The 230,686-nt window shown below is 55.5% G+C and carries 204 protein-coding genes, 6 tRNA genes, 2 pseudogenes and 1 other annotated feature (2 of these 213 cut by a window edge); of the genes and pseudogenes, 98 read left to right on the top strand and 114 right to left on the bottom strand.

From position 1 onward, the window contains the following. Positions 1-393 carry the 3' portion of a thiamine ABC transporter ATP-binding protein ThiQ gene (gene thiQ / locus PAT9B_RS03295; RefSeq protein WP_013507835.1) on the top strand. 309 nt of this gene lie to the left of the window's left edge, so the window shows 393 of its 702 coding nt (coding positions 310-702); the start codon falls outside the window, past its left edge; the stop codon is at positions 391-393. Here thiQ and PAT9B_RS03290 read toward each other — a convergent pair. Then, entirely contained in the window at positions 390-1,154 is a 765-nt protein-coding gene (locus PAT9B_RS03290) for a DedA family protein (protein ID WP_013507834.1), read from the bottom strand. The two genes, thiQ and PAT9B_RS03290, sit on opposite strands and share 4 nt — an antisense overlap. 167 nt (positions 1,155-1,321) lie before the next feature. On the opposite strand from PAT9B_RS03290, the gene polB reads away from it, so the two are divergent. The 3 genes from polB (at position 1,322) to rluA (ending at position 7,434) form a co-directional block, all read left to right on the top strand. Then, positions 1,322-3,682 carry a DNA polymerase II gene (polB, locus tag PAT9B_RS03285; RefSeq protein ID WP_013507833.1) on the top strand — a complete coding sequence of 787 codons (2,361 nt, stop codon included), beginning with the start codon at positions 1,322-1,324 and terminating at the stop codon, positions 3,680-3,682. Positions 3,683-3,836: 154 nt separating this feature from the next. Continuing rightward, entirely contained in the window at positions 3,837-6,743 is a 2,907-nt protein-coding gene (gene rapA, locus PAT9B_RS03280) for an RNA polymerase-associated protein RapA (protein ID WP_013507832.1), read from the top strand. A 37-nt stretch (positions 6,744-6,780) separates the two neighbouring features. Continuing rightward, the gene (gene rluA, locus PAT9B_RS03275) at positions 6,781-7,434 is read left to right on the top strand and encodes a bifunctional tRNA pseudouridine(32) synthase/23S rRNA pseudouridine(746) synthase RluA (protein WP_013507831.1); all 654 of its coding nucleotides are present in this window, start codon (positions 6,781-6,783) and stop codon (positions 7,432-7,434) included. Positions 7,435-7,522: 88 nt separating this feature from the next. Here the strand turns inward: rluA and djlA are convergent, their stop codons facing one another. Next, positions 7,523-8,338: a co-chaperone DjlA gene (djlA, locus tag PAT9B_RS03270; RefSeq protein ID WP_013507830.1), complete on the bottom strand. Its 816-nt coding sequence runs from the start codon at positions 8,336-8,338 to the stop codon at positions 7,523-7,525. Positions 8,339-8,520: 182 nt separating this feature from the next. Here djlA and lptD point away from each other — a divergent pair, with 182 nt between their 5' ends. From lptD to apaH, 6 genes are read left to right on the top strand one after another with little or no spacing between them, the layout of a single operon-like run. Then, on the top strand, positions 8,521-10,896 hold the full coding sequence (lptD, locus tag PAT9B_RS03265; RefSeq protein ID WP_049792198.1) for an LPS assembly protein LptD: 2,376 nt from the start codon (positions 8,521-8,523) through the stop codon (positions 10,894-10,896). Between the two features lie 54 nt (positions 10,897-10,950). Next, positions 10,951-12,246 (top strand): peptidylprolyl isomerase SurA, encoded by a 1,296-nt coding sequence (surA, locus tag PAT9B_RS03260; protein ID WP_013507828.1) that lies wholly within the window; start codon positions 10,951-10,953, stop codon positions 12,244-12,246. Then, a complete protein-coding gene (gene pdxA / locus PAT9B_RS03255) occupies positions 12,236-13,228 on the top strand; it encodes a 4-hydroxythreonine-4-phosphate dehydrogenase PdxA (protein WP_013507827.1) in 993 nt (330 codons plus the stop codon). Before surA ends, pdxA begins: the two co-directional genes overlap by 11 nt. Then, positions 13,221-14,045 carry a 16S rRNA (adenine(1518)-N(6)/adenine(1519)-N(6))-dimethyltransferase RsmA gene (gene rsmA / locus PAT9B_RS03250; protein WP_013507826.1) on the top strand — a complete coding sequence of 275 codons (825 nt, stop codon included), beginning with the start codon at positions 13,221-13,223 and terminating at the stop codon, positions 14,043-14,045. The genes pdxA and rsmA overlap by 8 nt, the downstream gene beginning before the upstream one ends. 4 nt (positions 14,046-14,049) lie before the next feature. Further along, on the top strand, positions 14,050-14,427 hold the full coding sequence (apaG, locus tag PAT9B_RS03245) for a Co2+/Mg2+ efflux protein ApaG (RefSeq protein WP_013507825.1): 378 nt from the start codon (positions 14,050-14,052) through the stop codon (positions 14,425-14,427). A gap of 51 nt (positions 14,428-14,478) precedes the next feature. Next, positions 14,479-15,348, top strand: a complete 870-nt coding sequence (apaH, locus tag PAT9B_RS03240; RefSeq protein WP_013507824.1) for a bis(5'-nucleosyl)-tetraphosphatase (symmetrical) ApaH — start codon at positions 14,479-14,481, stop codon at positions 15,346-15,348. A 93-nt stretch (positions 15,349-15,441) separates the two neighbouring features. Here the strand turns inward: apaH and folA are convergent, their stop codons facing one another. The 10 genes from folA to ribF all read right to left on the bottom strand — a co-directional run bounded on the left by folA (position 15,442) and on the right by ribF (position 29,210). Beyond that, complete coding sequence (folA, locus tag PAT9B_RS03235; RefSeq protein ID WP_013507823.1) at positions 15,442-15,924, bottom strand: type 3 dihydrofolate reductase; 483 nt, start codon at positions 15,922-15,924, stop codon at positions 15,442-15,444. Between the two features lie 287 nt (positions 15,925-16,211). Next, complete coding sequence (locus tag PAT9B_RS03230) at positions 16,212-17,354, bottom strand: porin (RefSeq protein ID WP_013507822.1); 1,143 nt, start codon at positions 17,352-17,354, stop codon at positions 16,212-16,214. Positions 17,355-17,592: 238 nt separating this feature from the next. Continuing rightward, positions 17,593-20,817, bottom strand: coding sequence for a carbamoyl-phosphate synthase large subunit (carB, locus tag PAT9B_RS03225; protein WP_013507821.1), 3,225 nt, complete (start codon positions 20,815-20,817; stop codon positions 17,593-17,595). A 13-nt stretch (positions 20,818-20,830) separates the two neighbouring features. Then, a complete protein-coding gene (gene carA / locus PAT9B_RS03220; RefSeq protein ID WP_013507820.1) occupies positions 20,831-21,979 on the bottom strand; it encodes a glutamine-hydrolyzing carbamoyl-phosphate synthase small subunit in 1,149 nt (382 codons plus the stop codon). A 470-nt stretch (positions 21,980-22,449) separates the two neighbouring features. Continuing rightward, positions 22,450-23,265, bottom strand: coding sequence for a 4-hydroxy-tetrahydrodipicolinate reductase (gene dapB / locus PAT9B_RS03215; protein WP_013507819.1), 816 nt, complete (start codon positions 23,263-23,265; stop codon positions 22,450-22,452). Positions 23,266-23,510: 245 nt separating this feature from the next. Continuing rightward, positions 23,511-24,464, bottom strand: coding sequence for a 4-hydroxy-3-methylbut-2-enyl diphosphate reductase (gene ispH / locus PAT9B_RS03210; RefSeq protein WP_013507818.1), 954 nt, complete (start codon positions 24,462-24,464; stop codon positions 23,511-23,513). Beyond that, on the bottom strand, positions 24,445-24,915 hold the full coding sequence (gene fkpB / locus PAT9B_RS03205; RefSeq protein ID WP_013507817.1) for an FKBP-type peptidyl-prolyl cis-trans isomerase: 471 nt from the start codon (positions 24,913-24,915) through the stop codon (positions 24,445-24,447). Before fkpB ends, ispH begins: the two co-directional genes overlap by 20 nt. A 9-nt stretch (positions 24,916-24,924) precedes the next feature. Further along, entirely contained in the window at positions 24,925-25,425 is a 501-nt protein-coding gene (gene lspA, locus PAT9B_RS03200; protein WP_013507816.1) for a signal peptidase II, read from the bottom strand. Then, the gene (gene ileS / locus PAT9B_RS03195; protein WP_013507815.1) at positions 25,425-28,244 is read right to left on the bottom strand and encodes an isoleucine--tRNA ligase; all 2,820 of its coding nucleotides are present in this window, start codon (positions 28,242-28,244) and stop codon (positions 25,425-25,427) included. The genes lspA and ileS overlap by 1 nt, the downstream gene beginning before the upstream one ends. A gap of 27 nt (positions 28,245-28,271) precedes the next feature. After that, a complete protein-coding gene (gene ribF / locus PAT9B_RS03190) occupies positions 28,272-29,210 on the bottom strand; it encodes a bifunctional riboflavin kinase/FAD synthetase (protein WP_013507814.1) in 939 nt (312 codons plus the stop codon). A gap of 318 nt (positions 29,211-29,528) precedes the next feature. On the opposite strand from ribF, the gene rpsT reads away from it, so the two are divergent. Then, complete coding sequence (rpsT, locus tag PAT9B_RS03185; protein WP_013507813.1) at positions 29,529-29,792, top strand: 30S ribosomal protein S20; 264 nt, start codon at positions 29,529-29,531, stop codon at positions 29,790-29,792. A 51-nt stretch (positions 29,793-29,843) separates the two neighbouring features. Here rpsT and nhaR read toward each other — a convergent pair whose 3' ends face one another. The 4 genes from nhaR to dnaK form a co-directional block, all read right to left on the bottom strand. Further along, positions 29,844-30,746 (bottom strand): transcriptional activator NhaR, encoded by a 903-nt coding sequence (gene nhaR, locus PAT9B_RS03180; RefSeq protein WP_013507812.1) that lies wholly within the window; start codon positions 30,744-30,746, stop codon positions 29,844-29,846. A 23-nt stretch (positions 30,747-30,769) separates the two neighbouring features. Further along, complete coding sequence (gene nhaA / locus PAT9B_RS03175; protein WP_013507811.1) at positions 30,770-31,942, bottom strand: Na+/H+ antiporter NhaA; 1,173 nt, start codon at positions 31,940-31,942, stop codon at positions 30,770-30,772. Positions 31,943-32,119: 177 nt separating this feature from the next. Beyond that, on the bottom strand, positions 32,120-33,262 hold the full coding sequence (gene dnaJ / locus PAT9B_RS03170) for a molecular chaperone DnaJ (protein WP_013507810.1): 1,143 nt from the start codon (positions 33,260-33,262) through the stop codon (positions 32,120-32,122). 100 nt (positions 33,263-33,362) lie between these two features. Then, positions 33,363-35,273 carry a molecular chaperone DnaK gene (dnaK, locus tag PAT9B_RS03165; protein WP_013507809.1) on the bottom strand — a complete coding sequence of 637 codons (1,911 nt, stop codon included), beginning with the start codon at positions 35,271-35,273 and terminating at the stop codon, positions 33,363-33,365. Between the two features lie 302 nt (positions 35,274-35,575). On the opposite strand from dnaK, the gene satP reads away from it, so the two are divergent. Then, positions 35,576-36,142 (top strand): acetate uptake transporter, encoded by a 567-nt coding sequence (gene satP, locus PAT9B_RS03160; RefSeq protein WP_013507808.1) that lies wholly within the window; start codon positions 35,576-35,578, stop codon positions 36,140-36,142. Between the two features lie 36 nt (positions 36,143-36,178). Here satP and PAT9B_RS03155 read toward each other — a convergent pair whose 3' ends face one another. From PAT9B_RS03155 to tal, 3 genes are all read right to left on the bottom strand, one after another. Next, a complete protein-coding gene (locus tag PAT9B_RS03155) occupies positions 36,179-37,489 on the bottom strand; it encodes an MFS transporter (RefSeq protein ID WP_013507807.1) in 1,311 nt (436 codons plus the stop codon). A gap of 113 nt (positions 37,490-37,602) precedes the next feature. Next, positions 37,603-38,190 (bottom strand): molybdopterin adenylyltransferase, encoded by a 588-nt coding sequence (mog, locus tag PAT9B_RS03150; protein WP_041525729.1) that lies wholly within the window; start codon positions 38,188-38,190, stop codon positions 37,603-37,605. A gap of 112 nt (positions 38,191-38,302) precedes the next feature. After that, on the bottom strand, positions 38,303-39,256 hold the full coding sequence (tal, locus tag PAT9B_RS03145; RefSeq protein ID WP_013507805.1) for a transaldolase: 954 nt from the start codon (positions 39,254-39,256) through the stop codon (positions 38,303-38,305). Positions 39,257-39,469: 213 nt separating this feature from the next. Here tal and yaaA point away from each other — a divergent pair, with 213 nt between their 5' ends. Beyond that, positions 39,470-40,246: a peroxide stress protein YaaA gene (gene yaaA / locus PAT9B_RS03140; RefSeq protein ID WP_013507804.1), complete on the top strand. Its 777-nt coding sequence runs from the start codon at positions 39,470-39,472 to the stop codon at positions 40,244-40,246. A gap of 73 nt (positions 40,247-40,319) precedes the next feature. Here the strand turns inward: yaaA and thrC are convergent, their stop codons facing one another. The 5 genes from thrC to PAT9B_RS03120 all read right to left on the bottom strand — a co-directional run bounded on the left by thrC (position 40,320) and on the right by PAT9B_RS03120 (position 46,049). Then, positions 40,320-41,606, bottom strand: coding sequence for a threonine synthase (thrC, locus tag PAT9B_RS03135; RefSeq protein WP_013507803.1), 1,287 nt, complete (start codon positions 41,604-41,606; stop codon positions 40,320-40,322). Positions 41,607-41,609: 3 nt separating this feature from the next. Continuing rightward, the gene (gene thrB / locus PAT9B_RS03130; protein WP_013507802.1) at positions 41,610-42,539 is read right to left on the bottom strand and encodes a homoserine kinase; all 930 of its coding nucleotides are present in this window, start codon (positions 42,537-42,539) and stop codon (positions 41,610-41,612) included. Between the two features lie 2 nt (positions 42,540-42,541). Next, positions 42,542-45,004, bottom strand: a complete 2,463-nt coding sequence (gene thrA, locus PAT9B_RS03125; protein ID WP_013507801.1) for a bifunctional aspartate kinase/homoserine dehydrogenase I — start codon at positions 45,002-45,004, stop codon at positions 42,542-42,544. A 26-nt stretch (positions 45,005-45,030) separates the two neighbouring features. After that, positions 45,031-45,152 (bottom strand) — a sequence feature (Thr leader region). Then, positions 45,088-45,159 (bottom strand): thr operon leader peptide, encoded by a 72-nt coding sequence (gene thrL / locus PAT9B_RS29575; RefSeq protein ID WP_071783593.1) that lies wholly within the window; start codon positions 45,157-45,159, stop codon positions 45,088-45,090. (Overlaps the previous feature by 65 nt.) A gap of 185 nt (positions 45,160-45,344) precedes the next feature. Further along, positions 45,345-46,049 (bottom strand): tRNA/rRNA methyltransferase, encoded by a 705-nt coding sequence (locus PAT9B_RS03120; RefSeq protein WP_013507800.1) that lies wholly within the window; start codon positions 46,047-46,049, stop codon positions 45,345-45,347. 609 nt (positions 46,050-46,658) lie between these two features. On the opposite strand from PAT9B_RS03120, the gene arcA reads away from it, so the two are divergent. Further along, positions 46,659-47,375, top strand: coding sequence for a two-component system response regulator ArcA (gene arcA, locus PAT9B_RS03115; RefSeq protein WP_013507799.1), 717 nt, complete (start codon positions 46,659-46,661; stop codon positions 47,373-47,375). A 47-nt stretch (positions 47,376-47,422) separates the two neighbouring features. Here arcA and creA read toward each other — a convergent pair whose 3' ends face one another. Continuing rightward, positions 47,423-47,896, bottom strand: a complete 474-nt coding sequence (creA, locus tag PAT9B_RS03110) for a protein CreA (protein WP_013507798.1) — start codon at positions 47,894-47,896, stop codon at positions 47,423-47,425. 195 nt (positions 47,897-48,091) lie between these two features. Here creA and robA point away from each other — a divergent pair, with 195 nt between their 5' ends. After that, positions 48,092-48,973 carry an MDR efflux pump AcrAB transcriptional activator RobA gene (gene robA / locus PAT9B_RS03105; RefSeq protein WP_013507797.1) on the top strand — a complete coding sequence of 294 codons (882 nt, stop codon included), beginning with the start codon at positions 48,092-48,094 and terminating at the stop codon, positions 48,971-48,973. 66 nt (positions 48,974-49,039) lie between these two features. Here the strand turns inward: robA and gpmB are convergent, their stop codons facing one another. Beyond that, positions 49,040-49,687 carry a 2,3-diphosphoglycerate-dependent phosphoglycerate mutase GpmB gene (gene gpmB / locus PAT9B_RS03100; RefSeq protein ID WP_013507796.1) on the bottom strand — a complete coding sequence of 216 codons (648 nt, stop codon included), beginning with the start codon at positions 49,685-49,687 and terminating at the stop codon, positions 49,040-49,042. Positions 49,688-49,738: 51 nt separating this feature from the next. On the opposite strand from gpmB, the gene yjjX reads away from it, so the two are divergent. Then, a complete protein-coding gene (gene yjjX / locus PAT9B_RS03095; RefSeq protein ID WP_013507795.1) occupies positions 49,739-50,257 on the top strand; it encodes an inosine/xanthosine triphosphatase in 519 nt (172 codons plus the stop codon). Here the strand turns inward: yjjX and trpR are convergent, their stop codons facing one another. Continuing rightward, on the bottom strand, positions 50,258-50,566 hold the full coding sequence (gene trpR, locus PAT9B_RS03090) for a trp operon repressor (RefSeq protein ID WP_013507794.1): 309 nt from the start codon (positions 50,564-50,566) through the stop codon (positions 50,258-50,260). A 44-nt stretch (positions 50,567-50,610) separates the two neighbouring features. Beyond that, positions 50,611-52,530 carry a murein transglycosylase gene (gene sltY / locus PAT9B_RS03085; protein WP_013507793.1) on the bottom strand — a complete coding sequence of 640 codons (1,920 nt, stop codon included), beginning with the start codon at positions 52,528-52,530 and terminating at the stop codon, positions 50,611-50,613. A 252-nt stretch (positions 52,531-52,782) separates the two neighbouring features. Between sltY and atzF the strand changes: the two genes are divergently transcribed. The 8 genes from atzF (at position 52,783) to urtE (ending at position 64,548) form a co-directional block, all read left to right on the top strand. Further along, positions 52,783-54,579 (top strand): allophanate hydrolase, encoded by a 1,797-nt coding sequence (atzF, locus tag PAT9B_RS03080; protein ID WP_013507792.1) that lies wholly within the window; start codon positions 52,783-52,785, stop codon positions 54,577-54,579. A gap of 2 nt (positions 54,580-54,581) precedes the next feature. Further along, positions 54,582-58,199 (top strand): urea carboxylase, encoded by a 3,618-nt coding sequence (gene uca / locus PAT9B_RS03075; protein WP_013507791.1) that lies wholly within the window; start codon positions 54,582-54,584, stop codon positions 58,197-58,199. A 9-nt stretch (positions 58,200-58,208) separates the two neighbouring features. Continuing rightward, entirely contained in the window at positions 58,209-58,910 is a 702-nt protein-coding gene (locus PAT9B_RS03070) for a GntR family transcriptional regulator (RefSeq protein ID WP_013507790.1), read from the top strand. Positions 58,911-58,940: 30 nt separating this feature from the next. After that, entirely contained in the window at positions 58,941-60,209 is a 1,269-nt protein-coding gene (urtA, locus tag PAT9B_RS03065; RefSeq protein ID WP_013507789.1) for an urea ABC transporter substrate-binding protein, read from the top strand. A gap of 213 nt (positions 60,210-60,422) precedes the next feature. Further along, on the top strand, positions 60,423-61,988 hold the full coding sequence (urtB, locus tag PAT9B_RS03060) for an urea ABC transporter permease subunit UrtB (RefSeq protein WP_013507788.1): 1,566 nt from the start codon (positions 60,423-60,425) through the stop codon (positions 61,986-61,988). After that, entirely contained in the window at positions 61,988-63,064 is a 1,077-nt protein-coding gene (gene urtC, locus PAT9B_RS03055; RefSeq protein WP_013507787.1) for an urea ABC transporter permease subunit UrtC, read from the top strand. Before urtB ends, urtC begins: the two co-directional genes overlap by 1 nt. Then, positions 63,057-63,848 (top strand): urea ABC transporter ATP-binding protein UrtD, encoded by a 792-nt coding sequence (urtD, locus tag PAT9B_RS03050; protein WP_013507786.1) that lies wholly within the window; start codon positions 63,057-63,059, stop codon positions 63,846-63,848. The genes urtC and urtD overlap by 8 nt, the downstream gene beginning before the upstream one ends. 1 nt (position 63,849) lies before the next feature. After that, positions 63,850-64,548 carry an urea ABC transporter ATP-binding subunit UrtE gene (urtE, locus tag PAT9B_RS03045; protein ID WP_013507785.1) on the top strand — a complete coding sequence of 233 codons (699 nt, stop codon included), beginning with the start codon at positions 63,850-63,852 and terminating at the stop codon, positions 64,546-64,548. A 36-nt stretch (positions 64,549-64,584) separates the two neighbouring features. Here urtE and PAT9B_RS03040 read toward each other — a convergent pair whose 3' ends face one another. Next, positions 64,585-66,165 carry a methyl-accepting chemotaxis protein gene (locus PAT9B_RS03040; protein WP_013507784.1) on the bottom strand — a complete coding sequence of 527 codons (1,581 nt, stop codon included), beginning with the start codon at positions 66,163-66,165 and terminating at the stop codon, positions 64,585-64,587. A gap of 191 nt (positions 66,166-66,356) precedes the next feature. Between PAT9B_RS03040 and deoR the strand changes: the two genes are divergently transcribed. Further along, positions 66,357-67,121, top strand: coding sequence for a DNA-binding transcriptional repressor DeoR (deoR, locus tag PAT9B_RS03035; RefSeq protein ID WP_013507783.1), 765 nt, complete (start codon positions 66,357-66,359; stop codon positions 67,119-67,121). Here deoR and PAT9B_RS03030 read toward each other — a convergent pair. After that, entirely contained in the window at positions 67,118-68,065 is a 948-nt protein-coding gene (locus PAT9B_RS03030; protein WP_013507782.1) for a 2-hydroxyacid dehydrogenase, read from the bottom strand. The two genes, deoR and PAT9B_RS03030, sit on opposite strands and share 4 nt — an antisense overlap. Positions 68,066-68,251: 186 nt before the next feature. Between PAT9B_RS03030 and ettA the strand changes: the two genes are divergently transcribed. From ettA to PAT9B_RS03015, 3 genes are all read left to right on the top strand, one after another. After that, positions 68,252-69,919, top strand: a complete 1,668-nt coding sequence (gene ettA / locus PAT9B_RS03025) for an energy-dependent translational throttle protein EttA (protein ID WP_013507781.1) — start codon at positions 68,252-68,254, stop codon at positions 69,917-69,919. Between the two features lie 277 nt (positions 69,920-70,196). Further along, positions 70,197-71,351, top strand: a complete 1,155-nt coding sequence (locus PAT9B_RS03020) for a mandelate racemase/muconate lactonizing enzyme family protein (RefSeq protein WP_013507780.1) — start codon at positions 70,197-70,199, stop codon at positions 71,349-71,351. Further along, positions 71,344-72,630 (top strand): MFS transporter, encoded by a 1,287-nt coding sequence (locus PAT9B_RS03015; RefSeq protein ID WP_013507779.1) that lies wholly within the window; start codon positions 71,344-71,346, stop codon positions 72,628-72,630. Before PAT9B_RS03020 ends, PAT9B_RS03015 begins: the two co-directional genes overlap by 8 nt. Positions 72,631-72,661: 31 nt before the next feature. On the opposite strand, the gene nadR is transcribed toward PAT9B_RS03015, so the two are convergent. From nadR to serB, 3 genes are all read right to left on the bottom strand, one after another. After that, entirely contained in the window at positions 72,662-73,900 is a 1,239-nt protein-coding gene (nadR, locus tag PAT9B_RS03010) for a multifunctional transcriptional regulator/nicotinamide-nucleotide adenylyltransferase/ribosylnicotinamide kinase NadR (RefSeq protein ID WP_013507778.1), read from the bottom strand. Positions 73,901-74,002: 102 nt separating this feature from the next. Further along, positions 74,003-75,385 (bottom strand): DNA repair protein RadA, encoded by a 1,383-nt coding sequence (radA, locus tag PAT9B_RS03005; protein ID WP_013507777.1) that lies wholly within the window; start codon positions 75,383-75,385, stop codon positions 74,003-74,005. A 13-nt stretch (positions 75,386-75,398) separates the two neighbouring features. Beyond that, on the bottom strand, positions 75,399-76,376 hold the full coding sequence (serB, locus tag PAT9B_RS03000) for a phosphoserine phosphatase (RefSeq protein ID WP_013507776.1): 978 nt from the start codon (positions 76,374-76,376) through the stop codon (positions 75,399-75,401). Between the two features lie 107 nt (positions 76,377-76,483). Between serB and PAT9B_RS02995 the strand changes: the two genes are divergently transcribed. Continuing rightward, complete coding sequence (locus PAT9B_RS02995; protein WP_041525892.1) at positions 76,484-77,143, top strand: YtjB family periplasmic protein; 660 nt, start codon at positions 76,484-76,486, stop codon at positions 77,141-77,143. Here PAT9B_RS02995 and yjjJ read toward each other — a convergent pair. From yjjJ to PAT9B_RS02975, 4 genes are all read right to left on the bottom strand, one after another. Further along, positions 77,140-78,462: a type II toxin-antitoxin system HipA family toxin YjjJ gene (gene yjjJ / locus PAT9B_RS02990; protein WP_013507774.1), complete on the bottom strand. Its 1,323-nt coding sequence runs from the start codon at positions 78,460-78,462 to the stop codon at positions 77,140-77,142. The genes PAT9B_RS02995 and yjjJ overlap by 4 nt on opposite strands. Positions 78,463-78,577: 115 nt before the next feature. Further along, positions 78,578-79,261 carry a pyrimidine 5'-nucleotidase gene (gene yjjG, locus PAT9B_RS02985; RefSeq protein WP_013507773.1) on the bottom strand — a complete coding sequence of 228 codons (684 nt, stop codon included), beginning with the start codon at positions 79,259-79,261 and terminating at the stop codon, positions 78,578-78,580. A gap of 20 nt (positions 79,262-79,281) precedes the next feature. Continuing rightward, the gene (gene rimI / locus PAT9B_RS02980) at positions 79,282-79,722 is read right to left on the bottom strand and encodes a ribosomal protein S18-alanine N-acetyltransferase (protein WP_013507772.1); all 441 of its coding nucleotides are present in this window, start codon (positions 79,720-79,722) and stop codon (positions 79,282-79,284) included. Further along, positions 79,694-80,104 carry a DNA polymerase III subunit psi gene (locus PAT9B_RS02975; protein ID WP_013507771.1) on the bottom strand — a complete coding sequence of 137 codons (411 nt, stop codon included), beginning with the start codon at positions 80,102-80,104 and terminating at the stop codon, positions 79,694-79,696. Before PAT9B_RS02975 ends, rimI begins: the two co-directional genes overlap by 29 nt. 106 nt (positions 80,105-80,210) lie before the next feature. On the opposite strand from PAT9B_RS02975, the gene rsmC reads away from it, so the two are divergent. From rsmC to PAT9B_RS02955, 4 genes are all read left to right on the top strand, one after another. Further along, positions 80,211-81,242 carry a 16S rRNA (guanine(1207)-N(2))-methyltransferase RsmC gene (gene rsmC / locus PAT9B_RS02970; RefSeq protein WP_013507770.1) on the top strand — a complete coding sequence of 344 codons (1,032 nt, stop codon included), beginning with the start codon at positions 80,211-80,213 and terminating at the stop codon, positions 81,240-81,242. 142 nt (positions 81,243-81,384) lie between these two features. Then, positions 81,385-81,471, top strand: a tRNA-Leu gene (locus PAT9B_RS02965). 32 nt (positions 81,472-81,503) lie between these two features. Then, positions 81,504-81,590: transfer RNA gene (locus PAT9B_RS02960), tRNA-Leu, on the top strand. 28 nt (positions 81,591-81,618) lie between these two features. Beyond that, positions 81,619-81,705: transfer RNA gene (locus PAT9B_RS02955), tRNA-Leu, on the top strand. Between the two features lie 84 nt (positions 81,706-81,789). Here the strand turns inward: PAT9B_RS02955 and PAT9B_RS02950 are convergent. Beyond that, a complete protein-coding gene (locus PAT9B_RS02950; protein ID WP_013507769.1) occupies positions 81,790-82,074 on the bottom strand; it encodes a DUF1435 domain-containing protein in 285 nt (94 codons plus the stop codon). Positions 82,075-82,305: 231 nt separating this feature from the next. Here PAT9B_RS02950 and PAT9B_RS02945 point away from each other — a divergent pair, with 231 nt between their 5' ends. The 3 genes from PAT9B_RS02945 (at position 82,306) to PAT9B_RS02935 (ending at position 84,844) form a co-directional block, all read left to right on the top strand. Beyond that, positions 82,306-83,400 carry a diguanylate cyclase gene (locus PAT9B_RS02945; protein WP_013507768.1) on the top strand — a complete coding sequence of 365 codons (1,095 nt, stop codon included), beginning with the start codon at positions 82,306-82,308 and terminating at the stop codon, positions 83,398-83,400. A gap of 102 nt (positions 83,401-83,502) precedes the next feature. Beyond that, entirely contained in the window at positions 83,503-84,297 is a 795-nt protein-coding gene (gene fhuF / locus PAT9B_RS02940) for a siderophore-iron reductase FhuF (protein ID WP_013507767.1), read from the top strand. A 94-nt stretch (positions 84,298-84,391) separates the two neighbouring features. After that, on the top strand, positions 84,392-84,844 hold the full coding sequence (locus tag PAT9B_RS02935) for a YbaK/EbsC family protein (protein WP_013507766.1): 453 nt from the start codon (positions 84,392-84,394) through the stop codon (positions 84,842-84,844). On the opposite strand, the gene PAT9B_RS02930 is transcribed toward PAT9B_RS02935, so the two are convergent. From PAT9B_RS02930 to PAT9B_RS02915, 4 genes are all read right to left on the bottom strand, one after another. Next, on the bottom strand, positions 84,841-86,061 hold the full coding sequence (locus tag PAT9B_RS02930) for an MFS transporter (protein ID WP_013507765.1): 1,221 nt from the start codon (positions 86,059-86,061) through the stop codon (positions 84,841-84,843). The genes PAT9B_RS02935 and PAT9B_RS02930 overlap by 4 nt on opposite strands. Positions 86,062-86,277: 216 nt before the next feature. Then, positions 86,278-87,261 (bottom strand): nucleoside hydrolase, encoded by a 984-nt coding sequence (locus PAT9B_RS02925; RefSeq protein ID WP_013507764.1) that lies wholly within the window; start codon positions 87,259-87,261, stop codon positions 86,278-86,280. 8 nt (positions 87,262-87,269) lie between these two features. Then, complete coding sequence (locus PAT9B_RS02920) at positions 87,270-88,292, bottom strand: LacI family DNA-binding transcriptional regulator (RefSeq protein ID WP_013507763.1); 1,023 nt, start codon at positions 88,290-88,292, stop codon at positions 87,270-87,272. A 46-nt stretch (positions 88,293-88,338) separates the two neighbouring features. Then, positions 88,339-89,733, bottom strand: coding sequence for an MFS transporter (locus PAT9B_RS02915; protein WP_013507762.1), 1,395 nt, complete (start codon positions 89,731-89,733; stop codon positions 88,339-88,341). A gap of 584 nt (positions 89,734-90,317) precedes the next feature. Here PAT9B_RS02915 and PAT9B_RS02910 point away from each other — a divergent pair. After that, positions 90,318-90,872: a histidine phosphatase family protein gene (locus PAT9B_RS02910; protein WP_013507761.1), complete on the top strand. Its 555-nt coding sequence runs from the start codon at positions 90,318-90,320 to the stop codon at positions 90,870-90,872. Here PAT9B_RS02910 and PAT9B_RS02905 read toward each other — a convergent pair. Beyond that, a complete protein-coding gene (locus tag PAT9B_RS02905; protein WP_013507760.1) occupies positions 90,865-91,815 on the bottom strand; it encodes a hypothetical protein in 951 nt (316 codons plus the stop codon). The genes PAT9B_RS02910 and PAT9B_RS02905 overlap by 8 nt on opposite strands. Before the next feature lie 402 nt (positions 91,816-92,217). On the opposite strand from PAT9B_RS02905, the gene PAT9B_RS02900 reads away from it, so the two are divergent. Beyond that, positions 92,218-93,237 (top strand): glycosyltransferase family 32 protein, encoded by a 1,020-nt coding sequence (locus tag PAT9B_RS02900; protein ID WP_013507759.1) that lies wholly within the window; start codon positions 92,218-92,220, stop codon positions 93,235-93,237. Here the strand turns inward: PAT9B_RS02900 and PAT9B_RS02895 are convergent. Next, on the bottom strand, positions 93,211-94,134 hold the full coding sequence (locus PAT9B_RS02895) for a LysR family transcriptional regulator (protein WP_013507758.1): 924 nt from the start codon (positions 94,132-94,134) through the stop codon (positions 93,211-93,213). The genes PAT9B_RS02900 and PAT9B_RS02895 overlap by 27 nt on opposite strands. 120 nt (positions 94,135-94,254) lie before the next feature. Here PAT9B_RS02895 and PAT9B_RS02890 point away from each other — a divergent pair, with 120 nt between their 5' ends. From PAT9B_RS02890 to PAT9B_RS02875, 4 genes are all read left to right on the top strand, one after another. Continuing rightward, entirely contained in the window at positions 94,255-94,644 is a 390-nt protein-coding gene (locus PAT9B_RS02890) for a tautomerase family protein (RefSeq protein ID WP_013507757.1), read from the top strand. 214 nt (positions 94,645-94,858) lie between these two features. Continuing rightward, on the top strand, positions 94,859-97,156 hold the full coding sequence (opgB, locus tag PAT9B_RS02885) for a phosphatidylglycerol--membrane-oligosaccharide glycerophosphotransferase (RefSeq protein WP_013507756.1): 2,298 nt from the start codon (positions 94,859-94,861) through the stop codon (positions 97,154-97,156). Positions 97,157-97,448: 292 nt separating this feature from the next. After that, positions 97,449-99,050 carry an APC family permease gene (locus PAT9B_RS02880; RefSeq protein ID WP_013507755.1) on the top strand — a complete coding sequence of 534 codons (1,602 nt, stop codon included), beginning with the start codon at positions 97,449-97,451 and terminating at the stop codon, positions 99,048-99,050. 173 nt (positions 99,051-99,223) lie between these two features. Beyond that, entirely contained in the window at positions 99,224-99,673 is a 450-nt protein-coding gene (locus PAT9B_RS02875) for a hypothetical protein (protein ID WP_013507754.1), read from the top strand. On the opposite strand, the gene PAT9B_RS02870 is transcribed toward PAT9B_RS02875, so the two are convergent. Further along, complete coding sequence (locus tag PAT9B_RS02870) at positions 99,670-100,380, bottom strand: GNAT family N-acetyltransferase (protein WP_013507753.1); 711 nt, start codon at positions 100,378-100,380, stop codon at positions 99,670-99,672. The two genes, PAT9B_RS02875 and PAT9B_RS02870, sit on opposite strands and share 4 nt — an antisense overlap. 107 nt (positions 100,381-100,487) lie before the next feature. Between PAT9B_RS02870 and PAT9B_RS02865 the strand changes: the two genes are divergently transcribed. Continuing rightward, positions 100,488-101,936: a PLP-dependent aminotransferase family protein gene (locus tag PAT9B_RS02865; protein ID WP_013507752.1), complete on the top strand. Its 1,449-nt coding sequence runs from the start codon at positions 100,488-100,490 to the stop codon at positions 101,934-101,936. Here PAT9B_RS02865 and PAT9B_RS02860 read toward each other — a convergent pair. The 3 genes from PAT9B_RS02860 to PAT9B_RS02850 form a co-directional block, all read right to left on the bottom strand. Further along, positions 101,926-102,372, bottom strand: coding sequence for an RcnB family protein (locus PAT9B_RS02860; RefSeq protein ID WP_013507751.1), 447 nt, complete (start codon positions 102,370-102,372; stop codon positions 101,926-101,928). The two genes, PAT9B_RS02865 and PAT9B_RS02860, sit on opposite strands and share 11 nt — an antisense overlap. Before the next feature lie 224 nt (positions 102,373-102,596). After that, the gene (locus PAT9B_RS02855; protein ID WP_013507750.1) at positions 102,597-103,379 is read right to left on the bottom strand and encodes a MetQ/NlpA family ABC transporter substrate-binding protein; all 783 of its coding nucleotides are present in this window, start codon (positions 103,377-103,379) and stop codon (positions 102,597-102,599) included. 17 nt (positions 103,380-103,396) lie between these two features. Continuing rightward, entirely contained in the window at positions 103,397-104,416 is a 1,020-nt protein-coding gene (locus PAT9B_RS02850; RefSeq protein WP_013507749.1) for an isopenicillin N synthase family oxygenase, read from the bottom strand. A gap of 233 nt (positions 104,417-104,649) precedes the next feature. Between PAT9B_RS02850 and PAT9B_RS02845 the strand changes: the two genes are divergently transcribed. After that, a complete protein-coding gene (locus tag PAT9B_RS02845) occupies positions 104,650-105,324 on the top strand; it encodes a YecA family protein (RefSeq protein ID WP_013507748.1) in 675 nt (224 codons plus the stop codon). Between the two features lie 47 nt (positions 105,325-105,371). Here PAT9B_RS02845 and PAT9B_RS02840 read toward each other — a convergent pair whose 3' ends face one another. Together PAT9B_RS02840 and PAT9B_RS02835 are read right to left on the bottom strand one after the other, a co-directional pair. Continuing rightward, a complete protein-coding gene (locus PAT9B_RS02840) occupies positions 105,372-106,421 on the bottom strand; it encodes a DUF1176 domain-containing protein (RefSeq protein ID WP_013507747.1) in 1,050 nt (349 codons plus the stop codon). Positions 106,422-106,502: 81 nt separating this feature from the next. Then, on the bottom strand, positions 106,503-107,393 hold the full coding sequence (locus PAT9B_RS02835; RefSeq protein ID WP_013507746.1) for a LysR family transcriptional regulator: 891 nt from the start codon (positions 107,391-107,393) through the stop codon (positions 106,503-106,505). Between the two features lie 90 nt (positions 107,394-107,483). On the opposite strand from PAT9B_RS02835, the gene PAT9B_RS02830 reads away from it, so the two are divergent. After that, complete coding sequence (locus PAT9B_RS02830; protein ID WP_013507745.1) at positions 107,484-108,263, top strand: NAD(P)H-dependent oxidoreductase; 780 nt, start codon at positions 107,484-107,486, stop codon at positions 108,261-108,263. A 9-nt stretch (positions 108,264-108,272) separates the two neighbouring features. Here the strand turns inward: PAT9B_RS02830 and PAT9B_RS02825 are convergent, their stop codons facing one another. The 4 genes from PAT9B_RS02825 to PAT9B_RS02810 form a co-directional block, all read right to left on the bottom strand. Then, positions 108,273-108,602 carry a DUF1493 family protein gene (locus PAT9B_RS02825; RefSeq protein WP_013507744.1) on the bottom strand — a complete coding sequence of 110 codons (330 nt, stop codon included), beginning with the start codon at positions 108,600-108,602 and terminating at the stop codon, positions 108,273-108,275. Positions 108,603-108,709: 107 nt separating this feature from the next. Beyond that, entirely contained in the window at positions 108,710-109,579 is an 870-nt protein-coding gene (locus PAT9B_RS02820) for a GyrI-like domain-containing protein (RefSeq protein ID WP_013507743.1), read from the bottom strand. Between the two features lie 70 nt (positions 109,580-109,649). Beyond that, positions 109,650-110,606 (bottom strand): nickel/cobalt transporter, encoded by a 957-nt coding sequence (locus tag PAT9B_RS02815; protein ID WP_013507742.1) that lies wholly within the window; start codon positions 110,604-110,606, stop codon positions 109,650-109,652. Between the two features lie 139 nt (positions 110,607-110,745). Beyond that, positions 110,746-110,830 (bottom strand) — tRNA-Leu (locus PAT9B_RS02810). Between the two features lie 246 nt (positions 110,831-111,076). Between PAT9B_RS02810 and PAT9B_RS02805 the strand changes: the two genes are divergently transcribed. The 3 genes from PAT9B_RS02805 (at position 111,077) to PAT9B_RS02795 (ending at position 113,168) form a co-directional block, all read left to right on the top strand. Then, on the top strand, positions 111,077-111,583 hold the full coding sequence (locus tag PAT9B_RS02805) for a DUF2501 domain-containing protein (RefSeq protein WP_013507741.1): 507 nt from the start codon (positions 111,077-111,079) through the stop codon (positions 111,581-111,583). 176 nt (positions 111,584-111,759) lie between these two features. Then, a complete protein-coding gene (locus PAT9B_RS02800) occupies positions 111,760-112,395 on the top strand; it encodes a hypothetical protein (RefSeq protein WP_013507740.1) in 636 nt (211 codons plus the stop codon). 95 nt (positions 112,396-112,490) lie between these two features. Further along, a complete protein-coding gene (locus PAT9B_RS02795) occupies positions 112,491-113,168 on the top strand; it encodes a MarC family NAAT transporter (RefSeq protein ID WP_013507739.1) in 678 nt (225 codons plus the stop codon). 38 nt (positions 113,169-113,206) lie between these two features. Here PAT9B_RS02795 and PAT9B_RS02790 read toward each other — a convergent pair whose 3' ends face one another. The 3 genes from PAT9B_RS02790 to PAT9B_RS02780 are packed head-to-tail and all read right to left on the bottom strand — an operon-like array spanning position 113,207 to position 116,999. After that, entirely contained in the window at positions 113,207-114,457 is a 1,251-nt protein-coding gene (locus PAT9B_RS02790; RefSeq protein ID WP_013507738.1) for a cytochrome c, read from the bottom strand. Between the two features lie 4 nt (positions 114,458-114,461). Beyond that, positions 114,462-116,231: a GMC family oxidoreductase gene (locus PAT9B_RS02785; RefSeq protein ID WP_013507737.1), complete on the bottom strand. Its 1,770-nt coding sequence runs from the start codon at positions 116,229-116,231 to the stop codon at positions 114,462-114,464. 36 nt (positions 116,232-116,267) lie between these two features. Further along, a complete protein-coding gene (locus PAT9B_RS02780; RefSeq protein WP_013507736.1) occupies positions 116,268-116,999 on the bottom strand; it encodes a gluconate 2-dehydrogenase subunit 3 family protein in 732 nt (243 codons plus the stop codon). Positions 117,000-117,531: 532 nt separating this feature from the next. Here PAT9B_RS02780 and PAT9B_RS02775 point away from each other — a divergent pair. From PAT9B_RS02775 to PAT9B_RS02765, 3 genes are all read left to right on the top strand, one after another. After that, positions 117,532-119,103, top strand: a complete 1,572-nt coding sequence (locus tag PAT9B_RS02775; RefSeq protein WP_013507735.1) for an ABC transporter substrate-binding protein — start codon at positions 117,532-117,534, stop codon at positions 119,101-119,103. A gap of 134 nt (positions 119,104-119,237) precedes the next feature. After that, entirely contained in the window at positions 119,238-120,740 is a 1,503-nt protein-coding gene (locus tag PAT9B_RS02770) for a helicase HerA-like C-terminal domain-containing protein (RefSeq protein WP_013507734.1), read from the top strand. 10 nt (positions 120,741-120,750) lie between these two features. Continuing rightward, positions 120,751-122,037: a DUF445 domain-containing protein gene (locus PAT9B_RS02765; protein ID WP_013507733.1), complete on the top strand. Its 1,287-nt coding sequence runs from the start codon at positions 120,751-120,753 to the stop codon at positions 122,035-122,037. 34 nt (positions 122,038-122,071) lie between these two features. On the opposite strand, the gene lptG is transcribed toward PAT9B_RS02765, so the two are convergent. Both lptG and lptF read right to left on the bottom strand, forming a co-directional pair. Continuing rightward, on the bottom strand, positions 122,072-123,148 hold the full coding sequence (lptG, locus tag PAT9B_RS02760) for an LPS export ABC transporter permease LptG (protein ID WP_013507732.1): 1,077 nt from the start codon (positions 123,146-123,148) through the stop codon (positions 122,072-122,074). Then, complete coding sequence (gene lptF / locus PAT9B_RS02755) at positions 123,148-124,248, bottom strand: LPS export ABC transporter permease LptF (protein ID WP_041525891.1); 1,101 nt, start codon at positions 124,246-124,248, stop codon at positions 123,148-123,150. Before lptF ends, lptG begins: the two co-directional genes overlap by 1 nt. A gap of 269 nt (positions 124,249-124,517) precedes the next feature. Here lptF and pepA point away from each other — a divergent pair, with 269 nt between their 5' ends. The 4 genes from pepA (at position 124,518) to PAT9B_RS02735 (ending at position 129,989) form a co-directional block, all read left to right on the top strand. Then, positions 124,518-126,029, top strand: coding sequence for a leucyl aminopeptidase (gene pepA / locus PAT9B_RS02750; RefSeq protein ID WP_013507730.1), 1,512 nt, complete (start codon positions 124,518-124,520; stop codon positions 126,027-126,029). A gap of 68 nt (positions 126,030-126,097) precedes the next feature. Next, positions 126,098-126,556, top strand: a complete 459-nt coding sequence (locus PAT9B_RS02745) for a DNA polymerase III subunit chi (RefSeq protein ID WP_013507729.1) — start codon at positions 126,098-126,100, stop codon at positions 126,554-126,556. A gap of 5 nt (positions 126,557-126,561) precedes the next feature. Further along, positions 126,562-129,417 (top strand): valine--tRNA ligase, encoded by a 2,856-nt coding sequence (locus PAT9B_RS02740; protein ID WP_013507728.1) that lies wholly within the window; start codon positions 126,562-126,564, stop codon positions 129,415-129,417. Between the two features lie 68 nt (positions 129,418-129,485). Continuing rightward, positions 129,486-129,989 (top strand): GNAT family N-acetyltransferase, encoded by a 504-nt coding sequence (locus tag PAT9B_RS02735; RefSeq protein ID WP_013507727.1) that lies wholly within the window; start codon positions 129,486-129,488, stop codon positions 129,987-129,989. A gap of 115 nt (positions 129,990-130,104) precedes the next feature. Here PAT9B_RS02735 and PAT9B_RS02730 read toward each other — a convergent pair whose 3' ends face one another. Next, entirely contained in the window at positions 130,105-130,866 is a 762-nt protein-coding gene (locus PAT9B_RS02730) for a tRNA-(ms[2]io[6]A)-hydroxylase (protein WP_013507726.1), read from the bottom strand. A 57-nt stretch (positions 130,867-130,923) separates the two neighbouring features. Beyond that, positions 130,924-131,343: a ribonuclease E inhibitor RraB gene (gene rraB, locus PAT9B_RS02725; protein ID WP_013507725.1), complete on the bottom strand. Its 420-nt coding sequence runs from the start codon at positions 131,341-131,343 to the stop codon at positions 130,924-130,926. Positions 131,344-131,507: 164 nt separating this feature from the next. On the opposite strand from rraB, the gene argF reads away from it, so the two are divergent. The 4 genes from argF to ridA all read left to right on the top strand — a co-directional run bounded on the left by argF (position 131,508) and on the right by ridA (position 134,640). Next, entirely contained in the window at positions 131,508-132,515 is a 1,008-nt protein-coding gene (argF, locus tag PAT9B_RS02720) for an ornithine carbamoyltransferase (RefSeq protein WP_013507724.1), read from the top strand. Positions 132,516-132,759: 244 nt separating this feature from the next. Next, on the top strand, positions 132,760-133,695 hold the full coding sequence (gene pyrB, locus PAT9B_RS02715) for an aspartate carbamoyltransferase (RefSeq protein WP_013507723.1): 936 nt from the start codon (positions 132,760-132,762) through the stop codon (positions 133,693-133,695). 13 nt (positions 133,696-133,708) lie between these two features. Further along, positions 133,709-134,173 (top strand): aspartate carbamoyltransferase regulatory subunit, encoded by a 465-nt coding sequence (gene pyrI / locus PAT9B_RS02710; RefSeq protein ID WP_013507722.1) that lies wholly within the window; start codon positions 133,709-133,711, stop codon positions 134,171-134,173. Between the two features lie 80 nt (positions 134,174-134,253). Further along, entirely contained in the window at positions 134,254-134,640 is a 387-nt protein-coding gene (gene ridA, locus PAT9B_RS02705) for a 2-iminobutanoate/2-iminopropanoate deaminase (RefSeq protein ID WP_013507721.1), read from the top strand. Between the two features lie 213 nt (positions 134,641-134,853). On the opposite strand, the gene PAT9B_RS02700 is transcribed toward ridA, so the two are convergent. Then, a complete protein-coding gene (locus PAT9B_RS02700) occupies positions 134,854-137,238 on the bottom strand; it encodes a beta-N-acetylhexosaminidase (RefSeq protein ID WP_013507720.1) in 2,385 nt (794 codons plus the stop codon). 269 nt (positions 137,239-137,507) lie between these two features. Here PAT9B_RS02700 and nrdD point away from each other — a divergent pair, with 269 nt between their 5' ends. Both nrdD and nrdG read left to right on the top strand, forming a co-directional pair. Further along, positions 137,508-139,646, top strand: a complete 2,139-nt coding sequence (gene nrdD, locus PAT9B_RS02695; protein WP_013507719.1) for an anaerobic ribonucleoside-triphosphate reductase — start codon at positions 137,508-137,510, stop codon at positions 139,644-139,646. Next, a pseudogene (gene nrdG / locus PAT9B_RS02690) lies at positions 139,643-140,107 on the top strand (anaerobic ribonucleoside-triphosphate reductase-activating protein); the annotation flags it as partial. The gene nrdD and the pseudogene nrdG, both read left to right, overlap by 4 nt. Here nrdG and PAT9B_RS02685 read toward each other — a convergent pair. Then, positions 140,102-141,139, bottom strand: a complete 1,038-nt coding sequence (locus tag PAT9B_RS02685) for a permease (protein WP_013507717.1) — start codon at positions 141,137-141,139, stop codon at positions 140,102-140,104. The pseudogene nrdG and the gene PAT9B_RS02685 overlap by 6 nt on opposite strands. 156 nt (positions 141,140-141,295) lie before the next feature. Then, complete coding sequence (locus PAT9B_RS02680) at positions 141,296-141,724, bottom strand: YhbP family protein (RefSeq protein ID WP_013507716.1); 429 nt, start codon at positions 141,722-141,724, stop codon at positions 141,296-141,298. 100 nt (positions 141,725-141,824) lie between these two features. Here PAT9B_RS02680 and PAT9B_RS02675 point away from each other — a divergent pair, with 100 nt between their 5' ends. Continuing rightward, positions 141,825-142,112: a GIY-YIG nuclease family protein gene (locus tag PAT9B_RS02675; RefSeq protein ID WP_013507715.1), complete on the top strand. Its 288-nt coding sequence runs from the start codon at positions 141,825-141,827 to the stop codon at positions 142,110-142,112. Here the strand turns inward: PAT9B_RS02675 and PAT9B_RS02670 are convergent. Next, positions 142,096-142,602: a GNAT family N-acetyltransferase gene (locus PAT9B_RS02670; RefSeq protein WP_013507714.1), complete on the bottom strand. Its 507-nt coding sequence runs from the start codon at positions 142,600-142,602 to the stop codon at positions 142,096-142,098. The genes PAT9B_RS02675 and PAT9B_RS02670 overlap by 17 nt on opposite strands. Then, positions 142,596-143,123: an SCP2 domain-containing protein gene (locus PAT9B_RS02665; protein ID WP_013507713.1), complete on the bottom strand. Its 528-nt coding sequence runs from the start codon at positions 143,121-143,123 to the stop codon at positions 142,596-142,598. The genes PAT9B_RS02670 and PAT9B_RS02665 overlap by 7 nt, the downstream gene beginning before the upstream one ends. A 202-nt stretch (positions 143,124-143,325) precedes the next feature. On the opposite strand from PAT9B_RS02665, the gene PAT9B_RS02660 reads away from it, so the two are divergent. The 3 genes from PAT9B_RS02660 (at position 143,326) to PAT9B_RS02650 (ending at position 146,346) form a co-directional block, all read left to right on the top strand. Then, positions 143,326-144,321, top strand: a complete 996-nt coding sequence (locus PAT9B_RS02660; protein WP_013507712.1) for a peptidase U32 family protein — start codon at positions 143,326-143,328, stop codon at positions 144,319-144,321. A 9-nt stretch (positions 144,322-144,330) separates the two neighbouring features. Then, positions 144,331-145,218, top strand: a complete 888-nt coding sequence (locus PAT9B_RS02655) for a U32 family peptidase (protein ID WP_013507711.1) — start codon at positions 144,331-144,333, stop codon at positions 145,216-145,218. Positions 145,219-145,335: 117 nt separating this feature from the next. Beyond that, on the top strand, positions 145,336-146,346 hold the full coding sequence (locus tag PAT9B_RS02650) for a luciferase-like monooxygenase (RefSeq protein ID WP_013507710.1): 1,011 nt from the start codon (positions 145,336-145,338) through the stop codon (positions 146,344-146,346). Positions 146,347-146,349: 3 nt separating this feature from the next. Here the strand turns inward: PAT9B_RS02650 and PAT9B_RS02645 are convergent, their stop codons facing one another. After that, positions 146,350-147,264: an AraC family transcriptional regulator gene (locus tag PAT9B_RS02645; RefSeq protein WP_013507709.1), complete on the bottom strand. Its 915-nt coding sequence runs from the start codon at positions 147,262-147,264 to the stop codon at positions 146,350-146,352. A gap of 183 nt (positions 147,265-147,447) precedes the next feature. Between PAT9B_RS02645 and PAT9B_RS02640 the strand changes: the two genes are divergently transcribed. After that, a complete protein-coding gene (locus PAT9B_RS02640; protein ID WP_013507708.1) occupies positions 147,448-148,194 on the top strand; it encodes an SDR family NAD(P)-dependent oxidoreductase in 747 nt (248 codons plus the stop codon). Positions 148,195-148,253: 59 nt separating this feature from the next. Here PAT9B_RS02640 and PAT9B_RS02635 read toward each other — a convergent pair whose 3' ends face one another. The 17 genes from PAT9B_RS02635 to rlmE form a co-directional block, all read right to left on the bottom strand. Next, the gene (locus PAT9B_RS02635) at positions 148,254-150,176 is read right to left on the bottom strand and encodes a DEAD/DEAH family ATP-dependent RNA helicase (RefSeq protein WP_013507707.1); all 1,923 of its coding nucleotides are present in this window, start codon (positions 150,174-150,176) and stop codon (positions 148,254-148,256) included. Positions 150,177-150,192: 16 nt separating this feature from the next. Then, a complete protein-coding gene (gene yrbN / locus PAT9B_RS31445) occupies positions 150,193-150,249 on the bottom strand; it encodes a protein YrbN (RefSeq protein WP_100229640.1) in 57 nt (18 codons plus the stop codon). A gap of 105 nt (positions 150,250-150,354) precedes the next feature. Continuing rightward, positions 150,355-151,239 (bottom strand): lipoprotein NlpI, encoded by an 885-nt coding sequence (gene nlpI / locus PAT9B_RS02630; RefSeq protein WP_013507706.1) that lies wholly within the window; start codon positions 151,237-151,239, stop codon positions 150,355-150,357. 132 nt (positions 151,240-151,371) lie between these two features. After that, positions 151,372-153,510 (bottom strand): polyribonucleotide nucleotidyltransferase, encoded by a 2,139-nt coding sequence (gene pnp, locus PAT9B_RS02625; RefSeq protein WP_013507705.1) that lies wholly within the window; start codon positions 153,508-153,510, stop codon positions 151,372-151,374. A gap of 309 nt (positions 153,511-153,819) precedes the next feature. Next, on the bottom strand, positions 153,820-154,089 hold the full coding sequence (rpsO, locus tag PAT9B_RS02620; protein ID WP_013507704.1) for a 30S ribosomal protein S15: 270 nt from the start codon (positions 154,087-154,089) through the stop codon (positions 153,820-153,822). A gap of 123 nt (positions 154,090-154,212) precedes the next feature. Beyond that, positions 154,213-155,157: a tRNA pseudouridine(55) synthase TruB gene (gene truB, locus PAT9B_RS02615; protein WP_013507703.1), complete on the bottom strand. Its 945-nt coding sequence runs from the start codon at positions 155,155-155,157 to the stop codon at positions 154,213-154,215. Continuing rightward, positions 155,157-155,564: a 30S ribosome-binding factor RbfA gene (gene rbfA, locus PAT9B_RS02610; RefSeq protein WP_013507702.1), complete on the bottom strand. Its 408-nt coding sequence runs from the start codon at positions 155,562-155,564 to the stop codon at positions 155,157-155,159. The genes truB and rbfA overlap by 1 nt, the downstream gene beginning before the upstream one ends. A gap of 65 nt (positions 155,565-155,629) precedes the next feature. After that, positions 155,630-158,323, bottom strand: a complete 2,694-nt coding sequence (gene infB, locus PAT9B_RS02605) for a translation initiation factor IF-2 (RefSeq protein ID WP_013507701.1) — start codon at positions 158,321-158,323, stop codon at positions 155,630-155,632. Between the two features lie 17 nt (positions 158,324-158,340). Continuing rightward, positions 158,341-159,828, bottom strand: a complete 1,488-nt coding sequence (gene nusA / locus PAT9B_RS02600) for a transcription termination factor NusA (RefSeq protein WP_013507700.1) — start codon at positions 159,826-159,828, stop codon at positions 158,341-158,343. A 24-nt stretch (positions 159,829-159,852) separates the two neighbouring features. Beyond that, positions 159,853-160,305, bottom strand: coding sequence for a ribosome maturation factor RimP (rimP, locus tag PAT9B_RS02595; RefSeq protein ID WP_041525727.1), 453 nt, complete (start codon positions 160,303-160,305; stop codon positions 159,853-159,855). Between the two features lie 212 nt (positions 160,306-160,517). Next, positions 160,518-160,594 (bottom strand) — tRNA-Met (locus PAT9B_RS02590). 59 nt (positions 160,595-160,653) lie between these two features. Further along, positions 160,654-160,740: transfer RNA gene (locus PAT9B_RS02585), tRNA-Leu, on the bottom strand. 47 nt (positions 160,741-160,787) lie between these two features. Beyond that, entirely contained in the window at positions 160,788-161,120 is a 333-nt protein-coding gene (gene secG / locus PAT9B_RS02580; protein ID WP_013507698.1) for a preprotein translocase subunit SecG, read from the bottom strand. Positions 161,121-161,338: 218 nt separating this feature from the next. Further along, positions 161,339-162,673 (bottom strand): phosphoglucosamine mutase, encoded by a 1,335-nt coding sequence (gene glmM, locus PAT9B_RS02575; protein ID WP_013507697.1) that lies wholly within the window; start codon positions 162,671-162,673, stop codon positions 161,339-161,341. Between the two features lie 7 nt (positions 162,674-162,680). Beyond that, on the bottom strand, positions 162,681-163,514 hold the full coding sequence (gene folP, locus PAT9B_RS02570; protein WP_013507696.1) for a dihydropteroate synthase: 834 nt from the start codon (positions 163,512-163,514) through the stop codon (positions 162,681-162,683). Between the two features lie 85 nt (positions 163,515-163,599). Next, positions 163,600-165,528 (bottom strand): ATP-dependent zinc metalloprotease FtsH, encoded by a 1,929-nt coding sequence (gene ftsH, locus PAT9B_RS02565; protein WP_041525726.1) that lies wholly within the window; start codon positions 165,526-165,528, stop codon positions 163,600-163,602. Between the two features lie 174 nt (positions 165,529-165,702). Next, positions 165,703-166,332: a 23S rRNA (uridine(2552)-2'-O)-methyltransferase RlmE gene (gene rlmE / locus PAT9B_RS02560; RefSeq protein WP_013507694.1), complete on the bottom strand. Its 630-nt coding sequence runs from the start codon at positions 166,330-166,332 to the stop codon at positions 165,703-165,705. A 126-nt stretch (positions 166,333-166,458) separates the two neighbouring features. Here rlmE and yhbY point away from each other — a divergent pair, with 126 nt between their 5' ends. Next, positions 166,459-166,755 carry a ribosome assembly RNA-binding protein YhbY gene (gene yhbY, locus PAT9B_RS02555; RefSeq protein ID WP_021185735.1) on the top strand — a complete coding sequence of 99 codons (297 nt, stop codon included), beginning with the start codon at positions 166,459-166,461 and terminating at the stop codon, positions 166,753-166,755. A gap of 107 nt (positions 166,756-166,862) precedes the next feature. Here yhbY and greA read toward each other — a convergent pair whose 3' ends face one another. Beyond that, positions 166,863-167,339, bottom strand: coding sequence for a transcription elongation factor GreA (gene greA / locus PAT9B_RS02550; RefSeq protein WP_013507692.1), 477 nt, complete (start codon positions 167,337-167,339; stop codon positions 166,863-166,865). 246 nt (positions 167,340-167,585) lie between these two features. Here greA and dacB point away from each other — a divergent pair, with 246 nt between their 5' ends. From dacB to pmrB, 3 genes are read left to right on the top strand one after another with little or no spacing between them, the layout of a single operon-like run. Continuing rightward, positions 167,586-169,019: a serine-type D-Ala-D-Ala carboxypeptidase gene (dacB, locus tag PAT9B_RS02545; RefSeq protein ID WP_041525890.1), complete on the top strand. Its 1,434-nt coding sequence runs from the start codon at positions 167,586-167,588 to the stop codon at positions 169,017-169,019. Continuing rightward, the gene (pmrA, locus tag PAT9B_RS02540; protein WP_013507690.1) at positions 169,019-169,681 is read left to right on the top strand and encodes a two-component system response regulator PmrA; all 663 of its coding nucleotides are present in this window, start codon (positions 169,019-169,021) and stop codon (positions 169,679-169,681) included. The genes dacB and pmrA overlap by 1 nt, the downstream gene beginning before the upstream one ends. Then, positions 169,678-170,736 (top strand): two-component system sensor histidine kinase PmrB, encoded by a 1,059-nt coding sequence (pmrB, locus tag PAT9B_RS02535; RefSeq protein ID WP_013507689.1) that lies wholly within the window; start codon positions 169,678-169,680, stop codon positions 170,734-170,736. The genes pmrA and pmrB overlap by 4 nt, the downstream gene beginning before the upstream one ends. Here pmrB and PAT9B_RS02530 read toward each other — a convergent pair. Beyond that, entirely contained in the window at positions 170,733-172,985 is a 2,253-nt protein-coding gene (locus PAT9B_RS02530) for a TonB-dependent siderophore receptor (protein WP_013507688.1), read from the bottom strand. The genes pmrB and PAT9B_RS02530 overlap by 4 nt on opposite strands. Positions 172,986-173,238: 253 nt before the next feature. On the opposite strand from PAT9B_RS02530, the gene fes reads away from it, so the two are divergent. Genes fes through PAT9B_RS02515 form a run of 3 tightly spaced genes read left to right on the top strand, consistent with a single transcriptional unit; the run spans position 173,239 to position 178,611 of the window. Continuing rightward, positions 173,239-174,450: an enterochelin esterase gene (gene fes, locus PAT9B_RS02525; RefSeq protein ID WP_013507687.1), complete on the top strand. Its 1,212-nt coding sequence runs from the start codon at positions 173,239-173,241 to the stop codon at positions 174,448-174,450. Between the two features lie 29 nt (positions 174,451-174,479). Further along, a complete protein-coding gene (locus tag PAT9B_RS02520) occupies positions 174,480-174,701 on the top strand; it encodes an MbtH family protein (RefSeq protein ID WP_013507686.1) in 222 nt (73 codons plus the stop codon). Next, positions 174,694-178,611 (top strand): enterobactin synthase subunit F, encoded by a 3,918-nt coding sequence (locus tag PAT9B_RS02515; protein ID WP_013507685.1) that lies wholly within the window; start codon positions 174,694-174,696, stop codon positions 178,609-178,611. Before PAT9B_RS02520 ends, PAT9B_RS02515 begins: the two co-directional genes overlap by 8 nt. Positions 178,612-178,652: 41 nt before the next feature. Here the strand turns inward: PAT9B_RS02515 and PAT9B_RS02510 are convergent, their stop codons facing one another. From PAT9B_RS02510 to fepD, 3 genes are read right to left on the bottom strand one after another with little or no spacing between them, the layout of a single operon-like run. Next, positions 178,653-179,453, bottom strand: a complete 801-nt coding sequence (locus PAT9B_RS02510; RefSeq protein WP_013507684.1) for an ATP-binding cassette domain-containing protein — start codon at positions 179,451-179,453, stop codon at positions 178,653-178,655. Further along, positions 179,450-180,421 (bottom strand): iron-enterobactin ABC transporter permease, encoded by a 972-nt coding sequence (gene fepG / locus PAT9B_RS02505; RefSeq protein WP_013507683.1) that lies wholly within the window; start codon positions 180,419-180,421, stop codon positions 179,450-179,452. The genes PAT9B_RS02510 and fepG overlap by 4 nt, the downstream gene beginning before the upstream one ends. Continuing rightward, positions 180,418-181,407, bottom strand: coding sequence for a Fe(3+)-siderophore ABC transporter permease (fepD, locus tag PAT9B_RS02500; RefSeq protein ID WP_041525725.1), 990 nt, complete (start codon positions 181,405-181,407; stop codon positions 180,418-180,420). The genes fepG and fepD overlap by 4 nt, the downstream gene beginning before the upstream one ends. Positions 181,408-181,680: 273 nt before the next feature. On the opposite strand from fepD, the gene entS reads away from it, so the two are divergent. Then, complete coding sequence (gene entS / locus PAT9B_RS02495; RefSeq protein ID WP_041525889.1) at positions 181,681-182,931, top strand: enterobactin transporter EntS; 1,251 nt, start codon at positions 181,681-181,683, stop codon at positions 182,929-182,931. Here entS and fepB read toward each other — a convergent pair. Further along, positions 182,926-183,891 carry a Fe2+-enterobactin ABC transporter substrate-binding protein gene (fepB, locus tag PAT9B_RS02490; RefSeq protein ID WP_013507680.1) on the bottom strand — a complete coding sequence of 322 codons (966 nt, stop codon included), beginning with the start codon at positions 183,889-183,891 and terminating at the stop codon, positions 182,926-182,928. The two genes, entS and fepB, sit on opposite strands and share 6 nt — an antisense overlap. Before the next feature lie 176 nt (positions 183,892-184,067). Here fepB and PAT9B_RS02485 point away from each other — a divergent pair, with 176 nt between their 5' ends. From PAT9B_RS02485 to PAT9B_RS02465, 5 genes are read left to right on the top strand one after another with little or no spacing between them, the layout of a single operon-like run. Continuing rightward, on the top strand, positions 184,068-185,246 hold the full coding sequence (locus PAT9B_RS02485; RefSeq protein ID WP_013507679.1) for an isochorismate synthase: 1,179 nt from the start codon (positions 184,068-184,070) through the stop codon (positions 185,244-185,246). Positions 185,247-185,256: 10 nt separating this feature from the next. After that, entirely contained in the window at positions 185,257-186,873 is a 1,617-nt protein-coding gene (locus PAT9B_RS02480) for a (2,3-dihydroxybenzoyl)adenylate synthase (RefSeq protein WP_013507678.1), read from the top strand. Between the two features lie 17 nt (positions 186,874-186,890). Continuing rightward, on the top strand, positions 186,891-187,745 hold the full coding sequence (locus PAT9B_RS02475; protein WP_013507677.1) for an isochorismatase family protein: 855 nt from the start codon (positions 186,891-186,893) through the stop codon (positions 187,743-187,745). Beyond that, entirely contained in the window at positions 187,742-188,500 is a 759-nt protein-coding gene (dhbA, locus tag PAT9B_RS02470; RefSeq protein ID WP_013507676.1) for a 2,3-dihydro-2,3-dihydroxybenzoate dehydrogenase, read from the top strand. Before PAT9B_RS02475 ends, dhbA begins: the two co-directional genes overlap by 4 nt. A gap of 3 nt (positions 188,501-188,503) precedes the next feature. Further along, positions 188,504-188,920 carry a hotdog fold thioesterase gene (locus PAT9B_RS02465; RefSeq protein ID WP_013507675.1) on the top strand — a complete coding sequence of 139 codons (417 nt, stop codon included), beginning with the start codon at positions 188,504-188,506 and terminating at the stop codon, positions 188,918-188,920. Positions 188,921-189,093: 173 nt separating this feature from the next. On the opposite strand, the gene cgtA is transcribed toward PAT9B_RS02465, so the two are convergent. The 3 genes from cgtA to rplU form a co-directional block, all read right to left on the bottom strand. Beyond that, positions 189,094-190,269 carry an Obg family GTPase CgtA gene (cgtA, locus tag PAT9B_RS02460; RefSeq protein WP_013507674.1) on the bottom strand — a complete coding sequence of 392 codons (1,176 nt, stop codon included), beginning with the start codon at positions 190,267-190,269 and terminating at the stop codon, positions 189,094-189,096. A 247-nt stretch (positions 190,270-190,516) separates the two neighbouring features. Beyond that, positions 190,517-190,774, bottom strand: a complete 258-nt coding sequence (gene rpmA / locus PAT9B_RS02455; protein ID WP_006121751.1) for a 50S ribosomal protein L27 — start codon at positions 190,772-190,774, stop codon at positions 190,517-190,519. 15 nt (positions 190,775-190,789) lie between these two features. After that, positions 190,790-191,101 carry a 50S ribosomal protein L21 gene (gene rplU, locus PAT9B_RS02450; RefSeq protein ID WP_013507673.1) on the bottom strand — a complete coding sequence of 104 codons (312 nt, stop codon included), beginning with the start codon at positions 191,099-191,101 and terminating at the stop codon, positions 190,790-190,792. A 255-nt stretch (positions 191,102-191,356) separates the two neighbouring features. On the opposite strand from rplU, the gene ispB reads away from it, so the two are divergent. Both ispB and PAT9B_RS02440 read left to right on the top strand, forming a co-directional pair. Beyond that, the gene (gene ispB, locus PAT9B_RS02445) at positions 191,357-192,328 is read left to right on the top strand and encodes an octaprenyl diphosphate synthase (protein WP_013507672.1); all 972 of its coding nucleotides are present in this window, start codon (positions 191,357-191,359) and stop codon (positions 192,326-192,328) included. Positions 192,329-192,562: 234 nt separating this feature from the next. Further along, positions 192,563-192,873 (top strand): annotated as a pseudogene (locus tag PAT9B_RS02440) (helix-turn-helix domain-containing protein). Positions 192,874-192,931: 58 nt separating this feature from the next. Here PAT9B_RS02440 and murA read toward each other — a convergent pair. The 7 genes from murA to mlaF form a co-directional block, all read right to left on the bottom strand. After that, entirely contained in the window at positions 192,932-194,191 is a 1,260-nt protein-coding gene (gene murA / locus PAT9B_RS02435; RefSeq protein WP_013507670.1) for a UDP-N-acetylglucosamine 1-carboxyvinyltransferase, read from the bottom strand. A gap of 54 nt (positions 194,192-194,245) precedes the next feature. Continuing rightward, positions 194,246-194,503, bottom strand: a complete 258-nt coding sequence (gene ibaG / locus PAT9B_RS02430) for a BolA family iron metabolism protein IbaG (RefSeq protein ID WP_013507669.1) — start codon at positions 194,501-194,503, stop codon at positions 194,246-194,248. A gap of 115 nt (positions 194,504-194,618) precedes the next feature. After that, positions 194,619-194,924: a lipid asymmetry maintenance protein MlaB gene (mlaB, locus tag PAT9B_RS02425; RefSeq protein WP_013507668.1), complete on the bottom strand. Its 306-nt coding sequence runs from the start codon at positions 194,922-194,924 to the stop codon at positions 194,619-194,621. Continuing rightward, on the bottom strand, positions 194,924-195,556 hold the full coding sequence (mlaC, locus tag PAT9B_RS02420) for a phospholipid-binding protein MlaC (protein ID WP_013507667.1): 633 nt from the start codon (positions 195,554-195,556) through the stop codon (positions 194,924-194,926). Before mlaC ends, mlaB begins: the two co-directional genes overlap by 1 nt. 19 nt (positions 195,557-195,575) lie before the next feature. Then, the gene (gene mlaD, locus PAT9B_RS02415) at positions 195,576-196,103 is read right to left on the bottom strand and encodes an outer membrane lipid asymmetry maintenance protein MlaD (RefSeq protein WP_013507666.1); all 528 of its coding nucleotides are present in this window, start codon (positions 196,101-196,103) and stop codon (positions 195,576-195,578) included. Between the two features lie 2 nt (positions 196,104-196,105). Beyond that, positions 196,106-196,888, bottom strand: a complete 783-nt coding sequence (gene mlaE / locus PAT9B_RS02410; protein WP_013507665.1) for a lipid asymmetry maintenance ABC transporter permease subunit MlaE — start codon at positions 196,886-196,888, stop codon at positions 196,106-196,108. 4 nt (positions 196,889-196,892) lie between these two features. Continuing rightward, positions 196,893-197,708, bottom strand: a complete 816-nt coding sequence (mlaF, locus tag PAT9B_RS02405) for a phospholipid ABC transporter ATP-binding protein MlaF (RefSeq protein WP_013507664.1) — start codon at positions 197,706-197,708, stop codon at positions 196,893-196,895. A gap of 226 nt (positions 197,709-197,934) precedes the next feature. Here mlaF and PAT9B_RS02400 point away from each other — a divergent pair, with 226 nt between their 5' ends. The 11 genes from PAT9B_RS02400 (at position 197,935) to npr (ending at position 205,943) form a co-directional block, all read left to right on the top strand. Then, on the top strand, positions 197,935-198,915 hold the full coding sequence (locus PAT9B_RS02400; protein ID WP_013507663.1) for a calcium/sodium antiporter: 981 nt from the start codon (positions 197,935-197,937) through the stop codon (positions 198,913-198,915). A gap of 16 nt (positions 198,916-198,931) precedes the next feature. Beyond that, positions 198,932-199,912 carry an arabinose-5-phosphate isomerase KdsD gene (gene kdsD, locus PAT9B_RS02395; protein WP_013507662.1) on the top strand — a complete coding sequence of 327 codons (981 nt, stop codon included), beginning with the start codon at positions 198,932-198,934 and terminating at the stop codon, positions 199,910-199,912. Positions 199,913-199,925: 13 nt separating this feature from the next. Further along, complete coding sequence (kdsC, locus tag PAT9B_RS02390) at positions 199,926-200,492, top strand: 3-deoxy-manno-octulosonate-8-phosphatase KdsC (protein ID WP_013507661.1); 567 nt, start codon at positions 199,926-199,928, stop codon at positions 200,490-200,492. After that, positions 200,489-201,067 carry an LPS export ABC transporter periplasmic protein LptC gene (lptC, locus tag PAT9B_RS02385; RefSeq protein ID WP_013507660.1) on the top strand — a complete coding sequence of 193 codons (579 nt, stop codon included), beginning with the start codon at positions 200,489-200,491 and terminating at the stop codon, positions 201,065-201,067. Before kdsC ends, lptC begins: the two co-directional genes overlap by 4 nt. Then, positions 201,036-201,590, top strand: coding sequence for a lipopolysaccharide ABC transporter substrate-binding protein LptA (gene lptA, locus PAT9B_RS02380; RefSeq protein WP_013507659.1), 555 nt, complete (start codon positions 201,036-201,038; stop codon positions 201,588-201,590). Before lptC ends, lptA begins: the two co-directional genes overlap by 32 nt. Before the next feature lie 5 nt (positions 201,591-201,595). Beyond that, positions 201,596-202,321, top strand: coding sequence for an LPS export ABC transporter ATP-binding protein (lptB, locus tag PAT9B_RS02375; RefSeq protein WP_013507658.1), 726 nt, complete (start codon positions 201,596-201,598; stop codon positions 202,319-202,321). Positions 202,322-202,369: 48 nt separating this feature from the next. Then, positions 202,370-203,803 carry an RNA polymerase factor sigma-54 gene (rpoN, locus tag PAT9B_RS02370; RefSeq protein WP_013507657.1) on the top strand — a complete coding sequence of 478 codons (1,434 nt, stop codon included), beginning with the start codon at positions 202,370-202,372 and terminating at the stop codon, positions 203,801-203,803. 21 nt (positions 203,804-203,824) lie between these two features. After that, the gene (gene hpf / locus PAT9B_RS02365; protein WP_013507656.1) at positions 203,825-204,112 is read left to right on the top strand and encodes a ribosome hibernation promoting factor; all 288 of its coding nucleotides are present in this window, start codon (positions 203,825-203,827) and stop codon (positions 204,110-204,112) included. A 172-nt stretch (positions 204,113-204,284) separates the two neighbouring features. Further along, a complete protein-coding gene (gene ptsN, locus PAT9B_RS02360) occupies positions 204,285-204,767 on the top strand; it encodes a PTS IIA-like nitrogen regulatory protein PtsN (protein ID WP_190274652.1) in 483 nt (160 codons plus the stop codon). A gap of 52 nt (positions 204,768-204,819) precedes the next feature. Next, on the top strand, positions 204,820-205,674 hold the full coding sequence (gene rapZ, locus PAT9B_RS02355) for an RNase adapter RapZ (RefSeq protein ID WP_013507654.1): 855 nt from the start codon (positions 204,820-204,822) through the stop codon (positions 205,672-205,674). Next, positions 205,671-205,943, top strand: coding sequence for a PTS phosphocarrier protein NPr (gene npr / locus PAT9B_RS02350; RefSeq protein ID WP_013507653.1), 273 nt, complete (start codon positions 205,671-205,673; stop codon positions 205,941-205,943). Before rapZ ends, npr begins: the two co-directional genes overlap by 4 nt. Positions 205,944-205,948: 5 nt before the next feature. Here npr and mtgA read toward each other — a convergent pair whose 3' ends face one another. Beyond that, positions 205,949-206,671: a monofunctional biosynthetic peptidoglycan transglycosylase gene (gene mtgA / locus PAT9B_RS02345; protein WP_013507652.1), complete on the bottom strand. Its 723-nt coding sequence runs from the start codon at positions 206,669-206,671 to the stop codon at positions 205,949-205,951. 896 nt (positions 206,672-207,567) lie between these two features. Next, a complete protein-coding gene (arcB, locus tag PAT9B_RS02340) occupies positions 207,568-209,901 on the bottom strand; it encodes an aerobic respiration two-component sensor histidine kinase ArcB (RefSeq protein WP_013507651.1) in 2,334 nt (777 codons plus the stop codon). 902 nt (positions 209,902-210,803) lie between these two features. Here arcB and PAT9B_RS02330 point away from each other — a divergent pair. Together PAT9B_RS02330 and PAT9B_RS02325 are read left to right on the top strand one after the other, a co-directional pair. After that, positions 210,804-216,335 (top strand): glutamate synthase-related protein, encoded by a 5,532-nt coding sequence (locus tag PAT9B_RS02330; RefSeq protein ID WP_013507649.1) that lies wholly within the window; start codon positions 210,804-210,806, stop codon positions 216,333-216,335. A 63-nt stretch (positions 216,336-216,398) separates the two neighbouring features. Further along, positions 216,399-218,156, top strand: a complete 1,758-nt coding sequence (locus tag PAT9B_RS02325) for a sulfite reductase subunit alpha (RefSeq protein WP_013507648.1) — start codon at positions 216,399-216,401, stop codon at positions 218,154-218,156. Positions 218,157-218,194: 38 nt separating this feature from the next. On the opposite strand, the gene sspB is transcribed toward PAT9B_RS02325, so the two are convergent. The 5 genes from sspB to zapE form a co-directional block, all read right to left on the bottom strand. Then, positions 218,195-218,680, bottom strand: a complete 486-nt coding sequence (sspB, locus tag PAT9B_RS02320) for a ClpXP protease specificity-enhancing factor (RefSeq protein WP_013507647.1) — start codon at positions 218,678-218,680, stop codon at positions 218,195-218,197. A gap of 3 nt (positions 218,681-218,683) precedes the next feature. Then, a complete protein-coding gene (gene sspA / locus PAT9B_RS02315) occupies positions 218,684-219,325 on the bottom strand; it encodes a stringent starvation protein SspA (protein WP_013507646.1) in 642 nt (213 codons plus the stop codon). A gap of 327 nt (positions 219,326-219,652) precedes the next feature. After that, positions 219,653-220,045 carry a 30S ribosomal protein S9 gene (gene rpsI / locus PAT9B_RS02310; protein ID WP_013507645.1) on the bottom strand — a complete coding sequence of 131 codons (393 nt, stop codon included), beginning with the start codon at positions 220,043-220,045 and terminating at the stop codon, positions 219,653-219,655. Positions 220,046-220,060: 15 nt separating this feature from the next. Further along, a complete protein-coding gene (gene rplM / locus PAT9B_RS02305; RefSeq protein ID WP_013507644.1) occupies positions 220,061-220,489 on the bottom strand; it encodes a 50S ribosomal protein L13 in 429 nt (142 codons plus the stop codon). A 235-nt stretch (positions 220,490-220,724) separates the two neighbouring features. Next, a complete protein-coding gene (zapE, locus tag PAT9B_RS02300) occupies positions 220,725-221,852 on the bottom strand; it encodes a cell division protein ZapE (protein WP_013507643.1) in 1,128 nt (375 codons plus the stop codon). A 184-nt stretch (positions 221,853-222,036) separates the two neighbouring features. Here zapE and zapG point away from each other — a divergent pair, with 184 nt between their 5' ends. From zapG to degS, 3 genes are all read left to right on the top strand, one after another. Further along, a complete protein-coding gene (gene zapG / locus PAT9B_RS02295; protein ID WP_013507642.1) occupies positions 222,037-222,441 on the top strand; it encodes a Z-ring associated protein ZapG in 405 nt (134 codons plus the stop codon). Between the two features lie 106 nt (positions 222,442-222,547). Continuing rightward, the gene (degQ, locus tag PAT9B_RS02290; RefSeq protein ID WP_013507641.1) at positions 222,548-223,918 is read left to right on the top strand and encodes a serine endoprotease DegQ; all 1,371 of its coding nucleotides are present in this window, start codon (positions 222,548-222,550) and stop codon (positions 223,916-223,918) included. An 86-nt stretch (positions 223,919-224,004) separates the two neighbouring features. Beyond that, the gene (gene degS, locus PAT9B_RS02285; RefSeq protein ID WP_013507640.1) at positions 224,005-225,066 is read left to right on the top strand and encodes an outer membrane-stress sensor serine endopeptidase DegS; all 1,062 of its coding nucleotides are present in this window, start codon (positions 224,005-224,007) and stop codon (positions 225,064-225,066) included. Between the two features lie 30 nt (positions 225,067-225,096). On the opposite strand, the gene epmA is transcribed toward degS, so the two are convergent. The 4 genes from epmA to efp all read right to left on the bottom strand — a co-directional run bounded on the left by epmA (position 225,097) and on the right by efp (position 227,263). Next, positions 225,097-226,074, bottom strand: coding sequence for an elongation factor P--(R)-beta-lysine ligase (gene epmA / locus PAT9B_RS02280; protein WP_013507639.1), 978 nt, complete (start codon positions 226,072-226,074; stop codon positions 225,097-225,099). Positions 226,075-226,272: 198 nt separating this feature from the next. Further along, positions 226,273-226,407: an entericidin A/B family lipoprotein gene (locus PAT9B_RS02275; RefSeq protein WP_013507638.1), complete on the bottom strand. Its 135-nt coding sequence runs from the start codon at positions 226,405-226,407 to the stop codon at positions 226,273-226,275. 102 nt (positions 226,408-226,509) lie between these two features. Continuing rightward, positions 226,510-226,641: an entericidin A/B family lipoprotein gene (locus PAT9B_RS29570; protein ID WP_013507637.1), complete on the bottom strand. Its 132-nt coding sequence runs from the start codon at positions 226,639-226,641 to the stop codon at positions 226,510-226,512. Positions 226,642-226,696: 55 nt separating this feature from the next. Continuing rightward, positions 226,697-227,263 carry an elongation factor P gene (gene efp, locus PAT9B_RS02270; RefSeq protein ID WP_013507636.1) on the bottom strand — a complete coding sequence of 189 codons (567 nt, stop codon included), beginning with the start codon at positions 227,261-227,263 and terminating at the stop codon, positions 226,697-226,699. 41 nt (positions 227,264-227,304) lie between these two features. On the opposite strand from efp, the gene epmB reads away from it, so the two are divergent. Further along, positions 227,305-228,333, top strand: coding sequence for an EF-P beta-lysylation protein EpmB (gene epmB / locus PAT9B_RS02265; protein WP_013507635.1), 1,029 nt, complete (start codon positions 227,305-227,307; stop codon positions 228,331-228,333). Between the two features lie 71 nt (positions 228,334-228,404). On the opposite strand, the gene PAT9B_RS02260 is transcribed toward epmB, so the two are convergent. The 3 genes from PAT9B_RS02260 to PAT9B_RS02250 all read right to left on the bottom strand — a co-directional run. Further along, positions 228,405-228,752 (bottom strand): DUF4156 domain-containing protein, encoded by a 348-nt coding sequence (locus PAT9B_RS02260; RefSeq protein WP_013507634.1) that lies wholly within the window; start codon positions 228,750-228,752, stop codon positions 228,405-228,407. 194 nt (positions 228,753-228,946) lie between these two features. Then, positions 228,947-230,596: a chaperonin GroEL gene (groL, locus tag PAT9B_RS02255; protein ID WP_013507633.1), complete on the bottom strand. Its 1,650-nt coding sequence runs from the start codon at positions 230,594-230,596 to the stop codon at positions 228,947-228,949. A 48-nt stretch (positions 230,597-230,644) separates the two neighbouring features. Further along, positions 230,645-230,686 carry the end of a co-chaperone GroES gene (locus PAT9B_RS02250; protein WP_013507632.1) on the bottom strand. It continues 252 nt past the right edge of the window, so the window shows 42 of its 294 coding nt (coding positions 253-294); its start codon lies off the right edge, out of view — the gene reads right to left on this strand; the stop codon is at positions 230,645-230,647.

The raw sequence follows: 230,686 nt of genomic DNA, 5'->3' as shown, positions 1-230,686 counted from the left end.
AGTGAACAGAAACAGCAAGTGATTGAGATCGCCGGGCAAACCGGGCTTCAGGAGATGCTGCAACGCCTGCCGGGTCAGCTCTCCGGTGGACAGCGCCAACGTGTCGCGCTGGCGCGCTGCCTGCTGCGTAATCAGCCGATCTTATTGCTGGATGAACCGTTTTCCGCGCTCGATCCGGCGCTGCGTCAGGAGATGCTGCAACTGGTGCACAACGTCTGCGCTGCGCGCAATATCACGCTGTTGATGGTGTCGCACAGCCTGGAAGATGCGCGGCAAATCGCGGCGCGCAGTCTGGTGGTGGTTGATGGGCGGGTTTACTGGGATGGCAGCACGGAAGAGCTGCTCACTGGCAGAACCCCCGCTGCCGCCATCCTCGGCGTGGCGCAGCGTTAAGCGAAGAACACCTTCCACAGCAGATGGCGGAACAACGGCATCATCGGATGGAACTGGATAGCAATAAACGCCGCCACACCCAGCGCGGCAGCCAGCGGTGCCAGCCAGCGTAAACGCGCTGTCGGCAGATACGCCGTTGCCCAGTCGACGTTTTTGCCGCTGCGCCACCAGCGCCAGCACAGCCAGAACCCCAGCCACACCAGCAATGCCACCAGCGCCAGCAACCAGGTAAAGTGGCCGCCTTGTGCGGCCTTCGGGACATCGATCGCCACACCAGCGAGGATACCGGGCATCAGATACAGCGGTGGCCACAGGATGCAGCCGATAATGTTCGGCGGCAGGAATTTACGCACCGGCAGTTCCAGCATCCCGGCAGCCAGCGGAATCAGTGGCCGTGTCGGGCCGACAAAGCGCCCCACCAAAATGGTGAACATGCTGTGCTGATGCAACGCATGCTCCGTTTTATCCAGCAGCCCGCGATATTTTTGCAGATATTTCCAGCGATGCAGCGGCCCCTGAAATTTCCAGCCAATGCCATAGGAAACCCAGTCGCCAATCAGACAGCCCGCCAGCCCCGCAGCCCAGGCGGGATACAGGCTAATCTGGCCGCTGCCGACCAGCGCCCCGAGGCTTGCCATCAACACCGTGCCCGGCAGCAGCAATCCCACGAAGGCCAGCGACTCCAGAAACGTCACCAGCGCGACAGCAAACAGCGCCCATTCCAGAGATTGCGTAAAAAGATGTTGTACCCAGGCTTCCATAAATATCCTCTGCGGAATATGAAGGCTGGATTGTCCAGAGCCAGCGCCGCAGCGTCAAGGCAAGATTTGTACGCCAATGTTGACAAAGCGCTTACAATTTAAGCAAACAAAAGACACTGTATAAACATCCATGATATACTTAGCGGGTTTTCACACCCGGAGTTCCCGTGACCGATCCACGCGCAGGTTTTCTGCTTACCCGACACTGGCGAGACACCCCCACTGGCAGCGAAGTGGTGCTGTGGCTGGCTACCGACCAGGGTGCCCAACGTGTCGTTTTGCCCACGCAAGAGTCGGTGGCGTTTATCCCGAGCGAGTTCCAGGCGCAGGTTGCGACGCTGATCCACGACGAACGCCACACGCGCCTGCAATCCCTGAAGTTAACCGATTTCCGCCGCCGTCCGGTGTTTGGTCTCTATTGCCGCAGCTACCGCCAGCTACAGAATCTGGAAAAACGCCTGCGGGAAAACGGCATCCCGGTCTACGAAGCGGATATCCGCCCGCCAGAACGCTATCTGATGGAGCGCTTTATCACCGCACCGGTGTGGTTCAGTGGCGATACACGCGGCGACAGCGTGGTGAATACGCGCCTTAAGCCTCATCCCGACTACCGTCCACAACTCAGTTGGGTCTCGCTGGACATCGAAACCACCGAACATGGCGAGTTGTATTGCATCGGGCTGGAAGGTTGCGGTCAACGTCAGGTGTTTATGCTCGGCCCGCCCAACGGCGATGCCAGTCAGCTTGATTTCGAGCTGATTTATGTCGATAGCCGCCCGCAACTGCTGGAGCGGCTTAATGCCTGGTTTGCCCACCATGAACCCGATGTGATTATCGGCTGGAACCTGGTGCAGTTCGACCTGCGCGTGTTGCAAAAACATGCCGATCGTTACGGCATGCCTCTGCGTCTGGGTCGCCAGCAACAACCGCTGGAGTGGCGCGAGCACGGTTTTAAACCTGGCGTTTTCTTTGCGCAGGCCACCGGTCGCCTGATTATTGACGGCATCGAAGCGTTAAAATCCGCCTTCTGGGATTTTCCCTCCTTCAGTCTGGAGGCGGTCTCGCAGACGTTGCTGGGCGAAGGCAAAGCCATCGACAATCCGTGGCAACGCATGGAGGAGATCAACTGGCGTTTTGCCAACGATAAACCGGCGCTGGCGCGTTATAACCTGAAAGATTGTGAGCTGGTGACACGCATCTTCCACCATACCGCCATCATGCCGTTTCTGCTGGAACGCGCCACGGTGAACGGGCTGGCGGTCGATCGCCACGGCGGTTCGGTGGCGGCATTTGGCCATCTCTACATCCCGCGTATGCATCGCGCCGGGTTTGTTGCCCCCAATCTCGGCGAAGTGACGCCAGAAGCCAGCCCCGGCGGTTACGTGATGGATTCCCGCCCCGGCCTGTACGATTCGGTGCTGGTGCTGGATTACAAAAGCCTCTATCCCTCGATTATCCGCACCTTCCTGATCGATCCGGTCGGGCTGGTGGAGGGGCTGGCGCACCCTGATGATGCCGATTCGGTGCCCGGTTTTCGCGGCGCACGTTTTTCCCGTACCACCCACTGCCTGCCGGCGATTGTCGAGCAGATCTGGCAGGGACGTGAGCGGGCAAAGCTCGACCATAATCAGCCGTTGTCGCAGGCGCTGAAAATCATCATGAACGCCTTTTACGGCGTGCTGGGCACCAGCGCCTGTCGCTTTTTCGATCCTCGCCTCGCCTCCTCCATCACCCTGCGCGGTCACGCGATCATGCAGCAAACGCGTGAACTGATTGAAGCCAAAGGCTATGACGTCATTTACGGCGACACCGATTCAACATTTGTCTGGTTGAAGGGGGCACACAGCGAAGCGCAAGCGGCGCTGATAGGTCGTCAGTTGGCCGAACACGTCAACGGCTGGTGGCAGGAGCATTTGCAGCACACCTATGGCCTGAGCAGTGCGCTGGAGCTGGAGTACGAAAACCATTTCAGCCGTTTCTTAATGCCCACCATTCGCGGTGCGGAACAAGGCAGCAAAAAGCGCTATGCCGGTCTGATTCGCACCGATGGCAGCGAACGGCTGGTGTTTAAGGGGCTGGAGTCGGTGCGTACCGACTGGACGCCACTGGCACAGCAGTTCCAGCAAACCTTGTATGGCCGCATCTTCCGTGGCGAACCCTGGCAGGATTATATCCGCGACACCGTGGCACAATTGCTGGCTGGCGAACTTGATGATCTGCTGGTCTATAAAAAGCGCCTGCGCCGTCCGCTAAAAGATTATGAACGCAACGTGCCACCACACGTGCGCGCCGCACGCCTGGCAGATGAGGCGAATCGTAAATTGGGACGTCCGTTGCAGTACCAGAACGGCGGCGCGATTCGCTATGTCATCGCCACCGCAGGCCCGGAGCCACTGGAGGCGCGCCATACGCCGCTCGACTATGATCACTATGTGACGAAGCAGTTGCAGCCGGTGGCTGAAGGCATTTTACCTTTCGTCGGCGATGATTTTGCTACACTGATTACCGGGCAGTTGGGGCTTTTTTGACAGGTGACGAATGCCCTGCCATCCAGTACCATAGCGCCCTTCCTGAATCTCACCGCATGCACACGCTGCCCAAACCCTTTCGTTTGGCGGTCTGGTATTGCCTGAGAGCAGGTGCACATCTTCATGACATGACAGAGAATCGAGCAGGAAATATATGGTTTTTACACTGGGTCAACGCTGGATTAGTGATACGGAAAGTGAACTGGGACTGGGCACGGTAGTTGCGCTGGATACGCGCATGGTCACACTGATGTTCCCGGCAACCGGCGAAAACCGCCTCTATGCCCGTAATGATTCTCCTGTTACCCGCGTGATCTTCAACCCGGGTGATACCGTCACCAGCCATGAAGGCTGGCAGATGCGCGTCGACGACGTCCGCAACGAAAACGATTTAATTACCTACATCGGTACGCGTCTCGACACCGAAGAATCCAATGTGCTGATGCGCGAAGTGATGCTCGACAGCAAGCTGGTATTCAGCAAACCGCAGGATCGCCTGTTCGCCGGACAGTTGGATCGTATGGACCGCTTTGCGTTGCGTTTCCGCGCCCGCAAGTATCAGAGCGAGCAGTACAACCTGCCAACCAGCGGTTTACGCGGCATGCGCACCAACCTGATTCCGCATCAGCTCCACATTGCGCACGATGTTGGCCGTCGCCATGCCCCGCGCGTGCTGCTGGCCGACGAAGTCGGCTTGGGTAAAACCATCGAAGCCGGGATGATCATCCAGCAACAGTTACTGGCCGGCCGTGCCGAGCGCGTGTTGATTGTGGTGCCGGAAACCCTGCAACATCAGTGGCTGGTGGAGATGCTGCGTCGCTTCAATCTGCGCTTTGCGTTGTTTGACGATGACCGCTACACCGAAGCGCAGCACGACAGCGATAATCCGTTCGATACCGAACAGCTGATTATCTGCTCGCTGGATTTTGTCCGTCGTAACAAGCAGCGTCTGGAACTGCTGGCCGATGCCGCATGGGACTTGCTGGTGGTCGACGAAGCGCATCACCTGGCGTGGAGTGAAGACGCACCAAGCCGTGAATATCAGGTAATTGAGCAACTGGCGGAACAGACGCCTGGCGTGCTGCTGTTGACCGCCACGCCGGAACAGCTCGGCATGGAGAGCCATTTCGCCCGTCTGCGCCTGCTCGATCCAAACCGCTTCCACGATTTCAGCCAGTTCGTTGCCGAGCAGCAGCACTATCGCCCGGTGGCCGATGCGGTCAGCACGCTGCTGGCCGACAAAGCGATCTCCACAGATGAAATGAACCTGATCAACGACCTGGTCGGTGAGCAGGACATCGAGCCGCTGTTGCAGGTGGCAAACAGCGATCGCGACGGCAAAGAAGATGCACGTAAAGAACTGATTTCTATGTTGATGGATCGCCACGGCACCAGCCGCGTGCTGTTCCGCAACACCCGTAACGGCGTGAAAGGTTTCCCGAAACGCGAACTGCATCAGATCCGCCTGCCGTTGCCCGCACAGTACCAGACGGCGATTAAGGTATCCGGCATTATGGGTGCGCGTAAAAGTGCAGAAGAACGCGCCCGTGACATGCTGTACCCGGAACAAATTTATCAGGAATTTGAAGGCGATAGCGGCACCTGGTGGAACTTCGATCCGCGCGTTGAATGGCTGATGGGCTACCTTACCAGCAACCGCAAAGAGAAAGTGCTGGTGATTTGCGCCAAAGCCGCCACCGCGCTGCAACTGGAGCAGGTACTGCGCGAACGTGAAGGCATCCGCGCGGCGGTGTTCCATGAAGGTCTGTCGATCATCGAACGTGACCGTGCTGCCGCCTGGTTCGCCTCAGAAGAAGATGGCGCGCAGGTGCTGCTGTGCTCAGAAATCGGTTCTGAAGGCCGCAACTTCCAGTTCGCCAGCCGCCTGGTGATGTTTGATCTGCCGTTCAACCCGGACCTGCTGGAGCAGCGTATTGGCCGTCTCGATCGTATCGGTCAAATGCACGACATCCAGATTCTGGTGCCGTGGCTGGAAAAAACCGCTCAGGCGGTGCTGTTGCGCTGGTACCACGAGGGTCTGGACGCGTTTGAACACACCTGCCCCACCGGCCGTACCATTTACGACAGCGTCTATAGCCAGCTGATTGAGTACCTGGCCGCACCGGAAAACCCGCAGGGACTGGACGAGTTTATTGCGGAGTGCCGCAAACAGCATGACCAGTTGAAAGCCCAACTGGAACAGGGACGCGACCGTCTGCTGGAGCAGAATTCTAACGGCGGTGAAGCCGCCCAAGCGCTGGCCGAAGCCATTGCCGAGCAGGATAACGATACCGGTCTGGTGAATTTTGCTCTCAACCTGTTTGATATCGTCGGTATCAACCAGGAAGACCGCAGCGATAACCTGATCGTGCTGACACCGTCCGATCATATGCTGGTGCCGGATTTCCCTGGCCTGCCGGAAGATGGCTGTACCGTGACCTTCAACCGTAACCAGGCGCTGTCTCGTGAAGATACCCAGTTCATTACCTGGGAGCACCCGCTGATCCGCAACGGTCTGGATCTGATCCTCTCCGGCGATACCGGTAGCTGTGCCCTGTCGTTGTTGAAAAACAAAGCGTTACCGGTTGGCACGCTGCTGGTCGAGATGATCTACGTGGTGGAAGCACAGGCACCGAAGCACCTGCAACTGACCCGTTTCCTGCCGCCGACGCCGGTGCGTTTGCTGATGGATCGTAGCGGCAACAATCTGGCCGGAAAAGTGGAGTTTGAGAGCTTCAACCGTCAGCTGAACGCGGTGAATCGTCACACCGGTAGCAAGCTGGTGAACGCCGTCCAGCAGGATGTGCATCAGATTCTGACCCTGGCCGAAAGCGCCGTGGTGCCGGAAGCGCAGGCGATTATCGCGGCAGCAAAATCCGAAGCGGATGAAAAGCTGAGTGCGGAATTATCACGTCTTGAAGCACTGCGTGCCGTCAACCCCAACATCCGTGATGACGAGGTTGACGCGCTGGAGAGCAACCGTAGCCAGGTGCTGGCAAGCCTCGGTGACGCTGGCTGGCGTCTTGATGCGCTGCGCCTGATCGTGGTGACGCACCAATAATTGACCGGGGCCGCAAGGCCCCCTTACGGAATGGCTGATGGAACCTTATAACCCGCCGCTCGAACCCTGGCTGCATATTCTGTATCAGGATGACCACATTATGGTGGTCAATAAGCCGAGCGGTTTGCTGTCGGTGCCGGGTCGCCTCGACGAACACAAAGACAGCGTGATGACGCGAATCCAGCGTGATTACCCCCAGGCTGAATCGGTGCATCGTCTGGATATGGCCACCAGCGGCGTTATCGTGGTGGCGCTGACTAAAGCGGCAGAGCGTGAGCTGAAGCGGCAGTTTCGCGAACGCGAGCCCGCCAAGCAATACGTGGCGCGTGTCTGGGGACATCCGGCTGAGGAGCAGGGGTTAATCGATCTGCCGCTGATTTGCGACTGGCCGAACCGACCCAAGCAGAAGGTGTGTTTTGACAGCGGCAAACCCGCGCAGACCGAATATCAGGTGCTGGCGTATGATGCTGATAACAGCGCCAGAGTGCTGCTGAAGCCGATTACCGGACGCTCACACCAGTTGCGTGTGCATCTGCTGGCGCTGGGGCATCCGATTCTCGGTGACCGCTTTTACGCTTCGCCAGAAGCACTGGCGATGGCTCCACGGCTGTTGTTGCATGCGGAGTCGCTGACGATTACCCATCCGGCGTTTGGTAACCGCATGACGTTTCGCCAGCCCGCAGATTTCTGACAGCCGCAGCGGTACGATTTATCGCGTGGCCGTTTCCCAAAGGCGGCACAAACCCGCGCGATAAATCGCGCCGCTACGGAGCAAGGATTTATTTAAATCCTTTCTCCTTACGAATCAGATCGTAAGCCGCCTGAATCTCCTGCGCTTTCTGCTTCGCCATCTCCATCATCTCCGGCGGTAATCCCTTCGCCACCAGTTTGTCGGGATGATGCTCCGCCATCAACTTGCGGTAAGCGCGTTTGATCGTGGTGCTATCATCGCTACTTTTCACCCCCAGCACGCTACAGGCATCTTCCAGCGTCGGGCCACGTTTGGCTTGCTGGTAGGCACCACCGCCATACGATGAACCGCCACCACCAAACTGTTGGCCGCCCTCCATCATGCGCAGGAACTGGTCAAACTGCATCCTGGAGATACCCAGTTCCTCGGCGATCACATACAGCACCTGGCGTTCGTTGGGATGCAGCGAACCATCAGCAAAGGCCGCCTGGATCTGAATTTCCAGAAACATCCGAATCAGATCAAAACGGCCAAAGCAGGCGCTGCGCAGTTCACGCAGTTTATTGCGTAGTGGATAGTCGCCCTGTTTGCCTTCACGGAAGGCACGCTGCGCCGCAGTACGTGCATCGCCATGCAGTTGCATGCGATCCATCAGCAAAGACGCAATCTGGATATCCGCTTCGGTGACGCGCCCTTTTGACTTGGTCAAATGGCCCATGACCTGAAAAGTGGTACTAAAAAACAGTGTCTGGCGGGTTTGGTTGTTAGCGAAGTAGCCTTGTCCCTGAACGCTGCGCACCTTATCAAACATGTGGCCAATGATCAGACCCAGTACAATGCCCCAAAAGCCTAGCCCGGAAAGCAAGCCCAGAGCCAGACCAATTACTTTTCCCCAGTAGCGCATAAACTCCTCAATTCGCCATGCTTGCGGCTGAAAATTGCATTATCATACCTGTCATTTATCTCAGCGCCTAACGGCAACGCGGACAGAAAAGGATTAACACTGGCGCATCGCCGGGCAGTAAGTTAGTCTCTGACCGGATTGTCGGCATGATGCCAGTTTTCATGGAATTATCGAAACCGCGTATGAAAAAACGTATACCTACCCTGCTGGCTACCATGATTGGTGCAGCGATATACAGTCAGCATTCCCTCGCCGACGACTTAATGTCGCAGTGTATGCTGGGCGTGCCGAGCTTTAACCGCCCGCTGGTTAATGGCGACACGAATTCGCTGCCCGTGACGATTCATTCTGACTCGTTAAAAGGCACCTATCCTAGCGACGCAGTTTACACCGGCAATGTCGACGTGCAGCAGGGTAACAGCCGCATGACTGCCGACGAAGTGCAGTTGCATCAGCGTCAGCAGGAGGGGCAGACCACGCCGGTACGCACCGTCGATGCGCTGGGTAATGTGCACTATGACGACAATCAGGTCATCCTGAAAGGTCCGAAAGCCTGGTCGAATCTGAACACCAAAGACACCAACGTCTGGAACGGTAACTATCTGATGGTAGGCCGCCAGGGACGAGGTGATGCCGACCAGATGAAACTGCGCGGTAACAATCGTTATACCATCCTCGAAAACGGCAGCTTTACCTCCTGTTTGCCAGGCAGCAACAGTTGGAGCGTGGTCGGTTCCGAGGTGATTCAGGACCGTCAGGAAGAAGTGGCAGAGATCTGGAATGCGCGCTTTAAACTCGGCAATGTGCCGGTTTTTTATAGCCCATACCTGCAACTGCCGATTGGCGATCGTCGTCGCTCAGGTTTCCTGATCCCGAATGCAAAATACAGCAGCACGAACGGTTTCGAGTTCATGCTGCCGTACTACTGGAACATTGCGCCGCAGGCCGATGCCACCATCACGCCGCATTATATGAGTAACCGCGGCCTGCAATTGCAGAATGAATTCCGTTATCTGACCCAGTTTGGTTCGGGTTTGATGGAACTGGATTTCCTGCCGTCCGATAACCAATACGACAAAGACAAAGCGGTGCGTAGCATTTCGCAGGACGCCAGCTCCGATCGCTGGTTGTTCTACTGGCGTCACGCTGGGGTGTACGATCAGCACTGGCGTTTCAATGCGGACTACACCAAAGTCAGCGATCCTTATTACTTCAACGATTTGACGTCGAAGTACTACAGCTCGACCGATGGGTACGCCACGCAGAAATTCAGCGTTGGCTATTCTGATACCAACTGGGACGCCACGCTCTCCACCAAAGATTTCCAGGTGTTTGGCACCACCAGCAGCAGCAACGTCTATCGTGCGATGCCACAGCTCGATCTGAACTTCTATCAGAACGACATTGGCCCATTCGATGGTCGGATTTACGCCCAGGCAGTGAAGTTCACTAACGTTAACAGTGAGATGCCTGAAGCAACTCGTCTGCACTTCGAGCCAACGCTGGATCTGCCGCTGTCTAATGGCTGGGCAAGCCTGGACACGGAAGCTAAACTCCTTGCCACCCATTATCAGCAGGATGGCCTCGATTATTACAACGGCCTTTCCGAGAGCCAGCGCACCTCCAGTGGCGTGTTGAAAGGCTCGGTTAACCGCACGCTGCCACAGTTCAAAATGGATGGTCGCCTGGTGTTTGACCGCGATATGGACTGGGCAGAAGGCTACACCCAAACGCTGGAGCCGCGCGTACAGTACCTCTACATTCCGTACCGCGACCAGAGCGCTATCTATCCATACGATTCAACGTTACTGCAAACGGACTATACCGGTCTGTTCCGTGACCGCACCTATAGCGGCCTCGATCGCATCGCCTCAGCCAACCAGGTCGCTACCGGCGTCACCACGCGAATTTATGATAACGATCTGGTTGAACGTTTTAACGTTTCTGTTGGTCAAATCTACTCGTTTACCCCGTCTCGAACTGGCGTTCAGCAGATCGACGATGAAGATGACACCGGCAGCCTGATCTGGGCCGGTGACACTTACTGGAAAGTGAGCGATCGCTGGGGCGTCCGTGGCGGGCTGCAATATGATACCCGTCTCGATAACGTGGCCCAGGGTAACGCGGTGCTGGAATATCGTCAGGATGCCGACCGTATGGTGCAGCTGAGCTACCGCTACAGCAGCCCGGAATACGTCGCGCAGGCCCTGAATAACTCCAGCCTGGTGACTAACCCGATCTACAAAAACGGGATCTCCCAGGTTGGCGCGACCGCCAGTTGGCCGATTGCCGATGCCTGGTCGCTGGTGGGTGCGTATTACTACGACACCCGTAACAGCAAACCGGCTGATCAGGTGCTGGGGCTGCAATACAGCTCCTGCTGCTACGCGATCCGCGTCGGTTATGAACGCAAAATCAACGGTTGGGAAAACAACAACAGTAAGTATGACAACCAAATCTCATTCAACATTGAGCTGCGTGGCCTTAGCTCCAACTATGGCTTAGGCACCCATGACATGCTGCGTCAGGGCATCATCCCTTACCAGCAGGCTTTCTGATGTTGTGATGTTTGACAGGCTATCCCGCAGTGCGGAAACAACAATGGATAAAGTATGAAGAACTGGAGAATGCTGATTCTTGGTGTGGCGATTGCCGCTAACACTGCGTTCGCAGCCCCGCAAATGGTAGATAAAGTTGCCGCCGTCGTGAATAACGGCGTGGTGCTGGAGAGTGACGTTGATAGCATGCTGCGCACGGTGAAAGCACAGGCACAGCAGGCCCATCAGCAACTGCCTGATGACAATACCCTGCGTCATCAGATCCTTGAGCGCCAGATCATGGATAGCATTGTTTTACAGATGGGTGAAAAAGCGGGTTTGCAGATCAGCGATCAGCAACTGGATGAAGCCATCCAGAACATCGCTGGTCAAAACCATATGACCCTCGACCAACTGCGTAGTCGCATTGCCTACGACGGTATTAACTACAACGAATACCGTGCGCAGATCCGTAAAGAGATGATGATCTCTGAAGTACGTAACAATGAAGTACGCCGTCGCGTGACCATTCTGCCGCAGGAAGTCGATACCCTGGCGAAACAGATTGGTTCACAGAACACTCAGGGTACCGAGCTGAATGTCAGCCAGATCCTGCTGCCGCTGCCGGAAAACCCGACGCAGCAGCAAGTTGACGACCAGGAAGCGCTGGCCCGTCAATTAGTCGGCGAACTGAAAAAAGGTGCTGACTTTGGCAAGCTGGCCGTCACCTATTCTGCTGACCCACAGGCGCTGAAAGGCGGCAACATGGGTTGGAGCAAAATTGAAGAACTGCCCAGCCTGTTCTCTCAGGCGCTGGCAACGGCACAGAAAGGTGATGTCGTCGGTCCGATCCGTTCAGGCGTTGGCTTCCATATCCTGAAAGTGAACGATCTGCGTGGCGAGAGCAAAAACATCTCCGTGACCGAAGTGCACGCGCGCCATATCCTGCTGAAGCCGTCGCCGATCCTCACTGACGATCAGGCACGCGCTAAGCTGGAAGAGATTGCTGCGGATATTCGCAGCGGTAAGATCACCTTTGCCGCCGCTGCCAAACAGTATTCAGACGATCCGGGTTCTGCGAACCAGGGTGGCGATCTGGGCTGGACCTCACCGGAAGTGTTCGATCCGGCATTCCGTGATGCGCTGATGCGTTTGCAGAAAGGCCAGACCAGCCAGCCGGTGCACTCCTCTTTTGGCTGGCATCTGATTCAGTTGCTGGATACCCGTCAGGTTGATAAGACCGATGCGGCACAGAAAGAACGCGCCTATCGCCTGCTGTTTAACCGTAAATTCGCGGAAGAAGCGCAAACCTGGATGCAGGAACAGCGCGCCAGTGCCTACGTGAAGATTCTGGACAACAATGGTCAGTAATTATCGTGTGGTTATCACTCCCGGCGAACCCGCCGGGATTGGTCCTGATTTAACCGTTCAACTGGCCCAGCGTGACTGGCCGGTTGAGCTGGTGGTGTGCGCTGATGGCGAGCTGTTGCGTCATCGCGCAGCGCAGCTTGGCTTACCGCTGACACTACGTGATTACCAGCCCGGAGTTGCGGCACAGCCGCAACAGGCTGGCTCACTGACGCTGCTCCAGGTCGATACCGCGCAAGCGGTCACGCCCGGTGAATTGGCGGTGGCTAACAGCCATTACGTGCTGGCAACGCTGGCGCGTGCCTGTGACGGCTGCCTTAATGGTGAATTTGCCGCATTGATTACCGGCCCGGTTCACAAAGGCGTGATCAACGATGCGGGTATCCCCTTTACCGGGCATACCGAGTTTTTTGCCGATCGCGCTGGCGGTGACCGTGTGGTGATGATGCTCGCCACCGAGGAGCTGCGAGTGGCACTGGCGACAACCCATCTGCCGTTGAAAGATGTGTCAGCTGCCATCACGCGTGACAGCCTGCATGAAGTGATCACCATTCTGCACCGCGATATGCAGCAAAAGTTCGGCCTGCCGAACCCCCATATTTTCGTCTGCGGCCTGAATCCACACGCGGGCGAAAGCGGCCATATGGGCCGTGAAGAAATTGATACCATCATCCCGGCACTGGACGAATTACGGCAGCAGGGCATCCAGCTGACCGGTCCGCTGCCCGCCGATACCCTGTTCCAGCCGAAATATCTGCAACATGCTGACGCCGTGCTGGCGATGTATCACGATCAGGGCTTACCTGTACTAAAATTTCAGGGGTTTGGCCGGGCGGTGAATATCACGCTGGGCTTACCCTTTATCCGTACTTCGGTTGACCACGGCACCGCGCTGGAACTGGCCGGTCTGGGTCAGGCGGAGCCGGGCAGCTTTATTACGGCGCTTAACCTCGCCATCACTATGATCAAGAGCAGTAATGAATAATCGCGTCCATCAGGGGCATTACGCCCGTAAACGTTTCGGGCAAAACTTCCTGAACGATCAGTATATTATCGACAGCATCGTCTCCGCTATTCACCCGCAAAAAGGTGAAGCGGTGGTGGAGATTGGTCCCGGCCTCGGCGCATTGACAGAGCCGGTGGGCGAGCGTCTGGATGAGCTGACCGTGGTGGAACTGGACCGCGACCTTGCCGCGCGTTTACAAACCCATCCGTTTCTTGGCCCCAAACTGACCATCTTCCAACAGGATGCGATGACCTTTGATTTCTCCGCACTGGCGCGTGAGAAAGGCCAGCCACTGCGTGTGTTTGGCAACCTGCCGTACAATATCTCCACCCCGCTGATGTTCCACCTTTTCAGCTATACTGGTTCGATTAAAGACATGCACTTCATGCTGCAAAAAGAAGTGGTCAACCGTCTGGTGGCCGGACCGGGCAGCAAAGCCTATGGTCGACTCAGCGTGATGGCGCAGTATTATTGTCAGGTAATTCCGGTGCTGGAAGTACCGCCACAATCATTCACACCACCGCCTAAAGTGGACTCCGCGGTGGTACGCCTGGTGCCATATGCTCAGCCGCAACATCCGGTCAGCGATGTGCGTCTGTTGAGCCGCATCACTACCGAGGCTTTCGGCCAGCGTCGTAAAACGCTGCGCAACAGCCTGGGTCATTTGTTTGCTGCGGGTGCGCTGGATGCACTGAATATTGATGCTTCCCTGCGTGCAGAAAACGTCTCGGTTGCTCAGTATTGTCAACTGGCCAACTGGCTCGGCAATCATCAGGCAGAAAATCCGGAGAACTGAGTGCATGAGTGAACTGGCCCGCGTCTGTATCCAGGTACAAAGCCTGTATGTGGAGTCGCAATCGTCACCTGACGAGGAGCGCTACGTGTTTGCCTACACCATCACCATCCGCAATCTGGGGCGCAGCAGCGTCCAACTGCGCGGCCGCTACTGGCTGATCACCAACGGCAACGGTCGTGAAACAGAAGTTCAGGGCGAAGGTGTGGTGGGTGAACAGCCCCATATCGCGCCCGGCAGCGAATTTCAATACACCAGCGGCGCGATCCTCGAAACGCCGATGGGCACCATGCAAGGCCACTACGTGATGATCGACGAAGACGGTGAAGAGTTTTTTGTCGACATTCCGGTGTTCCGACTCGCGGTGCAAACCCACATCCACTAATCCTTCCTCGCCCGGCCTGTCCGGGCGATGCGTTTTAACCGGACTGATGTAATGAGTACATATCTGATTGGCGATGTTCACGGCTGTTATGATGAGCTGCGTGCCCTGTTAGCACAGGTAAACTTCGATCCGCAGCAGGATGTTCTGTGGCTGACTGGCGACCTGGTAGCACGTGGCCCCGGTTCACTCGACGTGCTGCGCTACGTGAAGTCGCTGGGAGAGTGCGTTCGCCTGGTGTTGGGCAATCACGATCTCCATTTACTGGCGGTGTTTGCCGGTATCAGCCGTAACAAACCCAAAGATCGCCTGACGCCATTACTGGAAGCCCCCGACGCGGATGAGCTGATTAACTGGCTGCGTCGCCAGCCGTTATTGCAGGTGGATGAGGAGAAAAAGCTGGTCATGGCCCATGCGGGCATCACGCCACAGTGGGATCTCGATACCGCCAAAATCTGTGCACGAGAAGTCGAAGCCGTGCTCTCCAGTGACAGCTACCCGCTATTCCTCGATGCGATGTATGGCGATATGCCCAATAACTGGACGCCAGAACTCAGCGGTCTGGCACGTTTGCGCTTCAGTACTAACGCGCTGACCCGGATGCGCTTCTGCTTCCCGAATGGTCAGTTAGATATGATCTGCAAAGATGCGCCAGAATCTGCCCCACCACCGCTTAAACCTTGGTTTACGATCCCGAATCCGGTAGCACGTGATTACACGGTGATTTTCGGACACTGGGCCTCGCTGGAAGGCAAAGGCACGCCGGAGGGCATCATCGGGTTGGATACGGGGTGCTGCTGGGGAGGAACGCTCACGATGCTGCACTGGGAAACGCAGCAGTACTATATCCAGCACTCCAACCGCGAGCAGGCGATGGCGCAAAGCGCAACTCATCCGCATCCACCACTCAGCCATCAGGAATGATAGGGCGCGTAGCGACGGAAAGTTCCGTGCGACCCGCCCCTCATCCCGACCTTCTCCCACAAGCGGGAGAAGGTGGTGTGCCATAGAGGTTAATTAACGGCGGCGATCGAGGATTTCGAAGCAGTAGCTGTGTGAATTCTGTGCATCAGCATCGTGGAATTCACTGAAGGTTGACTGCCACTCATCCGGCTCGTAGTCCGGGAATTGGGTGTCACCCTCAACTTCCGCATCAATATGGGTCAGATAGAGACGATCGGCACGCGGCAGCATTTGTTCGTAAATACGCCCACCGCCAATCACCATCACTTCTTCCGCATCACCCGCAGCATTCACCGCATCTTCCAGCGATGTCACCCAGGTCACACCGTCATGGTTGCCCGGCTTACTGCTAACCACAATATTCAGACGGCCCGGTAACGGACGGCCAATGGATTCAAAGGTCAGACGCCCCATAATCACGGGCTTGTTCAGGGTGTTACGTTTGAACCACGCCAGGTCGGCAGGCAGGTTCCACGGCATGGCGTTTTCCATACCGATGATGCGATCCGCTGCCAGAGCTGCGATCAGACTAATCATGTTTAATGACCTACAGGAAAAAAATTGGCGCCATCATACGTAAAGGCGAAACTTTCGTCGATAGGAGGGACTCGCTATTTACGTAAAGCTCCTTTGCCACCGCATTTTTGTTATTGGACAGAGTTTTACACCGCGTTTCTCAGCAATATCCGAGAGAGGCGCCATATTTTAGCGTGGAAATGGCACAAGGCAGCGTGAAAAGGGGATGTGACCTGTACGCTCGTGTAAAGAAAAGCGCACTTATGACAACAAAAGAAAACGGCTCCCGCAGGAGCCGTGGAGCACGATTAGAAATCGTAGCGCAGACGCACCAGGTTAACGTTACCCAGTGATTTGTCGGTGCTGGAGGTAATCACGTATTCGTAGTCAACACGGAAACCGTAGTCGAGCTGGAAGCTCACACCCAGACCGTTATCGATACGTTTGTAGTTACGACCATTCAGGTATTCCAGGCGGTCACCCATAAAGTACGGCTGGATGGATTTAACTGCATACTGACCAATCGGGAATTTGTAGCCCGCAAAGTATTCCAGACCCCAGGCATCATCGGCGAAGTAGTTGTGTACCTGCGATGTCTTGGTAGACAGGAAGTTCTGGTAGTAACCACCACCGGCAGACAGTGTCCAGTTACCCGGCGTCCAGCTCAGCGCAGTACCGTAGATGTTCTGGTCATAGGTTTTGCTGTCGCCCGTTGACGGCTGATGGATGTCGGCACGAGTGTAGTTCCACGCCGTACCCCAGGCCAGATCTTTGGTGATGTGATAGTTCACGCCCAGCGAGCCGCCGCCTTTACGTTTGTAACGCATCCCTTTGCCTGGCAGATAGTCGTTATCTTCAAACAGGTAAGACGCATAAACGTCAACATCGCCGAAAGTGTTTTTGTATTTCAGCTGTTTACGTGAACGGTAGGAACCGTCGTAGTCACCGTTGATACCGTTACCCGGTGCCTGGGCCAGCATGTCGTAGTCCCAGATATCGGTTTTCGCCCCGACCACATCATAGTAAACGCTGTTCTGCTGGCCGAAGTAGAGTTCGCCGAGGGTGGCGCTCTTGAAGCCGGTATACAGCTGACGACGCGTGGTGTTGTTGGCACCGTCGGCATAGTGGTTATCCCAACCCCACCATGCCGGGAAGTTGACGCCCAGCTCGTAGTAACCGACCCAGCTGACATCATCAAACAGATAATAATTGGCGGTGAAGCGGAAACGTGAACCGCCGTCATAACCGTTACGCTTGTAGGATTTGTCGTTCACGCCGTTCTGATGCATGAACTGCGGACGAATACTACCGCCAACTTTAAAGTCAAGGCGGCTCAGTGGATCGTTAGCCTGTGGGTCGGCTTTGAGAAGAGTGACTTCAGCCTGGCTGGCAAGGGGTGCCGCTGCGACCAACGCAGCAATGGCGGTGAGTGTGAAAGCACGCATTTTCATTTGTTATAAATATCCCAGTTACGCTCGAAAAGATGAGCGAACGAAATACTAAAGCGAGCGGCCTCGCTTTCTATTTATAAATTTGTGCTAATAATTGTGTGGACATTCAATACCGCATCAAGCGCTAAAAATTAATGAAATCATAATATTGTCATAAACTAATGTTATGCGCAGATTAACAATCGTGCAAAAAAAACGGCTCCCTGAGGAGCCGTTGTTGATGATCTGAGCAGACCGATTAACCGGTGATTTGCTGATGCATTTCCTGCACAGAAATCACTTTTTCGGTTGGATCCGCATTCAACGCCATCGCCGTGGCAAAACCACCGTTCAACGTGGTGTCGTAATGCACTTTGTATTGCAGCGCACTGCGGCGAATCAGCTTGGAATCCTCAATCGCCTGACGCCCTGCGGTAGTGTTGACGATGTAGGTGTATTCACCGTTCTTCAGGCGGTCCTGAATGTGCGGGCGACCTTCATGAACCTTATTCACCAGACGCGGGTTGATACCGGCTTCACCCAGCACCACGGCGGTGCCATGGGTAGCATCCAGCTCAAAGCCAAACTTCTGCAATTTCGCCGCCAGATCAACGATACGTTTCTTATCGCCTTCACGCACCGACAGCAGCGCACGACCGGATTTCTTCATGTTGCTCTGCGCACCCAGCATCGCTTTGGCGAAGGCTTCCGCGAAGGTACGACCTACGCCCATCACTTCACCGGTTGAACGCATTTCCGGGCCGAGGATCGGGTCAACACCCTGGAACTTGTTGAACGGCAGCACCACTTCTTTCACAGAGTAGTACGGCGGAATCACCTCTTTGGTGACGCCCTGCTCAGCCAGCGTTTTACCTGCCATCACGCGCGCCGCCACTTTCGCCAGCGGTACACCGGTCGCTTTGGAGACGAACGGTACGGTACGCGCCGCACGCGGGTTAACTTCAATCAGGTAGACTTCATTGTCTTTCACCGCAAACTGCACGTTCATCAGACCACGGACATTCAGTTCGAACGCCAGTTTTTCCACCTGCTGACGCATCACGTCCTGAATCTCAGCATTCAGGGTGTAGGCTGGCAGAGAACACGCGGAGTCACCAGAGTGCACACCCGCCTGCTCGATATGTTCCATGATGCCGCCAATCAGCACGCGCTCGCCGTCGCAAATCGCATCCACGTCCACTTCAACCGCGTCATCGAGGAAACGGTCCAGCAGAACGGGCGCATCGTTAGAAACGGATACCGCCGTCTGGAAGTAACGCTTCAGGTCGATTTCGTCGTAAACGATTTCCATCGCACGGCCACCCAGGACGTAAGACGGACGCACCACCAGCGGATAACCGATACCGACCGCTTTTTCCACCGCCTGCTCCAGGGTAGACACCGTGGCATTAGCCGGTTGTTTCAGGTTCAGACGCTCAACCGCCTGCTGGAAACGTTCACGGTCTTCAGCGCGGTCAATCGCGTCCGGGCTGGTACCGATAACCGGCACACCGGCCGCTTCCAACGCACGCGCCAGTTTCAGCGGCGTCTGACCGCCGTACTGGACGATGACGCCTTTCGGCTGCTCGATGCGCACGATTTCCAGCACATCTTCCAGCGTAACCGGCTCGAAGTAGAGACGGTCAGAAGTGTCGTAGTCGGTAGAGACGGTTTCCGGGTTGCAGTTAACCATGATGGTCTCGAAACCATCTTCACGCAGCGCCAGCGCGGCGTGGACGCAGCAGTAGTCAAACTCGATGCCCTGGCCGATACGGTTCGGACCACCGCCCAGTACCATGATCTTGTCGCGATCCTGGTTAGGATTGGCTTCACACTCTTCCTCATAGGTCGAGTACATATAGGCCGTGTCGGTCGCGAACTCTGCCGCACAGGTATCAACACGTTTGTACACCGGGTGCAGGTTGAACTGCTGACGCAGTTTACGGATTTCACTTTCCGCCACGCCAGCCAGCGTTGCCAGACGCGCATCGGCAAAGCCTTTACGCTTCAGCGCACGCAGGAAGGCAAAGTCCAACACCTTCACGCCTTCGCGCGCCACCTGCTCTTCCAGACGCACCAGCTCCTCAATCTGCACCAGGAACCAGCGGTCAATGTTGGTCAGGTTGAACACGCCATCAACCGACATGCCTGCACGGAACGCATCGGCGATGTACCAGATACGGTCAGAACCGGCATCTTTCAGCTCGCGGCGAATGCGGGTCAGCGCTTCGGCATCATCAAGGTTCACTTTCGGGTCAAAACCGTTGGCACCCACTTCCAGACCGCGCAGCGCTTTCTGCATCGATTCCTGGAAAGTACGGCCAATCGCCATCACTTCACCGACAGATTTCATCTGGGTGGTCAGACGGTCGTTAGCACCGGCAAACTTCTCGAAGTTAAAGCGCGGAATCTTGGTCACAACGTAGTCGATGGACGGCTCAAAGGATGCCGGAGTACGACCACCGGTGATGTCGTTCATCAGTTCGTCGAGGGTAAAGCCCACCGCCAGTTTCGCTGCCACCTTCGCAATCGGGAAGCCGGTCGCTTTAGAAGCCAGCGCCGAAGAACGGGATACGCGCGGGTTCATCTCGATGACGATCAGGCGACCGTCTTTCGGGTTAACGGAGAACTGGACGTTGGAACCGCCGGTCTCAACCCCGATTTCACGCAGTACCGCCAGCGAGGCGTTACGCATGATTTGATACTCTTTGTCGGTCAGGGTCTGCGCTGGCGCTACGGTGATGGAGTCACCGGTATGGATACCCATCGCATCGAAGTTTTCGATCGAGCAGACGATGATGCAGTTGTCGTTTTTATCACGCACCACTTCCATCTCGTACTCTTTCCAGCCAATCAGCGACTCGTCAATCAGCAGCTCATTGGTCGGCGACAGGTCCAGACCGCGTTCGCAAATCTCTTCAAACTCTTCGCGGTTATACGCGATACCGCCACCGGTGCCGCCCATGGTAAAGGAAGGACGGATAATGCACGGGAAGCCAACATCTTCAGCCACTGCCAGCGCTTCTTCCATGGTGTGCGCGATACCGGAACGTGCGGTATCCAGACCGATGCTTTTCATCGCCACGTCGAAACGGCGGCGGTCTTCGGCTTTATCAATCGCATCAGCCGTCGCACCGATCATGGTCACGCCGAACTCTTCCAGCACACCCTGACGCTCCAGCTCCAGCGCACAGTTCAGCGCCGTCTGGCCGCCCATGGTTGGCAGCACCGCATCCGGGCGCTCTTTTTCGATGATTTTGCGCACCACTTCCCAGTGGATCGGCTCGATATAGGTCGCATCGGCCATTTCCGGGTCGGTCATAATGGTAGCCGGGTTGGAGTTCACCAGAATGACGCGGTAACCCTCTTCACGCAGCGCTTTACACGCCTGTGCACCGGAGTAGTCAAATTCACATGCCTGGCCGATAACGATCGGACCTGCGCCAAGGATCAGGATGGATTTTATGTCTGTACGTTTTGGCATCGTTAGCTCCTGATTACTTCGCGTTAGAACGGTGGGCTTCAATCAGTTCGATAAAGTGATCGAACAGCGGCGCCGCATCGTGCGGGCCTGGGCTGGCTTCCGGGTGTCCCTGGAAGCTGAAAGCCGGTTTGTCGGTACGGTGAATGCCCTGCACGGTCTGGTCGAACAGCGACACATGGGTCACACGCAAATTAGCCGGTAAGTTGCTGTCATCAACGGCGAAACCGTGGTTCTGTGCAGTGATCATCACGGTGTTGTTGTCGAGATCTTTCACCGGATGGTTGCCGCCATGATGGCCCAGCTTCATTTTGATGGTCTTCGCACCGCTTGCCAGCGCCAGCAACTGATGGCCGAGGCAGATACCGAATACCGGGATGTCGGTATTAAGGAAAGACTGAATCGCGCTGATGGCGTAATCGCACGGCTCCGGGTCGCCAGGACCGTTGGAGAGGAAGATACCGTCCGGGTTCAGCTTCAGCACGTCTTCCGCTGAGGTCTGCGCCGGTACGACCGTCAGGCGGCAGCCGCGATCCACCAGCATACGCAGGATATTGCGCTTGGCACCAAAATCGTAAGCCACCACGTGGAAGGGTAATTCTTCTGCTGATTTCTGCTCTGGCAGGTCACCTGCCAGTGTCCAGCTCCCCTGCTGCCACGGATAGGTTTCTGCGGTCGTCACTTCTTTTGCCAGGTCCATACCTTTCAGGCCCGGGAAGGCTTGGGCCTTCTGCAACGCCAGCGCGGCATCCGGGTTATCACCGGCGATGATGCAGCCGTTCTGTGCCCCTTTCTCACGCAGCAGACGCGTCAGCTTGCGAGTATCTATATCGGCAATGGCGACGATGTTGTTGCGCTGCAAGTAAGCTGACAAGCTCTCTTCGCTACGGAAGTTGCTGGTAATCAGCGGCAGGTCGCGAATAACAAGGCCTTGGGCATGAATTTGACTGGACTCTGCGTCGGCGGCATTAACGCCAACATTGCCGATATGGGGATAAGTGAGGGTGACGATCTGGCGGGAATAGGAGGGATCAGTGAGGATTTCTTGATAACCGGTCATTGACGTATTGAAAACGACCTCCCCCACTGCCGATCCCGTTGCCCCGATGGCCCGACCGTGGAATTGGGTTCCGTCTTCCAGAACCAAGAGCGCTGACTTAATCAAAACATCCTCCAGGGAATAAACAGTCACAATATTTGCATATTAATTCAAAATACGGTCCTGAATCAATGCAAAAACCGCCTGACTGGTCGATTTTTGGCAAATTGCGCGCATTCTAATGATCGACCTGCACCTTGTCTACCCTGAGACGTTATTTTTTTGTTTTTTTCGGGCAACTGAATGTTAAAAGCCACAGAAAGGGACAAAAGAGCGAGACAACTCGGAAAAATAAACGGTTGCGAGGCGGAAATAATCTAAAAAGCGTGCTAGCTGGAGGATATTTTTGACCAAATGGTAAAAAATGATGTTTTAGCGGATAAATAATGATCACAAACATAGATAAACAGGCATCTTAGTAATCAATTTTAACCAAACCGACTTTTTATAGGTAAAATAAAGGGCAATAATAATATTGCCCTATTCAATCAATGTCTTACCGATTGAAATAACCACATCACGATGGTTCACAACACTCACAACATCGATAAATCCAGCACATCACGCATATCATAAAGGCCAGATTTCTTGTCTTTAAGCCAGCTTGCAGCTTTCACAGCACCATTTGCAAAGGTCATGCGGCTGGAAGCCTTGTGGGTAATCTCTACACGTTCACCAATATCAGCAAACATCGCGGTATGCTCGCCGACGATATCGCCAGCACGCACGGTGGCAAAACCGATGGTTTGCGCTTTGCGCTCACCGGTATGGCCTTCACGCGCGTAGACCGCGTGCTCGTCCAGTTTCCAGTCCATCGCCTCAGCAATGGCTTCACCCATCGCCAGTGCCGTCCCTGATGGTGCATCAACTTTGTGACGGTGATGCGCTTCCACGATCTCAATATCGGCATAATCGCCCATGACTTTCGCCGCCTGTTTCAGCAGCTCCAGTACCAGGTTCACGCCAACGCTGAAGTTAGCGGCGAATACGATGCCAATCTCTTCTGCCGCAGCGCGAATCGCCGCTTTGCCCGCTTCATCAAAACCGGTGGTGCCAATCACCATCGCCTTGTGGTGCTGGCGGCAAAAAGCCAGATATTCCAGCGTACCTTCCGGGCGGGTGAAGTCGATCAGCACGTCGAAGTCGTTCACCACCTGCTGCAAATCCGCGGTGATGATCACCCCGGTCTTGCCGATACCTGCCAGCTCACCGGCATCGCTGCCGATCAGTGACGAACCGGCACGCGCCAGCGCAGCGCCTAATACTACGCCTTCCGCCTGCTGCGCAGCCTGAATCAAATTGCGTCCCATGCGACCCGGCGCACCAACAATAGCAATGCGGATTTCACTCATATTTATTCATTCCTGATACAAATCTATGCATGCAAAGCGCAAACAGGTTAACGGTCAGATAACAGTCACGCCACAATAAAAAAGGGATAATAAGAATTTTATGCCAGCCGCGTCAGATTATCAGTAAAAGCAATCTCACCAGGTGGAAATAGGCTTGCGCGGATTGGTGTAGCGGCGCGATTTATCGCGCGTCTTTTTGCCGGTCGAAAAAAAGCGCGATAAATCGCGCCGCTACGGGGAAGGGATTACTGCACGTTGCGTACTTCTACACGCAGTTCTTTCGGTACTTCAAATACGATGTTTTCTTCACGGCCAATCAGTTCAATCGCCGCTTCGCCGCCCAGATCGCGCAGACGCTGAATCACTTGCTGCACCAGAACATCCGGCGCTGAAGCCCCGGCAGTGACACCAATGGTGGTCACGCCTTTTACCCACTCTTCCTGAATATCATCGGCAGAGTCGATCAGCTTCGCCAGTTTGCCAGCTCGCTGGGCCAGTTCCGCCAGGCGATTGGAGTTGGACGAGTTTTTCGACCCGACCACCAGCACCACCTCAGCATCACGCGCCAGCACACGCACCGCTTCCTGACGGTTGGTGGTGGCGTAGCAGATATCATCTTTACGCGGTCCGATGATTGCCGGGAAACGCTGACGCAGCGCGTCAATCACGTCTGACGTATCATCGACCGACAACGTCGTCTGGGTCATAAAGCACAGGTTGCTTTCATCTTTGACCTGCAGTTTGAACACATCTTCCGGCGATTCCACCAGATACATGCCGCCGTTGGGGTTGCTGTACTGCCCCATCGTCCCTTCCACTTCCGGGTGACCCGCATGCCCAATCAGAATGGCCTCGACACCTTTACGGCTGGCGCGTGCCACTTCCATATGCACTTTGGTCACCAACGGACAGGTGGCATCAAACAGCATGGTCAGATTCCGCGCCTTCGCTTCAGCACGTACTGCCTGAGATACCCCGTGCGCCGAGAAGATCAGGATAGCGTCATCCGGCACTTCGCTGATCTCTTCGATAAAGATGGCCCCGCGCTCGCGCAGGCTGCTGACCACGTAGCGGTTATGCACCACTTCATGGCGCACATAGATTGGCGCGCCGTACATCTCCAGCGCGCGCTCAACGATGCTGATGGCGCGATCCACGCCTGCACAGAAACCACGCGGGTTAGCTAACAGGATTTGCATCGCTTGCCTCCAGGACCGGATCAATCTCCAGCACTTCAATCTCAAACTGAATGCGCTGACCCGCCAGCGGGTGGTTAAAGTCTACGGTGATCGAATCACCGGAGACTTCACGGATCACCCCCGGCATTTCGCTGCCACCCATGCCGCTGAACAGCATGATGGCACCGACTTCCGGCTCGCCCGCGTCGATAAAATCACGACGTGAAAAGTATTGGATCAGGTCCGGACTGATGCCACCAAAGGCATCTTCCGGTGCGAGGGTAAAGCCGTGCTTATCGCCGACTTTACGTCCCAGCAGTTCCTGCTCCAGCGCCGCCGACAGGCTGCCATCACCGAGACGAAACAGCGCGGGTTTGCCGTTGGCACGCGTCGATTCTGCTGTCGAACCATCTTCCAGCTTCAGCGTAAAATGCACCAGCAACGCGCTGTCGCGCTGTACAGAGTCTGTCATCTTTTACCCTTAATCTTTCACCTGTTTGCCTTTCGGGCTTAAGAAGCCCTCCAGCACCACCAACGCAGCACCGATACAGATGCCACAGTCAGCGATATTAAAGGTCGCGAAGTGCCAGTCACCGATGTAGAAGTCGATAAAATCGACCACAAACCCGTGATACGCGCGATCAAACAGGTTACCTAATGCCCCGCCGATAATCAGCGCATAGGCAATGTTGGTTAATTTGTTGCGGGCCGGATTGCGGTACATCATCACCAGCAACGCCACCACAATCGCGATGGCGATACCGGCAAAGAACCAGCGCTGCCAGCCGCCTTTATCCGCCAGGAAACTGAACGCCGCGCCATAGTTGTGCGCGTAGAACAGATTCAGGAACGGTATCAGCGGCCGCGTTTCGTGCAGCATCATGTTATTCATGATCCACTGCTTACTGGCGAAATCGACCACAATCACTACCAGCACCAGCCACAGCCAGCGCAATCCGGTTGAGAAAATCGCTTTACTCATCAGGCAAACTTACGCTCTTCGCCGTTACCGGCTACGTTGGTATAACAACGTCCGCAGACCGCCGCATGCTCCGGGTTCTGACCGACGTCGGTAGTGTAATGCCAGCAACGCGGACATTTCTCGCCTTCTGCTTTATGCAGCGCGATTTTCAGACCTTTCAGCAATTCACTCTGCTGTGCTTCATCGCTCGCTGTGGCGTAATCCGCCACGGTCGCGCCAGAAGTCAGCAGCACAAAGCGCAGTTCGTTGCCCAGCGCCTGCAATTTCGCCGCCAGCTCTGCATCCGCATACAGGGTCACCGTTGCTTCCAGCGCGCCGCCGATACGTTTATCGGTACGGGCCTGCTCAATCACCTTGTTGACTTCGCCGCGCACTTTCAGCAGCTCAGCCCAGTACGCATCGTTCAGCGTTTCGTCGGCAGCCAGACCAAACAGGCCGTCGTACCACTCTTCGGTGAACACGTATTGCGCACGGTCGCCCGGCAGGTAGCCCCAGATTTCGTCAGCGGTGAAGGACATGATCGGTGCCATCCAGCGCACCAGCGCTTCAACGATATGCCACAGTGCCGTCTGGCAGCTGCGACGCGCCAGGCTGTCGCCTTTGGCGGTATACTGACGGTCTTTGATGATGTCGAGATAGAACGACCCCATCTCTACCGAACAGAACTGCATCAGACGCTGAATCACTTCATGGAAATCGTAATTGGCGTATGACGCAACGATATCGTTCTGCGCATCCAGCGCACGGCCAACGGCCCAACGATCCAACACCACCATCTCTTCCGGGCTGACTTTATCGGTCGCCGGATTAAAGCCGTTCAGGTTCGCCAGCAGGAAGCGCGCGGTGTTACGAATACGACGATAGGCATCAGCGGAACGCTTCAGGATCTCATCGGAGACCGCCATTTCGCCGGAGTAGTCGGTTGACGCCACCCACAGACGCAGAATATCAGCACCCAGTTTGTCCATCACATCCTGAGGTGCCACGGTGTTGCCGATGGATTTTGACATCTTGCGGCCCTGACCATCCACGGTGAAGCCATGGGTCAGTACCTGGCGATACGGTGCTTTACCTTTCATCGCGGTGGAGATCATCAGCGAAGACATAAACCAGCCACGATGCTGATCCGAGCCTTCCAGATACATATCCGGGCTATGGCCGTCGAATTCCGGGCGCGCATCTACCACGGCATAGCTGGTTGATCCGGAATCGAACCATACATCCAGCGTATCCGGCACTTTGCTGTAGTTGTCAGCATCGTCGCCCATCAGGTCGCGCGGATCGAGATCCCACCACGCCTGAATACCGTCCTGCTCCACACGCTGCGCCACTTTTTCCATCAGCGCCAGCGTATCCGGGTGCAGCTGCTCAGTTTCATTGTGGACGAACAGCGCCATCGGCACACCCCAAGTGCGCTGACGGGAGATACACCAGTCCGGACGGTTGGCGACCATCGCTTCGATACGCGCCTGACCCCAGTCCGGGATCCACTGCACGCCTTTGATCTCTTTCAGCGACTGCGCACGCAGACCTTTCTGATCCATGCTGATAAACCACTGTGGGGTCGCACGGAAGATGATCGGCGTTTTATGACGCCAGCAGTGCGGGTAGCTGTGCAGCAGTTTTTCTACATGCAGCAGCGCGCCTTTCTCTTTCAGCAGCTCAACGATCATATCGTTGGCTTTAAACACGTTGACGCCATCCAGCGTCGGATAGGTGCCTGGCAGGTAGGTGCCATCCGGGCCAACCGGGTTAGCGGTTTCGAGACCGTATTTCTGGCCGATCACGTAGTCGTCCGGGCCGTGGCCAGGCGCGGTATGTACTGCACCGGTACCGGCTTCGAGGGTGACGTGTTCGCCCAGCACCACTTTCGACTGGATTTGCTCAAGGAACGGATGCTGAAACAGTTGCAGTTCAAGCGCTGCGCCTTTGCATTCGCCCAGCACACGCCACGCGCTGATGCCCGCGCGTTTCATCACGCTTTCCACCAGATCTTTAGCAAGGATCAGGCTGCGGCCTTCGATCTGCACCAACTGGTAATCAAATTCCGGGTGCAGAGAGATGGCACGGTTGGCAGGCATGGTCCACGGGGTGGTGGTCCAGATCACCAGAGAAACCGGGCCTTCAGAAGCAGAGACGCCAAATTTGGCGCGCACGGCATCGGCATCCAGCGCGTTAAACATCACGTCAATGGATGGCGAGGTTTTGTCATAATATTCGACTTCGGCTTCCGCCAGCGCCGAGCGGCAGTCCAGGCACCAGTGCACCGGCTTCGCGCCTTTGTGCAGGTGGCCGTTGCCGATGATTTTACCCAGCGCACGGATGATGTTGGCTTCGGTCTGGAAGTTCATGGTCAGATACGGACGATCCCAGTCGCCCAGCACGCCAAGACGGATAAAGTCTTTTTTCTGCCCTTCCACCTGCTCTGCCGCATATTGACGGCAAGCTGCACGGAATTCCGCCGCGCTAACTTTCTCGCCCGGCTTACCAATCATCTGCTCAACTTTGTGTTCGATCGGCAGACCGTGGCAGTCCCAGCCCGGTACGTAAGGCGAATCAAAGCCCGCCATGCCTTTCGACTTAACGATAATGTCTTTCAGAATCTTGTTAACGGAGTGACCAATATGAATGCTGCCGTTCGCGTAGGGAGGGCCATCATGCAGAATAAAGGTTTTTTTCCCTTTTTTGGCTTCGCGGATGATGCCGTACAGGTTGTCATCATACCAACGTTGCAGCATTCCCGGTTCGCGTTTGGCCAGATCGCCACGCATCGGGAACCCCGTTTCCGGCAAATTCAGGGTAGATTTATAGTCACTCATCAGATTCTCGGTTCCGTATTTCGCTCATTAAACCGGTGTTTTTAGCCCAAAAAATTGTCGGGCCGTCACCACATCTTTCGCTATTTGTTCTTTCAGCGCGTCCAGCGAGGCGAAACGCTGTTCGTCGCGAATCTTCTGTTTCAGTACCACATCAATGTGGCGTCCATAAAGATTCATATGTGTGTCAAGCAGGTGAACTTCAAGCTGCTGACGCAGACCTTTTACCGTCGGGCGCGTACCAATGTTGGCCACGCCAGGGATGGGTTGTTCACCCAGCCCCAATACTTCAACCGCAAACACGCCCTTCACCGGCGTTACTGTGCGGCGTAAAGGGAGATTGGCGGTGGGAAAACCAATGGTACGGCCCAGGGCATCACCGTGCACCACGCGGCCTGAAATGCTGAAGGGATGGCCCAACAACGTCTGCGCCTGGACGAAATCATCCTGCGCCAGCGCCTGCCGCACCGCAGTACTGCTGATGCGTTTGCCACCATCACAAAATGTCTGGGTGCTAATGACATCAAAGCCATATTCCACACCGGCTTTCTGTAATAACAGGAAATCCCCCTGGCGACCAGCACCAAAGCGGAAATCATCGCCGACGGCGAGGAATTTAACGTTCAGCTTCTCCACCAGCAGTTCAGAGATGAAGCTCTGTGCCGAATGGGCGGCAAAACGGCGATCAAAGCGGACACACAGCACCGCATCAACGCCTGCCTGCTTCAGGTACTTCAGTTTTTCACGCAGACGCATCAGGCGAGCTGGCGCTTTATCGCCCGCAAACAGCTCAAGCGGCTGCGGTTCGAACAGCATCACGATCACCGGAAGCTGGCGCTTTCGTCCCTCTTCGACCAGTTCAGCCATCAATGCCTGATGGCCGCGATGAAACCCGTCAAAATTACCAATGGTCAGGACGCAGCCGCGATGCTGCTGAGTGAGATTGTAAATACCGCGGATAAACTTCATGGCTGACTCAAACCGGTGGAAATCGGCGGATTATACCCTTGAATAGCGTTCAGGTTAACCCGTCTGCGTGCCTTTCCTGCTTCTGTTGCTGCTTAATCCGCGTGCAGGCAGGGGCTTAGCGGAGATCTGAAGAATTTTGTTGCGAAATACTGTATTCAGCGCGGTGTTGCTGGTAGAATCTTGCGCCATCAATTACGTAACCGGGTGTCGTTTGTAAAACGGCGCTTATTTGCACAAATCCATTGACAAAAGAAGGCGCAAAAGGCATAGTCCTCGGCCTTTGATTTGTCCATATAGAACACATTTGGGAGTTGGACCTTGGCTAATATCAAATCAGCTAAGAAACGCGCCGTAACATCTGAGAAACGTCGCAAGCATAACGCGAGCAACCGTTCTATGATGCGTACTTTCATCAAGAAAGTATACGCGGCTATCGCAACAGGCGACAAAGCTGCTGCGCAGAACGCATTCAACGAAATGCAACCGATCGTGGACCGTCAGGCTGCTAAAGGTCTGATCCACAAAAACAAAGCTGCACGTCATAAAGCAAACCTGACTGCACAGATCAACAAACTGGCTTAATCGCCGGTCTGTTAATCGCTTTGTGAAAGAACCGGCGCTAAGCCGGTTTTTTTATGCCTGTCGTTCACCGCTGAACAAGGCGCTGAAGTCGCGATGGCAGATGCGTTGTACCGCCGGATGCTGGATCATGCGCTCGGCAAAAATCACGTGATACTCCTCCATCACCGTATCCAATCGACCGATTTCACGAATGGCGTCGTCACGATAGATCGCTTCACCATACAAAGTGGGTGCCACGAAAATGGCGTTGTGCTGCGCGCCAAACGCTTTCATCAGCGCGGCATCGTCAAACTCGCCAAGAATCTCGACCTGCAATCCCTGGCTGTGGATCCAGTTCAATAACTGACGCCCCAGCATCGAGCGGCGGCCAGGAATGAGTAAACGCCGCTGCTCCAGGCAGGCAGGAAAAGCCTGTTCCGGCCAGGGTGCATAGCACCAGAAACTCACCGGACACTCGCCCAACTTCACCGAAAACAGCCCCTCCTGCTGCGTGGAATCAATCGGGCAGTCAGAAACAATCATATCCAGCTTATGCTGGCTCAATTGCTCCAGCAGCATCTCATGCGTCGACTCAAAGCAGCGCAGATGAATTTTTTCATCCGCCACCACCGCCGCCTCGAGCACCTGACTCACCAACTGTTTGGAAAGCGCGTCGGCGATGCCAACATCAAACAGCAGGTTCGACTCTTTGCGATAGTTAACGATATCGAGCATCTCCTGGCTGAGCATAAACATGCGGTCGGCATAGCGGAACACCAGTTGCCCCAGCTCAGTCGGCACCAGGCCGCGTCCCTGCCGCCGGAACAACTTGCCTTGCAGACGTTCTTCCAGCGCCTTGATCTGCCCGGTGATGGTTTGCGGCGTCAGGAATAACGCCTCTGCCGCACCGACAATCGAACCTTCCCGGCATACGTGCCAGAAGTAATACAGATGGTTGTAGTTGATATGTGACATCTGCGCCCTCCCCCGTTGCCGGATTACACCGTCTTACGCGGCAGACGCTGCCACAGCAGGACATACCCCACCACCGCCGAAATAATCGACCCCAGCAAAATGCCCAATTTCGCCAACGTGATCAGCTCTGGCGCAGCTTCGCCATAGGCCAGCGAGGCGATAAAGATCGACATGGTGAAGCCAATGCCACACAGCACGCCGACGGCAGCGATATCCCGCAACGAGGTATTGTCCGGTAATTTCGCCAGCCCGGTTTTAACGCTGAGCCAGCAGAACAGGGTGATGCCCAGCGGTTTGCCGACAAACAACCCCAGCATGATGCCAAGCGGCAACAGCGAAAACAGGCTGCCTGGCGTCACTCCGGCCAGCGATACACCGGCGTTAGCAAAGGCAAACAACGGCAGAATCAGCCAGCGCACCCACGGATGCAGCGCATGTTCGAGGTGGATAGCCGGAGAGTGTCCATTCTTCTTCTCCAGCGGGATCAGGAAGCCCACCACCACTCCGGCCAGCGTGGCGTGCACGCCTGATTTCAATACCGCCGTCCACAGCACCAGCCCGACCAACAGATAGAGGCCGGTGTTGCGCACATTCAGCAGATTCATAATGCCGAGTACCACAATCGCACCAGCCGCGACCCCCAGCGATACCAGCGACAGATCGCTGGTGTAGAACAGCGCGATAATCACGATAGCGCCCAGATCGTCGATGATCGCCAGCGCCATCAGGAAGATCTTCAACGCTGGCGGCACACGGCTGCCCAGCAGCGCCAGAATACCCAGCGCAAAGGCGATGTCCGTCGCGGTGGGGATCGCCCAGCCGCTACGTGTGGCGGCATCACCGGCGTTAAACAGCAGAAACAACAATCCCGGCACCACCATGCCACCCACCGCAGCAATGAGCGGGAAAATCGCCTGATCGCGGCGTGCCAGCGCCCCCATCACCATTTCGCGTTTCACTTCCAGACCGACCATCAGGAAGAACACCGCCATTAGCGCATCGTTGATCCACAGCAGCAGGTTTTTGCTGATATCCAGCGATCCAAAACGGAACTCGACCGGGATGTTGAGCAGGTCAAGATAGCCTTGCTGCGTGCTGGCGCTGTTGGCGAGCAGCATGGCAATTGCCGCCGCAATGATCAGCACCACGCCGCTGGTAGCGTCACTGTTGAGGAGTTTTTTCAATCTGATATTCACGTCCAGGTTCCTTGTCGCAGAGCGAATAATGAAAAGGCGATTAGCTTAGCGACAATATTAGATCGAAAAAAACAGATTATTTATTAGGTCGGGTTCGAAAAAACCGAATGATTAGCCCGAATCGGGCAATAAAAAAGCCAGCGGCATCGCGCTGGCTTTCAGGTAAGTCGCGAAGACTTAGCGGGTTAAATCATCGAAAAACTTCTTCACGCCGTCGAAGAAACTCTTCGAACGCGGGCTGTTTTTCTCACCGGTCGGGCCGCCAAAACTCTCTTCCAGTTCACGCAGCAGCGCTTTCTGTTTGTCATTCAGGCTAACCGGCGTTTCAACCACCACGCGGCACAGCAAGTCACCGACTGCACCACCGCGTACCGATTTCACACCTTTACCACGCATACGGAACAACTTACCGGTTTGCGTTTCTGACGGCACTTTCAACTTCACGCGGCCATCAAGGGTCGGCACTTCAATCTCACCGCCCAATGCGGCCATGGCAAAGTTGATCGGCACTTCGCAGTACAGGTTGTTATCTTCACGCTCGAAGATCGGGTGTTTTTTCACCGACACCTGAACATACAGATCACCAGCCGGTGCGCCATGCTCACCCGCTTCCCCTTCGCCGCTCAGACGGATACGGTCACCGGTATCAACACCCGCCGGGATCTTCACTGACAGGGTTTTTGAGCGTTCAACACGGCCATGTCCATGACAGGCGTTGCACGGATCTTTGATGACCGAACCACGTCCGTGACAAGTCGGACACGCCTGCTGCACGGTGAAGAAGCCCTGGCGCATCTGCACCTGGCCTGCACCATGACAGGTTGGACAGGTTTGCGGCTGGGTACCCGCTTTGGCACCGCTGCCGTGGCAGACATCACACTCTTCCAGGGTTGGAATGCGGATCTCTTTGGTCACGCCGCGTACCGCTTCTTCCAGCGTCAGGTCCATGTTGTAGCGTAAATCGGCGCCACGGGCAGCGCGCTGACGGCGGCCACCACCAAAGATATCGCCAAATACGTCGCCAAAGATATCGCTGAAGTCAGCACCGCCACCGAAGCCGCCGCCGCCAAATCCACCGCCGCCCATGCCGCCCTGTTCAAACGCAGCATGACCGTACTGATCGTAGGCCGCACGCTTTTGCGCGTCGGTCAGAATTTCGTAGGCTTCCTTAACCTCTTTGAATTTCGCTTCGGCTTCTTTATCGCCCGGGTTACGGTCCGGGTGATATTTCATCGCCAGGCGCTTATACGCCTTTTTGATTTCGCGCTCATCTGCCGATTTAGAGACGCCTAAGATCTCGTAAAAATCACTCTTCGCCATCTTCTGCCCTTAACATGATCGCACGGGCGTGGAGAGATCTCCTACGCCCGTGCTGGTTTCAACGGCTGTCAGGCCAGCCGTCGCGCCCGGTCAGGGGCAATTATTTTTTATCTTTAACTTCTTCGAATTCAGCGTCGACAACGTCGTCATCTTTCTTCGCGGAAGCGTCGCCAGCATCTGCTGCGCCCGCCTGAGCCTGCTGCTGTGCCATTTCCATCAGTTTGCTGGAAACCTGCATCAGTGCCTGCATCTTCGCTTCGATGTCGGCTTTGTCTTCGCCTTTCAGCGCGGTGTTCAGATCGTTCAGCGCAGATTCGATCGGTGCTTTGTCATCGGCAGACAGTTTGTCACCGGCTTCATCCAGCTGCTTACGGGTGCTGTGCGCAATCTGGTCGCCCTGGTTACGCGTCTGCACCAGCTCTTCAAATTTACGGTCAGCTTCGGCGTTAGCTTCAGCGTCACGTACCATTTTCGCGATCTCTTCTTCATTCAGACCAGAAGAGGCTTTGATGGTGATCTTCTGCTCTTTACCGCTGTTTTTGTCTTTCGCTGATACGTGCAGGATACCGTCCGCATCGATGTCGAAAGTCACTTCAATCTGCGGCATGCCGCGCGGTGCAGGCTGGATACCGTCGAGGTTAAACTGGCCCAGTGATTTGTTATCGCTGGCACGTTTACGCTCACCCTGCAGCACGTGAATGGTCACGGCAGACTGGTTATCTTCAGCCGTTGAGAACACCTGGCTGTGCTTGGTCGGGATGGTGGTGTTCTTGCTGATCAGCGAAGTCATCACGCTACCCATGGTTTCGATACCCAGAGACAGCGGAGTTACGTCCAGCAGCAGAACGTCTTTCACGTCACCGCCCAGCACGCCGCCCTGAACCGCTGCACCCACGGCAACCGCTTCGTCCGGGTTAACGTCTTTACGCGGCTCTTTGCCAAAGAATTCAGTCACTTTAGCCTGAACCAGCGGCATACGGGTCTGACCACCGACGAGGATCACGTCGTTGATGTCAGACACTGACAGGCCAGCGTCTTGCAGCGCCACTTTCAGCGGCTCGATAGAACGCGCCACCAGGTCTTCGACCAGTGATTCCAGTTTCGCACGGGTCACTTTGATGTTCAGGTGCTTAGGACCGGTCGCATCCGCAGTGATGTACGGCAGGTTAACGTCGGTCTGCTGTGCAGAAGACAGCTCAATTTTCGCTTTCTCTGCCGCTTCTTTCAGACGCTGCATCGCCAGCGGATCGTTGTGCAGATCGATGCCCTGATCTTTCTTGAACTCCGCAACGAGGTAGTTAATCAGACGGCTGTCGAAGTCTTCACCACCCAGGTGGGTATCACCGTTGGTTGCCAGTACTTCAAAGGTTTTCTCGCCATCAACTTCATCGATTTCGATGATAGAGATATCGAACGTACCGCCGCCCAGGTCATAGACCGCGATGGTGCGGTTGCCCTGACCTTTGTCGAGGCCGTAAGCCAGCGCCGCAGCAGTCGGTTCGTTAATGATACGTTTGACTTCCAGGCCCGCGATACGGCCGGCATCTTTGGTTGCCTGACGCTGTGCATCGTTGAAGTAAGCCGGAACGGTAATTACCGCTTCAGTCACTGGCTCACCGAGGAAATCTTCCGCGGTTTTCTTCATTTTTTTCAGCACTTCAGCAGAGATCTGCGGCGGAGCCATTTTCTGGCCTTTCACTTCCAGCCAGGCATCACCGTTGTCAGCTGCGGCAATTTTGTACGGCATGATTTTAATATCACGCTGCACTTCTTCGTCCTGGAAACGACGGCCGATCAGGCGCTTAATCGCGAACAGGGTGTTCTGCGGGTTAGTCACCGCCTGACGTTTAGCCGGTTGACCGACCAGAGTTTCGCCATCTTGTGTATAAGCAATAATTGAAGGCGTGGTACGATCACCTTCGGCATTTTCCAGCACGCGTGCTTTGGTGCCGTCCATAATCGCAACACAAGAGTTGGTTGTACCCAGGTCAATACCAATAATCTTACCCATCTAAACGTCTCCCACTTAAATTCTTTGTCAAATTGGGTTGTGAAGCAGAGATGCGGTCAAATCTTGCCGCTTTCAACTGCCTGAGCAGGCTTTTTTTCCTGCACCACAACTCTCGATGAGAACTAAATGGGGCCGCTTCGAAGCGCATCAAGGGTTAAAACTAAAAAAATTTTAATTATCTCTCCCCACTCAGATCAAAGATGCCCAGGGACTGGCTGATTATTATGCTGCGCCCCCTTCGCCCATTGCAGGCTGGCGGGCCAACACAACATTCAGATATTGAGACTGACCTTTGAGGAACTATGCGTACTAACATTCTGGCGAACCCTGCGCCACTGGGCTTAATGGGCTTTGGTATGACCACCATTCTGCTCAATTTACACAACACCGGACTCTTCGCGATGGATACCATCATCCTGGCGATGGGGATCTTTTATGGCGGTCTGGCACAGATTTTTGCCGGTCTGCTGGAATTCAAGAAAGGCAACACCTTCGGCCTGACGGCGTTTGCCTCTTACGGTAGCTTCTGGCTGACCCTGGTGGCGATTTTGCTGCTGCCCAAAATGGGGCTGTCGGAAGCGGCGGACAGTCACTTCCTCGGCGCTTACCTCGGGTTATGGGGCGTGTTTACCCTGTTTTTATTCTTTGGCACCCTGACCGGCCCCACCATGCTGCAATTTGTCTTTGCCAGCCTGACAGTGTTGTTTGGCTTGCTGGCGATTGGGCATCTGCTGGATAACACGATGCTGGTGCATATTGCCGGTTGGGTCGGCCTGATCTGCGGCGGGAGTGCCATCTATCTGGCGATGGGCGAAGTGCTGAATGAACAATGGGGCCGCACTGTGCTGCCGATTGGTCAGCCGCGCTGAAGCGCAACGCGGAGCCGGTTGGCTCCGCGTCTGGTGTTATGACGAGTGAATTGAGGCCTCAAACTGTACGCTTTCCTGTCGGTTATCTCGCAACAACCAGATCCCCACGCTAAAGCCAATCACTGCCAGCGCCAGCACATACCAGGCCGGCGCCATCGGCGTCAGACGCATAATTAAGGTCACGCTGATCGGCGTCAGGCCACCAAAAATCGCGTAGGCAACGTTATAGGAGAAGGAGATACCGGTGAAGCGGACTGCTGCCGGGAAGGCGCGTACCATCACAAACGGCACCACCCCCACCACGCCAACACTCAACCCAGCCAGCCCATACCAGGCAAACAACATCTCCGGCGTACTGCCGAGTTGATGGAAGAAGTTCCAGCTACCGATAGCCAACAGCAACGAACCGACCAGCAGCGTGCGCGCCGCACCGAAGCGGTCTACCAGCCAGCCCGCGATCACGCAGCCAAACAGCAACATCACAGTGGCAAAGCTGTTGGCCTGCAAGCTGAGCGCCGCCGGAATGGCGTGCTGTTTTTGCATCAGCGTGGGTGCCATCAGAATCACCACCACAATACAGGCAGAGAGCAGCCAGGTGAGCAGCATGGAAATCACAATGCCGCGTTTGTGCTGCGTCAGAATGGTTTGCAGCGGCAATTTATCGGCCAGCGCTTTACGCTGCTGCATCTGCTGAAACACCGGCGTTTCATGCAGCCAGCGTCGCAGATACATCGCCAGCAGGCCAAACACGCCACCGAGAAAGAATGGGATGCGCCAGCCATGCGCGGCAATCGACGCCGGGGTCATCGTGGTATTGATAATGGTCGCCACCAGCGAACCCAGCAAAATTCCGGCGGTTAACCCTGCGGTTAAGGTGCCGCAGGCAAAACCCACGCGTTTTTCTGGCACGTGTTCCGCCACAAACACCCATGCGCCAGGGACTTCGCCACCAATCGCCGCGCCCTGCAACACGCGTAGCAACAACATCAACAGCGGCGCGGCGATGCCAATGCTGGCGTAAGTCGGCAACGCGCCCATCGCCAGCGTTGGCAGTGCCATCAGCAGGATGCTCAGGCTGAACATCTTCTTCCGGCCAACTTTGTCGCCAAAGTGCGCCATGATAATGCCCCCGAGCGGGCGTGCCAGATAACCCGCAGCAAAGATCGCGAAGGTCTGCACCTGACGCAGCCATTCTGGCATATCCGCCGGGAAGAAGAGTTCGCCGATCACCGCAGCGAAGAACACAAAGATGATGAAGTCGTAAAATTCCAGCGCCCCGCCAAGGGCAGCCAGCGACAGCGTTTTATAATCCTGTCGGTTGAGGCGACGAGTTGCGAGCGAATCCATAACGTAGCGGCATCCAGAGGCAAAAAAAATCTAGTTGTAAAGTTAGGATTACTATACCGTCAATTTTTTGCCACACCAGTACGTCTGAATTTTATGCCTGAAAACGGCGATATTCAGACGTTTGTCTCACGCCTCGCGCTTTTTGGCCGAAATGCTGCTACCACTAGCGGGTCGGTCTCGACATAAGGCCCGTCCAGCAGCTGTAAACAATACGGTACAGCAGCAAAGATACCCGGCACCTTAACGGCCCCGCCCTCCCCTTTCAGTCCTTCAAGCGTTTCTTTGATCGATTTCGGCTGGCCGGGCAGATTGAGGATCAGCGACTGTTTGCGGATCACCCCTACCTGACGCGACAGGATGGCTGTCGGCACAAATTGCAGGCTGATCTGGCGCATCTGTTCGCCAAAGCCTGGCATCTCACGGTCGGCGACGGCGAGGGTGGCATCGGGTGTCACATCACGCCGCGCCGGCCCCGTGCCACCGGTGGTCAGCACCAGATGGCAGAATAGCTCATCCACCAGTTCGCAAATCGCCTGCTCAATCATCGGCTGCTCATCCGGCACCAGCCGGGTTTCGATGGTGAACGGTGTGGTCAATGCGCTGCCAAGCCAGCTTTCCAGCGCCGGAATGCCCTGATCCTGATAAATGCCGTTCGCCGCGCGATCGGAAACGGAAATCAATCCAATACGTAATGTATCCATAGAGTTATCGCTGTGGTGCATGAGGGGGATAAAAAGAAGAATAATACAAAGCGAAAGGGAGAGAAAACCTTAAAGCCGTGGCGGACAACCTGTGCCGCCACGGTACGATCACTTACAGCAGTTCAGCAATCATCTTCTCAAGTTTGCCCTGGTCGATGGCAAAGTTGCGGATGCCTTCCGCCAGTTTGGTGACGGCCATCGGGTCCTGGTTGTGCTGCCACAGGAACTCGGCTTCGGTCATTTTCGCCGGACGCGCCTTCACTTCGCCGCTGTAGCTCAGTTTACGCTCAACAGCGCCTTCGCTCTCAGCCAGCTCTTTCAGCAGGTTCGGGGAGATAGTCAGACGGTCGCAACCGGCCAGCTCAATGATTTCGCCGACGTTACGGAAGCTGGCACCCATCACCACGGTTTCGTAACCGTGTTGTTTGTAGTAGTTGTAGATCTCAGAAACAGAAACCACGCCCGGATCTTCGTGCGCAGCGTACTCTTTCTTGTCGGTGTTGGCTTTATACCAGTCGAGGATACGGCCTACGAACGGAGAGATCAGGAACACGCCAGCTTCAGCACAAGCACGCGCCTGGGCGAAGGAGAACAGCAGCGTCAGGTTACAGTTGATGCCTTCTTTTTCCAGCTGCTCAGCAGCACGGATACCCTGCCAGGTAGAAGCCAGTTTGATCAGGATACGATCGTTGCTGATGCCAGCATCGTTATACAGTTTGATCAGGCTACGCGCTTTCGCGATGCTTGCTTCAGTGTCGTAAGACAGACGCGCATCGACTTCAGTCGAGATGCGACCCGGAATCAGTTTGAGAATTTCCAGACCAATGTTGACGGCCAGCTTGTCAGAAACCAGCTGTAACTGCTCTTCTTTGTTGCTGCTCTGCTGACGCGCCCAGCTAATGGCTTCGTCAATCAGTTTGCGGTATTCAGGAATTTGAGCGGCATTGAGGATCAAAGAAGGGTTGGTGGTGGCATCTTGCGGTTGATACAGCTTCATTGCCGCGATATCACCGGTGTCGGCGACCACAGTAGTCAGCTGACGCAAGGAAGTAAGTTTGTCCGTCATGGTTCTCTTTTCTCTTAGGTTGACTGTCAGGGTGAAAAAGGCTGTTGCGATAATATCACGCGGTAACCATGGTGCAAGGTCGCGACGTGCCCTTTCCGATAGCACGGACAAATGGGAACGATTTGCCGATCCGTCACGCTTTTTTGCTACACTCGCCGAACAAATTTTCCGTTAATACCCTGAAAAACTTGGGGGTAAACCGAGGACAAAACCATGCTGATGGTCATCTCGCCAGCCAAGACTCTGGATTTTGAAAGCCCGCTGGCGACACAAACCTTTACCCAACCGGCGCTGTTAGAAAAGTCACAACAGCTGATTGATGTCGCCCGCGATCTGTCACCGGCACAAATCGCTTCGCTGATGGGCATCAGCGATAAACTGGCCCATCTGAATGCTGACCGCTTCAACGACTGGCAGCCGCCTTTCACGCTGGAGAATGCGCGCCAGGCGATTCTGGCATTCAAAGGGGATGTCTACACCGGTTTGCAGGCGGAAACCTTTAGTGAGAAAGATTTTGCCTTTGCCCAGCAGCATCTGCGCATGCTGTCGGGTTTGTATGGCTTGCTGCGTCCGCTGGATTTGATGCAGCCCTACCGGCTGGAGATGGGGATCAAACTGGCGAACGCGGCGGCGAAAGATCTCTACGGCTTCTGGGGCGATCTGTTGACGGAGAAGCTGAACGCGGCGCTGGCGGAACAAGGCGATGAGGTGCTGATTAACCTGGCTTCAGATGAATATTTCAAAGCCATCAAGCCGAAAAAACTGGCCGGTCGATTAATTAAGCCGGTGTTCCTTGATGAGAAAAATGGCAAGTTTAAAGTGATCAGTTTCTACGCCAAAAAAGCGCGTGGCCTGATGAGCCGTTATGTGATTCAACACCGCCTGACCAAACCGGAGCAGTTGAAGAAATTCGATGTGGACGGTTATTTCTTTGCGGCGGCAGAGAGCAGCGATAACGAGTTAGTGTTTAAGCGTCACGAGCAGAAATAGCCCGTAACCGCGCGATAAATCGCGCCGCTACACCGGATGAAAAAAATGGCTGGCGAATGCCAGCCATTTTTTATTATTTCTTCAGCAAAAACGCACGCAGCGCAGCAAAATCCGCTTTCAGACTATGCGACAGCAGCGGCAGGTCGGCACGCTCTGCCAGCGCTTCCGGCAGCGGCAGCGTCTGCTCCAGAATCGCTTCCACGCTCTCTTTAAACTTCGCCGGATGTGCGGTGCCGAGGAACAGGCCGTACTCACCTTCCTGTAACTGATCGCGCAGCAGACGATAAGCAATCGCCGCGTGCGGTTCAGACAGATAACCGATTTCTGCCAGCTCACGCATAGTGGCTTTGGTGGTTTCGTCGCTCACCGCCCCATAGGCGAGGTCACCCAGACGCCAGGTTTTACGGCGGAACAACTCTTCCACGCGCGGCCAGTTGTTCGGCTGGCTCACATCCATGGCGTTAGACAGCGTAGCGACGGTAGCATGCGGAGTCCATTCGCCATTGGCGAGGAAACGCGGCACGGTATCGTTGGCATTGGTCGCCGCGATGAAGCGTTTGATCGGCAGGCCGAGTGATTTTGCCAGCAGGCCAGCGGTTAGGTCACCGAAGTTACCACTTGGCACCGACACCACCAGCTGATTGCGTTTTTCCTGCGGTAGCTGCGCGACAGCTTCAAAGTAGTAGCAAATCTGTGCCAGCAAGCGACTGATGTTGATGGAGTTCGCTGAGTTCAGGCCGATGGCTTTTTTCAGTTCTTCATCATCAAAGGCTTGCTTCACCAGCGCCTGACAGGCATCGAAATCACCGTCGATGGCGATGGTTTCGATGTTACCGCCGAGGGTACAGAACAGTTTTTCCTGCAACGGGCTGATTTTGCCTTGCGGATAGAGGATCACCACGCGCACGTTTTCCATGCCGTAAAACGCATGGGCCACTGCCGCGCCGGTGTCGCCTGAGGTCGCGGTCAGAATGGTGATTTTCTCGTCTGCGCCGCTGACGTAAGAAAGCATCTGCGCCATAAAACGGCCGCCGAAATCTTTAAACGCCAGCGTTGGGCCATGGAACAGTTCCAGACAGGCGACATCGTCGCTGACTTTTGCCACCGGAGCCGGAAAAGCAAACGCGGCTTTAACACGCTCAGCCAGCTGATGTGCGGCGATTTCGTCACCGATATAGGCCGAGAGGATTTTGCTGCTACGGCTGACAAAATCCATCTCCAGCATCGCGTCGATGTCGGTCAGTTCAAATTCCGGCAGTTCGAGCGGGAAAAACAGCCCCTGCTGCGAGCCGAGGCCCTGCTTCACGGCCTGAGCGAAGCTCACCTGCTCGTTATGATCCTTAAGGTTGTAGAGTTTCATGCGTTATCCCAATTTACGTGCGCCAGCCGTATCAAGACGGCAGATATGGACGAAACCTTCTTCATTTTGCAGATAGTGTTGGCTCAGCCAGTCAGCCATCCGCTGTGCCGTTGCCATCTCGTTGCAAACGGCGAAAAGTGTTGGGCCTGAACCCGAAATACCACAGGCCAGGGCACCAATATCGGCTGCGGCCTGACGCGCGTCGGCAAAGCCCGGCAGCAGTTTGGTGCGATACGGCTCGGCCACTACATCCTGCATCAGCTTCGCGGCTAACTCTGGCTGCTGAGTATGACAGGCATGGATAAAACCGCCCAGCAAACGACCGTGTTTGATGATGTCCTGTTTACGATATTGCGCAGGCAGAATCGCGCGCGCTTCCGCCGTAGAGACTTTGATGCCCGGATAAGCCATCACCCACAGCCACTCGTCAAACGACGGCACCGACTGGCTGATAATACCGTTCTCTTCAATCATCAGCTGCACGCCGCCGAGGAAGCACGGCGCAACGTTGTCGTAATGCACGCTACCGGAGATGCGCCCTTCCAGCTCGCCCATCAGCGCCAGCAGTTCGGTGTCATTCAGCGGCTTGCCACAAAATTCGTTCATCGCCATCAGGCCAGCGACCACCGAACAGGCACTGGAGCCAAGCCCCGAGCCAATCGGCATGTTTTTTTCCAGTGTCATCGCTACCGGCACTTGTTTGCCAATCGCTTCACAAAAACGCTGCCAGCACTGATAAACAATGTTTTCCTGCGGGTTGTCCGGCAGTTTGCTGACGAAGCGCCCTTTGTTCACCAGGCTAAAGCTGTCGGCTGCTTCAACCGACACACAATCACCCAGCAGGGTGCCATCCACCGGCGAGACCGCCGCGCCGAGCACATCAAAGCCGACGCTGACGTTACCTATCGAGGCCGGTGCATAAATTTTTACCATCATCAAACTCCCAACTTCCACGACAGTGTGCGCAGCAGATCGGCAAACACACCGGCTGCGGTCACATCATTCCCGGCACCGTATCCACGCAGAACCAGCGGGATCGGCTGATAATAACGGCTATAGAACGCCAGGGCGTTTTCGCCATTTTTGACTTTAAACAGTGGATCGTTACTGTCCACCGCATCAATTTTCACCTTGCAGGCACCACCCTCTTCGATGGCACCGACGAAGCGTAACACTTTACCTTCATCGCGCGCTTTGGCAACGCGCGCCGCAAAGGCGTTGTCCAGTTCCGGCAGGCGCGCCATAAATTGCTCAACATCGGCAATCTCTGTCAGGCTGGCGGGCAGCAACGGTTCGATTTCGATATCGCTCAGCTCCAGCTGATGTCCCGCTTCACGCGCCAGAATCAGCAGCTTACGTGCCACATCGGTGCCCGACAGGTCATCACGCGGGTCCGGCTCGGTAAAGCCCAGATCACGTGCCATGTTGGTGGCTGCCGACAGGGAGACGCCCTCGTCCAGCTTGCCGAAAATAAACGACAACGAGCCAGAGAGAATACCGGAGAACTTGATCAGCTCATCCCCGGCATTCAGCAGATTTTGCAGGTTCTCAATCACCGGCAGACCGGCACCCACGTTGGTGTCATACAGAAACTTACGGCGCGACTTCTCTGCGGCTGCACGCATCTGCTGGTAGTAATTCCACGATGAGGTGTTGGCCTTTTTGTTCGGCGTGACCACATGGAAACCGTCGGCGAGGAAATCCGCGTATTGATCGGCGACCGCCTGGCTGGAGGTACAATCAACAATCACCGGGTTCAGCAGATGGTACTCTTTCACCAGACGAATCAGGCGACCAAGATTGAACGATTCTTTCGCTTCCGCCAGCGCCGCTTTCCAGTTGCTGAGATCGATACCATGCACATTGGTCAGCAACGCCCGTGAGTTGGCAATCCCGCACACGCGCAGATCAATATGTTTCTGCTTCAGCCATGCCTGCTGACGATGCAGCTGCTCCAGCAATGCCGCGCCGACACCGCCCACACCCACCACGAACACCTCAATCACCTGATCGGTGGCAAACAACATCTGATGCACCACACGCACGCCGGTGGTGACTTCATCGTTGCTGACTACCGCGGAGATGGAGCGCTCAGAAGAACCCTGGGCAATCGCCACGATATTGATATTGGCACGCGCCAGCGCGGAGAAGAATTTGGCAGAGATGCCGCGCAGGGTGCGCATGCCGTCACCGACCACCGAGATGATCGCCAGCTGTTCCACCACTTCCAGCGGGTCCAGCAGGCCATCTTTCAGTTCGAGATAGAATTCGTCTTCCAGCACGCGGCGCGCGCGGGCCAGCTCGTTCTGCGGTACGCAGAAGCTGATGCTGTATTCGGAAGAGGATTGGGTGATCAACACCACCGAGATACCGGTGCGGGACATCGCGGCAAACACGCGAGCCGCCATCCCCACCATGCCTTTCATTCCCGGGCCGGAGACGTTAAACATCGCCATGTTGTTCAGGTTGGTGATGCCTTTCACCGGGTTTTCATCGTGCTCACCTTCGCCACCAATTAAGGTGCCCGGCGCTTGCGGGTTGGCGGTGTTTTTGATCAGGCAGGGAATCTGGAACTGGGCAATCGGGGCGATGGTGCGGGGGTGAAGCACTTTGGCACCGAAGTACGACAGCTCCATCGCCTCCTGATAGGACATCGACTTCAACAGGCGCGCATCCGGCACCTGACGCGGGTCACAGGTATAGACACCGTCGACGTCAGTCCAGATTTCACAACAATCGGCACGCAGACAGGCCGCCAGTACCGCCGCAGAGTAGTCAGAACCGTTACGGCCCAGCACCACCAGCTCACCACGTTCGTTACCGGCCGTGAAACCAGCCATCAGGATCATATGTTCAGCGGGGATCTGGCTGGCGGCGATACGACGGGTTGATTCCGCGATATCAACGGTTGATTCCAGGTAGTGGCCCACGGCCAGCAGTTTTTCTACCGGGTCGATGACCGTCACTTTATGACCACGCGCCTGGAGCAACGCTTCCATGATGGCGATGGACAGCTTCTCACCACGGCAGATGATGGCGGCATTGACCGCATCCGGGCACTGGCCCAGCAGGCTGATGCCATGCAGCACTTGCTTCAATTGGGCAAATTCGAGATCAACACGCGTTTTCAGCCCGTCATAATCGAAGCCCGGCTGCGCCTCGGCCAGCCCCTGCAATAGCTCAGCAAAAATACGTTCGGCATCGCTGATATTCGGCAGCGCATCCTGCCCGCTAATGGTTTTCTCAATCATCGCCACCAGATGATTGGTAATTTTCGCTGGCGCAGAGAGTACGGTTGCAACCTGTCCCTGTTGCGCATTGCTTTCCAGAATGTCTGCCACGCGGAGAAAACGTTCCGCATTGGCTACCGAGGTCCCGCCGAATTTCAGCACTCGCATGGTTAAAGCTCTCCTGAATTTATGCCGAAAAAAAAGCCCGCACTGGTTAGGTGCGGGCTTCTTTTTTGTTTTTCCTGTATGCGTCAGCCCGCACCGTTACCTGTGGTAATGGTGGTGGTAATAATAATGGTGGTGTTCAGGCTGTTTGTACGCATTGAGATTTTTATCTGTCTGTCTTGATTGTCCGTCTGCCTTCCAGAATTAAAGCAAAGCGCACGTTAAGTCAACGAATTTGTCCTAAGGCGGATTTTTCGCCACTACGCAGTGCTGCGCTTTGCCCGGAAAATGCCATCGGGATCGTTCAACGAATAGCCACAACACCCGATCAGTCACTGCAAAGTCAGGATTTACCCGAGTTATTATCTATAAGTTTTTTTTCTACGTCATGCAGCAGCCGATGCAGCATCGCGCTGTCGCGCTGCTCCAGCAGACCGATACGTTGATCGATCCAGTCCGCCATCTTGGCATCATCATCGACCTCCAGCCGGACCAGCAATTGCTGGAAACGCGCCCGCAACGCCTGCAACTGCTGACCATCCGCCACCGCTGCGGGCTGGGCCACCACCTGATTGAGCGCAGAGAGCTGGTAGCAATAGACCATCACCGCCTGGCCGAGGTTAAGCGAGGGATAGTCGTTCGCCATCGGAATGCCGGTGAGCAAGTCCACCTGCTCCAGCTCCTCATTGGTCAATCCGCTGTCCTCACGACCAAACACCAGCGCAATTCGGTTCAGCCACTGACGCTTCTCCTGCAAAATGCTTTCCACCTGAACCGGTGTGGCGTAGTAGCGGAACTTCGCCCGGCTGCGTGCGGTGGTTGCGACCGAGAAGTCCACATCCTGCAACGCCTCACTCAGCGTGTCATAAGTTTTTACGCTATCAAGAATTTCGCCTGCGCCATGTGCCACCCGGCGCGCTGCCGGATCTTGCCAGGCATCGCTAGCGACAATGCGCAACTCGCTAAAACCCATGGTTTTCATGGCACGCGCGGCTGCACCGATATTTTCTGGTCGGGCGGGAGAGACAAGAATGAGGGGGAAATGCATGATTTTTCCATCGAACTGTTAACAACTCGGCGTATGTTGGCATGCAGAGCGAAAAATACCAACCATACGGATATAAGAAAATAAGATGTTAAGGATGTTAAAACGGAATAAAATCGGTGAGTAGCATAAATTAACGTATTAAAGCTAAATTTCCGGGCCATTTTAATATAAAAGCATTAGATATCATCTTATTGAAATATAATTTCCGGCAAGTTTTTGTTTTGCTATTATGCAGCCGGAATGTAGCAAAAATGCTGCTTTTTGTGAGCTAAGCTGGCATTCCTGGAGAAGTTTTTCATAAAAGTGTTAACGTGCTACACTTGCATTTGATATAAGTCAACGAAGCGTTGTTTTTATGCTTATCGGTTGTTGTTGGTGCTGTTAGGTTGCTGTTAATACGGTTAGGATAAGCGCCAGTCCGATACCCACGGGGCACGCAAATATTCATCCTGACTGGCTGAGCTAACACTGAAGTTGACGTAGATGGATGGTGTATTCCGAAGATTATTTCGTACACCGGTTGCGAACGGCATGCTGTTACGATGAACAGTAAGTGCAACCGCCGTACGCCCTGTTTTCGATTTGTTGGCAAATTTTAGGTAGCGAAACATGCAGACCCCGCACATTCTTATCGTTGAAGACGAACTGGTCACGCGTAACACCCTCAAAAGCATCTTTGAGGCGGAAGGTTACATGGTCTATGAAGCCACCGACGGCGCCGAAATGCATCAGGTACTGACGGAAAACGACGTCAATCTGGTGATTATGGACATCAACCTGCCGGGCAAAAACGGCTTGTTGCTGGCGCGTGAACTGCGTGAGCAGGCGAACGTCGCACTGATGTTCCTCACCGGCCGTGATAATGAAGTGGACAAAATTCTTGGCCTGGAAATTGGCGCGGATGATTACATCACCAAGCCATTCAATCCGCGTGAGTTGACTATCCGTGCGCGTAACCTGTTGTCGCGTACCATGAATCTGGCGATGCCGAACGAAGAACGTCGTCAGGTGGAAAGTTATCGTTTCAACGGCTGGGAGCTGGATATCAATAGCCGCTCGCTGATCAGCCCGAACGGTGAGCAGTACAAACTGCCGCGCAGTGAATTCCGCGCCATGCTGCACTTCTGCGAAAACCCAGGCAAAATTCAGACCCGTGCTGATCTGCTGAAAAAGATGACCGGTCGCGAGCTGAAGCCGCATGACCGCACCGTGGATGTCACCATCCGCCGCATCCGTAAGCATTTCGAATCTACGCCGGACACGCCAGAAATCATCGCCACCATTCACGGCGAAGGTTATCGCTTCTGCGGTGAATTGCAGGACTAAGGCACAATAAAAAAACGCCCGTCAGGGCGTTTTTTTATGCGCGAAGGTCAGTGCCACGGCATAATCGGCACCGCGCTCAGCGCGTTTTTCGGCGAGCCTTCCACGACTTTATCCGAGTAGGCCAGATAGACCAGCGCGTTGCGCTTTTGATCATAAAAGCGTACAACCTGCAGCTTCTTAAATACCAGCGATGTGCGCTTCTGGAATACCACATCCCCCTGCGCTTTACCTTGCGCAATTTTATCGCTCAGCGTTACCGGCCCGACCTGTTGGCAGGAGATCGCCGCATCGGAGGTATCCTCCGCCAGGCCTAATCCGCCCTTGATACCCCCGGTTTTTGCCCGGCTGATATAACAGGTTACATTTTTTACATCGGGGTCATCGAAGGCTTCCACCACGATCTTATGATCGGGGCCAAACATCTTGAAAACCGTGTCAACTGAGCCGATCTCCTCTGCCTGGAGGGATCCCGCGAAGGCATATGTTGCCAAGGTGACTATAAGAAGGCGAGCTATTGTCATGGAGTTACCATTGCAAACGGAATAGATGAGAATGTAATGTACTGGCAATCGATAACAGAACCAAACCAAATGGGTAACAACCCGCATTGATGTAGCACAGTCGACTTACAAAACCGCCCTCTCGCCTTTTTGCATTTCGTGCTATTATTCGACGACTTCATAAGTTGCGCCACCAGAGAGTTATGAGGATGTTTTATGGACCAAGCCGGTATCATTCGCGATTTGCTTGTCTGGCTGGAGAGCCATCTGGATCAACCCCTTTCACTGGATAATGTCGCCCTGAAAGCGGGTTATTCCAAATGGCATCTGCAGCGCATGTTTAAGGACGTGACAGGCCACGCGATCGGCGCTTATATTCGCGCTCGCCGGCTGTCGAAGGCTGCGGTGGCGTTACGCCTCACCAGCCGCCCGATTCTCGACATCGCTCTGCAATACCGTTTCGATTCCCAGCAGACCTTTACCCGTGCGTTTAAAAAGCAGTTTAATCAGACGCCCGCCTGGTATCGTCGTTCGTCAGACTGGAACTCCTTCGGTGTCCGCCCCCCGATCCGTCTGGAAGATAACCACATGCCCGAGCCGCAGTTTGTCACGCTGCCGGAAACGGTGTTGGTGGGACAGACACAGAGCTACAGCTGCACGCTGGAGCAGATTTCCAGCTATCGCGATGAAATGCGTGTGCATTTCTGGAAGCAGTTCCTGCTGGAAACTGACACCGTGCCGCCGGTGTTATATGGCCTGCATCAGGTACGCGCCAGTCATGAAAAAGATGATGAGCAGGAGATTCTCTACACCACGGCGGTGCCTGCCGACCAGCTGGCAAAAAGCATGCAGTCCAACCAGAGTGTGATTCTGGAAGCGGGTGATTATGTGCAATTCACCTATAACGGACCGCGCACCGCATTGCAGGAATTTATTCTGCTGCTGTACGGCACTTGCATGCCCACGCTGGGCCTGGTGCGACGTCAGGGACAGGATATCGAACGCTTCTTCACCCACGGCGGTAAGAAACGTAGCGAGCCGCCAACTGAGATTCGCTGTGAGTATCTGATTCCGATCCGTCCGGTGCAGGAACGCTAACAGCAAAATGCCGTCATCACGACGGCATTTTCATATTGCGCGATAAATCGCGCCGCTACAGGTCTGTCAGCGCTGTAATTCATCCAGCGCCGGTGCATCCAGATGCGACACATCCCCGGCGGTCTCCACCACCCAACCCGCTGCCAGCCAGGCGCTTTGCTGATGGTCGACGCGTGAGATCGAGCAGTTACGCAGACGCAGACGACGCTCCGCATGTGCCGGTAAGCCAAGAATCGTACTCACCAGCACCCCAAGCGCCATACCGTGGCTGACAATCAGCGGACGGCTCCCCTCCGGCAATCCGAGACAGTCATTCAACGCCGCGTGCATCCGCGCCGCCATCTCTGCCATCGATTCACCGCCCGGGATGCGGCCATTCTCAGTGCCATCCACAAGCGTCTTACGCCAACTCTCTTCTTCCGGCGTCAGCCCTTCGATCGGGCGCTGTTCCAGCACCCCCATATTCAGCTCGCGCAGACGCGCATCGAGGGTTACCGCGCAACCACACGCATCGGCGATGATCTCTGCGGTACGACGAGTACGTCCTAAATCGCTGGCAATCACGTGGGTAATGCCCAGCGATTTAACGCGCTCGCCCACTTGATGGGCCTGTTGCTCACCTTTTTCCGTCAGCGGACTGTCGGACTGCCCCTGAATGCGTCGGGCCGCATTCCAAACCGTTTCACCGTGACGAACAAGATAGACCTGTAGCATGCTTAATTTCCGTTATACTGCGACAAATTTGCCTTGAGGGTTCAAACAATTATGTACCATGTTGTCGCAGCCACCATCAATCCGGCAAAAATCCGCGCGATTGCACAAGCGTTCAACGACGTTTTCGGCGAAGGATCCTGCCATATTGAAGGGGTCGAGGTCGAGAGCGGCGTTGCAGCTCAACCGCTGACGGATGTCGAAACGCGAACTGGCGCACGTCAGCGCGTTGCCAATGCACGGGCCAAAAGGGCCGATGCCGACTTTTGGGTGGCGATTGAAGCCGGTATTGAAGGCGATAGTGCCTTCGCGTGGATGGTGGTGGAAAACGCGCAACAGCGCGGCGAATCGCGTTCTGCCAGCTTTACACTGCCAGCGGTGGTGATGGCGGGGTTAGCCGCCGGTCACGAACTGGGTGATGAGATGGCGCGTTTAACCGGCGTGGAGAATATCAAACACAAAGGCGGCGCAATTGGCGCGTTCACCCACGGGCTACTGACGCGTTCCAGCGTCTACCATCAGGCGCTGATTCTGGCGCTGTGTCCGTTCACCCATCCGTTGTACCAGCAGTAATCAGGCGCGTCCCAAACGCGCTTCCAGCCAGCGTTTCAGCTCCGGCGGTGCTTCTTTCAGGCTGTTGGAGCCACGGGTAATGGTGGCAATGCCAACACCCAACTCATTCTTCAGCTCACGCTGGCTCATCTCTCCGTTCATCAACTCTTCAATGATGCGCAGACGGGTACCAAAAGATTCCCGCTCATCCGGGGTCATCATCAATTGCAGCAACGGCAAGGCAACGCCATCGGCGAAGGCATTTTGCATCAGGTCAACAAAACGCAGCCAGTTATCTTCAACAGGCTGGGAAGAAAGGGGTTGGCTCATGAAGGGCTTCCGTACTCATTAACGAGTACGGAAGCATAGCACAGTCAGTAGCGGCGATTCCACTCGCTATCTGCCAGAATCTTATCGGGTTGTCCCATGAAGTAGCGATAGTAGGCATCATACGCCAGCACGTTCTTCACGTAGCCACGGGTTTCCGAGAACGGGATGGTCTCGATAAAGGCCACCGCATCCAGACGTCCCCCACTGTTGTTCAACCAGCTCTTCACCCGCGACGGCCCGGCGTTGTATGCCGCCGAGGAGAAGATACGGTTTTGCTCAAACTGCTGATACACATATTCCAGATACTGCGTGCCAATCTGGATATTGGTTTGCGGATCAAGCAGCTGGCTGCTGTTCACATAGCCGGGAAGATTATACATCTTCACGGTATGCGCGGCAGTGGCAGGCATCACCTGCATCAACCCACTGGCTCCTACCGGCGAACGCGCTTTCGGATTCCACGCGCTCTCCTGACGCGAGATCGCCATCGCATAACTTTGCGGAATCGCTTTGCCCTCGGTGTACTGCTGATACAGGTTGCGCCATGCCAGCGGGAAACGCTCTTTCAGGCTGTCCCACATTTTGGCGGTAATGGTGGCCTGTACGCTCAGATCCCACCAGTCCTGCTCATTGGCGTAGCGCGCCAGCATCTGCTGTTGTTCCCGGGTTTTGCTGGAAATCAGGTTAGCCCATTCACTGCGTGCCAGGTTATCCAGCCCCCAGTACATCAACTCGCGCACCCGAGCCAGTTCAGCGCCCTGCACCAGATTGTTATCCGGTGCCGGTGCCTTATTGACCTGCAACGGATATTCGACACCCAACCGCTGCGCCGCCACCATCGGATAGAAACCTCGACCCTGCATCAGCTTACGCAGCATCTCGTCGGCTTCCTCTTTACGTCCCTGCGATATCAGCAGATCGGCCTGCCAGTATTGCCACTCATCTTTCTCTTTGGCCTCCACTGGCAGACGGGCAATCCAGGTATTCAATCCACGACGATCATTATTGCCCAATGCCAGCCGCACCCGCCGCTCAATCAACGTGGTGGATTCGCTGTTCATCACCACGTTATCGCGCCAGCGCGCCTGATCAGTGGTGACGTCATTTCCCATCAACCGCCAGGCCACAATCTCTTTCAGCGCCTGCTCATCTTCCGGCCCCATTTTCTGCGACTGCACCAGCCCCGGGATCATCAGGCGGGCATTTTCAGCGTCCTGGCGCGCCACGCGGGCAAAGGCAAAATTGGTTGCCTGGCGGGTAAAATCGGTTGGCCCGACGCTGCTGGCAAAAGTGGTGACGGTCTGCGGATTTTGCTGCAACGCCATCACTGCCGTGGCGATGGTTTGATAATCCGCCGGCAACATCTTCGCCAGATAACTGACCAGGCTGTCATTGCCCTCTTTCATTGCCAGGCGAATACGTTCAAGGATAGTGATCGGCGAGAGCTGCCCGGCGGATTGCCACACGGAGAACAGCTGGTCGCAATCATTGGGCAACGAGGTACCACGCAGCCAGATGGCTTTCGCGCCATCAAACGCCACCTGCTGCTGGCCGGTGGCCCATTTGGCGTAGTACCAGTTACAACGCGCCTGCACCGGTTGCGGTGCTTCCGGGCTGAAACTCAACAACTCCTGCCAGTCCTGGCGGTGTGCCAGCACATTAACAAAACGGGTGGCGAGCGAGCGCGCAGGCGGTAACGTTGGGTATTGTTGAATGAAATTCTTCACCGCCAGCGGTGTTTCCTGATCGAGATCCTGCGCCAGCATACGGTATTGCAGATACGGATAGAGCGGGTAATCCTGAAGCGTAGGCATCAGCTGTGCCACGGTGTCCATCTGCTTGTTATCCCAGGCTTGCTTTATCTGGGCATAACGCTGTCGTTGCTGGTCAAGCGAATCGGCCCATACGCTACTGGCCGTGCTGACCAGGCAGATCCCTATTATCCAGTTACGCCATTTATCCACTTCGCTCTCCTCTTGGTGCTGCGATCCAGCTGCATGTCATTCATGCTAACCAGGCCAACCCACTCTTACCATGTTCTTCATAAAATTTACGATCACGCACCGCTATCGACCAGATGCTGCGCCGCCATTGTGCACTTATTCATCACAAAAACTTATCGTACAAAGACGAATTCCACATAATCATTCTGTTACAAACATGGCACGGCCTTTGCTCTGTTGAATTCCATCTTGTATACCAGTTGGAATTCACTCATGGCATCGACTTTTGGCTTCACGCTTCAGGATTGGCAACAGCGTTACCAACAGGAACCGCAACAAATTACGGCCCTGCTGGAGGCACACCTCGCCGCTATCGATAACCAGGACAACGCGTGGTTGTATCTCGCCACACCGGCACAGTTGCAGGCGCAAATTGAACCCCTGTTAGCCAGTTATCTGCGTAACCCGGCTGCGCTGCCGCTGTTTGGTGTCCCTTTTGCGGTTAAAGACAATATCGATGTCGCGGGCTGGCCCACCACCGCCGCTTGCCCGGCCCTGACCTATACCGCCCACGCCGATGCCTTTGTCGTTGCCCAATTGAAAGCCGCCGGTGCGGTGGTGATCGGCAAAACCAACCTCGACCAGTATGCCACCGGGCTGGTGGGTACGCGTTCCCCCTATGGAGCCGTGCGTAACACCTTCAATCCCGACTATGTCAGCGGTGGTTCCAGCTCCGGCTCGGCGTCGGTACTGGCACGGGGTCTGGTGGGTTTCTCGCTCGGCACCGATACCGCAGGTTCCGGTCGCGTCCCGGCAGGCTTCAATAATGTGGTGGGCCTGAAACCAACCAAAGGCTGGTTCTCGGCCAGCGGTTTGCTGCCGGCCTGCCGCCTGAACGACACCATCTCGGTGTTTGCCCTGACGGTGGAAGACGCCTTTGCCGTCGCCAGTGCCGCTGGCGGTTATGACGCTGGCGACGCCTATTCACGCAGCAATCCGCATACTGCCCCCGCCAGCATCAAGGCGCACCCCGACTTTGCCATTCCGGCCAACCCGGAATTCTTTGATGACAAACAGGCCGAAGCCGCCTGGGACAGCGCACTGGAGCGCCTGCTCGCCAGCGGTGCCACGCTGCACCCCATCGATTTCACCCCATTCCAGCAACTGGCCGAACAGCTCTACTACGGCCCGTGGGTGACGGAGCGCACCGTGGCGGTGGGTGAGATGCTTAACCACCCGGATGAGATGGACCCGGTGGTCTATGGCATCGTGAAAAGCGGCCTGGATTACAGCGCAGTCGATGCCTTCAAAGCTGAATATCTGCGCGCTGAGCTGACACGCCAAATCCAGCACACGCTGGCGCAGTTTGATGCATTGGTGGTGCCAACCTCCCCGACCATCCACACCATTGAAGAGATGCAGCAGGAGCCGGTGCGCTACAACTCGCAGTTCGGTACCTACACCAACTTCACCAATCTGGCCGATCTCAGCGCGCTGGCGCTGCCGGGACCATTCCGAGCCGATGGACTGCCTGCGGGCATCACCCTGGTTGCGCCCGCCTGGCATGACCGGGCGCTGGTGGAGTTCGGCCTGCGCTGGCAGCAGCAGCTGGCTTTGCCGCTGGGTGCCACCGGCAAAGCACAACCGGCGCAGCATCGCGCGCTGCCGCCTTCCGCCGATCATGTGCGCGTGGCGGTAGTGGGTGCGCACCTCACCGGTATGCCACTCAACTTCCAGCTCACTACCCGCCAGGCGGTACTGGTGGAGGAGACCACCACCGCCAGCAACTACCGGCTGTTTGCGCTGCTGGATGGCCCAATCAAAAAGCCGGGCCTGTTGCGCGATGAACAAGGGGCAGCGATTACCGTCGAGTTGTGGGATATCCCGCTGGCGCGCTTTGGCGAGTTCGTGGCAGAAATCCCGCCACCGCTGGGTATTGGCTCGCTGACGTTGGCCGATGGCCGCAACGTAAAAGGTTTTATCTGTGAACCCATGGTGCTGAAACAGGCACTGGAGATCACCGAATTTGGCGGCTGGCGCAACTGGCTGGCAACTCAGGGGAGTAAATAATCATGTTCAGTACCGTTCTGATTGCCAACCGTGGCGAAATCGCCTGCCGTGCCATCCGTACCCTGAAACGTCTGGGCGTGAAAAGTGTGGCGGTGTACTCCGACGCTGACCGCAACGCGCGCCATGTGAAGGAAGCCGATGTGGCGATTGCCCTTGGCGGCGACAAAGCCAGCGACAGCTACCTGAAAATCGACAAAATCCTCGCGGCCGCCAAAGAGACGGGCGCGGAAGCCATCTGGCCCGGCTACGGTTTCCTCTCCGAAAGCCTGCCGTTTGCTGCCGCCTGTGAAGAGGCGGGCATCGCTTTTGTTGGCCCAACCGCACAGCAGATTGGCGAGTTTGGTCTCAAGCACCGCGCCCGTGAGCTGGCCGCCAGCGCGGGCGTGCCAATGACGCCGGGCACTCCGTTGCTCTCCTCGCTGGAAGAGGCGTTAGACGCCGCTGAACGTATCGGCTATCCGGTGATGCTGAAAAGCACCGCCGGAGGCGGTGGGATCGGCCTGACCCGATGCGCCGATGCGGAGGCGCTGCGCAATGCCTGGGAGAGCGTGCGCCGTCTCGGCGAGCAATTTTTCAGTGACGCAGGCGTGTTTCTCGAACGCTGCATCGATCGCGCCCGTCACGTCGAAGTGCAGATTTTTGGCGATGGCAGCGGCAAAGTGATTGCCCTTGGCGAGCGTGACTGTTCGCTGCAACGCCGCAACCAAAAAGTGGTGGAAGAGACGCCAGCACCGAACCTGCCACAAGCGACACGTGACGCTTTACTGGCTTCCGCCGTGCGCCTTGGCGAGCTGGTCAGTTACCGCAGCGCAGGCACCGTGGAATATATCTACGACGCCGAACAGGACGCGTTCTATTTCCTCGAAGTGAATACCCGCCTCCAGGTCGAACACCCAGTGACCGAGTGTGTCACCGGCCTCGATCTGGTCGAGTGCATGTTGCAGGTGGCCGCGGGCGATAGCCTCGACTGGGCGCGGATGCAGCAGGCACCGCAAGGCGCATCCATTGAAGTCCGCCTGTACGCGGAAGATCCGCTGAAAAACTTCCAACCCAGCCCTGGCGTGTTGACCGGTGTCAGCTTCCCGGATGATGTACGCGTTGATGGCTGGATCGCTACCGGCACCGAAGTGTCCGCGTATTACGATCCGATGGTCGCCAAGCTGATCGTCCATGCCGATACCCGTGACGCCGCATTGGCGAAAATGCAGCAGGCGCTGGGCGCGACTCAACTGCACGGTATCGCCAGCAACCTGGATTATCTGCGCCAGATCGTTGCCACCGAAGCGTTCCGCAGCGGCAACGTCTGGACGCGTTACCTCGACAGCTTCACCCCGGCCGCCAGCGTGGTTGAAGTGCTGCAACCCGGCACCTTCAGCAGCATTCAGGATTTTCCGGGGCGTCTCGGCTACTGGGATATCGGCGTGCCGCCCTCCGGCCCGATGGATGATTTCGCCTTCCGCCTCGCTAACCGCATTGTGGGTAACCATGCCGCCGCAGCCGGGCTGGAATTTACCCTGCAAGGCCCGACGCTGCGTTTTCACAGCGACGCGTTGATTGCCCTGACCGGTGCCGATTGCCCGGCCGATCTCGACGGCGAGCCGGTCAGCTACTGGCAACCGGTCAAGGTCACGGCGGGACAGACGCTGACGTTGGGCCGCGCCCACAGCGGTTGTCGCACCTATCTGGCGGTACGCAACGGTTTTGATGTGCCGGAATATCTCGGCAGCCGCTCCACCTTCTCACTGGGTCAGTTCGGCGGCCATGCCGGGCGCACCTTGCGCGTTGCCGATATGCTGCCCATCTCCCAGCCTCAGCTTCCGGCCTGCACCACACCGGCCCCGGTCAGCGAGCCACAGGCGCTCGAACACGCGCTGGTGCCGCACTACGGCAGCGAATGGCGTATTGGCGTGCTTTACGGGCCGCACGGCGCACCGGATTTCTTCACTCAGGCCGCTATCGATGAATTCTTCGCCAGCGACTGGCAGGTACACTACAACTCCAACCGTCTCGGTGTACGTCTGGTCGGTCCGAAACCGAGCTGGACGCGTGCTAACGGCGGTGAAGCCGGGTTGCATCCTTCCAACGTCCACGATTGTGAATACGCCATCGGGGCGGTGAACTTCACCGGTGACTTCCCGGTGATCCTCACCCATGACGGCCCAAGCCTGGGGGGGTTCGTCTGCCCGGTAACCATCGCCAAAGCCGAGTTGTGGAAGGTCGGTCAGGTGAAACCGGGCGATCGTATCCGTTTCCATCCGATCAGCGCTGACGAAGCCGTCGCGCTGGAGAAAGCCCAGGCGCACAGTGTTGCAACCCTGCGTTCTGCCCATGCGCCAGCCTTCGCCGTGCCGTCCCTGGCGGCCAGCGACATCGGTTCAGCAACGTTACTGGCAGCGTTACCCGCCACCGCCAGCACCCCGGCAGTGGCCTATCGCCAGGCCGGTGATAAATACGTGCTGATTGAGTACGGCGACAACGTGCTGGATCTGGCATTGCGCCTGCGTGTCCATCTGCTGATGCAGGCGCTGCGTGCACGTGCGGTGCCCGGCGTGGAAGAGTTGTCGCCCGGCGTGCGTTCATTGCAGATACGCTACGACAGCCTGATCCTCAGCCAGCCGCAACTGATGACGTTGCTGCTGGAGCTGGAAGCCAGCCTCGGCGATGTCAGCCAGCTGAAAGTGCCGTCGCGCATTGTCTGGATGCCGATGGCGTTTGAGGACAGCGCCACCCTCGGCGCGGTGGAGCGTTACAAAGAAACCGTGCGCGCCACCGCCCCGTGGCTGCCAAATAACGTCGACTTTATCCAGCGTATTAATGGTCTGGAGAGCCGCGACGCGGTGCGCGACACCCTTTTCGCGGCCAGCTACCTGATCCTTGGCCTCGGTGACGTCTATCTCGGCGCGCCCTGCGCGGTGCCGATCGATCCCCGCCATCGCCTGTTGAGCTCCAAATACAGCCCGGCGCGTACCTTTACCGCCGAAGGCACGGTCGGCATTGGCGGCATGTACATGTGTATCTACGGCATGGACTCCCCCGGTGGCTACCAGCTCGTCGGCCGCACGCTGCCCATCTGGAATAAATTCCTGAAAAACGATCAGTTCGCGGCTGACGAACCCTGGCTGCTGCACTTCTTCGATCAGGTGCGCTTCTATCCGGTCAGCGAAGCCGAGCTGACACAGCTACGCGACGATTTCCGCGAAGGACGCGCCCATATCCGCATCGAGGAAACGCTGTTCGATTTCGCCGCCCACCAGCAATTCCTCGACGACAACGCCAGCGCCATCGCCGAGTTCCGCGCCCGTCAGGCGGCGGCCTTTGAACAGGAAGTGACGCTGTGGGCACAGGAAGAACAGAACGCCCCGCTCACCAGTGAAGAAACGCTGGTGGTCGCGGAAGAGGACGACAGCGCCCTGGCCGTGAGCGCCGATATGAACGGCAACATCTGGAAAGTGCTGGTGCAGCCGGGTGACGAGGTAGAAGCCGGTCAGACACTGATCATCGTCGAAGCGATGAAGATGGAGCTGGCCATTGTCGCGCCCGAGGCCGGTCGCGTGAAACGTATCGCCTGCCAGGCGGGGCGTCCGGTGAGTCCGGGCGACACCCTGCTGTGGCTGGAATAAGGATTGCCCATGAGTACCAGCCCGCAACGCAGCAAAGGCCGTCCGGAAGCGCTGGCAGAGAAGGTCTACCAGGCGCTGAAGAACGATATTTTTGAGTTTCGCCTGATGCCCGGCGACCGCTTTAGCGAAAGCGAAATCGCCGAACGGATGGAGGTCAGCCGCACGCCGGTGCGTCAGGCGCTTTTCTGGCTGGAGCGGGAAGGTTATGTCGAAGTGTGGTTTCGCAGCGGCTGGCAGGTCAAGCCGTTCAACTTCGAATACTTCGAGGAGTTATACGACTTCCGCACCGTGCTGGAACGCGAGGCGGTACGCCGTCTCTGCGCGCTGCCGCCGTTGCAGTGCGCGGAAACGCTGACCGAACTGAAAATTTTCTGGATCGATAACCCGCGTCTGGAAGAGGGCAAAGCCGTGTCGTTGCACGACGAAGCCTTTCATATGGCGCTGGTCAGCGCCACCGGCAATCGGGAAATGGCCAGGGTGCACGCCGAACTGACCGAAAAAATTCGCATCATCCGCCGTCTCGACTTCACGCGTGATGACCGGGTCGATGCCACGTATCGCGAGCACGCTCAGATTTTACGGGCGATATTTCAGCAACATACCGAGGAGGCACAGCGCATTCTGACCGACCATATCGCCGTCAGCAAAGCAGAGGTCAGAAAAATCACTTTACACATGTTACAGCAGGCCCGGCTTCAACCCATTGAATAACAACACATTACACATTTAGGGGTTTAAACGATGAAAAGACGTTCGTTGCTTAAGGCTTTCGCTCTCTCCGCTACCGTCATCAGCATGGGCTTGACCTTTGGTGCCCAGGCTGCCGATACCATCAAAGTGGGGATCATGCATTCGCTCTCCGGCACTATGGCCATTTCGGAGACGCCGTTAAAAGATGTTGCGCTGATGACCATTGATGAAATTAACGCCAAAGGCGGCGTGCTGGGCAAAAAGCTGGAACCGGTGGTGGTCGACCCGGCCTCCAACTGGCCGCTGTTTGCCGAGAAAGCCCGTCAGTTGCTGACGCAGGACAAAGTCGCAGTGGTGTTTGGCTGCTGGACCTCGGTATCGCGTAAATCGGTGCTGCCGGTGTTCGAAGAGTTGAACGGCCTGCTGTTCTATCCGGTGCAGTACGAAGGGGAAGAGATGTCGCCGAACGTGTTCTACACCGGCGCGGCACCTAACCAACAGGCGATTCCGGCGGTGGAATATCTGATGAGCGAAGATGGCGGTAGCGCCAAACGCTTCTTCCTGCTGGGCACCGACTACGTCTACCCACGCACCACCAACAAGATTCTGCGCGCCTTCCTGCATTCGAAAGGGGTACAGGACAAAGATATCCAGGAAGTGTATACGCCGTTTGGTTACAGCGATTATCAGACCATCGTCTCCAACATTAAGAAATTCTCGGCCGGTGGCAAAACAGCGGTGATCTCCACCATCAACGGCGACTCCAACGTGCCGTTCTACAAAGAGTTAGCTAATCAGGGCATTAAAGCCACCGATATTCCGGTGATCGCCTTCTCGGTCGGCGAGGAAGAACTGCGCGGTATCGATACCAAACCGCTGGTCGGTCAGTTAGCGGCGTGGAACTACTTTGAGTCCGTCGATAACCCGACTAACGCCAAGTTCGTTGCCGATTACAAAGCCTATGCCAAAGCGCATAACCTGCCGAACGCCAACACCGTGGTGACCAACGACCCGATGGAAGCGACTTACGTCGGCATCCATATGTGGGCACAGGCGGTAGAGAAAGCAGGCACGACCGATGTGGATAAAGTGCGTGCGGCCATGGCCGGACAGACCTTTAAAGCGCCGGATGGTTTCACCCTGACCATGGACAAAACTAACCACCATCTGCATAAGCCGGTGATGATCGGTGAAGTGGAAGAGAACGGTCAGTTCAACGTGGTGTGGCAGACCGACAAACCGGTCCGCGCCCAGCCGTGGAGCCCGTATATCGCCGGTAACGATAAGAAGCCTGATTATCCGGTGAAATCAACGCAGTAAGGTGCGGCCTTGGCCCTCACCCTAACCCTCACCCTAACCCTCACCCTAACCCTCTCCCGCAAGCGGGAGAGGGAACAGATCGAGACCCTTACGGGAGAGGGAACAGATCGAGCAAGTGTTTACATGTAGCACACCTCCCTCTCCCTTATGGGAGAGGGCCGGGGTGAGGGTAACAACACGCACCTCACCCACCCCAACCACAGGGCCAGAACCATGACAATTCGCCGCTATCTCTGCTGTCTGCTGTTGCTCCTGCCCTGGCTGGCCCAGGCGGGCGATGGCGCAGATTTCGCTGCTGCCAGTCGTACCCAGCAGGCCACGCTACTCCAGCAATGGGCCGCCGCACCGCAGGCCAGCCGCCTGCCACTGCTGGAAGCACTGCGCAATGAAACCGTGGTCATTGATGCAAACAAACAACCGTTCAGCAAACAGGACGACAAATTTCAGCCGCTCGACAGCGCGCAGCAACCGAGTGGCGAAACCAAAAAACTCTTTATGAACAACCGGCTGCGCGTGTTGATCGCCAGTGCCCTCGCCGCACACCAGTTGGTCAGTGACGATCCGGCCATTCGCCTGCGCGCCGCACAGCAGTTGCAAAACGACGGGGCCGCCGACCAGTTGCCGCTGATTGAGCAACGTCTCACCAGCGAAAAAGACAGCAAGGTCCACGCCACCCTCGCCATGGCCGCCGCCAACCTGCAACTTGCCAGCCCGGATGCGCAAGTGCGCCTGAAAGCCGTCAAACTGCTGGGTGAGTCCAGCGATCCCAATATGCAGGCCAGCCTGCAACATCTGACGCAAGCGGCGAACGAACCCGATGCCCAGGTACGCGCCGCCGCCACTGACAGCCTGCAAAACATCAAACATCGCCTGATGTGGGGCGACCTGCTCGGTCAGGCGTTTACCGGTCTGTCGCTCGGTTCGATCCTGCTGCTGGCGGCGCTCGGCCTGGCGATCACCTATGGCCTGCTCGGCGTGATCAATATGGCGCACGGCGAAATGCTGATGCTGGGCGCTTACGCCACCTGGCTGGTGCAAAGCCTGTTTCAACAGTTCGCGCCGCAATGGCTGGCGTGGTATCCGCTGCTGGCGTTGCCGGTGGCCTTCCTGGTCACTGCCGTGATGGGGATGGTGCTGGAGCGGACCATTATTCGCCATCTGTATGGTCGCCCGCTGGAAACCCTGCTCGCCACCTGGGGCATCAGCCTGATGCTGATTCAACTGGTGCGGATGTTGTTCGGCGCACAGAACCTTGAAGTCGCCAACCCGAACTGGCTCTCCGGCGGTATGCAGGTGCTGCCAAATCTGGTGCTGCCGTATAACCGAATCGCGGTCATTGTGTTTGTGTTCGCCGTGCTGGGTCTGACCTGGCTGCTGTTGAACAAAACCCGCCTCGGCCTCAGTGTGCGCGCCGTGACGCAGAACCGCGCGATGGCAGATTGCTGCGGTGTGCCTACCGGGCGCATCGATATGCTGGCGTTTGGCCTCGGTTCCGGCATCGCCGGGCTGGGTGGCGTGGCGTTGTCGCAGTTGGGCAACGTCGGCCCGGAACTCGGTCAGGGTTACATTATCGACTCCTTCCTGGTGGTGGTGCTGGGTGGCGTCGGCCAGTTGGCTGGCACCGTGGTGGCCGCTTTCGGGCTTGGCATCCTCAACAAAGTGCTGGAGCCGCAGATTGGTGCGGTGCTCGGCAAGATCCTGATTCTGGTGTTGATCGTGTTGTTTATTCAGAAACGTCCCCAGGGCCTGTTTGCCTTCAAAGGGAGGGTGATTGACTGATGAGCCAGCCACTAACCTTAACCGCAGCGCGTAAAGCACCGCGTCTCACTCTCAGCCTTGGCGTGATCATCGCGCTGCTGCTGTTGATCATGCCGTTCTTTGCGCTGCTGCCTGCCAGTCATCCTCTGGCGCTCTCGACCTATACCCTGACGCTGGTCGGCAAGATCCTTTGCTATGCGATCGTCGCGGTAGCGCTCGATCTGGTGTGGGGATATGCCGGGCTGCTGTCGCTCGGTCATGGCCTGTTTTTCGCCCTCGGCGGCTACGGCATGGGCATGTACCTGATGCGCCAGGCTTCTGGCGACGGTCTGCCAGCGTTTATGTCGTTCCTGTCGTGGAATGAATTGCCGTGGTTCTGGGCCGGGACACAACACTTCGCCTGGGCGTTGTGCCTGATCGTGTTAGTGCCAGGCCTGTTGGCGCTGGTGTTCGGTTTCTTTGCCTTCCGCTCGAAGATCAAAGGCGTCTATTTCTCGATCATGACCCAGGCGCTGACCTACGCTGGCATGCTGCTGTTTTTCCGCAACGAAACCGGCTTTGGCGGCAACAATGGCTTTACCGGCTTCACCACCCTGCTCGGCTTTAACGTCACCGCCACCAGCACGCGCATCGGGTTGTTTGTTGCCACGGTGCTGTTGTTGCTGGTCAGCATCGGCGTCGGCTTTGCCCTGGCGCGTAGCAAGTTTGGTCGGGTGCTAACTGCGGTGCGTGATGCAGAAAACCGTCTGATGTTTATCGGCTACGATCCGCGCGGTTTTAAGTTGTTTGTCTGGACGCTCTCCGCCGTGCTGTGCGGGCTGGCGGGCGCGCTCTACGTGCCGCAGGTCGGCATTATCAACCCAAGCGAAATGTCCCCCACCAACTCCATCGAAGCCGCAATCTGGGTCGCGTTGGGCGGGCGTGGCACCCTGATTGGCCCGCTGCTCGGCGCAGCCATTGTTAACGGTGCGAAAAGCTGGTTCACCGTCGCTTTCCCGGAGTACTGGCTGTTCTTCCTGGGACTGATGTTTATCCTCGTTACGCTGTTCCTGCCACGTGGCGTGATTGGCCTGTGGCGTCGGAGGAAAGATGACTGAACAACTGTTTACCCAACCCCATCCGGCGGATCGCCATCGCGATCAACGCGATCCGGTGCTGTTGCTGGAAAACATTAACGTCTCGTTTGATGGTTTTCGCGCGCTGACCGATCTGTCGTTGCAGATCGGCGTTGGCGAATTGCGTTGCGTCATCGGCCCCAATGGCGCAGGTAAAACCACGCTGATGGACGTGATCACCGGCAAAACCCGGCCCGATAATGGTCGGGTGCTGTACGATCAGAACACCGATCTGACCGCACTGTCTCCGGTGGAGATTGCCCGCGCCGGGATTGGTCGCAAATTCCAGAAACCGACGGTGTTTGAAGCACTGACGGTGTTCGAAAATCTCGAAATTGCGCTAAAAAATGACAAATCAGTGTGGGCCAGCCTGCGCGCCCGGCTCAGCGGTGAGCAGCAGGATCGCATCGACGAGGTGCTGAAGCTGCTGCGGCTCGGCGGCGAACGCCAGCGTAAAGCGGGCCTGCTGTCGCACGGGCAAAAACAGTTTCTGGAGATCGGCATGTTACTGGTGCAGGACCCGCACCTGTTGTTGCTGGATGAACCCGCAGCGGGCATGACCGATGCCGAAACCGAGTACACCGCAGAATTGTTCCGCAGTCTCGCCGGTAAGCATTCGTTGATGGTGGTGGAACACGATATGGGCTTCGTTGAAACCATTGCCGACCATGTGACGGTGTTACATCAGGGCCAGGTGCTGGCCGAGGGATCGTTGCGCGACGTACAGGCCGACGATCGGGTTATCGACGTTTATCTGGGGCGCTGAGATGTTACAGGTATCGGATCTGAATCAATATTATGGCGGCAGCCACATCCTGCGCGGCTTGTCCTTTGAAACCAAACCCGGCGAAATCACCTGCCTGCTGGGGCGAAACGGTGTGGGCAAAACCACGCTGCTCAAGTGCCTGATGGGGTTGATACCGGCCAAATCCGGCGAGATCCGCTGGCAGGATAAGGTGATCAACCCGCGCAAACCGCATCAGCGGGTGCAGTCCGGCATCGCTTATGTGCCCCAGGGCCGCGAAATTTTCCCACGTCTGACGGTGGAGGAGAATCTGTTAATGGGACTGGCGCGCTTCTCAGGCGCACAGGCCAAAACGGTGCCCGAGGAAATTTACCAGCTGTTCCCGGTGCTAAAGGAGATGAAAACCCGGCGTGGCGGCGATCTTTCCGGGGGGCAGCAGCAGCAGCTGGCCATTGGCCGCGCCCTCGCCTGCAAACCTCAGCTACTGATCCTCGATGAACCCACCGAAGGTATCCAGCCGTCGGTGATCAAAGAGATCGGCGCGGTGATCCGTCAATTGGCACAACGTGGTGATATGGCAATCCTGCTGGTGGAACAATTTTACGATTTCGCCGCCGAACTGGCCGACCACTACCTGGTGATGTCACGCGGTGAAATCGTGCAGCGTGGGCGCGGCGCAACCATGGAAGCGGACGGAGTACGCGGGCTGGTGGCCATTTAATTGTGGCCCCTGACGGGGCCGCAATCGAACTTAGCCTCAGGCTTTGCTCTCAAGTTGAAACACGCTGACATTTTCCACCAGCGACCCCACCTGTTCATTCAATGACCGCGCCGACTGGGCTGATTGCTGCGATAACGTGGCGTTTTGCTGCGTCGCGGCATCCATATGGGTGACGGCCAGATTCACCTGCTCAATACCGACACTTTGCTCGGCACTGGCTGCGGAGATATTCTCCATCAAGGCACACAGTTGCTGCACGCTTTCAACAATTTCCTGCATTGACGCACCGGCACCTTTCACCAGCGAGTTACCGTGCGCAATCAGACCGACAGATCGATTGGTTAGCCCGCGAATGTCACGCGCCGCTGAAGCTGAACGTTGTGCCAGCGCGCGTACCTCTGCTGCCACCACCGCAAAACCACGCCCGTCATTACCGGCGCGTGCTGCTTCTACCGCCGCATTTAGCGCGAGGATATTGGTCTGGAAAGCAATGCCATCAATCACGGTGACGATTTCGTTGATCTCACGTGAGAATTGATGAATTTCCTCCATCGCTACCACCACTTTTTCCACCACCGCCCCGCCCTCACCCGCCCGTTTGCGGGTATCTTGCGCGATGTCGTTGGCGTGGCGGGCGTTATCCGCATTATTTTTGACCACTGAGGTCAGCTGTTCCATTGACGCCGCCGTCTGCTCCAGTGCACTGGCCTGCGCTTCATTGCGCGCCGACAATTCACGGCTACCGTGCGCCACTTGCTCGGTGGTATCCGCAATGGCCTCGGTGCCAGAACGTACCCCCGTAACAATACGCGTCAGATTGGCGTTCATATCGCGCAGCGCCACCATTAACTGGGCCGTTTCATCACGGCCAGCGACCTGAATTTGCGTCCGTAAATCGCCCGCCGCCACCGTTTTCGCCACCGTAATGGCCTGCCTGAGCGGACGTGTGATGCTCTGGATTAACCACCAGGTGACAAAAAAGCCGACCAACAGAATGCAGCCCATCGCCAGCAGAAGCAGCGAGCGAGTTTGTTGATAGTGCGCCAGGTTAGTGGCGGCAATCGCCTGATGCATTTGCTGCGCACGTTGCAACGTCGTCGCAACCAGATCATCGATCTGCTGGGTTGGCGCACGATCAATACCCGTCACCAGATGATCCACCCGCGCGGCACTGGTGATGTCACTGATAACGTAGTTATCCAAGGCCGCCAGATACTTGCTCTCCAGCCCGGCATGTACGCTGCGAGCCTGCTCGACCGGCCCCGTTGGCAAGCCCAATGACGTCTGGATCTGACTCAATTTAGTCAGCAATGCCTGTGTCGTTTTGCTTTCTTGCAAGAACGCCGCTTTGTATTTGTTAAACGTATCCTGTCCCTGGTTGCCACGCAGTAGCGTGTTTTTCCACTCCTGTACCTGTATTTTGAATTGCACCTGCGCGCTACGGGCGGTGTCGATGCTCTCCGCAATCAACACTTCCTGTGCCATTACTTCCTGATTGTTGTTTAACGCCAGCAGATTGACCTGCAATCCACGTAGCCCCATTAACAGGGTGGCGAGCAGAAGTAGCGTGGCGAGGAAACCCAGCCGCTGGCCAATTTTAAAATGATTGAGCTTCATAAGATTTGATACCTGGTGAGGGAAAAGAAAACGCGATGACACGCGTCACCATGGTTATCGTCCTGGTGGAAAGGAAGTTTCGTGACAGTTTTATGACATCCGGGCAGGTTGTTAATCTGCAAGAAAAAACTTAATGTTTATCCCCACCAACCCACTGTCGAATTTCACCTTTGCTGAGCGAATCCTCAACTATGGAAACCCGCCGCGTTGATCGCATCACCCGCCTGACACTGGCGCTTAAACGCACCGATAAGCTGCATCTGAAGGAAGCCGCACAGCTGCTGGGCGTGTCAGAAATGACTATCCGCCGCGATCTGAGTGAACCGGCAAACGGCGTGGTGCTGCTGGGTGGCTACATCATGCGCGATCCGCGCCAGAACATTGCGCACTACTTTGTCAGCGACCAGCAAAATCTCAACGTCAGCAAAAAGCAGCAGTTGGCGCAGCATGCTGCCGCCTTGATTGAGGCCAACGATACGGTGTTTTTTGATTGTGGCACCACCCTGCCACTGGTGATTGATGCCATTGACGACGACCTGCCCTTCACCGCTATTTGCAGCGCCATCAACACGTTTCTGGCGTTAAAAGAGAAGCCGAACTGTCGGGTGATTTTATCCGGTGGCGAATTTCATGCCGACAACGCGGTATTTACCCCGCTGGAACAGGTGACAGTACTGGACGCGCTCTGCCCGACCAAAGCGTTTATCTCCGCCGCAGGGATGGATGTGCGTCAGGGAGCCACTTGCTACAACCTGAATGAACTACCGATTAAGCATCTGGCATTGCAGCGGGCGCAGACGCGGATCATGGTGGGCGACAGCAGCAAATACGGCAAGGTACTGCCCGCCCGGATCGGTGATTTCTCGTTATTCGATATTCTGGTGAGCGATAGCCCACCACCGCCGGCATTGTTGAAGGTGATGCAGGCGGCAGGGGTTAAGCTGTGCTGCGGTTAAGCCCAGCGATCAATCACCGCATCGCCGTCACGCAGACGGCGCAGGTTATCGCACACGCCTTTGATATTGCCAGCCAGCGAGATATCGGTGACACCCCCAATATGGGGCGTGGCAATCACGTTGTACTGAAAAACCGCATCATGGGGATCGGGTGGCTCCTGCCAGAACACATCTAACCCGGCTCCAGCCAGGGTTTTATGCTCCAGCGCGGAGAGAAACGCCGCTTTGTCGATCAGGCCGCCACGGCCGAGGTTGATCAGGAAACTGGTGGATTTCATCTGCGCCAGGGCCGCCGCATCAATGATCTGATGGGTTGCCACGTTATGCGGCAGGCTCAGCAGCACAAAATCAGACTGCGCCAACAGTTGCGGCAATTGGCTGATACTGCCCACCCAGTCAAGCTGATGCTCACGGGCAAAGGCTTCATCCGCTTCCCGCTTCACACCAATCATCCGCATACCAAAGGGTGCGAGGCGTTTTGCCAGCGCTTTACCGATGCCCCCCAGCCCAACCAGGCCTACCGTTTTGCCCATCAGCCCCATGCCAATCGGCTGTCCGAGTTGCTGCTGTGCCAGGCATGGCGCGATTTCCTGGTGACGCCGCGCGAGGCCAATCATCATCCAGATGCCCAGCTCTGCAACAGAATCAGCGTTGCCGGAGTGATCGGAGGGGACATTTGCCACCATGATGCCGGCCTTCTTGGCCGCAGCGATATCGACCCCTTCCAGTCCGACGCCGACCTGCTGAATCAGTTTCAGGCGATCGGCCGTCGCCAGCAATGGCGCATCGACCCGGCACATACCCGGAACTAACGCATCAAAGCCCGCCAGGCTATCGACCGCATGGCCCACCGATGCGACAAATTCCACATCGGGTAACAACTGACGAATTGTGGGGATTAACCCACCCCAGGCCTGTTCATCCGCACCCACCAGCACTCTCATCGCACCTCCTCCCGTTTTAAGGCAAAAAACCAGCATAGTCCGACGGCTGAGTGAGAATCAAACAGTTATCCGTTTATCGAGCCAGCTCCAGAAGTTTCACCGCTGTGTCGCTGTGATTGGACCGGGAAAACGGCTAAACTTCAGCATCTGACGTCCACCTCCACAGACCAAGAGGCTCATTACAACGTGGCTCAATTCGTCTATAGCATGCATCGCGTCGGCAAAGTGGTTCCGCCGAAGCGTCATATTCTGAAGAATATCTCTCTCAGCTTTTTCCCTGGGGCAAAAATTGGTGTCCTCGGCCTGAACGGTGCAGGTAAATCAACCCTGCTGCGCATCATGGCCGGTATTGATAAAGATATCGAAGGGGAAGCCCGCCCGCAGCCGGGCATTAAAGTCGGCTATCTACCGCAGGAACCCCAGCTCAACCCGGAACACACCGTGCGTGAATCCGTTGAGGAAGCGGTATCCGAAGTGGTCGGTGCGCTGAAGCGTCTGGACGAAGTTTATGCGTTGTACGCAGACCCGGATGCCGATTTTGACAAACTGGCCGCTGAACAGGGCCGTCTGGAAGAAGTGATCCAGGCACATGATGGTCACAACCTGGAAACCCAGCTGAACCGTGCCGCAGATGCCATGCGTCTGCCGGAGTGGGATGCCAAAATCGCTACGCTGTCCGGTGGTGAACGCCGCCGCGTTGCGCTGTGCCGTCTGCTGCTGGAAAAACCAGACATGCTGCTGCTCGACGAACCGACTAACCACCTGGATGCGGAATCCGTGGCCTGGCTGGAACGCTTCCTGCACGACTTCGAAGGCACCGTCGTCGCCATCACCCATGACCGTTACTTCCTCGATAACGTTGCGGGCTGGATTCTGGAGCTGGACCGTGGCGAGGGTATTCCGTGGGAAGGCAACTACTCCTCCTGGCTGGAGCAAAAAGATCAGCGTCTGGCGCAGGAAGCCTCGGCCGAAGCGGCACGTCGCAAATCCATTGAGAAAGAGCTGGAGTGGGTGCGTCAGGGCGCGAAAGGTCGTCAGTCGAAGGGCAAAGCCCGTCTGGCACGCTTCGAAGAACTGAACAACACCGAATACCAGAAACGTAACGAAACCAACGAACTGTTTATTCCGCCAGGTGCGCGCCTCGGTGACAAAGTGCTGGAAGTCGCCAACCTGCGTAAATCCTACGGCGACCGCGTGCTGATTGACGATCTCTCCTTCTCGCTGCCAAAAGGCGCGATTGTCGGGATTATCGGACCGAACGGCGCGGGTAAATCTACCCTGTTCCGTATGATGTCAGGTCAGGAACAGCCGGATTCAGGCACCATCGAGCTGGGTGAAACGGTGAAACTGGCGTCCGTTGATCAGTTCCGTGATGCAATGGATAACAGCAAAACCGTGTGGGAAGAAGTGTCTGGCGGTCAGGACATCATGCGTATCGGCAACACCGAAATGCCAAGCCGCGCTTATGTTGGCCGCTTTAACTTCAAAGGCACCGATCAGGGCAAACGCGTTGGCGAGTTGTCGGGTGGTGAGCGTGGTCGTCTGCACCTGGCAAAACTGTTGCAGGTCGGCGGCAACCTGTTGCTGCTCGATGAACCGACCAACGACCTCGACATCGAAACCCTGCGCGCGCTGGAAAACGCCCTGCTGGAATTCCCGGGCTGTGCGATGGTCATCTCGCATGACCGTTGGTTCCTCGACCGTATCGCTACCCATATCATCGATTACCAGGATGAGGGTAAGGTGGAGTTCTTCGAAGGTAACTTCACCGAATACGAAGAGTACAAAAAACGTACCCTTGGCGCAGAAGCGCTGGAGCCGAAGCGTATCAAGTACAAACGTATGGCGAAGTAATTGCGCTGACGCGATAATAAAAGGTGCCTTAACCGGCGCCTTTTTTTACGCGATAAATCGCGCATTTATGGTTTTTTACCTCATATTTGTGATCCCCTGCACCACACGCCGTTAATCAGCACAAAAACCTGTCTGAATCCGCTTTCACTCCTGGGCTGTTGCCCGATGTTCCCGCGTTGCCTGCTTTTTATACTCGCTATTGACCCGATGTATCCCTATCAGTCCCGGCATTTTTCATAACTACTCACGCCGGGCGCACCCTTTTGAGGTCTATGGCATGAAGATAACTATGATCGAAGTGATGCGCATCGCTATCCCCTTTGATGCCCATCGACGTCCACCAGCGGAACAGGAAACCACGTTTAACGCAGCCTCACCCTCGTTGAGCCGCATGGAAACCCTGCTGGTAAAAGTCACCAGCGACAGCGGGCTGGTAGGCTGGGGTGAAGCCTTTGGGCATTTGGCTAACCCGGTTACCGAGCAAGCGCTGTGCAGCCTGGTCGCCCCGTTTTTCCTGCAACAGGCACTCCCTGACAGCCCACAGGCGATCGCCTCATTAATGCAAAACGCCGAGCAAGCGCTGCATGCCTTTGGCCGCAGCGGCCCGGTACGTTATGCACTTTCCGCTATCGATATCGCCTTATGGGATTTGCTCGGCCAGCAACGGCAGCAACCGTTGTGGCAACTGCTGGGAGCAACCCGCCAGCATATCGAGCGCTACGCCAGCCTGGTGAGTTACGCCAATGATCCTGAAGAGGTAGCCGCCCAGGTGCTGCGTGCCCATCAACAGGGATTTCGCACCCTGAAACTGCATGAAACTGCCGTCCCGGCTATCGCCGCTGCACGCGCCGCACTGCCTGTTGGGGTGCAGCTGATGGTGGATGTGAATTGCCCGTGGACACGTGAACAGGCTAATCAGCGTGCTTATGAACTGCGGGCGCTGGAGCTGGGCTGGCTGGAGGAGCCGATCTGGCCACCGGATGATTTTGACGGCCTGTCTCAGTTGCGTCGCGTCGGGGTACCTCTGGCCGCCGGTGAAAACGTCGATGGCGATTTCGGCTTCGTCAATCTGCTGGAAAGCGGCGCGGTCGATGTGGTGCAACCCAGCGTCAGCAAAGTCGGCGGCATCACCGCCGCCCTGCACGTCTTCGAGCTGGCGCAGCAATATCGTGTGCGTGTGGTGCCGCACTGCTTCTATTACGGCGCGGGGATGCTGGCAACTGCCCATCTGGTCGCGTTGCTGCCGGATCACGTCAAAATGGAGATCCCATGGATCGACTTTGAAGTCGATCTTTACCCCGATCTGCCCCACGACGTGCGTTTTACCCTGAGCGATCGCCCAGGCCTCGGTTATCAACCTGACGAGCAGGTGCTGCGCGAGTATCGGATAACCCATCAACGGGTTGATCAACAGGGAGTCCATCATGTTTAAAAATTATCGTGTGGTCATTGCCCTGCTGCTGTTCTGCGCCGGTATGCTCAACTATCTCGACCGTGCGGCGCTGTCGGTAATGGCTCCGCTGGTGAAAAAAGATCTTGGCATTGATGATGCGCAGATGGGCATCCTGTTCAGCTGCTTCTTTATCGGCTATTGCCTGTTTTGTTTTCTCGGCGGCTGGGGAGCTGACCGCTTTGGTCCACGTCGTGTCTATGCCTGGGCAGCCACCATCTGGTCGCTGTTCTGCGGTGCCACGGCGCTGGTCACCGGTTTTGGTCATCTGTTGATTGTGCGGATGCTGTTTGGTATCGGCGAAGGCCCGATGGGCACCACCACCAACAAATCGATTGCCAACTGGTTTCCGCGTCAGGAAGTGGGTCGGGCGGTAGGGTTTACCAATGCCGGACAACCGCTGGGGGCGGCCATTGCCGCACCGATTGTCGGTTTGGTGGGGCTGAATTTTGGCTGGCGCATCGCCTTTATCGTGATTGCTGCGCTGGGCTTTGTTTGGGTCGCCAGCTGGCTGTTGCTGTTCCGCGATAAGCCGGAACAACATCCGCGCGTCAGCCGCGAGGAGAGCCAGTTGATTATGCAGCAACGTCCGGCCAGCCAGACCACCAGCACCCCGCAGCAGGATCAGCACTCACTGTGGCGCTATGTCTTCTCGCTGCCGGTTTTGGGTGTCGCCAGTGCCTTCTTCTGCTTCAACTACATTCAATATTTCTTCCTCTCCTGGCTGCCGAGTTACCTGACCGACTTCCAGCATCTGGATATTAAAAGCATGAGCATCATCGGTATTCTGCCGTGGCTCGGAGCCACCGTGGGTTTTCTCGGTGGTGGCGTGGTGTGCGACATGCTGTATCGCCGCACACAAAACTTCCTGCTGTCGCGCAAGTTGGTGATTTTTGTCGGGCTGGCCGTCGCCGCATTATGCGTGCTGCTGACCGCCTGGAGCCAAAGCCTGGCTGCGGCCGTCACGCTGATAACCCTGGCGAGCGTGTTCGCCTATATGACACCGCAGGCCTGTTGGTCGTTGTTGCAGGATATCGTCCCGGCAGGACGTATTGGTACGGCGGGCGGTTTTGTCCATCTGCTGGCCAATCTGGCGGGCATTCTGTCACCGGGGATTACCGGCTTCCTGATTCAGTATGGCGGCGGCTATCACACCGCATTTGTACTGGCGAGCGTGCTGGCTCTGGCAGGTATGTTATTGCTGGCGCTGCTGGTACGGCAAAAAGGGGTCAATACGCTGCGTGCGCTGGCAAGTCATTAATGCATTGGCCGGGCATTACGCCCGGCAGTGCTTAACGCGGGACACCATCCCCCAGCATCTGTTTGACCAGTTCGACACAGCGCAGGAAGCGCGTGTCGTAGTCATCCTCTTTCACATGGACGAAGTCGATATTGTTCTCACGCAGCATGGTGATCAGCAAGGACTGAAATTCGCGCCGGTCCACCGAACTGCCCAGGCTGCGTAATCCATCCGCCACCCAGGGCACATTGTTCTCCAGCAGAATCACCAGATCGAAACGGTATTCATCAATCAGCGCCTGGACAAACGGATGTTCGCGCCCCTCGTACTTGAGGCAGAACGCTTGAGTGGTGATGAAATCGGTATCGATAAAAGCAACTTTGTTGGCGTACTTGACGGCAAAATCAATGTACTGTGCCTGACCAAGCGCAATTTTGTCATAGTCCGAATATTGCAGCGCGATCTCGTCGCCACCGAGGTGGGAAAACACATAATCGCGGCCATATTCCCACGCACTGGTGGTATTGAAAATGTTCGCCAGCTTATTCACCAGCGTCGATTTACCGCTCGACTCGCCGCCAAGGATCGCCACGGTACGCACAAAGAACGGCTTCACTTCGGTCGGAATATATTCCCAGTAACGGAACGGATCCTGGCGAATCTGCGCGCCGCTGATACTCATAAAGGATCGATTGGGATCGAGCACCACCGCTTCAATGCCGAGATGCTGCTGATACATCGGCGCATCCGGCGCTTCACTGGTGTAGACGCAATCCGCTTCAATACCTTGCTGCGCCAGAAACGTTTTCACCCCTTCGCTCCACACATCCCAGCCGTGCGGATACGGTTCGATTCCCTCTTCATTGAAGGAGTGGATGCGGATGTTTTTCTGGTATTTGAAGGTTTGCAGCAACCAGCGCAGACGGTCACTCACCGTCGGCTGTTGCGACATGGCACTGTTTTCAAACAATTCACGATCGCGCGGATCGTCATGGCCCATGATGATATGCAGTTCATCGACCTGGCTACAGGCGCGCTGAATCAGATAAATGTGCCCGGTGTGCAACGGATAGAACTTACCGAATATCACGCCGACGGTCTTCTCACGACGCGGAAACTCCAGCCCCAGAAAGCGGTGCAGCGCTTCCAGTTTAACGGCGCTGGGGCTTTTGATTTTGGCATTCAGCAACTGGCTTAAATAGCCCTTGGTCATCCCGCTGGCATCCGCCACCTGTTGCAGCGTATGTCCCTGCTGGCGAATGGCGGTTTTCAGGTAGTCAAATGATGACATGATGTGCCTCCTGCATGGAAAGTGCGGCTGGTTGCCCTCACCCCGGCCCTCTCCCGCAAGACGGGAAAGGGAGGTGTGCAAAATGTTAGTCAGGCTGAGGCATTACAGCTCGTCCAGAATCGCCAGCGCATCCGCCAGCTTCTTCGCGCTGTAAACCTTCATCCCCTCAATCGGTTTCTTCGGTGCATTGCCAGCGGGTACAATCGCCCGCTTGAAACCATGCTTGGCGGCTTCAGAAATACGTTCCTGGCCACTGGGCACCGGACGAATTTCACCGGCCAATCCGACTTCACCGAAGATCACCAAGTCCTGCGGCAAAGGACGATCGCGCAAACTGGAGACCATCGCCAACAGCAATGCGAGGTCGGCGCTGGTCTCTGTGACTTTAACCCCCCCGACCACGTTGACGAACACATCCTGATCCGCCATCTGCAAACCACCGTGCCGATGCAACACCGCCAGCAGAATCGCCAGGCGGTTCTGCTCCAGACCAACAGCAACACGGCGCGGATTGCCCATCATTGAATGGTCCACCAGCGCCTGAATTTCCACCAGCAGCGGGCGTGTACCTTCCCACACCACCATCACCGAACTGCCCGAGGTAATCTCATCACCGCGTGACAGGAAGATAGCCGAGGGGTTGCTGACTTCACGCATTCCCTGCTCGGTCATCGCGAATACGCCCAACTCGTTCACCGCGCCAAAGCGGTTTTTATGGCTGCGCAGCGTGCGGAAACGCGAATCGGCGTCGCCATCCAGCAACACGGAACAGTCGATGCAATGCTCCAGCACCTTGGGTCCGGCCAGCGAGCCATCTTTGGTGACATGTCCCACCATGACAATGGCCACCCCACGCGTTTTGGCGAAGCGTGTCAGGTAAGCCGCGGTTTCACGCACCTGCGCAACGCTACCCGGCGAAGATTGGATCTCCGCCATGTGCATCACCTGGATCGAGTCGATCACCATCAGTTTCGGCTGTTCCTGCTCGGCGATCAGACAGATCTGCTCGATGCTGGTTTCCGACAACATATTGAGGTTTTCGGTGGGTAATCCCAGACGATGGGCGCGCATCGCCACCTGTTGCAAGGATTCTTCACCCGTGACGTACAGGGTTTTCATCCCTTCCGCCAGCTTACACATCACCTGCAACAGCAGTGTCGATTTCCCTGCCCCCGGGTTACCGCCGATCAAAATGGCGCTGCCCGGCACCACGCCGCCCCCAAGCACGCGATCAAACTCTTTAAAGCTGGTAGAGAAGCGCGGCAACGCCTCAAGGCTAATCTCCGACAGCTTCTGCACCCGGCTGGTGCCCGCGCTCCCGGCATAACCACTCAGGCGTTCATTGCGCGCGGCGGCTGGCGAGGCGGCAATGCGCACCTCGGTAATGGTATTCCAGGCGTGGCAGGCGCTACATTGCCCCTGCCAGCGTGGATAGTCAGCGCCGCATTCATTACAAACGAAAGCGCGTTTTGCCGCTTTGGCCAAATCTGTTCCTTAATTAACGTTCTTCGTGAATCAGGCTGCCGCTCAGGATGCAGAACACTCCCATCAGGTCAGCGTGACGGATAATGACTTCCGTCTGCTCATTCACTTTGGGTTTAGCATGATAGGCGATACCCAGTCCGGCGGTTTTAATCATCGGCAGATCATTCGCACCATCACCAATCGCCACCGTCTGTTCCGGGGCAATGGCAAAGCGCTGTGCGAGATTATTCAGGGTATCCGCTTTAAATTGTGCATCGACAATCTGCCCCAGCACCTGGCCAGTCAGTTTGCCGTCACGGATTTCCAGTTCGTTGGCGACGGCAGCGGCAAGATGCAAGGTGTCGCGCAGATAATCAGCGTAATAGGTGAAGCCACCAGAAGCGATTGCCACCTGCCAGCCCAGCGCCTGCAATTTCTGCACCAGCGTGGTCAGACCCGGCATCAGCGGCAGGGTATCACGTACCTGCTTCAGAATATTGGCATCGGCCCCAGCCAGAGTACCAACACGTTCGCGCAGGCTGGCTTTAAAATCCAGTTCACCGCGCATCGCGCGTTCGGTCACTTCCGCCACGCGCTCGCCACTGCCTGCCAGTTTGGCGATTTCATCGATACATTCGATCTGAATCGCGGTGGAATCCATATCCATCACCAGCAGACCCGGGGTTTTCAAATGTGGGATCTTGCCGAGCGGAGCCACATCAAAACCGGCATCGTGCGCCAGTTTGCTGGCACGCGGCGTCAGTGAGCCAGCCAGACGAATCACCTGATACTCATCCACATTCCAGGCGCTGACGATGACCATCGCCGCCCCCAACTGATGCTGATAGTCGGTCAGCTTTTGTTTATCAAGCCCGCGCCCATACAGCAACCAGCCAGTCCGACCGGCACGGTAATCCAGCGGCATCACTTCATCACCGCTGAGGGAAAGGGGTAAGCCCGGCCAGAGGGATACATCGGCGGGCAGATCGCACCAGGTAAGACGATTTGGCATTACAGCTCCTGTAGGGACAACAAAACCACGCAAGAGGCTACCTTGTCTGCGCCGGTTCTGGCAACATAATTGCCAGCCTTTCTGCTGTTATGTCACACGGGTTTCTGATGGTTAAAACCGCACTGAAATTTCGCCTGCACCGCACGGTGATTGTTCTTATCTCGCTGGCCCTGTTAGTGGTGCTGATGCAGGGTGCCTCCTGGTTTAGTCTCGGGCACCAAATGGCGCGCTCCGAACAGGTGGAGGAGCTGGCCCGTACCCTGACCAAACAGGTGGCATTTAGCCTGCAGCCTTTAATGGATAACAGCGACGATAATCGCACGCAGATTGAAGCGGTGCTGCATCAGCTCACCGACAACAGCCGTATTCTGGATGCTTCAGTCTACGCCGATGACGGCAGCCTGGTTGCGCACAGCGGCGAAAGTATTGATGTCCGTGATCGCCTGGCGTTAGACGGCAAACGCGCCGGTAGCTACTTTAATCATCAGATCGTGCAGCCGCTCAACGGCAAAGACGGCCCTCTGGGTTTTTTACGCGTCACCCTGGATACCCACGTGCTGGTCACTGAATCGCGCCAGGTGGATAACACCACCAATATTCTGCGTCTGATGATGCTGCTGGCGCTGGCGATTGGCATCATCCTGACCCGTACCCTGCTGCGCGACCGCCGTACACGCTGGCAGCAATCGCCGTTCCTGCTTACCGCCAGCACGCCGGTGAAAGAAGATAAAGAAGAAGAGGCGGAGGCGGAAAACAGCAAGCCTTAAACCATTCTCGTCAGCGTCAGATCCAGTGCCACCAGCTGCTGCTGGGCCTGACGCGCAATCCGCCGAAATTCCTCGCTAAACGCCTCATCCGCTGCAATCGTCTGCCAGTAACTTTTCGCCATGGTGTTGGCCGCACGCCAGACGTCACCGGGCAGCGAAAAATCGAGGGTTAAATTTACCTCATCACGCATATGGCCGAGCGAGTTAGGTGCCAACGCCATCGGCAACATATCGTAGGCCGGACTCAGTTGCAGCAACGCCCCATCGGTAAAAAACGACAGGTTTCCGGCATGCATATCGCTGTTAGCGATCAGGCGACCAAATGCCCATTGCAGCGTGCCTCGCTGCATTGAGGCTGTATCCAACCGGTGCTGGCGCAGCAGTTCGTTCAACGCATCGGGCCAGTGCTGCTGTCGTCCTAAAAATTCGGCGCTGACCGCTTCCAGCGAGCACAGCCCACGTCTCCCGCGTTCAGCTATCCGGTCAAAACGTTCAACCTCCAGGAATAACTGCCCACCCACAGTAATCAACTGGCTGCGCGCCGCCGCCAGCCCCGAAGATTGTAGCTGTTGCAGGGCGAGGTGTTCTGCACGCAGCAGATCGCGCCAGCGTTGGCTGTTTTCGCCCTGGCGTGCCAGGGTAAATTTAACCAGACAGTGGCGATCGCCAGAAGAGGTTGTGGCATAACAGAGAAACTTTGGCTGCTCCCCACCCGCCGAAGATCCGGCCTCATCTCCGCCCAGGGCTTGCTCTGCCAGTTGCGGATAACGAACACGCTTTTGCCCGTCATCGAACGCCACCGGCGCGGTCTGTAATAACCAGTGTTGGTAAGCCGCGCTGCCCACTATCAGGTTACCCGGCATATCGATGCCGCTTTGCGCCAGCGCCACCAGGGACTGCTCATCACTCCAGACACGGATATCCTCCGGCAGGCCGAGCATTGTGGCGTGTTCACGTCCCCACAATCGTCCCAGGAACCCCTGAGGGCGCATGTCACTCAGAAACCACGGCAATCCTTCATAGAAAGTGCCTCTCTGTTCGGCATCGAGATGCAACCAACTGCCTTGTGGCCAGGTTGGCAACAGCCAGCCGGCCTGCGCCGCCTGGCCTGAAGGTTGTACCTGATACAGAGAAAAACGGCTTTCACCTCGAATGGGTCGTAACAGCGCATAACGCGTAGCGCGCGCTTTGCCCCATTTCACCACCTGATCCTGCTGGCGTAACTGCCGGGACAGGGTCGCCTGGCTAATATTCAGGCGGCGTAACAATTCTGCCGCACCAAGTGGCCCCGCTAATAACGCTGCGCTGATATCAACCATTCAATCACCCGATGAATAGATTCGTGAATAGATTTATGAATAGATACTAGCATAAAAAAAGCCCGCACAGCGGGATTCTTCCAGTATCAGGCATCTTATCGGTGAATAGATACTTTTATGCTTTCACCAACAGTGCTTCCAGCTCAGCCAGGCTTTTTACCTGCCAGTCCGGGGTGATTGATGCGGGCAACGCACGCGTACCGTGATCGAACCAGCAGGTTTTCAATCCGGCGTTGATGCCGCCGAGGATATCCGATTCCGGCGTATCCCCCACCATCAACACGCGTTCACGCGCCGGGTTACCAAGCAGTGCCAACGTGTGATCGAAGATGGCACGGTCGGGCTTGGGTACGCCAACCTGCTCCGAAATCACCAGCGCATCAAAATAATCACGGAAACCCGTGCGTTCGAGGCGCGCCTGCTGCAACGCGGTAAAGCCGTTGGTAATGATGGCGATTTTTACCTTGCCGTGCAGCGCGTTCATCAAACTGGCTGCGCCAGGCAAAGGCAGGCAGATTTCAGCCATCGCGGACAGAAAACCACTGTTGAGCACTTCCGGTGCCACGCTGAGTTTCTCGCCCCAGCCGGTGAAACGGCGCGTCTGTAGCTGCAACGCCGAAATCGCCCCGTTCTGGTAATCGACCCACAACGGTTTGTTGATCGCCTGATAGTCGGCGTAGTCCTGATCGGTAAATTGCACGTCATAACCGGCAAACATACGTTGTAAACCGGCGTAGGCGTCGAAGTGAAATAGCGTGTCATCCGCATCAAAAATAATGCAGTCCCAGTCGTTTAACATAGATCTCCTCAGCCAAAACGCTACAGCGTCAATGCCATGATGATGGCGTCTTCTCGTCCGCTGGCAGTGGGGTAATAATTGGGGCGGCGGCTCACCTGATGAAACTCCAGTTGTTCATACAGGGCAATCGCCGCCAGATTAGAGGCGCGGACTTCCAGCCACAGCGTCATGACCTCGCGCTGCTCCAGTTCAGCAATCAGATGCTGCAATAACTGGCGGGCATAGCCCCGGCGTTGAAAATCAGGATCAACCGCGATATTGAACAGTGAAGCCTCGTCCAGCACCACCTGGGTGATGGCAAAACCGACCACACGACCTTCCGCCTCAATACGAAAATTTAAAAAACGCTCGCCCTGATTGCTGGCAAACGTCTGTTCGCTCCAGGGAAACGCATGGCTGCGACGTTCAATCGCCAGCAACTGTGGTTGGTCTTCAGGGATGACTAAAGAGATGGCTGTCATGATTACACATCTGTTGCCAGAGGGCGCGTTTTGCCGCACCGCTACTGATTAATTCATTGAAAGCGGCGGTCGCAAAAGTGACGCCATTAAAAGGATGCGAGCTGTCGACCCCGAGCAACCAGCCCGCACAGTCCACCTGCTCGGGGAGCATCTGGAGCTGTTCTGGCGTGAGCGTCATCACTTGAGCGGGTTGCAGGTTCAGGGTGCGAAGCACATCACGCACCAGCGGTTCATGCAGCGCCGGGGCGTGTTCCGCCACCAATACCAGCCGGGTATCTGGGGTGAGCCTGACGGCAATCTCTCCCTGCAATACGCGCGGACGCCGCAGCTGATACTGCGTAATCCCCATTTGCTGTAAAAGCCAGTCGCGCCTTGATGTCATGCTGTTACCCGTTGTGCTGCGAGAATGCGACGCTATGCTAGCAAACCCATCGAACATGCGCCAACAAAGCACTATAATCCCCGCTCTGATTTAACAGGAGCCATCCATGTCTGCTTTAACCCCGGCCAGCGAAGTGATTCTGCGCCACAGTGATGAATTTACCGCCCGCCATGTTTTGTTTGCTGGCGATTTGCAGGATGACCTGCCCGCTCAGCTGGAAACCGCGTCAACGCGTGTGCATACCCAGCAGTATCATCACTGGCAGAACCTCAGCCGTCGCCTCGCGGAGCGCGCGGTGTATGGTCTGGTTGCAAGTGCTGCGGATGTAGCAGATTGCGATACCCTGGTTTACTTCTGGCCGAAAAACAAACCGGAAGCGCAGTTCCAGCTGCAAAACCTGCTCTCACTGATGCCGGTTGGCAGCGATATTTTTGTCGTCGGCGAAAACCGCAGCGGTGTGCGCAGTGCGGAAGGCATGATCGAGCCGTGGGCTAAACTGGAGAAAATCGACAGCGCACGCCGCTGCGGCCTCTACCACGGGCAACTGGAACAGCAGCCAACCTTCGATGCCGCCACCTTTGGCGATAGTTACATGCTGGATGGCCTCACCATTCATACGCAACCTGGGGTGTTCAGCCGTGACGGTCTTGATGCCGGTAGCGCATTGCTGCTCTCCACCCTGACACCACATACCAAAGGTAAGGTGCTGGATATCGGTTGCGGCAGCGGTGTACTGGCCACCGTGCTGGCACAGCATTCCCCGAAAGTGCGTCTGTGGTTGTGCGACGTGCATGCCGCGGCAGTCGCGGCGAGTAAAGCCACGCTGGCCGCCAATGGTCTCGAAGGTGAAGTGTTTGCCAGCAACGTCTTCTCTGATGTCACCGGACGTTTTGACCTGATCATTTCAAACCCACCGTTCCATGATGGCCTGCAAACCAGTCTCGACGCCGCACATACGCTGATTCGTGGCGCGGTAAAACACCTCAGCAGTGGTGGTGAGCTGCGCATTGTTGCAAACGCCTTCCTGCCCTATCCGCAAGTGCTGGATGAGACCTTCGGCAACCATGAAGTGCTGGCGCAAACCGGACGCTTTAAAGTTTACCGTGCGGTTTACGGTCGCGGCGCGAAAGCACGTTAATTCAGCGATTTTGCTGACGCGGCGGCAGAAACGTTGCTTTTTGCAGCAATCGTTTCACCGTCGCGAAATATGTGTTGACGCATTGAGTAAAATCTCTAAAATGCGCCTCCGTGGTTAGCAATACTTAAGGTATTGCAGGTACGCGAAGGTGGCGGAATTGGTAGACGCGCTAGCTTCAGGTGTTAGTGTCCTTACGGACGTGAGGGTTCAAGTCCCTCTCTTCGCACCAAAAACCACGTAGTTCATATCGCACTGCACAATGCGAAGGTGGCGGAATTGGTAGACGCGCTAGCTTCAGGTGTTAGTGTTCTTACGGACGTGAGGGTTCAAGTCCCTCTCTTCGCACCAATGCGGTGATATGAACAGACAACTCGATGCGAAGGTGGCGGAATTGGTAGACGCGCTAGCTTCAGGTGTTAGTGTCCTTACGGACGTGAGGGTTCAAGTCCCTCTCTTCGCACCAACGTTGTCACCCTTCCTGGTCGTTCACTCCATGATGTTTAAAGTCCCTGCTCACGCGTATGCGTGATTTTGTCATTTCTGCCGTTTACACCAGGTGAAAATTGACCGACACCGCCGCCAATCCCCCGGCTAACGCCAGGCAGGAAGGCAGCAACAGGTAATGGCGCAGGCGATGATGGAACAGCATCACCACGGTCAGCAGCAGCGCTACAATCATCACTAACCGCCACTGGCTGAAACTGGGTTCCCACAGGGCGAAAACCGGCATTGCCGCGCACGGCAACAGCACACCCCAGCCGCTGTCCAGGCGTTTACCCATAATCCAGCTCACTCCCCATAAGCCGCAGGCAGCCAACATCGCCATGATCATCGCGCAACCCTCAAATGATAAGTATTCGTATTATCATATGATAATATTTCTCATTTTGCAGCGGATTTTTTTATCGTAAAAGCCCTGCGGATGACAGTACTACTGGAAAATGCTAAATTGCCGCCGATAACTATTTTGATAACACAGCAATAATGTGCTCATTACCCTGGCAGAGAGAATATCCCGGCCGGGTAGCGCTTTGATATTTCAGGGCTGTTACGAGTAATAATAATGAAATTACAATCTTACGATGAATTGAAACACAGCAAATATCGGCTCTCACTGATGCTGTTTCTGTTTTTGAATGTCGCTGTTTCACTATTTTCTTTGTTACCGTTTTTAGGGGAGGCATCCAGCATCCAGTCACTGCCAGCAGTACTGGTGGCAGGGTTTAGCATATCTTTACTTACTCTTTGCTTAATCAGCCCAAAACTAAAATTACCGCTATTAAATCCTGCGGCGTTGTTATTCGGTGCATTATGGGCATGGCACATAAACCACAAATACCATCTGGTTTTCTATTTTGATGGCAGCTTTTTAATAATCAGTCTGTTGAGCGTATTTTTTGTCAGTGCCATTGCGCTCAGTGATTATTTAGTTGCTTTCTGTTTACACATCACACCGCCAGTATTCACCGTTTTGCTACTGGATGATGGTCAGCATTTAATGATGATTTTGTTTACCATCACCCTGCCATTGATTGGTTTTTCATTACACCATCTGATGCGTCGTCGTTTTGATCATTTCACCCGGCGTCTGGTGCGGCAGCTGTATGAAGAGAAAGAGAGTTTCAGCGACTTAAGCATGCTGGACCCGCTAACCGGTTTATATAACCGCCGTGGGTTGAAAAACCGCCTTGATACCGTGCTGGAGAACCATGCTGGCAGCCATTTCGTGTTGCTGCTGGATATCGATCACTTCAAAGCCTACAACGACAACTACGGGCACGCGATGGGCGATCAGGCACTGGCACGGGTTTCGGTGGCGATTCGCGATGCCGTTCGCTCACGCGATGTGGTGACGCGTTACGGCGGTGAAGAGTTTCTGGTGTTGATGACCAATGTAAATGCCTCGATTGCCATGAAACTGGCCGAACGCATCCGCCAATACGTGGTCGACCTGGAAATCCCCCATCGCTTTAATGAGAAAGTCTCGACCCATGTCACCATCAGTGCGGGCATTGCACCGATTTTCGATGATGATTTTGATCAGGCGGTCGCCAATGCCGATCGTGCCCTGTATGTGGCGAAAAATCAGGGACGTAACACCATTCTCGCGTGGGAAGATTTACCCAAAGCACCGCTGGATACCAAAGATCTCGCCTGACACTGAGGCCGCGGCGGTGAATCCACAGCCTGCCTGTCTTGTGAGCTGAAGCGGGAACGATTATCATTTGTTTTTCGCTTCCCGTTTTCATTCAGGACCGGCATGGCTACTATCACCCGTCAGGATCATCGCTACAGCGACCATCCCTTGATCTTTATCCAAAGCGATCGCCCACTGGCGAGCGCGCTGGAAGATCTGATGCGTGAACAACGCAGCTACATGCTGGAAACGATAAAACTCGGTAAGCCTGCTCCGGCGGGCACCTTAACGCTCGCCGAGTGGTCTGAACCCCACCATTACCGCCGTCTCACCCAGCGCTATAGCGATCATTTGTATCGCAATCATCCTGATGTGCCACATGAGGCGAAACCGCTCCAGTCGCTTTGGGCGCAATGGTATTTCGGCCTGCTGTTGTCACCCCTGATGCTGGCGTTGCTGCTGGAGCCACGCGCGCTGAACTGTGCACCACACCTGATTCACGTTGAGTTTCATGAAACCGGCCATCCCTGCGCCTTCTGGATTGATGTGCAGGAAGATGAAGAGGCACGCTACCTCAATGAACAACAACGTCTTGATCGCCTGATTCAACACTGTCTGATTCCGGCCGTTCACGGCATGACCCAGCATGGTGATATCAACGCCAAACTGATTTGGAACAACATGGGGTTCTCCTTCTGGTGGTTCCTCGGAGAGTTGAAAGCGCAATTACCTGAAACCGTCGTGTCACAACTGGAACAGGCGCTGTTCTTCACCCGCACCCTGCTGGATGGCAGCGATAATCCGCTTTACCGCACCATGATCCCACGGAATGGTGTCATGGAGCGCCGCAGTTGCTGTCAGCGTTACCGAATTCCCGACATTGAGCGTTGTGGTAACTGCACATTAAACGCCGTTTAGGTTAGGTAAATTCTGTTACAGATTCTCCTGCATTCTCGTTTACAGTTGCGAGGGCTTATGGCAGTTTTAGCGCTTGATTTTGCCGGAGAAAAAAATGAGCCTGGAGTCAGTACGGCACTTCTTTGCCGAACATGCACCGGATGTCGACATCATCGAGATGCCTGACGCTGAACTGGCCATACGCCTGCATGGTGTGGAGCCAGGACAACTTGCTAAAACCTTGTCTTTTAAAGTAAAAGAGAACGTCGTGCTGATTGTCACGCGCGGTGATGCACGCCTCGATAATGACAAATTAAAAGCCGCGCTTGGCGGGAAAGCACGGATGTTGTGCGTCGATGAGGTGGTGAACTGGACCGGCCATCCTGCCCGAGCGGTCTGCCCATTCGGTCTGGAAAATCCGCTGACTGTCTATTGCGATGTCTCCTTACGCCGCTATGAAGAGGTACTGCCTGCGGCCGGTTCAATTTACAACGCGGTACGCATTTCGCCGCAGCGCATGGCTGATCTCACTGCGGCAAAATGGGTTGACGTCTGCGAGGCGCTTTAATGCGGCTCGCGCGCCACGGCACCTGATATTTCGATGCCGCGCGTTTCTCGTCCAAAGGCAACAAACACGCAGATCAGCACCGCCACCGTCCCGGCAACAATCGCCATGCCCAAGCCATAATTACCTCCGTGCGCCTCGGCAATGCGTGATTGCAAAGTGGCGTTAACGGAGGCAATCAGGTTACCCAACTGATAGACAAAGCCCGGCAGTACGGCACGCGCATTGGCGGGCACCAGCTCGGTCAGATAGGTCGGCACCACGCCCCACGCGCCCTGCACCATGAATTGCATCAGAAATGCGCCGATACCAATCATCCACGAACCACTGGAAAACGCCCACAGCGGCAGCACCGGTAGTGCCAGAAACGACGCCAGCATAATGGCTTTTTTACGTCCAATACGCTCCGACAGCGAACCGAAGAAGATGCCGCCCAGCATCGCCGCGATATTGTAGCTAATTGCGATAATACTGACGGTGTGCGGATCAAACTGGTGCTGCACCTTCAGGAAGGTGGGATAGAGATCCTGAGTACCGTGGCTGAAGAAGTTGAAGCAGGCCATCAGCAACACCATGTAGATACAGATTTTCCAGTGTTGACGAATAATCGGCAGCAAGGCGTTGCTCTCTTTACGTTCGCGCGCCGCCAGCCAGACGGGTGATTCCGGCACCTTGAAATAGATAAATGGCAGTAACAGAATCGGCAACGCGCCAATCATAAACATACCGCGCCAGCCGACACTCTCAAAGAACAAACCAAAGATAATCGATGCCAGCAGGTAGCCACAGGGGTAACCGGCCTGAAAAATACCGGACATCAAACCACGCGAACGATCCGGAATGGTTTCCATCGCCAGTGACGAGGCCACGCCCCAGATGCCCCCCATCGCCACGCCGTAAATCACGCGGAACGTCAGGAAAGCCTCAAAGTTAGGTGACCACGCCGATAGCAGCTCAAACAGTGAAAACAACACAATATTCAGCATCAAAATCGGGCGGCGGCCATATTTCTCCGCAAGACGGCCAAACAGCAGCGCGCCAATTGGCCGCACCGCCAGTGTCAGCATAATCGCGATAGAAACATCAGACACCGTGGTGTGGAAATACAGGGCAAGATCGCTGAGTACAAACACCAGAATAAAAAAGTCGAACGCATCCAGCGTCCAGCTGGCGAAACTGGCAAAAGCCACATTTCGCTGCGTCGCAGTCCAGTTAAACATAGGGGGTATCCTGTCTGACAGCGCCCGGATCGTTGGCCGGACATTCTTGTGAACGTTACCGTGCGAATGATTGCATCGGTTACTATTTTGTTAACTATTTGTATATAGCATGTCAGAAAGGCGGGCTGTGACGCGGAATTGTCAGCGAGTGCATCCCGGTGTAAGGAAGCATGTCAGGTGAAACAGGGCCATCGCCAGCGCGATGACCGGGTTTTTTTAGCTATTCAGGCCGTTAAATGCCTGTTCGATGATATCCAGCAGGAGCGGGTTATCGACGCTGTGCAAGACATGTACCAGCGCGCCGACATCTTTGGGAATGCCCACATCAAGGCGCAGTGGCGTGCGGTAGCGCCAACTTTTTCCGCGCGTGGCACCAGGCCGTAATTCCACATCGACATGATAATCCATGCCATCGGCGACGCGTTGATTCAACAACCAGGCGACGACCAGGGCATCATGGATCCAGCAGCCGGGTAAATGGCGGGTACGAATGGAGTAGTCAATCCAGGGTCGCAGGGTTTCACGGACAAATTGGGTCAGCGGATGTTCATGGCCGGTAAGACGACTAAGATCCTGATGCGTCAGCAAGGTTTGAGTGGTGACGTCCATGGGTACCAGCGTCACCGTGGCACCACTGTGTAACACCTGATGGGCCGCTTCCGGGTCGAGGCCAAAATTGGTGTCTTTGACATAATCGTCCAGCGCAAACACGCCCCCCATAATCACAATCTCTGCCACCGATTCCGCCATCTGCGGATAGCGTTGCAGCGCCTGTGCCACGTTGGTGAGAGGACCGATCGCCACCAATGTGAATTCACCGGGATTGTCACAAATCAGCTGCCCCATCACCCCCGCAGCATCGTTGCCATCGGCAGGTAGCAGCTGTGGCTGGCGTACACCGCGCCACAATTCGGCCAGCTTTTTATCCTCGACACCGTCAAGACGGGCGCGCCACGGAGCCGGATCTTCCCGTAATGCCTGTTGAGCGCCCCGCACCACCGGGATATTCAGACCCAGGCGTTGCAACAGGTCTTTCGCGACCTGCGCACCCACCGCGCAGGGCGTATTGCCGGTGACGGTAGTGATTAACTCCACCGACAAAGCAGGTGACGCCAGCGCTAAGGCCAGAGCCAACCCATCATCGGTGTTTGCACCGGCAATACCATTCCCCGGATCACAATCAATAATCAATCTTTTCATAATGTTATTTATTTTCGGCTGGTTAGTTGGCAACCACAGGACTCACCGATCTCCAGATGGTGAGGAAATTCCGCCAGCTCCGCCTCGCCATCCCAATTCTTCAGCATGGCAATCGCGCGCTGCGCCATTTCGCGCAACGGCTGGCGTACTGTTGTCAGCGCCGGCACATGAAATGCCGACTGCTCAGTACCGTTAAAACAGACCAACGCCACATCGTGCGGGACGCGTAAACCATATTCAGAAAAGGCACGAATACAGCCAATCGCCTGCCCCTCATTGCTGGCAAAGAGTGCGCGCGGCACCCGATGGTTGTTGATCATCCGCCACGCCGCATCGTAACCACCCTGCCGCGAATAACTGGCGGGGAAGATCAACGTATCGTCCGCCGCCAACCCATATTCAGCCTGCGCGTCACGCCAGCCCTGAATACGATCCTGCGCATTCAGCATCTCCAGTGGACCGCTGATCATCCCGACCTGCTGATAACCGTGGCTGAGTAAATGCGCCGTTACCTGACGTGCCGCTTCACGCTCGTTGACCCGCAGCATACTGACACCGGGCTGGGGATCAACGCGATCGAGCATGACAAACGGCGTGCCACTGGCCTTGATCAGATCGATGTAAGGATGGCGATCAACGCTGTTGTAAAACAGGCCATCGACCTGACGGTTCAGCAGCCCCTGAATCAACTCCAGTTCGCGCTGGCGATCATCACCGGCATCGCCCAGCAACATCACATGACCGTGATTCAGCGACTCCTGCAACAACAGATGCGCCATGGATGCGACAAAAGGGTTGGCAATATTGGGCACGATTAAGCCAAAGGTCTTGGTGCTGCCCGATGCCAGCGCTCGCGCCACAGCATTCGGCCGGTAGCCGGTTTGTTTGATCGCCTCCAGCACCCGCTGGCGCGTAGCTTCCGCCACCGGGCGCGGTCCGTTGTTGATAACGTAACTCACCACCGCCACAGACGTTCCTGCGGCTTTGGCGACATCATTACGCGTGACATTTCCGGACGACGATTTAGCCACTACCTTTGCCTCTGTGTCTGATATTTACCCCCTGCCGCAGCGGCGCTTACACCGCATCATCCGGCAGATTAAGGTCGCGCCCACGCGTCTCCGGGGCCACAAACGTGGTCAGAAAACCGATGGTTGCCATCGCGCTAAAGTAGACCGCGATCGCCCACCAGTGGCCGGTAAACGACAGCAGTGCCGCGGCGACTAATGGCGCGGTGCCTCCTGAAAGGATAGACCCCAGCTCTTTTGCCACTGCCATTTTGGTGTAACGATGTTTCACCCCAAACAGCTCAACGCCCCACGCCGCCTGCACCCCAAAGATGCCGAGTGACGCCAGCGCCATGCCCACCACCATCACCGGAATAACAATCGCCGGGTCGCGGCTGTCGAGCAGATGGAAAGCAGGCCAGGCGTAAAACATCAGCAGCAGGCAGAAACCGCGGTAGGTAATGCGGCGGCCAAAGCGGTCAGAGAGCCAGCCCGCCAACGGAATAATCAGGAAACCCAGGAGCGAGGCGATAAACACCGCCGTGGTTGGCACCGATTTGTCCACCATCAGTACTTTCGCGACATAGCCAACGATAAAGCCCTGCGCCAGGTAGGAAGGACCGTTCTCGCCGATGCGCAAGCCCACCATCGTCCAGAACGCGCGGCTACGCTGCCAAAAACTACGGGTATCAGTCGGTGCCGAATGGGTGGCCAGGGTCGCGTTACGTTCCGCCTTCAGCTCCTGCTGCTGGCGTTCAAATACCGGGGTTTCACGCAGATGACGACGAATCCACAGTGCCACCAACGCAATCAACACACTGCTGAGGAAGGGAATACGCCATCCCCAGGCCAGCAGGCTTTGCTGATCCATCTGCACCACCGCCAGCCAGACCAGAGAGGCGATCAACGTGCCACTGTTGGAACCGAGGGCAATGACCGACGACACCAGACCACGACGCTGAACCGGTGCATACTCGCCCAACATCACCGTACCGCCGGAAAGCTCAGCACCTGCCCCTAAACCTTGGGTAAAGCGCAGCAGCACCAGACAGGCAGGTGCCCACAAACCAATACTGGCGTAAGAAGGGATGAAACCAATCAGCGTAGTGGAAGCCCCCATCAGAATGATGGTGGTGATCATCACCACTTTGCGTCCTTTGCGATCGCCAATCCAGCCGAACAACAGCGCGCCAATAGGACGGGCAATAAACCCGACCGACCAGGTCGCAAAACTGGAAAGCAGCGCCATCGCCGGGCTGGCTTCGGGGAAGAAAACATCGCCAAAAATGATCCCGGCGGCCAGACCATAGAGTGCGAAATCCGCATACTCCATCGCGGTGCCGAGCCAGCAGGATAAGGTGGCACGCCAGAAATCTTTGCGGCCAGAAGAGGTGGCAAACCGCGCATCGGCGGCTGAAGAAGAAGACAGTGCGCTTTGTTGCGAAACGGAGTGATGTACCGTCATAACCATTTCCCTGATAGATGAAGATCGATCAAACGTCCTTCCGTGGCCTGGTTCCCATGCAACAAGCGGAACGCCCCGGTGGTGACGTTGAGTAGGCAAACCTGGATGCAAGGTCAGTAAAGGATTCCCTGGTGTTGGAATTCTCTGATTCGCCAGACTCCGCCGATGTTTTTTTCACCGGTCGCATTAACAAGGCAAATGTAACTTCGTCATCTCAAGGCCAACTTCGTCTTTGGCACCGTGAGCTATCACTGTGTAATCAGTCTATCTACGCGCGTAGATAAATCAAGCGATTTCAGTAAAAACAATTAATTTGTCTTTACTATTACTCAAGGGTTTTTGATAAAAATGGCGTCAATTCATGACATTACATTCAATGCGAGCGAGCAAAAAAACGTCAAAACCGCACGCGATTAACGATTTCTGCTTATCATTAGCAAAGTGGCGATTGAACCTGCATCGCGCCACTTGTCGCATAATTCGGTTAAGCTTTGATGACAAATGAGAACTTGTCTTAAATCCTGCCATCCAGGCCGCTTCCGCATCAGGCTGCATTACACTGGAGAAAATCATTCAGAGGCGCTATGACCATCATCCTTATGCGACATGGTAAACCCGACCATCCGGTGCGCGGACGCTTTACGGCGCGGGCGCTGGCCGATTGGTGTGAAGGTTATGATCAGGCTGACATCTGCGATTCACCGCCACCACGTAGCATGGCTATCGCCAGCCTGGCGAGCGTGATCGCCTCCAGCCCGTTGCCACGTGCACGATCCTCGCTGACACGGCTGGGGTTACAGCCGCATGCCGTCGATGCGGTATTTAGTGAAGTCGCCATGCCGCTGCTGCCTTTTGAACGATTGCATTTGCCGCTCAACGTCTGGCTGGCCCTGCTGCGCCTGTTATGGTTGTGTGGCTACTCCGGCCATGTCGAATCGGTACATCATGCGCGCCAGCGCGCCCGACAGGCCGCCGATAAACTGATTTTGCTCTCGCAGCGTGGCACTGTGCTGCTGGTCGGCCATGGTATTATGAACAAACTGATTGCGCGCGAACTGCGCAAGCGCGGCTGGCAGGCGGAGAAACACGCCAGCAGCCGCCACTGGAGCAGCGCCATTTATCATCGCCCGTTTATTTGAGGGTGAAATAACTCAGCACTTCACAACCCGTCCCGGCCTGCGGCGTCGCTATCACCTTTAACTGCGCCACATCGATCACGCTTAGCGATCCCTCTCCTTCATTGGCAATCAGCAACGTGCATTTGTCATCACTGAAACATCCATCCATCGGTTTATCACCGACCGCGATAGCGCCCAGCGGATTGAGCAGATCGTCAAACAGGGTGATCACCGCCTCGTGATCGCCAATCGCCACCAGCCGTTCACCGTCGGCACTGAAGCGCACCACCTGACAAGGCTGCTGATGCCCCGGTAAACACAACCGCTGGCGAATACGATGGCTCTGACGATCAACCACATACAGTAAGGGTGCATCCGCCGCACTGGCGACCAGATAGGGATGTTTCGGTGAAGCGGCAATACCGCCAATCGGCCCTGGCATCAGAATGGTATCGATAACCCGTCCTTCCGCCTCGCACAGGTCAACCACCGTAATGCTGGCATCCTCTTCATTGTCAGTGAACAGCTTGCGACCGCTGGGTGACAACGCCAGGCGATGCGCGTTATGTGACGGCAAGGGAATGGTTTTCTCCAGCCGATCCGTAGCCGGATCGATCACCGCCACGGTGGCGCTGTTTTCACAGCACAGATACACTTTGCCGTCACGCCCCAGTTGCCCGCTGTGCGGAGCCTGCAATGGCGTAAGATCGATAAAACCAGCGATCGTTCGCTGACGTAAATTAATCACCGCGATTTTGTGGCCCGGATGAGGATTGTTGCCGTGTATCCCATCACCATAGATTGGCACATAGGCTTTCTCCCACTGCGGCAGCATCAACAACTCATGTGGCCGGGGTGGCAAGGCATTCAGTTCCTGTTGCACAGCAAACGTGTCCGGGTTGAGAAACAGTACGCGATTGCCCTGTTTATCGACTGCCAGTAATCCGCGGTTGTCTGGCTGCATAACGCCTCCTTTTTTTAACAACACTCGTTAAGCGTAGCCAACCCGGCTCCGCATGGTGCAGGCCAGCGAAAAATCCAGCACGGTTAACCCATTGCACAACTGATGTTTTTTAATCCTTTCCGCATCAAACCTCAGCAAAATTCTATTTTCTTAGGAATAGTCTTATCCACCATTAATTAAACCAAGCGCCATTAATAAACTTATTTCATGATAATTTTATCTTGTGTGGTTCATTCATTTTCCGGTTTATCTGAAAGAGAAAAAAAGTGATAGCCTCGCGCGCAGGAATGCTTTATTAAGCAAGGGTAGTCTTTTACACACAGCCGTGAGGAAACAAGAGCGCGCCCACGCGCCAGCATCAGGGAATTCCCAACCACTATAATCACAATAATCAGGTGCACCATGACAAAAAAACGCCTCCAAACTGCCCGTATGCTGTGGCACAACTGGCAGAAAATTGCTTTTACCAGCCAGATGTTACTGCAAAAAAGGCAGCAAAATAGCCTTAGCGCCCCGGAATACGATCCGAGCGAAGAGGATAATGTGGTGTTAATTTCTGCCGAGAAAGACCTGGTGGATATACCTAAAATAGTCTGGATGTATTGGGACGATGAATATTTACCAAAGTCCATGGCGTTAAATATTCAAAAAATCCGCCAGGATAATCCTGATCACCAGGTGCATCTGTTAAATCGCGTAACGGTTAAAGAAGTCTTACCCGATTTTGTCTTCACTTCCCCTGAATTAACCCTGGCGCAAAAAAGTGACGCCATCAGGCTGGAATTGTTATTACGCTACGGCGGTATCGCCATTGATTGCAGTACCTTGCTGTTTGAAGATCTCGCCTGGGTACATCGGGTGCATCAGGAACGCCCGATGGATGTGATTGGCTTCTATTGTGAAGTCTCCACGATGAATTATCTGTCGCCAGTAATGGAAAACTGGTTTCTCGCCGCCAGCCCCAACAATCCCTTTATTCGCGAATGGCAAAAACAGTATGCCCCCATCAAGCATCTTGGTGCGCAACGTTTTTTCAGTGAATTGAATAAGCGTGATGATTACACCCTGCTGGCGCAAAAAATGGCCGAACCGGAACAACAGCTCTGCTCGCTGGCGCAACAGGCGGCGATGCGTGAATATCGCCGGGCAAATGTTTATTTGCGCAAAGGCGAAGCTAACGCCTATTTTTATCAACGCCTGAATGGCTGGAATAGCGCGGCTTTTGCCAAATCGGTGTTATTTCACCAACGTCCGCACAATCCGCCGCCGGTGATTAAATTGAGCGGCAACGAACGTCTGCATCTCGACTTCAACCTGCGCCTCGGTAACTACAACCGCACCAGTTTGCTGGGACAAATGATGCAGCCACTCGCCCCGGTCGCACGAGTGACGCCTTCAGCCATCAACAAAGCGCGCGCGTAGCCAGTGAATAAAGGTGGTGACCGCCCGTGGCACCTGAGCTGCATAAGGGCGCACCACCCATAAACGATCGGCGAAGGCATCCACCGACCGCCACTCTGGCAGCACCTGTTGCAGAGTGCCCGCCGCCAGCGCTGCGCTGGCGCTGAAATCCGGCAGCATAGCAATGCCAATCCCCTGCAACGCGGCATCGCGAATCGATTCGCTATTGTTAGTGGCAAAATTCCCCTGAATTCTGACCTGCACCGTTTCGCCGCCGTCGTTCTGTGGGCGAAAGCGCCACTGAGGTGACTCCAGCCCACGCGGGTAATATAAGCAATTGTGCTGCTGCAACGCCTGTGGCGTTTGCGGCGTTCCGCACTCCCTGAGATAAGCGGGAGACGCCACCAGTAACGTCTGGGTTTCACACAGCGGCAATGCGACATGGGTTTCCGGCAACTGCTGACTATGGCGTATGGCCAGATCAAAACCTTCGCTACCCAGCGACACCAGTCGATCCGTCACATCCAGTTGGATGCGGACCTGCGGATATTCACGTAAAAAATCGCCGAGGATGGGTACCAGCTGCTGTCGGGCAAACGCCACCGGAGCACTGACTCGTACCATGCCACGCACCGGCCCCGCTTCATCACGCACGCTGAAAAAGCTTTGTTCGATACGGGCAAAAGGATCACGCAGCTCATCCACCAGCTTTTCCCCGGCAGAGGTCAGGCGCACGCTGCGGGTGGTGCGTTGTACCAGCGCCACGCCCGCCATCTGCTCCAGTTCTTTAATCTTCTGACTCATCGCCGCCTTGCTGACGTCCAGCCGCTCAGCCGCACGGGTAAAACTGCCCAGCTCGGCCAGCACCGTCAGCCAGTGCAGGTGCACCCAGAGGGCATCAGTTTTCATTTCTTTCATGATGATTGTTCAAAATAATAAATAATCATTTCAGGCAGCGCGCTTTTTCTTTGCAGCGGCACGCGGCAGCATAGAGCCACATCCTACTCTTTCCATGTGCGCAAAAACGAGGGTTTATTTATGCCGTTACTGCAATTTGACGTGATTCAGGGCCGTTCTGAATCAGAATTACGTATGCTGCTGGATGCGGCTCATCGCGCTGTTCTGACTGCCTTCAAGGTTCCACCACGTGATCGCTATCAGATTGTTCACGAGAACAAAAGATACCAAATGGTTTTTCAGGATACCGGTCTCGGCTTCGAACGCAGTGACAACCTGGTTATGGTACGGGTCTACACCAGCCCGAGAAGTGAAGAACAGAAAACACTGTTCATGGCAGAGTTAGCACGCGAGTTACAGGAAAACTGTGGCGTGCAGGGCAACGACCTGATGATCAGTTTTATCACCAACAGCAAAGGTGACTGGAGCTTTGCCGATGGCGAAGCGCAGTATCTGACCGGGAAACTCTGATCATCTTCTCCTTCCCCTGGCTGGCAGCGATAATGGATTGCTGCCAGTGCAAACCATAGCCCACCTAAACTCGCATTAAACAAAGTCAAATCAGCCGCACAAATCTGAATGGTCGTGTTGCAGACATGTGACAGCCAATATAGATTGACGCAAAAACCCCCAAAGAGGGTGGTTACGCACGGATTGCGTATTTAATCAGCCTGAGGATCCGACCTTGTCCGAGTTAATATCGGTTGTACTCTTTTTAGCTGCGGTTGCAGTCTATTCCTGGAAAGCCGGACGAAATAAATTCTGGTTTGTACTGATTTTGGTTCTTCTTACCCTGTTCATTGTGCTTAACATCACATTGTATGCCAGCAACTATTTTACCGGTGACGGTATCAATGATGCGGTGTTATATACCCTCACCAATAGCCTGACCGGTGCCGGCATCAGTAAATACGTGGTGCCTGCCATTGGGGTCATTATCGCGTTATTTCTGCTGTTCTGCCTGCTCTCCTGGGTGCTACGTCGTAGCAAACAGAAGCATCATCTCGGTTGGAGCCTGCTGGCGATTGCCTGTGCTGCGGGTTCAGTGCAAACCACCCCGGCCTTTCGTCAGGTGAAGGATTTGATTGCCTCTCACAACCGACTGGCAGATTCCGATTTCGAGACCTACTTCAAAACGCCAAAATCGGTGATTGCCGAGCCAAAACTCAATCTGGTCTATATCTATGGCGAAAGTCTGGAACGTACCTATTTTAACGAAAAAACGTTTCCCGGCCTGGCACCTGAACTCAGTCGTGAAAAAGATCAAAGTCTGGATTTCAGCAATACCGAACAATTGCCCGGCACCGATTACACCATCGCGGGCATGGTCGGTTCGCAATGTGGCATTCCGCTGTTTGCTCCCTTCCAGGACAATGCTTCAGCGGCACTTTCCAGCTTCTTCCCGCAAAATATCTGCCTCGGCGATATCCTCAAAAACTCCGGCTACGAGAACTGGTTTATTCAGGGTGCCGACCTGCGCTTTGCCGGTAAAGATACTTTCCTGAAGTCGCATGGTTTTGATCCTTCACATATGTACGGCGCGCAGGAGCTGAAAGATCGGGTGGCGGACCCCGACTATCGCAACAACTGGGGTTACTACGACGATACCGTGATGGATGAAGTGTTTAAGAAGTATGAGGAGCTGTCGCGCCAGCAGAAACGCTTTGCGCTCTTTACCCTCACCGTCGACACCCACCATCCGGATGGTTTTATTTCCCGTACCTGCGAGCATAAAAGTTATAGCTATGATGGCAAACCGAACCAGTCATTCAGCGCGGTAGCCTGCTCCCAGGAACATGTGGCACGACTGATTGAACGCATCAAAGCCTCACCCTGGTTTAAAAACACCATCATTGTGGTGACGTCTGATCATCTGGCAATGAACAATACTGCGCATCAGTATCTGATCCAGCAACCTCGCCATGATTTATTTATGGTTATCCGCGGCGATCAGCCCGAGGCGAAAGTGCTCGATGGTAAGCGCAGTACGCTGGATAACGGCGCGACCGTACTGGATATTATGGGTGGCGATAAAGCGATTGGCCTCGGTCGTAGTGGCCTGAGTTCAGCGTCACTTTCCGCCCAGTTTGACAACATGGCGCAGAAAGTACTGATGTGGAAACCGGATATCATCCAACTGTGGAATTTCCCCAGCAAGCTCAATACCTTCACCATCGATCAGCAGAAGAATACCTTTAGCTTCTCAGGTACTACCTTTAAGCTGCCAATTCTGTTCCGCGTGGGAGATAAACGCGTGGAACCGCTGCCGGAGGGTGAGTATTCTGCGCCGCTACGTTATCAGCTGGCAGACTTCAGCGCTGCGGAGAAGTTTGTCTGGGTTGACCGCTGCTTTAAAATGGCACGCCTGTGGCAGCCTGAACTGGCGCTTTCCGGCGATCTCTGCCTCGCAATGGGACAGATGGGTGGACAGCCAACCGTCACGCGTATCGATAAACCGGTCTGGAAGGGGAAAGCGACATTCCCGGCGACCACGCTCAGCGATGCGCAATATCAGCGCAATGAGCAGCAGATCCGCATCGAAGACAACGCCATCCGCTATACCGCAGACAGCTTTATGCTCAACGTGCCTGGCGCGCCGCAGACCGTGAAAAGTTTCACCGGGATTTCGCGCCCGGAACTGTGGGGACGCTGGTCTAACGCTAATCTGGCACCGGAAGTGAACATCGAGTATGTCGACCCGTTGCCGGGAAGTTTTGATGTGGTGATCACTGCCCGCGCATTTGGTCCCAACGCGCATCGGCCAATTCCGGTCCGTGTGGGCGATCAGCAGCAGGAATTAACGCTGGGTGACGACATTTCGACCACCACGCTGCATTTCACCAACCCTGGCGGCAGCCATAATTTAATTATTTCCCCACCCGAACCACAGCTTTCCAATGTGGGAAATATTATCGGCCAGGACCCACGCAAATTAGGTATTGGCATGGTGGATATTAAAATTATTCCGCAACCGCAGGGATAAGCCGAATTATGTCATTCCTGTTGCAGGGATGACATAATGTTTCAACCACATTCATAATGTATATTTCGGATCATCGCGGTGCGCCTTGCACCGCGATTTCATGTGGTAGAATGGCCACTCTCATCGATTGACGATGGTATTTTTATTGCCAATAGCACCTGAAACCATTCATTCCCAACTTCCCTCAGAATAATTATTCCCCATATCAATCGTCACGCCGGTAAAATATTACTGGCACGCAATATGCTTTATTCCCCTCTCACAACATCTAATAATCAGACAGGGGCATACTATGGCGTCAAGTGGGCTAAAACAGAAATTGGGCTTGGTCGATCTGTCGTTACTGGGCATTGGATCGATGATCGGGTCGGGCTGGTTATATGCGGCACTCAACAGTTCCGGCTATGCCGGTAGCCATACCGGCTGGGCATGGGTATTAGGGGCAGTGATCGTGTTGCTGATTGGCCTGGTGTACGCTGAACTCTCCTCGGCACTGCCGCGTGCAGGCGGCTTTGTTCGCTATCCCAACTACTCACACGGCAATATCGTTGGCTTTGTCATTGGCGTAAGTTCGCTGTTGGCCTACACCAGCACCGCCGGTGTCGAAGTTGAGGCCGTGCGCCAGTACGCCATTTATTGGTGGCCGGCGCTGGGTCACGCGGATGGCAGCCCGACCGGGCTGGGTTTTGCCGTGCAGATTGGGTTACTGGTGGTATTTTTTCTGCTCAACTACTGGAGCGTCAGCTTCTTTGGTCGCGTTAACACCATTGTCACCACCTTCAAATTTATCGTGCCGTTGCTCACCATCGTCACCCTACTGCTCTACTTTCATGCGCCAAATCTTGATGTGCCCCCAGCACCACCTGGCGGTGCACATGGCGTCTTCAGCTCACTGACGGGCGCAGGGATTGTCTTTGCCTACCTTGGTTTTCGCCAGGCCGTGGATTTTGCCAGCGAAGCCAAAAATCCCCAGCGCAACGTGCCGCTGGCGATTGGTATTGCGATTGCCGTCAGCTTCGTCATTTATCTGGCACTGCAATATGCCTTTATGGGCGCAGTGCCGACAGATTTGCTGTCGCAGCATGGCTGGGCCGGACTGAAGCAGGTGTTCCAGTCTCCCTATGCGGACCTGGCGCGTAGCCTTGGTCTCACCTGGTTGATTAACCTGATTTTGATCGACGCCGTCATTTCCCCCGCCGGGACCGGCAACATCTATCTGGCAGGTGCCGCACGCGTGCTGTTTGCCTGGGCGCGTAACGGACACCTGTTCAAAGTGTTCGGTGAAGTGGATGCAAAATCCGGCGTACCGCGCGGCGCATTGTGGTTGTCGCTGTTGCTGGCAATCGTCTGGACGTTGCCTTCTGAGTTTCAGGTCTGGGGTGGCTTGATTGGTGCAGTGACCTCCGCAACCGTCTTCACCTATATGCCCGGCCCGATCACCCTCGGGGCATTCCGTAACCACCTGCCAGATATGCAGCGTCCGTTCCGTCTGCCCATTGCTGCGATTCTCAGCCCACTGGCTTTTGTTGCCAGTACTCTGTTGATTTACTGGAGCGGCTGGTCGGTGAATGAGATTCTCATCCCGATCCTGATTATCGCCTGGATTGGCTATGCTATTTTTGGTAAGAAAAACAGCCAGTTCAGCCAGGATTTACAGTGTGCCTGGTGGCTGCTGGCTTACTACATCGCCGTGCTGGTCATTTCCATGCTGGGCACCTACGGCGGTAGCGGTGTGATTAGCGCACCACTGGATATGATTCTTGCCATCGTGGCTTCACTGGTGTGCTACTTCTGGGGCGTCAAAGCCAGCCTTTCTGTCCCAGCCATTACCGATGAAGAGGATGAAACGCCGTCCTCCGGCAATAAAATTAGCGGTAAATACGTACATAATTAATCCCCCACCCGCCTGTGCCCCGGTGCAGGCGGCTTCCCTGTGAAAATCTCGTTACTCGTTGTACTAATTGATTTTTTTCGAGATAGCGCGCAAAATACACACTATTACCTGGCGTAACTATCACATCCTGGATAGTTTTCTCCGCAGGAGAACACCATTCAGGGAGAACAGGGATGATACCGACGATGATGAACACCCATAAAGCTTACAAATCGTTGCAGCAAGCTGGCGTGGACGAACGCCAGGCGGAAGTGCTGGTCGAGATCTTTGCCGAAATGCAGCAGGAACATGCACTGACCAAAGCCGATCTATCCCAGGCGATGGAGGGTGTGATCAAGGGGCAACAGGCTTTCCATACACGCGTTGACCGACTGGAAGACAGGGTTGATCAGTTTGAGAAGCACGTGAATGAGCGCTTTGAACAGGTTGATAAACGTTTCGACCAGGTTGATAAGCGCTTCGAGAAACTTGAAGCGCGTTTTGATCACACCGATTCGCGCATCAGTGGCATGAATCTTGAGATTGTTGGAATGAAGAAAGAGCTGCAATGGCTGAAGCGGGTCATGATGGCAGCCACCTGCGCTATTGTGCTTGCTGCCAGCAAATATATCTTTCTTGCTTAACCCTGACGCAGCGTTTCCAGTCGGTTGCGCTGCGTACCCTCGGCATTGAAGTTGTCCGCTGCCAGCCAGCGTTCAAAGCCCAACTTCACCTGCGGCCATTCGCTATCAATAATCGAAAACCAGCAGGTGTCACGGCTACGGCCCTTGTAGACAATCGCCTGGCGGAACAGTCCTTCAAACTGGAAACCCAGCCGCAGTGCCGCATTACGTGATGGTTGGTTACAGCTGTCACATTTCCACTCGTAGCGGCGGTAACCCAGTTGCTCGCAGGCATAGCGCATCAGCAAGTAATGGGCCTCCGTCGCCATGCGCGTTTGCTTTAAAAGCGGTGAAAACGCCACATGTCCAATCTCGATCACACCATGCGTTGGCTCGATGCGCATCAGCGCCAGCGTCCCAACTGCACGGCGGCTTTCTTTATCGATCACCGCAAAATGCATCGGGTCACGGCGATTCTCAATCTGGCGCGCATAAGCCAGATAAGCGGCTTCATCGGCAAAGGGTTCCGCAAACATATACGTCCAGTCGCGGCCATCCCCTGCCAGCGCGAAAGCAGCGTAGAGTTCGCGGCCATGACGTTCTGCACTGAGCGGTTCGAGCTGACAATAGTCGCCGCTAAAAGTGATAAATTCCGGCCACGGACGCGGTTGCCAGTCTGGCAGTGCAAACCCCACGGGTTGCCCATAAACATTGGTGTTCTGAGACATCGTATATTCCCTGTCGTTGGCTAAGGTAGAGACCGTAAGTTGCCACTTTGCTGGCCCATTAAAAAGCGCCACAATCATGCTTATTGTTAGATCCACGCGAGTGCAGCATGAACGACTTCGACCTCAGCACCTTGCTACTGGCACCACTGGCAACCGACCATGCTTTGACCTTACAGCAGCAACTGTTCCAGCGTATCCGCCAGGCGATTCTGACCGGCAAACTCCCCGCAGGCACCCGACTGCCTGCCACGCGCCAATTGGCGCTTGAACTTCAGGTTTCACGTAATACGGTGATCGCCGTCTGGACACAGTTACAGGCGGAAGGATTTCTGGTGAGCGATCGCCAGGGCAGCCGCGTTACCCCGGTTGCACAGCTACCTGAACACCTCGCTCTGGCACCACATGACGGCGAACTGCGACTGGCAACGCGCGTGGCACTGCTCAGCTCGTCACACCGTGCACTCAGCCAGGAGATGGCGCTGAGGCCCGGCATCCCGGCGCTGTCGCACTTTCCACTCAGCCAATGGCGGCGTGCCTTTAATCATGTGATGCAGCATCAACCCCAACAGCTGCTGGGCTACGGCGATCCACTTGGCGAACGAACGCTGCGCGAGGCTCTGGCCCAGCATCTCGCGCTGGCGCGTGGTGTGCGCTGTACCCCTGAGCAGATTGTCATTACCGAAGGCGCGCAACAGGCGCTGTCATTATGTGTGATGTTGCTCAGCAATCCGGGGGAGACGGGCTGGGTGGAGGAACCTGGCTATCGCGGTGCCAAAGCCGCGATGCGTGCCGGGGATATGCATATCCATCCCATCGCCGTCGACGCACAAGGACTGGCACCCCAGCCACAAGACTGGCAGCAATATCCGCCACGCCTGATCTACACAACGCCGACGCATCAGTATCCCACTGGCGTGGTGATGAGCGCACCACGCCGCCTGGCGCTGTTAGCGGCCGCGCGGGAGCATCAGGCGTGGATCATTGAAGACGATTACGACAGCGATTTCCGCTACAGCGGTGAACCCATCGCAGCGATGCAGGGTATGGCAGCGCAAGCACCGGTGATTTACGTCAGTTCATTTAGCAAGACCCTGTTTCCTGCGTTACGTCTGGGTTTTATGGTGTTGCCACCGCAACTGCTGCCTCGATTACGTCCGGCGCTGCACGAATTGCTGCGCGGCGGCAACCGCCCGGAGCAGCAGGCGCTGGCAAATTTTCTTCGCAATGGCGATTTCAGCCGCCATCTGAGCAAAATGCGCCGTCTTTACCGACAACGCCAGGCCACCCTGCGCAGTGCATTACATCAACAATTGGGCGAACAGGTGTCATTACTCGGAGGGGAGTGTGGCATGCATCTGGTGTTACAGCTTCCATCCGCAATACCGGATGTCGCGTTGGTCGATCAACTCATTCAGGCCGGTTACGCACCCGGTGCGTTGTCAGGGTTTTATTTGGGCGAGGAGAAACAACAAGGGCTGGTGCTGGGATACGGCAATACCAGCACCAGTCAGATCGGCAATGCAGTGACGCAGTTAGCGCGCCTGATTAACCTTTGAAGAAGATGTCACCGGATTTTGCCATCACGATTTTGCCGGTGTCATTGGTGATCAGGATGTAGTTTGCGTTGATATACGCCCAGTGGGTGTTGTCCTGCGGTGCTGGCAGATGGCGCGGTTGCCATTCACCAATGATGTAGGATTTGCCACGATATTGATCCGGCACAACATCCCCGACTTTGTATTCTTTGTAGTCGATAACAATGGTGGTGAGATCGTAATTGTTCGGTGCGGCTGGCTGTGCGGCGTTATCCTGCGGCTGCGCGGGTGCGACGCTAGCCGGAGTCTGGGCCTGCGCGTCCGGTGTGGTTTGCTCAACCTGCGGCGGTGGCGGCACGTTATCAGTTTGCTCGCCTTCGGCCAGCGCGGCGGGCGTCAGGGTTAACGAGCCCAGAAAAAGTCCTGCAGAAAGAAGTACGGCGTGAGTCCTGCGCATGGTGATGTCCACTCTGGTTAATTATTCAATGTTCAATTTACTGACAATGACGGCACGCGGAAGGTTCCCCGGTACGCTGTGCACCGCAACCTGCGCGTCAAATTTCGCCGGACAGCATACATCAGCCGCCCTGCAATTCCGCAAGGCTTAATTGCAAGCAACCGTGTTAGATCGAACCAAATCAGGTGGGATGACCACCCGCCAGATGCGGGTGGTGGCAGGCATTATTGATGCACCGGAATCACCGATCCTTTGTATTGCTGATTGATAAATTCAGCCGTTTGTTTTGACTCAAGATCTTTCGCCAGCTCCAGAATGCGTGGGTCGTGTGCCAGCTGCGGTGTGGTCACCAGTACGTTGGCATACGGGTTGCCTTTCGCCTGTTCCAGCCCTAACGCATCCTTTGACGGCACCAGGCCCGCCTGCAACGCGTAGTTACCGTTGATGATCGCCAGGGTGGCATCATCCAGCGCGCGCGGTAACTGGGGGGCCTCAATTTCAATAATCTTCAGATGATGCGGGTTTTCACTGATATCCGCGCGGGTTACCAGTGAACCGGCGCTGCCGCTTTTCAGTTTCAGTAATCCGTTAGCCTGCAACAGATACAGCGCCCGGCTTAGATTGGTGACGTTGTTCGGCACAGCCACCTGCGCCCCATCAGGCACATCGTTCAGTGATTTGATTTTGTGGGAATAAATCCCTAACGGCTCAATATGGACCGTCGCTACAACGGCAAACTTTTCCCCGAGCGCTTTTTCCTGATCGCGCAGGTAAGGCACGTGCTGGAAATAGTTGGCATCGACATCCCCACGCGCCAGCAGTTCGTTGGCGTTGAGGTTGCCGTTCAGCTCAATCACCTGTAAATCGAGCTTTTTATCTGTCTGTTTGATCTGGTTAAGAATTTCGCTGTGCGGCACCGGATCAGCCGCCACACGCAGTGCGGCCGCCGAAGCATAACTGCTCACCAGAGACAATAAAGCCAGCGTCGCTATCACCTTTTTACGCATAGGTTTCCCTTTCATTTTTATGATTTAACGGTAGTAAGTGCGTCGGCGTAATAACGCTGAGCCACGTCACGATGCGATCGCAAACGTCCTTTCAGGTAATTCCAGCCAACATCACGAATCAGTGGATTTGCCGGATCGCTGGTCGGGCCCAGCGCTTCAGCCGCCAACGGCTCCGGCAATTGATACAGCGGCACCTGCGCATCAAGCTGCGCGCCAAGGAAAAAGGCGATGGAGATACGCTCTGTGCCTGCGGGCGGTGAGATCACGCGGTGAACGGTGGCGCGCAGATAGCCGTTGGTCGCCAGCTCCAGCAGTTCGCCAATATTCACCACAAAAGCACCCGGTTTCGGCAACGCATCAACCCAATTGTTTGGGGTGACCTCCACTTGTAATCCTCGCTGCTCGTCCTGCAACAAAAAGGTGAGGAAGCCCGAATCTTTATGCGCCCCGACCCCCTGCTGGCTCTCATGCGCAGCCTGGCCGGGGTAGCGAATCAACTTCACATGTTCATTCGGGTGGGTGCCGTACAAGGCATCAAATGCCTCGGCTGGCAGAGACAACGATCGGGCAAAGGCACGCAACAGACGCAGCGCCACACCGGTCATCGCCTGCTGCCAGGCATGGATGACCGGACGCAGCTGGGGTAAGGCTTCTGGCCACAGATTGGGACCCTGCAATCGCTTCCAGGCGGGATCGCCCGGTAATAGCGTTAATGCGGCACGTTCAGCCCCGATATCAAACTGTTCACGCTGGTCACGTTGCTCACGGGTATATTCCACTCCGGCAAGGTTATAACCGCGGAAATGCGGGGAATGGATCATTGATACGCGTTGTTTTTCTGCCTGCGGTAAGGCGAAAAACGCGCGGGTGATGCTCTGCACATTTTGCAGCAATTGCGCATTAATGCCGTGGTTCACGAGGTAGAAAAAACCGACATCACGCGCCGTTTCCCGTAGTTCCGTGAGATGTTCCGCCTGCTCCGCTGTAGGCAGCTCCAGCAGCGCTAAATCCAGTACCGGTAATGTGCTGGCGCTCATGATGTATGCGTCCTGTATGCAGCAAGTTTCGCTGCTACGCTGACACTGCGCGCGGATCAGGGCCAATAATGTTGCGCAATATGTTATGGGAAATGATTTTTAGGATAGGTTCGGCAATGGATTGCTGAAAAGCGACAATGGATAGCTGACACCCGGTGCTTCCCGCTATAATCGCGCCTTATCGACGTTGGGCAACGTGCCCGCCAATAAGCACCGATCGCAGGAGATACCGTATGAACCAGGGCCCGTTAACCGAAAAAGAGCTGAACTGGCTTGAAGATATGCTGGAGAAATACGGCAATGAGCACTCCGTGGTGGATGTTGCTGAACTGGATGGCATGCTGACCGCACTGCTTTCCGGCCCCAATGACATCGAACCGAGCGAATGGCTGGTGGCGATGTGGGGAGGGCAAAAATACATTCCAAAGTGGTCGAACGAACGCGAAATGGATCGCTTTATGACCTTGACCTTCCAGCATATGAACGATATCGCCGAGCGTCTCAGTGAATTCCCGGACCAGTTTGATCCCCTGTTTGGCACCCAGGAGATGGAAGGCCAGGAGTTTACCGTGGTGGAAGAGTGGTGCTTTGGCTACATGCGCGGCGTGGCGCTGGATGACTGGTCAGCCCTGCCGGAAGCCCAACAACCGGCACTCGATACCATTGCCCTACACGGCCGTGAAGAGAATTTTGCCCAACTGGAGGACTTCACCCCGGAACAGTTTGAAGCCAGCATCGAAGCCATTCGCCCGGCGGCATTGCAACTGCATGATTTCTGGCAGGAACAGCGCCTGTCGCAACCGGAGCCTGCACCCCAGGTGCCTTATTTTGCCGCTGAGAAGATTGGACGCAATGATCCCTGCCCGTGCGGCAGCGGCAAAAAGTACAAGCAGTGCTGCATGAAATAATACCTCACCTGGCGGCACGATGAATTGTGCCGCCACGCAATACTACCTCATCGCGCCGGTTTCACATTCGTCACCAGGGTGGGCAATTGCCATGGCCCACCTGCACGAATCGCACGACACATCCCGGTCGTTGCCTCACTACTTTGCTGGAAGTCTTTGCCATCCCATACCCAGGCCGCAGTGCTCCAGCAATCGCCAATGCCGCGCCCTTTCTGTGCCAATGAAATCACGCCGTCGTGGTAGTCAGAGCCGGAATCGGTGATCAGTTCGGGTTTCTGCTGCAAGCGCTTATCCATCAGCCAGTAGCCATAACCTTCGTTATAGGCACCGCGCCAGCACAGCGCAGAAATCAGCACGTGGCTTTTATCCACCGGCGTCAGGGTGATGGGCTCAGCCCCTTCCTCCGGCTGATCGTCGGACGGTTGCAGATTATCGCAGCTGTCATCATCCGTTAGCGAGTCGATCAGCTGTGGTTTAACCGATGACAACTCCTGCGCGGTTAACGGACGTGGCTGGGCCTGGATAACCTTGACCTGCTGGATCACCGGAGCGGCGACCGCAACCATCACGCTGCTTTCCGGCTTATCCCCTTTTCTGACCAACGCGCCTGGCGTACCGGTGCGCCCTTGCGCATCGTCCATTTTTAATAACGTGGCGAAGGCACCGTTATCTGACAGTTCGAAGGGTTCTTCACCACCACGAAACTCGACCGTGCCATTTCCTTTCACTGCACGGATCACCGCCTGCGTCTGGGCCTCGGTTAAACGCCATTCGTCGTTATCGGCTTTCTGCAACGCCCCCAATGCGGTGTCATCTATCCAGAGCGACAGCTCCGCCACGGGTTTGGGGTCTTCATCCATCGCATCGGCCAGGACCACCTCGCCACTCACGACGGTGTTCTCACCGGCCTGGCGTGTCAGCAATACCGAACCGCCTGCCCCTTCTTCGGTGCTATAGCCTGCCGCACGGCAGGTCAGCGTGTTATCACACGCCAGCTCCCAGTCCTTATGGCTGAAGGAAATACCGCTGTCATCTGCCCACAGCGGCGCGGCCATGCTGGCAAACAGCACAAGCGCCAGCAGGTTTCGGGATGTCATGCCATCTCTCCAAAAGGGTAAAGGTGGCTAGTGTGCGCAGTTTTTTGCGCCGGGAGAAGTGAATTTTTCACGAAAAAACGCCTAAACCTCGGCAAGAATCTGTTGGCGCAACCACTGATGGGCCGGATCGCGCTGCACACGTTCGTGCCACATCATTAAAATATCAAACCCCGGCACATCAAGCGGCGGCTCAATAACCTGCAACTGCGTTGAGCGGCGTACTAGCCGCTCCGGTAGCACCGCGACTAAATCGCTGCTCGCCAGCACCTCCAACATAAAAAGGAAATGTGGCACCGATAGCACCACGCGGCGCTGGCGGCCAATTTTTGCCAGCGCGCTATCGGTGGCGGCGCTGAATCCGCCACCGTCCGGCGAGACGATGAGATGTTCCAGCTGACAGAACGTATCCAGCGTCAGACCCGGATGTAAATGAGGATGGCCGATCCGTCCGGCCAGCATATAGCGCTCGGAGAACAATTTGCGTTGATGCAGCGTTTCCGGGGCGTGATCGCCGGTATGGAAAATCAAATCCAGCTCGGCTTTCTCCAGTTGCTGTGCCACCCGCGGTGGATTGAGGCCAAACACCGCCACACGGCAATCCGGTGCGGTAAGACGCAGTTTACCGATGACCGGCAACATGATCGCCGAGGACATATAATCGGTGGCGGCAATGCGCCAGGTCAGATTTGCCTGTGCGGGATCAAACCCCTGCGGAGGTGCAACCGCCTGTTGCAGCGACTCCAGCGCCAGCCGGAGCGGCTCGCGCAATGCGTCCGCCCGCGACGTCGGCAACATGCCACGCGGGCCGGGCAGCAGCAGCGGATCGTTAAAGATGCTGCGTAACCGTGCCAGCTGAGCGCTAACGGAGGGCTGCGACAAATTCAGGCGCTGCGCCGCTCGCGTCACATTCAGTTCTGCCAGCAGGACATCCAGCGTGAGCAACAAATTTAAATCCAGGGTTGAGATATTCACCGTATCTATACCTGCGATATCCGTAATTGATTTCTACTATAGCCAGCCATGGCGTAGCCTGCATCCACTTTCCTCTCACAGGATTACACCATGAATGTATTGATTGTCTTCGCTCACCCGGAAACCCATTCCCTGAATGGATCGTTAAAAACGTTCAGCGTCCGTCATTTGGAAAATGCCGGACATCAGGTGCAGGTGTCTGATCTCTATGCCATGAACTGGAAAGCGCAACTGGATGCCGCCGATACTCTGGCTCCGCTGGTGGGTGAACATTTTCACGCTTCACTGGATTCACGGTTCGCCTATGAACACCAACAACAAGCCGCAGATATTGCTGCCGAACAGGAGAAACTGCGCTGGGCCGATGTCGTCATTTTCCAGTTTCCGCTGTGGTGGTTCTCCATGCCGGCCATCATGAAAGGCTGGTTCGATCGCGTGTATGCCTGTGGCTTCGCCTATGGCGTGGGCGAGCATAACGAAAAACATTGGGGAGAACGCTACGGCGCAGGCAGCCTGGCGGGCAAACGGGCGATGCTGGTAGTCACCACCGGCGGCTGGGAATCACATTACAGCCCGCGCGGCATCAATGGTCCTATCGACGACCTGTTGTTTCCCATCCAGCATGGCATGCTGTTCTATCCGGGCTTTAGCGTGCTGCCACCGGTGGTGTTGTATCAGGTACAGAAATCGGCAGAAGCCCGTTTCGCCAGTTGGTGTGACACGCTAGCCACCCGGCTGGATACCCTGGCGACTGGCGAACCGATTGCTTTTCGCCAGCAAAATGGGGGCGATTATGTGATTCCGGCCCTGACGCTGAAGGAGGAGCTGGCACCAGGGGAAAGCGGGTTTGGCGTGCATCAGCAACGCTAACGGAACCCATTATTCATACAGCCAACGCCCTGCCCTGGCCGATTCAATCAGCATGCCCAGGGTAAAATCCGGTACCACCGGCACCTGACGTTTATTAAACGGGTTCAGGATCGCGCCGAGGGAGGGTTCGGGCGGGTAGTAGGTGTCGATACTAAACGGGCCACGCGCGACGTTGAATTCGGCAAAAAACTCCTCCATCAGTGCGGCGGCCTCGTCGTCGTCAAAATTGAGATCGCTATCGATATCAATTTGTGGCGACAACATTTTTTGCTTAAACAGGTATACGCCATCATAACGACGGACAAGTTCATAGATGCGCTGCTCGATATCATCTGACATATCGTCTCTCTCTTGCACGATTCTGATGGGTCGGGCGGCTATTCTGCCACGATATGAGCGCGCTGTGTCGAGAAACTCCCGCCAGCCAACGCTGCCGGGAGTTTCGGCTATTTCAATGGCAGATAGATGTCAGTGATCAGTTGGTGTTCAGGAACATCGTGAATAAAGTTCTGATAATGAAAGAACAATGGAAAGTCTCGCAGCTCCTCACCCCTGGCTGGCAGCCAGTCGCTATATAAACTGCGCGCACTTTCGGCGATGGCATCGTGCGAACCGTGATGACGCAGCAATGCACAGCGGCCCGCAGGGATAGTCGCGTTGACCACACCAAACGCATTATCTTCCGGGATCGGTTCGGCTACCGAACCACAGATATCAAAACGGAACGTTTCCGCTGGCGTGGTAACCGGGTCGTGCGGTGCAATACCAAACGTCTGGCTGCTGGCAATCGGTGATAACCCGGTGGCTTTGCGCCACGCGATAAAACGCGCCGCCGTCTCCATAATGCGTTCTGGCTGGCCGTAATGTGACAGCATCGCCACTCTGGTGGCGGGAAAATTGATGATAGTGACCGGCATGGCTTCTCTCCGTTTGGTCTGTAGCGGTGGCATACGCTGGTGCCAGCTAACCCAGGCAGGCTGGCGACGAAATTCACTCGGCGTCATTGCAAACATCTGTTTGAACGCGCGACTGAATGACTCCGCATGCTGAAAACCTGCATCCAGCGCAATATCGATAATTTTCTCAGACGGATTGAATGCCAGCCGATAGGATGCGCGTTTCAGGCGCATCAGCTGAATGTAGCGCCCCGGCGCAATGCCACAGTAACCGGTAAATTGCCGGTGAAAGTGGTAAGGCGAAAAATGGGCGACGTCGCTCAGTTGCTCCAGCAGCAGCGGATCGTCAAGGTGTTGATCGATATAATCAAACACCTTGTTGAAGCGCTGGCGATAGACATCCGTTTTATTGATGGGCATGGCATTCTCCTTGCCATTGACTATGCCTGAGCGAAGTGGCGTTTGGCCTGACGGATCTTGCGCAGTTTGGCTAGCATCCGGCGGCGATATAATCCCCGTTGGCACTGACCGGGATCACGGTGAGGAACAACACGGCAGCAAACAGGATGATAATCATACCACCCACAATCCTTGCCACCGGGATTAACCAACGGGTGTTTTCGTTGTCGCGACTGAAGAAGGTCACGGTGCGGTTCCGGGCATAACGTACCGCCAGCGACAGCCCCAGAATCGACATGGCGGTCCCCAGTGCCATGGTCATCACGGCGGCAATGCCCCAACTGACAATTCCCAACGTATTGGCAAACAGCAGAATCATAATTGCACCGCTACAGGGCCGCGCGCCAATCGCCAGCACCACACCGACCCGGGTTTTCCAGTCTGCGTGGGTCAAATCCGCGCCGACACCGTGATGCCCACAGCCGCATTGTTCCGGGTGCTGATGCAGCGGTTTTATTGCGCTGATGGTCCATTTTCGTGGCCGTTGCTGGCGCAGCGTCTGCCAGATAACAAACGCGCCAAAAGCACCAATCAGCAGCGCGCTGATTTTTTCCACATACCAACGGCTGGTACTGAGATCGCCCGCTGCCAGATTAAAACCGACGGCCAGAATATAGACAAACAGAATGGCGCTGATGCCCTGCATCAGACTGCCCAGCAGAGGGACCACACGCGCCGCCAGCTGGCTTTCTTTATTGGTACTGAGATACGTGGTGACGATAAATTTGCCATGCCCCGGCCCAATCGCATGCAGCACGCCATAAATGAATGCGCCCCCCAGCAGCCATATCCCGCCGGTATAGTCGTGGCTGTTGAGTTGCAACAGGTAGGTCACCAGCCTGCGGTGCAACGAGATTTGCGTGGCGAGGCTCCATTGCAGGAATGCCGGCCAGTGGGTGTAGAGCGTGGTGGCGATGAACAGCAACGTCAGGATGAGGAGTCCTGCGATGGGAATGCGCCAGTCACGGGTGAGGGAGCGAGTTAGCATGCGGTGGCCTGGGTGGTGAGGACAGGGGTCTATGGTAAGAATGCTAGTGGGTGTTGGGGGGGAATGCTATGGCATTTTGGGTGGTGGAGTGAATTTCAGGCACAAAAAAAGCCGCCCTTGAGCGACTTGATTGCATCGTTGGTGCCGAAGGCCGGACTCGAACCGGCACGTATTTCTACGGTTGATTTTGAATCAACTGCGTCTACCGATTTCGCCACTTCGGCACTGAAGAGGATGCGGAAAACGTTGGGGATTATACCGTTACCGACAAGGTGCGCAACCGGAATCGATCGGGATGTGCGCTAAGCGTTGAAAAAATCATCACCACCGCGGCTGACGGCATCTTTCCGCGCAAAATCCCGCCAAAAACCAGAACATTCCCAATCTCCCCTTCCCCCGGAACTTTCTTAGGTCTACCCTTTCTTAAGCAACACTGACACCAGTCAGCCATAAAGAGAAATGAGGTTGAGATGACTAAAACAACACAACGCGTGATTTGGGGATGGGGTATTGCTGCGTTACTGGTTGCAGGTAGCGCATCAGCAGCGAGCTGGCAGGATCAACTGAGCAGCGCCGCTTCGCAGTTGAGTCAACAGAACAGCAGCACCAGCGGTACGTCGAGCGAAGGGATGTCACTTTCTTCAATCACCGGCTTGCTGAATGGTGGGGATAAAGCCGTCAGCGCCAACAGCATGACCAATGCAGCAGGCGTGATGCAGTACTGCGTTGAACACAATGTAGTGAAAAACAACGTGCAGTCGGTGAAAGATCAGGTGCTGGGCAAACTTGGCCTGAGCAGCACCACCGCACAAGAGCAGAAAACCGATTACCAGCAGGGTCTGCAAGGCTTGCTCAACACCGGTAACGGCCAGCAGCTGAACCTGGAGAGCCTGAGCAACTCCACCATGGGCGAAAAGCTGAAGACCAAAGCCTGTGATGTGGTACTGAAGCAAGGTAAGAAATACATCGGCATGTAAGGGTATTGGGCAGCGCAAGACCGTGAGACAGGCTGTCCCCTGGCTCAATGTCCTGCGTTGCCCCCTCTCCCCGTTCCCGGCATCGTGCTGCCCGTCACGCCCTTCCCTTGAGGGGTGATTTCCCCGCATCATCATTAACGCTATAGTGGGATTTTCGATCTCACAGGACAGCGCGCATGAAAGGCATCAACATTGCGATTTACTTCGATCCCGACCTGATTCGCATTTGCGTACATCAACAGGACGGCAGCTATCTCAGCCAGAATTTCAATTACGATGACAGCGTGATTGAAGAAATTTATCAGTGGCTGGAGCAGTTTACCCCCAATCGCACGCACATTTGCCTGATTGAGCATGACACCGCCGATCTCCTCGCGGATGAACTGGTGGATAACGGCTATCACGTCCATCAGATAAGCCAACATGATTTGCTGAGTTGGTTTGCCAGCGAACCGCCGTCTTCACCCGATGGTTCACCGGTACGCGCTCTGCTGCGTTACCTGGAAAACGAAATGCCACCCGAATATCAGTCACGCACACCGCAGATTGAAGCACTGATGGATCTGCTGGATGAGCTGGATGCGCTGGAAGCGGTGGAAGAAGCCGAGGATGAAGACAGCCTGCCAGATGACGTACTGCGTCTGATGAAACAGAAAAAAATCAGCGCCCATGACGCTGCGCTGCGTCTGATCCCCGACGTGAACGAACGCATTCGCGAACATCTCATCAACTATCCTGACCTGATGACACCCGAGTTGCTGGAAGACTTTTTCCCGGAATTGATCGAAGCACTGGATCGCCCGAAACACTAATGACACATCTTTAAGCAAGATTTACCCACGTGGCCTCCCTAAGCTGTGCCGCGCGCCGATATCCCATCGGCGCGTTTTAATCAGAAGGAATCGACATGCTGGATTTGTTTAAAGCCGTCGGCCTCGGGCTGGTGGTCATTCTTCCCCTCGCCAACCCCCTCACCACCGTGGCCCTGTTTCTTGGCCTCGCCGGTGATATGAATTTCAGTGAGCGCAATCGTCAGGCTTTTCAGGCCTCGGTGTATGTTTTCCTGATTATGATGGTGGCCTGGTACGCCGGTAGCGCGGTGCTCCATACCTTTGGTATCTCTATCCCGGGTTTGCGCATGGCGGGCGGCCTGATCGTGGCGTTTATCGGTTTTCGCATGCTCTTCCCGGCGAAACCGGTCGGTCATTCGGTCGAAGCAGAGCATAAACAGGACGAACTGGACGCCAGCGACAATCCACGTGAAACGGTGAACATTGCGTTTGTCCCACTGGCGATGCCCAGCACTGCCGGTCCGGGCACCATTGCCATGATTATCAGCTCAGCATCCACAGTGCGAAGTGGCGTCGATTTCCCGGCATGGGTCATCGCCACCGCTCCGGTGCTGACCTTCTTGCTGGTCGCGGTGATTTTGTGGATCTCGCTGCGCAGTTCTGGCGCTATCATGAAACTGGTGGGGAAAGGCGGTATTGAGGCGATTTCACGCCTGATGGGCTTCTTGCTGGTGTGTATGGGCGTGCAGTTTATTATCAACGGCGTGCTGGAAGTGATTCATACCTACCATTGAAAAAGGAGCGCATTGCTGCGCTCCTTTCATGATTGCTATTATTTTAATGACTTACGCACATCAGCAACCTGATCTTTCGTGACTGCCGGAGCGTTGTTGCTCCAACCCTGGCGAATAAAGGTCGCCAGTTGCGCCACTTCATCATCGCTCAGACGGTTGGCAAAACCAGGCATCAACAAGGTTGAGGCTGTTTTTTCAGTCGATGGCTGCTGTGCACCTTCCAGAATGGTGTGGATCAGCCCGGTTGGATCTTTGGCGTTGACGATCGTGGCCTGATCCAGTTCCGGGAACACACCCGGCGCGCCTTTACCGGTGACAAAGTGGCATGCGCCACAGTTGTCGAGGTACAGACGCTCACCTTCCGACAGATTTTTCCCTGCGGTCAGTTTCGCTTCCGTCGCCTGCTGCGCCTGGACGTTATACGCCTGCAGCGGCGGGTTGCCCCCGAGGAACTTCAGGTAGGCAGCAATCGCTTTCAGATCGGCATCGGTCATGTGCGAGCTACTGTGCTCAATCACCGACTTCATCTCACCGCCCACCGCCGCTTTATCGTTACGACCGGTTTGCAGGTAATCGACGATCTCCTGCTCGCTCCAGCGCGGCAGGCCGCGCAGAGACGGCACGTCCCAATTGTTCAGGCTACCACCAGCAAGGAACTGATTGTCGCTGCTGTCGAGCGCCTTCTCGTTCATACCCAGGCCACGTGGCGTATGGCAGCTACCGCAGTGACCAAGGCTTTCCACGATGTACGCACCACGGTTGACCTCTGCAGATGCCCCGCCAATCGGTTGGAACGGCTTGTCAGAGGTGAACGCCCAGTTCCAGAAACGCATGCCCCAGCGCTGGCTGAACGGGAAGCTGAGTTTGGTTTCCGGCGGCTGCTCGGCACTCGGTTTCACGCCCTGCATAAAGTAGACATACAGCGCGTGCATGTCTTCATCGCTGATTTTGGCGTAATCCGGATACGGCATAGCCGGGTAGAGGCGAGAGCCATCAGGCAGCACACCTTTACGCACCGCGTCGGAGAACTGCTGCTCGGTATAGTTACCGATACCGTGTTCTTTATCCGGCGTGATATTGGTGGAGTAGATGGTGCCCAGATTGGACTCAATCGCCAGGCCACCGGCATAGTCCGGCTTACCCGCAACCGAGTGGCAGGCCATACAGTCGCCGAGACGCGACAGGTATTCACCCTTTTTGATCAGTTGTGCGTCATCTGCCGCGTGCGCCTGCGCCGCAATGCTTCCCAGCAGCACGGCATTAGCGATTAACAATGATTTTAATTTCATGTGCTTATGCCTGTACCAGTGGACCGGGGTTTTTCAGATAGTGTTCTTTGATTGCCTGCGCCGCCATCAGGGTGATCGCGCCGATAGTATCGGTCGGGTTCGCCTGGAAGTTCTGCGGGAAGGCGTTACCGCCCGGTACAAACACGTTATGCACGTCCCAGCTTTGCAGGTACTTGTTCAGCGCGGAGGTTTTCGGGTTATCCCCCATCACCGCGCCGCCCACGTTATGGGTGGAGACGTATTTGGTCAGGTCAAAGTCAGCGCCCATTGGCAGGAAGCTCATGCTCATGCTATCCGGGTTCAACTCTTTGGCGATGTTACCCACGATGCCTTTCAGATGCTGTTGCAGCTTCAACTCGTTCTCTTTCCAGTTGAAGGTCATACGCAGCAACGGCAGGCCACGGTGGTCGGTGTAGTGCGGGTCGAGATCCAGATAGATATCACGATACGACTGGCAGGTCGTAGTGATGCTGATCTTCATCGAATGGTTGTACCACTGCTCCAGACCTTCCTTGTAGCCCATCCCCCAACTCGGCGTCCCTTTCGGCAGCGAGGTGGCAATTGGCGTACCGGTCGCCTGGGAACTGTGGATCTTGGCACCGCCAAGGAAGCCGAGGCCCGGACCATCGAAGTTGCCCGGAGAGATGTCGTTAAACATTTGCCCGGTTGCGCCTGCGGTGGCGAACGAGTTGAAGTTCTTGTCTTTAAAGAACAGGGTCGCGCCGCCGTTCGACAGGAACGCATAGTTACGACCGACCACACCTTCTTCGGTGATCGGGTTGTACGGCTTACCAATGCCGGACAGCAGCATCAGACGCACGTTGTACAGCTGGAAGCTGGAGAGCACCACGATCTTCGCCGGCTGGAACACTTCGTTGCCGTCTACGTCGTAGTAAATCACCCCTTTGGCGGTCTTCTGGTCATCGTGCAGCACCACTTTCACCACTTCTGCATGCACTTCATAAGAGAAGTTCGGCATCCGCTTCAGCGCATCCATCACCGCCGTTTGCGGAGAGGCTTTGGAGTAGTTCAGGCACGGATATTTCGAGCAATAACCGCAGTAGTTACAAGGCGCGATGGTGTTGCCATACGGGTTTTTCCACGCACGAGAGACGCAGGCAGACGGGTTCGGGAACGGATGGTAACCCAGCTTCGTCGCTGCGGCTTTAAACATCACGTTGTTCAGCGTATCTTCCAGCGCTGGCAGCGGATAAGGTTCCGAACGCGGACCTTCAAACGGGTCGCCACCTTCGAGGATCTGGCCGCGCAGGTTACCGGTGTTACCAGACTGGCCGCAAATCAGCTCAAACTTGTAGTAATACGGCTCGATCTCTTCCCAGGTGAACGGGAAGTCCATCACGCGCATGTCTTCCTGCAAAATGCCCGGTTTGTAAGCCTGATCGACGTAGGTTTTCAGTTTAATATCAGTTGGGGTCGGACGAATCAGTACCGCCGTCCAGTGCATACCCGCGCCGCCCACGCCCGTGCCCGGTGCGAACGCGCCCCATTTACGGGTCGGCAGCGCCGTTTGGTCCATGTTGTAGCGCACGGTAACCGCCACTTCTTTCGGCGTGGCGAATACCTTGTTACGCACGTTGTAAGCGTATTCATCCGCCGGTTTCGGGTAGGCGAACTCGGGGTAGTCGCGCTCACCGCCGCGCTCCAGCGCGCGGACTTCTAAGCCAGCCAGCGCCAGCTCAATGCTCATTAACGAGCCTGCCCAGCCGAGGCCGCAGACAACGACGTCGACTTCTTTTTTAGTAATCTGTGCCATGATAATCCTGTCTCAAATACCTGATGCGAAACGCAATTACGCGCGCTCACCCATGATGCTCACCGGGCCAAGCGGGTACGGTACGTTGTGCTGTTTAACCCACTCGGTGAAGCTGGCGCGTGCGCCAGGGAAGCCGATGGCAATCCAGGCTTTCATGCCTTTGTTGCCGCCGTACATCGGATCAGCGAGGTAGCCATGTTTGGTATCTGCAAGCAGTTGGCTGAAGAACTGGGAGGCTTTCAGGTTCGGCTCGCCCAGTGCGGCGAAGTCGATACCGTCATTTTTGTTCACTTTAGTGAGAACCGCGTCTTTCTCTTCCAGCGTCAGCTCGTGGAACGCTTTCTGGTAGTTGCTCTGCGTCCACTGATTCACCAGCTTGATGCCGATGTGGTACAGCTGTTGCGGCGTAAACGGAATCTGATACCCCATGGTGGCAGGCGCATGCACGTCAAACGGACCCTGCATGTAGATTTCGTCACCGAACTCAGGGCTGTGCAGCTGCTGGTCGATAAAGATCGGTACGTTCGTTTCCAGCGCACCCGGAGCCTTGCCATTGCCGCCGGCAGGGATCAGGCGGTCGGTGGCGGCAAGAATAAATTGCCACTCATCGCTGCTGAAAAAGATCGGTTTATAGTCGGCAAGTTCCGGTGCTGCCATTTCCGCAGCCTGGGCCGCAGTTAATCCCTTAAATACCAGGTCACTTAATGGCAAAGCCAAAAGCGACCCAAGCAGAAATTTACGTCTGGTGGTCGGTTTTTGTAGAAGCATGGCCTGACGACTCTCACTTGCTAAGAAAGATAATTATTTTTGTTAATGACTTAATTCATCGGTAAACAACCTGGCAATCTTAGGGATACAAATATTTCAAAGTGTAAGAGTTAAATTACAAATGTGTTTTGATGAGAAACCATCATCATGTTGAATTTTGGTTACAGGCTGGTAAAGGGCTTTCGAGGCGGGAATTTCCGTTTTAACCGTACAAATGTCAGGTTTTTGTACAAATCGACTGTGCAAATGACCAAAACAATTTACGTATCGCAATAATACCGTAAATTAATCGATAAAAATAAATCACACTTCCATACAAGAGAATTATTCTCATTAATAACATCTTATTTACTTTAAAGAAACACAATCACCCTATCTATTTCCGAAAAATGACAGGCAGCGCACAAAATAAGCGAAATGATTGAGCGTCGAAATGGATTGTTAATTTCCGGCACAGCTCAGAACAAACCGGCATTTTGCCAATTGCGCCTCAGCGATAGAGTCAGTTAATCAATCACTCAGGATAACAATAATGCGATCATTAGTTTTGTTGCTGGCGCTAATCAGTTGCGCCTTTGCGTCACAGGCGGCGACGCCAAAAGACACGTTAGTGGTTGCCGTGCCACTCGACGGCATCATCAGCTTTGACCCGGCAGAAAGTTTTGAGACCGTCAGCAACAGCGTGCAACGCAATCTGTACCAAACGCTGGTGGAAGCCGACCGTGACACGCCGCAAAAGCTTGCGCCACTGCTGGCAACGTCATGGCAACCGGGCAGCACAGCGCACAGCCTGGTCTTCACCCTGAAATCCGGCGCGCATTTTGCCAGCGGTAATCCGGTGACGCCGCAGGATGTGGTGTTCTCATTAACCCGCGCAGTACAACTCAACAAGGCTCCGTCGTTTATCCTCGCGGAGTTTGGCTGGACAACAGACAATATCGCCAGTCAATTTAAGGTGTTGAATGATCACCAGGTGGAAATTCAGTGGCCTGCGGCGATTGGTCAGGATCTGGCGCTGCGTCTGCTGACCGCGCCGGTGGCTTCAATTGTCGATAGCAAAACAGTGCAGCAGCACGCCACCCATCAGGATCTGGGCAACGGCTGGTTGCATACCCATTCCGCCGGCAGCGCGGCTTTTGTGATTCAACAATATGTCCCTCAGCAGGCATTGGTGTTGACCGCCAACCCCCAGGCACAACCTCAGCCGCATCTGCAACGCATTCTGCTGAAAGGGGTGGCCGATGCTGGCGCACGCCGCCTGTTGATTCAACAGGGTGATGTCGATGTTGCCTACCAGCTGGGGCCGGACCAGATCGACGCCCTGAAAAGCGATAAAAATCTGCGCATCGATGCCTTTCCCTCCAGCCTGGTGTATTACCTCGGCTTCAATACGCAGAATAAAGCACAACCGGCGCTCGGCAACCCGGCCTTCTGGCAGGCTGCCCGCTGGCTGGTGGATTATCACGCCATCGCTGATCAACTGTTAAAAGGCCAATACGCAATCCATCAAAGTTTCCTGCCGCAGGGCTTTGACGGCGCGCTGGAAAACCAGCCGTTCCACTACGATGTGGCGAAAGCCAAACAGATCCTGCGCCAGGCCGGTATCCAGCCCGGCACCCGATTCTCACTGACGGTGATCAACCAGCCGCCGTATATCGATGTAGCCCAGGCGCTACAGGCCAGTTTTGCCAAAGCAGATATTCAGATTGAGCTGCAACCGGTGGCGGAGTCAGAGCTGTGGAGCAAAATGCGCGGGCGCGATTTCCAGTCGATCTTTATTTACTGGGGTGCTGACTATGTCGATCCCAATACCAACGCCAGTGCCTTTGTGTATAACGTGCCAGGCGGCTCGAAAACCCTCGCATGGCGCGTGGGCTGGGAGATTCCGGACCTGAGCGCCAAAACCCGCGCGGCTGCGGGTGAAAGCGATGCGGCCAAACGTCGCCAGCTCTATACCGCATTGCAGCAGTCGGTGCAGCAGAACTCACCGTTTGTCATCACCCTCCAGGGCGCGCAGCAGGTGGCGGTCCGTAACAATATCGATCATGTGCAACAGGGGATTGGTGTGAGCCTGTTATATTTCGATACGGTGCAAAAGAAATAACCGGTCCCGTAGCGGCGCGATTTATCGCGCATCTTTTCGCAGACGATAAAGACGAGCGACAAATCGCGCCGCTACGCCAGGTGCACCTTTGCTATTCTTTCAGGCATCACCGCTTGCCTGAGAGAGAATAAATCATGACCACCCCGTTGTTGATTGCCCAAACTCCAGAAGTAAAACTTCAGCTGCTGTCAAACATGGCGAACCGCCATGGCCTGATTACCGGCGCAACCGGCACCGGTAAAACCGTCACGTTGCAAAAACTGGCGGAATCCTTCTCCTCCCTTGGCGTGCCGGTGTTTATGGCCGATGTGAAAGGCGACCTGACGGGCATCGCCGCTGCGGGTGACGGCTCGGAGAAACTGCTGGCTCGGTTGGCAAAGATTGGCGTGACCGACTGGCAGCCACAATCCAATCCGGTGATGTTATGGGATATCTTTGGCGAGCAAGGCCATCCGGTGCGCGCCACCGTCTCCGATGTTGGCCCGCTGCTGCTGGCGCGCCTGCTCAACCTGAATGAGATCCAGAGCGGCGTGCTGCAAATCATCTTCCGCATTGCCGACGATCAAGGCCTGTTGCTGCTGGATTTCAAAGATCTGCGCGCCATGACGCAATATATCGGCGACCACGCCAAAGAATTCCAGACGCAATACGGCAACATCAATAGCGCCTCGGTCGGGGCCATTCAGCGTGGCCTGCTGACGCTGGAGCAGCAGGGTGCGGAGCATTTCTTTGGTGAGCCGATGCTGGATATTCGCGACTGGATGCGCTGCGACGATCAGGGCAAAGGTTTTATCAACATCCTCTCCGCCGAGAAGCTCTATCAGCTACCAAAACTTTACGCCACCAGCCTGCTGTGGCTGTTGGCAGAACTGTATGAGCAATTGCCCGAAGCGGGCGATCTCGATAAGCCCAAAATGGTGTTCTTCTTTGATGAAGCCCATCTGCTGTTTAACGACGCCCCTGCGGTGCTGCTGGAAAAGGTTGAGCAGGTGATTCGCCTGATTCGCTCGAAAGGCGTTGGCGTGTATTTTGTCACCCAAAATCCCGCCGATATCCCCGACAGCGTGTTGGGCCAGCTCGGCAACCGGGTGCAGCACGCGTTGCGCGCGTTTACCCCCAAAGATCAGAAAGCGGTGAAAACGGCGGCCGACACCATGCGCGCCAATCCGGCGTTTAATACCGTCGAGGCCATTCAGGCACTGGGCACCGGCGAAGCGTTGATCTCCTTCCTTGATGAAAAAGGCAGCCCGTCGATGGTGGAACGAGCCATGGTGATTGCGCCGGGTTCCCGCATGGGACCGGTCAGCGGTGATGAACGTAATGGCCTGATTAACCATTCGCCGTTGTACGGAAAATACGATAACGAGATTGACCGTGAATCCGCCTTTGAGATGCTGCAAAAAGGGGTACAGGTTGCGACCGACCAGGCCAATTCTCCCGCCGCAAAAGGCAACAATGTGGCGGTGGATGATGGCATTCTCGGCGGTCTGAAAGATATTCTGTTTGGCAGTACCGGCCCGCGCGGTGGCAAGCGTGATGGTGTGGTACAGACGATGGCGAAAAGTGCCGCACGACAGGTCACCAATCAAATCATTCGCGGCGTGCTGGGCAGCCTGATGGGAGGGCGTCGTCGTTAAGGAGCAGTCAATGGATAAACATCAACAACTGAAACGGAGCAAACGTCTGGCATTATCGCTGCTGCTGATTGCCGCCGCGATTTTTGTCATCACGCTGTTTCTGCCGCCCAATTTCTGGGTCAGTGGGGTAAAAGCGATTGCCGAAGCGGCGATGGTCGGCGCGCTGGCCGATTGGTTCGCCGTGGTGGCGTTGTTTCGGCGCGTGCCCGTGCCGTTTATTTCACGCCATACCGCGATTATCCCGCGTAATAAGGATCGTATCGGCGAAAACCTCGGTCGTTTTGTGCAGGAAAAATTCCTCGATACCGATTCGCTGCTGGCCCTGATCCGCCGTCACGATCCCTCACAAATGCTGGCACAGTGGCTGAATGCGCCCGGCAATGCCGATCGTATTGGCCGCCATTTGTTGCAGGTGATGCGCGGCTTTCTCGATCTCACCGACGATGCCCGCATTCAGCAGTTTCTGCGCCGGGCCGTGCACCGCGCGCTCGACAAGGTCGATCTCACTCAATCCGGCGCGTTGCTGCTGGAAAGCCTGACCAAAAACAACCGCCATCAGGAACTGCTGGATGCGGCGGTGCAGCAACTGTTGCGCATCCTGCACAAGCCCAGCACGCGGGAGTTTATCGCCATGCAGATTGTGCGCTGGCTGAAACGCGAACATCCGATCAAGGCCAAGGTGTTACCCACCGAGTGGCTGGGCGAGCACAGTGCCGATCTGGTGGCTAACGCCGTGGATGCGATTTTGGACGATGTGGCCCTCGATCAGGGACACGAGTTTCGCCTCGGCTTTAACCGTGCGGTGGAGCGTCTGATTGTGAAGCTGAAGAACGACCCGGAGATGGCGGAACGCGCCGAAGTGATCAAAAGTTGGCTGAAGGAAGATGAGTCGCTGAATCGCTATATTGGCGAGCTGTGGCAGGATTTGCGCAGCTGGTTGAAAGAGGATTTGCGCAGCGACAACTCACGCGTGCAGGAGCGCGTGCGGCTGGCCGCGCTGTGGCTGGGTGAAACCCTCGCCGCCGACCCGGCGTTGCGGACCTCAATGAATCAACACCTGGAAGATGCCGCGCGCAGTGTCGCCCCGGAGTTTGCACAGTTTTTGACGCGTCATATCAGTGACACCGTGAAAAGCTGGGATGCGCATGAAATGTCGCAGCAGATTGAGCTGAATATTGGCCGTGATTTACAGTTTATTCGTATCAACGGCACGCTGGTGGGCGGTTCGATTGGTCTGGTGTTGTATTTGTTGTCGCAGTTGCCCGCATTGATCGGGCATTTGAATGTTATCCCGTAGTGGCGCGATTTATCGCGCCACTACGGAACACATATCAGCGTCGTTTTAACATCAAAAACAGGCTGATAGCGAAGAATGCCGCGCTGGGCAGCACCGCACCAAGAATCGGTGGAATGCCGTACACCAGGCTGAGTGGACCAAAAATCTGATCCAGCACGTAGAACAGGAAGCCGAAGCTGATACCGGTGACGACACGTACCCCCATCGACACGCTACGCAGCGGACCAAAGATAAACGACAGCGCCATCAGCATCATTACCGCCACCGAGAGTGGCTGGAAGATTTTGCTCCACATGTTGAGCTGATAACGTCCCGCTTCTTGTCCACTCTGCTTGAGGTATTTGCTGTAGTTATAAAGGCCACGGATCGACAACGCATCCGGGTCCAGCGCCACGACACCCAACTTGTCTGGCGTCAGGTTGGTCTTCCATTCCCCGCTCAGGCTTTGTGAACCGGTAATCTGCTTCGCATCTTTCAGATCCGACTCATCCACCTGAGACAGAACCCACAGTTTCTTCGCATTATCCCAGGTGGCCGTCGCCGCATAACGGACGCTCAACAGACGACGCTGCTCGCTGAAGTTGTAGATGCTGACGCCATCTATCTGGTTATCGCCCTTGATGCGTTCGATATAGATGAAGCTGTTGCCATCTTTCGCCCACAAACCATTCTGCGTTGACACCAGTGCGCCGCCATACAGCTGCTGCGCACGGTAGTTACGCGCCATCTGCTCACCCTGCGGTGCAACAAATTCACCAATCGCCATGGTCAGCAGCACCAACGGAATGGCGGTTTTCATCACCGCCAGTGCCACCTGCATACGGGTAAAGCCGGATGCCTGCATCACCACCAGCTCGCTGCGTTGAGCGAGGTTACCGAGGCCCAACAACGCCCCTAACAGCGCCGCCATCGGGAAGAAGATCTCGATGTCCTTCGGCACGCTGAGCAGGGTGTAGTAACCCGCATCCAGTGCGGTATATGCGCCCTGCCCGGTTTTACGCAGCTGATCAACAAACTTGATAATGCCCGACAGCGACACCAACATGAACAACGTCATCATGATGGTGTTGAAGATGGTTTTGCCGATATAACGGTCAAGTACCTTAAACATCACACTGACCCTCCACGGCTAAAACGGGCGCGGATGCGGCGCATTGGCACCGTATCCCACAGGTTCAGGCCGACGGCCAGCGCCAGATACGCGAAGTTAACTACCCACATCCAGAGGGTGGGATCGAATTTCCCCTTCGCCGAGTTCGATTTCAGCGAACTTTGCAGCAGGAAGAAAATCAGGTACAGCAACATCGCCGGTAGCATCGACAGGACGCGGCCCTGGCGCGGGTTCACCACGCTGAGCGGCACCACCATCAGCGCCATAATCAACACCGAGAACACCAGCGTCAGACGCCAGTTCAGCTCGGCAGTGAAGGTAGGATCGTTGCTTTGCCACAGCGAGCGCATATCCGCCTGCTCAGCATCGTTAGGGTCCAACACCGCCTGCTTGTAGCCAATCAACGCCTTGTAATCCACAAAGTCGGTGATACGGAAATCACGCAGCATCGCCGTACCTTCAAAGCGCGTGCCTTTATCCAGCGTCACGATTTGTGAGCCGTCCGGGCGTTGCTCCATATGCCCGCTGTCCGCTAACACCACGGATGGGCGCGCATTCCCCTTAGGACGCAGCTGCGCGAGGAAGACGTTGCCGAAGGTGTTACCCCGCACGTCCTCAACGAACAATACCGCGTTGCCATCGCTGGAGGTCTGGAACTGCCCCGCCGCCAGCGCCGCCGCGCCAGGGTTAGCTTTGGCATTTTGCGTCACTTCATCCTGATAACGTGAGGACCAGGGACCCAGCCAGATCACGTTGATCGCCGCCACAATCGAGGTGAGCAGCATCAGGATCATCGCGGATTTGACCAATACGCTTTTCCCCAGGCCACAGGCATGCATCACCGTGATTTCACTTTCGGTGTACAGCCGCCCAAGGGTCATTAAAATCGCCAGAAACAGGCTTAGGGGCAGGATAAGTTGTGCCATTTCAGGCACGCCAAGTCCTAACAATGTCAGAACCAGGTTTGTCGGTATCTCGCCATCCACCGCAGCACCCAGGATCCTCACTAACTTCTGACAAAAGAAGATCAGTAGCAGGATGAACAGGATAGCCAGCTGGCTTTTGAGCGTTTCCCGAACCAGATATCTAATGATGATCACGCTTAGTACGCCTGTGATAACTTGTCTTTTTGCAGGAAAATCGCTAGTTTCAACGCTTATCAGCCATTTTTCTTCATCAATGGCCGTCATCGCAGCTAAAATAGTATGACAAACGCGTCCGGGTGGTGAAAAAACAACACATTGCCACCCTAACTCATTATGACCGCCGGCGTTTAAATGTCATGGCGTCGCAACAAATTTAATGCGTTACGAGCGCGCTACATTCTAACGACAGCTTAGGCCGTTGTCTTTAAGATTCAGGAGAGTGCATGGAGTTCAGTGTAAAAAGCGGTAGTCCGGAAAAACAGCGCAGCGCCTGCATTGTGGTTGGCGTTTTCGAACCGCGTCGTCTTTCACCGATTGCCGAACAGCTCGATAAGATCAGCGACGGCTACATCAGCGCCCTGCTGCGCCGCGGTGAGCTTGAGGGTAAAGTGGGCCAGACACTGCTGCTGCACCATGTGCCAAACATCCTTTCCGAGCGCATCCTGCTGATTGGCTGCGGCAAAGAACGTGAGTTGGATGAGCGCCAGTACAAGCAGGTGATTCAGAAAACCATCAACACGCTGAATGATACCGGCTCAATGGAAGCGGTATGTTTCCTGACTGAACTGCATGTCAAAGGCCGCAATACCTACTGGAAAGTGCGTCAGGCGGTGGAGACCTCCAAAGAGGCGCTCTACAACTTTGATCAGCTGAAAAGCAACAAAGTCGAGCCTCGCCGCCCGCTGCGTAAGCTGGTGTTCAACGTGCCGACGCGCCGTGAACTGACCAGCGGTGAGCGCGCAATTCAGCATGGCCTGGCCGTCGCTTCCGGTGTGAAAGCGGCAAAAGATCTCAGCAACATGCCGCCAAATATTTGTAACGCCGCGTATCTGGCGTCGCAGGCACGTCAGTTGGCCGATGCGTTCAGCAAAAATGTCACCACCCGTGTCATTGGTGAACAGCAGATGAAAGAGCTGGGTATGAATGCGTACCTCGCCGTCGGTGCTGGCTCGCAGAATGAGTCGCTGATGTCAGTGATTGAATACAAAGGCAGCGGCAACCCGGACGAGCGTCCCATTGTGCTGGTGGGTAAAGGGCTGACCTTCGACTCCGGCGGTATCTCGATCAAACCTGCGGAAGCGATGGACGAGATGAAGTACGACATGTGCGGTGCGGCGTCGGTATACGGCGTGATGCGCATGGTGGCAGAGCTGAATCTGCCGCTCAACGTGGTCGGCGTGCTGGCAGGTTGTGAAAACATGCCTGATGGCCGTTCAATGCGCCCCGGTGACGTGCTGACCACCATGTCAGGCCAAACCGTCGAAGTGCTGAACACCGATGCCGAAGGCCGCCTGGTGCTGTGTGATGCCCTGACCTACGTTGAACGCTTCGATCCTGAAGTGGTGATTGATGTCGCCACCCTGACCGGGGCCTGCGTGATTGCGCTGGGTCATCATGTCAGCGGTTTGCTGTCGAACCACAATCCACTGGCGCACGAATTGATCAGTGCCTCTGAGCAGTCCGGTGATCGCGCCTGGCGTTTGCCCATGGCGGATGAATATCAGGAGCAGCTGGAATCCAATTTTGCCGACATGGCAAACATTGGTGGCCGTCCGGGCGGTGCCATCACCGCCGCCTGCTTCCTGGCTCGCTTCGCGCGCAAATTTAACTGGGCGCACCTGGATATCGCCGGTACCGCCTGGCGTTCCGGAAAAGCCAAAGGCGCGACCGGCCGTCCGGTTCCGCTACTGTCGCAGTTCCTGCTGAACCGCGCAGGTCTGAACGGCGACGATTGATTGCTGGATTGACCTTACTTGTGGGGCGCATAATGCGCCCCAATGTCATTAATGGAATCTAGCTCGCCATGAAAAACGCCACCTTTTATGTGATGGAGTCCGATACTGCCAGCGACGGCCTGAGCGCCATCGAAGCGTTGGTGTGCGATCTGGCCGAAGCACGCTGGCGTGACGGCAAGCGCATCCTGATTGCCTGTACCGATGAACAGCAGGCCAATCGTCTGGATGAAGCCTTATGGCAGCGCCCGGCAAACGCCTTTGTGCCGCATAACCTCGCCGGTGAAGGCCCGCGTTATGGCGCGCCGGTCGAGCTGGCCTGGCCGCAACGACGTGGCAGTTCACCGCGTGACTTGCTGATCAGCCTGCTGCCGCAGTTCGCAGATTTTGCTACTGCTTTCCATGAAGTGATAGACTTCGTTCCTTACGAAGAATCCCAGAAACAGCTGGCGCGTGACCGCTATAAAGCGTATCGCAGCGTTGGCTTCCAATTGAATACGGCGACGCCACCACCGCCGCAAACGACATAGCAGAAATGGAAAAGACATATAACCCGCAAGATATCGAGCAGCCGCTCTACGAGCACTGGGAACAGCAGGGCTACTTTAAACCGAATGGCGATACCAGCCAGGAAAGCTTTTGCATCATGATCCCGCCGCCGAACGTTACCGGCAGCTTGCATATGGGTCACGCCTTCCAGCAAACCATCATGGACACCATGATTCGCTACCAGCGCATGCAGGGCAAAAACACCCTGTGGCAGGCCGGTACTGACCACGCGGGTATCGCTACTCAGATGGTGGTTGAGCGCAAAATTGCGGCTGAAGAAGGCAAAACGCGTCAGGATTACGGTCGCGAAGCCTTTATCGACAAAATCTGGCAGTGGAAAGCGGAATCTGGCGGCAATATCTCCCGTCAGATGCGTCGCCTCGGCAACTCTGTTGACTGGGAGCGTGAGCGCTTCACCATGGATGAAGGGCTTTCCAATGCCGTGAAAGAAGTGTTTGTCCGCCTGTACAAAGAGAACCTGATTTACCGTGGCAAGCGCCTGGTAAACTGGGACCCGAAACTGCGTACCGCGATTTCTGACCTCGAAGTTGAAAACCGCGAAACCAAAGGTTCGATGTGGCACATCCGTTATCCGCTGGCGGATGGCGCTAAAACCGCTGAAGGTAAAGATTACCTCGTGGTCGCCACCACCCGTCCGGAAACCCTGCTGGGCGATACCGGTGTGGCCGTCAACCCGGAAGATCCGCGTTACAAGGATCTGATCGGCAAAGAACTGATTCTGCCGCTGGTGAATCGTCGCATTCCGATCGTCGGTGATGATCACGCCGATATGGAAAAAGGCACCGGTTGCGTGAAGATCACCCCGGCGCACGACTTCAACGACTACGAAGTTGGTCGTCGTCATGCGCTGCCGATGATCAATATCCTGACCTTTGACGGCGACATTCGCACCACCGCTGAAGTGCTGGACACCAACGGCGAAGAGACTGACGTCTACAGCAACGCCATCCCGGCAGAGTTCCAGAACATGGAGCGTTTTGCTGCGCGTAAAGCGATTGTCGCTGCGGTTGACGCTCTCGGCCTGCTGGATGAGATCAAACCGCACGATCTGACCGTGCCTTACGGTGACCGTGGTGGTGTGGTGATTGAGCCGATGCTCACCGACCAGTGGTACGTGCGCACTGCCCCGCTGGCGAAAGTCGCGGTCGAAGCGGTAGAGAACGGCGACATCCAGTTCGTGCCGAAGCAGTACGAAAACATGTATTTCTCCTGGATGCGTGACATTCAGGACTGGTGTATTTCCCGCCAGCTGTGGTGGGGTCACCGTATCCCGGCGTGGTACGACAATCACGGCAACGTGTATGTGGGTCGCACCGAAGAAGAAGTGCGTCAGGAAAACAACCTCGCCGCAGACGTGGCGTTGCGTCAGGACGAAGACGTGCTGGATACCTGGTTCTCTTCTGGCCTGTGGACCTTCTCCACCCTCGGCTGGCCGGAGAACACCGAAGCGCTGCGCACCTTCCACCCAACCAGCGTGCTGGTGAGCGGCTTCGACATCATCTTCTTCTGGATCGCCCGCATGATCATGCTGACCATGCACTTCATGAAAGATGAAGACGGCAAGCCGCAGGTGCCGTTCAAGACCGTGTATATCACCGGTCTGATCCGTGACGAAGAAGGGCAGAAAATGTCCAAGTCGAAAGGCAACGTCATCGATCCGCTGGATATGGTGGACGGCATTTCGCTGGAAGACCTGCTGGAAAAACGTACCGGTAACATGATGCAGCCGCAACTGGCTGATAAGATCCGCAAACGTACCGAGAAGCAGTTCCCGGACGGCATCTTACCATCAGGCACCGATGCGCTGCGCTTTACCCTCGCGGCGCTGGCTTCAACCGGCCGTGACATCAACTGGGACATGAAGCGCCTTGAAGGCTACCGCAACTTCTGTAACAAGCTGTGGAACGCCAGCCGCTTTGTGCTGATGAACACCGAAGATCAGGATTGCGGCCAGAACGGCGGCGAAATGAAGCTGTCGCTGGCGGATCGCTGGATCCTCACCGAGTTCAACAGCACGGTGAAAGCCTACCGTGAAGCGCTGGATAGCTATCGTTTCGATATCGCCGCGAACCTGCTGTACGACTTCACCTGGAACCAGTTCTGCGACTGGTATCTGGAGCTGACCAAGCCGGTGATGAACAACGGCAGCGAAGCGGAGCTGCGCGGCACGCGTAATACGCTGGTGACGGTGCTGGAAGCGCTGCTGCGTCTGGCGCACCCGATCATTCCGTTTATCACCGAGACCATCTGGCAGCGTGTCAAAGTACTGAAAAATATCAGTGACGACACCATCATGCTGCAACCGTTCCCGCAGTACGATGCGGCGAAAGAAGATGCGGAAGCGAAAGCGGATATCGAGTGGATGAAGCAGGCGATTGTCGCGGTACGTAATATCCGCGCCGAGATGAACATCGCCCTGAGCAAGCCGCTGGATGTCCTGCTGCGCGATTGTTCCCCTGCGGCACTGCGTCGCGTGGAAGAGAACCGCAACTTCCTGTCGCGTCTGGCTCGCCTGGAAAGCCTGACCATTCTGCCTGCGGGCGTGAAAGGCCCGGTATCGGTGACCAAGATCGTTGAAGGTGCTGAACTGCTGATCCCGATGGCGGACCTGGTGAACAAGGAAGCGGAGCTGGACCGTCTGGCGAAAGAGCTGACCAAGCTGGATGTCGAGATCGAGAAGATCCAGACTAAGCTGGCGAACGAAGGCTTTGTTGCCCGCGCACCGGAAGCGGTAGTAGCGAAAGAGCGCGAGCGTGCAGCGGAACTGGAACAATCAAAAGCAAAACTGATTGAACAGCAGGGCGTGATTGCGGCATTGTAATCGTTTCAGGCCAACTGCTTAACCGAAGCCGGGCACTGCCCGGCTTTTTTCTATCGGATGAGATGCTCATGACCACTGTCACCCCGCTGAATCTTCAGGTTCGTCCAATTACCGCAGCCGATAATCCGCTGATTGCTCGGGTAATTCGTGATGTTTCTGCCGAATTCGGTCTGACTGCTGACAAAGGCTATACCGTGTCCGATCCCAATCTGGACCGACTGTTTGAATTGTACAGCGAGGCGAACAGCGCCTACTGGATTGTCGAGCATCAGGGCAACGTGCTGGGCGGTGGCGGCGTCGCGCCTCTGGCGTGCAGTGCACCCGATATTTGTGAATTGCAGAAGATGTACTTTCTGCCAGAAGCACGCGGCTTCGGCCTGGCACGTGATCTGGCACTCCGCGCGATGGAGTATGCGCGCCAGCAGGGTTTCCGCCGTTGTTATCTGGAAACCACTGCCAGCCTGACCCGCGCCATTAAGCTGTATGAGTCGCTGGGCTTCACGCTGATTGATACCGCGATGGGCTGCACCGGGCATGTGGATTGTGAAGTGCGCATGCTGCGTACCTTATAATTTCCCTCCCCCGCTTGCGGGAGAGGGTTAGGGTGAGGGCAACAGCGCGCACCCTGTAATTTCCCTCTCCCGCTTGCGGGAGAGGGTTAGGGTGAGGGCAACAGCGCGCACTCCATTAAAACACCGGCACGCCACTGTGAAAGCGCAACTCGCTATCCGGCTCGCTGATTAAGCGCCCTTCTGCCTCACCAATCGCCCGCACGCGTGGCGCAATGTCCTTCGGTGAAATCTGTGCCGCCAGCGTCAGGTAATCCTGATAATGGCGTGCTTCTGAACGCAGCAGCGAGATGTAAAACTTCTCCAGTTGCTCATCCAGATACGGTGCCAGGCTGGCAAAACGTTCACAGGAACGCGCTTCGATGTAAGCACCGCAAATCAGCTTATCCACCAGCGTATCCGGCTCATGGGTGGTGACCTCACGCAGCAGCCCTTTGGCGTAACGGCTGGCGGTGATTTTGCGATACGGCAGGCCGCGTGCCTGCATGATTTCCCAAACCTGATAAAAATGATGCAGCTCTTCTTTTATCAGCAGCACCATCTTTTCCACCAGCTCATCCGCCCACGGCAGTTCGTTACGCACGATGATGCTTTTGGTCAGATTTTTATGGGCGTTGATGAAGTTGCTGTCATGATCTTCACCAAAAATAAAATCTTCATAGGGTTGCAACCACGCGAGGATGGCATCCCCACTCGGCTTATCGGCCACATATTTACGAATCAGCCAGACGGCGGTTTGCGCCGCTTTCAACTCACAAACCATATGATCGGTCAGCAGCAGCGTCAGGTTTTCTGGCTTGCGCGCCTCATCGATCCACGCCTGTGGTGTCCGGCAATGCAGAAACTGATGGATAGGTGCTAATAGCGGGGCGTAATTCATGAATGTCTTTATCTGCGGGAAAAAAATACGGGCAGCAACATGGCCGCCCGTTCATGCTTAGTGACGCACACCGTCGTCTTCATCATCGATGAAGTCGCCGTCGTCATCTTCGTCTTCCGCGTCCGGGTCTTCGAAGTAGGTGCCCCAGCCGTCGTAATCAACGTTGTATTTACCCGCCAGATTGACCAGTTGCTCCACCTGAGCATCAATCAGCTCGGGTTTCAGCGCGGCTTCGCTCAGGATATCGACACACATCACCGTGCTGCCATCTTCCAGTTCCAACTCTTCCGGTTCGGTGACTTCATAGCCCAGCTTGAAGGCATCCACCGCCGCTTTTTCCAGCGAGTCAAAATTGTTGCAGGAGAGATGATGCTCAATGGTGTACAGCGCATCCGGATCGCTGCCATCTTCCAGTAACTCATCAATGATCAACCGCGTCTCTTCGCGTTGTTCTTCCAGCAATGCTTCGTATGCCATAGGGATGTCCTCAAAATGTTCGGCAATGAATGCAATTATTTTCCCACACTGCCTCGCGCGCCACTACTCAAAACAGAAAGTTTCTTAACGCCGGGGTTGAAAATGCATATTCATACGGTTAGATTGAATTTTAATTCATTTATGATGCCCACATGGAGCGCTGTATGAGTCAGCTGAACCAACGCCATTTCCTGAGATTGCTGGACTTCACCCCAGCAGAAATTGATTACCTGTTAAGATTGGCCGGTGAATTAAAACACGCAAAGAAAAACGCCAGCGAAACGCAGTACCTGAAAGGTAAAAACATCGCGCTCATCTTCGAAAAAGACTCGACCCGTACCCGTTGCTCTTTCGAAGTTGCCGCTTATGATCAAGGTGCTAACGTCACTTACCTCGGCCCAAGTGGCAGCCAGATCGGCCATAAAGAATCGATGAAGGACACCGCACGCGTGCTGGGACGCATGTATGACGGTATTCAATATCGCGGCTATGGTCAGGCGCTGGTGGAAACCCTGGCGGAGCATGCCGGTGTGCCGGTGTGGAACGGTCTGACCACCGAATTCCATCCCACCCAGTTGCTGGCCGACCTGCTGACCATGCAGGAACATCTGCCGCAAAAATCCCTGAACGAAATGACGCTGGTGTATGTTGGCGATGCCCGCAATAACATGGGTAACAGCATGCTGGAAGCGGCGGCGATGGTCGGGCTGGATCTGCGTCTGGTGGCCCCGAAAGGCTGCTGGCCAGAAGAACAACTGGTGGAGCAATGCCAGATCGCAGCACAGAAAACCGGCGGCAAAATTACGTTGACCGAAGATATTGCTGCTGGCGTACAGGGTGCGGATTTCATCTACACTGACGTGTGGGTCTCGATGGGAGAAGACAAATCCGTGTGGTCCGATCGTATCGCGCTGCTGCGTCCTTACCAGGTGAACAGCGCGATGCTGGCGCTGACCGGCAATCCGCAGGTGAAGTTCCTGCACTGCCTGCCTGCGTTTCATGATGATCAAACCACGCTGGGACGTCAGATGGCCGAGCAGTATGGTCTGAGCGACGGCATGGAAGTCAGTAATGAAGTGTTTGAATCGACACACAGCATTGTGTTTGACCAGGCAGAAAACCGCATGCACACCATTAAAGCGGTCATGGTGGCTACGCTCGGCCAACCGTAATTCAGGCCACAGCAAACGATTACCTCGCGTGCGATTTCTGCTTGATGCAAATCAGTGAATGCGTATAATGCGCCACAATTTGCCGGGAGGAAGCATGCAACAGCGCAGCGCACAATTTGACGCTCAATTACGCCAGAAAGCTGGCGGCGCACCTGTTTCTTTCCGTCATCAATCGATCGCAAATCAAGCCCCTTAAGCAGGGGCTTTTTTTTGTCCGTCATCCGGCAGCGCAGAGGAGAGAGCTATGGCCAACCCGCTATATCGTAAGCACATTATTTCAATTAACGATCTCAGCCGCGACGAGCTTGAGCTGGTACTGCATACCGCTGCGCAGCTCAAGGCGCATCCGCAGCCGGAGTTGCTGAAACACAACGTCATCGCCAGCTGCTTCTTTGAAGCCTCAACGCGTACCCGTCTGTCGTTTGAAACCGCCATGCATCGTCTCGGTGCCTCAGTGGTAGGTTTTGCCGACGGGAGCAACACCTCGCTTGGCAAGAAAGGTGAAACCCTCGCCGATACCATTTCGGTGATTGGCACCTATGTCGATGCGATTGTGATGCGCCATCCGCAGGAGGGTGCCGCGCGCCTCGCCACCGAATTTTCTGGCGGCGTGCCGATTCTCAACGCCGGAGACGGTGCCAACCAGCACCCGACGCAGACCCTGCTGGATCTGTTCACCATTCGCGAAACCCAGAGCCGTCTGGATAACCTGAACGTGGCGATGGTCGGCGACCTGAAATATGGCCGTACCGTGCACTCCCTGACCCAGGCGCTGGCGAAATTCGACGGCAATCGCTTCTTTTTCATCGCCCCTGATGCCCTGGCGATGCCGTCATACATCACCGATATGCTGGATGAGAAAAACATCCACTGGTCGCGCCATGACAGCATCGAAGAGGTGATGCCTGAGCTGGATATCCTGTACATGACGCGTGTACAGAAAGAGCGTCTCGACCCGTCAGAATACGCCAACGTCAAAGCACAGTTTATTCTGCGTGCCAGCGACCTGGTCGGTGCGCGCGACAATATGAAGGTGCTGCACCCGCTGCCGCGTATTGATGAGATCACTACCGATGTCGACAGCACACCGCATGCCTGGTATTTCCAGCAGGCCGGTAATGGCATCTTCGCCCGCCAGGCCTTGCTGGCACTGGTCCTGAATCGCGATCTGGCTCTGTAAGGAGGAAAACAGCATGACACACGATAACAAATTGCAGGTTGAAGCCATTAAACGCGGCACGGTGATTGACCATATCCCGGCCCAGGTAGGCTTTAAATTACTGTCGCTGTTTCGCCTGACTGAAACCGATCAGCGCATCACCATTGGCCTGAATCTGCCGTCTGGCGAAATGGGACGTAAAGATCTGATCAAGATCGAGAACACCTTTCTCACCGATGATCAGATCAACCAATTGGCGGTGTATGCCCCCCATGCCACGGTCAACCGCATCGACGAATACGAAGTGGTGGCGAAGATCGCTCCGACGTTGCCGGATCGCATCGAACGCGTACTGACCTGCCCGAACGGCAACTGCATCAGCCGCAGCGAGCCGGTGTTCTCCAGTTTTGCGGTAAAAAAACGCGATAATGAAGTGCATCTGAAGTGCAAATATTGCGAGAAAGAGTTTGCGCACCACGTGGTGCTCGGCCACTGGTAATCGTCGGCATCGCCCCTATAATGGGGCGATATTTCATGACGCTGGCGAGCGCTGGCGGCACACTTTCTTAAGGAGAAACAATGTCTCGCGAAATCAGTACCGAAAAAGCACCGGCAGCGATTGGTCCCTACGTACAGGGCGTTGATCTCGGCAGCATGATCATTACCTCCGGTCAGATCCCGGTTGATCCGCAGACCGGCGCAGTAGCTGACGATGTGTCTGCCCAGGCGCGTCAGTCACTGGAAAACGTGAAGGCGATTGTTGAAGCTGCGGGCCTGAAAGTGGGCGACATTGTGAAAACCACGGTGTTTGTCAAAGACCTGAATGATTTCGCAACCGTGAACGCCACCTATGAAGCATTCTTCACCGAGCACCATGCCAGCTTCCCGGCCCGCTCTTGTGTTGAAGTGGCACGCCTGCCGAAAGATGTGAAAATTGAGATCGAGGCGATTGCGGTTCGTCGTTGATTCTTTGCCTGCTTTAGCCCTCACCCTCACCCTAACCCTCTCCCGCAAGCGGGAGAGGGGACAGATCGAGTGAATCTCCCGCTTCGCCGGAGAGGGGACAGATCGAGTGAATCTCCCGCCTCGCGTGAGAGTACACAGATCGAGCATATTGCACCTCTCCCTCTCCCTCTCCCGTCTTGCGGGAGAGGGCTGGGGTGAGGGTACAGCGAACACCTACTTAAACGATCGCAGCAGTTTCTCCAGCGGGCGTACTAACGCCAGCACCGTCTCATCCTGCACCTGGGCGGCAGCATCCAGTTTCGCCTGCATCTGCGCGACGTCACCGGCACCATACGCCTGATTCCGTTCCAGTGTCGCCACCAACTCCAGTCCCATACGGCTCAGCTCCGCCACCTGCTGCACCTGCGGTTGTAGCGCATGCAGCTGATAGTTGTGCAGCGTCAGCGGCATCACCCGATCGCTATTACTCAGCCAACGTTGTAATTGCTGACGAATCGCATTGGCCGCCTGGCGGTTGCCACGATTGGCGATCAACGCATCCACCTGCTTATCCAGCAAACGCACCGCTTCACTCTCAGCGGGCAGGACGTCGGCCAGACGGTTAAGCGGTTCGAAATAATTGTAGTGACCCGCCTGGAATTTCAGATGCTGACGCGTGTAATACTGCGCCGGTTCCAGCACCTCGCTCAGCACACGCAGCGGGGTGATGTCGGTACTGTTCGCCAGACGCATCATCTGTACCTCCGCCTGCTGATGCTGTTGCAGCCCAACCGAGACGGTACTCCAGCGATCGATAGCGTTGAGCCGCTGATACATATTGTCGCTGTCATTCACGTCGGCAGCAGACCACAAGCGCTCTGCCACCACAAAGGCACGTGGCCACAGTTTGGTATCGATAATCAGGCTGTTGACGTTTTCCGCCCACAGCGCCGCTTCACCCCCTTGCAGGTTGTTGCTCAGCTGCTGCGGACTGGGCAACGAAGGCGCTACGCCAGCCGGTGTTTGTGCCAGACGGCTGCCGCTGGTGGGATAACGCACATTGCCCACCAACATATATCCGGTCAGTTTGTTGTCCGTCAGCGTCACTACGGGCTGCACTTCACCCATCCAGGTATCGACCCGGAACGTCACCTGCCCGGAAGATAACCAGTTAACCTGGTTCACCAGACGGCGCGCTTTACCGTTAAAGTCGATAAAACCGCGCCAGCCCTCTTTCCCCTCAATCAGGGTGAAACTGCCCTTCACCGCGCTGCCTTTTAGCCGTGGCAGGGTAAATTCCCAGCTCTGCGCCTGCTCATCTGCCTGCACCTGATCCTGTCCGTTCAGCCCCTGCGGGAAAGGCTCATTTCGATAGTGGTAAGCCGCAGGCTGTGGCTGGTCGAGATAGAAACCGGTGGAGAGAATGCCGCGATAGTCGTTTTTCACCACCTCGCCCAGCGCATCCTGCCCCTGCCACGACTGGATAAGAATGCTGCGCGGTAGATCGGGATGATAAATTTCGTCCCAGCCCACCATGCGGCGCTGATGCGCTTCAAGAATCTTTTCCACCCGCTGATTAAACCAAGCCTGCAACGCATGGGCATCCTTTAGGCCATGATCGCGCATAAACTGTTGAATTTTCGGTGAGTCATTCCATTGTGAAGGATCGACCTCATCACCGCCAATATGCAGATAGGGATCCGGGAAGATCGCTGCCACTTCCCCCACCAGCGTATCGATAAAGGTAAAGACCTGTTCATTGCTGGGATCGAGCAACGGCTTAAATACCCCCCAGCCTCGCTCCATCTGGTAAGGCCCCGGAGCGCTGATCAGCTCCGGCATCGCCACGGCGATCGCCGAGGCATGGCCAGGCAGATCGATTTCTGGGATGACGCGGATACCGCGCTGCGTGGCATATTGCACGACCTCACGCATCTGCTGCTGCGTGTAGTAGCGGCCATCGCTGGCTTTGTCCTGCAACTGCGGGTAATGGCTGGAGGCAAAACGCCAGCCCTGGTCATCCGTCAGATGCCAGTGAAAGACGTTCATACGGGCCGCTGCGATACCATCAATCTGGCGTTTGAGGGTTTCCACCGGCATAAAATGGCGTGCGGAGTCGATCAGCAAGCCACGCCAGGCGAAGCGGGGCTGGTCATGAATGCTGACATAGGGGATCACCGTGCCGCTTTCACTGTTCTCAATCAATTGCAGCAGGGTCTCCATGCCGCGCATGGCACCGAAGCGTGTCTGCGCCTGGAGCAACACCCCATCGCTGTTCACCTCCAGATGGTAGCTTTCGTCGCTGTCCGGCTGCGGTAGGGGATTAACCGCCTGCTTGATTTGCACCCGGATCGTCGCCTTTTCATCCGACGCCCCCGCTGACAACAGCGGCCAGCCGGTTTGTCGCGCGATGCGCCGCAACCAGCGCGTCTCTGCCCCCTCCAGGTGGTCACCCGATATCTGTAGCGTCAGTTGCGGCGTCAGTGGGTAAGCCCCTCCGCTGTGGGGCAGCTCAACCTGTTGCGGCCAGGGCATCAACGGCAGATCCCCCGCCGGGGTCGCGCCAGCAGAAAAACTCAGGGATAAACAACCGGCAAGCAGCGTTCGTTGCAGAGGCATGGAGGGCATCCTTGTGAAATATTGACGGACCAAATCGAGCAAAAGGCTCATTAAACCTGTTTCGCGTCGCAAATCAAGTTGCGAAGTTCGGAACTATGGCTGGGTTAAAACTTTTTCAGTTTAGTCAGCGTTGCCGATTGCGCGCCTTTCAAACTTCCTTATCGCTTCTTTGCGCCATATCAAAAATCCTGCAATTAAACCCAACGCAAACACCATATATGGCGATTACACTTCGTAAAAATCACAACATGTAGTTTCATGGAGGGTAAATGGCAACGGTAGTGATTAAGCGTGATGGCTGCAAAGTGCCGTTTGATGCACAGCGCATCGCCAGTGCCGTACAGGCTGCGGCCCGTGCGGTGCAGGTGAACGATATCACCTGGTGCGCCCAGGTTGCGGCAGAGGTTGAACAGCAGCTGGTTGCACGCCACGAGGTGGATATCCGCGATATTCAATGTGCGGTAGAAGAGACGCTGATGAGCGGTCCATGGCCGCAACTGGCGCGCGCCTATATTGAATACCGTCACGATCGCGATCTGGCGCGCGAACAGCGCGGGAAACTGCATCACGCTATTCGTGGCCTGGTTGAACAAACCAACGCCGCCCTGCTGAATGAGAACGCCAACAAAGACAGCAAAGTGATCCCCACCCAGCGTGATTTACTGGCAGGGATCGTCGCCAAACATTACGCGCAACAACAGATCCTGCCGCGCGAGGTGGTGCTGGCGCACGAGCGCGGTGAGATCCACTACCACGATCTCGATTATTCGCCCTTCTTCCCGATGTTCAACTGCATGCTGATTGATTTGCGCGGCATGCTCACCAATGGCTTCAAAATGGGTAACGCCGAGATCGAGCCACCCAGGTCGATCGCTACCGCTACCGCCGTCACGGCGCAGATCATTGCCCAGGTCGCCAGCCATATTTACGGTGGCACCACCATTAATCGCATCGATGAAGTGCTGGCCCCGTTTGTCACCCTGAGCCTGGAAAAACATCGTGCGGTAGCACTTGAATGGCAGATCGCCGATGCTGAGGCTTATGCTCGCGCACGTACCGAAAAAGAGTGCTACGACGCTTTTCAGTCGCTGGAATATGAAGTCAATACACTGCATACCGCCAATGGGCAAACGCCGTTTGTCACCTTTGGTTTTGGCCTCGGCACTGACTGGGCAGCGCGACTGATTCAGCAATCAATTCTGCGCAACCGGATTGCCGGGCTGGGCAAAAATCACAAAACCGCAGTGTTCCCGAAACTGGTGTTTGCCATCCGCGAAGGCATCAATCGCCGCGCTGGCGATCTCAACTATGACATCAAGCAACTGGCGCTGGAGTGTGCCAGCAAGCGCATGTACCCCGACATCCTCAATTATGACCAGGTGGTGAAAGTCACGGGGTCGTTTAAGACGCCGATGGGCTGTCGCAGCTTCCTGGGCGTCTATGAAGAGAATGGCAAACAAATCCACGAAGGACGCAACAACCTCGGCGTGATCAGCCTCAACCTGCCACGCATTGCCCTGGAAGCCGAGGGAGAGGAAGCGCGCTTCTGGACGCTGCTGGATGAGCGCCTGGCGCTGGCAAAACGCGCGCTGATGACCCGCATCGCGCGGCTGGAAAAAACCAAAGCACGCGTCGCGCCCATTCTGTATATGGAAGGTGCCTGCGGCGTGCGCCTGAAAGCCGATGACGATATCGGGCCAATTTTCCGCAATGGCCGCGCCTCCATTTCCCTCGGCTATATCGGTCTGCATGAAACCCTCAATGCATTGAGCGGTAACGAAGTGCATCCGTATGATGCCGATTATCTGCGCGCCAAAGGGGTGGCAATCATCACCCATCTGCGCGAGGCCGTTGATGCCTGGAAAGCGGAAACCGGCTATGGCTTTAGCCTTTACAGCACGCCGAGCGAAAATCTGTGTGACCGTTTTTGCCGCCTTGATGCCGCCGAGTTTGGCGTGGTGCCCGGTGTCACCGACAAAGGCTATTACACCAACAGCTTCCATCTCGACGTCGAGAAGAAGGTCAATCCGTATGACAAAATCGACTTTGAAGCCCCTTACCCCCCGATCGCCAACGGCGGTTTTATCTGTTACGGCGAGTACCCCAATATCCAGCACAACCTCAAGGCGTTGGAAGATGTCTGGGATTACAGCTATGACCGCGTGCCCTACTACGGTACCAACACGCCGATTGATGAATGCTACGAATGCGGCTTTAGTGGCGAGTTCAGTTGCACCAGCAAAGGCTTTACCTGCCCCTGCTGCGGCAATCACGATCCGGCGCGCGTATCGGTAACGCGACGCGTATGTGGTTATCTCGGTAGCCCGGATGCGCGCCCGTTTAACGCCGGTAAGCAGGAAGAGGTGCAACGCCGGGTGAAACATCTGGATACGGGGCAACTGGGATGATGCATATCCATCGTTATTATGACGTCGATATCGTTAACGGACCTGGTACGCGCTGCACGTTGTTTGTCGCCGGTTGCGAACATCAGTGTCGGGGCTGCTACAACCAAAGCACCTGGCGGCTGGATTCCGGAGTGCCTTTCACGCTGGAGATGGAAGAACAGCTGATCGCCGATCTCCAGGATCGGCGTATTCCGCGTCAGGGATTGTCGCTCAGCGGCGGCGATCCGCTACATCCCCATAACGTGCCACATATACGCCGTCTGGTGAAACGGGTGCGCCGTGAATGCCCGGATAAGGATATCTGGCTGTGGACCGGCTACCAGTTAGCCGAGCTGAGCGCTGCGCAGCGGGAGGTCATTGCCGAAATCGACGTGTTAATTGATGGGCGTTTTATCGAAGCGGAAAAAGATGCGCGGCTGCTGTGGCGCGGCAGCCGCAATCAGAACATCTGGTACTTACGCCAGCCACAGGGCGATCACACCGAGCAGTACCCCGCTGCCAGCGACACCCAGCAGGGCTATCCACAGCGCGCGCGCCGGGAATGCCCGGTGCAGCATCAGTAACGAGGGGACGCTGACCGCAGGCAACGTCAGCAGCAAGGCCAGCGCAGGCGCGATGCCCATCCCCGCCAACATCATGGTCTGAACAATCGGTATCTCTGCGGCAGTCGGGATGACAAACAGGCATCCCGCCACCGCCATCACCACCACCCAAAACACGGTATTGCCCACTGCGCCATCGGCGTGCGGGAACAGCCAGACGCGCGCTGCGCCAAGCAGCAATACCGCCACCACATACAACGGGATGGTGTTCCAGAACAGCCGCCACAGCACCCGCAGCCAACGCTGGAGGAAGGGTTCTTCCGGAGGAGCTGACGCCCGGGCCTCAAGGGCACCGACTTTTTGCGGCACACTGCGTTGCACCAGCCAGGCAATGCCCAACACCATGATGATCCCCGCCACCAGACGGATCGCCGCAAACTGCCAGCCCAACACAAACCCCATAAAAATCAGGGTGGCCGGATTAAGCACCGGATTAGCCAGCCAGAATGCCATCGCCGCACCGCTGGAGACCTGCGACTGACGCAGCCCGGCAGCCACCGGGGCCGCACAGCAGCTGCACATCATGCCAGGCAATCCCAATCCGGTACCGATCAGCGCTGAACCAAAGCGGTTTTTGCCCATCAGACGCAGCAGCCAACTGCGAGGGATCAACACCTGCACCAGCGATCCCAACAGCACGCCGAGTACCGCCGCTTTCCACACCGCCAGGAAATAAACCATCGCGTAATCCAGCGCGGCGCGCCAGGGAGAGGCATCCGCGTTAGCGAGAATTGATTTGCCGATAGAGTGAGTCTCTGCCGCGGTAAAGGCTTTGCCGTAATAAGGCTGCCATTTGACGTACCACAGGCCAATAATCACCACCAGCAGAAACAGCAGTGGTTTCCACCAGGCAAAACGCGTTGCCGTCGCAGTTGAAGTGAGTTGAGTCATGACAGGATTCCGTATTCAGACTGAATAACGAATGCCGTACCGCAGGCACGACGGATTAACCTCGTAGCGGCGCGATTTATCGCGCAATTCTGTGCGCGTTGCCAGAAAAAACCGCGCGATAAATCGCGCCGCTACGGATAGAGGGTAGCAGAATGTTTAATCCGCACGCTGCCAGACAATTTTCTTACCAAACCCCAGCGCGTTATCCGTCATCTTCACCTCTTCCAGCACAATTTCCCATAGCGGTGCCGTCACGGCGCGCGCAATCGGGAAGCGTTTCTGGTAGGCATGACGCGCCTGCTGCTCGGCTTCATCATGCAGGCGCTGAATATGGCCACGGTACTGCACGCCCTTGATCAACAACACGGTTTTCGGCTGGCCGTTAACGGTGCCAGCCACGCGCGGATTCGCCAACATCAGTTGACCATGGCGGGTATCTGGCTCCGTCATCAGCCAGAACACCATGCGGGATTCATCAAAAACATAAAAACAGTTGGCGCACCAAAGATCGTCACCGCTTGTCGCGCACAGCGACAGCGCATGCTGTTTCTTCAGGTAGCGAATCAGATGGGAATGGTCGGACACAATCGAGCTCCCTTGCAGGCCAGGGGCCTGTGCTGACCGATAGCGGCAACGCCAGATGCGCGCTACACTGCCTGCCAGCAATTTTTCCGAGGTTAGTCATATGGAGCAGGGCTGGCAGCTTTATATGCTGCAAACCGCCGCAGGCATGCTTTACACCGGCATCACAACGGATGTTAACCGGCGTTTACAACAGCATCAGCAAGGACGCGGAGCACGGTCACTACGCGGGAAAGGCCCGCTGACGCTGGTATTTCACTGTGATGCCGGGGATCGAGCCGCCGCATCACGCCTTGAGTATCAGGTCAAACAATTGAGCCGGGCGCAAAAGTTGCAACTGGTGGCACAACAACCGCTCAACCTGACCAACTGGTTTACGCAAAGCGATTGAACGGTTCCGCAAAATCAATCTGCCCTTCGGCCCCGACAAACGCATCGTCGGCCAGCTTGTACACCTGAAACGCCGCCTCCGAACCGGTCCAGCGGCAATGCAAACCATGGCGCGCTGCCGGTTCAAAACCGAAGGCATTGTAGTAAGCCGGGTCGCCCAGCACCACCACCGCGCTGTAACCAAATTCGTTCAGCGCATCCAGCCCCTCGTACACCAGTTGCTTGCCGATGCCCTGTTTACGGACGGTCTCATCCACCGCCAGCGGTGCCAGCGCCACCCAACCACGATCCTCACCCTGTAACGTTACCGGGCTGAACGCGGCATAACCCAATACCTGGCCTTCATCATCAGTCGCCACCACGCCAAGGGTCAGCAAACCATCTTCACGTAACTGTTGTACCAGCTCCGCTTCGGCGGCGCTGGCAAAACAGCGCTTTAACAGGCTGTCGATGCTGGCTGCATCAACCCCAATTTCAGTACGAATCAACATGAGATCCCCGCGCGCGACTCACCGGCCTTCGCGTCCTGTTTCAGTCCTGCCTCAACAAAGGCAGCCAGCTGCTGCAACCCTGTCCGCAACGGCGTGGGCATGGCATCCAGTTCAATGGCATCCATCAGGTTTTTCACCTCCAGTCCCAGCTCCGTGTCGCCTTCAATCACCAGGCGGCGTTGAAAGAACAACATATCGGGGTCCGCTTTGCGTGCTGCCACCAGCAACAGATCGTTAGCTTCGCCACGAAACCAGACATCAGCCTCTGTATCGTGCGAAACGGTCAGACGCCCGTCCTGCAAGGTCGTCATCCAGCGCAAATTGATGTCACTGATTTCGATCCCCAGGGAGCGCCCTTCCAGAAAGTCTAACTCACCTTCAGCCAAAGCATGGCGAAATTGCCAGTTTAGGAGTTGTTGCAAAACGGCTTTTTTCAGCGCGAAAGGGGTCAGTGAAACCGGTAAGGCTAAGAATTTTGGGCCTTTTTCAACAATCAGGCCGCGTAAGCGAGTAAACACCATCTGCACTCCCTTTAGAAAATTTTACCTATTCTGCCATATCCGTTTGGCTTCGCATCCACTGAGATCAAGGAATTCGCTGTCTGGTTGTGCAAAAAATCTTCACTCTGCATCACCATTGGCCGTTTCACTGCCTTAAATCAACATTCGGCGACGAGTGCTTACCTACACTCAACGCCGTTCAGAACCTGGGGGAGGAAAATGTATGGAACTGCTGTGCCCGGCGGGGAATCTGCCCGCGCTGAAATCGGCGGTGGAGCATGGCGCCGATGCCGTTTATGTCGGCCTGAAAGACGATACCAATGCCCGCCACTTTGCTGGCCTTAATTTTACCGACAAAAAACTGGCCGAAGCGGCGCGCTATTTGCACCAGCATCGGCGCAAACTGCATGTGGCGATCAACACCTTTGCCCATCCCGATGGCATGAACCGCTGGCAGCAGGCGATTGATATCGCCGCCCAAAATGGCGCGGATGCGCTGATTCTCGCCGATATCGCCACGCTGGAATATGCGGCAAAGCATTATCCGCAGGTTGAACGCCATCTGTCGGTACAGGCTTCGGCTACCAATCTGGAAGCGATCCGTTTTTATCACCGCCATTTTCAGTTGCACCGTGTGGTCCTGCCGCGCGTGCTGTCGCTACATCAGGTGAAACAACTGGCACGTGACACACCGGTCCCGCTGGAAGTGTTCGCGTTTGGCAGCCTGTGCATCATGGCCGAGGGACGCTGCTATCTCTCCTCATGGCTGACCGGGGAATCCCCCAACAGTGCCGGAGCCTGCTCACCCGCTAAATTCGTGCGCTGGCAGCAGACACCCAATGGCATGGAGTCTCGCCTTAATGAAGTACTGATTGACCGTTACGGCCCTGATGAGAGCGCTGGCTACCCCACCCTGTGTAAAGGCCGCTATGAAGTCGACGACCAGCGTTATCACGTGCTGGAAGAACCCACCAGCCTGAATACGTTGTCGCTGCTGCCGGATTTGCTGCGGACCGGTGTGGCATCCGTGAAGATCGAAGGTCGCCAGCGCAGTCCGGCCTACGTGGCCCAGGTCGCCAAAGTGTGGCGTCAGGCGATTGATCGTTGCATCGCCGCGCCAGAACAGTTTGCCGTGCAGGCCCCGTGGATGCAGGCGTTGGGTGAACTTTCTGAAGGCAGCCAGACCACGCTTGGCGCTTACCATCGCGACTGGCAGTAAGGAGTCAGCATGAAATACGCAATCGGACCGGTGTTGTGGTACTGGCCCAGTGACAAGCTGGAAAACTTTTATCAACGTGCTGCGCAATCCAGCGCGGAAATCGTTTATCTGGGGGAAGCGGTATGCAGCAAACGTCGCGCCCCCCCTTTCGCGCAATGGATGGAGATGGGCCGGGCGTTGGCGCAACACGGCAAGCAGGTGGTCATCAGCACTCTGGCGCTGCTGCAATCACCCTCGGAGTTGAAGGAGTTACGACGTTATGTGGAAAACGGCGAGTTCCTGATTGAAGCCAATGATATCGGCACGGTGAATATGGCGGCTGAACGCCAGCTACCGTTTGTCGCTGGCCCGACGCTCAACGTCTATAACGCGCAAACGCTTCAGTTGCTGTTGCAGGAAGGGATGACCCGCTGGTGCATGCCGGTCGAGATGTCGCGCGACTGGCTGATCCAGCTGTTGCAGCAGTGCGATGCGGCGGGTGTGCGTGACCGGTTTGAGGTAGAAGTGCTGGGTTACGGCCACCTGCCGCTGGCGTTATCGGCTCGCTGCTTCACTGCCCGTTCGGAAAATCGCGCCAAAGATGATTGCCAGACCTGCTGTATTGACTATCCCAATGGCCGACGCGTGCTGTCGCAGGAAGGCCAGCAAGTGTTCGTGCTCAACGGTATTCAGACCATGAGCGGCTACTGCTACAACCTCGGCAATGACCTGCCCGGTATGCATAACTGGGTCGACATTGTGCGTCTATCACCGCAGGATGAAGGCACGCTGGAGGATGTGGATCGCTTCCGCGCCAACGAAGCCGGTGAAGCGCCCCTGATGGTGGCACGCGGCAGTAACAGCAACGGCTACTGGCGACGCCTCGCCGGTATGGCGTTGGATACTACAAGCCGCTGAAAGGCACGTTCCGGCTATATTCCGGCGGTTATTAGCAGTTTTAATATGGGTACTGATGCGTAATACTGGATGGCGCAGGTTTGATGAACACCTGCGCCATACTTATTTGGAGTGCCCATGTCTGATAAAAAACCTGTTCGCCTGTCCGTGCTGGATCTGGCTCCAATTCCACAGGGTTCAACGCCACGCGATGCGTTCCAGAATTCGCTGGCTTTGGCCCGTCAGGCTGAAGCCCTTGGCTTTCATCGCTACTGGTTAGCAGAGCACCACAACATGACCGGCATTGCCAGTGCGGCCACCTCCGTGTTGATTGGTTATCTGGCGGCCAACACTGAAACCCTGCGTCTCGGCTCCGGCGGCATTATGTTGCCGAACCATTCACCACTGGTGATTGCCGAACAGTTTGGCACCCTGGAATCGCTCTATCCGGGTCGTATTGATCTGGGTCTGGGTCGTGCGCCGGGTTCCGATCAGCGCACCATGCTGGCGCTGCGTCGCCATCTGTCGAGTGCGCAGGCCGATAGCTTCCCTGATGATGTCGTTGAACTGATCAACTGGTTTGACGCCGAAGTCGGTGAATGCCCACCGGTGCAACCGGTACCTGGCCTGTGCTCAAAAATCCCGGTATGGCTGCTCGGTTCCAGCCTTTACAGCGCCCAGTTAGCCGCACAGCTTGGCTTGCCATTTGCCTTCGCTTCACACTTTGCCCCGGACCTGCTGTTCCAGGCATTGCAGCTGTACCGCGAGAAATTCCAGCCGTCAGCACGCCTGGAAAAACCTTACGCGATGGTATGCGTCAACGTCGTTGCGGCCGACAGTGAACGTAATGCGCGCTTCCTGTTCACCTCGATGCAGCAGCAGTTTATTAATCTGCGTCGTGGCAAGCCTGGCCCACTCCCTGCGCCGGTGGAGAATATGGATAATCTGTGGTCGCCGTCCGAGCAGTATGGCGTGCAGCAGGCGCTGAGCATGTCGATCGTCGGCGATAGCGATAAAGTGCGCCATGGCCTTACGGCGTTGCTGCGTGAAACTCAGGCGGATGAAATCATGGTGAATGGCCAGATTTTTGATCCGCAGGCACGTTTGCGATCCTTCGCGATCGCGATGGAAGCCGCACGCTCGCTGTAATCGTTATTGCGGTGGGTACGCTTCTGCACCCACCGCCATCTGACGAATATCCCGCCCCGGCGACTGCCCGTAAAAGCGGCTGTATTCACGGCTGAACTGTGAAGCGCTTTGATATCCCACGCGATAACCTGCCGTTCCGGCATCCAGTTTTTCCATCAACATCAAACGTCGCGCCTCATTCAGCCGTAACTGCTTTTGATATTGCATCGGCGTCATGGCGGTAACGGCTTTGAAATGATGATGCAGCGACGAAATGCTCATGCCCACGTTGCTGGCTAATTGATCCATCTTCAGCGGCTGGTGAAAGTTTTCCCGCAGCCAGCGCGCCGCGCGCGCCACTTTGTTGCCCGGCCTTTCGGCCAGCGCCATATTCAGAATGCGCGGCCCCTCTGGCCCGGTTAGCAAGCGGTAAAAAATTTCCTGTTCAATCAACGGGGCCAGCGCCGCGATATCCTGGGGCTGATCCAGCAGCTCAATCAGACGAATCACGGCATCCACTAACGGCGGGGCCACTTTATGCACCGTGATACCGCGCTCATTCATTGCCGTCGTGCCAACCTGATGCAAGGGGAAATGCTCCAGATAGCGCATCAAACGTGTTTCATTGATGGTGATACCAACGCCCAGATTCGGCTTCTCTTGCGTCGCCATCACCACGCAGGATTGCACGGCCATATCCAGCGTCACCAACAGCAAATCACCCGCGCCATAATGCATCACATCATCGCCCATACGCAGTGCCTTCTGCCCCTGTGCCACCAGTGCGAAGCTGGCCCAGGTAGCAGCATGCGCCAGACTGGTTGGCCGCGAACTGCGGCCAAAGGAGAGAAAATCGATAGCGCTGTGGTGGCGGCCATCAGCCGGGGCGTGGCGGGCTATCATGGCAACCAGTTGTTGCCACTGTTCCTGATGAATCATGCGTTGAGCGCTCCGCGATGAGAAATCGTTGAATCCTCATTCTAACCTGGCGTGGCGGCCACGCCTGCTCCCCGGGGTGGAGATTTGCAGGATCGTGCAAAAAGCTTGCAGGATTGCGCTACCACCAGATTGTATGGACAGCGCATTCTTATGCTTCCCCGAAACCTCAGGTGGAGAGACACAATGAAAGCACTTGAAGGCAAAATTGCGCTGGTGACGGGCGCTTCGAAAGGAATTGGTGCCGCTATCGCCATGACTTTCGCGGCGGCCGGTGCCCGGGTGGTGGTGAATTATCGTCAGGATGAAGTCGGCGCAGCTGACGTGGTGACGGATATCCGCGCCCTGGGTAGCGATGCCATCGCCGTACAGGCCGATATTTCACGTGAAAACGATGTCACCCGGCTCTTTGCAACCTGTATTGAGCAATTCGGCGCACCGGATATTGTGGTCAACAACGCGGGCATTTTTCATCATGGTGATTTTACCGCGTTAAGCGTCGTCGAGATGCAGCAGCAGCTAAATGTAAACCTGCTCGGCACGCTGCTGGTTTGCCAGCAGGCGGCACATCATTTCCCGTCACGCGGCGGTTGCATCATCAATCTGAGTGCACTGAACAGTCAACGCAGCACACCGGGCTCGGTGCTATGGGCCGCGACCAAAGGTGCCATCGATACCCTGACGCAGGGGCTGGCGCGTGAACTCGGGCCGCGTAATATCCGCGTCAATGCCCTGGCGCCAGGCATTATCCTGACCGAAGGTTTGTTGGCGGCGAAGAAAATGCATCCGGAATTGAAAGCACAGCTGATCGCGGCAACCCCGCTGGGACGTTTTGGCTTGCCGGAGGATGTGGCGCAGGTCGCACTGTTCCTCGCATCGGAGGAGTCAGCCTATGTCAGCGGCGAGCGGGTGCTGATTGCTGGTGGCGTGTAGGAAAGAAGAAAAAAAATGGGATGCCAAGGCATCCCATTTTATTATTCAGCGTTTATCGCTTAGATGTCACGACGACGCGGTGCTGATGCACCTGCTTCTTCGCGACGCGGACCACGGCTACCTTCACGGCTGAAACGTCCGCCTTCACGGCCACCTTCACGACGTTCAGAAGAGAAGCGACGGCCGCCTTCACGACCTTCACGCGGTGCGCCACCTTCACGGTTGCCACGACGCTCACCACCGAAATCACGACCACCGCCACGACGTTCGTTGCGCTCACCGCGCTCAAACGGCTGTGCATCGCCCAGCAGCTGCATATTCATCGGTTTGTTCAGAATACGCGTGCGGGTGAAGTGTTGCAGAACTTCGCCCGGCATGCCTTTCGGCAGCTCGATAGTGGAGTGAGAAGCGAACAGCTTGATGTTACCGATGTAACGGCTGCTGATATCACCTTCGTTAGCGATAGCGCCCACGATATGACGAACTTCAACACCATCATCACGGCCCACTTCAATGCGGTACAGCTGCATTTCGCCGACATCACGACGCTCACGACGCGGACGGTCGCCATCACGGCTGTCACGCGGACCACGTGAATCGCGGCTGTCACGGCTGTCACGACGATCGTCACGATCGCGGAACTCACGACGCTGCGGACGCGGTGCATCCGGCGGCAGAATCAGCGGACGTTCGCCCTGTGCCATTTTCAGCAGTGCGGCAGCCAGGGTTTCCATATCCAGATCTTCTTCCGGCTGCATTTTGCTCAGCAGTGCACGGTACATATCCAGATCGCTGCTTTCCAGCTGCTGCTGCACTTTGGCCGCGAATTTAGCCAGACGACGCTCACCCAGCAACTCCGCATTCGGCAGTTCAACTTCAGGAATGGTCAGCTTCATGGTGCGTTCGATGTTACGCAGCAGACGACGCTCACGGTTCTCAACGAACAGCAGCGCACGACCAGCACGGCCAGCACGACCGGTACGACCGATACGGTGAACGTAAGATTCTGCGTCCATCGGGATGTCGTAGTTAACAACCAGGCTGATACGCTCAACGTCCAGACCACGGGCCGCAACGTCGGTTGCGATCAGGATGTCCAGACGACCATCTTTCAGACGCTCCAGCGTCTGCTCACGCAGTGCCTGGTTCATGTCACCGTTCAGCGCTGCGCTGTTGTAACCGCTGCGCTCCAGCGCTTCAGCCACTTCCAGCGTTGCGTTTTTGGTACGCACGAAGATGATGGCCGCATCAAAGTCTTCCGCTTCCAGGAAACGAACCAGTGCGTCAGTTTTACGACCATAAGCGGTCCAGTAAGACTGAGAGATGTCCGGGCGAGTGGTTACGCTGGACTGAATGCGCACTTCCTGCGGATCTTTCATGAAACGCTTGGTAATACGACGAATCGCTTCTGGCATGGTGGCAGAGAACAGAGCGGTCTGATGACCTTCCGGGATCTGCGCCATAATGGTTTCGACGTCTTCAATGAAGCCCATGCGCAGCATTTCGTCGGCTTCGTCCAGCACCAGACCACGCAGGTTAGACAGATCAAGCGTACCGCGTTTCAGGTGGTCGAGCAGACGACCCGGGGTGCCCACCACAATCTGTGGACCCTGACGCAGTGCGCGCAGCTGTACGTCGTAACGCTGACCGCCGTACAGGGCCAGGACGTTTACGCCACGCATATGTTTAGAGAATTCGGTCGCTGCTTCAGCAACCTGCACCGCCAGCTCACGGGTCGGTGCCAGCACCAGAATCTGCGGTGCTTTCAAATTTGGATCAATGTTATTCAACAGCGGCAAAGAGAATGCTGCAGTTTTGCCACTACCGGTCTGTGCCATACCCAGCACGTCACGGCCAGCCAGCAGGTGCGGAATGCACTCAGCCTGGATCGGTGACGGCTTGACGTATCCCATGTCGTTAAGAGCAGACAGGATGGATTCGTTCAGGCCCAGATCAGCAAAAGTGGTTTGAATATCAGTCATGTAGTACACGTGCCTCTTAGATTGCGGCGGCCAGTCTACATAACTCGTCATGAAAATTTTCAGTCATTTTCATCGAAAAGTGTGAACCGGCTCAAATTAGAAGTTTCGACGAACAGAAAAGCCCTCATCCCGGAAGATGATGACTTAACGGGTAATTCAGGCAATAAAAGTTCGTCAGCTATTGCTGGTCAGATTCTGATAAATCGTCTTGTGCCTGGCCGAGTTGCGCCAGTTCCAACAATGCGTATCGGTGTTCAACAAAGTTGTTAACGTTGTTGGCGACCGCCAGTTTGAACAACGCTTTCGCGTCGTCCTTCTCCCCCAGACTTAGGTAGTGCTTACCTAAATAGAAGTTGGTTTCACTGAGATGTTCAGCGAGCGAGGTGTTATCCGTTGCGTCCGCCTTGAGACGTTCCATCAATGTTTTTTCACTGATGTCGCCCAGGTAGAACTCGACAATATTCCATCCCCATTGATCCCGAACCGCTTTGTCGTAACGCTGTTTCAGCGAAACTTTTGCTTTGTCGACATCCATCTCGCGTTCAACGAGGTAGAGCCACAAGCTACGGAATGGATCATTAGGATCGTCTTGATAAAACGCCAGCAGATCATCTTGCGCTAACTTGTATCGACCGCCGTAATAGAGGGCGATACCACGGTTTAAATGCGCATAGTTGTAAGTTGGATCAAGCTCAAGTACAGAATCAAACGCTTCATAGGCAGCATCAAAATTGCCTGCCTGCGTTAAATATATGCCGAGATAGTTGAACACCTCAGGCATATCCGGTCTGATAGACAGCGCTTGCGAAAAATCGTTCCGCGCTAATGCTCTCAGACCTAAGCTATCATACAACACTCCACGCTCATATAATAGCTGTGCGCGTTCATCATCGGTCAGGGCACGACTGGCAAGAATTTGTTCCATTCGCGCCAAAATCACTTCCTGCTGCAGTGTGGGCTGCAAAGGTACTGCCAGAACTTCGTTCTTACGCCAATTGGAGTTGCTGCATCCTGCCAGCGTCAAAGCTGTCGCAACAAAACACCAGCGCAAAAAAGGCTTCATTTCCCACTCCCGAATACAAACATTGGGATAACCATCCTGTCATCCGCCTGCTGTGCACAAGGATTCCCGCCCTCGCGATGATACAAACACCTCTCCCCGCCAAATGGCAGGGAGAGGCTAATCAGGCAACGCTTACTCGGCGTCAGGTGCATCGGTCGCAGCGGTGGTATCGATCGCCTGCGGTTTCTGCTCTGTCGCTTCTTTGATGCTCAGACGTACACGGCCCTGACGGTCCACTTCCAGTACTTTAACCGGAACTTCCTGGCCCATCTGCAGATAGTCGGTCACTTTCTCAACGCGCTTGTCAGCGATTTGAGAGATATGCACCAGACCTTCTTTGCCGCCGCCAATCGCAACAAAGGCACCGAAATCAACGATGCGGGTCACTTTACCGGTGTAAACGCGGCCCACTTCGATCTCTGCGGTGATCTCTTCGATACGGCGAATGGCTTCTTTCGCTTTCAGACCATCGGTCGCGGCGATTTTCACGGTGCCATCATCTTCGATTTCAATGGTAGTACCGGTTTCTTCCGTCAGCGCACGGATGACCGAACCGCCTTTACCGATCACATCTTTGATCTTGTCAGAATTGATCTTGATGGTGTAAATGCGCGGTGCGAATTCAGAGATCTCCTGACGCGGCGTGCTGATGGCCTGCTCCATCACGCTCAGAATGTGCAGACGTGCACCCTTAGCCTGATTCAGAGCAACCTGCATGATCTCGCGGGTGATCCCTTCGATTTTAATATCCATCTGCAGCGCGGTCACACCATCACGGCTACCGGCCACTTTGAAGTCCATGTCGCCGAGGTGATCTTCGTCACCCAGGATGTCAGACAGAACGACAAATTTTTCGTCTTCTTTTACCAGACCCATCGCGATACCGGCAACGGCCGCTTTGATCGGCACACCCGCATCCATCAGCGCCAGAGAAGCACCGCACACGGAAGCCATAGAAGAAGAACCGTTTGATTCAGTGATTTCAGATACCACACGCACGGTGTACGGGAAATCTTCCTGCTTCGGCATCACCGCCAGCACGCCGCGTTTCGCCAGACGACCGTGACCAATTTCACGACGCTTCGGCGAACCGACCATACCGGTCTCACCCACCGAGTACGGAGGGAAGTTGTAGTGGAACAGGAAGCTGTCGGTGCGCTCACCCATCAGCTCGTCCAGGCTCTGCGCATCACGGGCAGTACCCAGAGTCGCGGTAACCAGCGCCTGAGTTTCACCACGGGTGAACAGCGAAGAACCGTGGGTACGCGGCAGCACACCCGTGCGCACGTCCAGACCACGAATCATGTCTTTTTCACGGCCATCGATACGCGGTTCGCCGTTCAGAATACGGGTACGAACCACGTTCTTTTCCAGGCTGTGTACGATGTCGCCGATTTCAGCGTCATCCAGCGTTTCGTCTTCAGCCAGCAACGCAGCAATGGTTTCGTCTTTGATAACGCCAACCTGAGCGTAACGCTCCTGCTTGTCGGTGATGCGGTAAGCATCGCTGATGCGTGCTTCAGCCAGTGCGGCAACGCGTGCAATCAGTGGATCGTTAGCCGGCTCTGGCTGCCAGTCCCAACGCGGTTTACCGGCTTCAGCAACCAGTGCGTTGATGTTTTCGATAACCACTTGCTGTTGGTCGTGGCCAAATACCACCGCACCCAGCATCTGATCTTCAGTCAGGATATCCGCTTCAGATTCCACCATCAGTACGGCGTTCTGCGTACCGGCAACCACCAGATCCAGACGAGATTGTTTGATTTCGTCGGCAGTTGGGTTCAGTACGTATTGATCATTGATGTAACCAACGCGCGCCGCACCAATTGGGCCATTGAACGGGATACCAGACAGAGACAGCGCGGCAGACGCACCGATCATCGCAACGATATCCGGGTTAACCTGCGGGTTAACAGAAACTACGGTCGCAATGACCTGAACTTCGTTAACGAAGCCTTCCGGGAACAGCGGACGAACCGGGCGGTCAATCAGACGCGCGATCAGGGTTTCGCCTTCGCTCGGACGGCCTTCACGACGGAAGAAGCTACCCGGGATACGGCCAGCAGCGTAGGTACGCTCCTGATAGTTAACGGTCAGCGGGAAAAAGTCCTGACCGGGTTTAGCTTTTTTCTGGCCAACAACGGTTACGAAAACCGCGGTGTCGTCCATGCTTACCATCACAGCAGCAGTGGCCTGGCGTGCCATCATGCCAGTTTCCAGCGTGACGGTATGCTGACCATATTGGAATTTGCGTACGATCGGGTTCAGCAAAATTAAAGTCCTTAACGTCGGGGCAGGCCCATCTCAGGCCCGCCGGGGATTACCGACCTTCAGCTGCATCCTCGCGACTAATGACAACCTTTAACCGCCCCTGCGGTAAAGCCTCTCATTAGCCGCGCGAACCTCTGCAAGCGAAGATCACTCTCAGCAACAATACATGAGTTTGGACCGGATTGCTGCCGATTGCTCGAAAAAAGGGGCCATAAAGGCCCCCTTTTCGCGAAACTCGCACAAATCTGATCATCAGATGCGTTTTTTTGCATACTGTCTGCGCTACACCCTTGATCAGATTCTTCAGACTTAGCGACGCAGACCCAGGTTTTCGATCAGGCTGGTGTAGCGTGCAACGTCTTTACGCTTCAGGTAGTCCAGCAGCTTACGACGCTGGGATACCATGCGCAGCAGACCGCGACGGCTGTGGTGGTCTTTTTTGTGCTCAGAGAAGTGACCCTGCAGGTGGTTAATCTGAGCAGTCAGCAGAGCAACCTGAACTTCAGTTGAACCGCTGTCGTTAGCACCACGACCGTATTTGGCAACGATCTCTGCTTTAGCTTCTACGCTTAGAGACATAATAAACTCCAGTTATTAATGAATGTATGGGTGCCGATCTCTAATTCAGCAGCCCGCTTTTAAAGCCGCGCTATTCTACTCTTCGCCCAGCGGCAACGCAAATGCCCCGTTGGGCAAACCGCACTATTGCGGAAATTCTACCACCAGACGGCGTGGGGCAACGCGCGATCGGTCGTCAATCTCTGCCATACCGATAAATTTGCGCGCTTCACCTTCGGTGACGCGTACCAAACCAGAGGCAGGAACATCAGCGGCCTGTACCGGCTGGCCCAGCTTGAAGAAGGCAGCAACCGCATCCGGTAAATTCACTTCCGGAAAATCCGCAGCCGGACTGTCCATCGGCAACAGCAGGGGATCGAGCAACTCAGCGGGGGCGATTTCTGCCGCATTCGCTTGTTCCAGCAACGCCTGCAACTGTTCCAGCGTGACCATTTTCTCGGCCGGATAGCGTGACACTTGCAAGCGACGCAACATGATCACATGCGCACCGCAACCGAGTTTCTCACCAAGGTCGTCGATGATGGTACGAATATAGGTGCCTTTGGAGCAGTGGATTTCCAGCTCCAGCTCATCCCCTTCCCAGCGAATAAACAGCAGTTCATACACCGTGACAGGACGGGCTTCACGCTCAACGGTAATCCCCTGACGCGCATACTCGTACAACGGACGTCCCTGATGCTTCAACGCCGAAAACATGGTCGGGATCTGCTGGGTATCGCCACGAAAACTTTCCAGCGCGGCATCCAGTTCGGCCTGCGTAAAGGTGACCGGACGGGTTTCGACCAGGTTACCGTCAGCATCCGACGTATCGGTGCGCTCACCCAGACGGGCAATCACCCGGTAACGTTTATCTGAATCCAGCAGGTACTGGGAAAACTTGGTGGCCTCACCCAGACAGATCGGCAGCATTCCGGTTGCCAACGGATCCAGCGCACCGGTATGGCCCGCTTTATTCGCATTAAAGATGCGTTTTACTTTTTGTAGCACGTCATTCGAAGACGCACCCTGATGCTTATCCAGCAGCAATACACCATGCACATCGCGACCGCGACGACGAGGACGACTCATCAATCCTCCTTGTCGTCGTCCGTTGCATGATCGCCACGGCGCTCAGCATCATTTTTGACAACGTTGGTGACGAGGTTTGACATGCGCATCCCTTCGATCAACGAGTTGTCATAGAAGAAGGTCAGTTCAGGCACAATGCGCAGACGCATCGCTTTGCCGACTAAAGTGCGGATATAACCTGAAGCCTCTTTCAGCGCTTTCAGGCCGTTTTTCACTGCTTCTTCGTCTTTATCATTCAGAAAAGTGACAAACACCTTGGCATAAGCCAGATCGCGTGACACTTCAACGCCAGATACCGTCACCATCATACCGAGGCGAGGATCTTTGATTTCGCGCTGCAGGATGATTGCGATCTCTTTCTGCAATTCCTGTGAAACGCGCTGTGGGCGGCCAAATTCTTTCGCCATTATGCTTTCTCCCAAATAATTCGGGAGGCCAGCGGCCTCCCAAATTGCAACACATCAGATGATGATCAATCGATGGTGCGTTTAACTTCAATCACTTCAAAGACTTCGATCATGTCACCGACACGAACGTCGTTGTAGTTCTTCACGCCGATACCACACTCCATGCCGTTACGCACTTCGTTGACATCGTCTTTAAAGCGACGCAGAGATTCCAGCTCGCCTTCGTAGATAACAACGTTGTCGCGCAGAACGCGGATCGGGTTGTGACGCTTGATGTTGCCTTCGGTAACCATACAGCCCGCGATCGCGCCGAATTTCGGTGATTTGAACACATCACGAACTTCAGCCAGACCGATGATCTGCTGTTTGTATTCCGGAGCCAGCATGCCGCTCATCGCTGCTTTCACTTCGTCGATCAGGTTATAGATGACGGAGTAGTAACGCAGATCCACGCTTTCCGCTTCGATCACGCGGCGAGCAGATGCATCGGCACGCACGTTGAAGCCAAGAATAATCGCGTTGGAAGCTGCTGCCAGCGTGGCGTCGGTTTCGGTGATACCACCCACACCCGAACCGATAATCTTCACCTTCACTTCGTCGGTGGAGAGTTTCAGCAGAGAGTCGGAGATCGCTTCCACAGAACCCTGTACGTCGGATTTCAGTACGATGTTCAGCTCGGACACTTCGCCTTCGGTCATGTTGGCAAACATGTTTTCCAGCTTAGATTTCTGCTGACGCGCCAGTTTCACTTCGCGGAATTTACCCTGACGATAGAGTGCAACTTCACGTGCTTTCTTCTCGTCACGAACCACGGTGGCTTCATCACCAGCCGCCGGAACACCGGACAAGCCGAGGATTTCGACCGGAATTGACGGACCCGCAGCCAATACCTCACGGCCCAGCTCGTCACGCATCGCACGCACACGGCCATACTCGAAGCCGCACAGCACGATGTCGCCTTTATTCAGCGTACCTTCACGCACCAGAACGGTAGCGACCGGACCACGACCTTTGTCGAGGAACGATTCAATCACCACGCCGCTTGCCATACCTTCACGGATAGCAGTCAGTTCCAGAACTTCCGCCTGCAGCAGAATGGCGTTCAACAGGTCATCAATACCCGTACCGGCTTTCGCAGAGACGTTGACGAACATGTTCTCGCCGCCCCACTCTTCCGGGATGATACCGTACTGCGTCAGCTCGTTCTTAACGCGATCCGGATCGGCTTCTGGTTTGTCGATCTTGTTCACGGCAACCACAACCGGCACACCGGCCGCTTTCGCGTGCTGGATAGCTTCGATGGTCTGAGGCATCACGCCGTCATCTGCTGCCACCACCAGGATAACGATATCCGTTGCCTGTGCACCACGTGCACGCATCGCGGTAAACGCGGCGTGGCCCGGGGTATCCAGGAAGGTGATCATGCCGTTTTCGGTTTCGACGTGGTAAGCACCGATGTGCTGGGTAATGCCGCCCGCTTCGCCTGAGGCGACTTTGGTGGAGCGGATGTAATCCAGTAACGACGTTTTACCGTGGTCAACGTGACCCATGATGGTCACGACCGGTGCGCGGCTTTCCTGCGCAGCATCGGTATCACGATCGTCCATCACCGCTTCTTCCAGCTCATTCTCACGGCGCAGGATCACTTTGTGACCCATTTCTTCCGCAACCAGCTGGGCAGTTTCCTGATCGATAACCTGGTTAATGGTCGCCATAGCGCCCATCTTCATCATCGCTTTGATGACCAGGGAACCTTTCACGGCCATTTTGTTAGCCAATTCTGAAACAGTGATGGTTTCACCGATGATAACATCACGGTTCACTGCCTGAGCTGGCTTGTTGAAGCCCTGCTGCAGGGAGCTCGGTTTGCGATGTTTACCGCCTTTACCACCACGAACAGCGGCACGCGCTTCTTCACGGTCGGTTTTGGCTTCAGAATGCTTGTTGCCTTTCTTGGCTGGACGCGCAGCTTTGGTGGTGCGGCCACGACCACGACCGCCTTCAACTTCGCGATCGTTTTCATCTTCAGCCTGACGGGCATGGGTCGAGGTGGTGACGTGGTAGTCGCCTTTATCCTCTTCTTCCGGTTTTTCCCATTCAGCTGATTTTTCTTCAGCCAGACGGCGGGCTTCTTCAGCCGCACGGCGTGCGTTTTCTTCCAGCTTACGGCGCGCTTCTTCTTCGGCTTTACGCTTCAGTTCTGCGGCTTCGGCTTCACGACGGGCCTTGTCTGAATTCGCGGCTTTGGTTAGTTCGTCGGTAGGTTGATTAGTCACTTTGTCATTTTCCGCTGCTTCACGCTTCGCCTTGTCAGCGGCTTCGCGCTTGGCTTTTTCTTCGGCTTCACGTTGCGCTTTTTGTTCAGCTTCGCGACGGGCTTGTTCTTCCGCCTCGCGACGCGCCTTCTCTTCCGCTTCACGCTGCGCCTCGGCTTCAGCTTCAGCCTGAGCCTGCGCTTCGGCTTCTGCATCACCCTTCACATAGGTGCGCTTTTTGCGGACTTCGATTTGCACCGACTTACTTTTACCCCCGGTGCCAGGAATATTCAAGGTGCTGCGAGTTTTACGTTGCAGCGTCAGTTTACCTGAACCGGCCTGACCATGTTCACGATTCAGGTGGGACAATAAGGTCTCTTTCTCTTGCTGGGTCACCGCGTCGTTCTCAGACTTACGGATCCCCGCATCAGCAAATTGCTGTACCAGGCGATCTACCGGAGTCTGAATTTCGGCGGCCAGCGATTTTACGGTTACATCTGTCATGCTGTTCCTTCCTGTAATTATGCGTCATCGCCGAACCAGCAGATATTACGCGCGGCCATGATCAGCGCGCCGGCTTTCTCATCATCCAGCCCTTCGATATCTGTCAGATCGTCGACACCTTGCTCGGCAAGATCTTCCAGCGTGCAAACGCCAATCGCTGCCAGACGGTAAGCCAGCGCACGATCCAGACCCTCGAGATTCAGAAGATCCTCAGCAGGTTCCTGATTGCCACGGCTCTCTTCTTTCGCCAGTGCCAGGGTAGTTAACGCATTTTTTGCTCGTTCACGCAGGGCTTCTACCGTGTCTTCATCGAGGCCATCAATTTCCAGCAGCTCGTTGATCGGTACATATGCCAGCTCTTCAAGAGAAGAGAAGCCCTCTTCCACCAGAATGGTGGCAAACTCTTCGTCGATGTCGAGATGTTTGGTGAACATATCGATGGCAGCGTGGGCTTCAGCCTGATGCTTCGCCTGCAGGTCATCGACGGTCATTACGTTCAGTTCCCAACCGCTCAGCTGGGAAGCCAGACGCACGTTTTGGCCGTTACGGCCGATCGCCTGAGCCAGATTGCCAGCTTCAACAGCGATATCCATGGTGTGATTGTCTTCATCCACCACAATTGACGCTACATCAGCCGGAGCCATAGCGTTAATGACAAACTGCGCCGGGTTGTCGTCCCACAGCACGATATCGATACGCTCGCCACCCAGTTCGCTGGAGACAGCCTGCACACGAGCGCCACGCATACCTACGCAGGCACCCACCGGATCGATACGTTTGTCATTGGTTTTCACCGCGATTTTGGCGCGAGAACCGGGATCACGCGCTGCCGCTTTGATCTCAATAACTTCTTCACCAATCTCTGGTACTTCGATGCGGAACAGTTCGATCAGCATTTCCGGCTTCGAGCGGGTCACAAACAGTTGCGCACCACGCGCTTCTGGACGCACAGCATACAGCACACCGCGAATACGGTCGCCTGGGCGGAAGTTTTCACGCGGCAGCATATCTTCACGTACAATGACCGCTTCAGCATTGCTGCCGAGGTCCAGCGTGATGTTGTCGCGGTTCACTTTCTTCACCACGCCCGTGATGATGTCGCCTTCTTGCTCGCGGAACTGATCGACCACCATGGCGCGCTCAGCTTCGCGCACTTTCTGCACGATAACCTGCTTCGCCGTCTGGGTGGTAATACGGTCAAAGGTGACCGATTCAATCTGATCTTCAACAAAATCGCCCAGATTGAATGCTTCATCTTCGAAGCGGGCTGCTTCCAGCGTGATCTCACGAGTCGGCTGTGTCACTTCATCAACAATCAGCCAGCGACGGAAAGTATCGAAATCGCCACTACGGCGGTCAATGCTGACACGCACGTCGATTTCCTGTTCATACTTCTTTTTGGTCGCAGTGGCCAAAGCGCTCTCCAGCGCTTCGAAGATTTTCTCACGCGGCAGGGCTTTTTCGTTAGAAACGGCTTCTACTACAGCTAAGATCTCTTTGTTCATCCTGGTTAGCCTCAATCCGGACTTTTAAAAGTGGGGGACCAGGTTCGCTTTCTGAATGTTGCTCAGCGCGAACACTTCATCCTTACCCTCAACGGTTACCGTGATCATCTCGCCTTCAACAGACTTAATGATGCCCTGCCATTTGCGGCGGTTCTGCACGGCCATACGCAGGACCAGACCCACCTCTTCACCGGCAAAACGCGCGTAGTGTTCAGCAGTAAAAAGAGGACGGTCGAGACCCGGTGAGGAAACTTCAAGGTTATAAGCCACGGTGATGGGATCTTCCACATCCATTACCGCGCTGACCTGGTGGCTGACATCGGCGCAATCATCAACATTGATACCCTCTTCACTATCAATATAGATGCGCAAGGTTGATGTGCGACCACGAATGAATTCGATACCGACCAATTCGTAGCCAAGCGCTTCTACCGGAGCAGAGATCAACTCTGTCAATTTTTGCTCTAATGTGGACAAGCCCACCCCCAAGACATAAAAAAAGGGCCTAATAGCCCAGTGTTGCGATTTCCTGATAACAAAAAACCCCGAAAAATCGGGGCTTTTTGTGACTGGACCCTGTATGCCGCGATGCGGCTCGGAGCACAATCCAGAAGAATTTTTTTCAAAACTCACTGCGAATGCGTCCGTCGATGCATACAGTATATTTGAAAAAGAACTCTAAGGGAAAGTGGTTGCGGGGGCCGGATTTGAACCGACGACCTTCGGGTTATGAGCCCGACGAGCTACCAGGCTGCTCCACCCCGCGTCCGAAAACGTGGCGAATGTTACGCCGAACATGCAAAAATTGCAAGTCATACTGAGATTTGGTACCGAGGACGGGACTTGAACCCGTAAGCCCAATCGGGCACTACCACCTCAAGGTAGCGTGTCTACCAATTCCACCACCTCGGCACTTCACTGACGGCGACGATAATATGTCGCACTGCAAGCTGACGATCTTACTGCGGGATATCGTTACCCGGGGTTGCCGGTTTTGCGGGCTGAGTCTGTTCAGATTTAGCCGGCGCAGTCAGATTTTCCCACTCGCTTCCTTTGGAAGTTTTATTCGTGTTCAGGTTACCCAGAATCAGGCTGATGATGAAGAACAGCGTCGCCAGCACTGCGGTCATGCGAGTCATGAAGTTACCAGACCCGGTAGAACCGAACAGCGTCGCAGAAGCGCCTGCACCAAATGATGCTCCCATATCAGCGCCTTTACCTTGTTGCAGCATGATCAGACCGACAAGGCCCAGTGCCACAATAAGGAAAACAACTAAAAGAGCTTCGTACATAATCAACCTGTTTCCTTGCGCGTAAACCGCACAGTTAAAGCTTCAACCAGTATCGATGGGGAGTCTCGTCATCACCCATCAGAAGCGGGTGTGAATACTAACCAAAGGCACATAGCTCTGCAAGCGCAATTTTCACGAACCTCATCAATTGCGGAAAAAAGCGCCATCATGGTGATTTTACAGGCGGAAAGAGAAAAATCTTACCGCCAGATGTGCCGTTAAACCGCCTTCACCGCATCGGCAATTTTGTGTGCCAGCGCGGTGACCTGCGCTTCATCTTCGCCTTCAACCATCACACGAATCAGCGGCTCGGTGCCAGATTTGCGTAACAGGACGCGGCCACGACCCGCCAGCGTTTTTTCCACTTCTGCACTGGCCGCTTTGACCGCATCGCTCTGCAAAGGATCGCTGCTGCCGCTGAAACGGACATTCACCAACACCTGTGGCAGCATCTTCATGCCGCTACACAGATCGTGCAGGCTCATATGGTTTTGCACCATTGCAGTAAGTACTTGCAAACTTGCAACGATGCCATCGCCGGTCGTGGTTTTGTCCAGCAGAATGACATGACCGGAGTTTTCTGCCCCCAGACGCCAGCCCTTCTCCTGCATTTTTTCCAGCACATAGCGGTCGCCGACTTTGGCACGCACAAACGGGATACCCAGCTGTTTCAGCGCCAGTTCGAGGCCCATGTTGCTCATCAGCGTTCCCACCACGCCACCGCGCAGTTGCCCCTGACGTAAACCTTCACGCGCAATGATGTAGAGGATCTGATCGCCATCGACCTTCGCACCCAAATGGTCGACCATCATGATGCGGTCGCCGTCACCATCGTAAGCCAGACCAATATCGGCCTTCTCATCCAGTACGCGTTGCTGCAACATGCGCAGGTCGGTTGCACCGCAGTTTTTATTGATGTTCATACCATCAGGCTGGGTCGCGATGGCAATCACTGTCGCGCCAAGTTCGCGCAGCACATTGGGGGCAATGTGGTAGGTCGCCCCGTTAGCACAATCCACCACGATTTTTAAACCGTTCAGGCTCAGCTCGCTGGGGAAGGTGCCTTTGCAGAATTCGATGTAACGCCCGGCGGCATCCACTATGCGACTGGCGCGCCCCAACTCCGCCGACTCAACACAGGTGATCGGTTTTTCCATCTCCAGCTCGATCGCCTCTTCCACTTCGTCAGGCAATTTGGTGCCTTCCGCAGAGAAAAATTTAATACCGTTGTCGTCGAACGGGTTATGCGAGGCGGAAATCACAATACCGGCTTCGGCACGGAAAGTCCGTGTCAGGTAAGCAATCGCCGGGGTCGGCATCGGACCGGTAAATGCCGCAGACAAGCCCGCTGCTGCCAGACCCGCTTCGAGTGCCGATTCCAGCATGTAGCCTGAAATACGCGTATCTTTGCCGATCAACACCTTCTTAGAACCGTGACGGGCCAGCACTTTACCCGCCGCCCAGCCCAGCTTCAGAACGAAATCCGGGGTAATTGGTGCCTCACCCACTTTGCCGCGAATCCCATCCGTACCGAAATATTTACGCTCGCTCATGCCTTTTTTATCCTTTTGCTCTGCGTGTCGCTTCAACCACACGCATCGCTTCAACAGTTTCTTTCACGTCGTGCACGCGAATAATGTGTGCGCCCTGCATGGCGGCGATCACCGCACACGTCAGGCTGCCAGTCAGACGCTGCGCCGGACCGACATTCAGCAACTGGCCAATCATCGACTTACGCGACATCCCCACCAATAACGGCATGCCGAAATGGTGAAAATGGCTCAATTCAGCCAGCAGCTCATAGTTGTGGCTGAGATTCTTACCGAAACCAAAGCCGGGGTCGAGTAGCAGATTCTCTTTTTTAATCCCTGCGGCGACACAACGTGCGATCTGTTCGGTGAAGTAAGCATCCACTTCGCTGACGATGTTTTGATACTGCGGTGCCTGCTGCATGGTGCGTGGCTCCCCCTGCATATGCATCAGACACACCGGTAACCCGGTCTCTGCCGCAGCCTGCATTGCACCGGGTTCAGATAGCGAGCGAATGTCATTAATGATGTGAGCACCCACTCGCGCGGATTCGCGGATCACTTCTGCTTTTGAGGTATCGACTGAAATCCATACCTCGAAACGCTGCGCAATCGCTTCCACCACCGGGATAACGCGCTCCAGCTCTTCTTCAACACTGACCTCATCCGCTCCCGGGCGCGTCGATTCGCCACCCACATCAATAATGGTCGCCCCCGCATTAACCATCTCATTGGTGTGCGTGAGCGCATCCACCAATGAATTGTGCTTCCCGCCATCGGAGAAGGAGTCCGGCGTGACATTTAAAATGCCCATCACATGGGGAAACGAGAGATCGAGATGGGTATCACGGGCGTACAACTTCATGGCGAGAGCCTCCTTGGGGAATTGCGTAACTGCGGGATGTAAAAAACCCCGGACCAGCCGGGGTTTTTGTCGAGGTTTGCGCCTCTTATTTGTCGAGCTGTTCTGACATGGTATTGCCCGGATTTGGCGTGCGCGGTTCATCAACCGGACGTGGCGCCTTCGGCGTACCGTTGCTGTCAGAAGAGTTGCTGCCTGGATCTTCCCAGCCAGCTGGCGGACGCACTTCACGACGCGCCATCAGGTCATCAATCTGCGGTGCATCGATGGTTTCATACTTCATCAGCGCGTCTTTCATCGCGTGAAGGATGTCCATGTTTTCACCCAAAATACGACGAGCACGTTGATAGTTGCTATCGATCAGGTGTTTAACTTCCTGGTCGATGATACGTGCCGTTTCATCGGACATATGCTTGGCTTTCGCCACAGAACGTCCGAGGAACACTTCTCCCTCTTCCTCTGCATACAGCAGCGGACCGAGTTTCTCAGAGAAGCCCCATTGGGTCACCATGTTACGCGCCAGGTTAGTGGCGACTTTAATGTCGTTGGATGCACCGGTCGATACATGCTCAACACCATAGATGATCTCTTCAGCCAGACGGCCGCCGTACAGGGTAGAGATCTGGCTTTCCAGTTTTTGACGACTGGCGCTGATCGCATCGCCTTCCGGCAGGAAGAAGGTCACACCCAGGGCACGACCGCGCGGGATAATCGTCACTTTATGCACCGGATCGTGTTCCGGCACCAGGCGACCAATAATCGCGTGGCCTGCTTCGTGGTAAGCCGTCGATTCTTTCTGCGCTTCCGTCATCACCATAGAGCGGCGTTCCGCACCCATCATGATTTTGTCTTTCGCTTTCTCGAATTCAACCATCGATACCACGCGCTTGTTAGAGCGGGCAGCAAACAGGGCAGCTTCGTTTACCAGGTTCGCCAGGTCAGCACCGGAGAAGCCCGGCGTACCACGTGCGATGATGGCAGCATCAATGTCGGTTGCCAGCGGCACACGACGCATATGCACTTTCAGGATCTGCTCACGGCCACGCACGTCAGGCAAGCCGACCACGACCTGACGGTCGAAACGGCCAGGACGCAGCAGCGCCGGGTCAAGTACGTCAGGACGGTTAGTTGCCGCGATAACGATAATGCCTTCGTTGCCTTCAAACCCGTCCATTTCAACCAGCATCTGGTTCAGCGTCTGTTCACGTTCGTCGTGACCACCGCCTAAACCTGCGCCGCGCTGACGACCCACCGCATCGATTTCATCGATAAAGATGATGCAAGGTGCGGCTTTTTTCGCTTGTTCAAACATGTCACGCACACGAGATGCACCGACACCCACGAACATTTCAACGAAGTCAGAACCGGAAATGGTAAAGAAAGGCACTTTGGCTTCACCGGCAATGGCTTTCGCCAGCAGCGTCTTACCGGTCCCCGGAGGACCCACCATCAATACGCCTTTCGGGATTTTGCCGCCCAGTTTCTGGAAGCGACTCGGTTCACGCAGATACTCGACCAGCTCACCCACTTCCTCTTTGGCCTCGTCACAACCGGCCACATCAGCAAAGGTGGTTTTGATCTGATCTTCGGTCAGCATGCGGGCCTTGCTCTTGCCGAAGGACATCGCGCCCTTCCCGCCGCCACCTTGCATCTGACGCATAAAGAAGATCCACACGCCAATCAATAGCAGCATCGGGAACCAGGAGATAAAGATCGAAGCCAGCAGGCTCGGTTCTTCCGGCGGTTCGCCAACCACTTTGACGTTTTTGGTCAACAGGTTATCGAGTAACTTGGGATCATTGACAGGAATATAGGTCGTGTATTTATTACTGTCTTTTTTGGTAACGTTAATCTCACGCCCGTTAATACGTGCCTCGCGGACCTGATCCTGGTTCACTTCCGACAGGAAGGTTGAATAATCAACCCTACGGCCATTCGACTCGCTGGGCCCAAAGCTCTGGAATACCGACATCAGCACAACCGCGATGACTAGCCAGAGAATCAGGTTTTTCGCCATGTCACTCAAGGGATTAACCTCATATTACAACGGTGTTAACAGACAGCGTAGGGTACTATATATCCTTCATACCTGGAATCGCGGCGCTGATGATTTTGCTTGTTTACCCTGAAAGTCAGAATACTCATCGGTATAAACGCATTGGTCGCCTTGCTTTGATCCCGGCAGAACAGGTTATAGTTTGCGCCCTGTCGCCACAATGTACACTTCGCGCGAACGTGAACGCGAAGCATCCGGCTTACGAATTTTCACTTTCGTAAACAGGGAGCGAATTTCCCGCAGGTATTCATCGAAGCCATCTCCCTGAAACACTTTCACTACAAAACTGCCGCCTGGCGCCAGGATATCCCGACACATTTCCAACGCTAACTCTACCAAATACATGGAACGTGGAATATCAACCGCCGGTGTACCGCTCATGTTCGGTGCCATGTCAGACATGACCACCTGCACTTTTTCGTCACCAACGCGTTCCAGAAGCGTCTTCAGCACGGCTTCGTCACGAAAATCGCCTTGCAGAAAATCGACCCCAACAATCGGGTCCATAGGTAGCAGGTCACACGCAATAATACGGCCAGAAGAGCCAATCAGTTGTACCACATATTGCGACCAGCCACCGGGTGCAGCTCCCAGATCTACCACTGTCATACCGGGTTTGAAAAGCTTGTCACCCTGCTGTATTTCCTCAAGTTTAAACCAGGCGCGCGAACGCAACCCTTTTTTCTGTGCCTGTTGCACATATTTATCGCTAAAGTGTTCCTGAAGCCAGCGACTGGAACTGGCCGAACGCTTTTTACCCGTCATAATTTTTCCAGTTAAATCGTCATCGTAGCGATAAATCAGCACGCATCGGTTGCGTTGATTTGGCGATATACCCGAGATGGCGGTAGAATGAACCGTTTTCAATCCCTAAGTAAGCAAAAAAATACGATGAATCTGAGTACCAAACAAAAACAGCACCTGAAAGGTCTTGCCCATCCGCTGAAACCCGTTGTTATGCTGGGCGGAAACGGCCTGACTGAAGGTGTGCTCGCCGAGATCGAACAGGCGCTCGAACATCACGAATTGATCAAGGTAAAAATTGCCTCGGAAGATCGTGAAACCAAGCTGCTGATCGTTGACGCTATCATTCGCGAAACTAAAGCTTGCAACGTACAGGTCATCGGCAAAACGCTGGTGCTGTATCGCCCTGCAAAAGAGAGCAAAATTTCTCTGCCTCGCTCATAAGGCGGGCAAAGAAAGTGCCATGCTCCTGCATGGGATAAAAGGCCGCTATGCGGCCTTTTTCCTTTCTTTACAATATGCAGCAACGCATTTCAAAGCGTAGCAATATCTTAAAGGTATTCCACCTTCAGGATCTCATATTCCACATCGCCACCCGGGGTTTTGATGATAGCGACGTCATCCGCCTCTTTTCCGACCAGACCACGCGCCATCGGCGAGTTCACTGAAATCAGATTTTGTTTAAAATCGGCTTCGTCATCACCCACGATGCGGTAGGTCGATTCTTCGTCCGTATCGAGGTTAAGTACCTGTACGGTAGCGCCAAAAATGACGCGACCGGTTTTCGGCATCTGAGTTACATCAATCACTTGCGCATTGGAGAGCTTCGCTTCGATCTCCTGAATACGCCCCTCGCAGAAACCTTGTTCTTCGCGGGCAGCATGGTATTCGGCATTCTCTTTCAAATCGCCGTGCTCACGGGCTTCGGCGATCGAGGCGATGATGCGCGGACGCTTAACGGTTTTCAGTTCGTTCAGCTCTTCGCGCAGCTTCTCAGCGCCTTTCAACGTCATCGGAATCTGATTCATTTTGGCTCCTCGTCATCTTTCCTGGTTAACGGCGTCATCCTGACAGGTGACAGCAGAAAACAGCTTCTGCGGCGCGTTACCTCATTTCACAAGCAAAAGAATCCTGACCCGGAAAGCATTCCGGGTCAGGATTGGTTTTGCATTTTGATACGTATTTTACCCCAGAGTTCCCTGTGGGTCATCGTTTACTTTGCACCGTCCGGGGACGTAGTATTGTCGCCTTCACCCGTCAGTTACCGCGAGATTATGCGATTTTCACGACTTGTTACCGGACTAACCTGTGCGTTTATGCTGCAGGCACAAGCAGCCCCCGTTGAAGAATACATGCAGTATTTGCCAGACGGCGCAAACCTGGCGCTGATGGTACAAAAAGTGGGCGCATCAACCCCGATAATCGATTTTCATGGCAAACAAATGGCGCTGCCCGCCAGTACCATGAAAGTGGTCACCGCGCTGGCGGCACTGCTGGAACTCGGACCCGACTTCCGTTTTCAGACCACGCTGGAAACCAAAGGCGCGGTCAGCGACGGCACGCTGAATGGCGATCTGGTGGCGCGTTTTGCCGGTGACCCGACGCTTAGCCGTCAGGATCTGCGCAACATGGTTGCTGCACTGAAAAAGCAGGGCATCACCCATATTAAAGGCAACCTGGTGATCGATACATCGGTTTTCGCCAGCCATGACATGGCACCCGGCTGGCCGTGGAACGACCTGACCCAATGCTTCAGCGCCCCGCCGGGTGCAGCCATTGTGGATAAAAACTGCTTCTCCGTTTCGCTCTACAGCGCCAACACGCCGGGCGAAAATGCCTTTGTTCGGATTGCGTCCTATTATCCGGCGCACATGTTCAGCCAGGTCCGCACCCTGGGCCGCAACAGCGGCGAAGGGCAATATTGTGAGCTGGATGTGGTGCCAGGGGAGCTGAATCGCTACACCCTGACCGGCTGCATGCGTCAACGAGCTGAACCCCTGCCGCTGGCGTTTGCGGTACAGGATGGCGCGGCTTGGGCAGGCGAAATCCTGAAAGATGAACTGCGTGCGGCAGACATTGATTACAGCGGCCATCTGGTGCGCCAGACGCAGGTCACCTCACCGGGTACGGTACTGGCCTCGACACAATCTGCACCGTTGCATAATCTGCTGCACACCATGCTGAAGAAATCAGACAACATGATCGCCGACACCGTGTTCCGTACTATCGGCCATCACTACTTTAACGTACCGGGCACCTTCCGCGCCGGGTCTGACGCGGTGCGGCGTATCCTGCGCGAAAAAGCCGGGGTTGATCTCGGGAACAGCATTCAGGTGGACGGTTCCGGCTTGTCGCGTCATGATTTGATTGCACCGGATACCATGATGCAGGTGCTGCAATTCATTGCTAAAAATGATTCGACGCTGAACTATATCTCGATGCTACCGCTGGCCGGTTATGACGGCACGCTACAATATCGTGGTGGCCTGCATGAAGCGGGTGTCGATGGTAAAGTCTCAGCCAAAACCGGTTCACTTCAGGGCGTCTATAATCTGGCAGGATTTATCACCACCGCTAGCGGTGCGCGAGTTGCCTTTGTGCAATACCTTTCAGGTTATGCTGTGCCACCGGAAGATCAGAAGACGCGACGTATCCCGCTGGTACGTTTTGAAAGCCGCCTCTACAAGGATATTTACCAGAACAACTGATGAAACTGTTAATCGTTGAGGATGATGCGCTGCTGCAATCGGGCCTGGCCCAGGCGCTCAGCGCCCAGGGTTATGCCGTCGACTGTGCCGCCAGCGCCGCAGAAAGTAACGCATTGCTGCGTAGCGGACAGTACAGCCTGATCGTGTTGGATCTCGGTCTGCCGGATCGCGACGGTGCCACGCTGCTGCGTCAATGGCGGCGTGATGGGATCAACGTTCCGGTCTTGATTCTTACCGCGCGCGATGCGCTGGAAGATCGGGTCGACGGGCTGGATGCCGGTGCCGATGACTATCTGGTAAAACCTTTTGCGCTGGTTGAATTGCAGGCCCGCGCCCGGGCGTTAATTCGTCGCTATCAGGGCCACAGCGACAACCTGCTGCAACAGGGCGATCTGACGCTCAACCTCAGTTCTCAGCAAGTGTTGCTGGAAAACTTGCCGCTGGAGATCACCCCCAAAGAGTTCGCGCTGCTGACGCGTCTGTTGATGCGGGTCGGGCAGAACGTGCACCGTGAAACCCTACAGCAGGATCTCTACAGCTGGAACGATGATCCCGGCTCCAATACCCTCGAAGTCCATATTCATAATCTGCGCCGTAAACTCGGCAAAGATCGCATCAAAACCGTTCGCGGTGTGGGTTACCGGCTGGAAGTGCGCGAATGAACAGTATGCGTCAGCGATTACTGATTATGCTGGCGCTGATTCTGCTCACCTGCCAGATCATGAGCGCCGTGTGGTTGTGGCACGAGAGCCGGGAGCAAATCGGCTTTCTGGTGAGTGAAACCCTCTCCGCCAAAGCGCGCAATGAACACGTTGAAAATGAAATCCGCGAAGCGATAGCCTCGTTGTTGCTGCCGTCGTTGGTGATGGTTTGCCTGACGCTGCTGTTCTCCTTCTGGGCGATTAACTGGATTATCCGCCCGCTGAAATCACTGCAAAACAGCCTGGCACATCGCTCAGCCGATAACCTGTCCCCGTTGCCGCTCTATTCGGAGATGGAAGAAATTGTGGCGGTGACCGGCTCAATTAATCAGTTGCTGTCGCGGCTTGACCACACCATTCAGCAGGAACGTTTGTTCACCGCCGATGCCGCGCATGAATTGCGCACGCCATTAGCCGGACTGCGGCTGCATCTGGAACTGCTGCAACAACAAAATGTGCCGCAAAGCGAAATGCTGGTGGCGCGCATCGATCAACTGATGCATACCGTTGAACAGCTGCTGATGTTGTCACGCGCCGGTCAGGCGCTGGCGAGTGGTCACTATCAACAGTTGCACTGGCAACAGGACATCATGCAACCGCTGCAGCCGGAGATGGCCGAACTTTATGCGCAGCGCCAGCAGCAACTGCACTGGCCGCAGGGGGCCGACGTACCACAGCAGGGCGAAGCGGTGTTGCTGCGCCTGATGCTGCGCAACTTGCTGGAAAACGCCTCACGCTACAGCCCGGAAGGCAGTGAAGTGAAGGTGGTGTTACATCAAGAACCCCAGCAGGTGATTGTCGAAGTCTGGGATCAGGGTCCGGGCATCGAAGCCAGCGCGGCAGAAGAGTTAACCAAAGCCTTTCGGCGTCGCGATCAACGCTACGGTGGCAGTGGTCTGGGCTTGAATATCGTGCTGCGCATCGTGCAGATGCATCGCGGTCGACTGGAGTTGCTTAATCGTAATGATGGCAGCGGACTGATTGCCCGCTGCCATTTACCGCAGTTGCTAAATTAGAACTGGGTGTTGAGGCTCATGTAGTAAGTACGACCTGAATCGTTGTAGGTATTGGCACCGGCACCGTACAGGTAAGCGCCGGTAGTGGCGTTACCGGTGGTCTGGGCATTACCCTGACGCCAGTGGCGCTTGTCGAACAGGTTGTCGATACCAAGCGTAACGCTGACGTACTTGTTCACATCATAGGTCCCGCTCATGCCAAGGATGGAGTAAGGACTCACCTGATCGGTGGCGCTGCCGGTAACCGGGTTGCCATGGTAGTCATACTTCTTCGGCACTTGCTTACCGTACCAGGTGAAGGTGGTTTGCAATGACAGATCCTGCGTGGCCTGCCAGCTCAGCGTCGAGTTGAGGGTATATTGCGGGATAATCGACAAACGGTCGCCGGTTTCTTTGTTCTTACTCTGCAACATATACGTGTAGTTGTTATTCCACGTTACGGTGTCAGAGAACGGGATATTGATGGTGCCTTCCAGCCCTTCAACCACCGCTTTCGGTACGTTTTCCCATTTGTAAATGTTGGTGGTGCCATTAGAAGCCGTACCGGTTGACACCATACCCGCTTCAATTTTGTTGCGATAATCGTTACGGAACCAAGTCAGACCGGCCTGATAACCCTCGTGTTTCCACTCCAGCCCAATCTCTTTGTTGATGCTGTTTTCTGCTTTCAGGTCTTTGTTACCCTGCAGATAACAGGCGCTGGAGGCGTCAGCACAACCCTGACCATTGCTGTACAACAGATAGTTCGGGTTAGTCTGATACAGGCTTGGCGCTTTGTAAGCACGGCCGATGCCCATCTTCAACGTGAAGTCATCACCCAAGCCCTGTGACAGGTTCAGTGAGGGACTCCAGTTGTTACCCACAATCGAGTGATGGTCGAAACGCAGACTTGGCGTCAGCATAGTGCTGTCCGTCACTTCCATGTTGTCTTCGGCAAACAGCGAGAAGATTTCCGCCTGTGAATAGGGTGAACGACCGGTATTGGAGATGCCCGGCACGCTACCGTAGCTGGCCGCCTGGGTGGTTGAAGACGGATCTTTCATGCGCTGCTGGTTCCATTCGGTACCCAGCGTGGCCGTCTGGTTGATCAACCATTCAAACGGAATGCTGATTTCGCTGTGCAGCATGATGTCATCCAACTGAATGGTGTTAAAACCACTGTTGGAGAAGATGCCTTCGGTGCCGCCAGCCAAACCTTCATTAATACGGGTATTACGGGTTTTCTCGTAGCGTCCCCAAGTATTGGTGCTGACGCCGTTGTCCCATGCACCGGTCCACTTCAGCGAAACGTTCTGACGATACAGGCGGTTAGTTTCGTCACCGTACAGGCTTTTCACCAGCGTGCTGGTGTTGGTGTTCTGGGTATCACCGGCATACAGGTTGCCCTGACGGCTATAACCCGCCTGAAGTTCCAGGGTCTGCATTGGCGCAAACGCCCAGCTTAATAAGGCATTGATATCTTTATTGACGGAGCCTTCGCGACCGGCCGGATAGCTGCCCGCATAAGTCCCGGTACGATCAGCCGCATGGCCTTCGTTGATGTCGTAAGCATCCGCCTGGGTCTTGGCTAAACCGCCATACAAACGGAAGTTGAAATCATCGCCCAGCGGTCCTTGCAGACTGAAGTTGGTGCGTTTGGTTGCGCCTTCATCTTTGTGCTGCGGGACGTTGAAATAGGTGTTCCAGGAACCGTGCCACTGCTGATCGGTGTATTTTTTGGTGATGATGTTCACCACACCACCCGCCGCGCCGTTACCGTAGCGCACCGCTGCCGGACCACGGATCACATCGATATGGTCGATCAACTCCGGCGGCACCCAGTTGGTATCACCGCGGGTGTCACGCTCACCACGCCAACCGAGACGTACCGAGTTACGGCTGGTAATCGGGATACCATCCACCATAATCAGGGTATTTTCCGGGCCCATGCCACGAATATCGATCTGGCGGTTGTTGCCACGCTGGCCGCTGGTGGAGTTACCGGTCAGGTTAACACCCGGCATGGTACGAATGATTTCAGAGACGTCACGGGCTGGCGGATGTTTTTTGATTTCATCAGCGGTGATAGTGGAAACACCGGGAGCCTGGAGTGTCTGCTGCTGAGCGGTCACCATCATGGTGCCGCCATCAAGGGAGTTGGCGTCTGTGCTGGTAGTCGTCGTACTGGAGGTCTCTGCTGCCCATGCACTGCTGGAAAGGAGCCCCAGTTCAATCAGAATGGCTAATGATAAACGCGAATATTTTGTCATTTTTTCGTTCCTGGATTGCCAGCAAAGGTAACTGGCGCGCCGGTGAGAAGGTCACAGTCCCTATCGAAACCCCGTTCCAAACCTGGCAGTGCCATCCGTTGCGCATCCTTTCTTTAAACAGAAAGGTGACAGGCGGAACGAGCGTGCTCATTTATGAGCGGAAACACCCTATTGCAAATGCAAATAATTATCAATAGTATTATTTATAACCTTTGTGAAAGAATCCTTGAGTAAATGGCGACTGGCAGCACCTATGACCTGGCTAAATGATCTGACCGGCAGTGAAGCCTGGTGGCAGGAGCAACAAACTAAAGGTATCCCGCGGGTGGAAGGCGAAGTGGATGGCGAGTGTCAGGTCACTTTCCTCTGGCGCGATCCGCAGGGCAACGAGGCGCAGTCGCGCATCCAGCGGGTCTGGATCAACATCACCGGTGTGACCGATCACCACCAGCGCCGCGCCCCGCAATCCCTGATGCGTGTTGCTAATACCGATGTCTGGTACTGGCAAACCACCCTGCCAGCCAACTGGCGTGGCAGCTACTGCCTGATGCCGGATGAGCAGGCGACTGATTTTTCCGGCGACGTCGACATGTATGCGCTGCGCAACTGGTGGCGTGATAAATTCCCGACCGCCCAGGCTGACCCGCTCAATGCGTTGCGTGGCTGGTCCGGCGGACGCGGCATGGGGGTTTCCCCGCTGCATCTGCCTCTGGCTCCCAATCAACAGCTGTGGCGCGCAATTGATGAAGGCCGCGCCCCTGCCATCACATTGCAAGAATATCGCTGGGATAGCCGCTTGCTCGACAATAGCCGTCGGGTGTGGATCTACTGCACGGGCGAGACCCAGCCTGAGTCACGGCCCCTGGCCATTTTGCTCGACGGCCAGTTCTGGGCCAACAGCATGCCGATTGCCGGCCCGCTCCAACAACTCACCGATGAAGGCGCATTGCCTGCCGCCGTCTATCTGTTTATCGACATCATCGATCGTGAGCATCGCAGCCGCGAGCTGCCGTGCAATGCCCTGTTCTGGCAAGCCTTACAGGAAGAATTGCTTCCCCAAGTGGCGCAGTGGGCACCGCACCAACAACAGGCCGACCGCACCGTGGTCGCCGGACAAAGTTTTGGCGGTCTGGCTTCGGTGTTCGCGGCGTTGCACTGGCCGCAGCAATTTGGCAACGCCATCAGCCTGTCCGGCTCCTTCTGGTGGCCGGAACGGGGTAATCCGCACGGCTGGCTGTTGCAGCAACTGGAGCAGGGTCTGGCACCGCGCCAGCCGCTGCGTTTCTGGCTGGAAGCGGGTAAACGTGAAGGCCTGATTTTGCAGGCGAATCAGCAACTGCAACAGCAGTTACACGCCGCTGGCTATCAGGTGCACTACCAGCCGGTAGAAGGTGGCCACGACGCGCTGTGCTGGCGCGGTGGCCTGCTCGATGGCTTACAGGCGCTGTGGCGCACCCCGATATAAATTCATCTCGCCCGGACTCAGGAGCCGACATGGAACATCGCAATCCCTTCGACGATCCGCAGCAGGATTGTCTGGTGCTGTGCAACCCGCAGCAACAATACAGTTTATGGCCCGCGTTTAGCGCCCTCCCCACTGGCTGGCATACCGTGTATGGCCCCCAGCCGCAGCCGGATTGCCTCAGCTGGCTGGAACAGAACTGGGGGGATATCCGCCCAGTGACGCAGGACACAAACCGGAGCGACAATGTCTGAATCTCTGATGAATCGACCCCACACTGAACAACAAACCCTGCCGCTGGTTGCGGCGCAGCCCGGCATCTGGATTGCCGATCAGCTGTCACGCCATCACAATGCCTACGCGGTGGCACACTTTATTGAATTGCACGGCGATATCGATAGCACCTTACTGAGCAAAGCCATCATTGCCGGGATGCAGGAAGCCGATACGCTGAATATGGCGTTTGGTGAAGTGGACGGCGAAGCGCTGCAATGGCCGCAGGCCCAGTCTTTCACCCCACCGCAGGTGGTTGACCTGCGTTCCGACGCGCATCCTGCCGACAAAGCCCGTGCGCTGATGCGCGAAGATATGAATGGCGATTTGCGCGTGCTGAGCGGCGCACCCTTGTATCACCATTGCCTGTACCGCCTCGGCGAGCAGCATTGGTTCTGGTATCAGCGTTATCACCACCTGGTGGTGGATGGCTTCAGCTTTACTGCCCTGACGCGGCGTATCGCCAACCTGTACAGCGCCTGGGCGCGCCAGCAGGAACCAGAACCAACGCCGTTTATCCCCTTTAGCGAAGTGGTGGAAGAGTATCAGCGTTATCAGCAATCCTCTTCCTTTGAGCGAGATCGCCAGTTCTGGCGTGAAAAAGGCGCCTCCCTGCCCGCGCCCGCCTCACTGGCACCGCAACCACTGGCCGGTCAGAGCGCCAGCACCCAGCTGTTGCGCCATAGCCTGACGCTGGATCGTGCCACCTTCCAGACGCTGGTCAGCCAGCATCCGCAGCACAGCGCCGCCGATCTCGCCTTCGCCCTGGTGGGACTCTGGCTGGCGCGCCTGAGCGGACAAAACGATTTCTCGGCGGGTTTCATCTTTATGCGTCGTATCGGATCGGCGGCCCTGTGCGCCACCGGGCCGGTGATTAACGTGTTGCCGATGGCGATCCATTACGATCCGGATCAGCCGCTGGCCGCCCTGGCAACGCAACTGGCGGGTGAAGTGAAGAAAATGCGTCGCCACCAGCGCTATGATGCTGAGCAGGTGCAACGCGATCTGGGCCGTCTCGGCGACGGTGATCCGATCTACGGCCCGGTGATCAACCTGAAGATGTTTGACTATCAGCTGGATTTTGCCGGTGTGGAGGGGATCACCCATCAGCTGGCTTCCGGCCCGGTGCGCGATCTGGAAATCGCCATCTATATCAGCGAACAGGGTGATCTCACACTGGAACTGCTGGCCAATGCCGAGCGTTACAATCTGGCGACGCTACAACGCCACACCAGCCGCTTCGCGTTGCTGTTGACGCAACTGGCTGCTGCACCGCAGCGGCCGTGCGGCGAGTTGGATCTGTTGACCACAGCAGAACATCAGTGGCTGGCGGAGATTAACCACACTCCGCACCCGCTACCTGCCGAGACTCTGGCCTCGCTGCTGGCCCAGCAGGTGGCCCGCACCCCGGATGCGCCAGCGCTGGCCGATGCACAGCATCAACTCAGCTATCGTCAGATGCAGCAGCAGGTGTTTGCGCTGGCTCAACAGCTCAGCGCCGCCGGTGTCGCGCAGGGCGATATCGTTGCGGTAGCGCTGCCGCGTTCGGTGCAGCTGTCGCTGGCGTTACAGGCGATTGTGTCGCTCGGCGCGGCTTATCTGCCGCTCGATACTGGCTACCCCGATGATCGCCTGCAACTGATGCTGGAAGATGCCACGCCACAAACGTTGATCACCTCAGCGTCACTCGCGCCGCGTTTTGCTGCCATCTCCGACGTCAGCCAGCTGCATTTCGATGCATTATTTAGCCACACGGATGCCCCTGCCCCGCGCAGCGCGCCGCAACCGCAGGACGGTGCCTACATCATTTATACCTCGGGTTCTACCGGACGCCCCAAAGGGGTTCTGGTCGGCCATGAAGCGATCGTTAACCGCCTGTTGTGGATGCAAAATCACTATCCGTTGCAGGCTGATGATGTGGTGTTGCAGAAAACCCCGAGCAGCTTTGACGTTTCGGTGTGGGAATTCTTCTGGCCGCTGCTGGTCGGTGCCCAACTGGTGATGGCTCCACCGGAAGCCCATCGCGATCCGGAAGCCCTGCAACAGCTGTTCGCGCAACACCGGGTCACCACCACCCACTTTGTGCCTTCAATGCTGGCTGCGTTTGTCGCCGCGTTGCAGGACGATACCGCAATTAGCCACTGTGCCAGCCTGCGTCGCGTGTTCTGTAGCGGCGAAGCACTGCCAACCGATCTGTCCCGTGAGTGGGAACAGCTGACCCGGGTTCCGCTGCACAATTTATACGGCCCGACCGAAGCGGCGGTGGATGTAAGTTGGTATCCGGCGTTCGGTGAATCACTGGCGGCGGTCGAAGGTGCCAGCGTGCCGATTGGCTATCCGGTCTGGAACACCGGCCTGCGTATTCTTGATGCACGCCTGCAACCGGTGCCGCCAGGCGTGGCGGGCGATCTTTATCTGACCGGCATTCAGCTGGCGCACGGTTATCTGGGACGTCCCGATCTCACCGCCAGCCGCTTTGTCGCCGATCCGGCAGGCAATGGCGAACGTATGTACCGCACTGGCGACGTGGCGCGCTGGCTCGACAACGGGGCGGTGGAATACCTTGGCCGCAGCGACGATCAGTTAAAAATTCGTGGTCAGCGCATCGAACTCAACGAAATCGATCATGTGTTGTGTGAGCAGCCCGGTATTGAGCAGGCCGTGACGCACGCCGTGGTGCTGGGGGGCGAGGCGGCGCAGGGCGATGCCCGCCAACTGGTGGGTTATGTCATCGCCGATCACGCCGTAGACGGTGAAGCCCTGCGTAACGCGCTGGCGCAGCAATTACCCGCCCATATGGTGCCGGTGGCGATTGTGCAGTTGGAGACGTTCCCGCTCAGTAGCAACGGCAAGCTGGATCGCAAAGCTCTACCGCTGCCACAGGCCACCACCGCCAGCGCCGGACGCGAACCGCATCCCGGACTGGAAAGCCAGCTCGCGGCGGCGTTTTGTCAGTTGCTGGCACGCGACAGCATCAGCGCGCAGGATGATTTCTTTGCCTTGGGCGGCCATTCATTGCTGGCGATGCGCCTTGCCGCGCAACTACGCCGTGAACTCCAGCAACCGGTGTCAGTCGGGCAGATTATGGTCGCCTCCACCGTGGAAAAACTGGCTGCATTGCTGAGTGATGAGCAGTCACACCAGCAGGCCGGTTTCGAGGCGGTACTGCCGTTGCGCCAGGGCAGCGGACCGAATCTGTTCTGCTTCCATCCGGCCTCCGGTTTTGCCTGGCAATTCAGTATCCTGCAACGCTACCTGGAGGCGCGCTGGTCGTTGATCGGTATTCAGTCGCCGGACACCACCAGCCCGCTGAATCACAGCCTGCATCTGGACGAGGTGTGCGAAGCCCATCTGCGCACGTTGCGCGAGGTGCAACCGCACGGACCTTACTATTTCCTCGGTTATTCGCTCGGCGGCACGCTGGCGCAGGGAATTGCGGCACGCCTGGCAGCGTCCGGTGAAGAGGTGGCCTTCCTCGGTTTGCTCGATACCTGGCCGCCAGAAACGCAGAACTGGGATGAAAAACGCGGCGAGAATGTGCTGGATCCGGCGGTGCTGGACGAAGTGAACCGCGAGCGCGAGCAGTTTATCGCCGCGCAGCGGCATCAGGCGGGGGAAGAGATGCAGGCGATGTTTGACACCATCGAAGCCAACTACGCCAGTTCAGTACGTTTGCTGGCGACCGCACGCAGCGCCCGCTTTAGTGGTCGCGCCACATTGTTCCTCGCGCAGCAGACGCAACAGCCAGGCCAGGATGCGCGCCGCGCCTGGGCACCCTATGTGAGCGAGCTGGAGGTGTGGCCGATGGATTGCGCCCACGTCGACATCATTTCACCGAAGATGTTTGAGCAGATTGGCCCGTTGTTGCAGCGGCTACTGAGCGAACTGTGATCCAGAATGTAGGGCGCGATAAATCGCGCCGCTACAACATGTTATGTTTTTGGCCGCCCCAGCGGCACAATCATGGGCGTGTGTGCCACCGGGTCTTCCACAATCACGCAGCGCAAACCATACACCTGCTCAATCAGTGCGGGCGTGACAATCTCTGCCGGTTTCCCTTCCGCAATAATCCGGCCATGGCGCATGGCAATCAGGTGCGTGGCGTAACGACAGGCATGATTCAGGTCATGCAGGACCACCACCAACGAGCGACCGTGCTGTTGATTGAGATCCTGCATCAATTCCAGCAATTCAATCTGATGGGTGATATCCAGCCAGGTCGTCGGCTCGTCCAGTAACAACAGCGGCGTTTGCTGCGCCAGCACCATCGCAATCCATACGCGCTGGCGCTGACCACCCGACAAGGTATCCACCTGTTGATCGGCGAGATCCGAGACGCCGGTTGCCAGCATCGCCTGCTGTACCGCCTGCTCATCTTCAGCGCGCCAGCGGCCAAACAGCGCCTGATGTGGATAGCGTCCACGCGCCACCAGCTCAGTCACGCTGATGCCAGCGGGTGCGTTAGAACTTTGTGGCAACAGGCCAAGACGGCGTGCCACTTCTTTCGTGGGATAGCGTGCAATGGCTTCCCCATCCAAAAACACCTGACCTTTCAACGGCGTATTCAGACGACTCAGGGTGCGTAGCAGGGTTGATTTGCCGCAGGCGTTCGGGCCGATAATCACCGTCAGCTCCCCTTCCGGTATCGCCACCGACAAATTTTCTGCCACCACTTTTTTGTCGTAACCCAGCGTCAACCCTTCGCCATAAAGACGGCTGGAGATTTCGGTCATTGGCGTCGTGCCTCCCGCACCAGTAAAGCAATCAGATAAAGGCCGCCGAGGCTGACGGTAATCACGCCCACCGGCAATTGATAAGGCAGGAACAGATGCTGCGCGGCGAAATCGGCAGCGATCAGCAACAGCGCACCACACAGCGCCGCCAGCGGCATGCCGCCACCGAGGCGACGCGCAATCTGCGGTGCGAGGAGCGCCACAAAGGAGATCGGGCCGACCAGCGCCGTGGAGGCGGCGATCAGCACCACCCCCAGCAGCATCAGCCACAGACGGCTACGCTCCACCGGCACGCCGAGGGCGCTGGCGGTATCATCGCCCATCTCCAGCAAACGCATGCGCCGTGCCAGCAACGCCACCAACAGCAGCGCCACCAGCAACGCGGCGATCACCGGCGGCGTCTTGTTCCAGGTGATACCGTTAAGCGTACCGGCGCTCCACAAACCGGCACTGAGGGCCGCATCCAGTGAGGCACTGATAATCAACCAACTGTTCAGCCCCATTAACAGCGCGCGCACGCTGATGCCGACGATAATCAAACGGAAGGTTTCCACACCGTTGCGCCAGGCAAACAAGTAGACCAACGCGGCAGTGGCAATGCCACCGATCAATGCGGCCATCGTGATCGCTGAGGCGCTCTGGTTGAACAGCACCAGCGCCACCAGCACGCCGCTGTAGGCTCCAGTGTTAAAGCCAAGGATATCCGGGCTACCCAACGGATTACGTAGCAAGGACTGGAAAATCGCACCACTTACGCCCAGCGCGGCACCAATCAGCAACGCCATCAGTACTCGTGGTAAACGCCACTCCAGCACGATCAGTTTGACATTGCTGGCACCCTGTCCCAGCAGCACCTGCCAGATTTGTTCCCCACTGAGCGGTAAGGTTCCCCGCGTCATTGCCAGGAATGCGATCAACCCACAACCCAGCAGTAGCCAGCAGGTATGAAACATGACGCGTCGGGTCATACCGCACCCCGCGCGAGTTTGCGGCGCACCAACACAATCAACATCGGTGCACCCAGCATGGCGGTCACAATGGAGACGCGCAGTTCACCGGGCACCAGCAGGCGGCCAATAATATCCGCTGTCAGCAGCAGGATCGGCGTCACCAGTGCGGTCGCAGGCAGCAGCCAGCGATGGTCATTCCCCACCAGCCAGCGCGCCAGATGCGGTGTCATCAACCCGACAAACGCAATCGGTCCGACCGCAGCGGTTGCGGCACCACATAGCAAGGCAATCGCCAGCAGCCCCAGCAACTGAGTGCGTGCCACGCGCGTACCCAGCGCCGTTGCCATATCGCCGCCCATACTCAGGCTGTTTAACGCCTGCGACAGACATAAAGCCACCACGCTGCCCAGTGCGACGGCTGGCCATAGGGTGCGTAGACTGGTGAAGCTGCGGATATCCAGCGAGCCGCTATGCCAGAAACGCAGGTGGTCATAAATGTCAGGATTGAGCAGCGAGATACCCGACGTCAGCCCCTCCAGTACCGCGCTTAACGCCACGCCCGCCAAGGTTAAACGCACCGGATTGACGCGTCCTCCGCCAATCGCACCGGTCATCGACACCAGTAATGAGGCCAGCAGCGCACCGCTAAACGCAAAAGCGAGCCATTCGGCTGGGGTATGCGCGTTAAACCACGCCATGCCCAGTACCACGGCGAAACTGGCTCCGGCATTGACCCCGAGGATACCGGGGTCAGCCAGCGGGTTACGCGTCAGGCTTTGCATTAGCGCCCCGGCCAGCCCCAGTGCCACTCCCGCCAGTAAACCGGCCAGGGTTCGCGGCAAACGCGCCTCGCGCACGATAACGCAATCGGCACTACCACAGGTGGTGGTAACAGCATGATAAACATCGGAAAGAGAAATGGATTGCGCACCCAGCATTAGACTGAGGGCAATAAGAAGCACCAGCAGCATCCCTGATCCTGCAAGTGCACGAGTCTGGTACATAGCGTTATGAACCTTCAACTTATACCTTTCATCCTTCAAACTGTAGGTGCGTTGGCTGCGCTCGCTCACCCCGGTCACTTACTTCAGTAAGCTCCCGAGGATTCACTCTTTTGCCGCCTTCCTACAGCTCGAATGATTTGGGTATATCAACGTAATCGCGTGCGTAGGATAAATGTGATAATGATATTTGTTATCGTTATTACTCGTATTTGTCTATGTTATCATGACTCGCCTCGCGAAAGATGAGGAAAATTGGTGCAAAAAGGCGAAGAAATGAACAAACCCTCCCACTTTATCGATCTCTCTCTGCTTAAATCCCACCCGGCGTTTCGCGCGGTATTTATCGCCCGTTTTATCTCGATTGTCGCACTCGGCATGCTGGCTGTTGCGGTGCCGGTACAAATTCAACAGATGACAGCATCGTCCCTGTTGGTCGGACTCGGCGTCACGGTGGCCGCCTGCGGCATGTTTATCGGTTTGCTCACCGGCGGGGTGTTGGCCGATCGTTATGAACGGAAAAAATTGATTTTACTGGCGCGTTCCACCTGTGGGCTGGGTTTTGTCGGGCTGGCAATAAATGCCGCACTGCCTGAGCCTTCGCTGGCTGCGGTTTATCTGTTGGGGTTGTGGGATGGCTTTTTCGGTGCGATTGGCGTCACCGCGTTGCTGGCCGCAACACCGGCGCTGGTGGGACGCGAAAACCTGATGCAGGCTGGCGCGATCACCATGCTGTCGGTGCGCTTCGGCTCTATTCTGTCACCGGCCATTGCTGGCATGGTGATTGCCAGCGGCGGCGTGGTGTGGAACTTCGCCCTCGCAGCGCTGGGAACCTTGCTGACCGTACTGACCTTGCTCAAACTGCCGCTGCTGCCTCCCCCGCCCCAACCACGTGAACATCCCGTAAAGTCGCTGGTAACCGGTGTGCAATTTCTGTTTACCACCCCGCTGGTCGGCATGGCGGCGTTAATCGGCGCGCTGGTCACGCTGGCCAGCGCGATTCGCGTGTTGTATCCGGCACTGGCACCACATTGGGAGGTCAGTGCCGATCGGCTGGGATTGATGTTCTCGGCGGTGCCGCTGGGGGCCGCGATCGGCGCCTTGACCAGTGGTCGCTTAGCGCACGCCGCACGTCCTGGTTTATTGATTCTCAGTAGCGCCATCGCGTCTTTTCTGGCACTCGGGCTGTTTGGCCTGATGCCGAATTTTGCCCTCGCGCTGCTCTGCCTGGTGGCTTTCGGTTACTTCAGCTCAATCACCAGCCTGGTGCAGTACACCCTGATTCAGGCATTAACTCCCGATGCACTGCTGGGACGTATTAACAGCCTATGGACGGCACAAAACGTTACCGGAGATGCGCTGGGCGCAGCGCTGATTGGCGGGATAGGCACTTGGTTGTTACCCCAGCAGGCCGCCGCGGTGTTTGGCTTCGCTGCTACCCTGCTGGGCATGCTGATGTGGTTAGTGATGGGACGTTTACGTCACTATCAACCGCCAGCCGCTACGCTGGCGGAACAGACATCATGACTTCACAAACAGTGTTTCCAGGCGAGCCAGCAGGTTGCTGGCGCTGAAGTAGTCGAGGCGGAAGCTATCAACACCCAGTGCATAAACCTGCTGCTGCGTGACGGCGGCGTTTTGTGCGAGGAACGGATTGCTCAGCACCGACTGGCGGGTTTTGTCATCGGCGGCAAATAACAGGAAGCTGTGTCCGGTCAGGCCGCTGGCGACATTTTCACCCGCGAGCTGAATGATGTCCTTACGCTGTCCCATGCTGTGGCTTTGCTGAATATTGGCCGGTGGCAGCGCCAGGGTGAAGCCCAACTGCTGCAACAATTTGCCCTGGGCCGATTCGGCGGTCCAGAGATTCACCGCACGTCCATCGCCATTCCACACCATGGCGGAAACCGGCTGCGGCGGTAATTTGATGGCTTTTTTCAGCGCCGCCTGACGATCGGCAAAGGCTTTAATATGCTGCGCCGCCTCGGTTTCATGGCCGGTGGCGTCACCCAGCAAGGTCATCAGGTCTTGCCAGCTTTTATCGTCGTAGTTGATCACCAGCGTCGGCGCAATGGCAGAAAGCTGACTCACCAGTTTGATAGCGGAATCATTCCCGGTGGCACTGACGATGATCAGATCCGGCGCTTCGGCGGCGATCGCTTCAGCGCTGGGTTCGCCAATATAGAGACGTTTTACGCCGCGCTGTTTTGCCACCTCGCCCCACTGACGGAAAAAGCCCTGATCGTCAGACAGGCGGCTGTTGGGCACGGTGGCACCGGATGCAATCACCGGCGCATCAATCGCCAGCAGGGAGCCGGTCAGCGTGACGCTGGTTGAGACGATACGCTGGGGCGCTTTGGTTAACGTCACCACGCCCTGCTCAGTCTGAATTTTGCGCGGCCAGCCCTGTTCGGCACGCGCGAGGCCACTGAAAGCCTGTAAAATGAACAACAGGACAACTGTGCCCCATAAACCGCATTTATTCATAAGTTTTCATCCACCATTTAGCTTATTTCGGCCTTCGGCGTAAACGCCGGAAAACGCTTAAAGATAAGGGAGCACCCGCGAATTGTTTGACTCTTTAGGCCATTCGACGTAGGTTACAGGGCCATAATAAAAATGATAATCATTCTTAATAATCTTATCATTTATAGGTGAAAATTATGGTGGAATCCTCCACGTTTGAAAATGCCTGGCTGAAGGATTTTTCCGCTCTTTGCCGCGGATTCCTGTTCACATCCCCCTGGCAGAGCCTGGTTACTCAAGGTTGTTACACCACCCTGACCGAACCGGTTCAGGATGCTGCCGCGTTGGACGGTGATTTTCAGCAACAGCTGCGCCAGCATTTTGCTGCGGCGAAAAAGCAGGGGATCGCGAAGCCCATTCTGGTCGGTGCCATCCCGTTTGATGTCAGCCAACCTGCTGCCTTGTTTATTCCTGAGTCCCATCAGACCTTTAAGCGTGCGGATTTGCTGGCCGCATTACCGACTGAACTGAGCGCCCTGCCCGCGGTACGGCGTCGTGCGGCGGTACCGGATCATGACGTCTTTACCAACATGGTGGCCGATGCGGTGGCAGCCACCCAACGCGGCGAGCTCGACAAAGTGGTCCTGTCGCGTTTGATGGATATCGTGACGGAGCAGCCCGTAGATAGCGCGGCGCTGATGCAGCGGGTGATAGCGCAAAACCCCAACAGCTACCATTTCCATCTGCCGTTGCCGCAGGGTGGTGTACTGCTGGGTGCCAGCCCGGAACTGATGCTGCGTAAACAGGGGCGTGATTTCAGCTCTTGTCCTCTCGCCGGTTCCGCACGTCGCGATAGCGATAGCCAAACCGACCGCGCAGCCGGCGAAACCCTGATGAACTCCAGTAAAGATCGGCACGAACATCAGCTGGTCACCGATGCGATGCGCAGCACGCTGCAACCGCGCAGCCGTCTGCTGTCGGTGCCGACGGTGCCTTCGCTTCTCACCACCTCAACGTTATGGCATCTCGCCACGCAGATTGATGGTGAAGTGCAGGACACGCGCGAAAATGCCTTGTCCCTCGCCTGCCTGCTGCATCCCACTCCGGCGCTCAGCGGTTTCCCGCATCAGCAGGCGCTACAGCTGATTCAACAGCTGGAACCGTTCGATCGTCAGCTATTTGGCGGCATCGTCGGCTGGTGTGATGACGAAGGCAACGGCGAATGGGTCGTCACCATCCGTTGCGGTACGGTACACGACACCCGCGTGCGCCTGTTCGCCGGTGCCGGGATTGTGGCCGACTCTCAACCCGAATCAGAATGGCGCGAAACTGGCGTGAAACTGGACACCATGTTGCGCGCTTTTGGACTGCAATAAAGGAAACACCATGAGTATTCCCTATAACCGCTGGCCTGACGATCTCGCCGCACGTTACCGTGAAAAAGGCTATTGGCTCGACGTGCCAATGACTGACATCCTGGCGCGTCAGCAGCAGAATGACGCGATCGCGGTGATCGACGGCGAACGCCAAATCAGCTACCGCGAAATGCATCAGCTGACCGACAATCTGGCGGCAGCGTTGCAACGTCGCGGTTTGAAAACCGGCGATACCGCGCTGGTACAGCTCGGCAACGTGGCGGATTTCTATCTGACCCTGTTTGCCTTATTTAAAATCGGCGTGGCCCCCGTCAATGCCCTTTTCAGCCATCAGCGAACCGAAATGACCGCCTACGCGGCACAGATTGAACCGGTGCTGCTGATTGCCGATCGTACCCATCCGCTGTTCGCGGATGACAGCTTTATCGATGTGCTGTGCCGCAACCATCCCTCATTGCAGCAAGTGATTCTGCGCAATGACAGCCAAGCGGAAAACACCCTGGAAGCGCTGCTGGCAGAAAAAGCGGGCGATTTTAGCCCGACGCCCAGCGCCGGTGATGAAGTGGCCTTCTTCCAGCTTTCTGGCGGCAGTACCGGTACACCGAAACTGATCCCACGCACCCACAATGATTACTACTACAGCATTCGCGGCAGCGTGGATATTTGCGCCGTAACCGATCGTACCCGCTATCTGGTGGCGCTGCCTGCGGCACATAACTTCCCGATGAGTTCGCCCGGCGCACTCGGCGTGTTTTACGCCGGTGGTCAGGTGGTACTGGCTGCCGATCCCAGCGCGACGCTGTGCTTTCCGTTAATCGAAAAGCATCAGATCACCGATACCGGCCTGGTGCCGCCAGCAGTGAGCCTGTGGTTACAGGCGATTCAGGAATGGGGCAGCAACAAACAGCTGGCCTCACTGGAACGGATGCAGGTCGGTGGCGCGAAGTTGGGTGAAACCCTTGCGTCCCGCATCCAGCAGGAGATCGGCTGCCGTCTGCAACAGGTGTTCGGGATGGCGGAAGGGCTGGTGAACTACACCCGCTTTGACGACGATGAGCAAACTATCCTCACCACGCAGGGACGCCCCATTTCTGACGATGATGAAGTGTGGGTCGCCGATGCCGACGGCAATGCGCTGCCGGTGGGTGAAGTGGGTCGTCTGATGACACGCGGTCCTTATACCTTCCGGGGTTACTATCGCAGCCCGGAGCATAACGCCGCCAGCTTTGATGCCGACGGGTTTTACTGTTCCGGCGATCTGATTGAGATCAACCCGCAGGGTTACATCACCGTGCAAGGGCGCGAGAAAGATCAGATCAACCGTGGCGGCGAAAAGATCGCCGCAGAAGAGATTGAAAACCTGCTGCAACGCCACCCGGATGTGATTCACGCCGCACTGGTGTCCATGAATGATGAGCTGATGGGTGAAAAGAGCTGTGCGTTTATTGTCGCCAGCCAGCCGATTAAGCCGGTGGTGCTGCGTCGCCATCTGCGTGAACTGGGCGTTGCCGAGTTCAAATTACCCGATCGTATTACCTGCGTAGACGCCCTGCCGCTGACCCCGGTCGGTAAGGTGGATAAAAAACGTCTGCGCCAACAACTTGCCGATCAACAAGCGCAAGCCTGACCTGTACCGGAGATTGTATGGCTATTCCAAAATTGACCTCTTATCCGCTGCCGACCACCACCGAGTTGCCTGCCAACAAGGTGAAATGGACGCTGGAGCCGCAACGCGCGGCACTGCTGATTCACGATATGCAGGCCTATTTCCTTAATTTTTGGGGCGAAAACAGCCCCCTGGTGAATCAGGTTGTCGAAAATATCGCCCGTCTGCGTGCCTACTGCAAAGCGCAGGGCATTCCGGTGTTCTATACCGCACAGCCCAACCAACAGAGCGATGAAGATCGTGCGTTGCTGAATGACATGTGGGGACCTGGCCTGAACAAGCATCCCGATCAACAGAAGATCGTGGATGCACTGGCCCCGGATCAGGACGATCATGTGCTGACCAAATGGCGCTACAGTGCCTTCCATCGCTCGCCGCTGGAGTCGATCCTGCAAGAGATGGGCCGCGATCAGTTGATCATTACCGGCGTGTACGCCCATATCGGCTGCCTGACCACCGCGACCGACGCTTTTATGCGTAACATTCAGCCATTTATGGTGGCCGATGCGCTGGCCGACTTCACCCGTGAAGAACATATGATGGCGCTGACCTACACCGCTGGTCGTAGTGGCAAAGTGGTGATGACCGCCGATCTGATGCCGCTGCCGCTGAGTAAAGATGAGCTGCGTGCCCTGATCCTGCCGCTGCTGGAAGATGACGATGTGCCGGAAGACGATGAGAACCTGATTGATTACGGTCTTGATTCCGTGCGGGTGATGGCGTTGGCAGCGCGCTGGCGTCAGGTGCACAGCGATATCGATTTCGTCAGCCTGGCGAAGAATCCCAGCATTGATGGCTGGTGGGCGTTGCTGTCGCGGGAGTCGGCAAAATGAGTCTGCCCTTTGATTTCAGTGGAAAAATTGTCTGGGTTACCGGTGCCGGTAAAGGCATTGGTTACCATACCGCGCTGGCTTTCCATCAGGCTGGTGCACAGGTGGTGGGTTTCGATCTGCATTTTGCACAGTCAGACTATCCGTTTGCCTGTCAGGTGATGAACGTCGCCGATGCCGCAGAAGTCAAATCCGTTTGCCAGCGCCTGCTGGCCGAGCAGCCTCGTCTTGATGTGCTGGTGAACGGTGCTGGCATTCTGCGTATTGGGAGTACCGAAGAACTGGCGTTTGAGGACTGGCAGGCTTGCCTGGCGGTCAACGCCGGTGGGGCGTTTAATATGTTCCAGCAAACGCTGCCGGTGTTCCGTCAGCAGCGGGCCGGAGCCATTGTGACCATCGCTTCCAATGCCGCCCATGCGCCACGCCTTGGCATGTCTGCCTATGGCGCATCCAAAGCCGCGCTGCGCAGCCTGTGTCTCACCGTAGGTCTGGAAATGGCCCCGCTGGGCGTGCGCTGCAATATCGTGTCGCCAGGATCGACCGATACCGACATGCAACGCAGCCTGTGGCATACGCCGGAAGCCGAACAGGAGATGATCAACGGCTTCCAGGATCAATATAAGCTCGGGATCCCGCTGCGAAAGATCGCTAAACCGCAGGAGATCGCCGCCAATATTCTGTTCCTTGCTTCCGATCTCGCCAGCCATGTGGTACTCCAGGATATCGTGGTGGACGGTGGCGCGACGCTGGGAGCCTGATGCATGGTAATCTGGAAACGATCGATAGAACTGGATGAACTGAACCGGATGGGTGAGAACTCGCTGGTGGCGCATCTGGGCATTGTGTTTACCCTGATCGGCGATGATTACCTCGAAGCCATCATGCCGGTGGATACACGCACGCAGCAGCCATTTGGTTTGTTGCACGGTGGGGCATCGGTGGTGCTGGCGGAATCGATGGGATCGATTGCCGGTTATCTCAGCGTGGAAGAGGGAAAAAGCGTCGTGGGGATTGAGGTGAGTGCCAGTCATCACCGCGCGGTCAGCAGCGGCGAAGTGCGTGGTATCTGCCGACCCTTGCATCTCGGTGCGCGTAATCAAAGCTGGCAGATTGAGATTCGCAACGGACGCGATCAGTTGTGCTGTAGTAGCCGTTTGACGGTGGCAGTGCTCGGGTAATGCTGCTCGCTGATGCCCTCACCCCGGCCCTCTCCCGCAAGCGGGAGAGGGAGAAGGAGAGGGAGAGGGAGAGGGAGAAGAGATGCTGACCAGTTCCCTCTCCCGCTTGCGGGAGAGGGTTAGGGTGAGGGGGAAAAAAAAGCGGCCATCTGGCCGCTTTTTTGCTGGGGCAATTAACGCTGGTAAATGATTTCGACGCCTTCGTCGTCGTCCTCGTCCCAGTCGTCATCCCAGTCTTCGTCTTCTTCCACTTCCTGCGCGTTTTCCATCGCTTCACGGTGGTAATCATCCCACATGAAAGCCACTTTCTCCGGCTCTTTCGCTTCTTCCTCGACCTCTTTCGGGTTAGCGATGATGAAGCTCATCACGTCCCAGCACAGGTCGTTGACGCCATTACGGCTGGCAGCAGAAATCAGATAGTATTTATCTTCCCAGCCAAGGGCTTCTGCAATCGCTTTAGCGCGGCTTTCGGCTTCTTCACGGCTCAGCAGGTCAGTTTTGTTAAACACCAGCCAGCGCGGCTTCTGGTACAGTTTATCGCTGTACTTTTCCAGCTCGCCAAGGATGATGCGCGCGTTTTCCACCGGATCAGACTCGTCAATTGGCGCGATGTCGATCAGGTGCAACAAGACGCGGCAGCGTTCGAGGTGTTTCAGGAAGCGAATACCGAGACCAGCACCTTCAGCAGCGCCTTCAATCAGGCCCGGGATGTCGGCGACCACAAAGCTTTTTTCGCTGTCCATACGTACCACGCCGAGGCTTGGTACCAGGGTGGTAAACGGATAATCAGCAACTTTTGGCTTAGCCGCAGAGACCGCGCGAATAAAGGTCGATTTACCGGCATTTGGCAAACCGAGCATACCGACATCAGCCAGCAGCATCAGCTCCAGTTGCAGGTCACGCTTTTCGCCCGGCGTACCCATGGTTTTCTGGCGTGGCGTGCGGTTCACAGACGATTTAAAACGGGTGTTACCCAGACCATGCCAGCCGCCTTTGGCGACCATCAATTTCTGGTCATGGCGCGTCATATCGCCCAGCGTTTCACCGGTGCCCTGATCGATAACACGCGTACCGACAGGCACTTTGACGATGATGTCTTTACCACGTTTGCCGGTACAGTCACGGCTCTGACCATTCTGGCCACGCTCAGCACGGAAAGATTTTTCGAAACGATAATCGATCAGGGTGTTCAGGTTTTCATCAGCCAGCAGGTAAACGTCGCCGCCATCGCCGCCGTCACCACCGTCCGGGCCACCTTTCGGAATGTATTTTTCGCGGCGGAAGCTGACGCAACCATTACCGCCATCACCCGCAACCGCCAGGATCGTCGCTTCATCAACAAACTTCATTTTCTTTCTCCGTCACACTAACGTTCACAACAGGTGTCCTGACTGCGAACGGGTCCGCCAGGGTCTTCTGCGCTGACCGGCGGCGGATAATACAGGATTGGCAATGCCTTGTGTACATAAATTGTACAGCATTCTGCTTCAGGATGCAGGCTCAGGCGCGCTCCGCAGCAGAATGTAAAAAGCCCCGCAAAGCTGCGGGGCCTTTCATTCGTTCGTTCAGACGTTAACCGTCTGCGTCACGACAACCTTACTCAGCAACGATGCTGATGTATTTACGGTTGTTCGGACCTTTAACTTCGAATTTTACTTTGCCGTCTGCGGTAGCAAACAGGGTGTGGTCACGACCACAACCTACGTTGTTACCCGCGTGGAATTTAGTACCACGCTGACGAACGATGATGCTACCTGCCAGAACAGATTCGCCACCGAAACGTTTTACACCCAGACGTTTTGCATTGGAGTCACGACCGTTACGAGTCGAGCCACCAGCCTTTTTATGTGCCATTTGTCAGATCTCCTCTTAGGCGCTGATGCCAGTGATTTTCACATCAGTGAACCACTGACGGTGGCCCTGCTGCTTACGGTAGTGCTTACGACGACGAAACTTAACGATCTTAATTTTCTCGCCACGACCATGAGCAACAACTTCTGCTTTGATCACGCCGCCTGAAACCAGTGGCGCGCCGATTTTCACGTCTTCGCCATTTGCAATCATCAGAACCTGGTCGAACTCGATGGTTTCACCGGTTGCGATGTCCAGCTTTTCCAGGCGAACGGTCTGACCTTCGCTTACTCGGTGTTGTTTACCACCACTTTGGAAAACCGCGTACATATAAAACTCCGCTTCTGCGCTTGCCTTTTTGTTTATCAGGCGGCGCTATAAATATTCACAATAGGGCGCGAATTCTACGCAAATCTCCAGAAGAAGACAAGTGCACTTTGCACTCTCTTGCAGAAAAAAAGCGCAGGATGAATGCAAACGTTTATCAAGCCGATTTTTCAAGTACAATCAGTAACAGATTACCTGAACTCACGCTGGGTAAAAGCGCTTACCATGCCGAGAAACGAGTCATAGCTGAACAGACGAATGAACTTAGAACAGATAAATGAATTAACCGCGCAGGACATGGCGGCCGTCAACCAGACCATCCTCGACCAGCTGAATTCAGATGTCTCGCTGATTAACCAGTTGGGTTATTACATCATCAGCGGTGGCGGAAAACGCATCCGCCCGATGATTGCTGTGCTGTCAGCACGTGCACTGAATTACCAGGGTTCGCAACATATCACCAATGCGGCGCTGATCGAATTTATCCACACCGCCACCCTGCTCCATGACGATGTGGTGGATGAATCCGATATGCGCCGGGGCAAAGCCACGGCCAATGCCGCATTTGGCAACGCCGCCAGCGTGCTGGTCGGTGATTTTATTTATACCCGCGCGTTCCAGATGATGACCAGCATGGGATCCTTAAAGATCCTCGCATTGATGTCAGAAGCCGTTAACGTGATCGCCGAAGGCGAAGTGTTACAGCTGATGAACGTTAATGATCCTGACATCACTGAAGAGAACTACATGCGGGTGATCTACAGCAAAACTGCCCGCCTGTTCGAAGCGGCGTCGCAGGCCTCCGCGATCCTCGCTGAAGCCACGCCAGCCCAGGAAAAAGCGCTCCAGGATTATGGACGCTATATTGGCACCGCTTTCCAGTTAATTGACGATTTACTGGATTACAGCGCCGACGGGGAGACACTGGGCAAAAATACCGGTGATGACCTGAGCGAAGGCAAACCGACGCTGCCGTTACTGCATGCCATGCACCATGGCACGCCTGAGCAGGCGCAGATGATTCGCCGTGCGATTGAAGAAGGCAATGGTCGCCATTTACTGGAACCCGTGCTGGAAGCGATGCAACAATGCGGTTCCCTTGCATGGACACGTCAACGTGCGGAAGAAGAGGCGGATAAAGCCATTGCTGCGCTGAAAATCCTGCCAGAAACCCCGTGGCGTAGTGCACTCGAAGCCTTAGCCCATATGTCCGTCCAACGCGATTTTTAATCTCTATGGGGCCTTACATGGCCCCTTCTCGCTCTCATTTCTGCGCCATCCCTTTACATCGTTTGCAAAACTTTTGCGAAATATCACGCAGTTATCGATCATTACTTGAAACTTACTGGAAATTTCAGGAATCTTTTTGCTATAAATAACCATAGCTTTCCAGTTACCTCGACTCTGGAAAGGCACATCCTCCCGTTGGATACGTTAACAACATGGACAAGGAGTAGAAGGGTTATGCGCATAAGGAGAAAAGACTGGCATTCGGCTGACATCATTGCCCGGTTAAAAAAAAGGGGATGACCATGGCGGAATTGTCGCGACAGTCAGGTCTGAGTTCATCAACGCTGGCCAATGCCATTGTTCGCCCCTGGCCGAAAGGTGAGTGGTTGATTGCTGGAGCACTCAATCTTCATCCCGCCGAGATCTGGCCAAGCCGATATTATGATCCGAAGACACGCAGCTTACGCGATCGAAAAGTCCGTCTGCCCGCCGCAAAAGATCCTGAATCACCGTTAGATCCTGAAGCCCCCTTTGTGGATCTCTGAAGAAAAAAAACCAGCCGCATTACGCGACTGGTTTCTTCATTTCAAGCCGATAAGATCGTTATTCGCCGCTGACGCGTTCGATATTCGCACCCATCGCTTTCAGTTTGTCTTCAATGTGCTCGTAACCACGATCGATATGGTAGATACGATCCACCAGCGTGGTGCCTTCAGCGATACAACCCGCTAACACCAGGCTGGCCGACGCACGTAAATCAGTCGCCATGACCTGGGCACCGGAAAGCGTTTCAACGCCATGACAGATCGCCGTGTTGCTTTCGATTTCCGCGTGTGCGCCCATACGAATCAGCTCAGGGATATGCATAAAGCGGTTTTCGAAAATGGTCTCGGTGATCACACCTGTGCCTTCTGCCACCAGGTTAAGCAGAGTGAACTGTGCCTGCATGTCAGTCGGGAAACCCGGATGCGGGGCAGTACGCACGTTGACAGCTTTCGGGCGCTTACCGTGCATGTCGAGGCTGATCCAGTCTTCACCGGTTTCGATTTCTGCCCCTGCGTCACGCAATTTAGCCAGCACGGCATCCAGCGTATCCGGCTGAGTGTTGCGGCACAGCACTTTGCCACGTGAAATCGCGGCGGCCACCAGGAAAGTACCGGTTTCGATACGATCCGGCAGTACACGGTACACACCGCCACCCAGGCGCTCTACCCCTTCGATGGTGATTTTATCTGTACCCGCACCGCTGATTTTCGCACCCAGGGTGTTCAGGAAGTTTGCCGTATCAACAATTTCCGGCTCACGAGCAGCGTTTTCAATGATGGTTGTACCGGTCGCCAGGGTTGCCGCACTCATGATAGTCACGGTGGCGCCCACGCTCACTTTGTCCATCACGATATGCGCGCCTTTCAGACGGCCATCAACGGAGGCTTTAACATAGCCCTCTTCCAGTTTGATCTCCGCTCCCAGTTGCTCAAGGCCGGTGATGTGAAGATCGACCGGACGCGCGCCAATGGCACAGCCCCCCGGCAGAGAAACCTGTCCCTGACCAAAACGCGCGACCAGCGGACCCAGCGCCCAGATAGAAGCACGCATGGTTTTGACCAGGTCATACGGCGCACAGAAAACATTAACTTCGCGCGCATCAACGTGTACCGAACCATTACGTTCAACTTTCGCACCCAGCTGGCTCAGCAGCTTCATGGTGGTGTCGATGTCACGCAGTTTCGGCACATTCTGAATCTCTACCGGCTCTTCAGCCAGCAGTGCTGCAAACAGAATAGGTAACGCAGCATTCTTCGCCCCGGAGATGGTGACTTCACCACTCAAACGGGTAGGGCCTTGCACACGAAATTTGTCCATTAACATGGTTCTCAATATCCATCCCAACAAGCCCGCCTGAGCAGGCTTGTGCGCTTAGAAACCGTTCAGTTTCCGATCGCGCGCCCACTCGGCAGGGGTATAAGTTTTAATAGAAACCGCATGAATGCGATTATCCGCAATATATTCCATCAGCGGCGCGTAAACGGCCTGCTGCTTTTTTACCCGGCTCAGCTCACCAAACAGCTCACCGACGGCAATCACCTGAAAGTGGCTGCCATCATTGCTGAGGACGTGTACTTCGTCTAAAGGCAGTGCCTGCATCAGCACAGCCTGAACTTCACTATTTTCCATCGCTCTTTGCTTCAAGTTAATAAGAATAAGCCAGACATCTTAGAGGAAAGTTCCTGACTCTTAAATACGCAAAAGCCCCTGAAAGCATCAGGGGCTTTATGGATGTGGAGAATGATTAGGCTGTTTTTTCCGCAGAAACAATTATCTGCTGCAAGTTATACAGCGTAATCAGAGACTGGAGTTTATCGGTAATGCCGCTAAAGCAGGGCGTGCTACCTTGTGCACGGACGATTTCACGCAAATGCACCAGCAGGGCCAGACCGGCTGAATCTACGCGGTCCAACGCCGCCACATCGATGGTATCAATACCCACCATGGCCGTGTCGCGCTGACGCCATAAGGCCAGCAGCGTTTCGCGATCCAGTTTGCCGCTCAGGGCCAGAGTGCTGGCAGTACGCTGCCAGCGTAACGGTTCGCTCATTATTGCTGCTTATCCAGAGAGATAGGCTGTGCCGCTGACGCCTTCAACTGCGCAGTCAGACCATCAATACCTTTGGTACGCAGCAGATCGCCCCACTCGTTCTGTTTAGTGGTGATCATACTGATGCCTTCCGCCACCATGTCATAAGCCTGCCAGTCGCCGGTGCGGGTGTTCTTACGCCACTGGAAATCAAGACGGACCGGCGGACGGCCATTGGGATCAACAATTGTCACGCGAATCGCCACGATGTTGGCATCGCCAATCGGCTGCTCCGGTTGGATTTGGTAGGTCTGACCATGGTACAGGGCCAGTGCCTGACCATAAGCCTGCGCCAGATACTCACCAAAAGCCTCAAAGTAAGCATCACGCTGCGCAGGGGTCGCGTCACGGTAGTAACGTCCCAGCACCAGTGCACCGGCGTATTTGATCTGAACATACGGCAGCAATTCCTGGCGCACGATATCGCGCAGGTAGTTCGGATCTTGCTTGATCTTAGGCTGCTCGTTTTTCAGGCGGGTAAAGGTTTTCGCCGCCGCTTCATTCATCAGTTTATAGGGATTGCTCTGGTCCGCGGCCGTAGCGGCCAGGGGAACGATGGCCAGCATGGCAATCATCAGTAAACGTTTAAACATCGTGTTGTACCTCTTGGGATTATTCCGTTGCTGCAGGCGCGCTCTCCGCACCCTGTTGTTTGTTATCGTTTTTGTTGTCGCCGCTCTTATACAAGAACTGGCCGATCAAATCTTCCAACACCAGCGCCGATTTGGTATCGCGCAACGTGTCACCATCTTTCAGCATAGCGGAACCGAGATCCGGGTCATCAAAGCCCAGATTCAGTGCCAGGAACTGCTCACCCAGTAACCCCTGGGTGCGGATCGCCAGTGAACTGGTGTCCGGGATTTTGTCAGCGTATTGATCGCTGATCGCCATCGTGACGCGCGGTGACAGAGTTTTGTCATCCAGCGAAATATCGGTCACACGGCCAATCACCACCCCACCCACCTTGACCGGTGAGCTGACTTTCAGGCCGCCGATATTATCGAAAGTGGCATACAGCTTCCATGTGGGTTCAGTCCCCAGCGACTTCAGGTCGGCAACACGCAGGCTGAGAAACAGCAGTGCCAGCAGTGCCAGCAGCATGAAGACGCCTACCCAAATTTCGTTTTTCTTGCTTTGCATTGTTATTTCCCAAACATCAGTGCTGTCAGCACAAAATCCAATCCGAGTACCGCCAGTGAAGCGTGCACCACGGTACGCGTCGTTGCCCGACTGATCCCTTCCGAGGTCGGGATGGCATCATAGCCATTAAACAGCGCAATCCAGGTCACCGTAATGGCGAAGACTGCGCTTTTGATAATGCAGTTGATGATATCAGTGCGGAAATCCACGGCATTCTGCATCGCGGACCAGAAGAACCCCGGATCGATCCCTTTCCAGCTAACGCCCACCAACGCACCACCGGCAATCCCCACCGCGGTGAAGATCAGCGCCAGCAGTGGCATGCTAATGAAACCGGCCCAGAAACGCGGTGACACCACCCGGCGCAGCGGATCAACCGCCATCATCTCCATGCTGGAGAGTTGCTCCGTTGCCTTCATCAGGCCAATTTCTGCGGTCAACGCCGAACCGGCACGTCCGGCGAACAGCAGTGCGGTCACCACCGGACCAAGTTCGCGGAGCAGCGATAACGCCACCAACATGCCAAGACTGGTTTCCGCGCTGTAAGTGGTCAGGACCAGATAGCCCTGCAATCCCAGCACCATGCCGATAAACAGCCCGGACACCATGATGATCAGCAGGGACATGACGCCCACGCTATAGAGTTGCTTAACCAGCAATGGCGCATGTTTGCGAAACGCGGGTTTACCCACCAGCGCATGAAACAGCATCATCCCTGCCCGGCCAAACGCCGCACAGGTGTTTATCCCCTGACGTCCGAGTGACGCCAGCGCCTGTAACAACATCAGTTTAGGTTCTCCCTACATGGGTCAAGTCAGCCAGATAATCCCCGGCTGGAAAGCGGAACGGCACCGGGCCATCCGCATGCCCTTCAATAAACTGGCGCACACGTGGATCGGCGTTTTGCCGCAATTCAGGCGCGCTTCCCTGAGCAATAATTTTTTGCCCGGCAACAATATAGGCATGATCGGCAATGCTCAAGACCTCTGGCACATCGTGCGAAACCACAATGCAGGTCACACCCAGCGAATGGTTCAGTTCATCGATCAATTTTACCAGCACGCCCATGGTGATCGGGTCCTGCCCGACAAAGGGTTCATCGAACATGATCAGATCCGGTTCCAGCGCAATGGCACGCGCCAGCGCAGCACGGCGCGCCATACCGCCTGACAGTTCCGCCGGTTTCAGCTTGGCCGCACCACGCAACCCCACCGCTTCCAGCTTCATCATCACCGTACTGTGCAACAGCTCCGGCGGTAATTGCGTATGCTCGCGCAGCGGCCAGGCGACGTTATCAAAGACGCTGAGATCGGTAAAAAGTGCACCCGACTGGAACAACATGCTCATTTTTTTACGCACTTCATACAATCTGCGGCGTGAAAGTGAGGGGATGTTTTCATTGTTAAACCAGATTTCACCTTTATCAGGTTGCAGCTGGCCGCCAATCAAACGAAGCAACGTGGTTTTACCAATACCCGACGGTCCCATAATGGCGGTAACTTTACCCGCCGGTACGGTTAAGGAGATGTCGTCGAAAATGGTACGATCTCCGCGCGAAAAGCTCACGCCACGAACCTCAACCAGATTCGTTTGTTGCTGGATCATCTTTACCTCTTAATGGGGATCGGGCGTTATCGTGTCCGGGGATGGTAGCCTGTAAGGCCGTCATGCACGAGAGTTTTACAGAAACTTACCCACCCGGTGTGGCGAAAACCGCCTTAAAATTTACTTTTGCCTCTCAGACAGTCAAAATCAGCGCCTGTTTCAATGCGCTCATGTTTTTACCCGTCGGCCAAGGTGCGCCGACACCCCCGGCCATCAAGGATTTTTCATGTTCGTAGCCACTGCCCTGCTGTTTATTGGATTGATTTTACTGGCTTACGGCGCTGACCGATTAGTTTTCAGTGCCGCGATCCTCAGTCGATCCTTTGGCATCCCGCCATTAATCATCGGTATGACGGTGGTCAGCATCGGCACTTCGCTTCCTGAATTGATTGTCTCTTTCTCTGCTGCGCAACATGGACAGATGGATTTAGCGGTAGGTACCGCGCTGGGTTCGAACATCACCAATATTCTGTTAATTCTTGGCGGCGCGGCGCTGTTGCACCCTTTAACCGTCCACTCCAACCTGATTCGTCGCGAACTCCCGTTAATGCTGCTGGTCTCACTGCTGAGCGGCATTATGTTGTTTGATAATCATCTTAGCCGCCTGGATGGCGTGGCGTTGTTGCTGATTGCGCTGGTTTATCTGTTGGTGGTCATCCGCATCGCACGCCGGGCAGAACGCGAAAACAATGACACGCTGACGCGCGAACAATTAGCCGAGCTGCCGCGCGACGAAACCGGCAATACGGTGGCCTTTCTGTGGCTTGCCGTCGCTTTGCTGATCCTGCCCATGTCGACGCGGATGGTGATCGATAACGCGACCGTCTTTGCCGACTATTTCGGCGTGAGCGAACTGGTGATGGGCCTGACGCTGATCTCCGTTGGTACCAGTTTACCGGAACTGGCGACGGTGATTGCCGGTGCCATGAAAGGCGAGGACGATATCGCGATTGGCAACCTGATCGGTGCCAACATTTATAATTTGGCCATCGTACTGGGTCTGCCTGCACTGATTCATCCGGGCAGCATCGATCCCCATGCGTTTGCCCGTGATTACTGGATCATGTTGGGCGTGAGCGTATTGTTCGCCCTGCTGTGCCTGCAACCGCGCCGCCGTATTGGCCGCGCCGCAGGCACCTTATTGTTGGCTGGATTCATCGTGTGGGTGTGCTGGCTGTGGCTGAGCCCCATGTTTACCCCAAGTTAATAAGGACAGACTGAGCATGTCACATCAGCGACTGGATTTTGACTTTCAACAGGCAGGCAAAGCGGTGCTGCGCATTGAGCGCGAAGGGCTTGAGCAACTCGATCAATACATCAATGACGATTTCTCCCGCGCCTGCGAGATGATCTTCGCTTGCCGGGGGAAAGTGGTGGTGATGGGCATGGGCAAGTCCGGGCATATTGGCAAAAAAATGGCCGCTACCTTCGCCAGTACCGGAACCCCGGCTTTTTTTGTGCACCCGGCGGAAGCCAGCCACGGTGACCTCGGCATGGTCAGCACCGATGATGTGGTGGTGGCGATTTCCAATAGCGGTGAATCCAACGAGATCCTCGCGTTGATCCCGGTTCTGAAGCGACAAAAAGTCCAGCTGATTTGTATCACCAGCCGTGCCGACAGCGCCATGGGCCGTGCTGCCGATGTGCATCTGTGCGTGAAAGTACCACAGGAAGCCTGCCCGCTGGGCCTGGCCCCCACGACCAGCACCACCGCGACACTGGTGATGGGCGATGCGCTGGCCGTCGCACTGCTGGAAGCGCGTGGCTTTACCCAGGAAGATTTTGCGCTCTCCCATCCCGGCGGTGCACTCGGACGTAAACTGCTGCTGCATGTCAGTGACATCATGCACAGCGGCGACGAGATCCCACACGTCTCCCGGGATGCGTCGCTGCGTGATGCGCTACTGGAGATCACGCGTAAAAATCTCGGCCTGACGGTGATCGTCGATGACCTGATGAAAATCGAAGGTATCTTTACTGATGGTGACTTGCGCCGGGTGTTTGATATGGGGATCGATTTCCAGTCAGCCAGCATCAAAGATGTGATGACGCGCGGCGGTATTCGCGTGCGTCCGAACATGCTGGCCGTTGACGCACTTAATTTGATGCAAAACAAAAACATCACTGCGCTGCTGGTGGCCGATGACGATCGCCTGCTCGGTGTGATACATATGCATGACATGCTGCGCGCCGGCGTGGTCTGAACAGGAAAAGAACATGAGTGTTGAAACCGCTGCGATCGAGACCTGCTATGGTCCGGTGAGCGCAGATGTGATGGCGCGCGCGGCGCAGATCCGCCTGCTGATTTGTGATGTTGATGGCGTGATGTCCGATGGCCTGATTTACATGGGCAACAGCGGCGAAGAACTGAAAGCCTTCAACGTGCGCGATGGCTATGGCATTCGTTGCCTGCTGACCTCCGGCATTGAAGTGGCTATTATTACCGGTCGCAATGCCAAACTGATGGAAGATCGCTGTAAAACCCTCGGCATTACGCATCTTTACCAGGGACAATCGGATAAGCTTTTGGCCTGGCGCGAACTCCTGGATAAACTGTCATTATCTGCGGAACAGGTGGCGTATATCGGTGATGACCTGATCGACTGGCCGGTCATGGCCCGTGTGGGTCTGAGTGTTGCTGTCGCCGATGCACACCCGATTCTGTTGCCGCGTGCACATTATGTCACCCGCATTGCCGGTGGCCGTGGCGCGGTACGTGAACTTTGCGATCTGATCTTAATGGCGCAGAACAAATTTGAGGATGCCAAAGGGCAATCAGTATGAGTAAAAGCAGGCGTTGGATAACGCTGATTCTGGCCCTAATCGCTCTGGTGCTGATTGGCTGGAATCTTACCAACCAGGATGAGAGCAAAGCGCCGGTTACCACCAACGACCAGGAGCCGACTTACACCAGTTCGACTTCTCACACCGTGGTGTACAATCCAGACGGTGCGCTGGCCTACAGACTCATTTCGGATAAAGTGACCTACTTTGCTGCCGATGAACTGAGCTGGTTCGATAATCCGGTGATGACCACTTACGACGTGAATAAAATTCCGACGTGGTCTGTGCGCGCCGATAAGGCAAAGCTCACCAAAGATCGTATGCTTTATCTTTACGGCCACGTTGAAGTGAACACCCTGACGCAGGATTCGGAGCTGGAGCGCATTAAAACCGATAATGCGGTGGTGAATCTCGTCACCCAGGATGTCACCTCTGACGATCAGGTCACCCTTTATGGCCGCAGTTTTAACTCTACTGGCATGAAGATGCGCGGCAACTTACGGACGAAACATGCCCAGTTGATTGAAAAGGTCAAATCCTCCTATGAAATCCAAAATGAAAAACAACAGCCTTAAGTTACTGCTGGTCAGCGCCCTGTTAGCCACCAGCCTGCCCGCTCTGGCCTTAACCGGGGACTCGGACAAACCCGTTAATATCGATTCAGAGAATCAGTCACTGGATCTCCAAGGCAACGTCGCCACCTTCACCGGCAACGTTATCGTTACCCAGGGATCGATCAAGATCACCGCCGACAAAGTGGTTGTCACCCGTCCGGGCGGCGACAGCAAAAAAACCATTGTGGATGCCTGGGGCAACCCTGCGACCTTTTATCAGATGCAGGACAACGGTAAGCCGGTGCAAGGCCATGCCGCCAAACTTCATTACGAACTGGCGAATGACTTTGTTGAGCTGACCGGTAACGCCTACATTGAACAGCTGGATAGCAACATCAAGGGCGATCGCATCACGTATCTGGTGAAAGAGCAAAAAATGCAGGCCTACAGTCAGGGCCAGAGCAAACGTGTGACCACCGTGCTGGTGCCGTCGCAGTTGCAGGACAAAGACGGTTCTTCCCAGAGCCAAAAAAAGAGTAACTAATTTCTATGGCCACACTGATCGCTGAAAACCTGGCGAAAGCCTACAAAGGCCGCCGCGTGGTAGAAGACGTTAGCCTGCAAGTGAAATCCGGCGAAATCGTCGGTTTGCTTGGCCCCAATGGGGCCGGTAAAACCACCACCTTCTACATGGTGGTCGGTATCGTACCGCGCGATGCCGGTCGCATTGTGATTGATGATGAAGACATCAGCATTTTGCCACTGCATGCGCGCGCACGTCGCGGCATCGGCTATCTGCCGCAGGAGGCCTCCATTTTCCGTCGCCTTAGCGTTTACGACAACCTGATGGCGGTGTTGCAGATCCGTGACGATCTTACCGAAGAGCAGCGTCAGGATCGCGCTAACGAGCTGATGGAAGAGTTCCACATTGAACATCTGCGTGACAGCATGGGTCAGGCACTCTCCGGCGGTGAACGCCGTCGTGTTGAGATTGCCCGCGCGCTGGCCGCCAACCCTAAATTCATCCTGTTGGATGAGCCTTTTGCCGGTGTCGACCCCATTTCCGTCATTGATATCAAGAAGATCATTGAGCATCTGCGTGATAGCGGATTGGGTGTGCTGATTACCGATCACAACGTGCGCGAAACCCTTGCCGTCTGTGAACGCGCTTACATCGTCAGCCAGGGGCACTTGATTGCCCACGGCACGCCCGATGAAATACTTGCAGATGAGCAGGTTAAGCGTGTTTATTTGGGCGAAGAGTTCAGACTCTGATAAGGTGTCGTAACCTCCGACGTTTGCTTAGGAAATTCAATCCGGATTATGAAGCAAGGTTTGCAACTCAGGCTCAGCCAACAGCTGGCGATGACACCCCAGTTGCAGCAAGCAATCCGCTTGCTGCAACTCTCTACGCTTGAACTCCAGCAGGAATTACAACTGGCGCTGGAAAGCAACCCATTGCTTGAACAATCAGAACTCCATGAAGAAGTAGACACACGCGAATATCAGGAAAGCGAGGCACTCGATACCCGCGAGGCGCTGGAACAAAAAGAGATGCCGGAAGAGCTGCCGCTCGACGCAACCTGGGACGAAATCTACACCGCCGGAACCCCTTCTGGAACGGGTACCGATTATCAGGATGATGAACTGCCGGTTTATCAGGGTGAAACCACCCAGTCGCTACAGGATTACCTGATGTGGCAGGTTGAGCTGACACCGTTCACCGATACCGATCGTGCCATTGCGACCTCCATTGTGGATGCTATCGACGACACCGGTTATCTCACCGTGACCCTCCAGGATATTTGCGACAGCATCGGTGATGAAGAGCTGACGCTGGAAGAAGTGGAAGCGGTGTTAAAACGCGTGCAGCGTTTTGATCCGGTTGGTGTGGGTGCACGTGACCTGCGTGACTGTCTGCTGGTACAACTTTCTCAGTACGCCACCGACACGCCGATGCTGGCGGAAGCGCGTTTAATCGTTAGCGACCATCTCGATCTGCTGGCCAATCACGATTTCCGCAGCCTGATGCGTATGACGCGTCTGAAAGAAGATGTACTGAAAGAGGCGATGGTACTGATTCAATCGCTGGACCCGCGTCCGGGCCAGTCGGTCAATACCAGCGAACCTGAGTATGTGATTCCGGATGTGCTGGTGCGAAAAGTCGGCACACGCTGGACGGTAGAACTGAATGCCGACAGCGTACCGCGTCTTAAGATTAATCAGCACTATGCAGCGATGGGCGGAGCAGCACGTAACGACAGTGACAGCCAGTTTATCCGCAGCAATTTACAGGAAGCCAAGTGGCTGATTAAGAGCCTGGAGAGCCGTAACGACACGCTGCTGAAAGTGACACGCTGTATCGTCGAACAGCAGCAGGCGTTTTTTGAACAGGGCGAGGAGTACATGCGTCCCATGGTACTGGCGGATATCGCCCAGGCCGTGGATATGCATGAGTCCACCATTTCCCGAGTGACCACGCAAAAGTATTTACACAGTCCGCGTGGCATCTTTGAACTGAAATATTTTTTCTCCAGTCATGTGAACACCGAAGGTGGCGGCGAAGCCTCATCGACAGCGATCCGTGCCCTGGTGAAAAAATTGATCTCTGCGGAAAACCCCGCAAAACCCTTGAGCGACAGCAAACTGACCTCCATGTTATCTGAACAGGGCATCATGGTGGCCCGCCGTACGGTTGCTAAGTATCGCGAGTCTTTGTCCATCCCGCCCTCGAATCAGCGTAAACAGCTGGTTTGAATGTATTGAGAAGGAAGACCTATGCAGATAAACCTTACCGGACTGAATGTAGAGATTACCGAGCCGCTGCGCGAATTTGTAAACAGCAAATTTGCCAAACTGGAACACTATTTTGATCGGATTAATCAGGTCTATATTGTTCTGAAAGTGGAGAAGGTAACGCAGATTGCTGATGCAACACTGCATGTGAACGGCGGTGAATTGCACGCGACATCGGAAGCGGAAGACATGTACGCGGCCATTGACGGATTGATCGACAAGCTTTCCCGTCAGTTGACCAAACATAAAGACAAACTGAAAAAACACTAACCTTCACGCTTGCAGAGTGTCGACCGGTTCGACACTCAGAGCACAGAATGGGGCGGGCTAACCGCCCCGTTTTGTCATCTGCGCAAGCGCCAACAGGATAACTGTATTTTTCCCGTTATCGGGGTAAAGTGAGTGATCCTCGCGGCTATGTGAACTCGCAAGTGAAACGATGATGAACAACGATCTGACACTGGAATTGAGCTCGGTCCTCACGCTGGACTGCACCCGCAGCGGCGTACACTGCCAGAGTAAAAAACGTGCGCTGGAAATAATCAGCGAGCTGGCAGCAAAACAGCTCAATCTGCCTCACCAGACGCTTTTCGAAGCGATCCTCACCCGTGAACGCATGGGCAGTACCGGTATTGGCAATGGTATCGCCATTCCACATGGCAAACTGGAGGAGGATACGCTGCGCGCCGTTGGCGTGTTCATTAGCCTCGACCAGCCCATCGCCTTTGACGCGGTGGACAACCAGCCAGTGGACCTGCTGTTTGCGTTACTGGTGCCCGCAGACCAGTGTAAAACCCATCTGCATACGCTGTCACTGGTGGCAAAACGCCTGGCAGATAAAACGGTCTGTCGTCGTTTGCGCGCCGCACAGAGCGATGAAGAACTCTATGCCATTATCACAGAAGCGCAGGACGACCACCTTTAAGCGACAGCTACTTTTACCGGCCAATGCGCCGGTTTAAAACGGGAGAAATGTGATGGTGCTGATGATCGTTAGCGGTCGGTCAGGCTCAGGAAAATCAGTCGCGTTGCGTGCGCTTGAGGACATGGGGTTTTACTGTGTCGATAACCTGCCAGTGGTGTTATTACCCGAGCTGGCCAATACCTTAAGCGAACGCAACATCTCTGCTGCCGTCAGTATCGACGTGCGCAATATGCCGGAATCGCCGGAGATTTTCGAAACCGCGCTGAATAATTTGCCGGATTCTTTTTCGCCTCAGTTGCTGTTTCTCGACGCTGACCGCAACACGCTCATCCGTCGCTACAGTGATACGCGCCGCCTGCATCCGCTCTCCAGTAAAAATCTGTCACTGGAAAGCGCCATTGACGAGGAGAGCGACCTGCTCGAACCTTTACGTTCGCGGGCCGATCTGATCATTGATACCTCCGAGATGTCGGTACACGAATTGGCGGAAATGCTACGTACCCGCCTGCTGGGCAAACGTGAACGTGAGCTGACGATGGTGTTTGAATCCTTTGGCTTCAAACACGGTATTCCGATTGATGCCGATTATGTGTTTGACGTGCGTTTTCTGCCTAACCCGCACTGGGACCCTAAACTGCGCCCCATGACCGGCCTCGACCGCCCGGTGGCAGCCTTCCTCGATCGGCATACCGAAGTGCATAACTTTATCTACCAGACGCGCAGCTATCTTGAATTGTGGCTGCCGATGCTGGAAACCAACAATCGCAGCTATCTCACTGTCGCAATCGGTTGTACTGGTGGTAAGCACCGTTCGGTTTATATCGCCGAACAGCTGGCCGACTATTTCCGCTCACGTGGTAAAAATGTGCAGTCCCGTCATCGCACCCTGGAAAAACGCAAATCATGACCGTGAAGCAAACCGTTGAGATTCGTAACAAGCTGGGCATGCACGCGCGCCCGGCGATGAAGCTGTTTGAACTGGTGCAGAGTTTTGACGCAGAAGTGTTGCTGCGCAATGAAGCAGGAACAGAAGCGGAAGCCAGCAGCGTTATTGCGCTGCTGATGCTGGATTCCGCCAAAGGCGGTCATATCGAAATCGAGGCCAGCGGGCCGGAAGAAACTCAGGCGCTGGCCGCAGTGATTGAGCTATTTGAAGCCGGATTTGATGAGGACTAACCACCTCAGTGCAATTTATAGCGATTGAGGAAGCCTTCTCCACCCAGCTGCCGCATCTGGCGCATAATCCATTGCTGGCGCTGACGAATATAGCCTGACGGGGCGTCAGCGCGAAAACGTATGGGGTTTGGCAACACCGCCGCCAGCAATGCGGCTTCCGCCATGGTCAGGCGGCTGGCGGGTTTGTGAAAATAGCGCTGAGAGGCCTCTTCGACACCAAACACACCGTTGCCAAGTTCGGCAATATTCAGATAGACCGTCAGAATACGCCGCTTGGTCCATACGGTTTCGATACCCACCGTCAATCCCGCTTCCAGCCCTTTACGCACCCAACTACGCCCATCCCACAGAAACAGGTTTTTCGCGGTCTGCTGCGATAATGTCGAGGCACCACGCATCCGCTCGTCGCCCTCATTATCCAGTACCGACTGGATCGCCGCGACATCAAATCCCCAGTGTTCTGGAAACTTTTGATCTTCAGAGGCAATGACCGCCAGCGCTATCCACGGAGAGATCTCATCCATGCTGACCCAATCCGAATGCGCCACATAGTCAAAATTCCCGTGCAGCCAGGCACTGAGTTGTCGTTCAACCATTACTGCGGAAAAAGGCACCGGCAGGAAGGAAAATAGCAAAATCCCCGCCAGCCAAATACCCAGCCAGGCGATAAGAAATTTTGCGATCCACACTTTTACACGTTGCCAAAGTTTCCCTTTATTCTTAGCCATCAAATTATCTCTTACCTGTTCCCTGTATTAATCAATCACCCAGGTCACCATAGCATTCAATGATGGTCAAACACCCGGAATTACCCCGTGACCAGTTGATTTATCGAACAAATTCATTGCCTGCGCAACCATCGTTCCTTTAATAGAGCCAAATACATCAAGCACTTCCGCTATGAAGGAATCGGTTCCATGCTTAAATACTCATCGGAAAACCTACTGACTGACACTTAACAGAATGTGACCCAGATCACGCAAAATGTTTCACGATACTTAACATTGAAATTTCTCAGTGTTTGAGCCCTCTCATTGATTATTGAGAGCATTCCGAAAAAAATGTGTAAATTCTCAACAAAGACTTTGTTGTATCCGTGGATTCTGGTTAAGCAATTTGGCTGCTATTTGGTTTACATCCATCGTTAAAACCTTAAACTGGAACTTTCTACCAATGGTTTCCAAAACGTTTTGGATAACCCGCGCCATTCACCGTGTTTCATACCATATTTCATGCAGTTACCATGAAAAAAAGCGAATTTTTCATCGCCAGGCAACTTTCGCCGCACTTGCCGGGTTTTTGCGTCGCTTCAGCGGGTTAAAACCCGACAAAAACCAGAACAACCGGTCAAAATTAATGCAATGAGTCAAAGAAATTGATTCCTTGCTTGACTGTGTCAGCAAATTAATGTTTTCTGTATTTAAACGCTGCTCAACATCACACAATTTAATGAATCTTGTCACAAGTGGTGATGAATTTGCTAAGGTGGTTTTGAAGCGTTAACCAATACCACACTGCTGCTCAGGATAGACCTCAAATAATAGCAGCAGTGGCATTTTCCCTGGTGTTGGCGCAGTATTCGCGCACCCCGGTTTCGACTGGGGTCATTTTTTTCTGGTCCTTGTTACTTTTCCCGCGCGGCAACCCACTCACGTAATACATTCACATCATGCTGCCACTCTTGCTTTAATTCGTCGATCCACTCTTGTACGTTATCCCACCACGCAGGCAGTTCCGGTGACTGGATCTGTTTTGCCAGTTTTTGCAGATGTAGCAAGCCGACCGAACCGGCAGCACCTTTGATTTTGTGTCCCTCTTCAGCAATGCCTTTCTGGTCGCGCGCCATCATGTTGGAATCCAGTACGTCGAGATAGCCAGGCATCATCTTTTCGAACATTGTCAGGCTTTGCGTAATCAGCCCGGGGCCGACCAGCTCGATATATTGCTCCAGCATTGCCACATCCAGCAGCATCCGGTTTTTCTCATCGGCTGGCTCCGCTGGCGGGGTGTCGTTTTCAGCCTGGTAGTCCCAGAATTTTTTGATCATCGCCGTCAGCGCCGGTACGGCCAGCGGTTTGCTCAGCACATCATCCATACCCGCATCCAGGTACTCTTTTTTATCTTTGAGGACGTTGGCGGTCAGCGCCACTAACGGCGGCAGGATCTCACCGGCGTGCCGCTGATGAATGGCACGTGACACATCAAGGCCGGTCATATCCGGTAACTGAATATCCAGCAGCACCAGATCAAATTCCTGCGGATCGAACATCTCCAGCGCGGCAGTGCCCGTCATGGCCACTTCCACACTGCAACCGAGTTTCTCCAGCACCGAACGCGCCACAATGACGTTCAGCTCGATGTCTTCCACCAACAGAACATGCAACGCAGGTAACGGCATCCCCTCGTCGAGATTATCGTCCTCAACCTCTTCAGCGACCCGTGGAGCCTTGATCTCGACGGTGAAGCAGGAACCCTGCCCCTGAACGCTACGCACGGTGATATCGCCGCCCATCGCCTGTGCCAGCCGACGTGACACCGCCAGCCCGATACCGGTTCCGGTTGCAGGTTTACCGCCATGCTGATCTTTCACCTGATAATACATGGCGAAGATTTTATCCTGCTCCTCTTGCGGGATGCCCATGCCGGAATCTTCCACCTCAAAATGCAGGGTTTCATCCTGATGATAGGCAACACGCACCACGATCTCGCCCTGTTGCGTGAACTTCACCGCATTACCAATCAGATTCCACAGGATCTGACGCAGCCGGGTGCCATCCGCCGAGATTTTGTGTGGCAACGGGAGTTCAGGCGACATGACAAACTTCAACCCTTTGGGCTGGGCCAACAGGCCGGAGAGGTTTTCCAGATCGGCGAGGAAGCCGGTAAAGTCGAGCGGTTGGTTATCAAGTTGCACCTTGCGGCGCTCAATCTTGTCCACCTCAATCACATCATTAAAGATATTGCCGAGGGTAATGGCAGAAACATGGATGGTTTTCAGGTACTTCAGCTGTTCCTGATTGAGGTCGGTATCCAGCAGAATGCGGCTCAGACCGACAATGCCGTTGAGCGGTGTACGCAGCTCATGGCTGATGGTGGAAATAAAGGTGGTCTTCTCACGACTGGCGTTTTCCAGCGCGTCCTGATAGCGCTTACGCTCGGTAATATCGCGTCCAAAGCCCATCAGGCCACTGCGTTTCCCGACGCGGTCATAATAAGGCACTTTACGGATTTCGAAGCAGGCTTTGCGTCCATCGGGATATTGCAGCCACTGCTCATAAGTCAGCGACACATTGTGGCGAAATACCTTCTCATCGGTTTCCAGTACCTTGGTGGCGGCATCTTCGTCGTAGATATCGCGAGGCGTCAGACCGATGAGCTGCTTCTCGCTCAGCCCGGTCAGCAGCTCCATCGCCCGATTACAGCCGGAGAACTGCTTATCAATATTGCGGTAGAACACCAGATCTGGCGACGCATCAAGGAAGGAACGCAGGAAGGAGGATTGCTGCTCCAGCTCGATTTGCGCCTGCTCGCGTCGCGTCATCTCCTCACGCAACTTATCCATCACCTGTTCACGTGCCTGTTCGGCTTTAATACGGTCAGCAATTTCCTGGTTGAGCTGCGTAATGGTTTCTTTCATCTGCTGATTCAGTTCAAGATCGCGCGTGCGCATCTCTTCCAGCTTATCCACCAGCCGGGACAGGCGCTGACGCGACTCTTCCAGTTGGTCCACCACCACCGAGAGGAAATAAACCGCCCAAGGGGTAATCAGCAGACCAAAGAACACCGAACGCACGACGTCAATGCTCTCAACGTGACCACGCAGCACCATGGTGACGGCCATCTGTACCACCATCGCCAACACCACCAGCGCCGACGCCAGCAATAGCGAAAAGCGTACCAGCCCCAGTTTGACCATCAAATCAACATAGTACTGCGCTAAAAGACGAATCTGTTTCATTACCCGCTCCCTGAACGAAATCTGGCTCATGATAGCGCAATTATCCGCGATTCGCGCCCGTTGGCCTGATCCTGACGTGGCCGTTCTGCCCCGTTATGGTGCATTGCAACACAATTTCGCCGACGTTCCCGTCATTATGCGTAAAGCGCTTGACTAATTCCGCCAACTGAATAATCTGGAGGGCCGCGCTTTTGCGGCCCATTTCTCAGCACCTCGTGCGAATCAATACCCTGGCAGCCATATCGTCCGATGGTTGCTGTTCCTTTTTGCATATCCATTCAACTTAAGCGCTGTTTTAAGCACGCCTCTGATGATTAATTTTACTAATGACGCCCCCTGTTCTGATTCAAATATGACGCCATAAGAAAAACAGATACATCCTGTGCACGAAGTGGCCCGAACAGCATTTTATGCTGAAAACATCCTCAGCCCCAGCATGGTGCAGCGATTTGATGGCTGCACCACAGTGAGACGGCTCACACTTCCTGCGGGATTGCCAGGGCACACACTGCCAACTTTTACCGAACTTTATTGATTAAAATCATAAGCTTAACCAACAAAAAAGCATATTACCCTCAATAAAGCTGGCTATTTGACCTGAGTACGCTTTCCCGATAAGTTGGAATTCCGCTGGATGCTTTCCTGTCGGGCCAGTGTCTCGGCATATCTATGCAGCAAGAAGACTCCCTCTAGATGCAAGTTATCTCCAGTTAAGAGACCCGGATTAAAGAGCAGCTCATCAAGGACGTCCATACTATGTCTTGAGAGGAATTGCTCGGTGTTGCGACGCCCGCTCATTGCCGAGCGGAGCAGAAATTGATACAGCGCCTGTGAGCTGACTCAGCAGTGCTCTGTGCTTGAAATAATGCAGGTAATGTCAAAAGCAGTTTAAGGAGACCTCAATGTCCACTCAAAAACCTTATCCCTATGGCTTGTATGATCCAACAGCGGGCAGTGACAGCTGTGGTGTAGGTTTCATTACCCGTAAGGACGGCGAGCAGACTCATGAGATCCTGCAAATGGCGCACAGTGCGCTGTGCACAGTGCCGCACCGTGGCGGGATGTCTGCAGAAGGTGTGGGCGATGGCGCAGGTGTCAACGTCGACCTTTCTCTGCACTTCTTCCGTAAAGTCACGGGTCAGCCGCTGGAAGCCGGTCGTTTCGGCGTGGGCAACTTCTTTGTCCCGAAAGATGCCGAACTGCGCGCGAACGCCGAACGCCTGGTGGAAGAAACCCTGGCAGCCTATAACTTCCCGGTGCTGGTAAAACGCGACATGCCGCTGGACGGCAGTGTAACGCGCCCGGCGGCCCTGCAATTCCAGTTGCCGATTGTGCAATGGGTGTTTGCGGCTCCGCAGGAGATCACCAGCCAGAACGAATTTGAGCAACGCATCTATCGTGCGCTGCTGGACATTGAAGCGCAGGCCTTTACTGAAAGCGAATTCGGCGGCCTCTATCCGCTGTCGCTCTCTTCGCGCACTCAGGTGTTTAAAGCACGCCTGAACTCCAACGAAGTGATCCCTTACTTCAAAGATTTGACCGACCCGGACCATCAGGTGCGTGGGTTGTTCTTCCATACCCGCTTCTCCACCAACACCGACCCGCATACCACGATGGCACAACCGTTCCGTCTGATGGCGCACAACGGTGAATTGAACACCGACCGTAAAAACCGCATTGCTGAATCAGCACTGGCGCTGGCGCGCGGCAAGAAGATCGTGCGCCCTAACGGTCAGTCAGACAGCTCGCGTCTCGACCAGAGCATCCACAGCCGTCTGATGGAAGATAACCTCGACCTGATCAACGCGGTGGTATCGATGATGCCACCGGCCTGGGAGAACGATAGCTCGCTCTCCACCGAAGTCCGCGCCATGCTGGAGTACTTCTCACTGTATGAAGAGAAGAACGATGGCCCGGCCGCGTTGATTTTCGGTAACGGCGAAGTGATCGGTGCACGCCTGGACCGTCTCGGCCTGCGTCCGCTGCGTTCCGTTGAGACCGCCGAATATATCGGTGCCATGTCCGAAGCGGGCCAGATTGCCTTCCCACCAGAGAGCGTGCTGCGTCGTGGCCGTATCGAAGCGGGCGGTATGCTGTATTACGATCACCGCGAAAAACGCTCCTACACCACCGTAGAAGCGTTGGAAAAACTGGCGGCTGAGAAAGATTACCCTGCCCTGCTGAGCGCGGCGCGTGTCGATTTGAACGAGCTGCCAGAGATCCCGGCAGAGAAGCTGGGTTCACCACTGCGTTATGGTGGCGACCTCAAAACCTATCAGCGTTTTGTGGCTTACTACTACAACCAGGAAAGCTTCAAATTCATGATGGACCCGATGCTGCAAACCGGCGCTGAGAAAATCTCCGCGATGGGTTATGGCAACGCCATCAACGGTTTATCCGATCATGAAGGCGGCATGGCGCACTACTTCTCCCAGCGCTTTGCGCAGGTGACGAACCCGCCGCTCGACTCTATCCGTGAAGCGGATGGTATGACGCTGCGTGTCGCGCTGGGTGCCAAACCGCATCTGGGCCGCAGCAAAGGCCAACAGATTGTGGTGCCTACCCCGATCCTGACGCACCTTGATATGCTGCGGCTGCGTGAGCAGAAAGTCGCGCCTTATCAGCGATTTGAGATGCTGTATGAGCCGGTGATCGGCAAAGATATCGTCAGCCGCGCCGCCAATGCTGCCGCGCTGGAAAAAGCCATCGACGATCTGGCACAGAAAGTCGTGGACTTTGCCCGCCAGCAGGGCGGTATCGCGGTGCTGACTGACCGCCATATCTCCTCGACCCATGCAGCGATCCCGATGTTGCTGATGGTCTCCGCCATCAACCAGCGTCTGGTGCAGGAAGGCCTGCGCCTGGATGTCTCGCTGGTGGTTGAAAGCGGTCAGAGCATCTCTTCGCACCACATTGCCGCGACCCTGGGCTTTGGTGCTTCTGCGGTTTATCCGCTGGGCGTGCAGATGCGCGCCGAGGAAAAATTTGGTGAAGGCGAAGAAGGCAACAAGGCCTTTAAACGCTATGCCAAAGCCGCCGAAAAAGCACTGATGAAAACCATGGGCAAAGTGGGCCTGTGTACCGTGGAAAGCTACAGCTGTGGTGAGTTCTTCGAGCCGAACTTCCTCGATACTAACGACCCGGTGCTGAAAAAATATTTCCCGAATATCAAAACCCCGGTGGGTGGCGCAGGCTTCCCGGCGATCGCCCAAATGGCGGTGGACTGGCATCAAAGCGCCCTGAAAATCCAGGGTGAAGCAGAAGTGCCGTTGCTCGGTCTGTTTAAAGAGCGCGCTGAGGGTGCCGGTCACTCTTACGGCACCATCGCCGTGCGTACCTTTATTGATATGACGGAACAACCGATTCGCTTTGCCGACAAAGCTCGCGAAGAGGACAACTTTATCCGTCTGATGACTCTGGCGAAACTGGATAACGCGTTCAATATCAAAGCGGAAGCCTTTAAAGACAGCAGCTTTGAGCGTATCCCGAACGACGTCATCGACAGCTTCACCATCACGCCGGATTACCGTCAGTTCTCCAGCCTGATGTATGCCGAACGTAAACGTCGTCCGGCGGCCTTACGCGATATCCTCGCGCTGCCGTGTGATTTGACTCACGTCGACAGCGAAGCAGAATTTGGTCGCAAACTGGGGCGCTACTCGCTGGTGAATAACGGCTTCGCTACCCGCGGCCTGCAATGCGAAGCGGTCAACGGCAGCCTGAACCAGTTTACGCTGCGTCTGATTGATGCCATCGCGGGACTGAAACCAGAAAGCGAGCGTCTGGCGGCGCTGGCACGGGCGCTGAAAACCCGTTTTGCTGATGAAATCGAAAAAAGCGACGTGGCGAATGGTGCACTGCATATCACCGCTTACGGTAAAGCGGCTGACTACCTGTCACGCCTCTTTACCGCACTGCCTTCGCTGCCGCTGGCAGAGATTCAGCCAGCGCACGAAATCACCCGTACCTTTGCCTCTGGCGCGATGAGCCACGGCGCTCTGGTCGCCCCGGCGCATGAAGCGGTGGCGCACGGCACCAACATGGTGGGCGGGATGAGTAACTGTGGTGAAGGTGGTGAGCACTATTCACGTCACGGCACCATCCGCGCCTCACGTATCAAGCAGCTGGCATCCGGTCGCTTTGGCGTCTGGGCGGCTTACCTCGCCGATCCGATGCTGGAAGAGCTGGAAATCAAAATTGGCCAGGGGGCAAAACCGGGTGAAGGCGGCCAGTTACCGGCACCGAAGGTTACGGTAGAAATCGCCGCAGCGCGTGGTGGTACACCGGGCGTAGAGCTGGTGTCGCCGCCGCCGCACCACGATACCTATTCCATCGAAGATTTGGCGCAGCTGATTCACGACTGTAAAGCCGCGCGCGTGCGCGTCATCGTTAAACTGGTGTCCTCCGAAGGTATCGGCACCATCGCAGTGGGCGTCGCCAAAGCCGGTGCAGATGTGATCAACGTCGCCGGTAACACCGGTGGTACCGGTGCGGCATCGGTTACCAGCCTGAAATATACCGGCCGCGTGGCGGAAATCGGTATCGCCGAGGTGCATCAGGCACTGTGTGCCAACGGCCTGCGTGACAAAGTACAGCTGCGTTGCTCCGGCGCACAGCAGACCGGTAGCGATGTGATCAAATCCGCTCTGCTGGGTGGTGATAGCTTCGAGTTCGGTACCACCGCGCTGATGATGCTGAAATGCGTAATGGCGAAAAACTGTAACGTCAAATGCCCGGCCGGTCTGACCACCAACGCCGAAGCCTTTGATGGCGATCCGCGTCAGTTGGCCCAGTACTTCATCAACGTGGCACAGGAAGTGCGTGAATTCCTCGCACGCCTCGGCCTGCGTTCACTGCGCGAAGCGCGTGGTCGTTCAGATCTGCTGCACCTGATGGATCACCCGTTGGAAGTCGGCAAACTGGACCTGCGTGCCATGCTGACCGTTGTACCGGAGCAGAAGATCGCTAAACCGGTCTATCTGGAAAAAGATTTCGAACTGGATAACGGCTGGGTTGAAGAACTGAAAGACCAACTGGTCGCGAAAGGCAGCCGTGAGATCGCGCTGGGCGCGGGTATCACGCTGAACAACCGTAACAAGAGCGTAGGGGGTCAGTTGGCGATCGATATCGAACGTATGCTGAACCACGAACTGTCAGCCGAGCAGAAAGCCGCCATCCCGGCAGTGCTGAAAGATGACCGTGGCCGTCATTACCTGGCACCGGCTACCGTGCAGATCCATACCTCTGGTTCAGCCGGTCAGTCCTTCGGTGCCTTCTGTAACGACGGTATGCAGATGCAGCACTACGGCACCTGTAACGATGGCGTCGGTAAAGGTCAGTGCGGTGGTGAGCTGGTGGTGATGTCACCAGGCGGCGGCGCGCAGGACAGCGACGGCAACGTGCTGATCGGTAACTTTGCGCTGTTTGGTGCGACCGGTGGTCGCCTGTTTGTCCAGGGCCAGGCCGGTGACCGTTTCGCCGTCCGTAACTCTGGCGCAACCGCAGTGGTTGAAGGCGTCGGTGACTTCTGCTGTGAATACATGACCAACGGTGCCATTCTCAACCTCGGTACCTTCGGTAAAGGCTTTGGCAACGGCATGAGTGGCGGCTTTGCCTACCAGTACGATCCGTATGGCTCACTGGCCGCTCACGCAGCCGGAGACTCCGTGCTGTTCGGCTCCATCGCTGATGAAGACGAAATGGCGAAAGTGCACAAACAAGCGGTGCTGACCATGCTGAACTGGCATCTGGAAGCAACCCAATCTCCGCGTGCCGCCTGGCTGCTGGCGAACTGGGAAACCGAGTGCCACCACTTTGTGTATGTCATGCCACGTTCGCTGTTGCTCTATCAGGACGGCGGTGAGATTCTGAAGGCGAAATCACGTAAGGATCTGCTGGAAGAGCTGTCAACGTCGCTGGCTGCGCATCAGGTTGCGAAGTTCAAATCAGCCTGGCGTGCGGGCAAAACCATCGCTGATGGCGCAGTACCGGCTTACGGTGCTACCGATACGCTTGAGATGTTCGTGCTGCTGAACAACTATACCGTGCTGAGCTTCGCCCAGCAGCTGGCGCTGAGTAAGCTGCCGAAAGGCACCTCAGTGGAAGATCCGGCCGTTGAGAAAGCGGTACGTAACCTGCTGATGACGGAAGATTTCGCGTTGATCAGTAAGCTGCAACGCCATGCACGCTCGGCTATCGAGAACTACAACGATGATGAACTGGCGAGTTTGATCGCATCCAAGCGTATGTCGGATTACAAAGCGGCGCTGACGCAACGCAACATCCGTTCGATGGACAGCCTGGCGACCTACGGCTGGATCATCTATCAGGATGCCTGTAACCGTGAGGTACTGGGTCATCTGCCTGATTTTGAAGAGTTGTTTGCCCGTGCGGCATTACCAGAAATCGCGGCGGCTGTCGGGAAATTATCCTGATAGCTGAATCACCAGATTTGTGTATTACTGACTGAACATGAACGGGATTGAGTAAAAGTACCCATGAAGATTCCTTACATTCCTGAAGATGCACCGTTCAACGGTGATCAGAAATACTGGCTGGCGGGTTTTCTCGCCGGTCTCCACTCGCGCCTGTTGGTGTTAGAAGATAAGCAGCAGGCCGCGCCTGCGGCCGGTGCAGCGACCACCACCCAACTGCATATCCTGTTCGGTTCGCAGACGGGCAACGCAGAAGCGCTGGCCCAGACGGCCGCCAAAGCCGCCCGTGCCAAAGGCCTGGTGCCGGTGGTTCAGGCGCTGGGCGAGGTGGATATTGATCTCTTCGCCACCATGCGTCATGTGCTGATTGTCACCTCGACCTACGGTGAAGGTGAAATGCCGGATAACGCGCAACTGTTCTGGCAGGCCATTTCGGCCAGCACCGCGCCGCGTCTGGAGCAGATGCACTTCGCCGTGCTGGCGATCGGCGATACCGGTTACGACGGCTTCTGCCAGGCAGGTAAATTTATCGATATGCGCCTGGAACAGCTGGGTGCGAAGCGCGTGGTTGATCGTATTGACTGCGACATTGATTACGAAGAGCCTTCCAGCGCATGGATCGGCGGAGCCATGCCGCAGTTTGCTGCCAGTGCCGGCAGCAGCGGTACGGTGCTGGAGAGCGCACCGGAAGCTCCGGTCATCCCGGGCAGCAACAAACAGAACCCTTACGCTGCGGCATTGGTGACCAACAAACGTTTGTCTGGCGAGCAGTCAGGCAAAGATATCCGTCATTTCGAGTTTGACCTGACGGACAGCGGGCTAAAGTACGAAGCAGGCGACGCCCTGGGAGTGATCCCAGTGAATGACCCTGCGCTGGTGACGCTGCTGCTGACCCAGTTGAATGCAGACTATGAAACGCCGGTACCGAGCTTTGAACGTAATCTCGGCGATCTGCTGACCTATCAGTTCGAAATCTCTGAGCCTTCTCGCAAGCTGATTGAGTGGGTCGGCCAGAACACCACTAACCAGGAATTGCGCCACGTTCTGCAGCACGACGACAAAGATACCCTCGGCGTGTGGCTGTGGGGCAAAGACACGCTGGATCTGCTGCAACTTGAGTTGACGCGCAGCCTGTCAGTGCCGGAATTTGTCGCGATGCTGCGTCCGTTGCAACACCGTGCTTACTCCATCTCTTCCAGCTCGAAAGCGCATCCGAATCAGGTACATCTGACCATCGCGTCGGTGCGTTATCACAGCGGCGGCCGCGCCCGCAATGGCGTGTGCTCGACCTATCTGGCAGAGCGTGTTCGTCGTGGCGAGAAGCCGGCAATCTTTATTTCGCCGAACAAAGCGTTCCGCGTGCCCGCCAACAATAAGGCACCGCTGATCATGGTGGGTCCGGGTACCGGTATTGCACCGTTCCGCGCCTTCCTGCAGGAGCGTAAAGCCACGGGTGCCGAAGGCAAAAACTGGCTGTTCTTTGGTGACCAACACCAGGAACACGACTACATCTACCAGGATGAGCTGAACGAGTGGCAACAAAGCGGTCTGCTGACTCACCTTGATCTGGCGTTCTCACGCGATCAGGAAGAGAAGATTTACGTGCAGAACCGTATGCTGGAGAAAGGTGCGGAGTTGTACGCCTGGCTCCAGGAAGGCGCTTACTTCTACGTATGTGGTGATGCATCACGTATGGCGAAAGATGTCGATGCCGCGCTGTATGAGGTGGTCCGTCAGTTCGGTGGCCTGTCCAGCGAACGTGCGGCGGCCTACGTCGATCAGCTGAAGAAAGATAAACGCTATCTGCGTGACGTCTACTAAGACGCAGGCATAAAAAAACGGGCCATCTGGCCCGTTTTTTATTTCACCACACGCAGTGAAGGTCGACCACCACGCGGTGGCGGCTCATCATCTGGCGGGGTTTCATCGTCAGTCGAATCATCCGGGCGATCGCCATCAATCACCGACATCATGGTTTCTTCCTGACCTTCCAGTTCATCCTGCGCAGCCAGTTCATAGGCCGGTTCCGGTTCGAACATCGTTCCTGCGCCGTTTTCACGGGCATAGATGGCCAGAATGGCCGCCATCGGTACGGAGACCTGACGCGGCACACCACCGAAGCGTGCGTTGAACTGCACATGATCGTTGCCCAGCTCCAGGTTGCCTACCGCGCGCGGCGCAATGTTCAGCACAATCTGACCATCACGCGCGTACTCGAGCGGCACCTGCACACCAGGCAGATTGATGTCGACCACCAGATGCGGCGTCAGCTGGTTATCAAGCAACCAGTCATAAAACGCACGCAGCAAATAGGGACGACGGGCGGTTAATTGCGACATTTCCATAGATTAGCCCCGGGCTTGAAGGCGCATTTCACGTTCTGCTTCAGTCAGTGAAGCGAGGAAAGAGTCACGTTCAAATACGCGGTTCATGTAGCCTTTCAGCTCTTTAGAACCTGCACCAGCCAGCTCAACACCCATCGACGGCAAACGCCACAGCAGCGGCGCCAGGTAGCAATCAACCAAGCTGAACTCTTCGCTCATAAAGAACGGCGTGCGTGAGAACAGCGGTGCAATCGCCAGCAATTCTTCACGCAGTTGTTTACGCGCGGCATCGGCTTCTGCACCGGTGCGGGTTTCAATGATGCGCATCAGGCTGTACCAATCCTGCTCAATACGGTGCATCATCAGGCGGCTTTCGCCACGGGCAACCGGATAGACAGGCATCAACGGCGGATGCGGGAAACGTTCATCAAGGTATTCCATGATGATACGGGATTCATACAACGTCAGCTCACGATCGACCAGCGTTGGCACGGTGCGGTACGGGTTGAGGTCAATCAGATCCTGCGGCAGGTTATCCGTTTCAACCTGCTCGATCTCCACGCTGACGCCCTTCTCAGCCAGTACGATACGTACCTGATGGCTGAAAATGTCAGTCGGACCAGAAAACAGCGTCATTACCGAACGTTTGTTGGCAGCGACAGCCATGAAAACCTCCAAGTTTGTTCACAAAAAATTACTGCGAATAGCCAACCACACGGCGACTCACCTGCTTATCAGATTCGCTCACAGCCAGCGTTTGCGGCATTTTCCGCCCATCCTGGCGGGAAAAGTCACCACAACGCTCCGGCTCGCGGGCGCAAAGTGACAGTCAGTTTACCAGATTTTAAGCAGCTTGTGGGGCGGGGAAAGTGATTTGCAGGCAAAATGCGGGGAAAGCTCGCGTTTTTGTGGCGGCAATCCCTGTCCTGAAAAAGCAAAAAACCCGCCGAAGCGGGTTTTTTGTGCCAACTGTAACTGCCGAAGCAGCAACAATTAACGTTTGGAGAACTGCGGACGACGGCGTGCTTTACGCAGACCGACTTTCTTACGTTCAACCTGACGCGCATCACGGGTAACGAAGCCCGCTTTACGCAGTTCAGAACGCAGAGACTCGTCGTACTCCATCAGAGCGCGGGTGATACCGTGACGGATCGCACCTGCCTGACCAGAGATACCACCACCTTTAACGGTGATGTACAGGTCCAGTTTACCAACCAGATCAACCAGCTCCAGCGGCTGACGCACGACCATGCGTGCAGTCTCGCGACCGAAGTACTGCTCCAGAGAGCGCTGGTTAATTACGATATTACCGCTACCCGGCTTGATGAAGACGCGAGCGGATGAGCTTTTGCGGCGACCAGTGCCGTAGTTTTGAGTTTCAGCCATTGCCTGTAATCCCGATTAAATGTCAAGAACTTGCGGTTGCTGCGCCGCATGGTTGTGCTCGTTGCCTGCGTAAACTTTCAGTTTACGGTACATAGCACGACCCAGCGGGCCTTTCGGCAGCATGCCTTTAACCGCGATTTCAATCACACGCTCAGGACGGCGGGCAATCATCTCTTCGAAGGTCGCCTGCTTGATACCACCGATGTGACCAGTGTGGTGATAGTAAATCTTGTCATTACGCTTGTTGCCAGTTACAGCAACTTTTTCTGCGTTCAGAACGATGATGTAATCACCGGTATCAACGTGCGGAGTATATTCCGCTTTGTGCTTACCACGCAGACGGCGCGCCAGTTCAGTCGCCAGGCGACCCAAGGTTTTGCCAGTTGCGTCAACAACATACCAGTCACGTTGGACGGTTTCTGGTTTAGCTGTAAAAGTTTTCATTGAAAAGCTTACCCAAATAAAGTTACACGTTGGTGAAATCCCAAACGCCAAGTTAACGATTGAGGCTCACACGACCATTTCGCCCAGCAAGCCCACCCCCTCAGGTAGAGTTACCGGATCACAAAGGTTTCTGGGAAGAAAAACCTTTGCCGTAACGTGGGGTCGCAAGATTATAGAGAAATCGACCACAAAGATCGAACCTTTTTACGCCCCACGTCAGGTTTTTTGCGTTGCATCAGGGTAAATGCGGCAGGCGCAGGTACTCTTCGCTCTGCATCTCCTGCAAACGCGACAGGCAGCGCTGATATTCAAACTTCAGGCGCGTGCCCTGATAAATCTCAAACAACGAGGTTTCCGCCGCCACCACCAGCTTCACATGACGTTCGTAGAACTCATCCACCAGTGCGAGGAAACGGCGAGCCTGGTCTTCTGTCTTGTAGATCATCACTGGCACATCATACAGCAACACGCTGTGGAAACGGCGCGACAGCTCGATATAGTCATGCTGGCTGCGTCCTTCGCCGCACAACGTCAGGAAATCAATGGCCAAAACGCCATCCTGTACCCCCAGTGTCGGCATCTGACGATGGTTAATCTCCAGCACTGGCGCATCATCACGCGGCTTGCCTGACAGCGCACGGAACATCCGCTCCATTTCCGCATGCGTGGCATCATCGAGCGGGAAGCTCCACAAATGCGCTGACGTCAGGGTACGCAGGCGATAATCGATACCGGCATCAACGTTCATCACATCGCAATGGCGCTTGATCTGCTCAATCGCCGGTAAAAAGCGCGCGCGCTGCAAACCGTTGCGGTAAAGGTCGTCCGGCGGGATATTCGAGGTGGCAACCAGCGCAATACCTCGCTCAAACAGCGCTTCCATCAATGTGCCAAGCAGCATGGCATCAGTGATATCGGAGACGAAGAATTCGTCAAAGCACAGAATATCGGTTTCCGCTTTGAAGCGGTCCGCAACAATCAGCAGCGGGTCACTGTGCCCCTGCAATTGCGTCAGTTCTTCATGGACGCGCAGCATAAAACGGTGAAAGTGCAGGCGCAATTTGCGGTCGCCAGGAATAGACTGAAAAAACAGGTCCATCACCCAGGTTTTGCCACGCCCGACCCCGCCCCACATATACAGGCCGCGTACTGGCGCTTCTTTGCTGCTCTTTTCTTTGTTCATCAGCTTAGACAGACGGCCAAACAGGCCTTTACTGGCGGGCGGCGTGGTGTGCTGGCGCGCGACCAATCCTTGCTGAATGGCATCTAAGCGGGTGATGGCTTCCCGTTGTACGTCATCCGGGCGAAATTCGCCCTGCGACAGCGCTTGCTCATAGCGCGCATGCGGAGATGAGGTTTGCATGGTTCTCTCAGAATCCCTGAAAAAGTCCGATTCACGTGTCGGTTGTCGAAAATTAGGCCGCTCTACACTAAGCGATGCCGCTCCAGAGTTCCACATCCAATCGATTAACAGGTATAGTGGCAGTTATTGAAGTTGAAGCAGAAGCAATGCCCTACGAAGCAACGGAAATTACACGGGAGTCATTATGACCTGGGAATACGGGCTGATTGGTTTAGTGATTGGCATTATTGTCGGCGCAGTCGCAATGCGTTTTGGCAACAAAAAACTGCGCGAACAGCGCACCATGCAGTACGAACTGGAAAAATCCAAAGCAGAGCTGGCGGATTACCGTGAAGAGCTGACCAACCATTTTGCCCGCAGTGCAGAATTGCTGGATAACATGGCGCGTGATTACCGCCAGCTGTATCAGCATATGGCCAAAGGGTCTAACGACCTGCTGCCAAACCTGCCTGGCGAGAAAAACCCGTTTGCCTACCAGCTAACGGAAGCCGAAGCGGACAACGATCAGGCACCGGTACAGATTCCGCGTGATTACTCCGACGGCGCATCCGGTCTGTTACGTGGCGGCGATCGCGCACCGCGTAATTAATCTTTTGGGGCACAGCAACGCTGTGCCCTTTTTGTTTGTCGAACCCTTACCCCAAACAACTGTCACACTTTTTTAATCCCCTTTTCGCAGCGAGAGCGTTGTAGCAATGAAAAAACAAGCACGACTGTTAAGCGCATTAGCCTTGAGCATTGGGATGAGTCTGGCCGCCACCCCGGCTGCCCTGGCGACTCTCCCGGCGCAAATCCAGGGACAGCCACTGCCGAGCCTGGCTCCGATGCTGGAAAAAGTGTTGCCTGCGGTGGTCAGTGTCCATGTAGAAGGCACTGAAACCGCTGCCCAGGGGCAGGATTTACCTGAACCGCTGAAACGCTTCTTTGGCCAGATGCCGGGACAAAATCAACCGCAGCCTTTCGAAGGACTGGGGTCAGGTGTGATTATCGACGCCGCCAAAGGTTACATCCTGACCAACAACCACGTCGTCAATGGCGCAGACAAAATCAGCGTGCAACTAAGCGATGGCAACGAATATGACGCCAAACTGATCGGTCATGACGAGCAGACCGATATTGCGTTGATCCAGGTACAGGGCGTGAAAAACCTGACACAGGTGAAAATCGCGGATTCTGACACGCTGAAAGTGGGTGACTTCGCCGTCGCCATTGGTAACCCGTTTGGCCTCGGTCAGACCGCCACCTCAGGCATTATCTCGGCACTGGGTCGTAGTGGCCTGAATCTGGAAGGGTTGGAAAACTTTATCCAGACCGATGCCGCGATTAACCGGGGCAACTCTGGCGGGGCGCTGGTAAATCTGAATGGTGAGCTGATCGGCATCAACACCGCGATTCTGGCCTCCAGCGGTGGCAATATCGGTATCGGCTTCGCTATCCCAAGTAATATGGCGATGAATCTGGCGCAGCAGCTGATTCAGTTTGGCGAAGTCAAACGTGGGCAGTTGGGCATCAAAGGCACCGAAATGACCGCCGATATGGCGAAAGCCTTTAATGTCGATGCACAGCGCGGGGCATTCGTCTCCGAAGTGCTGCCAAAATCAGCGGCGGAGAAAGCCGGGATTAAAGCTGGCGATATCATCACGTCTGTGAACGACAAAGCGATCACCAGCTTTGCCGAATTGCGGGTGAAAATCGGCACCACGCCACCGGGACAACAGGTCAAACTGGGTCTGCTGCGCGATGGTAAACCGATCACCGTCAACGTCACGCTGGACCAGAGCGCGCAAACTACCGCCAGCGCACAGCTGCTGTCACCGGCCTTGCAGGGTGCCACCCTCAGTGACGGTACCACCAAAACCGGTGATAAAGGCGTGAAAGTCGATACCATCGAAAAAGGCACACCAGCCGAACAGGTGGGTCTGCAAAAAGATGATGTGATTGTGGGTGTGAACCGCAACCGGGTGGAAAACCTCGCGGAGATGCGCAAAGTGCTGGAGGCAAAACCGCCGGTGCTGGCACTGAATGTGATGCGCGGCGACGAAAGTATCTACCTGCTATTGCGATAATCATCGCAACAGGCGGACAAGCAGGTGTTTGTCCGCCTTTCTCATGCTATTCTGCCCTGCGATCTTATCCGGCTTAAACTAACACCATGTTTCTTAAACTTTTGCGTTCTGTGGTGATGGGCCTGATCGTTGCGGGCATTCTGCTGGCAGCGATCCCAACACTTCGTAAGGGCACCAGCGCCCTGATTGAACATGACAGCAGCAATGATGAGGCACCCTTCAGTTTTAACCAGGGTGTGCGTCGTGCTGTGCCTGCGGTGGTCAACGTCTATAACCGCAGCGCACAAGGCAACAATAATCACGGTATCACCACGCTGGGTTCTGGCGTGATCATGAACGTAAAAGGCTACATTCTTACCAATAAGCACGTGATTAATAACGCTGACCAGATCATCGTCGCGCTTCAGGATGGCCGCTTCTTTGAAGCGACATTGGTCGGCTCCGATGCCATGACCGATCTGGCCGTACTGAAAATCACCGCCACCAATCTGCCAATTATCCCGATTAACGCGAAACGCGTTCCACACATTGGCGACGTGGTGATGGCGATTGGCAACCCTTATAACCTCGGTCAGACCGTGACCCAGGGCATTATCAGCGCCACCGGACGTGTCGGCCTCAGTTCCTCAGGCCGTCAAAACTTCCTGCAAACCGATGCCTCGATCAACCAGGGCAACTCAGGCGGCGCACTGATCAACTCGCTGGGTGAACTGATGGGTATCAATACCCTGACGTTCGATAAAAGCAATGATGGCGAGACGCCGGAAGGGATTGGTTTTGCCATTCCGACCGCACTGGCGACCAAAATCATGGATAAGCTGATTCGTGATGGCCGGGTGATTCGCGGTTTTATCGGCATTACCGGGCGTGAACTGCCGCCGTTACATGGTCAGGGCAGCACCCTCGATCGCGTGCAAGGCATCATTGTAAGTAAAGTGACACCGGGTGGCCCCGCCGAACGTGCCGGTATTCAGCCTAACGATGTGTTGCTCAGCGTCAACGGTAAACCGGCGGTTTCCGCACAGGAAACCATGGATCAGGTGGCGGAGATTCGCCCGGGTTCAGTGATTGATGTGCAGGTACTGCGTAACGAACAGAAGATGAGTTTGCCGGTCACCATCGAGGAATTCCCACAGAGCGGCAATTAAGCGGGCGTGATAACACCGCCCGCCTGGCTGCTAGCTGCGATCGACCGGGAAGGCGATCACTTCACTTAACGAGCTGGCCTTCAGCGCCAGCATGATCAAACGATCCACACCCAGCGCCACACCTGAGCAGGCTGGCATACCGTGCTTTAACGCATCCAGCAGGTTGGTGTCGATCGGATGCTGTGGCAAGCCACGCGCCGCGCGCCGACGGTTATCCTGCTCAAAACGCTGACGTTGCTCACGACTGTCAGTTAACTCACGGAAACCGTTCGCCAACTCCACCCCTTTGTAATACACCTCAAAACGCTCTGCGACGCGGTGATCTTCGGTACTGATCTCCGCCAGTGCCGCCTGGCTGGCCGGGAAGTGGTAGACAAAGGTGGGCTTATCGATGCCAATTTTCGGCTCGACACCCAGCATGAACAGCAATTGCAGCAGGGTGTCGCGATCGTCTTCATCGCGTGCCAGTTCGCCGTCACCCAGTTTTTCTGCCGCTTCGCGCAGTTGAGCTTTATCCGCAGACAGCGGGTCCAGCTCGAGGTGACGAATAAACGCCTGCTGGTACGAAAGGGATTCTGCGCTATCGCACTCCAGCACCTGTTGCAGCAGGTCGTCGACCTCATTCATCAGGCGATACATATCGTAGTGCGGACGATACCACTCCAGCATGGTGAATTCAGGATTGTGATGTCGTCCGGCTTCTTCATTACGGAAACTACGTCCCAGCTGGTAGATCGGGCCGCTCCCCGCCGCCAGCAGGCGCTTCATATGGTATTCCGGGCTGGTCATCAGCCACAGGTCGCGCCCTTCGCTGGCTCCGGGGCCAACAAAACGCGTCTGGAAGGGCACCAGATGGATGTCCGTGATGGTCGCCTGGCTCATCGCCGGGGTATCGACCTCCAGCACGCCGCGATCGGCAAAGAAACGTCGAATTTCCGCCATAATAGCGGCACGTTTCAACAAATTGGCAATGGGTGCGCTCGGCTGCCAGCTTGCCGTTTCGCTCATGTTGATGACTCCTTATACAGATAAGGGGTGGAAGTCTACCCGTATTGGCGATGACAGACAACGCCGCCACGCTTACGCCCTCAATATCACCATAGGGTCAGTGGCTTTAAAAGCAGCAAGGAGAGGAGGATGGGCGGTTTGGGATAAAGCCGGGGAAAAGAAAAGCCGGTACGAAACGCGTTCCGCACCGGTCAGAGATTACTGCGCGGTGCGTTGAATTGCCTTGCCGCCTGCTTCTACGTCTTCCCCTACACCACGGGTGGTGTTGCAGGCAGAAAGCAGTGAGGAAAGCACCAGTACGGAGAAAATCGCGACAATACTTTTCTTTAACATAACAATATCCTTTTTGGTTGCAGTAAAAGTACAGCTTTTAAAGCATAGTCCTTAAACGCAACGCTGCGGTGTTGGCCGCAGAAAAAGGAGAGGCGCTGGTGTTTACTTAGCGGCCCGTGAAATTGCGCCACCCAGATGGGAGACATCTTCACCGAAGCCGTGGAAAGTGTTGCAGGCACTTAAAGCCGAGGAGACCAGCAACGCAAAGGCGACGAATTTTGCCAACTTTTTCATTATTCTGAACTCACTTAAAAAAAAGGCGCATCGAAGGATGCGCCTGATTTGACGATTATTTTACGCGAGACACGTATTCGCCAGAGCGGGTATCCACTTTCACGACTTCGCCAATCTGCACGAACAACGGCACTTTAACTACTGCGCCAGTTGCCAGCGTAGCCGGCTTACCACCAGTACCTGCGGTATCACCCTTCAGGCCTGGATCGGTTTCGATAACTTCAGCTTCGATGAAGTTCGGCGGCTGAACGGCAATGGCTTTATCGTTCCACAGGGTAACGATACAATCAGCGTTGTCCTGCAACCACTTCTGGACTTCATCCAGAACTTTAGCTTCAACCTGATACTGCTCGAAGCTTTCCGGGTGCATAAAGTAGAAGAAATCGCCGTCGTTGTATGAGTACTGCAGCGTCATATCCTTCACGTCTGCGCCTTCGGCAGAGTCGGTAGATTTGAAGGTTTTCTCAACACGAGAACCGGTCAGCAGACGACGCATTTTAACGCGTGCGAATGCCTGGCCTTTACCCGGCTTAACGAACTCACTGGATTCGATGGCATACGGCTCGCCTTCGAACATGATTTTAAGACCGGAACGAAAATCGTTGCTAAGATAAGTCGCCATAAAGGCCCTCTGTAAATATTGAACTGGTAATAGCCAAAAAAATGGCACACATTGTAACCCTAAATCCCCCTTCCAGAGAAGATTGGTTGCAGCAACTTGCTGATGTTGTCACCGATCCTGCTGAATTACTGCAACTTTTAGCTCTCGATCGCCATGCTGAATTGGCCGAAGGCACTGAAGCAAGGCGGCTTTTCGCCCTGCGCGTACCCCGCGCGTTCATTCAGCGCATGAAAATCGGCGATGCCCAGGACCCGCTACTGTTGCAAGTGTTGACCAGCCGTCAGGAGTTCAATGATGCGCCAGGTTACAGCACCGACCCGCTGGATGAACAAAGCAGCGTGGTGCCGGGTTTACTGCATAAGTATAGAAACCGCGCGCTGTTGTTGGTAAAAGGCGGCTGCGCCGTCAATTGCCGCTACTGCTTCCGTCGCCACTTCCCGTATCAGGATAATCAGGGCAACAAACGTAACTGGCAGGCCGCCATTGACTACATTGCCGATCATCCTGAGCTGGATGAGATCATTTTTTCTGGCGGCGATCCGCTGATGGCCAAAGATCATGAACTGGCCTGGCTGATTGAGGCACTGGAGAAACTCCCGCATCTGAAACGTCTGCGTATTCACAGCCGCCTGCCTGTGGTGATTCCGGCGCGAATTACCGAGGGATTATGCCAGTTGCTGGCCAATACCCGCTTGCAGGTACTGCTGGTGAGCCATATCAACCATGCGCAAGAGATCGATGATGAATTGCGTTACGGCATGCAAATGCTAAAACGTGCGGGCGTCACTCTGCTGAATCAGAGCGTACTGCTGCGTGGCGTTAACGATAAGGCGCAGCAGCTGGCCGACCTCAGCAACGCGCTGTTTGATGCGGGCATTCTGCCTTATTACCTGCACGTACTGGATAAGGTACAGGGTGCAGCGCACTTCTTTGTGCCGGATGATGAGGCCCGTGCGCTGGTACGCGAGCTGCTGACGATGGTGTCAGGGTATATGGTACCCAAGCTGGCGCGTGAAATCGGTGGGGAACCGAGTAAAACGCCACTCGATTTGCAGTTGCGTCAGGAATAACCGCCTGCGATCCAAAACGGCGCGATATATCGCGCCGTTACGGAAAGGGGCAAATTTACCTGACTATGCCGTTATGGGCACTTGTAAACCTGACCGGTCATTTTGCTGTCGAGCGGGGCAAACGCCGACAGCAGATTCTGCGTTGGGCTGGTCGCGCCATAAATCGTGTTGCCGCCCATTTCTGCCGCGCGGTTGCGCAGGTCGTTGGCTGCACCGCGCAGTGAACTGCCTTCACCGCCAGAGCCACTCAGCCAGTTGCTCTGTGAACCGGTGACATTTCCCAGAAGCTGACATTGGCTGCCCGGTTGCTGATCGACGAAAGTCACGCGCTCGCCGCCAGCACTCAGTTGATTTGAGCTGCTGCAACCCGCCAGCAGTAAACTACCGACTGCCAGTCCGAGCAAGAGGTTAATCCGCATTGTAATCCCCATTTATTATCATCAGTGTCGGGTGGCAGCGTAGCAGAAAAGCGCACATTTTTTCTGAACATTCATTGCCCTAACCCGCGAAGCCGAAGTGTTGCGCCCTTACTTATACCCTTTCGCCAGCAAAAGAAAAACCCCTGACCGTTGCCGATCAGGGGTTCTCAGATGACTTAAGCCGTCAGGGGCAATTACATCATGCCGCCCATACCGCCCATGCCACCCATGCCGCCAGCGCCAGCACCTAAATCAGGCGCGTCGCCTTTCGGCAGGTCAGTGACCATACATTCGGTGGTGATCATCAGGCCAGCCACAGAAGCCGCGTACTGCAGAGCAGAACGGGTCACTTTGGTCGGGTCCAGGATACCGAAGTCGATCATGTTGCCGTATTCTTCAGTCTGCGCGTTGTAACCGTAGTTACCGTCGCCCGCTTTCACGTTGTTAGCAACCACAGACGGCTCTTCACCGGCGTTAGATACGATCTGACGCAGCGGAGCTTCCATCGCGCGCAGCGCAACTTTGATACCCACGTTCTGATCTTCGTTCTGGCCTTTCAGCTCAGTCAGTTTAGCCGCAACGCGTACCAGCGCCACGCCACCACCAGCAACCACACCTTCTTCTACCGCAGCACGGGTTGCGTGCAGGGCATCTTCAACGCGGGCTTTCTTCTCTTTCATTTCAACTTCAGTTGCTGCGCCCACTTTCAGTACGGCCACGCCGCCTGCCAGTTTCGCTACGCGCTCCTGCAGTTTTTCTTTGTCGTAATCAGAAGTTGCTTCTTCGATCTGCTGACGAATCTGAGTCACGCGACCAGAGATAGCGCCTTCGTCGCCCACACCGTCGATGATGGTAGTGGTGTCTTTGTTGATCACGACGCGTTTTGCCTGGCCGAGGTCTTCCAGTGCCGCTTTTTCCAGCTCCATACCGATCTCTTCAGAGATAACAGTACCGCCAGTCAGGATAGCGATATCCTGCAGCATGGCTTTACGACGGTCGCCGAAGCCCGGTGCTTTCACCGCAGCCACTTTCACGATACCGCGCATGGTGTTAACCACCAGCGTAGCCAGCGCTTCGCCTTCCACGTCTTCAGCGATGATCAGCAGCGGTTTGCCAGCTTTGGCAACGGCTTCCAGCACCGGCAGCATTTCGCGGATGTTAGAGATTTTCTTGTCAGCCAGCAGAATGAACGGGCTTTCCAGTTCAACAGCACCGGTTTCTGGCTTGTTGATGAAGTACGGAGAGAGGTAACCACGGTCGAACTGCATACCTTCAACCACGTCCAGCTCGTCTTGCAGGCCGGTACCTTCTTCAACGGTGATCACGCCTTCTTTACCCACTTTTTCCATCGCCTGAGCGATCAGGGTGCCGACGCTTTCATCGGAGTTGGCAGAAATGGTACCAACCTGAGCAATGGCTTTAGAGTCAGAGCACGGAACTGACAGCGCTTTCAGCTGCTCAACCGCAGCGATAACGGCTTTGTCGATACCGCGCTTCAGGTCCATCGGGTTCATGCCAGCCGCAACAGCTTTCAGACCTTCGTTAACGATAGCCTGTGCCAGTACGGTTGCAGTGGTGGTGCCGTCGCCTGCTGCGTCATTCGCTTTAGAGGCCACTTCTTTCACCATCTGCGCACCCATGTTTTCGAACTTGTCTTCCAGTTCGATTTCACGTGCCACAGAAACACCATCTTTAGTGATGGTCGGTGCACCAAAAGATTTATCCAGAACCACGTTACGGCCTTTCGGGCCCAGGGTAACTTTTACTGCATCTGCCAGTACGTTCACGCCACGCAACATTTTTACGCGTGCGTCATTACCGAATTTTACGTCTTTAGCTGCCATTTCAAATATCCCTTAAATTCGTTTCGTTCAGTGAATTACGCGTAAAAATTACGCTTCAACAATCGCCAGAATGTCGCTTTCAGAGATGAT

This window comes from Pantoea sp. At-9b, from assembly GCF_000175935.2.
In the GTDB taxonomy this organism is placed as follows: Bacteria; Pseudomonadota; Gammaproteobacteria; order Enterobacterales; family Enterobacteriaceae; genus Pantoea.
The sequence above is the reverse complement of the archived record's forward strand: the minus strand, read 5'-3'. Positions and strand labels throughout refer to the sequence as shown.

Coding starts and splice junctions, on each gene's coding strand:
- PAT9B_RS03120 (WP_013507800.1), bottom strand. CDS start 46,049: ATGCATTTCCCCCTCATTCTTGTCTCTCCCGCCCGACCAGAAAATATC.
- folA (WP_013507823.1), bottom strand. CDS start 15,924: ATGATTAGTCTGATCGCAGCTCTGGCAGCGGATCGCATCATCGGTATG.
- PAT9B_RS03015 (WP_013507779.1), top strand. CDS start 71,344: ATGTTTAAAAATTATCGTGTGGTCATTGCCCTGCTGCTGTTCTGCGCC.
- greA (WP_013507692.1), bottom strand. CDS start 167,339: ATGAATCAGATTCCGATGACGTTGAAAGGCGCTGAGAAGCTGCGCGAA.
- urtE (WP_013507785.1), top strand. CDS start 63,850: ATGTTACAGGTATCGGATCTGAATCAATATTATGGCGGCAGCCACATC.
- ispH (WP_013507818.1), bottom strand. CDS start 24,464: ATGCAAATCCTGTTAGCTAACCCGCGTGGTTTCTGTGCAGGCGTGGAT.
- PAT9B_RS02945 (WP_013507768.1), top strand. CDS start 82,306: ATGAAATTACAATCTTACGATGAATTGAAACACAGCAAATATCGGCTC.
- rpsI (WP_013507645.1), bottom strand. CDS start 220,045: ATGGCTGAAACTCAAAACTACGGCACTGGTCGCCGCAAAAGCTCATCC.
- PAT9B_RS02765 (WP_013507733.1), top strand. CDS start 120,751: ATGGATAAACATCAACAACTGAAACGGAGCAAACGTCTGGCATTATCG.
- PAT9B_RS02465 (WP_013507675.1), top strand. CDS start 188,504: ATGGTAATCTGGAAACGATCGATAGAACTGGATGAACTGAACCGGATG.
- nhaR (WP_013507812.1), bottom strand. CDS start 30,746: ATGTCACATATCAACTACAACCATCTGTATTACTTCTGGCACGTATGC.
- fkpB (WP_013507817.1), bottom strand. CDS start 24,915: ATGACAGACTCTGTACAGCGCGACAGCGCGTTGCTGGTGCATTTTACG.
- PAT9B_RS02515 (WP_013507685.1), top strand. CDS start 174,694: ATGTCTGAATCTCTGATGAATCGACCCCACACTGAACAACAAACCCTG.
- murA (WP_013507670.1), bottom strand. CDS start 194,191: ATGGACAAATTTCGTGTGCAAGGCCCTACCCGTTTGAGTGGTGAAGTC.
- PAT9B_RS02530 (WP_013507688.1), bottom strand. CDS start 172,985: ATGACAAAATATTCGCGTTTATCATTAGCCATTCTGATTGAACTGGGG.
- fepB (WP_013507680.1), bottom strand. CDS start 183,891: ATGAATAAATGCGGTTTATGGGGCACAGTTGTCCTGTTGTTCATTTTA.
- nlpI (WP_013507706.1), bottom strand. CDS start 151,239: ATGAAGCCTTTTTTGCGCTGGTGTTTTGTTGCGACAGCTTTGACGCTG.
- PAT9B_RS02950 (WP_013507769.1), bottom strand. CDS start 82,074: ATGATCATGGCGATGTTGGCTGCCTGCGGCTTATGGGGAGTGAGCTGG.
- lptA (WP_013507659.1), top strand. CDS start 201,036: ATGAAATCCAAAATGAAAAACAACAGCCTTAAGTTACTGCTGGTCAGC.
- PAT9B_RS02735 (WP_013507727.1), top strand. CDS start 129,486: ATGACCACTGTCACCCCGCTGAATCTTCAGGTTCGTCCAATTACCGCA.
- secG (WP_013507698.1), bottom strand. CDS start 161,120: ATGTACGAAGCTCTTTTAGTTGTTTTCCTTATTGTGGCACTGGGCCTT.
- PAT9B_RS02675 (WP_013507715.1), top strand. CDS start 141,825: ATGGAGCAGGGCTGGCAGCTTTATATGCTGCAAACCGCCGCAGGCATG.
- PAT9B_RS02795 (WP_013507739.1), top strand. CDS start 112,491: ATGCTGGATTTGTTTAAAGCCGTCGGCCTCGGGCTGGTGGTCATTCTT.
- PAT9B_RS02475 (WP_013507677.1), top strand. CDS start 186,891: ATGGCTATTCCAAAATTGACCTCTTATCCGCTGCCGACCACCACCGAG.
- PAT9B_RS02845 (WP_013507748.1), top strand. CDS start 104,650: ATGAACCAGGGCCCGTTAACCGAAAAAGAGCTGAACTGGCTTGAAGAT.
- PAT9B_RS02875 (WP_013507754.1), top strand. CDS start 99,224: ATGATACCGACGATGATGAACACCCATAAAGCTTACAAATCGTTGCAG.
- PAT9B_RS02785 (WP_013507737.1), bottom strand. CDS start 116,231: ATGGCACAGATTACTAAAAAAGAAGTCGACGTCGTTGTCTGCGGCCTC.
- dnaK (WP_013507809.1), bottom strand. CDS start 35,273: ATGGGTAAGATTATTGGTATTGACCTGGGTACAACCAACTCTTGTGTT.
- uca (WP_013507791.1), top strand. CDS start 54,582: ATGTTCAGTACCGTTCTGATTGCCAACCGTGGCGAAATCGCCTGCCGT.
- PAT9B_RS02925 (WP_013507764.1), bottom strand. CDS start 87,261: ATGAAAAGATTGATTATTGATTGTGATCCGGGGAATGGTATTGCCGGT.
- cgtA (WP_013507674.1), bottom strand. CDS start 190,269: ATGAAGTTTGTTGATGAAGCGACGATCCTGGCGGTTGCGGGTGATGGC.
- rapA (WP_013507832.1), top strand. CDS start 3,837: ATGGTTTTTACACTGGGTCAACGCTGGATTAGTGATACGGAAAGTGAA.
- efp (WP_013507636.1), bottom strand. CDS start 227,263: ATGGCGACTTATCTTAGCAACGATTTTCGTTCCGGTCTTAAAATCATG.
- degQ (WP_013507641.1), top strand. CDS start 222,548: ATGAAAAAACAAGCACGACTGTTAAGCGCATTAGCCTTGAGCATTGGG.
- PAT9B_RS02790 (WP_013507738.1), bottom strand. CDS start 114,457: ATGAAATTAAAATCATTGTTAATCGCTAATGCCGTGCTGCTGGGAAGC.
- PAT9B_RS02520 (WP_013507686.1), top strand. CDS start 174,480: ATGGAACATCGCAATCCCTTCGACGATCCGCAGCAGGATTGTCTGGTG.
- ribF (WP_013507814.1), bottom strand. CDS start 29,210: ATGAAGTTTATCCGCGGTATTTACAATCTCACTCAGCAGCATCGCGGC.
- thrB (WP_013507802.1), bottom strand. CDS start 42,539: ATGGTAAAAATTTATGCACCGGCCTCGATAGGTAACGTCAGCGTCGGC.
- PAT9B_RS03020 (WP_013507780.1), top strand. CDS start 70,197: ATGAAGATAACTATGATCGAAGTGATGCGCATCGCTATCCCCTTTGAT.
- zapE (WP_013507643.1), bottom strand. CDS start 221,852: ATGCAAACCTCATCTCCGCATGCGCGCTATGAGCAAGCGCTGTCGCAG.
- glmM (WP_013507697.1), bottom strand. CDS start 162,673: ATGAGCGAGCGTAAATATTTCGGTACGGATGGGATTCGCGGCAAAGTG.
- PAT9B_RS02640 (WP_013507708.1), top strand. CDS start 147,448: ATGAAAGCACTTGAAGGCAAAATTGCGCTGGTGACGGGCGCTTCGAAA.
- PAT9B_RS02685 (WP_013507717.1), bottom strand. CDS start 141,139: ATGACTCAACTCACTTCAACTGCGACGGCAACGCGTTTTGCCTGGTGG.
- atzF (WP_013507792.1), top strand. CDS start 52,783: ATGGCATCGACTTTTGGCTTCACGCTTCAGGATTGGCAACAGCGTTAC.
- mlaF (WP_013507664.1), bottom strand. CDS start 197,708: ATGATCCAGCAACAAACGAATCTGGTTGAGGTTCGTGGCGTGAGCTTT.
- folP (WP_013507696.1), bottom strand. CDS start 163,514: ATGAAGTTGTACGCCCGTGATACCCATCTCGATCTCTCGTTTCCCCAT.
- arcB (WP_013507651.1), bottom strand. CDS start 209,901: ATGAAACAGATTCGTCTTTTAGCGCAGTACTATGTTGATTTGATGGTC.
- ftsH (WP_041525726.1), bottom strand. CDS start 165,528: ATGGCGAAAAACCTGATTCTCTGGCTAGTCATCGCGGTTGTGCTGATG.
- PAT9B_RS02740 (WP_013507728.1), top strand. CDS start 126,562: ATGGAAAAGACATATAACCCGCAAGATATCGAGCAGCCGCTCTACGAG.
- PAT9B_RS02480 (WP_013507678.1), top strand. CDS start 185,257: ATGAGTATTCCCTATAACCGCTGGCCTGACGATCTCGCCGCACGTTAC.
- fepD (WP_041525725.1), bottom strand. CDS start 181,407: ATGTACCAGACTCGTGCACTTGCAGGATCAGGGATGCTGCTGGTGCTT.
- mlaE (WP_013507665.1), bottom strand. CDS start 196,888: ATGTTGTTACAGGCGCTGGCGTCACTCGGACGTCAGGGGATAAACACC.
- PAT9B_RS02325 (WP_013507648.1), top strand. CDS start 216,399: ATGAAGATTCCTTACATTCCTGAAGATGCACCGTTCAACGGTGATCAG.
- PAT9B_RS02895 (WP_013507758.1), bottom strand. CDS start 94,134: ATGAAAGAAATGAAAACTGATGCCCTCTGGGTGCACCTGCACTGGCTG.
- apaG (WP_013507825.1), top strand. CDS start 14,050: ATGAGTGAACTGGCCCGCGTCTGTATCCAGGTACAAAGCCTGTATGTG.
- PAT9B_RS02900 (WP_013507759.1), top strand. CDS start 92,218: ATGACAAAAAAACGCCTCCAAACTGCCCGTATGCTGTGGCACAACTGG.
- yjjJ (WP_013507774.1), bottom strand. CDS start 78,462: ATGGTTGATATCAGCGCAGCGTTATTAGCGGGGCCACTTGGTGCGGCA.
- mlaD (WP_013507666.1), bottom strand. CDS start 196,103: ATGCAAAGCAAGAAAAACGAAATTTGGGTAGGCGTCTTCATGCTGCTG.
- dhbA (WP_013507676.1), top strand. CDS start 187,742: ATGAGTCTGCCCTTTGATTTCAGTGGAAAAATTGTCTGGGTTACCGGT.
- PAT9B_RS02645 (WP_013507709.1), bottom strand. CDS start 147,264: ATGATTCATCAGGAACAGTGGCAACAACTGGTTGCCATGATAGCCCGC.
- zapG (WP_013507642.1), top strand. CDS start 222,037: ATGACCTGGGAATACGGGCTGATTGGTTTAGTGATTGGCATTATTGTC.
- PAT9B_RS02770 (WP_013507734.1), top strand. CDS start 119,238: ATGACCACCCCGTTGTTGATTGCCCAAACTCCAGAAGTAAAACTTCAG.
- PAT9B_RS03230 (WP_013507822.1), bottom strand. CDS start 17,354: ATGAAAATGCGTGCTTTCACACTCACCGCCATTGCTGCGTTGGTCGCA.
- PAT9B_RS03290 (WP_013507834.1), bottom strand. CDS start 1,154: ATGGAAGCCTGGGTACAACATCTTTTTACGCAATCTCTGGAATGGGCG.
- hpf (WP_013507656.1), top strand. CDS start 203,825: ATGCAGATAAACCTTACCGGACTGAATGTAGAGATTACCGAGCCGCTG.
- yaaA (WP_013507804.1), top strand. CDS start 39,470: ATGCTGATGGTCATCTCGCCAGCCAAGACTCTGGATTTTGAAAGCCCG.
- gpmB (WP_013507796.1), bottom strand. CDS start 49,687: ATGCTACAGGTCTATCTTGTTCGTCACGGTGAAACGGTTTGGAATGCG.
- yjjX (WP_013507795.1), top strand. CDS start 49,739: ATGTACCATGTTGTCGCAGCCACCATCAATCCGGCAAAAATCCGCGCG.
- rplM (WP_013507644.1), bottom strand. CDS start 220,489: ATGAAAACTTTTACAGCTAAACCAGAAACCGTCCAACGTGACTGGTAT.
- entS (WP_041525889.1), top strand. CDS start 181,681: ATGAACAAACCCTCCCACTTTATCGATCTCTCTCTGCTTAAATCCCAC.
- satP (WP_013507808.1), top strand. CDS start 35,576: ATGCGTACTAACATTCTGGCGAACCCTGCGCCACTGGGCTTAATGGGC.
- PAT9B_RS02700 (WP_013507720.1), bottom strand. CDS start 137,238: ATGCCTCTGCAACGAACGCTGCTTGCCGGTTGTTTATCCCTGAGTTTT.
- PAT9B_RS02775 (WP_013507735.1), top strand. CDS start 117,532: ATGCGATCATTAGTTTTGTTGCTGGCGCTAATCAGTTGCGCCTTTGCG.
- serB (WP_013507776.1), bottom strand. CDS start 76,376: ATGCCAAATCGTCTTACCTGGTGCGATCTGCCCGCCGATGTATCCCTC.
- argF (WP_013507724.1), top strand. CDS start 131,508: ATGAGTCAGCTGAACCAACGCCATTTCCTGAGATTGCTGGACTTCACC.
- PAT9B_RS02850 (WP_013507749.1), bottom strand. CDS start 104,416: ATGAGCGCCAGCACATTACCGGTACTGGATTTAGCGCTGCTGGAGCTG.
- epmB (WP_013507635.1), top strand. CDS start 227,305: ATGGCACACATTGTAACCCTAAATCCCCCTTCCAGAGAAGATTGGTTG.
- yhbY (WP_021185735.1), top strand. CDS start 166,459: ATGAATCTGAGTACCAAACAAAAACAGCACCTGAAAGGTCTTGCCCAT.
- ispB (WP_013507672.1), top strand. CDS start 191,357: ATGAACTTAGAACAGATAAATGAATTAACCGCGCAGGACATGGCGGCC.
- PAT9B_RS02400 (WP_013507663.1), top strand. CDS start 197,935: ATGTTCGTAGCCACTGCCCTGCTGTTTATTGGATTGATTTTACTGGCT.
- ileS (WP_013507815.1), bottom strand. CDS start 28,244: ATGAGTGACTATAAATCTACCCTGAATTTGCCGGAAACGGGGTTCCCG.
- groL (WP_013507633.1), bottom strand. CDS start 230,596: ATGGCAGCTAAAGACGTAAAATTCGGTAATGACGCACGCGTAAAAATG.
- PAT9B_RS02485 (WP_013507679.1), top strand. CDS start 184,068: ATGGTGGAATCCTCCACGTTTGAAAATGCCTGGCTGAAGGATTTTTCC.
- PAT9B_RS02930 (WP_013507765.1), bottom strand. CDS start 86,061: ATGTTTAACTGGACTGCGACGCAGCGAAATGTGGCTTTTGCCAGTTTC.
- PAT9B_RS02510 (WP_013507684.1), bottom strand. CDS start 179,453: ATGACCGAAATCTCCAGCCGTCTTTATGGCGAAGGGTTGACGCTGGGT.
- PAT9B_RS03155 (WP_013507807.1), bottom strand. CDS start 37,489: ATGGATTCGCTCGCAACTCGTCGCCTCAACCGACAGGATTATAAAACG.
- pyrB (WP_013507723.1), top strand. CDS start 132,760: ATGGCCAACCCGCTATATCGTAAGCACATTATTTCAATTAACGATCTC.
- PAT9B_RS02905 (WP_013507760.1), bottom strand. CDS start 91,815: ATGCAGCCAGACAACCGCGGATTACTGGCAGTCGATAAACAGGGCAAT.
- PAT9B_RS02275 (WP_013507638.1), bottom strand. CDS start 226,407: ATGTTAAAGAAAAGTATTGTCGCGATTTTCTCCGTACTGGTGCTTTCC.
- lptC (WP_013507660.1), top strand. CDS start 200,489: ATGAGTAAAAGCAGGCGTTGGATAACGCTGATTCTGGCCCTAATCGCT.
- PAT9B_RS02745 (WP_013507729.1), top strand. CDS start 126,098: ATGAAAAACGCCACCTTTTATGTGATGGAGTCCGATACTGCCAGCGAC.
- carB (WP_013507821.1), bottom strand. CDS start 20,817: ATGCCAAAACGTACAGACATAAAATCCATCCTGATCCTTGGCGCAGGT.
- PAT9B_RS02860 (WP_013507751.1), bottom strand. CDS start 102,372: ATGCGCAGGACTCACGCCGTACTTCTTTCTGCAGGACTTTTTCTGGGC.
- PAT9B_RS02915 (WP_013507762.1), bottom strand. CDS start 89,733: ATGACGGTACATCACTCCGTTTCGCAACAAAGCGCACTGTCTTCTTCT.
- rlmE (WP_013507694.1), bottom strand. CDS start 166,332: ATGACGGGTAAAAAGCGTTCGGCCAGTTCCAGTCGCTGGCTTCAGGAA.
- kdsC (WP_013507661.1), top strand. CDS start 199,926: ATGAGTGTTGAAACCGCTGCGATCGAGACCTGCTATGGTCCGGTGAGC.
- mog (WP_041525729.1), bottom strand. CDS start 38,190: ATGGATACATTACGTATTGGATTGATTTCCGTTTCCGATCGCGCGGCG.
- dacB (WP_041525890.1), top strand. CDS start 167,586: ATGCGATTTTCACGACTTGTTACCGGACTAACCTGTGCGTTTATGCTG.
- thrC (WP_013507803.1), bottom strand. CDS start 41,606: ATGAAACTCTACAACCTTAAGGATCATAACGAGCAGGTGAGCTTCGCT.
- fepG (WP_013507683.1), bottom strand. CDS start 180,421: ATGACCCGACGCGTCATGTTTCATACCTGCTGGCTACTGCTGGGTTGT.
- rluA (WP_013507831.1), top strand. CDS start 6,781: ATGGAACCTTATAACCCGCCGCTCGAACCCTGGCTGCATATTCTGTAT.
- rpoN (WP_013507657.1), top strand. CDS start 202,370: ATGAAGCAAGGTTTGCAACTCAGGCTCAGCCAACAGCTGGCGATGACA.
- lptD (WP_049792198.1), top strand. CDS start 8,521: ATGAAAAAACGTATACCTACCCTGCTGGCTACCATGATTGGTGCAGCG.
- PAT9B_RS02800 (WP_013507740.1), top strand. CDS start 111,760: ATGAAAGGCATCAACATTGCGATTTACTTCGATCCCGACCTGATTCGC.
- PAT9B_RS02975 (WP_013507771.1), bottom strand. CDS start 80,104: ATGACATCAAGGCGCGACTGGCTTTTACAGCAAATGGGGATTACGCAG.
- mlaC (WP_013507667.1), bottom strand. CDS start 195,556: ATGTTTAAACGTTTACTGATGATTGCCATGCTGGCCATCGTTCCCCTG.
- fhuF (WP_013507767.1), top strand. CDS start 83,503: ATGGCTACTATCACCCGTCAGGATCATCGCTACAGCGACCATCCCTTG.
- pmrB (WP_013507689.1), top strand. CDS start 169,678: ATGAACAGTATGCGTCAGCGATTACTGATTATGCTGGCGCTGATTCTG.
- surA (WP_013507828.1), top strand. CDS start 10,951: ATGAAGAACTGGAGAATGCTGATTCTTGGTGTGGCGATTGCCGCTAAC.
- PAT9B_RS02865 (WP_013507752.1), top strand. CDS start 100,488: ATGAACGACTTCGACCTCAGCACCTTGCTACTGGCACCACTGGCAACC.
- PAT9B_RS02855 (WP_013507750.1), bottom strand. CDS start 103,379: ATGCGTAAAAAGGTGATAGCGACGCTGGCTTTATTGTCTCTGGTGAGC.
- infB (WP_013507701.1), bottom strand. CDS start 158,323: ATGACAGATGTAACCGTAAAATCGCTGGCCGCCGAAATTCAGACTCCG.
- pyrI (WP_013507722.1), top strand. CDS start 133,709: ATGACACACGATAACAAATTGCAGGTTGAAGCCATTAAACGCGGCACG.
- nadR (WP_013507778.1), bottom strand. CDS start 73,900: ATGTCATCATTTGACTACCTGAAAACCGCCATTCGCCAGCAGGGACAT.
- PAT9B_RS02820 (WP_013507743.1), bottom strand. CDS start 109,579: ATGCCCATCAATAAAACGGATGTCTATCGCCAGCGCTTCAACAAGGTG.
- sspA (WP_013507646.1), bottom strand. CDS start 219,325: ATGGCTGTCGCTGCCAACAAACGTTCGGTAATGACGCTGTTTTCTGGT.
- PAT9B_RS02825 (WP_013507744.1), bottom strand. CDS start 108,602: ATGTCAGATGATATCGAGCAGCGCATCTATGAACTTGTCCGTCGTTAT.
- urtA (WP_013507789.1), top strand. CDS start 58,941: ATGAAAAGACGTTCGTTGCTTAAGGCTTTCGCTCTCTCCGCTACCGTC.
- PAT9B_RS02935 (WP_013507766.1), top strand. CDS start 84,392: ATGAGCCTGGAGTCAGTACGGCACTTCTTTGCCGAACATGCACCGGAT.
- pepA (WP_013507730.1), top strand. CDS start 124,518: ATGGAGTTCAGTGTAAAAAGCGGTAGTCCGGAAAAACAGCGCAGCGCC.
- PAT9B_RS02995 (WP_041525892.1), top strand. CDS start 76,484: ATGGTTAAAACCGCACTGAAATTTCGCCTGCACCGCACGGTGATTGTT.
- PAT9B_RS03070 (WP_013507790.1), top strand. CDS start 58,209: ATGAGTACCAGCCCGCAACGCAGCAAAGGCCGTCCGGAAGCGCTGGCA.
- PAT9B_RS02665 (WP_013507713.1), bottom strand. CDS start 143,123: ATGGTGTTTACTCGCTTACGCGGCCTGATTGTTGAAAAAGGCCCAAAA.
- mtgA (WP_013507652.1), bottom strand. CDS start 206,671: ATGGCTAAGAATAAAGGGAAACTTTGGCAACGTGTAAAAGTGTGGATC.
- degS (WP_013507640.1), top strand. CDS start 224,005: ATGTTTCTTAAACTTTTGCGTTCTGTGGTGATGGGCCTGATCGTTGCG.
- creA (WP_013507798.1), bottom strand. CDS start 47,896: ATGACAATAGCTCGCCTTCTTATAGTCACCTTGGCAACATATGCCTTC.
- PAT9B_RS02840 (WP_013507747.1), bottom strand. CDS start 106,421: ATGACATCCCGAAACCTGCTGGCGCTTGTGCTGTTTGCCAGCATGGCC.
- dnaJ (WP_013507810.1), bottom strand. CDS start 33,262: ATGGCGAAGAGTGATTTTTACGAGATCTTAGGCGTCTCTAAATCGGCA.
- PAT9B_RS02880 (WP_013507755.1), top strand. CDS start 97,449: ATGGCGTCAAGTGGGCTAAAACAGAAATTGGGCTTGGTCGATCTGTCG.
- apaH (WP_013507824.1), top strand. CDS start 14,479: ATGAGTACATATCTGATTGGCGATGTTCACGGCTGTTATGATGAGCTG.
- PAT9B_RS02260 (WP_013507634.1), bottom strand. CDS start 228,752: ATGCGGATTAACCTCTTGCTCGGACTGGCAGTCGGTAGTTTACTGCTG.
- PAT9B_RS02815 (WP_013507742.1), bottom strand. CDS start 110,606: ATGCTAACTCGCTCCCTCACCCGTGACTGGCGCATTCCCATCGCAGGA.
- npr (WP_013507653.1), top strand. CDS start 205,671: ATGACCGTGAAGCAAACCGTTGAGATTCGTAACAAGCTGGGCATGCAC.
- PAT9B_RS02670 (WP_013507714.1), bottom strand. CDS start 142,602: ATGTTGATTCGTACTGAAATTGGGGTTGATGCAGCCAGCATCGACAGC.
- PAT9B_RS02830 (WP_013507745.1), top strand. CDS start 107,484: ATGAATGTATTGATTGTCTTCGCTCACCCGGAAACCCATTCCCTGAAT.
- PAT9B_RS02650 (WP_013507710.1), top strand. CDS start 145,336: ATGTCTGATAAAAAACCTGTTCGCCTGTCCGTGCTGGATCTGGCTCCA.
- truB (WP_013507703.1), bottom strand. CDS start 155,157: ATGAGTCGTCCTCGTCGTCGCGGTCGCGATGTGCATGGTGTATTGCTG.
- sspB (WP_013507647.1), bottom strand. CDS start 218,680: ATGGAAATGTCGCAATTAACCGCCCGTCGTCCCTATTTGCTGCGTGCG.
- rapZ (WP_013507654.1), top strand. CDS start 204,820: ATGGTGCTGATGATCGTTAGCGGTCGGTCAGGCTCAGGAAAATCAGTC.
- PAT9B_RS02910 (WP_013507761.1), top strand. CDS start 90,318: ATGACCATCATCCTTATGCGACATGGTAAACCCGACCATCCGGTGCGC.
- PAT9B_RS02655 (WP_013507711.1), top strand. CDS start 144,331: ATGAAATACGCAATCGGACCGGTGTTGTGGTACTGGCCCAGTGACAAG.
- rraB (WP_013507725.1), bottom strand. CDS start 131,343: ATGGCATACGAAGCATTGCTGGAAGAACAACGCGAAGAGACGCGGTTG.
- PAT9B_RS02890 (WP_013507757.1), top strand. CDS start 94,255: ATGCCGTTACTGCAATTTGACGTGATTCAGGGCCGTTCTGAATCAGAA.
- rpmA (WP_006121751.1), bottom strand. CDS start 190,774: ATGGCACATAAAAAGGCTGGTGGCTCGACTCGTAACGGTCGTGACTCC.
- PAT9B_RS02780 (WP_013507736.1), bottom strand. CDS start 116,999: ATGCTTCTACAAAAACCGACCACCAGACGTAAATTTCTGCTTGGGTCG.
- deoR (WP_013507783.1), top strand. CDS start 66,357: ATGGAAACCCGCCGCGTTGATCGCATCACCCGCCTGACACTGGCGCTT.
- pmrA (WP_013507690.1), top strand. CDS start 169,019: ATGAAACTGTTAATCGTTGAGGATGATGCGCTGCTGCAATCGGGCCTG.
- kdsD (WP_013507662.1), top strand. CDS start 198,932: ATGTCACATCAGCGACTGGATTTTGACTTTCAACAGGCAGGCAAAGCG.
- PAT9B_RS02330 (WP_013507649.1), top strand. CDS start 210,804: ATGTCCACTCAAAAACCTTATCCCTATGGCTTGTATGATCCAACAGCG.
- dapB (WP_013507819.1), bottom strand. CDS start 23,265: ATGAGTGAAATCCGCATTGCTATTGTTGGTGCGCCGGGTCGCATGGGA.
- rsmC (WP_013507770.1), top strand. CDS start 80,211: ATGTCTGCTTTAACCCCGGCCAGCGAAGTGATTCTGCGCCACAGTGAT.
- ridA (WP_013507721.1), top strand. CDS start 134,254: ATGTCTCGCGAAATCAGTACCGAAAAAGCACCGGCAGCGATTGGTCCC.
- PAT9B_RS02660 (WP_013507712.1), top strand. CDS start 143,326: ATGGAACTGCTGTGCCCGGCGGGGAATCTGCCCGCGCTGAAATCGGCG.
- urtC (WP_013507787.1), top strand. CDS start 61,988: ATGAGCCAGCCACTAACCTTAACCGCAGCGCGTAAAGCACCGCGTCTC.
- tal (WP_013507805.1), bottom strand. CDS start 39,256: ATGACGGACAAACTTACTTCCTTGCGTCAGCTGACTACTGTGGTCGCC.
- rpsO (WP_013507704.1), bottom strand. CDS start 154,089: ATGTCTCTAAGCGTAGAAGCTAAAGCAGAGATCGTTGCCAAATACGGT.
- nusA (WP_013507700.1), bottom strand. CDS start 159,828: ATGAACAAAGAGATCTTAGCTGTAGTAGAAGCCGTTTCTAACGAAAAA.
- thrA (WP_013507801.1), bottom strand. CDS start 45,004: ATGCGAGTGCTGAAATTCGGCGGGACCTCGGTAGCCAATGCGGAACGT.
- ptsN (WP_190274652.1), top strand. CDS start 204,285: ATGAACAACGATCTGACACTGGAATTGAGCTCGGTCCTCACGCTGGAC.
- PAT9B_RS02635 (WP_013507707.1), bottom strand. CDS start 150,176: ATGACTGATATTCAAACCACTTTTGCTGATCTGGGCCTGAACGAATCC.
- urtD (WP_013507786.1), top strand. CDS start 63,057: ATGACTGAACAACTGTTTACCCAACCCCATCCGGCGGATCGCCATCGC.
- ibaG (WP_013507669.1), bottom strand. CDS start 194,503: ATGGAAAATAGTGAAGTTCAGGCTGTGCTGATGCAGGCACTGCCTTTA.
- PAT9B_RS03030 (WP_013507782.1), bottom strand. CDS start 68,065: ATGAGAGTGCTGGTGGGTGCGGATGAACAGGCCTGGGGTGGGTTAATC.
- lptG (WP_013507732.1), bottom strand. CDS start 123,148: ATGTTTAAGGTACTTGACCGTTATATCGGCAAAACCATCTTCAACACC.
- mlaB (WP_013507668.1), bottom strand. CDS start 194,924: ATGAGCGAACCGTTACGCTGGCAGCGTACTGCCAGCACTCTGGCCCTG.
- arcA (WP_013507799.1), top strand. CDS start 46,659: ATGCAGACCCCGCACATTCTTATCGTTGAAGACGAACTGGTCACGCGT.
- urtB (WP_013507788.1), top strand. CDS start 60,423: ATGACAATTCGCCGCTATCTCTGCTGTCTGCTGTTGCTCCTGCCCTGG.
- lspA (WP_013507816.1), bottom strand. CDS start 25,425: ATGAGTAAAGCGATTTTCTCAACCGGATTGCGCTGGCTGTGGCTGGTG.
- PAT9B_RS02870 (WP_013507753.1), bottom strand. CDS start 100,380: ATGTCTCAGAACACCAATGTTTATGGGCAACCCGTGGGGTTTGCACTG.
- PAT9B_RS02730 (WP_013507726.1), bottom strand. CDS start 130,866: ATGAATTACGCCCCGCTATTAGCACCTATCCATCAGTTTCTGCATTGC.
- pdxA (WP_013507827.1), top strand. CDS start 12,236: ATGGTCAGTAATTATCGTGTGGTTATCACTCCCGGCGAACCCGCCGGG.
- robA (WP_013507797.1), top strand. CDS start 48,092: ATGGACCAAGCCGGTATCATTCGCGATTTGCTTGTCTGGCTGGAGAGC.
- PAT9B_RS03040 (WP_013507784.1), bottom strand. CDS start 66,165: ATGAAGCTCAATCATTTTAAAATTGGCCAGCGGCTGGGTTTCCTCGCC.
- yjjG (WP_013507773.1), bottom strand. CDS start 79,261: ATGTTAAACGACTGGGACTGCATTATTTTTGATGCGGATGACACGCTA.
- PAT9B_RS02805 (WP_013507741.1), top strand. CDS start 111,077: ATGACTAAAACAACACAACGCGTGATTTGGGGATGGGGTATTGCTGCG.
- lptB (WP_013507658.1), top strand. CDS start 201,596: ATGGCCACACTGATCGCTGAAAACCTGGCGAAAGCCTACAAAGGCCGC.
- fes (WP_013507687.1), top strand. CDS start 173,239: ATGACCTGGCTAAATGATCTGACCGGCAGTGAAGCCTGGTGGCAGGAG.
- epmA (WP_013507639.1), bottom strand. CDS start 226,074: ATGAGCGAAACGGCAAGCTGGCAGCCGAGCGCACCCATTGCCAATTTG.
- rsmA (WP_013507826.1), top strand. CDS start 13,221: ATGAATAATCGCGTCCATCAGGGGCATTACGCCCGTAAACGTTTCGGG.
- djlA (WP_013507830.1), bottom strand. CDS start 8,338: ATGCGCTACTGGGGAAAAGTAATTGGTCTGGCTCTGGGCTTGCTTTCC.
- rimI (WP_013507772.1), bottom strand. CDS start 79,722: ATGACAGCCATCTCTTTAGTCATCCCTGAAGACCAACCACAGTTGCTG.
- trpR (WP_013507794.1), bottom strand. CDS start 50,566: ATGAGCCAACCCCTTTCTTCCCAGCCTGTTGAAGATAACTGGCTGCGT.
- PAT9B_RS29570 (WP_013507637.1), bottom strand. CDS start 226,641: ATGAAAAAGTTGGCAAAATTCGTCGCCTTTGCGTTGCTGGTCTCCTCG.
- rplU (WP_013507673.1), bottom strand. CDS start 191,101: ATGTACGCGGTTTTCCAAAGTGGTGGTAAACAACACCGAGTAAGCGAA.
- rbfA (WP_013507702.1), bottom strand. CDS start 155,564: ATGGCGAAAGAATTTGGCCGCCCACAGCGCGTTTCACAGGAATTGCAG.
- nrdD (WP_013507719.1), top strand. CDS start 137,508: ATGGCAACGGTAGTGATTAAGCGTGATGGCTGCAAAGTGCCGTTTGAT.